The sequence below is a fragment of the Arthrobacter sorbitolis genome (assembly GCF_054510995.1).
Genome location: NZ_JBTNDM010000002.1, coordinates 612,630 through 788,877 on the forward strand (window position 1 = coordinate 612,630; position 176,248 = coordinate 788,877).

Sequence of the window (176,248 nt, forward strand, 5' to 3'; positions counted from 1 at the left end):
ACCGTGGAGAGCCTGGTCGCGAACGGTGCCGTGCGCAAGAACCAGCCCGTCAAGGTGCTGGGGACCGGCGAGATCGCCGTGGCCGTCAACGTCTCGGCCGACGCCTTCTCGGCGTCCGCTGCAGCGAAGATCGCCGCTGCCGGTGGGACCACCACCGAGCTGTAGGTTCCGCGCCGCCCCCTCCCCGGCCCGCCCGGGGGAGGGGCGGCTGTGATCCGTGGCACTTAGGAACTAGACTCTTGGTGGGCTGTGCTCGAACAGCCCACCAGGAGTCTTTTTCGGCTTCGGCCACCCATCACCCGCCGGTTCTCTCTCACCGGTGACCAACCGTTAGACTCGGTTGTTGTGTACGGTCCGCGTCAGGACCAACAGACCTTCAGGAGGACGCTTGCTTAGCGCTATTGGCCGGGCATTCCGGACGCCAGACTTGCGGCGCAAGCTGTTGTTCACGCTGGGAATCATCACCATCTTCCGTCTCGGGGCCTTCATCCCCGCCCCGGGCGTCGACTACGGCAACGTCCAGCAGTGCCTGGCACTGGGCAACACCGACGGCGGCCTCTACCAGTTCGTGAACCTCTTCAGCGGCGGAGCCCTGCTGCAGGTCTCCATCTTCGCGCTGGGCATCATGCCGTACATCACGGCCAGCATCATCACGCAGCTCCTCCGGGTGGTCATTCCCCGCTTCCAGGAGCTGCACCAGGAAGGCGCCCAGGGCCAGTCCCAGCTGACCCAGTACACGCGCTACCTGACGATCGCCCTCGGCCTGCTGAACGCGACCACCCTCATCTCCCTCGCCCGCTCCGGCGCACTGCTCGGCAACTGCCCCGTGCCCCTGATCCCGGACGACTCGCTCATCACCATCGTCCTGCTCATCATCACGCTGACCGCCGGCACCGGCCTCATCATGTGGATGGGCGAGCTCATCACCGAGCGGGGCGTCGGCAACGGCATGTCGCTGCTCATCTTCACGGCCATCGCCGCCGGCTTCCCCACCTCGCTGGGCGAGATCTTCCGCACCCAGGGCGCCACGGTCTTCGCGTTCGTCCTCGCGATGGGCGTCGTCGTCGTCGCCCTCGTGATCTTCGTGGAGCAGTCCCAGCGCCGCATCCCCGTGCAGTACGCCAAGCGCATGATCGGCCGCCGCACCCTCGGCGGGAGCAGCACCTACATCCCGATCAAGGTGAACATGGCGGGCGTCATCCCCGTCATCTTCGCGTCCTCGATGCTGTACCTGCCGAGCCTGATCGCGCAGTTCAACACGCCCCAGGACGGCACCGCCCCTCCGGCATGGGTCAACTGGATCACCACCTACCTGACCAGCGGTGACCATCCCTTCTACATGGCGCTGTACTTCCTCCTGATCGTCTTCTTCACCTACTTCTACGTGGCCATCACGTTCAATCCGGACGAGGTGTCCGAGAACATGAAGAAGTACGGCGGATTCATCCCGGGCATCCGCGCAGGCCGCCCCACCGCCGAGTACCTGCAGTACGTGCTGTCCCGCATCACCCTGCCGGGCGCCATCTACCTCGGCCTCGTGGCGCTGATCCCGCTGATCGCCCTCGTCGCCATCGGCGCGAACCAGAACTTCCCGTTCGGCGGTACCTCGATCCTCATCATGGTCGGCGTGGGACTCGAGACCGTGAAGCAGATCGATGCGCAGCTCCAGCAGCGTCACTACGAAGGGTTGTTGCGTTGACCAGAATGCTGATCATCGGTCCTCCCGGTTCGGGCAAGGGGACCCAGGCCGCCCGCATCTCCGAGCGCCTGGGCGTGGTCGCCATCTCCACCGGTGACATCTTCCGCGACAACGTCCGGCGCGAGACGCCCCTCGGCGTCGAGGCCAGGAAGTACATGGATGCCGGCGACTTCGTCCCGGACACGGTCACCAACAGCATGGTGCGCGACCGCCTCGCCGCCGACGACGTGCAGGAGGGTTTCCTGCTCGACGGCTACCCGCGCACCGCGGCGCAGATCACCGAGCTGGATGACATCCTGCGCCAGAACGAGCTCGAGCTCGACGTGGTGCTCCAGCTGACGGCCGACGACGAGGAGCTCGTGAAGCGTCTCCTCGGCCGCGCCAAGCTGGACGGCCGTTCCGACGACAACGAGCAGGTCATCCGCCACCGCCTGGGCCTCTACCACGACCAGACCGAGGCCGTCGTGTCACGCTACGACGAGCGCGGCATCGTGACGAAGGTCGATGGCCTCGGGACGATCGACGAGGTCACCGAGCGCGTCATGGCAGCACTCACCGTCGCGAGCTAGGACCCCCTCATGTTCCGCCAGCCCAAGATCGAGTACAAGACCACCAGCCAGATGCTCGTGATGCGGGATGCCGGACGGGTGCTGTCCGGGGCGCTCGACGAGACAGTGGCCGCTGCCGCCGTCGGCGTCACGACGGCCCAGCTCAACAGCGTCTTCGAGGGCGTCCTCCGCGAGGAGGGCGCGACGTCCAACTTCCTCGGCTACCACGGCTTCCCCGCCAGCATCTGCACCTCCGTCAACCACGAGGTGGTGCACGGGATCCCGGGTGGCTACACGCTGGAGGACGGTGACATCATCTCCATCGACGGCGGCGCCGTCGTCCGGGGATGGCACTCCGATTCCGCCCGGACCGTGATCGTCGGTGCAGCCCGGCCGGAGGACGTGCGTCTCTCGGACATCACCGAGGAGGCGATGTGGCGTGGGATCGCGGCCCTGGCGTCCGCCCGTTTCGTCGGTGACATCGGAGCGGCGATCGACGACTACGTCTCGTCCGTCCCCGGGCCGGCGCTCGGCATCCTGCAGGACTACGTGGGACACGGCATCGGCACCCAGATGCACCAGGCGCCGGACGTCCTCAACTACCGCAGCACCCACCGCGGGCCGAAGGTCCGCCCGGGCCTGTGCCTCGCGATCGAGCCCATGCTGGTGCAGGGGGGCCTGGAGACGGCGGTGCTCGACGACGACTGGACCGTCATCACCACCGACGGCAAGCGTGCGTCGCAGTGGGAGCACAGCGTCGCAGTGCACGACGGCGGCATCTGGGTACTGTCGGCCCCGGACGGGGGAGCGTCCCGGCTCCAGCCCCTCGGCGTCACGCCGGCTCCGCTGGGGACCTGATCCCTCCAGGGCCCCGGCTCCGGGGCGGGATCGTGGCAGGCGCGCCCGAATTTAACTATCAGGGGACTGTAGCGTAGAGTTGCCTGTTGGTTGTCTCTGCTTTTCGTGCCCAATCGGGCCCCGGAGACCGTCCTGCGTGTGGAGCTCCGGCTTCCGGCGGGTCCGACAATCAAAACCCCAAACCCGCCCGCCATGCAACTGGTGGGCACAGACGTTAGCGGAGGATATGGCCAAGAAAGACGGTGTCATTGAGATTGAAGGCACTGTGAACGAGGCGCTGCCCAACGCGATGTTCCGCGTTGAGTTGGCCAACGGACACATTGTTCTCGCCCACATCTCGGGAAAGATGCGTCAGCACTACATCCGGATCCTCCCTGAGGACCGGGTCGTCGTGGAACTGAGCCCGTACGACCTCACCCGGGGCCGTATCGTCTACCGCTACAAATAAGAACGAACGCAAAGGAAAACCATGAAGGTCCAGCCGAGCGTGAAGCGTATCTGCGAGAAGTGCCAGGTGGTTCGCCGCAAGGGCAACGTCCTCGTCATCTGCGAAAACCCGCGCCACAAGCAGCGCCAGGGCTAAGAACCTCTTCCCGAGGTTCTCCCCACGCGTAGAAGTACACCCCAACGGCAGAACAGCGTTCCGCGAGGAACGTACACCCCCGGCTCGGAGGCCGGGGACCGGACCATCGGTTCCGGGGACGTTCTGCTTCAGACCTCCGGTACCACCAAAGGAGCACCGCCACTATGGCACGTCTCGCTGGCGTAGACATCCCCCGTGAAAAGCGGGTAGTCATCGCGCTTACCTATATCTACGGCGTGGGCAAGACCCGTGCAGAGAAGACGATCGTGGACACGGGGATCTCCCCGAACACGCGCGTCAAGGACCTCTCCGACGCTGAGCTGGTCCAGCTCCGCGACTACATCGAAGGCAACTTCAAGGTCGAGGGTGACCTCCGCCGTGAGGTCGCAGCCGACATCCGCCGCAAGGTAGAGATCGGCAGCTACGAAGGCATTCGGCACCGCCGCGGCCTTCCCGTACGCGGACAGCGTACGAAGACGAACGCCCGTACCCGCAAGGGCCCGAAGCGTACGGTCGCAGGCAAGAAGAAGGTCGGACGCTAGATCCCTGACTGCTCCCTCACGTGACTCGCTAACGCTCGTCCCGCCAGGGAACCCGGCAGCCAGGGGCCCATCCGCTCGGTGATCGTTTCAACCAGCGGCCGGCTCCGACCAGCTGATCACATGCTCTACCCAATACCTTCGTAGGAGAAGCAATGCCCCCCAAGACTCGTGGAGCGGTGCGCAAGCCGCGTCGCAAGGACAAGAAGAACATCGCGCTCGGTCAGGCGCACATCAAGAGCACGTTCAACAACACGATCGTGTCCATCACGGACCCGAGCGGTGCTGTCATCTCCTGGGCCTCCGCCGGAGAGGTCGGCTTCAAGGGCTCACGCAAGTCCACGCCCTTCGCCGCGCAGATGGCCGCCGAGGCCGCTGCCAAGCGTGCGCAGGAGCACGGCGTCAAGAAGGTCGACGTCTTCGTGAAGGGTCCGGGCTCGGGCCGCGAGACCGCCATCCGCTCGCTGCAGGCCACGGGCCTCGAGGTCGGGTCCATCTCCGACGTCACGCCCAGCGCCCACAACGGCTGCCGTCCGCCGAAGCGCCGCCGCGTCTAACCAGACGTGCCGGCCGTGCCGCCCTGCAGGACCACCCGTGGTCCGGCAGGGCGGTTCGGTGCCGTACCAGCAGCTCTGCCGGCTGACCCGCAGTCCCGCCCATTTCGAAGCGTCATATAGCGGATGCTTCCTGAAAGGATATGTAAGTGCTTATTGCACAGCGCCCCACCCTGACTGAAGAAGTAGTCGCCGACAACCGCTCGCGGTTCGTCATCGAACCCCTCGAGCCTGGTTTCGGCTACACCCTCGGCAACTCGCTCCGCCGTACGCTCCTGTCCTCCATCCCCGGTGCCGCGGTCACGAGCATCCGCATCGACGGAGTGCTGCACGAATTCACCACGGTTCCCGGGGTGAAGGAGGATGTCACCGAGATCATCCTGAACATCAAGAACCTCGCTGTCTCCTCGGAGCACGACGAGCCGGTCGTCGCCTACCTGCGCAAGCAGGGTCCCGGCGTCGTCACGGCAGCGGACATCGCGCCTCCTGCGGGCGTCGAGTTCCACAACCCGGATCTCCACATCGCGACCCTCAACTCGAAGGGCAAGTTCGAGCTTGAACTGACCATCGAGCGTGGACGCGGCTACGTCTCGGCATCGCAGAACAAGTCCGGCGACTCCGAGATCGGCCGTATCCCGGTCGACTCGATCTACTCGCCGGTCCTGAAGGTGACCTTCCGCGTGGAAGCCACCCGTGTCGAGCAGCGCACGGACTTCGACAAGCTCATCGTCGACGTCGAGACGAAGGACGCCATCGCCCCGCGCGACGCCGTCGCTTCCGCCGGAACCACCCTGGTCGAGCTGTTCGGTCTCGCCCGCGAGCTGAACACCGCCGCCGAGGGTATCGAGATCGGCCCGTCGCCGACGGACGCAGCACTCGCTGCCGACATGGCGCTGCCGATCGAGGATCTCGAACTGACGGTCCGCTCGTACAACTGCCTCAAGCGCGAGGGCATCCACTCCGTGGGTGAGCTCGTTGCGCGCTCCGAGGCCGATCTCATGGACATCCGGAACTTCGGTGCGAAGTCCATCGACGAGGTCAAGGCGAAGCTCGTGGAGCTCGGTCTGTCCCTGAAGGATTCCCCTCCAGGCTTCGACCTCGCTGCCCGTGCTGCCGCCATCGAAGAGGACGACGTCACCTACGGCGACGAAGAGCTCTAAAACGCTACCTGTCCGCCCACCGCTTCCCCGAGCGGCGGGCGGGCACCTAATGAGGAGAAAGAACCATGCCCACACCCACCGAGGGCCCACGTCTCGGAGGCGGAGCGGCGCACGAGCGCCTGATGCTCGCCAACCTGGCCGCCTCACTGTTCGAGCACAAGCGCATCACCACCACGGTGACGAAGGCCAAGCGCCTCCGGCCGCACGCCGAGCGCCTGATCACCTTCGCCAAGAAGGGTGACCTCGCCTCGCGTCGTCGCGTCCTCGGCGTCATCAGCAGCAAGAGCATCGTCCACGAACTCTTCACGGAGATCGCGCCGGCCGTCGCCAACCGCGAGGGTGGCTACACCCGCATCACGAAGATCGGCAACCGGAAGGGCGACAACGCCCCCATGGCTGTCATCGAACTGGTGCTGGAGCCCATGTCCGCCAAGCAGTCCGTCGTCGCCGAGGCCGAGCAGGCCAAGGCTCCCGCCGCTGCAGCAGCACCCGTCGCCGAAGCGCCGGCATCGCCCGAGTCGGTCGACTCGGTAGATTCCGTCGATTCGGTAGATTCCGTGGAGTCGGCTGAATCTGCTGAATCTGCTGAATCGGCCGAGTCCGCCGCCTCGGCCGAAGAGGTCGCAGCGGAGGACACCACGGTCGATGCCGAAGCCGGTGTCGCCGACGAGGTCGTCGTCGTCGAAGGCACCGTCGAGGACGAGAAGAAGTAATTCTTCCTTCCCGACGCACGCCATGATCATCCAGGAGCCCGCCGTCCCCCCAGGGGAGGGCGGGCTCCTGCGTGTCCGGCTCGACATCGCCTACGACGGCGCGCTGTTCTCCGGCTGGGCCCTTCAGCCGGGGCTCACGACGGTGCAGGGCGTCCTCGAGGATGCGCTCTTCACGCTGCTGCGCCGGCCCGTACGGCTCACCGTCGGCGGCCGCACCGACGCCGGGGTCCATGCGCGGGGTCAGGTGGCGCACATCGACCTCACGCCTGCGGAGTGGCATGCGATGACGAGGGGACGCGACGTCGATCCCTCCGACGCGTTCCTGCGGCGTATCACCGGCACGATCAATCGCGTCCTCACGGACGGCGTCACCGGGCGGGGACGCTCCGTCAGGAACTCGGTGCCCGCCGTCGTCGTCCGGGCCGCCACCTGTGCCCCCGAGGGGTTCGACGCCCGGTTCTCGGCGCTCTGGCGCCGTTACAGCTATGCGATCGCCGATACCGCGACGGGGCAGGACCCGCTCCGCAGGCACACCACGCTCTGGTACCCGGCACCCCTCGACGTCGCGTCGCTCAACGAGGGGGCGGGGCACCTGCTCGGGATGCAGGATTTCGCCGCGTTCTGCAAGCCCCGCGAGGGATCCACCACCATCCGCGAACTGCAGCGGTACGAGTTCGTCCGCGGCCACGACGGCGCCATCACCGCAACGGTGCAGGCCGACGCCTTCTGCCACAACATGGTCCGCGCGCTCATCGGATCGACGCTCCGGGTGGGGTCGAGGGAGATGCCGCCTTCCTGGCTCGCCGAGAGACTGGCCGCGCGCGTCAAGGATGCCCGATCCATCCTCGCCGCGCCGCACCCCCTCGTGCTCGAGGAGATCGCCTACCCCGGGAACGGGGAGGTCGGTGCGCGCGCCGACCTCACGCGGGCCCGACGAACGCTCGCCCACCTGGCCGGCGCCGCGGCGTCGGGCCCGGGTGCAGCCGATCCAGCAACGGGTCCGGCCGTCATTCGCGCGGCCGGTCCAGCGGCCGGTCCAGCGGCCGATCCAGCAGCGGGCCCAGGAACAGCTCAAGAACAACTCCGCTAGCCGAATCAGCAGAGGAACCGGTAGCCGGGCCGCCGGAGCAACCGGCCGGGGTGCTCACAGGACGCCCGGGCTCGTAGGGGAGGTGTCAGCCCAGGAGGACGAGGCTGGCGAACGCGGCCAGCAGCATGCCGGGGCCGAACGGGAAGGTGGACCCGCGGGACCCGCGGCGCAGCACGAGGACCGCGATACCCGCCACGCCGCCGAGCAGGAACCCGCCCAGCAGGGTGCCGAGCCAGGCCGCCGACCCGGCCCACCCGCCGAACAGGCCGAGCACTGCGGCGAGCTTCACGTCGCCCATGCCCATCCCCGCCGGGGAGATGAGGGCCAGCAGGAAGTAGACGACGAAGAGGGTCGCACCGCCGGCAACCGCACCGAGCAGGCCGCCCCAGTTCCCGGTTCCGGCGGCCGCGAGGAGCAGCAGGGGCACGGTGGCAGCGGTGAAGCGCAGGAGGACGGCGTTCGGCAGCAGCTTGGACTGCAGGTCGATGGCGGCCAGCAGCACGCCGAACGCTGCGAGGACGGCGACGAGCGGACCGTTCCAGGGCTCGCCGCCCAGCGCGTTCCCTGCGCCCGCCAGGGCCCCGGCGAACAGCGCGAGGGGCAGCCGGTAGGGGACCGGCAGGATCGTCCGGGGATCCCTCCCCGCGAGCCCGAACAGGGCGTACCCGAGGCCCGCGGCGAGGACGCCGACCAGGAGGTGCTGCAGCATCTAGACGGACTCCCCGATGGAGTCCTGCGGCATGCGGCTCACCTCGCCGTTCACGGGCAGGGTCACCGTGAAGCGGCTGCCCTTGCCGGGCGAGCTGACGCAGTGGATCGATCCGCCATGGCTCTCCACGATGGACTTCGTGATCGCGAGCCCCAGCCCGGCGCCGTCGATGTCGGAGTGGCGTGCCGCGGGTGTGCGGTAGAAGCGTGAGAAGACCTGGCGGGCCTCCTGCTCCGTCATGCCCATGCCCCTGTCCTCGACATGCAGGGCGATCGCCGATTCGGACTCCTCCGCGTGCACGCTCACCACGCCGCCGTCGGGGGAGTACTTGATGGCGTTCGAGAGCAGGTTGTCGAGCACCTGGGAGATCCGCAGGGGATCGATGAGCGTCCAGAGCGGCGTCAGGGCATCCGTCTTCAGTTTCACGCCGTTCTTCTGGGCGCGCAGCTTGTTCGACCGGACGCTCATCTCGATGAGGGCGGCGAGATCCACGGGGCGCGGATGGACCCTGACACGGTCCCCGGCCGTCGAGAGGAGGTCGGCGACGAGGTGGAGGACACGCTCCGCATTGCGTCCCGCGACGTCGATGTAGCCCCGCAGGTGGCCCGGCAGCGGGTGCTCGTCCTCGAGCACGAGTTCGAGATAGCCGAGCACGGAGGTCAGCGGCGCGTGGAACTCGTGCGAGATGTTCGAGATGAAGGCGTCCTTCGCGGAGACCGCCTCCACCAGCTCCGTCACGTCGCTGCAGGCGATCAGGGCACCCGCGATCCTGCCGTCCGCGTTCTTGATGGGCCGTGCGGCGGTCGAGAGGGCACGCTGCGCGTCGCCGTCGCCCACCCAGATGAGCTCGTCGGCGAAGGTCTCGCCCGTGAGGGCCCGGTAGACGGGCTGCCTGTCGAGCGCCAGCGGCGTCACCCGGTCCGCACCGAAGAAGAGACCGCCGTGGGCGTCGTCGTGGCCGGACAGCCGGTTGAACAGCTCCTGCTGACGGTTCGTCAGCGTGGTGTTGCCGTGCGCGTCGACGGCGGTCAGGCCGACGTCGACGGTGTTGAGGATCGCCGTGAGGACACGCTCGCGGTCGATGGCCGCCCGCAGCAGCTCGTTGAGTTCCCGGTCCTTGCGCTCGATCTCGACCTCGCGGGCCAGCGAGCCGGAGCTCATCACGCGGATGATGACACCGATGCACAGCATCACGATCGGGAGCAGCAGGAGGCCCACGTAGGACCGCAGGCGGGCGGGGTCGAAGGAGCCCAGCAGCGGCCAGGCCGTCACGAGCAGCGAGCCGAGCACCGTGAGCCCGAGGGACACCCACGAGGGCAACGAGGAGCGCATGAGCCACAGGACGGGGAAGACGACGAGGACGCCGAGCGCGGGCTGCGTCTCCATGGCGCCTGCCCGGACCAGGGCGATCGCGACGAAGTCGAGGACGGGGACGACGAGGAGGCTGCCGCGCGGCAACTCGCGCCACGGCACGATGACGGACAGGGCCAGGAGCACCAGGACCATCGAGAACCCCAGGTCGAACGTCGGATCGGAGGACAGGCCCGGTCTGAGGAGGGGGGCTGTCACACCGATGACGACGACGATCACGGTCAGGGGGACCTGACACAGCATCGCCGAACGGCTGATGCTCACTTTCGATGCCACCGCGCGCAGACGCGCGGCACCGTCATCCCTAGGCACGCACTTTCCGGGGAAAGAGGAAATACCGCATGAAGAAGAACTTTCCGACGCTGAGACCTACGTACTTCTCCCATTATGTAGCCCGGCCCGCGTTTTGGAATGCATGGCGGCACAATTCCCTGCAGAAGCCATGCACAATGGGGATCATGGGGGTCGGACAGATCGCAGCGCAGGTCGGAAAAGGGTTGAAATCGAATGAGTGATCCGGGAGTGGCAGTCGTCATCGAGGACGACGCCGATGTGCGGAACCTTGTGGGGGCAGTGCTGAAGCAGTCGGGATTCGACGTGCACGTGGCGCCCGACGGGAAGGCCGGCGTCGAGCTGGTCCGTGCCCACGGTGCGGCGGTGGTCACGGTGGATGTCGGGCTCCCGGACATCGACGGCTACGAGGTACTCCGGCGGATCCGGGGCTTCAGTACCTGTTACGTGGTGATGCTGACGTCCCGGGGGGACGAGCTGGACACCCTCACGGCCCTGCAGTCGGGCGCCGACGACTACCTGACGAAGCCGTTCCGCCCACGGGAACTCCGCGCGAGGGTGGCCGCCATGCTGCGCCGCCCGCGCATCACCCCCGAGTCCGCATCGGCACCTCCCGTCGACGCCCCGGCTGCGCCTGAGGGCGTTCCTGCCGCGCCCGCCGTCGCCTCGACGATGGTCGAGCACAACGGGCTGGCCCTGAACGCGGCCGCCCGCACCGTGGTGCTCGACGGGCGGGACCTGCCGCTCACGCGGAGCGAGTTCGACCTGCTCAACGAGATGCTCAAGAGCAATGGCGCGGTGAGGACCAAGGCGGACCTCGTGCGGGTGGTCCGGGGCGACTACTACGGCGAGGACACCTACATCAGCGACTCGGACGAGCGCGCCATCGAGGTGCACATCGGGAACCTGCGGCGGAAGCTCGACGAGGACCCCAAGAACCCCCGTTGGCTGCAGACCGTCCGCGGTGTCGGCTACCGGCTGACGTCGGCCAGTCCCTGAGTCCTGTCCGGTACCTAGCCTGCGGCCAGGTAACGTGCTTCGAGTTCGAGGATGGTGTCCAGCCCGCACCGCTCGATCACCGGGAGCGCATCGCGGGCGGTGTCGAGGTCTGACGACGACACGGCCGACTCGAACTCCGCGGCCATGGCCGAGAGCCGTGCGGCACCGACCATGGTGGACGAGTTGCGGAGGCTCAGGGCGGCGTCGAGGGCGGCCGGCAGGTCGCGGTCGCCGATCGAGCTCGTGAGGCGGAGGTATCGGCCCTCGAACCCGGTGATGTAGTCGCGGGCGAAGGCCCGGGCCGGCCGGGCGTCGTTCAGCTGCTGCTCGAGGTGGGAGAGGACGTCCAGGTCCAGCAGCGGCAGTTTCTTCGGGGCACTATTCGAATGCACCCCCTCAGGCTACGGCCGGCGTCTGACCATTTGCCCATAAGCCGACCGATGCTGAGCGAGAAATGCGGAAGTGCTGCCCCCTTTATCACCCGAAAGTGGAGAGGACATTGATGGCGGCTGGACCCAGCAATGCGATGAAAAGCACCGGCATGATGCAGATCATCAGGGGGAAGAGCACCTTGACCGGAATCTTCATGGCTTTCTCCTCCGCACGCTGGCGCCGCCTGACGCGCATCTCGCCCGCCTGCGTACGGAGTACCGCGGAGATCGAGATGCCGTACTTGTCCGCCTGCAGGATCGCGTTGACGAACCGTCGCAGGTCCGGTGCCGACGTCCGTGCGGCCAGGGCGGTATAGGCCTCGCGCCGGGACATGCCGAGTTGCATGTCCTGGAGGGTCCGCACGAGCTCACGCGCAAGCGGTCCCTTGCCGTTCTGCCCGGTGCGTGACATCGCCGCGTCGAAGCCGAGCCCCGCCTCCACTGCGATGGTCATCTGGTCGAGTGTGTCCGGGAGTTCGAGCGCGATCGCGGCTTGCCTCTCGGTGCCGCGGCTGTAGATCAACAGGTCCGGTGCGAAGTAGGCGACGGCGACGACGCCGCCTGCCAGCAGCATCATCGTGGCGCTGGGCGAGGTGCCTACGAGCAGGATCCCGACGACGACGGCGGCTGCCGCCAGGACGAGCTTGGCGGCCACGAGCCTTCGGAGGGGCCACGCCGCCGGCCGGCCGGCGAGGGAGAGCTGCCGATCGAGTTTCGCCACGAGGCGTTGCGGGGTGAACCGGCTGGCCAGCGCCTCGAACGCCTTGCCGTGGTTCGCGGTGCGGACGGACTGCCGGGTCAGCCCGCGACGGAGGTTCTCCTCGATCTCCTGCCTGCCGGCGACGCGCAATCCCAGGACGGACCAGTAGAACAGCAGGAGCGCGAGAACCAGCAATGCAATTCCGGCATTAAGCGCAAGGGATGGGTTCACCGGTGTGTCCTCCTTCAGGGCGGGCGGTGGATGGTCGGGTCGCCTAGAAGCGGAAGCTGACGACTTTGCGGAGCCACAAACCGCCCACGCCGAGCAGGACCACGGAAACGGCGATCATCGCGTGGCCCAGCGGATGCTGCATCAGTGGATCCATATAACCCGGACTGATCACCACGAGGATCCCTCCGAGCGCGAACGGCAGCACCATCAGGACGAGCGCGGAGATGCGTCCTTCGGCGCTGAGCGAGCGCACCTGTCCGCGGATCTGGTTGCGCTCGCGGATCGTGTGGCCCACCTGGTCCAGCACGTCGGCAAGGTTGCCGCCGACCTCCCGGTGTATCGCGATGGCCTGTGCCACCCAGGAGAAGTCTTCCGAGCGCATGCGGAGGGCAGCATCATCCAGTGCTTCACCGATGTCCCGTCCGAGTCTCGTCTCGTTGATGATGCGCGAGAACTCCTCCGACGTCGGTGCCTCTGATTCCTCCGCGGCCGCATCGATCGCACGGAGGAAGCTGTGGCCGGCTCGAAGTCCCCCGGCGAGAAGCTGGAGGGTCTCGTCGAGCTGGTCGGCGAATGCGGTGCGTCGCCGGGAGGTGAGGACGTGCAGCAGCACACGTGCGGCGAGGGGGCCGGCGATCAGTGCGGACAGCGACAGAAGCGCACTGCCGGTGAGATTCGCGATACCAGAGAGGATGATCGTGCCGACCACGGCGAAGACCACGAACTCGGCCGCGCTCACCCCCAGGCCGGCCTGCTCGAGAGCCCGCGAAAGAGCCCCGCTGTAGTTCCGCCGGCGAAGAACCCGTTCGACACGCGCTGTGAGACGCGAGGCGATACTGCCCTTCGCGTCGGCCGCCCTGATTCCACCTTCGTTCAGCAGGTTCCGCGTCCTCGGCGGTGCAAGGACGAAGCAGACCGCGACGCCGAGCGCCGTGTAGCAGAGCAGCAGGCCGAGAAGCAGCGTCATCGACCGGCACCCCGCACCTGCGCGGGCGCGAACACCGACGGCGACAGCACGATGCCGAGTTCGGTGAAGCGGTCCGTGAAACGCGGCCGGACCCCTGTGGGGACGGGCTTGCCCAGGAACCGGCCATTGGGGTCCAGCCCGGCGCTGTAATCGAAGACGAAGGCATCCTGCAGCGTGACGATCTCACCCTCCATCCCCTGTACCTCCGTGACGTGCGTGACGCGACGGGTACCGTCACGCAAGCGGGTGAGCTGCACGATGACATCCACGGCGGAGGCGATCTGTTCGCGTACTGCGCGGAGCGGGAGGTCCATTCCCGCCATCAGCACGAGGGTCTCCAGTCGGGAGACGGCGTCGCGTGGGGAGTTCGAGTGGACCGTCGACAGTGAGCCGTCATGTCCGGTGTTCATGGCCTGCAGCATGTCCAGGGTCTCCCCGCCACGGACCTCTCCCACGACGATCCTGTCCGGACGCATCCGCAACGAGTTGCGCACCAGGTCCCGGATGGTGATCTCGCCCTTGCCCTCGATGTTGCTCGGGCGGCTTTCGAGCCGGACGACGTGGTCCTGCTGCAGCTGGAGTTCCACCGCATCCTCGATGGTGACGATCCGCTCGTCCTCCGGGATGAAGGAGGACAGCACATTGAGAAGTGTCGTCTTGCCGGTGCCCGTACCACCGGAAACGATGATGTTCAGCCGGGCCTTGACGCAGGCATCGAGCAGTTCGGCCATCTCCGACGTGAGGGTGCCGAAGCCGATGAGGTCATGCACCTGGAAGGGATCGGTGGCGAACTTGCGGATGGTGAGCGAGGATCCGTTGATGGCAAGCGGCGGCACGATGGCATTGACGCGGGACCCGTCCGCGAGCCGTGCGTCGACCATCGGAGACGATTCGTCGATGCGTCGGCCCACCTTCGCTACGATCCGCTCGATGACCTTTCGGAGGTGGGCTTCGGAGGCGAAGCGCACGCCGCTGCGGACGAGCTTCCCATGCTGCTCGACATAGATCATGTCCGGGCCGTTGACCATGATCTCGGTGATGGATTCATCATCGAGCAGATGCTGTAGGGGGCCGTAGCCGAGGACGTCGTCGCTCACACCCTTGATGAGGCGGAGTCGCTCGTCCCTGGTGAGCGGGACCTCCTCCGCCTCCACCACCTCGGTGAGTTCCTGCTGCACGAGCGAATGGAGCTGCTCCTCGGTGAGGGCGGCGTCCATGAGGCGCGTACCCAGCCGTTCGAAGAGGATCGCGCCGGCCCGGTCCTTCAGCTTGGCCAGGGCGTCGCGTGCCGGTGCCGCGTCGAGCGGATTCCCCTTTCCCTGTCGTGCCACGGGGCCACGGGCAGCCGGCGCGACAGGTGACGGGGATGCGGTGCGCGCAGGGTCCGGAGGAGCAGGCATGGGCTCGCGGTCGGCGGAACCGGCCGGCTTCGCGGCGTTGTCCGTCCCGGCACTCCGGGCCGCTTCGAGTCGCTGTGCGAGGTTCATCAGGCATCCACCCGGTGACGCGCGCCGCCCTTGCGTACGGGTGTGACCGGCAGCGCGAACCGCGCGACGAGTGCCCGGAGTGCCTTCGACGCCCGGTCCCGGGCCTTGCGCTGCAGCAGCGGAATACCTTGATTCGTCGACAGGCGAAGGGCACGCGAGGAGGGGATAATTACGTCCACGCCCACGCCCAGCGTGGCCTTGACGTCCTCCAGTGAAACGCCTCCGCGAGGATCCGCAGCGTTCAGCACCACATGTCGCTTGAGGGGGACCATGCCCAGTTCCGCGAGCACATCGAACTCCTTGCGCATGCCGCGCACACTCGGCACGTCCATCCCGCTGACGAAGACGAAGTCGGTGGCCTTGTCCATGGCGGCGAGCGTGTGGTCGGACAAGCCGGGTGCGGTGTCGATGACGACGAAGCGATACTGGCCGGCGAGTTGCTCGATCAGGTGGGCGATGTCGTCCCCCGTCATCTGTTCCGCAGTGTCGGGAGTGGATGGCGCACACAGGGCGTAGAGACCGGTGGGATGTGCACTGAGGAAGGATTTCAGCACCATGGTGTCGCGCCGTGCGGGGCCGTGCACTACATCCGCCACGGAGTGCTCGGGAGAGATCGAGAGCGCACTGGCGACGTCACCGAACTGCAGGTCGAGGTCCACGAGGACCGTGCCGTGCGGAGCCGTTGCCGCGAGTCCGACGGCGAGGTTGCTCGCAACCGTCGTCTTCCCCGCGCCTCCTTTGGGCGAGACCACGGCGATGACCCGCCCGGTCGAACCTCCCGTGCCGGGCTGACCCCCGGCGTCGACGGTCCGGCGGCGGATCGCCGCGCTGCGGACGGCGCGGTGGAGCAGCACGCTGAGGGCTGCCGTGTCTGCTTCCGGCTCGACGACGTCGCGTACGCCGGCGCGCATCGCGGCCAGGACGACATCGGGAGTGGGCGTTGCGACGAGCAGCACGGCCACCTCGGGGCGCTGCACTTCGAAGGCTACGGCGAGCGTCAGGGCCTGCTCGAGCGGGACGCCCGGACCGAGAACGAGTACGTCGAGGAGGTTGGGTTGGTTCAACTGCGCCAGGACGTCCTGCGGCTGGGCCGGGAACGATGCTCCGCCCCACGTGTGCACCTCACCTTCGAGCGCGTCTGTGGCGGCCGCCCGGAGGCGCAAGGTGTAGTCGGGGTCAGTGGTGATGACGGCATAGCGACTCATCGGTAGATTCCCTCCTGCGTCAGTTCGCGCGTGCCTTCCTCGGATGCTTCCGCGGGTTCCTTGGAGAGCCATATGGTGCCGAACTCCTGGGCGAACACGAGCTTCTCGACGTCCGGTGCCGTCCGGGCGACCGTGACGATGAGGCTGTTCGCCGGCACGCCTGACGCGTCGTCGGTCCCGCCTTCGACGGGCTCGCCTTCAATCGCTGTGGGCAGCCCCTGGATCGACGTGATGAGCACCTTGTGCATGGTCAGATGAGTGACCGGAATGGGCGACTGCACCGTGCCCGTGGCGAGGGAGATGAACACGCCGACGGTGTCCCCCGGGCTGAGCCGGCCCCCCACCATCCGCTGCGGTTCGAGCAGGATGGATACCTCCTGCATGCCCTCGGGCACCTCGATCGCGGCCGGGCCGGCCGCATTCGCAGGATCCACGAAGCGGGACAGAAGGAGTTGCTCCCCTGGGACCAGGTCGACGGTGGTGACGAGTCCGCTGATCTGCGCCGGATCGGTCACGGCGCCCTCGGCGATCGTCTTCGTCGGCATCGCCTCGGTCGTCGTGCTCAGCAATGCATCTTCGGCCGCCGTTCCAGCTGCCACCGCGGTACTCACCACCAGGACGTCCTGTGTCTGCGTGCCGGCGAAGGCTCGCTGTTCGGCGCCGTTGACGTAGCCCACCAGCAGCACGGTTCCGACGAGGGCGAGAAGGGCGGCCACTACCGCGGAGACGATCCGGTTTTTCACTACTGGGACTCCTATTACTGGTTCAGGGCGACGAAGAATGCGTTGTAGGACCGGCCGCCCAGTTCCTCAACGCCGAAGGACTGCAGGTCCTCGAGCGATACCAGCTTGATGAACTTCCCCTTAATGCCGGCGCAGTGATCACAGCCCGGTTCCTTCTTCAAATTGCTCGGCCAGCTGTGAGCCGTCACACGAAAGGCAGCGAAACCATCGACGACGTACTGGACGTTGTTGCCGTTGCCCGACTTGCTGACGTAGACGGGGAGAAGGATGGTCGTTCCGTCGAGACCGTCGCAGTTCTGTGGTGCGCTCTTTCCAGGATCACCCCCGATGACCTGATCGATGTCGACGGACGCCCGGCAGCTCTTCTTGTCGTCCTCATCGAGCCAACCGAAGGCGCCGGGCAGTGTGGCACCATTCGTTCCCGTGCAGGTCGAGTCCTTGGTGATCCAGACCTCTGTCGCGGACTCGCCCGACGGTGCCGCGTCGAACATGCACCTCGGGGCCGTGAAGGGGAATACCGTCGCCTTCGAGGGGCTGCCCCAGGAGGCCTTCGCCACTGCGGTCACGGCGGTGGAGTCGATTCCCAGGATGGGGGCGAACACGTGCCGAACTGCGGCGCCGCCGTCTTTGGTAAGCGTGCTGGTTCGCACAGTCACGGAATTGCCGGTCAGAACCGGGGCTGCGGCGGACGCGCCGTCGTTGGAATTCTGGTTAGCAAGTTCCCGGGCAGTGGTTGCGGGCGTTCCGCAGTTTCCCAGGGAGCAGTCCTGCGCGATGGCCAGCGCCGCGGCATCAGCGCCGTTCTGGAGTTGTGCGCGCTCGGCGTACACCATGCCCAGATCGACCACCAGGGCTGTGACGCCGAGCAGGACCACCATCAGCAGAGCCACCATCACGGCGATGGCGCCGTCCTCGTCGTGCTTCACCCGCCGCATCGCATGACTGCCTTTCCGGTGAGGGGGATCGCGTTCGCGAAGAGGCCCGACACGAGGCTGACCGAGTAGCTGATGGTGACTGTCACATCGGTCGTGGACGTGCACGAGGAAGGAGTCACCTTGACGTTCTCCAGCTTGAGCGCGGGGGACAGTCCAGGAGCAGCCGCAAGCGCTGCGCTCTGCGCCGTGGCCGGTTGCTTCTGGATGGCCATCACCCGCACGGACTCCCGCGCGGCGGCGGTGAGTTGAAGCTGGGCGTTGTAGACGCGGCCGAACTCGATGACGCCGATCAGCAGGATCAGCAGGACCGGCACCACGAGTGCGAACTCGACGGCGGTTGCGCCCCGTTCGGACCGTAGTCGTTCTATCACTTTTACTTTCCGAGATATGTCAGCAAGTTTGGGTGAGGCAGCAGCGGCCCGTCCGGGCCACTGCTGCCTCAGGAGACGGTACCGGGAACCATATTCGAAGGTAGCTCCCGTATGCGGACTAGGTCGTCGTCGGAGTCTTCCAACCGGAGGGGATCAGATTTTCGAACATGCCCTGCAGGTCATCGCCGAATGCATTGACGCCGACGATGAGCAGGACGGCGATGAGGCCCGTGAGCATCGCGTACTCGACGGCGGTGGCGCCCGTCTCGTCGCGGCGGAGGCGGGACTGAACGGTGAATCCGAGGGTGTGCAGGGATGCTGCGAGATGCGCGAACATGGAGGACTCCTGAGGACGGTTTGATCGGCTGACCCAGCGCCAGCACTGCCAGAAAATTAGCAACCGCAGATCACGCAGGACCGGATCTGCCCTGATCCTGATCCAACGCTCGCAGAACTGCACGGACCCTGAGCAGAACCTGCGCCTCCGCTGCCCTTAGACGCCTCCGACGGCCCTGTGGAGCGCTACCGGGCCGGCCCTGTGGAGCGCTACCGATACTCCCTAGGTCGGCTGGATACAGCGGGCCGGGACAACGAAGGAAACGTGCCCGGCAGCTCCTGCAACCATCTGGTCGACGGGACGGTTGCAGCCGGCCGGTCGACAGCCTCGGCCCATTTTGACCCACGCCAGTGCGGCACGGTACTCTTGGTAGTCGTTGTGCGTATCCCAGCTCGATACGTCTGCGTCCTTCGGAGCGGTTCAGTTGCAGAACCACCTGGCCCGGGGGCGGAGCCGAGTATTACGGGATAACTGGTCGTATTTCAGCCCTCACCTGAAGTTCCGGTAGCGCATAAATAAGCTGAGCCCGCGGGTACGGATGATTCCGGAGCCAAGGGCGACACCGAAATAGAAACGAAGGCCATAACCGTGCGTACGTACACCCCGAAGCCAGGCGACATCACCCGTCAGTGGCACGTAATCGATGCAACCGACGTCGTCCTGGGTCGCCTTGCCAGCCAGACCGCAATCCTGCTCCGCGGAAAGCACAAGCCGACCTTCGCCCCCCACATGGACATGGGCGATTTCGTCATCATCATCAACGCCGAGAAGGTGGCCCTGACCGGCTCCAAGCTCGAGCAGAAGCGCGCCTACCGCCACTCGGGTTACCCGGGCGGCCTGAAGTCGACCAGCTACGTCGAACTCCTGGACAAGAACCCGGAGCGCGCGGTCGAGAAGGCCATCCGTGGCATGCTCCCCAAGAACTCACTCGCCGCTCAGCAGATCGGCAAGCTGAAGGTCTACCGTGGCGCCGAGCACCCCCATGCGGCGCAGCAGCCCAAGACATACGAAATCACCCAGGTCGCCCAGTAGTCCTGGCCACCAGTACTAAGAAATCACTTCAAGGAGAACCGTGGCTCAGAACACTGAAGAGCTGAATGAACCGACTGAGGAGCTCACGAGCTACACCTCAGAGTCCACCGAAGGCAGCGAGACCGCCGTCAAGGAGCGCCCTGCGCTGACCGTCGGGGGCGGAGCCGTCGGACGCCGCAAGGAAGCTGTCGCCCGCGTGCGCCTCGTCCCCGGCACCGGCAAGTGGATCGTCAACGGGCGCGAGCTCGCCGACTACTTCCCGAACAAGCTGCACCAGCAGGAAGTCAACGACCCCTTCAAGCTCCTCGAGCTCGACGGTGCCTACGACGTCATCGCCCGCATCCACGGTGGTGGACCCTCCGGCCAGGCCGGTGCCCTCCGCCTCGGTGTCGCGCGCACGCTGAACGAGATCGACCGCGAGAACAACCGCCCCGCCCTCAAGAAGGCAGGCTTCCTGACCCGTGACGCCCGCGTCATCGAGCGTAAGAAGGCCGGTCTCAAGAAGGCACGCAAGGCGCCTCAGTACTCCAAGAGGTAATTTTCGCCTACCCCGAGCGGAATCGCAGGCGCGATTCCGCTCGGGTCCCCTCGGCGAAAATCGCCTCTTGGCTCCACGCTCCAAAGCGCGGGCCGGGTGTCAATCTTTCGTCACAGGGGACACGCGCAGATGCCCGTCCGGACTTTCCGGACGGGCATCTTGCTTTAACCTGTTGGGGGACCCGTCTGAGCGGCCCTCGGTACTTCACTTAGGATGATCAACGATGAGCAAATTATTCGGCACCGATGGCGTGCGCGGTCTGGCCAACGGCCTGATCACGGCGGAACTGTCCCTCCAGCTGGCCCAGGCCGCCGCCGTCGTCCTCGGTCACAACGCCGTCGACGGCGGGCGCCGTCCCACCGCGGTGATCGCCCGCGACCCCCGCATCAGCGGGGAGTTCATCGCCGCCGCGGTCGAGGCCGGCCTCGCGAGTTCCGGCGTGGACGTGTACGACGCCGGGGTGCTGCCCACACCGGCCGCGGCCTTCCTCGTCGCCGACCTCGACGCCGACTTCGGCGTCATGATCTCCGCCTCCCACAACCCGGCACCCGACAACGGCATCAAGTTCCTCGCCCGCGGCGGCAACAAGCTCAGCGACGCCCTCGAGGACGCCATCGAGGAGGAGATGGCCAGCCCCAAGCGCCGCCCGGTCGCCGGCGACGTGGGCCGCATCCAGCGCTTCGCAGACGCCGAGGACCGCTACGTGGTCCACCTGCTCAAGACACTGCCCAACCGGCTCGAAGGGCTCAAGGTCGTCATCGACTGCGCCCATGGTGCTGCGAGCGGCTGCTCGCCCGAGGTCTTCCGCAACGCCGGTGCGGACATCGTCGTCATCGGCGCCGACCCCGACGGCGTGAACATCAACGACGGTTACGGCTCCACCCACCTCGGGAAGCTGCAGGAAGCCGTCCTCGAGCACGGTGCGGACCTCGGGATCGCCCACGACGGCGATGCCGACCGCTGCCTCGCCGTGGACCACGAAGGCACGGTGGTCGACGGCGACCAGATCATGGCCGTCATGGCCCTCGCCATGCGGGACGCCGGGAAGCTCAAGGAGGACACGCTCGTGGCCACCGTGATGAGCAACCTCGGGCTGAAGATCGCGCTCCGCGACGCCGGCATCACCATCAAGGAGACCGCGGTCGGGGACCGCTACGTCCTCGAGGGGATGCGCGACGGCGACTACAGCCTCGGAGGCGAGCAGTCCGGCCACGTCATCTTCGCCGACCACGCGACCACGGGCGACGGAGTCCTCACCGGCATCCAGCTCGCGGCACGCATGAACGGGACGGGCAAGAGCCTCAAGGAACTGGCGTCCGTCATGACGAGGCTCCCGCAGGTGCTCGTCAATGTCCGGGGGGTGGACCGCACCGCGGCCAACTCCGACGAGGGTGTGCAGGATGCCGTACGTGAAGCAGAGGCCTCGCTGGGCGAGACCGGCCGCGTGCTGCTGCGTCCCTCCGGTACCGAGCCGGTGGTGCGCGTGATGGTCGAGGCGACCGACATCGGGACCGCCCAGCGCATCGCCGAGGAACTCGCCGCGACGGTCCAGGAACGCCTGTCCCTCGAGCCGGCCGTCTGACGGTCCGGAGACCCGCTCGCCGGCCCGTTCCGCGCGTCGGACTGATGCACTGATGGGCTGACCGACGCTCGTCCCGCAGATCAGGCCGGCGCTGCCGGTAGTGTGCGGCATGGATGTTTTCGCCGCCCTGGGCTTCGGACTCGTCGCCGGACTGGCGCTCGCGATCCCGCTCGGAGCGATCGGCGTGCTCCTCGTGGGGGAGGGCGCGGCCCGGGGGTTCAGGGCCGGACTGCACGCCGCAGCCGCCGTCGCCACGGTCGACGTCCTCTACGCCACCGTGGCCGCAGGTGCCGGCGCTGCGCTCGGCCCCGTCCTCGCCGCCGCGTCCCCATGGCCTGAGGTCGCCGGCGGGCTGGTCCTGCTGGCCCTCGCCGTCCATGGCCTCCGGACAGCACGGCGCACGACGACCGCCGACCCCGGCGCCGATTCCGCGCGACAGCCGACGGGCACCCGCCGGTTCGCGCTCTTCTTCGGGCTCACGGCCCTGAACCCCGCCACCTTCCTGTACTTCGCCTCGCTGCTGACGGGCCTCGCCGGCGTCACCTCGTCCGGCGACCGGATCATCGCCTTCGTCCTCGGTGTCGGCGTCTCGTCCCTGTGCTGGCAGGCGGTCCTCGTGGCCCTCGGCGGACTCCTCGGCCGGGCGACCGGCCGGGGGCTGCGGCGGATCACGCCGATCGTGGGCAACGTGACGATCGGCGCCCTCGGCCTCCTCATCATCGTCCGGGCCCTGACGCACGTCCCGTGACGCCCGGGCCATGCCCGGCTACAGTGCCCGCATGGACACCAGCATCCCGGACGGCACCGAGGACCAGCAGAAGGCGACCCTGCTCCTGTACCTGCGACGACGGCGGGAGGACCTGGTCGCGAAGCTGGAGGGCCTGGGCGAGTACGACATCCGCCGCCCCCTCGTGCCGTCCGGCACCAACCTGCTCGGACTGGTCAAGCATGTGGCATCGGTGCAGCTCGACTACTTCGGGGAGGTCTTCGGGCGCCCGAGCGGACGGCTGCTGCCCTGGCCGGCCGACGACGCCGAGCCGGAGGCGGACATGTGGGCGACGCCCGAGGAGTCCCGCGTTGCCATCCTCGACCTCCATGCCTTCTCGGCCGCCCACAGCGACGCGACCATCACGGCGCTGCCGCTCGACGCCCCCGGTGCCGTGCCGTGGTGGCCCGAGGAACGGCGTGCCGTCACCCTGCACCAGATCCTGGTCCACGTGGTCGCCGAGACCGCCCAGCACGCGGGGCACGCCGACATCCTGCGTGAGCTCATCGACGGATCGATCGGGCGTGGACCGGGCGATCCCGATGTCGGAGCGCTCACCCCCGAGGACCGCACCGCCCACGCACTGCGCGTCGACGCCGCCGCCCGTGCAGCGGCGGGCCGGAAGGGCTGAACCGCTCCAGGGGCCCGGCCGATCGCCCGTCAGTCCACGCGGGCGATGCCGCTGCGGACGCAGGACGAGACCTGCGCCCGGCACGGCCTGTCGCAGCCCGCAACGCGCGAGGAGCCGTCCAGCAGGCGCGCGACGGCGGCGTCGTACCGCGACAGCGCGATCTCGGCGATCACCGGGCTCGGGAGCAGCGGGGCGCTCACGACGTCGGCGCCGGCCTTCGCCAACTGGTCGTGGAAGTAACCCGGGGCCAGCAGGTAGGACGCCACCGCGACCGGTGACTGCCCCGACGTCCGTTGGGCCAGGACGGCGTCAGGGACGGACGGGACGGCCTTCGAGCCGAACCCTGCCCGCACCCGGCCCGTCCTGAGCTCCGCGAGGACCGCCTGCACCTCGGCGACGTCCTCGGCGGCACAGGCGTCGGAGGACCCCGCGGCGGCGAGCACCACGGGGTCCGCGCCGGCCACGCCCGCCTCGGTGAGCCGCTGCTGGAGCACCCGGGCGAGCCGCGGGTCCGGGCCCAGCGGCAGGGCCGAGACCGTTCCGGGCCTGCTTGCCGCCGCCCGGGCGATGTCCACCTTGACGTGGTACCCGACGGAGAGCAGGAGCGGCACGATGACGGCCGGACGGCCCGCCGGCAGGGAAGCGACCACGTCCACGAGGTCCGGCTGCTGCACGTCCACATAGGCCTCGCGGACCTCGACCCCCGGACGGAGCGCCTGGATCCCCGCACGCACGGCGTCGATCTCCCGCCGACCCTGGGCGTTGTCGGTGCCATGGGAGCAGGCGATGAGGACGGGGAGGCCGTCGGGTACCCGGGTCACGGTCATGCCAGCCATTGAAGCACCGTCCACCGCTCAGGCGGCAACGTCGACCTCGACGACCCCGTCGACGCACCGCACCGGATAGGCGCGGAGGCCCTCGCCCCCGGACAGGCATGCCCCGCTCACCAGGTCGTAGACCTCCTTGTGGAGGGGCGAGGCGATGGTGGGTGCCGTTCCCCGTGACCCGACGATCCCCCGCGCCATGACGGCCGCGCGCGTCCGCGGATCGATGTTGCCGAGGGCGTGCACCTGGTCGCCGGGCAGCCGGAACAGGGCGATCTGCTCCTGGCCCACCAGCGCCGCCTCACCCCAGCACTCCTCGAGGTCGTCGAGGCGGCAGACGGCGACCCAGGTGGTGTTCGAGGGGGCAGGACGCTGCAGGATGAGCTCGGTCATGGCGTTCTCCTCGGTGGCTGATGCGTTCCTGCAACGCTAGGCCGCCGACGTGTCGTCGAGGTCCCGGCGCTGTTGCGCCGCGGTAACGACCGCCTCACGGTCGAGGCGCCGGTCCGTGAGCCCGAAGTTAACCTTGCGACACATCGGCGACACATGCGGGAAATTGCCTGTTCGTACCGTGGAGGGAGAGCAGCGGGAGCGCCCCGGTCCGGACGGAAGGCACCACATGAGCGAGACCCGATCACCCCGGCACGCCGAGGCGGGTGCCGCGCCACGGGAACGGCGCATCGTCGTCGTGGGCGGCGGGCCTGCCGCCCACCGGTTCGTCGAGGCGCTGTGGCGGCGCGGAACCGACGGACTGCACCTCACGGTGCTGACCGAGGAGGCCTACGCACCCTACGATCGCGTGGCGCTGAGCAGCGCGCTGACCGGTGACGTGGACCTCGGCCTCGGGGAGCCGCTCATGTGGCGGGAACCGGCGATCCGGCTCGTGACGGGGGAGCGGGCGGTCCGCCTCGACCTCGCGGCACGCTGCGTCCAGGGTGCGTCGGGGGAGAAGTACGCCTACGACGACGTCGTGCTGGCCACAGGATCGGACGCCGTGCGCCTGCCCCTGCCGGGTGGCGAGCACGCAGCCGTCTACCGCACCCTCGACGACGTGCAGTGGCTGCGCTCCGAGACGGCCCGGCTCGCGGCCGGCCTCGGCAGGGAACCCCGCGCCGTCGTCATCGGCGGCGGGCTCCTCGGCCTCGAGGCCGCCGGCGGGCTCCAGCAGCTCGGTGCCACATCCACCGTGGTGAACCGTGCCGGCTGGCTCATGAATGCGCAGCTCGACCAGGGCGGCGGCCAGGCGCTCGGCAGGCTGATCCGCGCGAAGGGACTGGGGATCCACTGCGGAGGCTCGCCCGTCGCCATCGAGACGGACGACGCCGGCGACGTCACCGGCGTGGCACTGAGCGACGGGGCCGTCCTCCCGGCGGACCTCGTGGTGTTCGCCGTCGGGATCCGGCCACGCGACGAACTCGCCCGGGATGCAGGGCTCGAGGTGGCACCCCGCGGCGGCGTGGTGATCGGCGCGGCATGCGAGACGGCGATGCCGGGTGTGTGGGCGATCGGGGAGGTGGCGAGCTACGAGGGCGTCAGCATGGGCCTGGTAGCCCCGGCGAACGCCATGGCGGAGGTCTGCGCGGACGGCATCCTCGGAGGGCTCTCCACCTTCCCCGGGTTCGACACCGCCACCAAGCTCAAGCTCTCGGGCGTCGAGGTCGCGAGCTTCGGGGACGCGCTCGCGGAGACGGACGGCAGCCTCGAGATCGTCTACGCCGACCCCGCCAGGGGGCTGTACCAGAAGCTCGTGGTCACCGACGACGCCAGGACGCTCCTCGGCGGCATCTTCGTGGGCGACGCCGCGCCGTACTCCGCGCTGCGACCGCTGCTGGGACGTGAACTGCCCGCCGAACCCGGCGCCTACCTCTCCTCTGCCGCGGGAGGCGACGCCCCGCCGTCCGACCTGCCCGACGACGTCATCCTCTGCTCCTGCAACAACGTGACCGCAGGCGCCTGCCGGTCCGCGGTCCACGGGCTCGGCGCGGACGGATCAGCCGCGGAGCCGGCGCTCGACATGCCGTCCCTCAAGGCGTGCTCACGCGCCGGGACGCAGTGCGGCTCCTGCGTCCCCATGCTCAAGAAGCTGCTCGACAGCGAACTCACGAAGGCCGGACGCGCCGTCCCGAAGGGCATCTGCGAGCACTTCGCGATGTCGCGGCCCGAACTGTTCGAAGCCATCCAGGCCCTCGACCTGGCGTCCTTCCAGGAGGTCCTCCGCCGGTTCGGGGCATCGGAGGAGGCGAAGGCCGGCCACGGCTGCGACATCTGCAAGCCGGCCATCGGCTCCATCCTCGCCACCCAGCGCGGCGAATACGTGCTCGACGGCGGGCGGGGGACCCTGCAGGACACCAACGACCGCGCGCTCGCGAACATGCAGCGCAACGGCACCTACTCCGTGGTGCCCCGTATCCCCGGCGGCGAGATCACGCCGCAGAAGCTCGCGGTCATCGCGCAGGTCGCCGAGCAGTTCGGCCTGTACGTGAAGCTGACCGGCGCCCTGCGGATCGACCTCTTCGGGGCCCGGCTGGAGCAGTTGCCGGAGATCTGGAAGATCCTCGTCGAGGCCGGGTTCGAGTCCGGCCAGGCCTACGGCAAGGCGCTGCGGAACGTGAAGTCCTGCGTGGGCTCGACCTGGTGCCGGTTCGGTGTGCAGGACTCCGTGGCCATGGCGATCGACCTGGAGCTGCGGTACCGCGGGCTGCGGGCCCCGCACAAGTTCAAGATGGGCGTGTCGGGGTGCGCCCGCGAGTGCGCGGAGGCCCGGAGCAAGGACGTCGGCGTGATCGCCACCGACCAGGGCTGGAACCTCTACGTCGGAGGGAACGGCGGCTTCCAGCCCGCCCACGCCCAGCTCCTCGCCCAGGACCTCGACGGCGAGACCCTCATCCGGTACATCGACCGCTACCTCATGTACTACATCCGCACCGCGGACCGGATGCAGCGGACCGCGCGCTGGATGGACGACCTCGACGGCGGCCTCGACCACGTGCGCGACGTCGTCATCGGGGACTCGCTCGGGATCGCCGCTGACCTCGAGGCCGCGATGGCCCGCCACGTCGAGCACTACGAGGACGAGTGGGCTGCGACCCTCAAGGACCCGGACAGGCTCCGCCGCTTCCGGTCCTTCGTCAACGCCCCGGACGCCGCCGACCAGTCGATCGTCCTCGTCGAGGAGCGCGGCCAGCGCCGCCCCGCCACGCAGGAGGAGATCGACGCCGGAGCCGCACGCGTGGGTCTGGGAACAGTGATCCCCGTCCGCGTCCCGACGGGGCCGGCAACAGGAAACCTGGAGGGCTGAGCCGTGCACCTCGACATCGACCTGACCGGACGCCGCGTGGTGGTCCTCGGCTCCGCGGGCGCGGCACGGCGGATCGTCGCCCGGTACCGCGCCTCCGGCGCCGACGTCGACCGTTTCGACACGGTCGCGTCCGCCCTCGGCGCGCTCGACGGCGCCACCCTCGTCGTCCGGGTGGAGGGCGCGAGCACGCCGCCGCCCGGCTTCGGCCTGATCGACGGACGCCATGGCGCCGGAGACACCGCAGGCACCGCAGGCACCGCAGGCACAGGAAGCACAGGAGGACCCGGCGGGCCCGAGGGCACCGACGGGGTTCCCCGCCACGACGGGAACAGGCCGGGGCGCGGGGACGACGCCGACGAGACCCTGCGTCGGCGGTGCCGGGAGGCCGGCGCGCTCCTGACCCGGGAGCCGGCCGCATCCGACACCGGGCACGTGAGCCTGGTCGGCGGCGGACCCGGCGCGCGGGGACTCCTGACCCTCGACGCTGCAGCCGCGCTGAAGGACGCCGACGTCGTCCTCTACGACCGCCTCGGGCCCACGGAGTCCCTGGCCGAGCTCGCACCGTCCGCGGAGCTCATCGACGTCGGGAAACTGCCGGGGCACCACCGGGTACCGCAGGCCGGCATCAACGCCCTCCTCGTGCAGCACGCCCTCGCGGGGCGGCACGTCGTGCGGCTGAAGGGCGGTGACCCCTTCGTGTTCGGACGCGGCAGCGAGGAGCTCGCCGCGTGCCTCGAGGCGCGCGTGCCCTGCACGGTGCTGCCGGGGATCAGCTCGTCGATCGCCGTCCCGGCGGCTGCGGGCATCCCCGTCACGCACCGCGGCGTCAGCCACCTCTTCACCGTGGTCTCCGGGCACGCGCCGCTGACCGACGAGGAGCATCTGCACCTCGCGGGCCTCGGTGGGACCATCGTGGTCCTCATGGGCGTCTCGACGCTGCCGCAGCTCGTCGCCGGTCTCGGCCGGGCGGGGATGCGCCAGGACATGCCTGTCGCCGTCGTCGAGCGCGGGTACAGCGCGTCGCAGCGGACGACGTCGGGGACACTGTCCACGATCGTCACGGCGGCGGGCGTGGCCCGCTGCCAGTCGCCCGCGGTCCTGGTCATCGGCGAGGTGGTGCGCGTGGGCCTCGAGTTGCAGGGCAGTGCCGCGCACCTCGCACGGCTCACCGAGTCGCTGGCATCATGACCGAGGCCATCCGTTCCGACGGACCCGGGGGCCAGCTGGCCGGATTCCGTATCGGCGTGACGTCGGACCGCCGGTCGGGCGACCTGATCGACGCGCTCGAGCGGCGGGGCGCGTCCGTCTTCCACGCACCGGCGCTGAAGATCGCGCCGATCGCGGAGGACGTGGTGCTCCTCGCGGACACGGCGGCCGTCGTGCAGGCCCGCCCCGACCTCTTCATCATCACCACCGCGTACGGGATGCGCCGCTGGTTCGAGGCCGCCGACGCCGCAGGACTGGGCGACGACCTCCTCGACGTCCTCGGGAACGGCAGGATCTACGTCCGCGGCCCGAAGGCCAGGGGGGCGGTGCGTGCGGCAGGGCTGGACGACGCCGGCATCAGTTCCGACGAGACGACGGCGACCCTCGTGGACCAGCTGCTGCAGGAGGACCTCGCGGGCCTCACGATCGGCGTCCAGCTGCATGCCTACGCGGACGAGCACCAGCTCGAACGGCTCCGGGACGCCGGCGCCACGCTGCTCACCGTCACGCCCTACCGGTGGATCAAGCCGGAGGGCTCCGAACGCCTGCCCCGCCTCATCGAGGCGGTGTGCACCGGGCAGCTCGACTGCGTCACCTTCACGAGCGCGCCGGCGGTCGACGCCCTGTTCAGCACCGCGGCCGAGCAGGGCATGCACGAGGACCTCGTGCACAGGTTCCGGCACGGCGTCCTCGCCGCCGCCGTCGGCCCCGTGACGGCGCAGCCGCTGCTCGATGCCGGCATCACGCCGATCGTCCCCGAGCGGTTCCGCATGGGCGCGCTGATCCGCCTCGTCTGCGACCACCTCGCCGAGCACCACGTGGAGCATCTCCGCACACGCTCCGGTCAGGTGGAGGTGCGGGGACGGTCCGTGCGGGTGGACGACACCCGGGTGGACCTCGCACCCGCGCAGCTGGTGCTCTTCAAGGCCCTGCTGTCGGCGCGCGGCGCGGTGCTGAGCCGGGAAGCCCTGACGAACCTCCTCACCCCCACCGGTGCGGGCCACGCCCTCGACATGAGCGTCAACCGCCTGCGGAAGTCACTGCCCGACCCCGCCCTGATCGAGACCGTCGTCAAGCGCGGGTACCGACTGAACGTCTGACCCGCACAGCGTCGGGTCGCGATGCGACTGCCCCGGTCCTCCGGCCGTGCTGTCAGCCGTGTCATGGTGCGACCGACGCGGCGCCCTGGCTGCCGGGCCGTGACCCGCCTCGCGATGCGCCTGCCCCGGTCCTCCGGCTGACGGCCCGTGACCCGCTTCACGATGCGACGGCCGCGGCGAAGTGCTGTTCGATGACGGCCCGGATGCCGTCGTGGCACCCGCCGCAGCCGGTGCCGGCCCGGGTGACGGTGGAGACGTCCTGCACGGAGGCGCAGCCGGCCGCGACGGAGTCCTGGACCGTACCCCGGGTGACTCCCGCGCACCGGCACAGGGTGGCAGCCGGTCCGGGCGGCGATGCGGTCAGCAGCCCCTCGGCGCTGTCGAGCCGCAGCAGGCTGGAGCGGTCCGCCGGGAGCTCGCTGCCCCGCTCGAACAGGAGGACCAGTTCGGCGCCTGTGCGCGGCATCCCCACGCAGACGAGGCCGGTCAGGACCCCGTCGCGTGTGACCATCTTCGCGTAGCGGCCGTGCCCCGGGTCGGCCCACTCCGCCACCGTGAGTCCGGGCTCCACCGTCCAGGGATCGGCGTCCGTCTCACCGGCGACCACGGCGTCGACACCCCGGGCCTTCAGCACGACGACGGGGTCGCGCCGCACGCCGGGTCCCTGGCCGGGTGCGGGTCGGAGCCCGGTCGCGGGCCCGCTCCCGTCGCCCGACAGCTCCGCCACGAAGGCGGCCCCGACGTCGTCCGCCTGCTGCCAGCCCGGACCGATGAGGCCCTGGGGTGCGGTGGCGCCCGCGCACGCCCTGCAGGAGCTGCGGAGGCAGCACACCTCCGCGCAGTCGCCGACGGCCCAGATGTCGTCCATGCCCACCGCGCGCAGCGTGTGGTCCACGAGGATGCCGTCCGCGACCGCCAGGTCGCAGCCCTCGGCGAGCTCCGTCCGCGGACGCACGCCGCAGGCGAGCACGAGCGCACCGCCGTCGACCCGGGGGCCGCCCTCCAGGCGGACACCCGCGAAGTGCCCGTCCTCCAGCTCGATCCCCGTGGACGTGCCGGCCACGACGGTGATGCCGGCCTGTCGCAGCGCCGTCGCCAGGACCCGCGACCCGTCCCCGAGGAGCCGCTCCATGGGGGAGCGGCCGTGATGTACGAGGGTCACGCGCCCGCCCTCCTCCGCCGCGGCGAGGGCCGCCTCGATGCCGAGGATGCCGCCGCCCAGCACCACGATCCGCTGCTGCGCGGCGAGCGCGGCGGCCACGGTCCGGGCATCGGAGAGGTCGCGGAGGAAGCTGACGCCGGGCGGGAGCTGGTGCGTGTCGTCGGACCCGGCCGGCCCCTCCAGCCCCGTCAGCCGCGGACGGACGGGCCGCGACCCTGTCGCAAGGACCAGCCGGTCGTAGTCGACCGCTTCGCCGTCGGTCAGCAGCACGCGCCGGAAGGGCCGGTCGATCCGGTCGACCCGGACGCCGAGGCGCACGTCGACGCCCGTCGCGCGGAGGGAGTCCGCCTCCGCGAGCCCGATGGCGGCCTCGCGGGTACGGCCGACCGCGACGTCGGCGACGAGCACCCGGTTGTAGGCGGCGTCGGGCTCCTGTCCGAGAACGGTCAGGGCGACCCGTCCTGCGGCGACGAGGGGCTCGAGGTGTTCGACGAGCCGCGCTGCGACGGGCCCGAAGCCGACGACGACGACGCGGGACGGGACGAAGGGCTCGGAGGGGTTCATGCGAGGACCTCGAGTCCGTCGGCGTGCAGGGGATCGACGGCGGCCAGGCGCGCCACGCCGACGGGCGTCGTCTTGAACTCCGGCATGCCCGACACCGGGTCGGTGCTGCGGCCCGTCAGGCGGTTCGCGGAGCCGGCGTCCGCGAAGTGGAAGGCCAGGAAGACCGTGTCCTGGCGGATGTCGGGGGTCAGGTCCGCCAGCGCCCGGGCCTCGCCCTGGGCACTCGTCACCACCACGGGGTCGCCCTGTGCGATGCCGAGGTCCTGTGCCGTGGACGGGTGGAGCTGGAGCCGTGCGGCCGGCTGCGCCGCGAGCAGTGCCGGGACGCGGCGTGTCTGGGTGCCCGACTGGTAGTGCTCGAGGAGCCGGCCCGTGGCCAGGAGCAGCGGGGCGGGCACGCGTGCTGCGGTGGTGTCGGCTCGCGGGACGACGGGGACCAGGACGGCGCGCCCGCCGGCGTGGGCGAAGACGTCGAGGAACAGCCGCGGCGTCCCCGTGCTGCCCGCCGGGTACGGCCAGTACGCGGGGCCGGGGCCGTCGAGCACGCCGTAGTCGAGACCCGAGTAGTCGGCGAGGCCGCCGGCGCTGGCGCGGGCGAGTTCGTCGAACATGGTGGACGGGTCCTCGCTGAACAGGGAGGGCGCCTCGAGCAGGCGCGCGAGCTCCTGCATGATCCACAGCTCGCTGCGGGCACCCGGGGGCGGCTCGACAGCCGGGCGCCGGCGCAGGACCCTGCCCTCCAGGTTCGTCACCGTGCCCTCCTCCTCGGCCCACTGCAGGACCGGCAGGACGACGTCGGCCAGTGCGGCGGTCTCCGACAGGAAGAAGTCGGACACGACGAGGAGGTCGAGGGAGCGCAGGCCGTCGATCACCGTCGCGGCGTCGGGCGCGGAGACCGCGACGTTCGCGCCGTGCACGAAGAGGCAGCGCGTGCCGTCGGGCCGGCCGAGCGAGGCGAGGAGTTCGACGGCGGGGAGCCCCGGCCCGGGGATCGCCTCCTCCGGGACGCCCCAGACACCGGCGACGTGGGCCCGTGCCGCCGGGTCGGTGATCTTCCGGTAGCCGGGCAGCTGGTCGGCCTTCTGCCCGTGCTCCCGGCCGCCCTGGCCGTTGCCCTGGCCCGTGAGGGTCCCGTAGCCGCTGTGCGCGGTGCCCGGCAGGCCCAGGAGCAGCGCGAGGTTGATCGCGGCCGTCGTGGTGTCGGTGCCGTCCGCATGCTGCTCGATCCCCCGGCCGGTCAGGATGTAGGCTCCCTGGCCGCACTCGGCGCCACGTCGCGCACCGGCGGCGAGGAGCCTCGCCACCGCACGCAGGGAGGCGGCGGGGACACCCGTGATGCCCTGCACACGTTCGGGCCACCACCGCGCGAGGCCGCGCGTGACGCCGTCGTACCCGCTGGTCCGCGCGTCGAGGAAGCGGCGGTCCTCGAGTCCCTCGGCCACCACGATGTGGGCCAGGCCGAGGAGCAGGACGAGGTCGGTGCCGGGTGTGGGCTGGAGGTGGACGCCCCTGCCCTGGTCGGTGAGGCGTGCGGTCGCCGAACGCCGGGGGTCGACGACGACCAGGCCGCCCGCGGCCTGCGCGCCCCGCAGATGCTGGACGAAGGGCGGCATGGTGTCCGCCGCGTTCGAGCCGAGGAGCAGGACCACGGAGGCGGCACCGAGGTCCTCGAGGGGGAAGGGGAGTCCGCGGTCCACGCCGAACGCCCGGTTGCCCGCGGCGGCCGCCGACGACATGCAGAACCGTCCATTGTAGTCGATGCGGGACGTCCGCAGGGCGAGGCGGGCGAACTTGCCGAGGGTGTAGGCCTTCTCGTTGGTGAGTCCGCCGCCGCCGAACACCGCGACGGCGTCCCGGCCGTGCCGGGCCTGGATGCCCCGGACACGGTCGCTGACGAGGTGCAGGACGGTGTCCCAGGCGGCTTCCCGCAGGACGCCGTCGGCGTCCCGGAGGAGCGGTGCGGTGAGGCGGTCGGGGTGGTCGAGCAGCTCGGCGGCGGACCAGCCCTTGCGGCACAGTCCGCCCTTGTTGGTCGGGAAGTCGCGCGCGTCGACGGACGCACCGCCGTCGGTGCCCGCGGTGACCGTCATGGCGCACTGGAGGGCGCAGTAGGGGCAGTGCGTGTGCTGTCCGGTCCCTGCCTGCTGCATCGGTCAGACCTTGCCGAGGGTCGAGGAGCGGCGGAGGTAGAAGAACCAGGTGACGGCGAGCATCAGGACGTACCCGCCGACGAAGCCGTAGAACGCTCCGTCGTAGCTGCCCGAGGCGCCCTTCGAGGCGTTGAGGACCTGGGGGATGAGGAAGCCGCCGTAGGCGCCGACCGCCGAGATCAGCCCGAGGGCGGCGGCGGACTTGCGGGCGGTGCTCACCGATTCGCGGAGTTCGGACCCTGCCGCGGCTCCACGCCGGGCGAAGATCACGGGGATCATGCGGTAGGTCGCTCCATTGCCTGCACCGGCCGCTGCGAAGAGGACGAGGAAGAGGCCGAGGAAGAGCCAGAAGTTCGAGAGGGGCAGCGTCCACACGACGGCCAGGGCGATCGCGGCCATGACCGCGAAGGCGCACACGGTGATCGCTGCTCCACCGAAGCGGTCGGCGAGGCGGCCGCCGAAGGGCCGGGCGAGCGATCCGACGAGGGGGCCGAGGAACGCGAGGGACAGCGTGGCGGGCCCCATGGCGATCGTCGAGAAGGCGGGGAAGGAATCGACGATCAGCTTCGGGAAGACCCCGGCGAACCCGATGAACGACCCGAACGTCCCGATGTAGAGCAGCGCCATGATCCACAGGTGCGGTTCCCGGACGGCCGCCAGCGACCCCGCGAGATCGCTCCTGGCGCTGGACAGGTTGTCCATGAACTTCCACGCACCGAAGGCGGCGGCGAGGATCAGGGGCACCCAGATCCAGCCGGCGAGGGGCAGGTCCAGTGTCGCAGCGGCGCCGAGGGCGACGACGATGGGCACCACCAGTTGCGCGACGGCGGCACCGAGGTTGCCGCCGGCCGCGTTCAGGCCGAGCGCCCACCCCTTCTCCCGGGCGGGGAAGAAGAACGTGATGTTCGCCATCGAGCTCGCGAAGTTTCCGCCGCCGAAGCCTGCCAGCGCCGCGACGGCGAGCATCACCCCGAACGGGGTCTCGGGGTTGGAGACGCACAGGCCGAGGCCGATGGTCGGGATCAGCAGGAGCAGGGCGGAGACGATGGTCCAGTTCCTGCCACCCAGCCTCGGCACCATGAACGTGTAGGGGATGCGCAGCGTCGCGCCGACGAGGGACGGCATGGAGATGAGCCAGAAGATCTGCGAGGTGGAGAAGGTGAAGCCCGCCGCCGGCAGGTACACCACGACGATCGACCACAGCTGCCAGACCACGAATCCGAGGAACTCGCAGGCGATCGACCACTGCAGGTTGCGCCGGGCGATGGACTTGCCGCCGCTGTTCCACTGGGTGGTGTCCTCGGCGTCCCAGTTGTCGATCCACCGGCCGGGGCGGTGGACCAGCGGGGGAGCGCTCGCGACAGGTGCGGGGGCCGCTGTCGCCAGGGCGGGGGATGCTGCTTCGTCGATGCTCACGGAAGTCCTCCAGGGGCTGGTGTGGCTGCTTCCCTCCGAGGCTAGTGAGCGCGCGTTTCCGTCCCCTGCGTGCTGCGTAAACGATCCGTGACGTTCACCTATCCGTGCCGGGTCGGCGCCGTGAGGTCGCGCTCCTTCCGGACCGGATGCGGGCCGGGAGGTCGTCCGGGTCCGCCGGCAGGCCCGGGTCGCGGGAGCGCGGTGTTGCGGACCACCCGGTGGCGGGTGATGCTGGCCTCCTGGCGCGGCGATGCGCCGACGGTGGGGATTCGACGACGGAGGCGGACGATGCACGCAACGGACTCACGGTTTCATGGATGGGCACGATCATGAGGGTGCTGGTCACGGGGTCGGCCGAGGGCCTCGGCCTGGCCGCGGCGGAGACGCTCCTGGAGCAGGGCCACGGCGTCGTGGTGCACGCGCGCACCGAGGACCGTGCCGCAGGTCTCGCCTCCCTGACGTCGCGGGGTGCCGGGCTGGTCGTGGGGGATCTCGAGGATCGGGACGCCGTGGCACGTATCGCTGCCAACCTGAACAGCGCGGAGCCGCTGGACGCCGTGATCCACAATGCCGGCGTCTGGAGCGGCGACGCCGTGATGCCCGTGAACGTGATCGCGCCGTACCTGCTCACGGCCCTGCTCGACGCTCCGCGACGCCATGTCTACCTCAGCAGTGGCTCGCACTACGGCGGGCGTCCGGCGCTCGAGGGAGTGGACTGGCGCGGTGACGTGCCCGGGTCCTACAGCGACAGCAAGCTCTTCGTCACGGCTTTCGTCGCAGCGCTGGCCCGGGTGCGCCCCGACCTGCTGGCCGCGGCCGTCGATCCCGGCTGGGTCCCTACGCGGATGGGCGGTCCGAACGCGCCCGACGACCTGGACCTCGGTCACCGGACGCAGGTGTGGCTGGCGACGAGCGACGACCCGGAGGCCCTGGCGAGCGGCGGGTACTGGTACCACCGGAGGCGCCGCGAGCCGCACGACGCCGTACACGACAACGGGTTCCAGGACGATCTGCTCCGGGTGCTGGCCGAGGAGACAGGAGTGGCCCTGCCCGGCGGTGGAGGTCGGTAGGAGGTCGGCAGGAGGTCGGTAGGAGATCAGGAGAGGTCGGCAGGGGTCAGTAGGAGGGCGCCGCGGGCAGGCCGAAGTACTCCTCGAGCGTCCTGGTGCCCGCCGCCCTCATGGCGAGCGAGACGTCCCTGCCCACGTACCGGAAGTGCCACGACTCGGCGGAGAAGCCCGTGACCTCGTGGTAGCCCAGCGGATAACGGAGGATGAAGCCGTGGTCGGCGGCGTGCGTCGCGGCCCACTGGGCGGCGGGGGTGTCCCGGAAGCAGAGGACCAGGGTGCAGGCGCCGTCCGCCTGCCCGATGTCGAACGCCAGCCCCGTCTGGTGCTCCGAATAGCCGGGGCGGGCCGACACCGTGTCGGCGCCCGCAGCGTCACCGTACTGTGCGACCCAGGAGGCGTACGTCGACTCCTGGACGGCGAAGGAACGGTAGCCGCTGATGAGTGTCAGCGCGACGCCGTCCTCCGCTGCCGCCGCGAACATCCCCTCCACCGCCGCGGCGACGTCGGAGCGCAGGAGGGCGTTCTCCGTGGCCGTCGCGACGGCGGGCTGCCGCAGGTCCGTGGGTGCGAAGTCCAGGGGCACGAGGGGGCGGCGCTTGTTCACGACGACGTCGACGGCGCCCGGATCGCCATGGAGGCCGGCTGCAGGGGGAGGCGAGGGGGCAGAGGGCGTCGCGGTCGGGCCGGCCGCCGCACCGGAGGTCGTGGCAGCAGGTGCGGGATCACGCTGTACCGGGGCCGGGAGCGCACCCTGCGTGGCGTCGCCGGCAGGAGCAGGGGAAGGGGAAGGGGAAGGAGCAGGAGCAGGCGACGAGGAAGGAGCAGGCGACGAGGAAGGCCCGGCAGACGGCCCGGCAGGCGGCCCGGGGGAGACCGGAACGGGGGCCGACGGGTCACCGGCGGGGGATGAACCCGACGACGGTGCGACGGCGGTGGGCGGTGTCGCTGCCGGTCCGGGGGCGGAGCAGGCGGGAAGCAGCACTGCGAGGAACATCACCGCCGCGAACCCCCGGACGCGCACGGTCAGGTCTTCCGGAGCAGCATGCGACGCACGGAGTGGTCGGCATCCTTCGTCAGGACCAGCTGGGCACGGCCGCGGGTGGGCAGCACGTTGGTCACGAGGTTGGGCTCGTTGATGCGTTCCCAGATGCCCCTGGCGGTCCGCTGTGCCTCCTCGTCGCTGAGGCCCGCATAGCGGTGGAAGTAGGACTCGGGATCGGCGAAGGCACTCGAGCGCAGGGACTGGAAGCGGTCGATGTACCACTGCTCGATATGCGCGGTCTTCGCGTCCACGAAGATGGAGAAATCGAAGAAATCGCTCACCGCCAGCCCCGTGATGCCGTCGGTCCTCGGCCGGGCGGGCGCCAGGACGTTGAGGCCCTCGACGATCAGCACGTCCGGGCGGCGCACCACGATCTCCCGGCCGGGCACGATGTCGTAGGTGAGGTGCGAGTACGCCGGCGCGCGGACCTCGGCCGCCCCGCTCTTGACCTCGCTCACGAAACGGAGCAGGCGGCGGCGGTCGTACGACTCCGGGAAACCCTTGCGCTGCATGAGTCCGCGGCGGTGGAGTTCGGCGTTGGGGTAGAGGAACCCGTCGGTGGTGATGAGTTCCACATCCGGGGTGTCGGGCCAGCGCCGCAGCAGCTCGCGGAGCACCCTCGCCGTCGTCGACTTGCCCACCGCCACCGAGCCGGCGACGCCGATCACGAACGGTGTCCTGGTGGTCGTCTCGCCGAGGAACGTGTTGGTCGCCGCGTGGAGCTGCCCCGCCGCGGCGGTGTAGAGGTTCAGCAGGCGGGAGAGGGGGAGGTACACCTCGCGCACCTCGTCGAGGTTCAGCGCATCGCCGAGTCCGCGGAGGCGCTGGACGTCCTCGACGTTCAGGGGGCTCTCGATCTCGTGCGACAGGCGGGACCACATCTGGCGGTCGAGCTCGACGAACGGTGTGAAGGATTCGGCACTGGTGGCCTGCTGCGTACCCGTGCTCGCTTCACTCACCCGATGATTCTGCCCGGTGCCCTGCGCATTAACAAACGCAGCCACCGGTACTCTAGGGGGCATGTGCGGAATTGTGGGGTATGTAGGCCGGGACCACGGCCAGGGATCGTCGGCGCTTGACTCAGTCGCCCCGGCGTTCGATCAGGAATCGTCCGAAGCGCGCCATGGCGCGCTCGACGTCGTCATGGAGGGCCTTCGCCGCCTCGAGTACCGCGGGTACGATTCCGCGGGCGTCGCCGTGATCACCCCGGCGGGCATCGAGTCACGGAAGAAGGCCGGCAAGCTGACCAACCTCATCGGTGAGCTGGCCGCCGACCCGCTGCCGCGCTCGCTGACCGGGATCGGCCACACCCGCTGGGCGACGCACGGCGGGCCCACGGACCAGAACGCGCACCCGCACCTGGCCGACGGCGGCAGGCTCGCCCTGATCCACAACGGCATCATCGAGAACTACGCCGAGCTGAAGGCCGAGCTGACGGGCGAGGGCCTCGACTTCATCTCCGACACCGACACCGAGGTCGCCGCCGGGCTCGTGGGCTACCTCTACCGCGGCCTCGTGGACAGCGGGGCCGAGGGCGACCTCCTCACGCTCGCCCTGCAGCAGGCCTGCCAGCGCCTCGAGGGCGCCTTCACCCTCCTCGCCATCCACCAGGACCAGCCCGGCGTCGTCGTCGCGGGCCGCCGCAACTCCCCGCTCGTCGTCGGCCTCGGCGACGGCGAGAACTTCCTCGGCTCCGACGTCTCGGGCTTCATCGACTTCACGCGGCGTGCCGTGGAACTCGGCCAGGACCAGATCGTCACGATCACGCCCGACGAGGTCGCCATCACCGACTTCTTCGGTGCCCCCGCCGAGGGCACCGAGTTCCACGTCAGCTGGGACGCCGCCGCCGCCGAGAAGGGCGGCTTCGAGTCCTTCATGGAGAAGGAGATCCACGACCAGCCGGACGCGGTGGGCCAGACCCTCCTCGGGCGCTCCGACGTCGCGGGCAACCTCGTGCTCGACGAGCTGCGCATCGACGAGGCGATCCTGCGCTCCGTCGACAAGATCGTCGTGCTCGCCTGCGGCACCTCCGCCTATGCCGGGCAGGTGGCCAAGTACGCGATCGAGCACTGGTGCCGCATCCCCACCGAGGTGGAGCTGTCCCACGAGTTCCGCTACCGGGACCCGATCGTGAACGAGAAGACGCTCGTCGTCGCCATCTCGCAGTCGGGCGAGACCATGGACACGCTCATGGCCGTCCGGTACGCCCGCGAGCAGGGCGCCAAGGTCGTGGCGATCTGCAACACCAACGGGTCCACAATCCCGCGCGAATCGGACGCCGTGCTGTACACGCACGCCGGTCCCGAGATCGCCGTGGCCTCCACGAAGGCGTTCCTCGCGCAGATCACCGCCGCCTACCTGCTGGGCCTCTACCTCGCGCAGCTGCGCGGCAACAAGTACCGCGACGAGATCGCGGACGTGCTGGCCGATCTCTCCACCATCCCCGCGAAGATCCAGTCGATCCTCGACGACGCCGACAAGATCAAGCAGCTCGGCGCCGCCATGTCCAACGCCAAGTCGGTGCTCTACCTCGGTCGGCACGTCGGCTTCCCCGTCGCCATGGAGGGTGCGCTCAAGCTCAAGGAGCTCGCCTACATCCACGCGGAGGGCTTCGCCGCCGGTGAGCTGAAGCACGGCCCCATCGCGCTGATCGAGGAGGGCCAGCCCGTCGTGGTCGTGATGCCGTCGCCGAGCGCCCGCAACTCGCTGCACTCCAAGGTCGTCTCGAACGTCCAGGAGATCCGTGCCCGCGGCGCCGTGACGATCGTCATCGCCGAGGAGGGCGACACCTCCGTGGAGGCCTACTCGGAGCACGTGTTCTACGTCCCCGCGTCGCCGACACTCCTCGCACCCCTGCTGACCACGGTGCCGCTGCAGATCTTCGCGCTGGCCCTCGCCAGTGCCAAGGGCTACGACGTGGACCAGCCCCGCAACCTGGCGAAGTCGGTCACGGTTGAGTAGTCCCCTCCGGGTGCCGCCGCGCCGCGACGCGGCGGCACCGTGCAGGGCGGCGGCGTGATCGTCGGGATCGGCGTCGACGTCGTGGACATCGAGCGCTTCCGCCAGCAGCTCGAGCGGACCCCCGCCCTCGTGGAGCGGCTGTTCGTCCCCTCGGAACGCCACCTCAACACCCGGTCCCTGGCCGCGCGCTTCGCCGCCAAGGAGGCCATCGCCAAGGCCATCGGGGCTCCCGTGGGCATGAACTGGCAGCACTGCACCATCGAGGTGGACGCCGCCGGAGCGCCGTCCGTCGTCGTCGACGGGACGGTCGCGGATGCGGCACGGGCCCGCGGGGTCGAGACGTGGCATCTGTCCATCAGCCACGACGGCGGGCTCGCCACCGCGATGGTGGTCGCGGAGGGCCGGATCCCGGCGAGCGCAAAATAGTAACCGTACTGATTATCGGCTGGCTTACCGCTAAGCTCGATCATATGCTCTTTGCCTTTTCCGGGGGTGACGTCCGCGCTGCGGAGGCCCCCTTCATCGACGCCGGGCAGGGGCATGCCCTGATGCAGAGGGCCGCCCACGGGCTGTTCGGCGTCGTCCTCGGCCTGCTGCGGGATGCCGGGCGCGGCACGTACGGAGCCACCGCCGTGGTGCTGGCCGGCAGCGGCAACAACGGCGCGGATGCGCTGTACGCGGGGGAGCGGCTGCTGCGCCGGGGCGTCGCCGTCACCGCCGTCCTCACGTCCGACCGGGTACACGAAGCCTCCCTCGAGGCCTTCACCGCCGCCGGCGGCTCGAGCGTCCTGCTCGACGACGCCTCCCTCCCCGGACTCGCGGCGCACGCCGCCTCCGCGGACGTCCTCATCGACGGGATCCTCGGGACAGGCGCGAGCGGGGGCCTGCGGGGCACGTCCGCCGCCTTCGCGCGGGCCTTCGACGACGCGGCCGGTCCCCGTGGCCGCCGCGGCACGCTCGTCGTCGCCTGCGACCTGCCGAGCGGCATCGGCGTGGACTCCGGGCTCGTCGAGGGCCCCGTGCTCCAGGCCGATGCCACCGTCACCTTCGGCGCCGCGAAACCGGGGCTGCTGATCGGCGACGGCGCCGTGGCGGCCGGAGAGCTCAACCTCGTGGACATCGGCCTCGACCTCTCCCCGTTCACGCCCGCGGCCCGCAGCCTGCTCGGGGCCGATGCCGCCGCGCTCCTGCGGCTCCCCGGCGCCCACGACCACAAGTACTCCCGCGGGGTCCTCGGCGTCGCCGCCGGATCCGCGCGCTACCCCGGAGCGGCCGTCCTCGCCGTCGGTGCCGCCCTCGCGACCGGCGTCGGCATGGTGCGCTACGCCGGGCCGGCCGCCGTCGCCGCGCTCATCCACGCGCGGAGTCCGGAGGCGGTCGCCGCCACCGGATCCGTCGCGGAGGCGCGGTCCCAGGCGTGGGTGGTGGGTCCCGGAGCGGTGGACGACGACGACCAGCGGCGTCGCGCCGTCGACGCCCTGGGGTCCGGCCTTCCCGTCGTCGTCGATGCCGGTGCGCTCGCCGAGGTCCCCGAGCGTGTGGGGCCCCAGGTGGTCCTCACACCGCACGCGGGCGAACTGCGGGAGCTGCTCGCCGCCCGCGGACTCGACGTCGGACGGCCGGAGATCGAGGCGGAGCCCGCGCGGTTCGCGCTGCGGGCAGCCGAGCTGACCGGCGCCACCGTACTCCTCAAGGGGTACACGACCGTCGTCGCGGCCCCCTCCGGGACGCTGTTCGTCCAGGCCGACGGAACACCCTGGCTCGCCACGGCGGGAGCAGGGGACACGCTCTCCGGGATCATCGGGGCGCTGGCCGCGACACTGGCCGACGACGACGGCGCCGCCGCGCGCGTCGGGGTCGCCGGGGAGGACCTGTGGGCGGCCATCGCCGCAGCGGGAGCACTGATCCACGGGAGGGCCGGCCGGCGCGCCGCCCTCCGCGGGCCCGTCGTCGTCTCCGCGCTACCCGCGGACATCGGTGCCGTGGTCGCGGAACTGATCGACGAGCGTCGTCCCGTGACGTGAGGGGTAGTCGACGTAATTAACCGCAGCGACAGCTGAATGCGCTATGTATGGATGAAGCGGCCGGGGCACCAGGACCCCGCAGCCGATGAGCACCACCCTGGCCGCCCTGAAGGCGCCCACGGAAGAGAACACCAAGGAGAACCAACTGATGGAACTATGGCCCGGCGATGCGTATCCCCTGGGAGCAACCTACGACGGCACGGGGACGAACTTCGCGCTCTACAGCGAGGTCGCGGACCTCGTCGTCCTCTGCCTCTTCGACGATGACGGCACCGAGACCTGCATCGAGCTCAAGGAGGTCGACGGCTACGTCTGGCACGGCTACCTCCCGCAGGTGACGCCCGGACAGAAGTACGGCTACCGGGTCCACGGCCCCAACAACCCGGCCGAGGGGCACCGCTGCAACCCCAACAAGCTCCTCCTGGACCCGTACGCGAAGGCCATCTCCGGCGACCTCGACTGGGACCAGGCGCTGTTCGGCTACAACTTCGGCGACGAGCACTCGGTCAACAACGAGGACTCCGCCGCGCACATGATGCTCGGCGTCGTCGTCAACCCGTTCTTCAACTGGGACGGCGACCGCATGCCGCGCACGCCCTACCACCAGTCCGTCATCTACGAGGCGCACGTCAAGGGCCTGACGCAGCTGCACCCGGACATCCCCGAGGAGCAGCGCGGCACCTACGCCGGCATCGCCCACCCGTCCGTCATCGCGCACCTCCAGAAGCTCGGCGTCACCGCGATCGAGCTCATGCCCGTGCACCAGTTCGTCAACGACAGCACGCTCCAGGACAAGGGCCTCTCGAACTACTGGGGCTACAACACCATCGGCTTCTTCGCGCCGCACAACCAGTACACCTCCACCGGTGACCAGGGCGAGCAGGTCCAGGAGTTCAAGGCCATGGTGCGCGAACTCCACCTCGCCGGCATCGAGGTCATCCTCGACGTGGTGTACAACCACACGGCCGAGGGCAACCACATGGGCCCCACCATCTCGATGCGCGGTATCGACAACGCGTCCTACTACCGCCTGGTGGAGGACGACAAGCAGTACTACATGGACACCACGGGCACCGGCAACTCGCTCAACGTCGGCAACCCGCACTCCCTGCAGCTGCTCATGGACTCGCTGCGCTACTGGGTCACCGAGATGCACGTCGACGGCTTCCGGTTCGACCTCGCCTCCGCCCTGGCCCGCGAGTTCTACGAGGTGGACCGGCTCTCGGCCTTCTTCGAACTCGTCCAGCAGGACCCGATCGTCTCGCAGGTGAAGCTCATCGCCGAGCCGTGGGACGTCGGACCCGGCGGTTACCAGGTGGGCAACTTCCCGCCCCAGTGGACCGAGTGGAACGGCAAGTACCGCGACACGGTCCGCGACTTCTGGCGCGGGGAGCCCTCCAGCATCGGCGAGTTCGCCTCACGCCTCACCGGCTCCGCGGACCTGTACGAGCACTCCATGCGCCGTCCCGTCGCGTCGATCAACTTCGTCACCGCCCACGACGGCTTCACCCTCCGGGACCTCGTGTCCTACAACGAGAAGCACAACGAGGCCAACGGCGAGGACAACAACGACGGCGAATCGCACAACCGCTCCTGGAACGGCGGGGTCGAGGGCCCCACCGACGATCCCGAGGTGCTCGCGATCCGCGTCCGGCAGCAGCGCAACTTCATCGCCACCCTCCTGCTCTCGCAGGGCGTGCCGATGCTGCTGCACGGCGACGAGCTCGGCCGGACCCAGGACGGCAACAACAACACCTACTGCCAGGACTCCGAGATCAGCTGGGTGCACTGGGACAAGATGGACCAGCCGCTGCTCGAATTCACCGCGGCCGTGAACCGCCTCCGGTCCGAGCACCCCACGTTCCGCCGTCGCCGGTTCTTCGACGGCCGCCCCGTCCGACGCGGCGAGGGCGAGGCGCTGCCGGACATCGTGTGGCTCGACACCACCGGCGAGCTCATGGCCCCCGAGGACTGGGACAGCGGCTTCGGCCGCTCGATCGGGGTCTTCCTCAACGGCCAGGGCATCCAGGGCCGGGACGCGCGCGGCCAGCGGATCGTGGACGCCAACTTCCTGCTGTACTTCAACGCACACGACGACGCCGTGGACTTCACGATCCCGTCCGACGAGTACGGCACGTCCTGGGACGAGGTGATCGACACCGCCGGCAAGTACGCCGACAGCGAGGCGATCCCGGCCGGCGCGACCATCGCCATCGAGGGCAAGTCCATGGTCGTCCTGCGGGCGCACTCCGAGGTCGAGGACCTGGACCACTCGGTCGCGGCGTCCCTGGCCATCCTCGCCAACGAGGTCACCGCCAAGACCGGCACCCCCTAGCACCACCCGTACAGGCCCACCCGCTCCGTCGACGTCCCAGGAGGACCCCGTGTTGACACCCAGATCCACCTACCGGCTGCAGATCCGCAACGAGTTCGACCTGCATCGGGCCGCGGCCCTCGTGCCGTACCTGCACGACCTCGGGGCGGACTGGGTGTACCTGTCACCGATCCTGACGGCCGAGAAGGGATCCGGCCACGGCTACGACGTGACCGACCCCACCGCGGTCGACCCCGACCGCGGTGGTCCCGGCGGGCTCGCTGTCCCCCACGAGGCCCCCCGGTCGGCGGGCATGGGTGTGCTCGTCGACATCGTCCCGAACCACATGGGCATCGAGACGCCCTCCGACAACGCCTGGTGGTGGCAGCTCCTCGAGGAAGGGCGCGCCTCCCGGATGGCGGAGGCGTTCGACGTCGACTGGGACGCGAACGGCGGACGTCTCCGCATCCCCGTGCTCGGTGACGGCGACGACGAGCTGGACCAGCTCGCGGTCGTCGACGGCGAGCTGCACTACTACGACAACCGGTACCCGATCGCCGAGGGGACCGCCCACCCCGGTGACACGGGTGCAGAGGTGCATGGCCGCCAGCACTACGAGCTCGTGAACTGGCGGCGTGCCGACAGCGAACTGAACTACCGGCGCTTCTTCGGCGTCAACACCCTCGCGGGCCTGCGCGTCGAAGTCCCCTGGGTGTTCGAGGAGAGCCACAGCGAGGTGAAGCGGTGGTTCGACGAGGGCCTCGTGGACGGCCTCCGCATCGACCACCCCGACGGTCTCGCCGACCCGAAGGGCTACCTCGACGACCTCCGTGCCCTGACCGGCGGGGCGTTTGTGCTCGTCGAGAAGATCCTCGAGCCGGGGGAGAAGCTCCCCGGGGACTGGGCCACCGAGGGGACCACCGGCTATGACGCGCTCGCGGACATCGACCGGCTCTTCACCGACCCGGCAGGAGAGCACGCGCTCACCGCCTCCGTGCCCGTGGACCCGTTCCACGAGATGATCCACGGCACCAAGCGCGCCATCGCGGACGGCATCCTGCGCTCCGAGGTGCTGCGACTGGCGCGGCTCGTCCCGACCGACGCCGCACTCGGCGCCGACGCCGCGGCGGACGCCATCGCCGAGCTGCTGACCTGCTTCCCCGTCTACCGCAGCTACCTGCCGGGCGGTGCCGAGTACCTCGCCGAGGCCGTGCGGGACGCCCAGGTGCGCCGCCCGGACCTCGCGGACACCATCACCGCGCTCCACCCGCTCCTCGACCCGTTCCTCGACGGGGGCTCCGGCGAACTGACCGAACTCGCCCGGAGGTTCCAGCAGACGTCCGGGATGGTCATGGCGAAGGGCGTCGAGGACACCGCGTTCTACCGGTACTCACGGCTCGTGTCCCTGAACGAGGTCGGCGCGGATCCGGGCATCTTCGCCATCGACCCGCTCGAACTGCACCGCCGCCTGCTCCAGCGCGAGACGGACAGCCCGCTGGCCATGACGACGCTCAGCACGCACGACACCAAGCGCAGCGAGGACACCCGTACGCGGATCTCGGTCATCTCCGAGGTCGCCGACGAGTGGACCGCGGTCCTCGCCCAGCTCGAGGAGCTCGCACCGATCAAGGATCCGACCTTCGCGCCGCTGCTCTGGCAGTCGCTCATCGGCGCCTGGCCGCTGAGCAGGGAACGCGCCCACGCCTACGCCGAGAAGGCGTCGCGCGAGGCCGACCTCAGCACCCACTGGACCGCACCCGACGAGGACTTCGAACAGGGCATGCACGCGGCCGTGGATGCCGCGTTCGACGACGATGCCGTCGCCGGCGTCCTCTCCGCCTTCGTGGAGCGCATCCAGGCGGCCGGCTGGTCCAACTCGATCGGCCTCAAACTGCTCCAGCTGACCATGCCGGGAGTCCCGGACGTGTACCAGGGCACAGAGTTCTGGGACACCTCGCTGGTGGACCCCGACAACCGCCGCGAGGTGGACTACGAGGCACGCCGGAAGGTGCTCACCGACCTGAACTTCGGCGCACTGCCCCAGGTCGGTGCGGACGCGCACGCCAAGCTGCTCGTCGTCTCGCGCGCCCTCAAACTGCGCCGCGACCGCCCCGAGCTCTTCACCGGGTACACCGCCGTCGCAGCATCCGGCGAGGCCGCGGACCACGTCTTCGGGTTCGACCGCGGAGGCGCGGTCACGCTCATCACGCGTCTGCCCCAGGGACTCGCGGACCGCGGCGGATGGGGTGACACCACCCTGGAGATCCCCGCCGGCAGCTACACCTGCGCCCTCACCGGCACCGCGGTCAGCGGAGGCACGGTGCGTGCAGCAGACCTCTTCTCGACCTTCCCCGCAGCCCTACTCGTCCAGGAGGACGCAGCATGAGTTCCATCTTCGACGTCTGGGCGCCCCGCGCCGAGACCCTGACCCTCGTCGCCGACGGCGTCCGCCACCCGATGACGCAGGGCGAGGGCGGCTGGTGGCACCCGGCTGGTGACCTGCCGTCGTCGTCGGACGTGTCCTACGGGTACCTCGTCAACGGCTCCGAGACGCCCGTCCCCGACCCGCGGTCGCGCCGCCAGCCCGAGGGCGTGCACGGCCTCTCGCACACCTTCGATCCCGCGGCCCACGAGTGGCAGGACGCATCGTGGCAGTCGCCCGGCCTCGACGGCGGGGTCATCTACGAGATGCACCTCGGCACCTTCACGCCCGAGGGGACGCTCGACGCCGCGATCGGCAAGCTCGACCACCTCGTGGACCTCGGCGTCCAGTACGTGGAGCTGCTGCCCGTGAACGCCTTCAACGGCACCCACAACTGGGGCTACGACGGCGTCCTCTGGTATGCGGTCCAGGAGACCTACGGCGGTCCCGCGGCCTACCAGCGCTTCGTCGACGCCGCCCACCAGAAGGGCCTCGGCGTCATCCAGGACGTCGTGCACAACCACCTGGGCCCGAGCGGGAACTACCTCGGACTCTTCGGCCCGTACCTCACCGAGGGCATGTCCAACACCTGGGGTGACTCCCTGAACCTCGACGGCCCGCAGTCGGACGAGGTGCGGAAGTACGTCCTCGACAACGTGGCCCAGTGGTTCCGGGACTACCACGTGGACGGGCTCCGGCTCGATGCCGTGCACGCCCTCCACGACGAGCGCGCCGTCCACATCCTCGAGGAGTTCGCCGCGCGGACCGACGAGTGGGCCGAGGAGCTCGGCAAGCCGCTGTTCCTCATCGCCGAGTCCGACCTCAACAACCCGCGTCTCGTGCAGGGCCGCGACGTCGGGGGATACGGCCTCGCAGGGCAGTGGAGCGACGACTTCCACCACGCGGTGCACGTCAACCTCACGGGCGAGACCGAGGGCTACTACCTCGACTTCGACTCCGTGGGCGCGCTGGCGAAGGTCCTCGAGAAGGGGTTCTTCCACGACGGCACCTACTCGTCGTTCCGGGAACGCCACCACGGCCGCGAGATCGACCCTTCCCGCGTGTCGCCGCTCCAGCTCGTCGTCGCGACGCAGAACCACGACCAGATCGGCAACCGCGCCGCGGGCGACCGCATCAGCGCCACCCTGAACCCCGCACAGCTCGCGCAGGCCGCCGTCCTCAACATCCTGAGCCCGTTCACCCCGATGCTCTTCATGGGCGAGGAGTACGGGGCCTCGACACCCTGGCCGTTCTTCACCTCCCACCCGGAGCCGGAACTCGGCAAGGCCACGGCCGAGGGGCGGCTGAGGGAGTTCGAGCGCATGGGATGGCGCCCGGAGGACGTCCCCAACCCGCAGGACCCGGAGACGTTCGCGTCCGCCAAGCTCGACTGGTCCGAGATCGAGCAGGGCCACCACGCCGAGCTGCTGACCATCTACCGCGACCTCATCCGCCTGCGCCGCGCGCACCCCGAGCTGCGCGAGGCCGACTTCGGCAGCATCTCGGTCGACTTCGACGAGGAGAGCCGCTGGATCGTCCTCCACCGGGGCGGCATCGACGTCATCCTGAACCTGGGCGACGGCATGGCGACCGTGCCCGTCCAGGGCGCGGAGGCGGAGGTCCTGCTCTCCACCGTCGACGGCGTCGGGCTACTCGCCGAGGCGGTACAGCTCCCGCCCCACGCGTCGCTCGTCCTCCGCCCGGGCGTCGCGTAGGTCAGGACTGTCCAAGGGTTCCGACAGGACGGCCCCGGAGGGAACCGGACCGTCGGTGCCCCCGGTCATACTGGGCGGGACACTCTTCCCTGAGCCGCATCGGGGCCCGCCCGCGGCGGGGGCCGATGCCGCCAGGTGCAGGACCCGGTACTCGGAAGGCGGCAGGAACACATGACCCTGGACACGACCACCCTGCGGATAGCGTTCGGGGCCATCGCCGTCACGCTCTTCGTGCTGTTCTACACCGTGTCGTTCCGGCAGACGCGCTCGGCCTACAGCGCCTGGTGGTGCGCGGCCGTCGCCTTCTTCTTCACGGGGTCCTTCAGCTTCCTGCTCGACGGGACCGCGCACCAGGTGTGGGCCAACCCGCTCGGCAACACCCTGCTCGTTCTGGGGACGGTGAGCGTCTGGGCGGGCGCCCGCACCCTGCGCACCAGCAAGCCCGCATGGCTCCAGCTGTCGGCGGCACCGCTGCTCACGCTGTTCGCGTCAGCGCTCGACAGCCCGGCCACCAACACCTGGTCCGGCGGCCCCGTCTTCCTCGGCATGATGTCCCTCACCATCGGCCTCGCGTCGTGGGAGCTCTGGCGGCTGCCGAGCAGCTACAGCAAGGTGCAGGCACCCCTGGCCGTCTCCTCCGGGTTCCTCGCGATCCTCTACCTGGCACGGTGTCTCGTGTTCGTCGTCGAGGGCCCGGACGGGAGGATCTTCACCACCTACTTCGGCTCCGGCATCACCACGCTCATCACCATGCTCCTGCTCGTCGTCGTGTCCTTCAGTGCGGCAGCGCTGAGCGCCGAGCAGATCGCCACCGACCTCCGGGCCCGCGCCGACCGGGACGCGCTGACCGGACTGCTCAACCGCTCGGGCTTCCTCGACCTCGCCACCACGCACACCGACCGCCTGGCACGGATGGATCGCCCGGGAACGCTGATCCTCGCGGACCTCGACTTCTTCAAGTCCGTCAACGACACGCACGGCCACGCTGCGGGCGACACCGTCCTGAAGGCGTTCGCGGAGGCGTGCACCGAGACGGTCCGGTCCACCGACCTCGTCGGGCGGTACGGAGGCGAGGAGTTCATCTTCCTGCTGCCCGGTGCCACGATCTCCAGGAGCGAGGACATCACCCGGGACGTGAGCATGGCCCTGCGCGGCCATTCGACCCCTGGTGGGTTCGAGATGCCGACGGTCAGTTACGGCATCGCCGCGATCGAGTCGACGGGCTACGATCTCGACGCCGCCATCGCCGCCGCCGACCGTGCCCTGTACGCGGCGAAGGCCGGCGGCCGGGACAAGTCGGTCCGGGCCATCGGCCCGACGATGGAGGGGCGGGGGTCCTCACCCGGACCGTCCGTCGGATCGCGCGGCATGTGATCCGTCCGGCCATCGCCCTGCGTGTGGTGAGGGGCCCGGAGCAGGCGCGAGGAGCACGTGCCGGAGCAATCGGCCACCGACGGCCCGGATGCCCGGCCGGAGCGAGGACGCTCCCCTAGGATGAGGGCATGACTTTCTCCCCTGCTGATGACCGTTATGCTTCGATGCCGTATCGGCGGGTGGGGGCGAGTGGGTTGCTGCTGCCGGCGGTGTCGTTGGGACTGTGGCACAACTTCGGTGATGACAAGGCATTCGACACGCAGCGGGCGATCCTCCGGCGGGCGTTCGACCTCGGGGTGACGCATTTCGATCTGGCCAACAATTACGGTCCCCCGTACGGGAGTGCGGAGACGAACTTCGGCCGGCACCTGAAGGATGATTTCCGGCCGTTCCGGGACGAGCTGGTGATCTCCACGAAGGCCGGGTACGACATGTGGCCGGGCCCATACGGGAACTTCGGGTCGCGGAAGTACCTGCTGGCGAGCCTGGATCAGTCGCTGGCCCGGATGGGCCTGGACTACGTGGACATCTTCTACAGCCACCGCCCGGACCCGGAGACCCCGTTGGAGGAGACGATGGGGGCCCTGGACACCGCGGTCCGGTCGGGCCGTGCCCTGTACGCGGGGATCTCCTCGTACTCGCCGGAGCGGACCCTGGAGGCGGCGGCGATCCTGGCGGAGTTGGGGACGCCGTTGCTGATCCATCAGCCGTCGTACTCGATGCTGAACCGGTGGACGGAGAACGGGGACCCGAACCTGTTCGAGGCCCTGGAGCAGGTCGGGGCCGGGTCGATCGCGTTCTCCCCGCTGGCGCAGGGCCTGCTGACGGACAGGTATCTGGGCGGGGTCCCGGAGGATTCGCGGGCCGCGGCGGGTAAGTCGTTGGATCGGGGGCAGCTGAGCGGGGAGAACCTGGAGAGGATCCGGGGCCTGAACAGGATCGCCGAGGGCCGGGGCCAGTCGCTGGCGCAGCTGGCGATCGCGTGGGTGCTCCGGGACCAGTCCAAGGGCACCGGTGTGACGTCGGCGCTGATCGGGGCCTCCAGTGTGGGCCAGCTCGAGGACAGCCTCACCGCCGTCGAGCGCCTGGACTTCACCGCCGAGGAACTGACCAGCATCGACGAATTCGCCGTCGAATCCGACATCAACCTCTGGGCCAACGCCCTCAAGGCCTGATGCTGCGGTTCCGGGAGGCGACGCCGGAGGACTGGCCCGCCCTCTGGACCATCATGGAACCGGTTGCGAGAGCAGGCGAGACCTACTGCTGGGACACCTCGATGGACGAGGAGGCCGGCCGGCTCGAGTGGTTCCCCGGCCCGACCGGACCCGATCCGACGCTCGTCGTCCTCGTGGCCGTGGACGACGAGACCGGCCGCGTGCTGGGCACCGCACAGCTGCATGCCAACCGGGGTGGCAACGGGGCGCACGTCGCGAACGCCTCCTTCCTCGTGGCGGCCGACGCCGGGGGGCGCGGGGTGGGCCGTGCCCTCGCCGGCCACGTGCTCGACCAAGCACGAGCCGCCGGCTACGCCGCCATGCAGTTCAACGCCGTCGTCCAGACGAACGAACGCGCGGTCGCCCTCTGGGCCTCACTCGGTTTCGCGATCGTGGGGACCGTCCCCGGAGCGTTCCTGCACCCGTCGGCCGGACCGACAGGCCTCCACATCATGCACCGCCTCCTGTAGCGGAGTGCCGGCCCGGCCGCGACGCGGGGACCGCAGGGCGACGGCGCCCGCCGCGGGCCACAATGGGACCATGACTGCCACGACGCCCGTCCCCCCACCGCTCCTCGGCACCTGGGCCACCCTCGGCGAACCCCGCCTGACAGCCGAGATCGCGAGGTCGGGCGTCGACTGGGTCGGCCTCGACGCACAGCACGGTCACTTCGACGATCGCGCCCTGCGGGATACGATGGCCCCGCGGCCGACGCCCGCGGTCCCGATGCTCGTCCGGGTGGCGGCGAACGATGCCGCACTGATCGGCCGCGCGCTCGACGCGGGAGCGGACGGCGTCGTCGTCCCCCTCGTCGACAGCGTGGCCGACGCCGAGGCCGCGGTGGCCGCCAGCCACTACCCTCCCCACGGTGCGCGCAGCTGGGGGCCGCTGCCCGGCAGCCGCCCGGTGACCGGCCCCGGCTCCGACGGCGGCACGCACCCCGTGCCACTGTGCGCCGTGATGATCGAGACCGCTGCCGCACTGGACGCCGTCGAGGCGATCGCCGCGGTCCCCGGCGTCGACATGATCTTCGTGGGCCCGTTCGACCTCTCGCTCGCGCTAGGCCTGCACGTCGACGACCTCCTGGCGGCGCACGCGGGCGGGGAGGGCCCCCTCGCACGGATCCTCCACGCCTGCACCCTGGCCGGTATCCGCGCCGGCGCCTACGCCGGTACGCCCGAGCGGGCCGTGCTCCTCGCTGCTGCGGGCTTCCAGTGGATCGCCGCGACCACGGATGCGGCCCTGGTGTCCCTGGGGGTGGAGGAGATGCGTCGGCGGATGCCCGGCGACCGGGATCAGCCGGCCCAGGACTCCCTCAGCGCGGGGAACGCCGCCTCGTAACCGGCGAGCGCTGTGCCCGCGGCGTGGAACGAGTCCACCAGCGGATGCCCGGCGATGGCCCGGAGGGCGGCGTCGCGGTCTCCGTGCACCGCCGCACGGATGGTGTCCTGCTCGACGGCCTTCACGGCCGCCATGAGCCCGAGCTGGTGCGGGGTCAGGGGCGCCGCCGGCAGGGGGTGCGCCCCCGTCGCGTCCACGACGGACGGCACCTCGACGACGGCGTCCTCCGGCAGCCCGGGGAACGTCCGTCCGTTGCGCACGTTGAGGATCAGCTCGGCAGGCTGCCCCGTGAGCAGCGCCCGCATGACCTGCAGGGCCACGCGCTCGTACCCGCCTCCGGCGAGGTCCGCCTCGTCGCGTTCCTCGTCCCCCGTGCGGGCCTCGGCGAGGTACCCTGATTCCCGCTCGCGCCGCGCGTCCTCCCACACCCCGAGGGGATCGTCGGCGGCGAGGAGGCGCGGGTAGAGGTCGCGCTGCTGGTCGTGCAGGATCTCCCCGCGGGTCCGGTCCGCACCCCGGATGGAGCGGAGCGCCTCGCGGTGGAAGTAGTAGTAGAACAGGTACTCGTTGGGCAGGGCGCCGAGGACCCGGGGGAGGTCCGGTCCGAAGAGCCGGCCCTCCTCGAAACCGGCGAGGCGCACCGGATCGGCGAGCAGCCCGGGGAGACGGTCCGTTCCGCCGTCGTCGAGCCTGCGGAGCCAGCCCAGGTGGTTCAGGCCCACGTAGTCCACGCCGGCGAGCCCGCCCCGCAGGTCCGCGCCTGCCGCGCGGGCCGCGCGGGTCACGAGGCCCGAGGCCGAGTCGCAGATCCCGACGACCCGGTCGCCCAGGACCGCCGAGAGCGCCTCGGTGACCATCCCGGCGGGGTTCGTGAAGTTGATGAGCCAGGCGTCCGGCGCGACGGCGCGCATCGCCCGGGCCAGGCGCATCATGGCGGGGATGGAGCGGAGCGCATAGGAGATCCCGCCGGCGCCGACGGTCTCCTGCCCGAGCAGCCCGGCGTCCAGTGCCACGCGCTCGTCGAGGACGCGGCCCTGCGTCCCGCCACTGCGTACTGCGGCGAAGACGATGTCGGCACCCCGGAGCGCGTCCTCGAGGCGGTCCTCCACGTGGACGGACGGACGCGGGCCGCCGGACGGCGGCAGGGCTTCGAGGACCCGGGCGATGGCGTGCGCCCGCTCGGGCCGGGCGTCGAGCAGGACGACGTCGGAGACGAGCCCCGCGAACGGGCCGTCCGCGAGCGCGCGGTGGACGAGCGGCACGCGGAAGCCACCGCCGCCGACGATGACGAGGCGTGCGCCGGTTCCGGCCGTCTCGGGCAAGGCTCGTCCCGCTTCCGTGGATGGGGTGTCGTCAGGCTGCTGCTGTCGGGGCTCGAATCGGGGCCTACGGGCCGCCGGTCGCCCCGCGACCGGCGCCTGGGGGATATTCTGCCGTACATGGTCCAACAGCACCGCTTCGATCCGCTGGCGGCCACGCGCAGCCCGGACGGACCCGAGTTCGACCTCCTGCTCGCCGGGCAGGTGTTCTTCGACATCATCTTCACCGGCCTCGAGCAACTGCCGTCCCCGGGTACCGAGGTGTGGACCGAGGGCATGGGATCCGGGCCGGGCGGGATCGCGAACCAGGCGATCGCCGCCAGCAGGCTCGGGCTCCGCACGACCCTCGCCGCAGCATTCGGCGATGACGGGTACGGCCAGTTCAACTGGGACGTGCTGCAGGACCAGGAGCACGTCGACCTGTCGCGCTCGCGCGTGTTCGGACGGTGGCACTCGCCGGTCACGGTGTCCCTCTCGGTGCACCAGGACCGCTCGATGATCACGCACGGCCACCCCTCACCGCTGCGGGCCACCGAACTGATCGGCACGCCGCCGTCGTGCCGGGCCGCCATCGTGAGCCTGGAGCGCGAGGTGGAGCCATGGGCCCGGGCCGCGGCCGCCGCCGGAACCAAGCTGTTCGGTGACGTCGGCTGGGACGCGGCAGGGGAGTGGGCACCCGAGACCCTGGCATCGCTCGAGCATTTCCACGCGTTCATGCCCAACGCCGCCGAAGCCATGGCGTACACGCGGACCGACGACCCCTGGGCCGCCCTGTACTCACTCGCGGACCGCGTGCCCGTCGCCGTCGTGACGGTCGGCCAGCAGGGGGCCATCGCCATCGACGCGGAGACGGGGGAGGAGGAGTGGGTGCCGGCCCTGCCCGTCGCCGCGTACGATCCGACGGGCGCCGGGGACTGCTTCGGGGCGGCGTTCGTCATGGGCGACCTCGCGGGTTTCCCGCTCGCCGACCGCCTCCGGTTCGCGAACCTCTGCGCCTCGCTCTCCGTCCAGCATGTCGGAGGGTCGCTGGCCGCCCCGGGATGGGGCGACATCGCCGACTGGTGGCATCGGGTCAACACGGGGCGCGGCGGCGTGCGGAGGCAGTGGCTGCGCCGGTACGCCTTCCTCGAGGACCTGGTGTCGGACGTCCCGACCGAGGCCCTGCGCCGCGCGACGGCGACCATCGCCCGCCAGTCCGACGCCTCGCCGTCGCGCCCGGCCGAGGGGCGCCTGGAGGTCCCGGTGAGGCCTGACGGCGAGGAGCTGGTCGCCGACCAGGACGACACCTGTTCGCGCTGATCCCGGAACGGTCACCCCGGCCGGTCACCCCGGCCGCTCGGCCTGTCCGGTTACACCCGCCCTCACCCGCGCAGGGCGGCCGCCTCGCCGAGCCAGCGTGAGTACAGGGCCCAGGGGTCGTCGACGCCGGCGGCGAGCCGCCCGACATGCTGCTCGAGGGCCGGCGCCGCCTCGAACCACTCGGAGCGGTCGAGGCGCAGTCCGGCGAACTGGTCGTGCCGGCGCCGCTCGACGAGCCGGTCGCCGCGCTCGAACGCCAGGACCTCGTCGTGCCAGATGCGCGCCAGGCGCTTGCGCGGGTTCGCCGTCGTGCCGATCTTGATGCGGTCCCGGAACCGGAGGTAGTAGACGACATCGATCCGCGGAGGCGGCAGCCCGTCGTCGAGGATGTCACCGAGGCGCCACTCGCAGGCGGCGCAGGCCCAGCCGGACGGGTACCGCACGCCGATCCGCGAGCCGCACGCCCGGCAGGGCGCCGGCAGCAGGTCCGTCACGCCCCAGGCGGCGTCCGACCATTCGGAGACGAGCGCCACGTGGGCGGGGCACAGGGGGAAGGGGGCGCCGTCCGTGGGCCTGCCGCAGGCCTGCCCGGTCCCGTCGGGCAGGACGCACCCGGCAGCGACGGGCGGGGGATCGAACACGCCTTCGATTGTTCCCGCTCCGCCCCGGGGAATCAACCCGGGGTGCCGCCGCCCGAACTGGCAGAATAGGGCGGGTGACTTCCTCCGAACGTGCTGCAGAGATCGACCTCGACGCCCTGCGGCACAACGTCCGACACCTGCGCGACATCGCCCACCCCGCCCGGGTGATGGCCGTCGTGAAGGCCAACGCCTACGGCCACGGAGCACTCCCCGTCGCCCGCGCCGCGCTGGAGGCGGGCGCCGCCTGGCTCGGCGTCGCGCACATCGGCGAGGGGGTCGCCCTCCGGAAGGCGGGCGTCGAGGCGCCCATCCTCGCCTGGCTGCACACCGCCGGAACCGACTTCACCGCGGGTGTCGAGCACGGGCTCGACCTCGGCATCTCCGGGTGGGAGCTCGAGCGCGTGACGGCAGCGGCCCGCGAACTGGAGCGTCCCGCGATCGTCCACCTGAAGATCGACACGGGCCTCGGCCGCAACGGCTGCCCCCCGGACCAGTGGAAGGCGCTGCTCGACCGTGCTGTCGCCTACCAGGAGGAGGGGCTGATCCGGGTCGTCGGGATCTTCTCCCACCTCGCCGTCGCCGACGAGCCGACACGCCCCGAGACCGACCTCCAGGTGCAGGCGTTCCGCGAGGCCGTCGCCGCCGCGGAGGACGCCGGCGTGGACGTGGAGGTGCGTCACCTGGCCAACACTCCCGCGACGTTCTCCCGGCCCGACTGCCACTTCGACCTCGTGCGGGTCGGCCTGGGGATCTACGGGCTCTCGCCCTTCTCCGACCAGGGCTCCGCCGACCTCGGGCTGCGGCCCGTGATGACCTTCAGCACCACGGTCTCGAACTGCAAGGAGGTGCCCGCCGGGCAGGGCGTCTCCTACGGCTACGGCTACCGCACGCAGAAGCCGACCACGCTCGGGCTCATCCCCGTGGGCTACGGCGACGGCGTCCCGCGCATCGCCACGGGTGCCCCGGTCCTCGTCGGCGGCCGGATCTACCCCGTCGTGGGACGGATCGCGATGGACCAGCTCGTCATCGACTTCGGGACGACGGGCCTGATCGACTCGCCGGAGAGTCCGCTCGGCAAGCGCGCGGTGCTCTTCGGCGGCGCCGACTCGCCCCCTGTGGAGGACTGGGCCGCCGCCGCGCAGACGATCAACTACGAGGTGGTCACCCGGATCGGGGACCGCGTGGAGCGCGTGTACGTCGGCGCGCTGCAGGAGGGGCGCGATGACGACGGCGCCTGAGTGGACGGCGTCCTACGACGTCGGGTCGGCGGCAGAACTGCAGGCGCTCGCCGTCGCCCTCGCACCGCTGCTGCGACCCGCCGACCTGCTGGTCCTGACCGGTGAGCTGGGCGCCGGCAAGACGACCTTCACGCAGGGGCTGGGGCGGGGCCTCGCGGTCGAGGACCGCATCATCTCACCGACCTTCGTGCTCGTCCGCCAGCACGTCTCCACGGGCGGAGGTCCCGGCCTCGTCCACGTGGACGCCTACCGCCTGGACAGCGCGGCGGCCGTGGACGACCTCGACCTCGAGGCCACGATGGCCGTCAACGTCACCGTCGTCGAGTGGGGAGCGGGACGCGTGGAGCATCTGAGCGACAGCCGGCTGCACGTGGACATCGTCCGCCCCCTCGGCGGTACGCCCGCCGGAGGATCCACCGGCGGCCTCGTCACGGTGTTCGACGACGACGGCGAGGACGAGGTGCGCACCGTCACCCTCGCAGGCTTCGGCCCGCGCTGGCGCGCAGGGCTGCCGGCGCTCCTGCTCGACTAGGCTGGACGGGTGCTTCTCCTCGCCCTCGACACCTCCGCCGCCGCGACCGTCGCGCTCCTGCAGGACGACGACGTCGTCGGCCGGTTCGGCAGTGCCGACACGCGGTCCCACGCCGAGGTCCTCGCCCCCGCGGTGCAGCGGGTCCTCGCCGACGCAGGGGTGGCAGGCGCCGAGCTCGACGGCATCGTCGCAGGCGTCGGCCCCGGGCCCTTCACGGGCCTGCGGGCCGGACTCGTCACCGCGCGGACGCTCGGCTTCGTCTGGGACATCCCCCTCCTCGGTGTCCTGAGCCTCGACGCGCTGGCCTTCGACGCCGTCGCGGGCGACGCCGTCCCCGCCGGGAGCGGATTCCTCGTGGGCACGGATGCACGCCGCGGTGAGGTGTACTGGGCCGAGTACCGCGCACCCGCGGACGGGAGCCGGCTGCCGGAGCTCCTCGACGGCCCGCACGTCGGAGCCGCGGCCACCCTGCCGAAGGGCATGCCCCTCGCCGGTCGTGCCGCGAGCCTCTACCCGGACGACCTGAACGGCCTGCCGGCCTTCGCGACGTCGGATCCCGATGCCGTCCCGCTCGCCCGCGTGGCCCGGTGCCGCCTCCTCGCCGGGAAGCCGCTGCGGGACACCGCGCCGCTCTACCTGCGCGAGTCGGACGCCAGGGTGCCCGGACCGCGGAAGCGGGCGTCGGCGTGAGCTTCACCCTGCGCGGCCTCACCTTCGAGGACATCGAGACGATCGGGCGGCTGGAGGACGAGCTGTTCCCCACCGACGCCTGGCCGCTCGAGATGTTCTACGCGGAGTTCTCCCAGCCGGACACGCGCCGCTACATCGTCGCCGAGGTCGACGGCGAGGCCGTGGGCTACGCGGGAGTCATGGTCATCGACACGACGGCCGACATCCAGACCATCGGCGTGCTGCCGCGCTTCGAGGGCCGGGGCATCGGACGCGCACTGCTCACCGAGCTGCTCGACGAGGCCCGACGCCGCGGCGCCGAGACCGTGATGCTGGAGGTGCGCGCCGACAACCCGCGCGCGCAGGAACTGTACTCCCGCTTCGGCTTCACGAAGATCCACACCAGGAAGAGGTACTACCGCGACGGCGTGGACGCCTGGGTCATGCGGCTCGTCCTGGCCGCGGACGGAGGAGGAACGCCATGACCCGCGAGGAACCCCTGGTGCTCGGCATCGAGTCCTCCTGCGACGAGACCGGCGTGGGCATCGTCCGCGGCACGCGGCTGCTGACCAACACCGTGTCCTCGTCGATGGACGAGCACGTGCGGTTCGGCGGCGTCATCCCCGAGATCGCGTCACGCGCGCACCTCGAGGCCTTCGTCCCGACCCTCAGGACGGCACTCGACGACGCGGGCGTGACACTCGACGAGCTCGACGCCATCGCCGTGACGGCGGGTCCCGGCCTGTCGGGCGCGCTCATGGTCGGGGTGTCGGCCGCCAAGGCGCTCGCCGTCGCCACCGGGAAGCCCCTGTACGCGATCAACCACCTCGTCGCGCACGTCGGCGTCGGGATGCTCGGGGACACCTTCGCCGACGGCCTGCCGCCCGACCTCGGCGCGCTCCTGGTATCGGGTGGACACACGGAGATCCTGCGCGTCGGGAACATCGCGAGCGACGTCGAGCTCCTGGGCTCCACGATCGACGACGCCGCCGGCGAGGCGTACGACAAGACGGCGCGCATCCTCGGCCTCGGCTACCCGGGCGGCCCGGCGATCGACCGGCTGGCGAGGGAGGGCGATCCGACGGCGATCCGTTTCCCCCGCGGGCTCTCGCAGCCCAAGTACATGGGGACGGCGGAGCGGCCGGGGCCGCACCGCTACGACTGGTCCTTCAGCGGACTCAAGACCGCCGTGGCCCGCAGCGTCGAGCAGTACGAGGCCGCGGGGATCGACGTCCCGGTGGCGGACATCGCGGCATCCTTCCAGGAGGCCGTGGTGGACATCATCACGTCCAAGGCCGTGCTCGCCTGCAGGGAACACGGCATCACGAACCTCCTGCTCGGGGGCGGCGTGGCGGCGAACCGGCGGCTCCGGGACCTGGCCGCGGAGCGGTGTGCCGCCGCCGGCATCACCCTCACGGTTCCGGCTCCGTCGCTGTGCACCGACAACGGGGCCATGGTCGCGGCGCTCGGAGCCCGGATCGTGATGGACGGCGGGAGCCCGAGCGGGACCGCTTTCGGCACGGACCCGTCGTTGCCCGTCACGCGGATCGTCCTCGCGGACGCCCGGCAGGGCTCCACCTAGGACCTCAGGTCCCCGCGCTCGCAACGGGCCGCAGCGCGGGCCACGCCAGGGCAGCGGGCCGGGCCGGGCTGGTGCGGAGGGGAGACGGAAAGGGCAGCCAGGCGGAAGAGTGCCTGGTTGCCCTCCCGGGAGCTCGACGGCTGCCGGCTGCTTGACCGTCGCCAAGTCCTGCAGCCATTCGACCACCGGAGGCCGGGGAGGTGTCAAGGCCCGGCCGGGGACGCGGCGCGGGACGCCGGACTCCGCCGGAGGACATGCGCGCCGACGACAGTGGACCGGACTCCCCAGGGAATCCGGTCCACCGATGCGCTGGGGCCTAGAGCGTGCCCCGGCGGTTCGTCGTGTCGCCGTCCAGGGGGTCGTTCCCCAGGCCCTGGCTCCCGGTCGGGATGCCCGTCCCGGGAACGCCGTCCACGGCGGGTACGGGGTCGACGTCGACGACGTCCACCTCGTCGACGATCGGGGTGGTCTCGGGGACCACGGGTGCGGCGTCGACGACGGTCACCGTCTCCACGTCCGTCTCGACCTCCTCGTCGTCCTTCTTCTTGCCGGCCGCCGCGGCCACGCCGACCACGGCGGCAGCTGCCGCGACACCCACTCCGGCCGCGACCTTGCCGGACACGCCGGCCTTGCCGCCGTCACCACGCGACTCCGCTGCGTCCTCGACGGTGGGCGTACCCGTGCCGACACCGGCCACCGATCCGCGCCACGCGCCCGTGGCGTAGCTCTCGGACTCGATGAACTCCTTGAACCGGTGGAGGTCCGCCTTCGCCTGGTTCTCGACGACGTTCAGCTTGTCGCCGATCTTCTCGACGAGGCCTTCCGGCTCGTACTCGAGGACGAGGTTGACGCGGGTGATCCCGCCGAGATCCTCGAACGTCACCGAACCGGCGTTGGTCGCACCCTCGGTGGCCGCCCAGGAGACCTTGCGGTCGGGCACCTGCTCGAGGACCTTCGCCTCCCACTGGCGGCGGATGCCGCCGATCTCGGCGACCCACTCGAGGCGGTCGTCGCTGAGCTGCGTGATCTGCTTGATCCCGCCCATGAAGTGCGGGAACTCCTCGAACTGCGTCCACTGGTTGTACACGGTCGTCACTGGAAGATTCACTTCGACGGTTTCTTCGACCTTCGTGCTCATCATGCCTCCCTGAGGGTTGGGGATACGGACACTGATCACTTCATCAGCTTGCTTAGCTTATGGTGCCGCGAGGGCTCTGACCAGTGCCGGATGCGCGCCGGACAATATCCGTCCTCCCGCTCAGGAGGGCAGGTCGCCGACGCTGGCATACCTGCGCCGCCAGTCGCGTCCCTCCTCGCCCCCGTACAGGGTCCAGTACTCGCGGCCCGAGGTGATGACGCCGTCGGCCACCGTCCAGATGGACACGACGCGGAAGATGCCGACGTCCTCCTGCGGGACCTGCACCTCGGACACGACCACCTCCCCGGCGTCGTACACGTTCAGGACGTCGATGCTCCACCCGTTCGGGTGCTCGGAGTTGACCGCGACCACGTTGTCCCTCCCGCGGATGATCTCCCGCGTGACGGGCCAGAAGACCTCCACGTCGGCGGCGAGCGTACGCCCCACCGCCTTCCAGTCCCTGCTCCACACCGACGACCAGTACTGCCGGACGACCTCAGTAGATTCCATACGCAGATGCTACCGAGCGATGTCGGCGCCCACGCGCCGCAGGTGCACGGCCACGTTCGCCTGGAACCCCTCGACCGTCCGCGCGAGCGCGGTGTCCGTCGCGGTGTCCCAGACCTCCTGGTTGAAGATCTCCACCTCGACGTCGCCCGTGTAGCCGGCGGCCTCGACGGCGGCCGTGATGGACCGGAAGTCGATGACGCCGTCCCCGGGGTAGTGGCGCGAGAGCAGGACGTCCGCGGCGAGGGGCGTGGCCCAGTCGCAGACCTGGTAGCCGGCGATACGTCCTTCCGTGCCCGCGCGGGCGATCTGCGCCGGCAGGTCCGGATCCCACCACACGTGGAAGGTGTCGATCACGACGCCGACCGCGGCGGGGGAGAAGGGTGACGCCAGGTCGAGTGCCTGCTTCAGGGTCGAGATGACGGCGCGGTCCGACGCGTACATGGGGTGCAGCGGCTCGAGGGCCAGGGTCACCCCTGCCGCCTGCGCCTCCGGCGCGAGCTCGGCGAGGGCATCCTGCACCAGGGAGCGGGCGCCGGCGAGGTCCTTCGAGCCCTGGGGGATGCCGCCGGCCACCATCACGAGGACGGCCGCCGACCCGGGTGCACCCGCGGCCGCGAGTGTGGCCGTCTCCTCGATGGCCTTCCGGTTGTCGTCCATCGCCGCCCTGCGTGCCGGCCCTTCCGGGACGGTGAAGAATCCACCGCGGCACAGGCTCGAGAAGCGGAGCCCTGAGTCGGCGAGGAGGCCTGCGGCTCCGGTGAGGGAGGCGGCTTGCACGGAGTCGCGCCACAGGCCGATACCGGCGATGCCGGCGTTCGCCGTGGCGGCCAGCGCCTCCCCGAGCGGTGCGTACTTGATGGTCGCCTGGTTGATGGACAGGCGGCCGTTCGGCGCCGTCATGCCTGGACCCCGGCGGTCCTCAGCAGTGCGTGCCACCTGTCGCGGGCGAGCTCGGGCCGCTCGAGGGCCCCGCATCCGTTCGCCAGGCGGACGATCTCCGACAGGTGCGGCAGGCTGCGGGCGGCGTGCAGTCCGCCGACCATGGAGAAGCCGGCCTGGTGGCCGTTGAGCCAGCTGAGGAAGGCCACCCCCGTCTTGTAGTAGAACGTCGGGGCCGCGAAGATCTGGCGCGAGAGCGCCTCGGTCGGACCGAGGATCCGCTCGTAGGTGTCGCCGTCGTCCGCGTCCAGCGCCTGGACCGCCGCCGAGGCGTGCGGACCGAGGGCCGCGAAGGCCCCGAGCAGGGCATCGGAGTACCCCGCGGAATCCCCCCGGACGAGGGAGACGTAGTTGAAGTCGTCGCCCGTGAACATGCGGGCGGGCTCGTTGAGCCGGGCGCGTACCGACCGCTCCGAGTCCGCGTCGAGCAGGCTCATCTTGACGCCCGCCACCTTCTCCGGGGCATCAGCGATGATCTTGAGCAGCGTGGTCGACGCCGCCTCCGTGTCCGCCGAGCCGAAATAGGTGCCGAGCTCGGGGTCGAAGGCGCTGCCGAGCCAGTGCAGGATCACGGGTGCTCCGGCGGCTGCCAGGACCTCCGAGTAGACCCGGAGGTAGTCCTCCGTCGTCCGCGCGGCACGGGCGAGGTGGCGGCTCGCCATGAGGACGACGGACGCGCCCGCGTCCTCCGTGAAGTGCAGCTGCTCCTTGTAGGCGTCGATCACGGCCTGCAGGGAGATGACGGGCTCGTCGACGTGGTCGGTGTTGACTCCGACGACCAGCGAGCCGTTCACGCTCCGCGCCTCCGCCGCGCTCCGGGTGACCAGTTCGCGCGTCGCCGCGGTGTCGAGGCCCATGTTCCGCTGTGCGGTGTCCATCGCGTCCGCGACACCCAGCCCCCAGGACCACAGGTGGTGGCGGAAGGCGAGCGTCGCATCCCAGTCGAGGTCGGCCGGCGCACCGGGCACGTTGTCGGCCGTGGTCCGGGGGACGACGTGCGCCGCGGCATAGACGGTGCGGCTGCGCAGCGCACCCGTCGGCCTGGCGAACGACGGCGCGGGGTTCAGTTCGACGGCGGACGTGGCCCCCGCCGGATCGACGAGCGTGATCATGCCAGCGTGGCCGCTTCCTCGCGGGGGAGTGCCGTGGTGCGCACGTCCTCCAGCTCGAGACGGCGCCCGGAGCGGGAGCTCTCGAGGCCCTGCTCCGCGAGGTACATGCCGCGTGCGCCGGCGAGGAAGTCGTACGGGTGCGGCGCGTCCTCGAGCACGTGGCGCAGGAAGTCCTCCCACTGCGTCTTGAAGCCGTTCTCGAACACCTCGTTGGTGGGGACGTCGATCCAGTCGGCGTCGTAGTCGTGGCCGTCCTCGAGGTCCGGGTTCCAGACGGGCTTCGGGGTCGCGTTGCGCGGTTGGATCTTGCAGCCGAACAGTCCGACGACGGCCGAGCCGTGCGTGCCGTCCACCTGGAACTGCACCAGCTCCTCGCGGTCCACGCGGACCGTCCAGCTGGAGTTGAGCTGGGCGATGATGCCGCCCTCGAGCTCGAAGACGGCGTACGCGGCGTCGTCGGCCGTCGCACGGTAGGGGCGGCCCTGCTCGTCGACCCGCTCGTCGATGTGGGTCACGGCCCGCGCGTACACGGATTCGACCTTGCCGAAGAGGTTCTCGAGCACGTAGCTCCAGTGCGGGAACATGTCGACGACGATCCCGCCGCCGTCCTCCGAGCGGTAGTTCCAGCTCGGCCGCTGCGCGTCCTGCCAGCCGCCCTCGAAGACCCAGTAGCCGAACTCCCCGCGCACGGAGAGGATGCGGCCGAAGAACCCTGAGTCCACGAGGCGCTTGAGCTTCTGCATGCCCGGGAGGTACAGCTTGTCGTGCACCACGCCGTTCTTGATGCCGGCGGCCTCGGCGAGGTTCGCGAGCTCGAGCGCATCGGCCGCCGTCTCGGCGGTGGGCTTTTCCGTGTAGATGGCCTTCCCCGCAGCGATGGCCTTGCGGATGGCGGCAGAGCGCGCCTTGGTGACGAGGAAGTCCGCGTAGATCTCCCAGGTGGGGTCCGCCAGGACGCTGTCGAGGTCCGTGGAGTAGTGCTCGATCCCGTGCTTGGCGGCGAGCTCGGCGAGTTTGGCCTCGTTGCGGCCGACCAGGATCGGTTCCACCTGGACCCGCGTCCCGTCGGAGAGGAGGACCCCACCCTGGTCGCGGATCGCGAGGATGGAGCGCACCAGATGCTGCCGGTATCCCATGCGTCCCGAGACGCCGTTCATGATGATCCCGATTGTCCTCGTCGACATTGAAGCTCCTTGGTCCCGGCCGTATCGTCCCGTTTGGAAAACGCTTACCGCGAGTGTAGGGGAAGAAGGAGGGAGGGGCAATAAGCCGGTGACCGGTCAGCCGCCGGCGTCCGGACGGCGGGGGAGCTCGCGCCGCGTGCACTGGTCGGGGCGTACCCAGGCCTCGCGGGCGATCGAGAACTCGACCCACTGCGCCAGCACCGCGGAACCGGTCCACGCCATCGCGAAGCCGCGCACCGTCTGCCGGGAGCCGTCCGGGTACTCGAGGTCCACCCACAGCGCCGGAGCGGGGGACACGGACTCGGTGATCCCGCCGGTCGGAACCTCGAGCTGCAGGGGCGGGATGAACCCGGGGGTCGCCGGAGGCGTCCCGTGCCAGCCCGGCGTCCGGTTCACGCGTGCGTCCGCGGCGTGGCGCACGACGACGGCTGGTCCATGCCCTCACTCTACGAGGGCCGCCCACGACGACGGGTACACCGGGCGCCCGGGTCGAGCACGTGGCGCCGGGTGGGCCGGGTGGTTCCGTCGTGGGGCCCTCGTCCGCCCCCGGCCCACCGGCGGCGGGCACCGTGTGCCGCCCCGTGCGTCCTTCCCGCGGCGGTCAGGCGGCGGTCAGGCGGCGTGCGTCGTCCGTGGTTCCAGCGTGCGGCGTCGGCACTGCGCCGCGTCCACCCACGCCTCCCGTGCCCGCGAGTACTCGATCCACTGCGCCAGGACCATGGTCCCCGTCCAGGCCATGGCGAAGCCCTTCGCGGTGCGCCGGGAACCGTCGGGGTAGTCGAGGTCGACCCACAGTGCAGGCGACCTCGACGGCTCGGTGACAGCACCCCCGGGGGCGTCGAGCTGGAGGGGTGGGACGTACCTGTCCGCGCTGGGTGGGATGCCATGCCATCCCGGTCGTTCTGCCATGCCCCGAGGGTAGGCGGCGGGTCCGACAACCAGCCCGGGCCCGCGGATGCCGCTACACCACGCCGTCGGCCCCGGCATGGGCGCGTTCCAGCTCGTCGCTGAACGGCGCCCGCTTCCTCGGCGGAAGGCCGTCGATCAGTTCGTTGACCGCGAGGGCGAGGACGTCGCACTCGATGGGGGGCAGGGGCATCAGCCCCTCGAGATACGCCTCGACCTCGTACTCGTCGACCCCGCCGCTCAGCGAGAAGTAGTGCAACCACACCTCGCCCATCGAGAACCCGGAGTCCACGACCGCGGCGTGGGTCAACGCCCGCTGCTCCTCCGCGTAGGGGAACTCCATCACAGCAGCTCCGATGTCCCGGGATCCGCGCCGAAGGCCGTCCCGTCGGCTGTCCCGGCCGCGATGTCCGCGGTCAGGCGGCGGAACGAGACGCCGGTGGTGCGGGCGCGGAGCGTCAGGGCCATGAGCGCCTCGGCCTCGGTCAGGCCTTCGCGCTGCATCAGGATGCCCTTCGCGATGCCGACCAGGTCGCGCGACCGCAACGACTCCCGGAGCTCGGTGCTGAGCCGGGTCGTCGTCTCCGACGTCTGGACGTGACCGAGGAGCGCGGAGGCGGCGGTGGCGAGGCTGGCGAGGCGGGCACGGTCCGGCTCGCCGAACGCCGCCGGGGCCATCGAGTAGATCTTCATGGCGCCGATCGAGTCACGGCCGCGCAGGAGGGGGACGCTGAAGCACGACCGCACTCCTGCGTCCGCCGCCGCGGCGCTCCACTGCGGGAACCGATGATCGGTGGTCGTGTCGTCGACGCCCACCGGACCGCGGGAGGACCATGCCGCCAGGCAGGGCCCTTCGCCCAGCTCGTACTGCAGGTCGTCCGCGAACCGGACGAGATCGTCCGTCGCTCCCACGCTGACCCGCTGGGCCTCGTGGATGAGCGAGACACCGGCGCCGAACGCGTTGGGGGTCGTCTCCCGGGTGACGCGCGCCAGCAGGTCCACGGCGTTCTGCGCGGTCTCCTGGGTGAGGGTCAGTCCCCGGATGCGGCCCAGCGTCGCACCGAGTTCACCGGAAGGGGGGAATAGGTCCATCAGTAGCCTCGAACCTCGGGCCAGGCATGACCCTGGCTTCGCGGGCCTCCTGCTAGACCACGACCGCGCTGTACCCACGATCCGCTGGCTCCATTCTAGTGGTGCGGCGGCGGATCCGGCACGGCCGGAGCAGGGCGATTGCGGGGACGGGCCGTTCACCCCGGTGACACCCGTGTGTCGCGTAGAATTCCGCCCGCCCGGCCGTCGGTCTGGTTACGATGATCACGACGACGCCATCCTCGGACCGGCGGACCCCCGGTCCGGCGAGCGGACGGGGGAGCGTTCCGCCGTTGATCCAGAAGAGGTACCCCAGCGCCATGACGAACGAAGACCTGCAGAAGATCCGTGTAGCCGCCGCGGACAAGGAGGACGTCGAGTTCGAACTCGACCGCGCCGAACTCGTCCTGCAGGAGGCCGTCTCCGAGGCACTCAGCCACGGGGCCGACATCCATGTCGTCGCCGAGGTCGCCGAGCTGCCGCTGGACGACGTCGTGAAGCTCGCGGCGCAGGACTCCCCGGCGGATCCCGTCCTGCCCTTCTGATCCGGCCCTTCTGATCCGGCCGTTCTGGTCCGGTGATCCGGTGATCCGGTGATCCGGTGATCCGGCCGTTCTGGTCCGGTCAGGTGGAGGACAGCCGGCGCCCTACACCTGGCGCCGCGGCGTGCTCTCCCGGACGACCGTCTCCATGGGGATCGGCTTCCGCGACCCGTCGGCCCTCGGATCGGCGCCCCCCGGGGTGTGTCCGGTGGCGAGCTGCAGGGCACGCCGCCCGACGTCCTCGAGGGGGATCCGCACCGTGGTCAGCGCGGGCGTGATGTCACGGACGGTCGGGATGTCGTCGTAGCCGGCGACGCCGATCCCGGAGCCGGGGACGATCCCCGCGTCCCGCAGGGCGGAGACGACACCCACGGCCATGACGTCGTTGACGGCGAAGATCAGGTCCACGGGGGCCTTCGACGCCAGGAGCTCCTGGGTGCCGCGGTAGCCCCCGTCCCGCGTGAAGTCCGTGTGGATGATGCGTTCGGGCGGCAGCGGGATGCCGTGTTCCGCGAGGCCGGCGGCGAAGCCGTCGAGCCGTTCCTCGGCGGTCCTGATCTCGGGTGGTCCGGCGATCACCGCCACCTCCCGGTAGCCGAGCCCGGCCATGGCCACCGCCAGGTCGCGGGCACCCCCGCGGTTGTCGAGGAGGACGGACGCGAAGGGCGGCGCGTCCTGGCTGATGAACGCGGCCTTGCCGCCCGTGTCCTCGAAGGCCGACAGCTCCCCGCGCAGCTGCTCCTCGAAGGTCGATCCGGTGGTCCGTGAGCCGGCGAGGATCATCACGCGCGGGCGCTGTCCGCGCAGCGCCCTCACGGTCTCGAGCTCCCGCTGTGCGTTGCGCCCGGTCACCGCGATGGTCACCACGAGTCCCTCCTCGCTCGCCGCGTCGATCACGCCCGCGGCGATGCTCGAGAAGTAGGGGTCCGCGATGTCGGCGACGAGGAGCGCGACGGTCGTGGTGCTTCCCTTCGCCACCGCCTGTGCGAACAGATTCGTCGTGTAGCCCAGCCGCTGGGCCGCCTCGACCACCCGCTCGCGGTAGGCCTCGTTGACCTTGCGGGCGCTCCCGTTGAGCGACCTCGACGCCGTGGCGAGCGAGACCCCCGCCTCCCGTGCCACGTCGTGCAGCGTCGCGGGGCTCCTGCTGGCCGGTGCCGACATCGCTCTCCTGATGACGCGGGCAGCAGCCACCCGGCCGCGCCCTGTGAATTCCGTGGAAAGGGCCATTGTCGCACGTCACTAGGGACGGCCGACCCCCGCCGCCCGGCATCGGTAAGCGCTTTCTCTGCTACTGTTTCCCGCACCGCCTCCCGATCGGGAAAGAAGAGGAACCGTGCCACTGCCAGCGCCCCCGCCTGCTCCGACCACCGGGCCCGGTGCCGCACCGCGGGCGCCGCTGCGGGCCGCGATCCTCGGTACCGGGAGCGTCGCGCACCTCCATGCCGCGGCACTGCGGGACCTCCCGGGTGTCGAGCTGGTCGCGGCGGCTGACCCTTCCGTGCAGCACCTTGCCGCCTTCGCCGAGGCCTACGGCCTGCCCGGCCGCCACCGGTCGCTGGCGGACCTGCTCGCGGCCGAGGACATCGACGTCCTCCACATCTGCACCCCGCCGGGCGGCCATGCCGAGCAGACGGTCGCCGCCTTCGCGCACGGAGTGCACGTCGTCGTCGAGAAGCCCGCAGCCCTCAGCCTGGCCCAGCTCGACCTCATGGTCGACGCCGGCCGCGCGGCCGGGCGGGGCCTGGCCGTCGTGTTCCAGCAGCGTTCCGGTTCGGCCGCCGCCCAGGTGAAGCGGCTGCTCGATGCCGGCACGCTCGGACGGCCCCTGTCGGCGCTCTGCCAGACCTCCTGGTACCGGACCGCGGACTACTTCGCCGTCCCGTGGCGGGGCACCTGGGCCACGGAGGGCGGCGGCACCACGCTCAGCCACGGGAGCCACCAGATCGATCTGCTCGCGTACCTGCTCGGCGAATGGCGCACGGTGCAGGCGACCATGTGGCGCCTGCAGCACGACGTCGAGACGGAGGACCTCTCCCACGCGTCCCTCGTCTTCGAGTCCGGCGCCGTCGCGTCGGTGGTCTCCACGGTGCTCGCCCCGCGGCAGTCGAGCCTCCTCCGGATCGACACGGAGAACGCCACGATCGAACTCGAGCACCTGTACGGGCACGGGCATGCGCACTGGCGGATCACCCCGGCCGACCACGTCGACGTGGAGACCGCGCGCGCATGGGCCCTGCCCGAGCAGGAGGTCCCGAGCGGGCACGACGCCCTGTTCGCCGAGGTCTACTCCTCGCTCGTCGCAGGGCGCGGGATGCCCGACGTCGTCGACCATCCGGCCCGCGCTCTCGAGATCGTCACCGGGATGTACGCCTCGGCCCGGGACGGCCGGTGGATCTCCAGGACCGACCTCACCGATCCCGCCCTGCGGGGACCGCTGACCGGGCCGATCATCGAGGGCCGCCCCGCAGGCCGTCCCGCAGGACCCGCGGCGTGAGCGGGCCGCTCGCTGTCCTCACCCCGGACGGACGTGCGGCAGGCATCCTGCACGACGGCGGCGGGGAGCCCGAGGAGCACGCGCCGCGGCCCTTCCTGCACCCGGTCTCGACGCCGCGCGGCAGGTGCGTGAGCGACTACCGCCCCGCCGACCATCCCTGGCACTGGGGGCTCGGCATCACGGTCTCGAACATCGACGTCGCGGGCCAGGAGTACCCGGTCAACCTCTGGGGCGGCCCGACCTACCGCGAGGGCCACGGCTACGTGCAGCTGCCGAACAACGGCTCCCAGCAGGTACGTGCCGCGGAGCGCCGGCAGGGTGGTGTGCTCCAGCACCTCGACTGGCGGGGCGCCGACGGTGCCGTCCTCCTCACCGAGGAGAGGAGCTGGCACGCCGACACCCTTCAGGTACGGGGTGTGCCGTGGCTCGCGACCACCGTCCGCAGCACGTGGGTCGACACCAGCCCCGGTCCGCTCGCCTTCGGCAGCCCGACGACGGCGGGACGCCCCGACGCCGGCTATGGCGGGTTCTTCCTCCGCCTCGCCCCCTCCTTCGAGGGCGCGGACATCATCGCCCCCTCCGCCGGAGCCGGTCCGCCGGCGGGAGGCGTCGTCGGCGGGGCGGACGCCATGGGCAGCACCTACTCCTGGCTCGGCATGAGGTCGGACAGCGCGTCGGTGCTCATGGTCCCGGCGGAGGGCAATCCCGGAGAGCGCTCCTGGTTCGTCCGGAGCTCCGACACACCCATGCTGTGCGCGGCCCCCTTCTTCCACCGGGAACTGCACCTCGAGGCGGGCGGCACCCTGCACTGGGCATGGACGCTGCTGGTCGCGGACACGCCGGTGCACGAGGACGGCTTCGCGGCGGCCGCGGCCCGTGCAGGGCGCGCTCCCGCCTGAGCGGCGGCGGGCGCCGCGAGCCCCTACAGTCCGAGCGCCTCGAGCGCGGGCAGTTCCGCCCGTGCGCGCGCCTTGGCCTCCCCGGCGGTCGGCGCGGCGACGGCGATCGACGCGATGCGCTGCGCCTCGGCGAGGGTCACGCTGTTGAGGACCGCGCCGACGCCGGCGAGCGCCCGGGGCGTCATCGACAGGGTCGAGACGCCGAGGCCCACGAGGACGACGGCGAGCGCCGGATCAGCGGCCGCCTCGCCGCAGACGCCCACGGGCTTCGCATGGCCCTCCGCCGCGGACCCCTCGACGGTCAGCCCGACCATCCGGAGGACGGCCGGCTGCCAGGAGTTGTTGAGTGCCGCGAGGGAGCCGAGCTGGCGGTCGGCGGCCATGGTGTACTGCGTGAGGTCGTTGGTGCCGAGGCTCGCGAAGGCCACCTCACCGAGGATCGCCTCCGCCATCAGCGCCGCCGACGGGACCTCCACCATGACGCCGGGCGTCTGCAGGCCCGCGTTGCTGCACAGCTTCGCGAAGTCCGAGGCCTCCTCGGCGGTCGAGATCATCGGGGCCATGACCCACACGTCGGCCGTGGCCTGCGAGGCGGCATCCGCGATGGCCCTGAGCTGGCGCTCGAGGACGCCCGGTGACGTCAGGTCGGTGCGGTAGCCGCGGACGCCGAGGGCCGGGTTGGGCTCACTCGTGTCGGTGAGGAAGGGCAGCGGCTTGTCGGCACCCGCGTCGAGCGTGCGCACCACCACCTTCTTGCCGGCGAAGGCGTCGAAGACGCCCTTGTAGGCCTCGATCTGCTCCTCGGCCGTCGGCTCCGTGTCGCGTCCCAGGAAGCAGAATTCCGTGCGGAGCAGGCCCACGCCCTGGGCCCCCGCCGCTGCGGCCTTGACGGCGTCCTTGGCTCCGCCGACATTGGCGAGGAGGGGGACCTCGTGCCCGTCCGAGGTGACGCCGACGCCGTCGAACAGGGTGAGCGCGGCCGCGGCGGCCCGGTAGGCCTCGGCGGCAGCCTCCTCCTCGTCCCCGGGCTCGAGCGTGACGGTCCCCGCGGCGCCGTCGACATAGACGGGTGTGCCGGTGCCGATCTCCTCCACGCCGGTGGCGGCGACGACGGCGGGCAGTCCCAGGGAGCGGGCGATGATCGCCGTGTGCGACTGCGGACCGCCGCCGGAGGTGACGAGGGCGAGGACCACCGCCGGGTCCAGGGTCGCGGTGTCGGCCGGCGCGAGGTCCTCGGCGACCAGGATGAAGGGGGTGTCGGACGCCGGGATGCCGGGGGCGGGGAGTCCGCGCAGTTCGGCGACGATCCGCGACCGGACGTCGAGCACGTCCGCGGTCCGTTCGGCCATGTAGCCGCCGAGGTTGTGCAGCATCTCGGCGACCGACGCCCCTGCCTCCCAGACCGCGCGGGCGGGGGAGATGCCGTTGTTGATCAGTTTCGTCGCGGACTTCAGCAGCATGGGGTCGGCGGCCATGAGCGAGGTCGCCTGCAGGACGCCCTTGGCGTCCCCCTTGGCGATCTCGGCACGCCGCTTGAGCTCCTCCTGGACCGCCTTCGACGCGGTCCTGAGCGCGGCGACCGCCTGTTCGGGCGCATCGGGGGTCTCGTGGCGCTCGCCGGCGGGCGGTTCGCCGACCGACTTCGGCATGTGGCGTACGGGGCCGATCACGCGCCCGGGGCTGACTCCGACTCCTGCGAAATTCACCATTGAACGTCCTCGCTTCCTTGCCGGTAATCGTCTCCGTCTCCATTGTGCCGCCTCCGGCAGGAGAATCGTGTGACCCAATTCATATAACACCGCTATAGGTGCTACGGTAGCAGGCATGAAGAAAGTAGGCGAACCCACGCCTAAGACGAGGCTTCTCCGGGCCGCCGCGGCACTGCTCGCGGAGTCCAACGGAGAGGCCGTCTCGACGCGGCAGATCACGCAGGCTGCGCACGTCACCGCCCCCACCCTCTACCACCACTTCGGGGACAAGGAGGGTCTCTTCGACGCCGTCGTCGCAGAGGGTTTCTCCGAGTACCTCGACGCCGAGAGGAATCTCCCGACGTCGGGCCAGCCGGTCGAGGACCTCCGGATGCACTGGGACAACCACGTGCAGTTCGGCCTCGACCATCCCCACCTCTACCTGGTCATGTTCGGCAACATCCGGCCCGAGCGCCGGCCATCGATGGTGGCCAGCGCGGAGGCCTTCCTCGAGGAAGTCCTGGCCCGGGCAGCTGCTGCGGCCCGCCTCGTGGTGACACCGCACGAAGCTGCGCGCAGCATCCTCGCCGCCAACATCGGCGTCACGCTCATGCTGATCGCGGAACCGGCGGCGAAGCGCAACCTCGAACTCTCCGCGATGACGCGGGAAGCGGTCATCTCGGCCGTGGCCACGGATTCCGAGGCCGATCCCACCACGGACACCGAGGGGACACCCTCGGTGGTCGTGGCCGCGATAGCGCTCAACGCTGCGCTGCAGTCCTCGCACCCCGACCAGCTCTCCGGTTCCGAGCTGAAGCTGTTCCTCGAATGGCTCCAGCGCATCTCCAGCAGGTCGGGAAGCTGACGCTTCCCGACCTGGACTCATCCCTCCCCGCAAAGTTGCGGAACGACGGTAAGGAAAGAATGTGGCAACTCAAACAGAAGCGAGGCCGGGCACCAGCGCCCGGGTCCGCGTGCAGAAATTCGGGACGTTCCTGTCCGGGATGATCATGCCGAACATCGGCGCCTTCATCGCCTGGGGCCTCATCACCGCCCTCTTCATCGAGAAGGGCTGGCTGCCCGTACCGCAGCTCGGTGGATTCGGCGAGACCGACGGCGTCGCGAACACCGGGCTCGTGGGCCCCATGATCACGTACCTGCTGCCCCTCCTGATCGCCTACACCGGCGGCCGGATGGTCTACGACGTCCGCGGCGGCGTCGTCGGCTCGATCGCGACGATGGGCGTCATCGTCGGAGCCGGCATCCCGATGTTCATCGGCGCCATGATCATGGGTCCGCTCGGCGGCTGGACCATGAAGAAGATCGACGCGCTCTGGGACGGCAAGATCCGTCCCGGCTTCGAGATGCTCGTCAATAACTTCTCCGCCGGTATCTGGGGCGCGCTGCTCGCGATGCTCGGCTTCTACGGCGTCGCGCCGCTCGTGCAGGCCTTCAGCACGGCTGCCGGCAATGTGGTCCAGTTCCTGGTCAACAACGGGCTGCTCCCGCTGACCAGCATCTTCATCGAGCCCGCCAAGGTGCTCTTCCTCAACAACGCCATCAACCACGGCGTGCTGACACCCCTCGGCATCCAGCAGTCGCTGGAGCAGGGCAAGTCCATCCTGTTCCTGCTCGAGGCCAACCCCGGCCCGGGCCTCGGCATCCTGCTCGCGTACATGTTCTTCGGGCGAGGCGCGGCCAAGGCCTCGGCATCCGGTGCCGCCATCATCCACTTCGTCGGTGGCATCCACGAGATCTACTTCCCCTACGTGCTCATGCGCCCGCTGCTGATCCTGGCCGCGATCGCCGGCGGCATGACGGGCATCGCAACGCTCAGCATCACCAACGCGGGCCTCGTGGCCCCGGCGGCCCCGGGCTCCATCATCGCCGTGCTCGCCCAGACGGCCCGTGACAGCTACTTCGGCGTCGTGCTCGCCGTCGTGCTCGCCACGGCCGTGTCCTTCCTCGTCGCGTCCGTGATCCTCAAGACGGGCAAGAACCAGGACGACGGCGACCTCGCCGGTGCCGCGTCCCGCATGGAGAGCCTGAAGGGCAAGAAGAGCTCGGTGGCCGGGACCTTCCGGTCCACCTCGTCGACCAACGGCCCCATCCGCAACATCGTGTTCGCGTGCGACGCCGGCATGGGATCCTCCGCGATGGGCGCCTCGGTGCTCCGGAACAAGATCAAGGCGGCCGGTTTCCCGGACGTCAAGGTCGTCAACCTCGCCATCGCCGACCTGAAGAACGACTACGACGTCGTCGTCACGCACCAGGACCTCGCCGCCCGCGCCGAGCCCCTGACGCAGCGTGCGACGCACGTCTCGGTCGACAACTTCATGAACAGCCCCCGCTACGAGGAGATCGTGGAACTGGTGCGCGCCAGCGCGGCAGCGGAGGGAGGCCTCGACCCGCACGATCCGACGCCCGCCGCCGTGGCGGCCGACACGGGCTCCAGGAGCGAGGCCGACTCCGGAGGGACGACGGGCGACGTCCTCGCCGAGGAGAGCGTGATCCTCAACGGCAGCGCCACCACGCAGCAGGACGCCATCGACGAGGCGGGCCGCCTGCTGGTGATGCGCGGCGCGGTGGACGAGACCTATGTCGCGGCGATGCACGAGCGGGAGAGGTCGGTCCCCACCTACATGGGCAACTTCCTCGCCATCCCGCACGGCACCAACGCGGCCAAGGACCTGATCCGGCGCTCCGCCGTGTCGATCATCCGGTACCCCGAGGGCATCGACTGGAACGGCAAGCAGGTGAAGTTCGTGGTCGGCGTCGCAGGCGTCAACAACGAGCACCTGTCCATCCTCTCCGCGATCGCCCGCGTGTTCTCGGACAAGGAGCAGGTCGCCAGGCTCGACGAGGCGACCACCGTGGACGAGGTCCTCGCCCTCTTCGGGAAGGTCAACGCCTAGTGAAGGCAGTACATTTCGGTGCCGGCAACATCGGACGCGGCTTCGTGGGGCTCCTGCTCCACGAGGCCGGGTACGAGGTGGTCTTCGCCGACGTCGCGGACGCCCTGATCGACCAGCTGGTCTCGACGCCCAGCTACGACGTCCACGAGGTCGGCGAGGAGCCGGCCGTGAAGACGGTCGACAACTACCGCGCCCTCAACTCGAGGTCGCAGGAGGACGAGGTCGTCGCGGAGATCGCCACGGCGGACATCGTCACCACCGCCGTCGGACCGAACGTCCTCAAGTTCCTCGCACCCGTGATCGCCCGGGCCATCGCCCGGCGTGACGCCGACCTGCACCCGCTGCAGGTCATGGCGTGCGAGAACGCGATCAACGCGACCGACATCCTGCGCCGGGAGGTCGAGCAGAAGTACGAGGGGTCGGCCCTGGACCTCGCGTCCAGGGCGGTCTTCGCCAATACGGCCGTCGACCGCATCGTCCCCGACCAGGCCGCCGGCCAGGGACTTGATGTCACCGTGGAGACCTTCTTCGAATGGGTCATCGACCGTACCCCCTTCAAGGGCGATGCGCCCAAGATCCCGGGGGCGACCTACGTGGACGACCTCGCGCCCTACATCGAGCGGAAGCTCTTCACGGTGAACACCGGCCACGCCTCGGCGGCCTACTTCGGGTATGCCGCCGGTGTCGGGAAGATCGCCGACGCCATGGCCGACGACGGCATCGCCGCCAGGGTCCGTGCCGTGCTCGAGGAGACGAAGCAACTGCTGGTCGCCAAGCACGGGTTCGAGGACGCGGAGCAGGAGGCCTACGTGCAGAAGATCCTGCGGCGCTTCACCAGCCGGCACCTGCCGGACACGGTGGTTCGCGTGGGCAGGGCGCCGCTCCGCAAGCTGAGCCGCCACGAGCGGTTCGTCGGTCCGGCCGCGGAACTGGCCGAAGCGGGAGTCCATCCCGCCGCCCTGCTCGAGGCGATGCGTGCAGCCCTGGCCTTCTCGGCGCCCGACGATCCCGAGGTCGCAGCACTGGCCGAGCTCCTGGCCGCCCAGGAGCCGGGGGAGGCCACGACGTCGATCACGGGCCTCGAGCCCGGCCACCCGCTGTTCGAGCCGGTGCGGGAGCTCATAGGGCAGCACGCCCCGGGACATCACCGGGCATAGGTCCGGGCGACGGACACGGACACACGAAGGGAGCAGCTCCGGCTGCTCCCTTCCTCGTTCCCCCTTGACGCAGGGCGCGCGAAATCCTAGGTTGTTAAGGAAAGCGTTTTCCAAACAAGGGATTCAATGATGAGTTCGGTCCAGAGAACAGCGGTCTCGGCATGTGTGGCGCTCGCCACCGGTACGCTCCTCACGTTCGGCGGCCTTTCGGTCCCTGCCGTCGCGGGTCAGCATCAGAATCAGGGGCAGGGGCAGGGGCAGGGGCAGGGCCAGGGTCAGGGCCAGGGTCAGGGGAACGGGGCGCCCATCGGGGGAGTGCAGCTCGAGTACCTCGACCGCGGACTCGTGGGCGCGGTGACCCCGCAGGGCGTCTTCCTCAGCTGGCGGCTGAAGGCCACCGAGGTGACGGGAGCAACGGCCGACGGGCTCACGGGGACGGACTTCACCGTCTACCGCGACGGCGAGGCCATCGCCACCGTCACCGACAGCACCAACTTCCTCGATACGGCCGTCACGGGTGCCGCCGCTGCGGGCGCGCGGTACAGCGTGGGCGCCGTCGTCGACGGGGTGGAGGTGGAGCTGAGCGGCGAGGTCGCACCCTGGGCGCAGGCGTCCACGGACCTGCCGCTCACGAAGCCCGCCGACGGCCTGACCCCGGCGGGCGAGGCCTACACGTACGCGGCGAGCGACCTGAGCGTCGGCGACGTGGACGGCGACGGATCGTACGAGTACTTCGTGAAGTGGGAACCGTCGAACTCGAAGGACGTCTCGCAGGTCGGGTACACGGGCGCCACCTACATCGACACCTACACGGCCGGCGGCCGGCTGTTGAGCAGGGTGGACCTCGGCGTCAACATCCGCTCCGGCGCCCACTACACCCAGTTCATGGTGTCGGACTTCGACGGTGACGGCCGGTCGGAGATGATGCTCAAGACCGCGCCGGGCACGAAGACCACCACCTACGGCCCGGGCGGCGAGGTCGTCGACGAGAGCTACGTGACACTGCCGGCGGCCGACGTCGCCGCCGGTGTCACCAACGGTGACGACTACCGGCTCAGCGCGGCCGGCTACTACGAGCACGTCGTCGGGATGTTCAAGGGCTGGCAGGACCACCCCGAGGTCGCGGCCGGCAACTGGCCGGCGACCCTCGAGGAGGCCTTCGGCATCGAGGAGCGCTACGAGTACCCGCTCTCCGACGCCGACGCGCGCGCACTGACCGACCACTTCGTGGACGTCTACGCGCCGTCACGCAGTGCACGGAACAACCTCCGCGCCTTCGAGGGCTTCATCCTGGACGGCCCCGAGTACCTGACGGTGTTCGAGGGAGCCACGGGAGCCGAGCTCGAGACGGTCCCGTACGAGCCGGGACGCGGTGACGACGGGCTGCTCTGGGGCGACTACGCGATGGCGCGCATCGAGCCGGGCAACAGGGTGGACAGGTTCCTGGCCGGCGTCGCCTACCTCGACGGCGAGAACCCCTCGGCGGTGTTCGCCCGCGGGTACTACACGCGCGCCAAAATCGTCGCCTACAGCTGGGACGGTGAACGGCTGACGCAGGACTGGGCGGTCGACTCGGGCCATGTGCCGATGTCGAACCCGTTCGACGACGGCCCGCACGGCGGCACGGGCAGCAGCGACGAGTTCGGCACGCTGTCCGGGCAGGGCTTCCACTCGCTGAGTGCCGCGGACGTGGACGGCGACGGCCGCCAGGAGATCGTCTACGGCAGCGCCACGATCGACGACGACGGCTCCCTCCTCTACAGCTCCTTCGACACGCTCCCCGCCGGTAGCTCGGCGCCGGGGACCCAGGCGAAGCTCGGCCACGGCGACGCCATCCACGTGACGGACATCGACCCGGACCGCCCCGGCCAGGAGATCTTCTCCGTCCACGAGGGCGCCACGGGGGCTCCGTACGGGTGGGCCATGAGGGACGCCGCCGACGGCGAGGTGCTCTTCGGCGGCTACACGGGCAAGGACACGGGCCGCGGCATGATCGGCGACGTCGATCCGGGCGTCCGGGGTATCGAGAACTGGGCCGTGGGCCTGCGCTCGGCGTCCGGCACCCTGCTGCCGGGCAGCGGGTACGGCACCAACATGAGCATCCGGTGGGCGGCGGACGGCACCACCCAGCTGGTGAACGGCTCCGGCAACCAGACCCCGAGCATCGACGACGCGAAGCGCGGACGACTGCTGACGGCGACCGGTACCCGGACGAACAACGGCACCAAGGGCAACCCGTCGCTCGTCGCCGACGTCCTCGGCGACTGGCGGGAGGAACTGCTGGTCCGCACCGCGGACAGCTCGGCCATCCGGATCTTCACGAGCACCGAGGTGACCGACCGGAAGCTCTACACGCTGATGCACGATCCGCAGTACCGCGCGGAGACCGCCCGCCAGAACACGGCCTACAACCAGCCGGCCTACACGGGCTTCTACCTGGCCTCCGACACCGACTTCACGGACGTGCCGGTACCCGATGCGTTCCTCCCGGGCGCGCTGCCGGCCCTCCAGCGGCAGTTCGAGGACCTGGCCGTCTCCGGTGAGGTGTCCGGGCCGGCGGTCCAGCAGCTGCGGGCCTCCCTCGACCAGGCACAGCGTGCCGTCGAACGGGACCAGGCCGGCAACGCGGCCAGGGCCCTGGGCAAGTTCCTCGAACGGCTCGGGCAGAAGCCCGGCTCGCTGACCGAAGGTGCCCGGACCGCGCTGGCCCACCAGGCGACGGGAATCCTCTCGATGCTGCGGTAGCCGGCGTCGCGGGAAGCCCGCGAATCGTCCGGCAGGGCCGCGTGCGGACGGGCACGTGACCCTGCCGGACCCTGCCGGGAGGGGCCCGGTCGGCCCACGTCCTGCGTGTTCGCTAGATTGGAGGACGTGAGCAACCTCCCCAACGACCTGCTGTCGATCGTCTACTCGAGCAGCGCAGCCCACCCGTTCCCGGACGAGGAGCTGGCCGCCCTGCTGGCCACCAGCAGGGCCAACAACGCCCGCACCCGACTCACGGGGATGCTGCTGCACCGCAGCGGGCGCTTTCTCCAGGTCCTCGAGGGCCCGGCCGACGTGCTGCGTGAGCGGATGTCCGTCATCGCCGCCGATCCCCGCCACCTGGACGTCCGGATCCTCCTCCAGGAGACCATCGATGCCCGGCAGTTCCCCGAGTGGACGATGGCCTTCGAGCCCGCAGCCGGCACGCGCACCGAGGACATCCCGGGATACCGCACCACCTTCGCGGACATCGAGAGCGGGCACGACGGGCACGAGGGCCGGCGCGACGGTGACCCTCAGCGCTCCCTGGCCGCGCTGCGGGAGCTGATCGGCTGGTTCCAGGACCGGGCTCTCCGGTCGCAGTGAGTTCCGGTCCGGGGTCGCCCACGGCGAGGACGGGGCGCCGGGTCTCACGGATCCGTCGCCCCGCCGTCGGACTCACGTCCCGACGAGCTCCCGGATGAAGGCCAGGTGCTCGACGTCCTGGAACGCCCCGCCCTGCTCGTGACCGTTGTAGGGGTACACCTTCATGCGTTTCGGGCCCGCGTAGTGGTTGTGTGCCGCGAACACGCACGACGGCGGGCAGACGTCGTCGAGCAGTCCCACCGAGAACATCGCCGGCATGGTGCTGCGCGCCGCGAAGTTGACGCCGTCGAAGTAGCTGAGCGTCCTGAAGACGGTGTCGACGTCGTTCCGCCGCGTGCCGAGATACCTGACGATCTCGGAGTAGGGCGCGGTGTCGACGATCTCGGTCGCGTGGCGGATGTGCGCTAGGAACGGCACGTCGACGATGGCGCCGACCGGCGGTGTGTCGTTGACCCGCCCGCTGAGGGCCGCCGCGGCGAGGGTGATGCCTCCGCCCTGGCTGCCGCCCGAGACGACCACCCGCGAGGCGTCGACGGCGGGATGCGCCTGGGCGGCCTCGACGGCATGCACGGCGTCGACGAAGAGCCGGCGGTAGTAGTAGGTCTCCGGGTTCCCGATGCCGAGCGTCAGGAAGCCGCCGTGGTGCGGTCCGGCGAGGGTGCCGTCGCCGGTATCGCCCGGGCGGTGGCCCGAGCCCTGCCCGCGGAGGTCCATGACGAAGGAGGCGAAGCCGGCACTCGGCAGGGCCGTCCACTCGCCGGGCAGGCCGCGCCCGCCGCCGTAGCCGATGAAGGTGACGACGGTGGGCAGGGGGCCGGTGAGATGCCTCGGCCTGAGCAGCCAGCCCCTGATCGGCTGTCCGTCGTACCCGGAGAAGGTGACGTCCTCGGTGATCAGCTGGGAGTAGCCCGCATCGACCTCCCGGAACAGGGGAGCAGCGGCGTGCTTCCGCTGTTCCGCCAGGGTGCGGTCCCAGAAGGCGTCGTAGTCGGCGGGTTCGTCGCGTTCCGGGAGGTAGTCGCGCAGGTCGGGCAGGGGGAGGTCGAAGTGGGGCATGGATGAAATCCTTTCAGGCGGAACAGGGGAGGATGAAGCGCGGAGAAGCCGGAGCAGGCACGCTGTTGACCATTGATACGATTCAACCTACGCTGTCGGATAACGCTTTCCCAGAGGCGTTCCACGATGGCTGACGAAGATGTTTCCAGGAGGACAAAGATGTTCCGCATACTCTCACGGCGCACCCTGACGGGCGTTGCAGCCCTTGCCGCTGCAGGGCTGGCCCTGACCGGCTGCGGCGGAGGCGGGGGCGAACCCGCAGCCGTCGACACCGAAGAACAGATCACGCTCAACTACACGTTCTGGGGCAACGACGACCGCGCCGCCCGCTACGACGAGGCCATCGCGGCGTTCGAGGAGAAGTATCCGAACATCACGATCAACGACACGTTCACGGACTACCCCTCCTACTGGGAGAAGCGGCAGACCGAGGCTGCCGGTGGCGGGCTCCCCGACGTCATGCAGTTCGACTACACCTACCTCCGCCAGTACGGCGACAACGGCCTGCTCCTGAACCTCGAGGAGTACTTCGGCAACGGCATCACCACCGACGCCATCGACGAGAGCCTGCTCTCCACCGGCAAGCTCGAGGACGGCACCTTCGCCATCCCCACCGGCTACAGCGCGTGGTCCGTCTTCCAGAACCCGGGCCTGCTGGCCGAGGCCGGCGTCGAGCCCTACGCGGGCGGGACGAGCTGGGAGGAGTACGACACCTACATGGCGTCCGTCACCGATGCATCCGGCGGCACGGTCTACGGAGGTACGGACACGACGCAGCGGATCCAGGACCTGGAGCTCAAGCTGCGCCAGGACGGCCGCCAGCTGTTCACCGACGAGGGCGAACTGAACTTCACGCAGGAGGAGCTCGCGGAGCACTGGCAGGAAGGCCAGGCGAACCGCGACGAGGTCACCGTGCCGCAGAGCAAGCTCGAGGAGATCAATCCCGTCTCCGGCTTCGGCGGCAACCTGACCACCAGCGAGATGAGCTGGAGCAACTTCCTCGGCGGCTACCTGGGGGACTCCGGCGCCGAGGAGATCACCATCGTCGCTCCTCCGACGAGCAACCCCGACGAGAAGGACCTGTACCGCAAGGTCGGCCTCATGCAGGCCGCTTCCTCCTCGACCGAGCACCCCGAGGCAGCGGCGGCCTTCGTCGACTTCCTGATCAACAGCCCCGAGGTCGGGGGCATCTTCGGTGCGACCCTCGGCATCCCTGCATCCGGGACGCAGCTCGAAGGCGCGAACCTCGAGGGACCCGACAAGGCCGTCCAGGACTACCTCGACTCCATCTCCGACCGCCTGGGCGAGGCCCCGGCAGCGCCGGTGGCGGGCTTCGGCGCGATCGAGCAGACCTTTTGGGACCTCGGCAAGTCCATCGGTCTCGGTACAGTGACCCCCGAGGAGGCGGCCCAGCAGTTCTTCGACGAGGCCGCCGTCACCCTCGGCAGCTGAGCAGACAAAGGAGTTTGACCGTGACCACGGACTCGGCGCACGCGCCGGCAACAGATCGCAGCGCCGATTCCGGCGCCCGCCCGGCGGACAGCCGCCGGGCGGGCGCGTCACGGCCCCGGCGTTCCCGTCACCGGGACTCCCTCGCGGGGTACATCTTCCTCTCGCCCTGGCTGCTGGGCTTCGTCGGCCTCACGCTGGGACCCATGCTGGCGTCGCTCTACCTGGCGTTCACGGACTACAACCTGTTCACCGCTCCTGAATGGACGGGGCTGGAGAACCTCGGCCGCATGGCCGAGGACGAGAAGTTCTGGGGATCCGTGCGGATCACCCTGATCTACGTCCTCGTGGGGACGCCCATCAAACTGGCCGCGGCACTCGCGGTGGCCATGCTCCTGAACTACAAGGCGAAGGGCACGGGCTTCTTCCGCTCGGCCTTCTACGCACCGAGCCTCATCGGAGCCAGCGTCAGCATCGCGATCGTCTGGCGGGCCATGTTCTCCACCGACGGTCCCGTGGACGGCACCCTGAACCTTTTCGGCATCAACCTCGGCGGCTGGATCGGCAACCCCTCGCTGATCATGCCCATGATGATCCTGCTGGCCGTGTGGCAGTTCGGCGCTCCCATGGTGATCTTCCTCGCCGGCCTCAAGGGCGTCCCCGCCGAGCTGTACGAGGCCGCGTCCGTCGACGGCGCGAAGGCATGGCGCAAGTTCCTCAGCGTCACGGTGCCGATGCTCTCACCCGTCATCTTCTTCAACCTGCTGCTCGAGATGATCAACGCGTTCCAGGTCTTCGCCTCGGCGTACATCATCGGCTCGGGGACGGGCGGGCCCGGCGGCGCCACCAACTTCTACACCGTGTACCTCTACACGAGGGCGTTCGCGAACAACCAGATGGGCTACGCCTCGGCGATGGCCTGGGTGCTGCTGCTCGCCGTGGGCGTCCTCGCCTTCATCCTCTTCCGTACTTCCAGGAGCTGGGTCCACTACGCAGGAGACTCCAAGTGACCACCATCGAATCGAACCCTGCCGTACCCGTCCCGCGGAACACCGCCGGTGACCCGCAGCCCCGGCCGCGGCGGCGCCCCCTGCGCCGGCACATCCCCACCGCGCTCTGGGTCGTGGGCATCGTCGCCCTGACGGCGATCGTGCTCTACCCGCTCCTGTGGATGTTCTCGGCGTCGCTGAAGCCGAACTCGGAGTTCGGCAGCAACCAGGGCTTCTTCCCCGAGAATCCCACCTTCGACAACTTCGTGAAGGTGATGCAGGGTATCGCCGGCATCCCGACCTGGAAGTTCTTCCTCAACTCGCTGCTGCTCGGCATCGGCGCGGTGATCGGCACGGTCATCTCCTCGTCCATGGCCGCCTACGCGTTCTCGAGGATCAACTTCCGGGGCAGCAGGATCCTCTTCGCGGCCATGATCGGGACGCTGCTCCTGCCCTTCCACGTGCTGATCATCCCGCAGTACATCATCTTCAGGAACCTCGGCCTGATCGACACCTTCTGGCCGCTCCTGGCGGGCAAGTTCCTCGCCACCGAGGCGTTCTTCGTCTTCCTCATGGTCCAGTTCATCCGCAACCTGCCACGGGAACTGGACGAGGCGGCGCGCATCGACGGCTGCGGCCACGGCCGGATCTTCTTCTCGATCACGCTGCCGCTGATCAAGCCCGCCCTCATCACGTCGTCGATCTTCGCGTTCATCTGGAGCTGGAACGACTTCCTCGGCCCGCTCCTCTACCTGAACTCGCCGGACAAGTACCCGCTGCCGCTCGCCCTGCGCATCTTCAACGACCAGACGAGCACCTCGGACTACGGGGCGACCATCGCGATCTCCGTGCTCGCCCTGCTGCCGGTGATGCTGTTCTTCATCATCTTCCAGCGCTTCCTGGTCGACGGCGTCGCGACGCAGGGTATCAAGGGATGAGTCCCCGCCGGCGCGACGCGGCCGGCCGCGGACGGCAGGCCGCCCTCCGCGACGGCAGCGCCCTGCGCTGGCCGGGCGCGACGGCGAAGTTCGCCCTGTTCGGTGAGGTCCTCTGGGTCGGCGTGCTCTGCTGCATCGCGGGCCTGGCGATCGTCACGGTTCCCGCGTCCTTCGCGGCCGGCTCCGCGCACCTGCACCGCTTCCTGCGGGCCGAGGACTCGACCGTCCGGCAGTTCGCCGCCGACTTCACGGCAGCGCTCCGGACGGGCTGGCTCGTCGGGGTCGGGCTGCTCGTCGCAGCCGCGCTCCTCGTGCTGGATCTCGTGGTCGCCGGCTCGCGGACCCTGCCGGGCTGGCAGCTCGTCCTGGCCGCCGGGATCGTCCTGCTGCTGGGATTGCTCGCGGGCCTCGCGGGGATCACGGCCCGCTGGCAGGCCGCCCGCTCCTGGCGGGCCGCGGGACACCTGTGGCTCACGGACGTGCGGGAGGACCCCGCGGGCGTCGCCTGGCTCGCCGCCGCCGTCGTCCTCACCGCGATGGTCGGCTGGCAGCTGCCGCCGCTCATCGTCCCCGGGGTGGGCTGCCTCGTGTTCGCCGCCCTCGCGACGTCCGTGCGCGAGCGCCGCTCCCGCCCCTGACCGCCCCGACCCCTGGAGACCCCTTGCACTACGGCGCCGACTACAACCCCGAGCAGTGGCCCGAGGAGGTCTGGCCGGAGGACGTGGCCCGCATGCGCGAGGCCGGCGTCACCATGGTCAGCCTGGGCATCTTCTCCTGGGCGCGCATCCAGCCGTCCGAGCACGAGTTCGATTTCGGCTGGCTGGACCGCGTCATCGGCCTCCTGCACGACGGCGGGATCGCCGTGGACCTCGCCACCGCGACGGCGTCGCCCCCGCCCTGGGCGACGGTCGCCTACCCGGAGATGCTGGCGGCCGACGAGCGCGGCACGCCCTACTGGCACGGCAGCCGCCAGCACTACGCCCCGTCTTCACCCGCCTACCGGACGCTGGCCGCGGCCCTCGTCACGCAGATCGCCGAGCGCTACGCCCGGCACCCCGCCGTCGTCCTCTGGCACGTCAACAACGAGTACGGCTGCCACCTGGCCATCGACTACTCGGACGCCGCGCGTGATGCGTTCCGACGGTGGCTGCTGGCGAGGTACGGCACGGTCGACGCCCTCAACGACGCGTGGGGCACCATGTTCTGGTCCCAGCGCTACGGGTCCTTCGCGGAGGTCTTCCCGCCACGGCACGCGCCCTACAGCCACAACCCGGGGCAGCTGCTCGACTACCGCCGGTTCACTTCGGACATGCTGCTCGAGTGCTACCGGATGGAACGGGACATCATCCGCGCCGCGGGGGCCGAACAGCCGATCACCACCAACTTCATGGGCGCGTTCAAGCCCGTGAACTACGCGCAGTGGGCGGCGGAGCTCGACGTCATCAGCGACGATCTCTACCCCGACCCCGACGATCCCGAGGGTTTCAGGGACGGGGCCTTCCACGGCGACCTCATGCGGTCGCTCAAGCCCGGAACGCCCTGGCTGCTGATGGAGCAGGCCTCCAACGCGGTCAACTGGCGCCCGTCCAACGCGCCCAAGGCGCCCGGCCAGCTCGCCGCGCAGAGCATGCAGGCCGTCGCGCGGGGGGCCGACGCCATCCTGTTCTTCCAGTGGCGTCAGTCGCGGGCAGGCTCGGAGAAGTTCCACTCGGGGATGCTGCCGCACGCCGGCACGCAGACCCGCACCTGGCGCGAGGTGATGGCGCTCGGCCGGGAGCTCGGGCATCTCCCCGGTCTGCCGCCCGACGACGGCACGGCCCGCGTCGCGATCCTGCTGGACTGGGAGAACTGGTGGGCGATCGAGAATCCCGACCATCCCACCTCCCTCGACTACCTGTCGCTCGTGCGGTGCTGGTACGACGCCGCACACCGTCTCCACGTGCAGGTCGACCTGGTGCCGCCCACCGCCGACCTCTCCCGCTACCGCGCCGTCGTCGCACCCCACCTCTACCTGCTGACGCAGCAGGCCGCGGCGAACCTGACCGCGTTCGTCGGGGCGGGAGGGCACCTGCTCGTCACGGCGTTCAGCGACGTCGTCGACGAGAGCGACCGCTTCCGGGCCGGCGGGTTCGGGACCCAGCTGCGCGACCTCCTGGGCATCGTGGTCGAGGACTTCGGCGCGCTGGTGGCCCCGGGGTCATCGGGCCCGGGACAGCAGGAGGCCCGGGTGGCCGGCGGGGGATTCGCCTTCCCGGGGTCCCTCCTGGCCGAGGAGGTGCACGCCGTCGACGCCGAGGTGCTGGCCGCATTCGACGGCGGCAGGCAGGCCGGCCGGCCCGCGCTGACGGCGCACTCCTCCGGCGCGGGCACGGCGTACTACCTGGCCACGGTGCCCGACGACGACGGCGCCGGGCAGGTGCTCCGGCATCTGTTCGGCGCGGCGCAGGTGGAACCCGTACTGCCGGGGCTCCCGCCCCTGGTCGAGGCGATCCGCCGGGGTCGGCTGCTCACCGTCATCAATCACGGGAGCGAGACCGTGCACGTCGGGGTGCAGGGCCGGGACGCCCTCGGCGGGGCCGCGGTCCGGGGGATCACCCTGCAGCAGTTCGGCTACGCCCTGGTCCTCACGGGGGACTGAGCCCGGGAGGTGCCGGCAGGAGCCCGCCGGCCGGACGACGTCCGCCGGACGACGCCGGGCCCGGGCCATCGGCCGACGCCCGGGTACACCGCCGCGGAACCGGGTGCAAGGCAGTCCTCCCGGTCCCGGGTGGCTGCGGCTCCCACGGCCGCGGGCCTACGCTCGGGTGCATGGACCAGCCGACCGAAGAACATCATCTGAAGGACCTCGGCGAGACCGAGGGGATCGACCCGACCGACGTGGGCCGGATCCAGGACGCACCGCTGACCGCCGCGGACGAGGTCGACCTCATCGCCGACCAGGTCGTGCCCGACGCCGATCCGTCGCCGGAGACCCTCGCCGGGAACCTCGGCCTCGAGGGTTCCGCGGACAACCCGACGAAGGACGACCGCTTCACGGGCGGCTCGCACTGACCTGAGGACGGTGTGCCCGCATCGGGCCCCACGGGGTTGGGGCCTCCTGCCTATCCGCGCAGCTGCTGCACCATGTCGAGCACGACGGCGCGGAGGTCGCCGTCGTTCTCCTCCGCGATCCGCCGCTGGCGCTGGTACCCGGCGCCGCGCCGCAGGATGTCCTCCACGTCGGCGAGCTCGTCGCTGCAGCCGAGTTTCGCGGCGACCGGCTCGAGCCGGTCGAGGACCTCGACGAGGTGCTCGGTGACGAGCTGCTCGTTGCCCTCGGCGTCGAGGATGATGATGGCGTCGAGGCCGTACCGGGCGGCCCTCCACTTGTTCTCCTGGATGTGCCAGGGCGGCATGAGGGGGATGCTGCCGCCGGCGTCGAGCGTCTCCGAGAACTCGTGGACGAGGCACTGCGTCAGGGCCGCGACGGCACCGACGTCCTGCAGGGTCGAGAGCCCGTCGCACACCCGCATCTCCACCGTGCCGAGGTTGCCGACCGGGCGGATGTCCCAGCGGATCTCGCTCACGGAGTCGATCACCCCGGTGGTGGACATGTCCTGGACGTAGGACTCGTACGCGGCCCAGTCGTCGAAGTGGAACGGGAGCCCGGCCGTGGGCAGCTGCTGGAACATGAGGGCCCGCTGCGAGGCGTACCCCGTGTCCTCGCCACCCCAGAACGGTGAGGAGGCGGAGAGGGCCTGGAAGTGCGGGAAGTAGTTGGTGAGGCCGTCCACCACGGGCAGCGCCTTGTCCCGGTGGTCGAGCCCCACGTGGACGTGCACGCCGTAGATGACCATCTGCCGGCCCCACCACTGCGTGCGGTCGATCAGCTTCGCGTAGCGCTCGCGGTCCGTCACCTGCTGGGCGCGGGGCGCGCTGAAGGGATGCGACCCGGCGCAGAAGAGCTCCACGCCCATGGGATCGGTGACCTCACGGACGGCGGCGAGGGAGCGGGAGAGATCGGCCTTCGCCTCGTCGACGGTGGTGCAGACACCCGTGACGAGCTCCACGGTGTTGAGCAGGAGTTCCTGCTTGATGTGCGGGTGCTCGTCGTCGTCCTGCAGCTCGGGGTGGTTCGCGCTGACACCGCGCAGGACCTGGTCGGCCACGGACACGAGTTCGCCGTTGTAGCGGTCCACGAGCGCGAGCTCCCACTCGACGCCGAGGGTGGACTGGGCCGATTGCGCGAAGTCGATCTTCAAGGGCTGGCTCCTGGAGCGATGCGGGGGATGGTGGTGCCTCGGCAACGCGCCGTCGCGGGAAGAGACTCGTCCCAATATTAGTACCTGCCACTCGGACATGGCACGGGCGGCGGTGCGATCGGACGTGCTGCTGGGATGATGGGTGGGTGCCCATCCTGAACAAAGACATGACCCTCTGCATCTCCCTGGCCGCGCGGCCCAGCAACATCGGCACGCGCTTCCACAACTACCTGTACGACGAGCTGGGACTCAACTACGTCTACAAGGCCTTCACCACGAAGGACCTGCCCTCGGCCATCGCGGGTCTGCGCGGGCTCGGCATCCGTGGCTGCGCCGTCTCGATGCCGTTCAAGGAGGATGTGATCGCCCTCGTGGACCACCTCGACCCGTCCGCGAAGGCCATCGACTCCGTCAACACCATCGTGAACGACGACGGCGTCCTCACCGCCTACAACACCGACTACCTCGCCGTGGAGCGGCTGCTCCGCGAGCACGCGGTACCTCCGACGCACTCGGTGCTCGTGCAGGGATCCGGGGGCATGGCGAAGGCCGTGGTGGCGGCCCTGCGCGATTCCGGCTTCACCCGGGTGACCGTGGTCGCCCGCAACGAACGCACGGGACGCGCGCTCGCGGACCTGTACGGCTTCGCCTGGCAGCAGGAGGTGGGGGAGTCGACCGCGGACCTGATCCTCAACGTCACGCCCCTCGGCATGGTCGGTGCCGACGCCGCTGCCGTCGCCTTCCCGCAGGCCGCGATCGACGCGGCGCGCGTCGTGTTCGACGTCGTCGCCTCGCCCTCGGAGACGCCGCTGATCCTCGCTGCCCGGCAGGCCGGCACGCCGGTCATCACGGGCGCCGAGGTGGTCGCGCTCCAGGCCGAGGAGCAGTTCGTCCTCTACACCGGCGTGCGGCCCACACCGGAGCAGGTCCGCGCGGCGGGGGAGTTCTCCCGCCAGGAGGCCTGACCAGCGCCTGAACCGGCACACCCGGCGCCGGTCAGGCGGCTACAGCCGGTACCAGCGCACGCCGTGCGGTTCGATCGTCACGCCCGCGCGCAGGTCGGCGCGCTCGCCGCCGATGAGGTCGAGGGCCGTGTCGGGCAGCCCGGACAGGGTGACGGCGGTGACGTCCTGCGGGGTGTCGGCGAAGTTCGCGAGCACGACGACGGTCGATTGCCGGCCGTCAGGCTGCATGGCGGGCGGGCCGGGGCGCTGGTAGCCGAGCACGTGCTGGTTGTTCGTGTCGAAGGGCACCAGGCGGCCGCCGGCGAACTCGGGGGTCTGCCGGCGCACCTCGACGAGACGGCGGAGGCCGGTGAAGATCGCCCCGGCATCCGTCGTCGGGTCCTGCCGGTGCGCGTAGGCCTCGGCGGGGTAGGCGGGGCGGCCGACCCAGCGGCTGTCGTCCGCCTTGGCCGGGTCGTCGCGGTAGGAGTAGTCGTTGAGCTGGCCCACCTCGTCACCGAGGTAGAGCAGCGGGATTCCGCCCGTGCTGAGGATGATCGAGTGCGCCAGGAGGATCCGCGCCACCCCGGCGCCGGTTCCTGCCCCGGCTCCTGCCCCGGTTCCTGTGCGGTCCGCCTCGAGGCCGGCAAGTGACGCCGTCGTCCCGGAGATCCGGCAGTCGCCCGTGCGCGGGTTGTCCTGGAAGGGGACCCCGCGCGCGAAGCTGCCGGGGAACCGGTCGACGAAGAACGCGTTGAGGAACCGGCGGTGGTCGTGCCCGTCGATGCCGAGCTCCGCGGCGTCCTCGTCGGAGAACGTCCAGCCGATGTCGTCGTGGCTGCGCACGTAGTTGACCCACGCGGTCCCCTCGGGGAGGTCGTGCCGCCGCTCGAGGGCCTGAGCGAGGAGCGAGACCTCCCGGGTGGCCAGCGAGTTCCAGATCAGCGCCATCTGCAGCGGGTTGTAGCTGAGCTGGCATTCCCCGCGGTCGACGTACTGCACCACCTCGTCGGGGTGCACGATCGCCTCGGACTTGAACAGCAGCGAGGGGGCCGCGAGCCGGCACACCGCATTGAACGCCTGCAGCAGCAGGTGGGCCTCCGGCAGGCTCTCGCAGGTGGTGCCCAGCTGCTTCCAGATGAACGCGACGGCGTCCATGCGGAGAATGTCCACGCCCTGGTTCGCGAGGTACAGCATCTCGCCCGCCATGGCCCGGAACACCGCCGGGTTGCTGTAGTCGAGGTCCCACTGGAAGGAGTGGAACGTGGCCCAGACCCACCGGCCGTCGTCGAGCTGCACGAACGAGCCCGGGTGGTCGTCGGGGAAGATCTCCCGCACGGTCCGCTCGTAGGCGTCGGGCATCCGGCGGTCGGGGTAGATCAGGTAGAAGTCCTCGTAGTCGGGGTCGCCCGCCCTGGCCTTGCGGGCCCATTCGTGCTCGTCGGAGGTGTGGTTGAAGATGAAGTCGACCACGAGGGCCATGCCGCTCCCGCGCAGCTCGCGGGCGAGGTCGGCGAGCTCGTCCATGGTCCCGAGCGACGGGTCCACCCGGCGGTAGCTGGACACGGCGTAGCCGCCGTCGGAGTTCTCCGCCGGCGCCTCGAACAAGGGCATCAGGTGCAGGTAGGTCAGGCCGAGCTCCCGGAAGTAGGGGATGCGCTCCCGGAGGCCGGAGAGGCTGCCCGCGTAGAGGTCGACGTAGCAGACACCCCCGAGCATCCGGTGGGAGGAGAACCAGTCCGGGGACGCGGCACGGGCGGCGTCGACGGCCTTCAGGTCCGCGGGCCGGTCCTGCCACGAGGCCGCCGCGTCGAGGACCACCTGCAGCAGCTCGTCCTCGGATCCCGGCCCGTAGATGCTGGAGAAGAGCGACTGCAGCCGGGGGAACTCGGCGTCGAGGCGTGCCTCGAAGGACTGCCAGTCGGCGTCGGGCGTGGTCTCCCGACGCGCGGACCGGAGTTCGGCCCGGACACGGTCCACGGGCAGGGAAGGAGGACTCATCCGGCAAGCCTATTGCAGCCTCCTCCGGTCGCGGCCGGGACGCACGAAGCGCCGCGCCCCTGGCGGGACGCGGCGCTTCCTGGAACGTGTGGCGGAACCGCCGGGGTTACTCGGAGACCGGGATCGACTGCGACGTGAGGGAGTCGATGGTCTTCTGCTGCCCGTTCTCGAGGGCGTCCATCAGGGTGCCGGAGCCGCCGATCGCAGCACCGAACCCGTCGGAGACGTCCGTGTAGGTCTGCGTCATCGTGGGGCCCCAGGTGAAGTCGGGGTTCACGTTCGCTGATGCGTCGGCGAAGACGTCGTAGATCTTCTGTCCGCCGTAGTAGTCGACACCGCCGGCGAAGGCTTCGAGCTCGGTCGCGGACTTCGCGGCCGGGTAGATGCCACCGAGCTCGTTGGCGAGCGCGAGGGCTTCGGGGTCGGTGTTGAGCCAGAGCGCGAACTTGGCGGCCTCGGCCGGGTGGTCGGAGCCCTTCAGCACCGCGGTGGACGAGCCGCCCCAGTTGCCTGCGGCGTTCCCGCCGTCCTCCCACTGCGGCATCGGGGCGACGGCCCACTTGCCGGCGGTGTCGGGTGCGCCGGTGGACAGGGTCGTGGCGCCCCAGACGGCGGACACCCAGGTCCACTGCTGGCCCTCGTTGAACGAGGCGTTCCACTCGTCGGAGAAGGACGGCAGGGTGGAGACGAGGTCCTTCGACAGGAGGTCCTGCCAGTAGGTGGCGACCTCCTCGGACTCGGGGCTCGTCAGGTTGACGTCCCAGCTCTCGCCGTCGTTCGCGAACCACTGGCCGCCGTTCTGCCAGACCATGCCGGCGAACCAGTTGACGTCCGACTTCGGGAAGTTGGTGATGAAGGAGCCCTGAGCCTTGATCTGCTCAGCTGCCGCCGCGTACTCCTCCCATGTGGTGGGGACCTCGATGCCGGCCTGCTCGAAGAGGTCGGCGCGGTAGTACATGGCCATGGGGCCGCTGTCCTGCGGGATCGCGTAGACGGAACCCTCCTCGCCGAAGGTCACCTGTCCCCAGGTCCAGTCGACGAACTGGTCCTGGGCGTCGGCGACACCCTCGCAGCCGGCGATGTTCTCCAGGCCGTCCTGGACACGGAAGTTCGGCAGGGCGTCGTACTCGACCTGGCCGAGGTCGGGGGCGTTGCCGGCCTGGATCTGGTTGAAGAAGTTCTGGTAGGTGCCGGAGTTGCCGTTGGGTCCGGTCTGCACCTCGACCTGGATGTCGGGGTTCTCGGCGTTCCACAGCTCGACGACCTTGTCCATGCCGGGGACCCAGGTGGTGAAGTTCAGGGTGACGGGGCCCTCCGAGGCCTCGCAGGGAGCCGCTTCCGCTCCGGCCTCGGTGCTGTCTCCGCCGGCTGAACAGCCGGAGAGAGCCAGCGCAGAGATCATGGCAAAGGCCGCGGTGACTTTTCCGTAATGCGCGCGCATTGTCTTTCCTATCGTCGATTGTGCAGTGCGGTGCAGGGGCAGAACGCCCGTGCACCCGTGGTGCTGGTCGGGGGACTGGGGGCCGCTACTTGACGCCGCCTGCGCCGAGCCCGCTGCTCCAGAAACGCTGGAGTGCGAGGAAGGCGATGATCAGCGGCAGGATCGAGACGAGCGCACCGACGATCACGAGGGAGCGCAGTTCGGGGATCTGGCTGATCTGGCTGTTCCACGCGTACAGGCCCAGGGTCACGGGGAAGAGCACCTGGTCGCGGAGCATGATCAGGGGCAGGAAGAAGTTGTTCCAGATCGCGACGAACTGGAAGAGGAAGATCGTCACGAGGGCCGGCGCCATGAGGCGCGTGGACACCGTGAAGAACGTGCGGATCTCGCCCGACCCGTCGAGCCGGGCCGCTTCGAGCAGTTCGCCGGGCACGCTGGCCGCCGCGTAGATGCGGGCCAGGTAGACACCGAACGGGCTGACGAGGCTCGGCAGGAACACCGCCCACATGGTGTTGGTCAGCTCGACGCGGCTGAAGATGAGGAACAGCGGGAGGGCCAGCGCCGTGGCCGGCACCAGCACGCCGCTGAGCACGATGTTGAAGATCGCCTCACGGCCCCGGAACTCGTACTTCGCGAGGGCATACCCGCACATCGCCGCGATGATCGTGCCGATCAGGGCGCCGACCCCCGCGTACAGCGCGGAGTTCAGCAGCCACCGGCCGAACAGCCCGTCGCCGTAGGTGAACAGCCGCCCCAGGTTCGTGAGGAACGTGCCCGCGGAGTTCGCCGTGAACCACAGGGGAGCGGTGGACGTGATCTCGCCGCCCGTCTTCGTGGAGGTGGTGAGCAGCCACCAGATGGGGGTCAGGAAGTACAGGGTGAAGACACCCATGATGAGCATCGCCGCGCTGCGGGACATGATGCTCTGGCGGGGGCCGCGGGAACGGTTGCGCAAGTCCGCGCTGTCCGCCGTCGGATGCGCGCCACGCCGGCGCCTGGAGGCGGTGGCTGGGGTTGCCGTCACTGGGTGACCTTCCGCTGGGTGGACTTCAGGAAGACGAAGGAGAGGATGAACGTGGCGAGCGCGAGGACCACCGAGAACGCCGCGGCGAGGTTGTAGTTCGGCACCGACGCCGTGGTGTAGACCGCGAGGTTCGGGGTGAACGTGCTGTTGATCGCCGAACTGAAGCTGCGGAGGGTCTGGGGCTCGGCCAGGAGCTGGAGCGTGCCGATGATCGAGAACACGGCCGTGAGGATGATGGCCGGGATCACCAGGGGGATCTTGATGCGCCACGCGATCTGGATGTTGCTGGCGCCGTCCAGCCGGGCCGCCTCGTAGATCTCCGTGGGGATCGCGAGCAGCGACGAGTAGATGATCAGCATGTTGTAGCCGACGTACACCCAGGTCACGATGTTCGCGATCGCCCAGAGCACGAGGTTGCCGCCCAGGAAGTCGACGTTCGAGGTCACCGCGCCGAACGGCGAGAGCGACGGCGAGTACAGGAAGCCCCACATGATGGCGGCGATGACGCCCGGGACGGCGTAGGGGGCGAAGAACGCGAGCCGGAAGAACTTTTTGCCCTTCAGCAGCGGCGAGTCGAGCAGCAGCGCGAACAGGAGGGCGAGGCCGAGCATGACCGGCACCTGGACGGCCCCGAAGAGCAGCACGCGCCCCACGGATTCCCAGAAGGCCGTGTTCTGGAAGACCTGCTCGTACTGGACGAACCCGCCGAAGACCTGCCGGGGCTTCCCGAAGGTGCCCTCGCGCTCCACGGTGAGCAGCGACTGCACGACGGCGTAGACGATCGGGATGGCGTAGAAGGCGAGGAAGAGGATCGCGAACGGGGCGATGAAGACCGTCACGGCGCGGCGCTGCGCTCCCGACGATCGGTTCCTCCTCACGACCGGGGCCGCCTTGGGGACCTCGGCCGGAGTGCTAGTGACTGACATTGCCTGCATCCTTTCGGCCCTGGTCCGAGCCGTCGGTGTCGGGGATTCCTGGGGTGGTGCGGACGACGCGGACCGCGCCCGCGGGAACGACGACGACGTCGGCCAGGGCCTCGGACGTCAGCAGTTCCAGACCGCTGACCCGGTGCTTGCGGTCCTCGGCGGAGTGGTTGATCAGGAAGACGTACTCGTGGCCGTTGCCGCGGCGGGTGACGACCTCGAGGCCGGACTGCGTCTCGGGTACCTGCACGCCGGCGGTGACGGCGGCACGCAGCAGCAGGTCCCGGAGGACACTGCCGTCGAGGACGGTCCCGGCGTACCAGGCCTCGCCCGCACCGACGCGGTTGCGGGTCACGGCGGGTGTCCCCACGTGGTGGCCGGTCGCGTAGCTCAGGACCGTCTCGGCCGAGGTGAGGCGCAGGGCCTCGGACCAGAGCGAGGCGAGGGACCCGTTGTCGAGGGTGAGGGGGTGTGCGGGGTCGAGGGGGAAGAACTCCTCGGAGCGGATGCCGAGGAGGTCCCGGAAGGCTCCGGGGTAGCCGCCGGGCCGCACCCTCTCGTTCTCGTCGACGATCCCGCTGAAGAACGTCACGAACGCGGACCCGCCGTCCTCGACGAAGTCCCTGACGGCCGCGGCGTGCTCGTCGCGGACGAGGTAGAGGTTCGGCACCACCACGAGCCGGTAGCCGGAGAGGTCGGCCCCGGGGGCCACGATGTCGACCGTGACGCCGGCGTCCCACAGTGCCCCGTAGGCCGCGTGGACCTGCTCGATGTAGCGGACGTCGCCCGACGGGTGCGATGCCTGGTCGTGCGCCCACCAGGCCTCCCAGCTGAAGACGAGTGCGACGTCGGCGTGCACCGTCGTGCCCGCGATCTCACGGAGCTTCCCGAGTGCGGAGCCGAGCCCGACGACGTCGCGCCAGATCTGCGAGTCGGTGCCGGCGTGCGGGAGCATGGCGGAGTGGAATTTCTCGCTGCCCTGCAGCGAGGCGCGCCACTGGAAGAAGCACAGGCCGTCCGCGCCGCGCGCGAGGTGCGTCAGGGAGTTGCGGAGCATCTCGCCGGGGCCCTTGGCGATGTTGCGGGGCTGCCAGTTCACGGCGGCCGTGGAATGCTCCATGAGCAGCCAGGGCTGACCCTGCGCGAGTCCGCGGGTGGTGTCGGCGGCGAAGGCGAGTTCGGCGTGCGGCGCATCGAGGCGGTGGTCGAGGTAGTGGTCGTTCGCGATGACGTCCATCTTCGGCGCCCAGGACCAGTAGTCCTGGTTGCGGATGTGCGCGGCGACCATGAAGTTGGTGGTCACCGGCGCACTGCTGTTGCGCCGGAGGACCGCCTCCTCCGCGGAGTAGTGGGCGAGCAGCTCGTCGGAGCTGAAACGGTTGAAGTCGAGCTCCTGCGTGGGATTCAGGGCCGACAGCGTGAGCCGCGGGGGCAGCACCTGCTCCCAGGCGGAGTAGCGCTGGCTCCAGAAGGTGGTGCCCCATGCGGCGTTGAGGGCGTCGAGGGTCTCGTACCGGGTGCGGAGCCAGCCGCGGAACGCTTCGGCGGAGACGTCGCAGTAGCACAGCGAGTTGTGGCAGCCGAGCTCGTTGGAGACGTGCCACAGGCGGAGGGCCGGGTGGCTGCCGTAGCGGGCGGAGACCCGCTCGACCAGGGCGAGGGCGTGCTCGCGGTAGGTGGGGGAGCTGGGGCAGAACGCCTGGCGGCCGCCGGGCCAGCGGGCGGTACCGTCGGCGGTGCGGGGGAGCATCTCGGGGTGCTTCGTGGTGAGCCACGCGGGGGTGGACGAGGTGCCGGTGCCGAGGTTCACGCCGATGCCGTTCTCGGCGAGGAGGCCCAGGACGGCGTCGAGGTCCTCGAACCGGAAGACCCCCTCCTCGGGCTCGATCTCGGCCCAGCCGAAGATGTTGACCGCCACGAGGTTGACGCCGGCCTCCTTCATGAGGCGGACGTCCTCGTGCCAGACGGACACATCCCACTGCTCCGGGTTGTAGTCACATCCGTAGACGAGCTGACCGTTGCCGGACAATCCTGCGACGGTGGTTGTGCGTGCCAAGCCTGCTCCTCATGCTGCGGTACCGACTCCCGAAGGGTGCTGGAGAGGACCGCGGCCCCGCTCTGTGAACGTTCCCAGAGGCGGGCGGCAGAACTCTCCATCGAGAATGTGTGAACGCTCCCAGAGTAACTCCGGTCACAATCGGTGTCAACGCGGCCGGAGGGCTCCGGCGGGTGCTGTCTCCCGCCGGACCGGGACGTCCCGGGCCTGCGCCGCGACCTCCCCGAGGTCCGCGGGGAGGTCGGTGGACGGCGCCACGGACAGGTGGGCGACGTCGCGGAGGCGGCCGAGCGTGCCGGCGGGCGGCGCGGTCAGGCCGGCTGCTGGTTGCCGTACTTGGCCTCGACGGCCTCCCAGTCGCCGGTCTGGGCGATGGGGTCCATCCACATCACTTCCCAGGCGTGACCGTCCGGGTCGGAGAACGACCGGGACCGCATGAAGCCGAGCTCCTGCGGCTTGCCCTCGGTGGCGCCTGCAGCGACAGCCTGCCCCACGAGCGTGTCGACCTCCTCGGGGGCGTCGACCCCGATCGCGTTGATGACGGCCGAGGTGGCGTGTGCGTCGGCCACGGGCTTGTCCGTGAACTGCGCCCAGTGCTGGTGGGTGAGGATCATCAGGAAGATGGTGTCACTGATGGCGACGGCTCCGGCGTCGTCGTTGGAGAAGTTCGGGTCGAGCGTCCAGCCGAAGCTGGTGTAGAACTCCTTCGACCTCGCGAGGTCGCTGACGGGGAGGTTGATGAAGACGTTCGTGGCCATGGCCGTTCTCCTGTTCCTGGGCGGTGGTGCGATGTGGTCCGGCGGCCCCTGGAGGCCCTTGTACCCGTTAGACGCGGAGCCGTCCGGGAAATCATCGGCGCTCGACGCATTCGTGTCCACCCCTTGCTAAGCGGCCTGAACAGGGCAACAGTAAGGGGGAAAATCCCCAGGGAGGCCGACCATGAGTACTTCTGCAGAGCATGCGTCTGATGCATCGACCTCGACCGGGGAGCCGGAGCTCAAACGGGTCCTCGGGCCCAAGCTGCTCCTCCTGTTCATCGTCGGGGACATCCTCGGCGCCGGTGTGTACGCCGTCACCGGGACCATGGCGGGGACGGTCGGCGGGCTCGTCTGGCTCCCGTTCCTGCTGGCCTTCGTCGTCGCGACCCTGACCGCGTTCTCGTACCTCGAACTCGTGACGCAGTACCCGCAGGCGGCCGGAGCCGCCCTCTACACCCACAAGGCGTTCGGGATCCACTTCGTCACCTTCCTGGTGGCCTTCGCCGTCGTCTGCTCGGGGATAACGAGCGCCGCGACCTCGGCCAACGTGCTGGCGCAGAACTTCTTCGGCGGGCTGGAGATCAACGGGTGGATGGCCATGCCGGGCCAGGGCGTCATCACCGCCGTCGCCCTCGGCTTCATGCTGCTGCTGGCCGTGATCAACCTCCGCGGGGTCGGCGAGAGCGTCAAGTTCAACGTGGTCCTGACCCTCGTGGAGGTGGCCGCACTGTGCATCGTGATCGGTGTCGGCTTCCTCGCGATGGCCCAGGGCACCGGCAACGTGGGCCAGATCTTCGTGTTCACCGACTACCAGGACAAGGGCCTCTTCCTCGCGGTCACCGCGGCGACCTCGATCGCGTTCTTCGCCATGGTCGGCTTCGAGGACTCCGTCAACATGGTCGAGGAGACGCAGAACCCCGAGCGGATCTTCCCCCGCACCATGCTGACCGGCCTCGGTATCGCCGTCATCGTCTACATGCTCGTCGCCGTCTCGGTCGTCACGGTCCTCAGCCCCACCGAACTCGAGGGCATCCGGGAAGCAGAGGGTGCGGCGCTGCTCGAGGTGGTCCACAAGGGGTCGCCCGACTTCCCGATCGACAGGATCTTCCCGTTCCTCGCCGTCTTCGCCGTCGCCAACACGGCGCTGATCAACATGCTGATGGCGAGCCGCCTGATCTACGGCATGGCACGGCAGGACGTCCTGCCCCGCCCGCTCGCGAAGGTCCTCCCGGTCCGCTGCACCCCGTGGGCCGGCATCGCCTTCTCCACGGTCCTCGCCCTCGGCCTGATCCTCTACGTGACCAGCGATCCCGACAGCAACATCGTCGCCAACCTCTCGGGCACCACGGCCTTCCTGCTCCTGTGCGTGTTCACCGTGGTGAACGTCGCGTGCGTGGTGCTGCGGCGCAAGCGGGACGTCAACCGGAAGGTGTTCTTCACCTCTCCCGGCCAGCTGCCCATCGTGGCCGCACTCCTGTGCGCGTTCCTCGCCGGTCCGTGGGTCGGGCGCGACGTCGTCCAGTACCAGATCGCGGGCGGTCTCATGGTGATCGGCGTCGTCTTGTGGCTCGTCACGTGGCTGATCAACCGCAGGACCAACACCCGGGCGGGGGACCCGACGGCGATCGGCGGCTGACGGCCGACCCACGACGGGGCGCTATCCTTCCGCCATGGAGATCCTCCGCTACGCCGCGTTCACGGACCGGGCCGACGGCGGCAACCCCGCCGGTGTGGTGCTCGACGCCGACGACCTGACGGCCGCGCAGATGCAGGCCATCGCGGCCGACCTCGGCTACGCGGAGAGTGCATTCGTCTCGCGCAGGGGCCCGGGTACCGCGGCCATCCGGTACTTCGCGCCCGAGGCCGAGATTCCGTTCTGCGGGCACGCGACGATCGCCACCGGTGTCGCGCTCGCCGAACGCGAGGGCCCCGGGACGCTGGTCCTCTCCACGCCGGTGGGTCCGCTCGACCTGGGGACACGGACGGAGGCCGGCCGCCTCGTCGCGTCCCTCGTGACCGTGGAGCCGTGGGTCGACGCGATCGACGCCGCGGTCCGCGCGCGACTCCTGCAGCACCTCCGCCTCGCCGAGGAGGACCTGTCGGCCGCGCTGCCCGTCATGCTGGCCTTCGCCGGCAACATCCACCCGATCGTGCCCGTCCGCGACAGCGCGGTCCTCCGGGGCCTCGACTACGACTACGAGGGCCTGAAGGGCCTCATGGCCGCGGAGGGCTGGGGTGCCACGGTCGCCGTCGTCCACCGGCTGGGCGACCACGTCTTCGAGGCACGGAACCCGTTCCCGCCCGGCGGGGTCCGCGAGGACCCTGCCACGGGTTCCGCGGCGGCGTCCCTCGGGGCGTACCTGCGCGCACGGGGTGAGGTCGCGCCGCCGGCCACGCTCACGGTGCACCAGGGCGCCGACGTCGGACGGCCGTCGCTCATCACGGTGGGAGTACCTCCGGCCGGCGGCCTGACGGTCTCGGGCTGAGCCGTCCGGATCAGCGGGAAGGGGCCAGGGTCCCCGGGCGCTGATCCGGGCGGGCGACGCGCCTCGGCGCAGAGAGTCGAAGGGCAGAGAGCCGAAGGGCCGGTCGGCGAAGGGCAGCCTCAGGGCCGGTAGCCGAAGGCGGCGAGGCCCAGGGCGCCGTGGGACTCGAAGCCGAGGGACCGGTAGAACGGGTGCGACTGCGGCGCATCCTGCGTGCCCTCCGCGTCGGTGGTCAGCGCCACGAACATGCAGTGGCTGTAGCGCTGCTGGATGTCCCGCACGAGGGAACGCCCGATGCCGCGGCAGCGGGCGTCGGGGTGCACCAGGAGGTCCTGGATGTAACAGATGGAGGCGCCGTCGGAGACGGTGCGTGCGAGACCGAGCAGTCCGCCGTCGCCGTTGCGCGCGGTGAGGACGAGGTGCGATCCGGCGATGCTGCGTCGCAGCCGGTCGGGGTCACGGGTGTAGGCCGTCCAGCCGACGGCCCCGTACAGGTCGAGCAGTTCGGCGGAGGTCGGGACGGCCCCGGCGGTCAGTTCCACATCATCCACCCTGTCCACGGCTACGGGCCGGCGATCGGCGCGGTGAGCGCACGGGTCGCGGCGATCAGATCGGCGGGGGCCACCTCGATGTCCAGTCCGCGCCGGCCGCCCGACACGAACATCGCCGGGAGCCGGAGGGCGGACTCGTCGACGACGACGGGCGAGGGATGGCGCTGGCCCAGCGGTGAGATCCCGCCCAGCACGTATCCCGTGCGGCGCCGGGCGATTTCAGGGTCCGCCATCACCGCCTTGCGCTTCCCGAGGGCGGCGGCGAGCGCCTTCAGGTCCAGCGATCCGGTGACGGGCACGACGGCGGCGACGAGGGCACCGTCCACACTGGCCATCAGGGTCTTGAAGACCTGGGCGGGCGGGACGCCCAGCGCGGCGGCGGCTTCGAGCCCGTAGGACGAGACGCCCTGCTCGTGCCCGTAGGGGCGGGCCGTGAAGGGTATACCGGCCGCGGAGAGTGCGGCCAGGGCGGGAGTGCTGCGGGGGAGTCCGGGTTTCCTGCCCACGGCACCTCCTTCACGGTCCGTCGGAGGAACCCGTTCCTCCGACGGACGGACTCCGCCGAGGGACCGGTCCCTCGGCGGACCTGCCCTACGACGAATAGGCTGCGACGACGAGCCGCTGCTGGGGGGAGGTGGATTCTTCGGCGGCGGCGACGTCCTCGATGAGGTCGGGCTCCAGGGGGTCCGGCCGGCCCCACGCCCCTGCGAAGTCGCAGGACAGGATGAAGTCCGCCATGACCGGGCCCGTCAGGACGAGGCCCTCGAGGTACTCGACGCCGTCACGCCGCACCGTCTCCAGACCGTAGCCGCGGAGGGCCGCGAGCACGGGGCTCTCGCCGGATACCTCCGCCTCGTACCCGTCCGCGGCGGCGTCCGAGGTGTCGGCCGTGCGTCGTGAGGACCAGTGCAGGTACAGGCCCTCGACCTCGTCGATCGAGGCGAGCGAACCGTCGGCGGTGACGGTGATGCATTCCTGGATGAAAGTGCGTACGTGCTGGGTCATGGTGGTCCTTCGCAGTGTCTGGGACGCGGGGCCGGGGAGAGGTGGAACCGGCCAGGGGTGACTCGCTCGGAGCGGTCGGTGCGGAGCGGATGCGCTGGTGGGCATCGCTGCGTCAGGGCGCGGAAGCGCCGACAGGGGGAGGGGGACCGTCAGGACGGCGGGCGGGAGCCGGAGCGCGGACTTCGGGCTGAGGTCGCTGGACGACCTGCGGGCGGCTGGAGAAGATGGCTGTTCATGGTGCACGCCCCTTTCGGGGATGGCGCTCTTCTGGTGGGTGACCGGCGCGGACGCAGGGCAGCGAAGAGAAGAACCGAAGGCAGCCGCCTTCTTCTAGACAACTTCCCTCACCCTACTCCTTCCCGGCACGGATGGCCCGCAGGGGCTCCGCTACAGTACAGATATGCCCCCGACGCGCACCCGGACCCGCCGGGCGACCATCAACGACGTCGCATCCGCCGCCGGGCTCTCGCGGGGGACGGTGTCGCGGGTCGTCAACGGGGAGCGCTACGTGTCGGACGAGGCCCGCGTGGCCGTCGAGGAGGCCATCGCGCGCGTCGGGTACGTGCGCAACTCGGCCGCCCGGAACCTCGTCACGCAGGAGTCGCGCGCGATCGCCCTCATCATCCACGAGCCCCACTCGCTGCTGTTCGAGGACCCGAACATCGGCTCGATCCTCCTCGGCGCCAACGCCGTCCTGTCGAAGGCCGACTACCAGCTGGTCTCCCTGATCATCGACTCGGACCGGGACAGCCGCAGGGTGGCGGACTACCTTCGGGGCGGGCTCGTCGACGGCGCGGTGATCGTCTCGGCCCGGGCATCCGACCCCATCGCGTCGGCCGTGCGCGACATCGGTGTGCCCGCGGCCTTCGTGGGGCATCCGCCGGGCACGCCCGACCTGCCCTATGTGGCCATCGACAACGTCGCGGCGGCCCGCGCCATCACCGAGCGCCTCATCGGGACCGGCCGCCGGCGCATCGGCATGATCGCCAGTGCCATGGACCGCGACTCCGGCCACGACCGGTTCGCGGGATTCCGGGACGCCCTGGGCGACCGCTTCGACGCCTCGCTGGTGGTCGAGTACCCCCTCTACACCTACGCTGCCGGGCTCGAGGGCATGCAGGAGCTGCTGCGGCGCTGCCCGGAGATCGACGGCGTCTTCGCCGCGTCCGACGCCGTCGCGGCGGGCGCCATGACCGCCCTGCAGGAGTCCGGGCGGAAGGTGCCCGACGACGTCGGGATCGTCGGCTTCGACGACAGCAGCTGGGCCCTGAGGACCAGGCCTCAGCTCTCCACCGTCAAGCAGCCCGCCGACCTGCTGGGCAGTACCGCGGCCGAACTGGTCCTGGCGCAGATCCGGGGGCTGCCGAGCCCGGTGCAGGTGCTCGACACCACCGTCGTCTGGCGCGACTCGGCCTAGACCCGCCGGGGACGGACGCAGGACGACAAGGAGGACGGCCATGTGGATCGGGTTCATCGAGTTCGACGTGCTGCTCGGCGACGTGCACTCGCTGAAGGGCAAGCGATCGGTGGTGCGCCCCCTGGTGTCGGACCTCCGCCGGAAGTTCGAGCTGTCCGTCGCCGAGGTCGGCCACCAGGACCTGCACCGCCGGGCCGTCGTCGGGGCAGGCGTGGTCGGAGGGGACCGCGGGCATGTGCTGGACGTGCTGGACCGGGTGGAGCGGTACGTCGCGGCACGGCCCGAGGTGGAGCTCCTCAGTGCCCGGCGGCGCCTCCTCAGCAGCGAGGACTAGGGGCCCGGGACCGCCCCGGGGTGGCGGATCAGCCGGCCCGTCGCCAGGTCCCCAGGTCCTTGGAGGCGGTCTGGAAGAAGTCGACCGTCATCGACGTGGCGGCGTCACCGCGTCCGGAGAAGACGACGGACGAGAGCGAGCCGTCGGGCGCGTTCTCGCCGCGCGGGGCATAGGCGAAGGTGTCCTCGTCCCAGTGCTCGAGGACGGCAGTGGACACGCCGTCGGGCCCGACGGCCAGGACGAGGGCCCCGTCCTCCTCAGTCATGGTCGCCGTCCCGTAGTACTCGTTCGCATACTCCCCGGTGTAGGCCGACAACGGTCTCGCCGGGACGGGGTCCGCAGGAGCGGGCCGGCCCGCGAGGTCGCCCGTCGGCGCGCTGTACCCTGCCGTCGCGGTCCCGTAGGTCTCCACCCAGTCACGGATGCCGTGGCCGAACTGCACCTCGTCGAGGAAGGCCGCGGCCATGGCCTCCGGGGCACCGACGGGGGAGGCGTTCGTCAGCACCACGATGCCGACGTCGGCGGAGGGCACCATCACGACGGTCGTCGCGGCTCCGAGCGAGAAGGCCCCCGAATGGCTCAGGCTCACGCGGCCGCCCGGCTGCACCCCGACACCGAATCCGAAGCCGTACTGCCCGGCGCGCTGGTCGGGTGCCGTCGGACGGGACGAGACGCTCTGCGGGCTGATCGCCGGCAGCAGGTCCTCCTCCGCCACCAGTTCCCGGCCGTCGTACGTGCCGGACCCGAGGACCAGCTTCATCCACTCGGCCAGGTCGCCGACCGTCGAGGAGACACCGCCCGCCGGGGACTGGGCGTCGGCGTCGCGCTCGTACAGCGGCTCGAACGTCCCCTCCGCCACCTTGGTGTGCAGCGTCGCCCGGTTCTCCCGGCCGAGGAAGTCGGCGTGCCTCGAACTCGTGCTGTCCATCCCGAGGGGCCGGTAGAGCTGCTCCTCCGAGAGCGCCTCCCACGCGGTTCCCGCCGCCGTGGCCACGGCCTCCGCGCCGACGGTGGTGCCGAAGTTCGCGTAGCCGTAGCTCGCGCGGAACGGGTTCAGCGGCTGGTACCGGAGGTGGTCGATCACGTAGTCGCGGCCGTACCCGATGTCCTCCAGCAGGTCACCGGCGGCGGGCGGCAACCCCGTGCGGTGCGCATAGAAGTCGCCGACGGTCGCGTGGGAGGAGACCCAGGGGTCCTCGAGCCCGAACCCGGGCAGCAGGCCGGCGACCGGCGTGGTCCACTCGACGACCCCCTGCGACACCTGGCGGGCGACCACTGTCGCTCCGACGGGTTTGGACAGCGAGGCGATCTGGAAGACGGTGTCCGGGTCGACGGCACCCTCCTCCCCGAGCTTCCGCACGCCGTAGCCCTCGGCGAAGACGGTCTCGCCGTCGTGGACCACCGCGACCGCCGCACCGGGGATGCCGGTCCGTTCCATCACGGACCGCACGATGCCGGGCAGTCCGTCCACCGCGGCGTCGATGCCGCCCTCCGGCAACGCGACGACGTCCTGGTTGGGGGCGGCACCGATGGCGACCGGGATGTCGTGGTTCGGCGCGGCGTCGGAGACGGGTGCACCCTCCGCGGGGAGGGTGCACCCGGCCAGGACGGTCACGAACACGGCCGCGGCGGCGGCGCGGAGCGGGGGATGGCGACGCATGGGGACTCCTGACCGGGGCTGGCTGGGGACCCTCAGGGTAGTGCGCGCCCCGGACGCACGGCGATGGGCCTACGTCCCGTCTTCGGCCGGCCCGACGACGGGACGGAGTGCCTCCGGGTGCCTACCGGGTCAGGTAGCGGATCACGGCGAGCACCCTGCGGTGGTCGTCCACCGCGACCGGCAGGCCGAGCGCCTCGTAGATGCGCGAGGAGTGCTGCACCACGGCCTTCTCCGTCACCACGAGCCTCGACGCGATCCACGCGTTGCTGCGCCCCTCGGCCATGAGCGACAGCACCTCCTGCTGGCGCGGGGTCAGGCGGGCCAGGTCGTCCTGGGCGAGCCGCGCACGCCTCACCAGGACGTCGACGACCTCCGGGTCGAGGGCGGTACCACCGCCGGCCACGCGCCGGAGATCGGCGCAGAAGGCGTCGACGTCGGCAATGCGCTGCTTCAGCAGGTAGCCGACCCCGGGGCGGTTGGTGAGCAGCTCGACGGCGTATCGCCGCTGTACGTACTGGGAGAGCACCACGACCGCCGAGTCCGGGTGCTCCGCCCGGATGCGGAGGGCGGCGACGAGGCCCTCGTCGGTATGGGTGGGCGGCATGCGGATGTCGGTGACGACGAGGTCCGGACGGTGCCGGGCCACGGCGTCGAGGAGCCGCCCGGCATTCGGGACCGCGGCGACGACGTCGAACCCCTCCTGCTCGAGGACGAGCGTCAGCCCCTGCCGGAGCAGCGTTTCGTCCTCGCCGATCACAACACGCATGGCAGCTCCGCCCTCAGTCGTGTCCCCCGGCCCGCATGGCTCTGCATCTCCAGGCGCCCGTTGACGACCTCGACCCGGTCCGCCAGTCCTCGCAGCCCGCGCCCGGCGTGGAAGGACGCCCCGCCGACGCCGTCGTCGTCGACCTGGACGAGCAGGCGGTCGCCCCTGCGCTCGATGCGTACCGTGAACGCGGCGGCCCTGGAGTGCTTGAGGGCGTTCGCCAGCCCTTCGGCGACGACGAAGTAGGCGGTGCTCTCGATCGCCTCGGGCAACGCGCCGTCGGTGATGCCGAGATGCAGGCGGGTGGGGACCGGCATGCGGTCCACGAGGTCCTCCGTGGCCGCTGAGAGACCGTGCTCGATCAGCGTCGCGGGCATGACGTCGTGCACGAGGCGGCGGAGGTCCGCCGCGGCGTCGTCGATGCCCTTCCGGAGCGCCGTCACCTGCTCGCGCGTGATCGTCGACCCGGATCCGTTCGCCACCTGCTGGGCCTCGAGCGCGAGGAGGACGAGCTGGACCTGAAGCCCGTCGTGCAGGTCCTGCGCGATCCTCCGCCGCTCGCGGTCGGCGGCGGCGACCAGGCGGGCACGCGAGGTGAGCAGCGCGGCCTGGCTCGCCAGCAGCTCGGCCGTGAGCCGTTCGCGTTCCACGGCGAGCGCGACCACCCGGCCCGCGGTACGCACCAGGTCCGGGTCGGCGATGAGGGACGCGTCGTACACGATCGCCCCCACCCGGCGACCGCCGACCTCGACGTCGACGCCGGCCCGTTCGCCGCCGGGGGCCGGCAGATGGGCCGGCGCTCCCGAGGAATCCGCCCAGGTGCGGCTCCCGGGCAGCCAGAACACGATGTCGAGGGACTCGTCGCCGAGCGCGCGGCGCAGTGCCGGGGCGGGGGCGGGCCTGGCCCCGCCCGTGACGCCGAGCCAGGCCCCCAGTTCCTCGAGCTCGCCCGTCCGCGCGAAGCCGCCGCGCAGCACCCCGAGGGCGAAGGCGATCGGGATGCCGCCGAGCAGCGCGGCCTGCACTCCCGCGCGCACCGTCGCCGGCAGGCCGAGAACCGCCTCGACCAGGGTGGAGCTGGTCGGGATGAGGAGGACGGCGACGATCCCGTACGCGAAGAGCGGGCCGAGGACCCTGCGGTGTGCCGCGTCCGCACGGAGGAGGCGCCGGGCCAGGATGACGGTCGTCGCGACCGCCACGGCGAGGCCCGCGGTCCGCTGCACCCCGACGCCGAGCCCCAGCAGGTCGGGCCGGTCGGCCACGGCCAGCGGTGCGGGTGCCGCGGGGTCGAACAGGTAGAGCGGGACCTGGAGGACCAGGGCGACCAGGTAGCCGGCGATCACCGTCAGCCGCGAGGAGCGGCTGCGCAGGCGCCCGGACGGGAACGCGTGCAGCAGGTGGAACGCCACCGCGAGGACGGTCGTCGCGGTGATCGCGCCGAGGGGGGTGAGGACGGGCACCCCGGTGTTCGCGAGGCTCCCGGTGAACAGGGCCAGCCCGCCGACCAGGATGAGGGCACCCATCCGGTTGCTCGGTCGCCTCCACCAGGCCATCAGGCCCGCTGCGGCGTACACCCAGAAGACACCGACGAACAGCAGGTGCACCCACCAGTCCCCGCCGGCGGTGGGCAGGACGAGGGCCAGCTCGAACGTGCCGAGGAACAGGACGGCGACGGCGAGCAGGACGAGTGCCCGGCGCAGCGACCGGGACAGGGACGATCGGGTCCCGCTCGGGGTCACCATGTGCCCAGCGTAGGGCCGGAAGGGCGTCAGGAGGAGAGGCGGGAGCCCCCCACTTCCGGCGGCGTCAGCGCCGCTGCATCACCGTCGCCGCGTCACCGTCGCCGCGGGGTGACGAACGCCCCGCAGGGGGTCCCGGGTCGCCGGCCCGCCGTCCCGCGATCCGGGGGCGACCCCTCAGGCGTTGGCGGCGGAGGAGGACGGCTTCGCGAGGGCCTGCAGCGGGCCGTCGTCGAACGCGTCGAGCAGCGCCCGGATGTCCTTGTACACCTCGACCGCGCCGGCGTCCCGCAGTTCGGCCTCGCTGGTGCCGCCCGACGCGAGACCGATCGTCGGGATCGTCAGTTCGGCCGCCGCCTTGACGTCCCAGACCGAGTCGCCGACGAACACGGTGTTCGCCGCGTCGAGCCCGCCGGCCTCGAGCGCGGCCTGCAGGATGTCCGGGGACGGCTTGCTGTTCTCGGCGTCCGACGAGCTGGTCGCGGCGCTGATGGCATCGTCGGCGTCGATGATGCCGCGGGAGACCCCCACTTCCTGCTGCGAGGAGGAGGAGGCGAGGACCACCGTCAGTCCGGCATCGGCGCAGCGGCGCAGGAGGTCGCGGGCGCCCTCGAACGCGCGGAGGCCCGGCCAGTAGCTCGAGAAGAGGGCACTGTGCGTGGAGTCCAGCTCGGCGTCCTGGTCCGTGTCGCGGTCCTCGCCGAGCAGGTGGGCCACGAGCTTGTCGCCGCCCATGCCGATGGCGCGGTGGATCTCGGCCAGGGGCACGTCGTGGCCGAACCGCCGGAAGGCCTGCCACCAGGCCATGGTGTGCTGGTAGTTGGAGTCGACGAGGGTCCCGTCGACGTCGAACAGCACTCCGCGCCGTGTGTCCGCTGCCGTGCTGGTGCCGTCTGCCATGTCCTGCCTTCCGCTCGGGTGGATGTGCTCCCGACCGAGTCTAGGAAGGCCGGCCCCCCGACGTCGTCGGGCATTCCGGGTTGCGGGGGACCGGGAAGTGTGGCCCGTCCTCAGGCGACCGGCACGGGCTCGACGACGACCGCCACGCGCTCGTCGCCGATCCGCGTCAGCACGAGGGTGGCCTTCTTCCGCCCCTTGCCCGACCCGGTGAGCAGCTGCTTGCGTACCTCCTCGGGTGTGACCGAGAGGCCTCGCTTCTTGATGTCGAGGACGCCGATGCCCTCCCGGCGCACCCAGGCCTTCAGCGCCTTCACGTTGTAGGGGCGGACCTCGAGCACCCGGTAGGCGCGGGCGAACGGGGTGTCCGTGTACGACGGCGCGCAGATGTAGGCGATCATCGGGTCCAGCAGGTGCCCGCCGAGCCGGGCGGCGAGGTCCGCCACGAGTTCGGCCCGGATGACGGCGCCGTCGGGCTCGTAGAGGTAGCCGCCCGGCTCGCCGACCGCCGCCGTCGGCCCGTCGCCGAAGTCCGCGGCCGATACCAGCTCCGCGGCCCCCTGCGGGCCGATGACGAGCGCGGCACGGCGGATGCCCTCCCGCCGCAGGGTGTTGAACCAGAGGGCCACCTCGGTGACGTCGCCGTCGACGGAGACCCACTGCGCCTCGCAGGTGGCCGGGATGGAGTCGTGCGGCATGCCCGGGCCCATCTTCACGCCGACGGGCGTGCCGCCGTCCGCGAGTCGCCGGACGAAGGACAGCGGGGGCGAGAACGCCTCCGGGTCGAAGATGCGGGAGGTGCCCGACGTCGTCGTCGTGCGGCGCGCCGGGTCCAGCCACACGCCGTCGTACTCCGTGATGTCCACCGAGGAGGCGTCGGTGTTGACGACGCGGGCGTTGGGGAACGGCAGGAGGTTCATGGTCGCGGCGGCGGCCGTGGTCTCGTCGAGCTCGACGGCGGTGACCTCGCGGTCGAGGGTCGCCAGGGCCATGCTGTCCGCGCCGAGGCCGCAGCCGAGGTCGGCGACCCGTACGAGCCCGGCGTCGACGAAGCGCTGCGCATGCCGGGCGGCGACCGTCAGGCGCGTGGCCTGCTCGAGGCCGGCGGCGGTGAAGACCATGTGCCCTGCGAACGGCCCGAATTTCGCGGACGCCTTCGCGCGGAGCCGCGACTGCGTGAGCGCTGCGGCGACCGCCTCGGGGGAGTGGCCCGCCTTCCGCAGCTGCTCCGTGAGCCGCAGGCTGTCGGCCTCGGTGTAGGGCCCGAGCGAGTTCAGCAGCTCCCAGCCCTCGGGGGTCAGGATGTCCGCGATGTTCTCCGAAGCCATGCAGCCAGCCTAGGCGAAGTACACGCCGATCCTGTTGCCGCGGATCTCCTCCACCTGGATCTCCACGTCGTAGACGCGGTGGAGGACGGCCGGCGTCATGATGTCCGCCGGGGTGCCCTGATGGATCAGGGCGCCGTCGCGCATCGCGAGGATGGTGTCCGAGTAGCAGGAGGCGAAGTTGATGTCGTGGATCACGAGGACCACGGTCTTCCCGAGGTCGTCGGCGAGCCGGCGGAGCAGGCGCATCATGTCCACGGAGTGCTTCATGTCCAGGTTGTTGAGGGGCTCGTCGAGCAGGATGTGGTCGGTGTCCTGGGCCAGCACCATGGCGATGAAGGCGCGCTGGCGCTGCCCGCCGGAGAGCTCGTCGACGAACCGGTCGGCCAGGTCGGTCAGGTCCAGGTAGGCGAGGGCCTGCTCGATGTGCTCGCGGTCCGCCGCGGTGGGGCGGCCGTTGTTGTGGGGGAACCGGCCGAATCCGACGAGGTCGCGCACGGAGAGCCGGACCGTCAGCTGGTTCTCCTGCCGCAGGATCGACAGCGTCCGGGCGAGCCGCGCCCCCGGCGTCGTGCCGACGTCCAGCCCGTCCACCTCCACGCGGCCGCCGTCCAGCGGCAGGAGCCTGCTCATCAGGGACAGCAGGGTCGACTTCCCGGCACCGTTCGGGCCGATGATCGAGGTGACGCCGCCCGGGATGATGCAGCTGAGGTCGTCCACCACCGTTGTGGTCCCGTAGCGCTTCGTGGCGTGGCTGACGGTGATCACCGGATACGGCCTTTCAGGAGGAGTGCGAGGAAGACGAGGCCGCCGGTGAACTCGATGACGATGCTGAGCGCGGTGTCGAACGCGAAGACCTGCTCGAGGACGAGCTGCCCGCCCACGAGGGCTATCACGCCGAGCAGGACGGCGACGGGCAGCACGACGGCATGCCGGAAGGAGGTGCACAGCTGGTAGGCGAGCGTCGAGACGAGGAGGCCGAAGAACGTCGCGGGTCCCACGAGGGCGGTGGAGACGGCGACGAGCACCGAACAGACCACGAGGACCAGTGACACGGTGCGGCGGTGGTCGACGCCGAGCCCGACGGCGGTGTCCCGGCCGAGCGCCAGGACGTCGAGGCGGTGCCGGAGGCGCCAGGCGGGGATGCACAGCGCGGTGACGGTGACGGCGGAGATCAGCAGCAGCGTCGGGTCCACCCGGTTGAAGCTCGCGAAGAACAGGTCCTGCAGGATGATGAACTCGCTCGGGTCCATCAGGCGCTGCAGCAGCGACGACACGCCGCGGAAGAAGACACCGAAGACGATGCCGACCAGCAGCAGGAGGTGCAGGCTCCGGCCGCCGCCCGTGAACAGCCAGCGGTACAGCAGCCAGGAGAAGGCGACCATGAGGGTGACCTCGACGGCGAAGCGGATCGGCGCGCCGAGCGTGAGGAGTGTCGATGCTCCGAGGGCGAACGCCAGGACGGTCTGGATGAGGATGTAGAGGGCGTCCAGTCCCAGGATGGACGGCGTCAGGATCCGGTTGCCGGTCACGGTCTGGAACAGCACCGTGGACACCCCGACGGCGACGGCGACCAGCACCATCGCGCCGACGCGGTTCAGCCGCCGGGGCAGCACGTACGCGAGGTCGCCCTGGACGTCGACGAGCAGGAACGCCGCGATCAGTGCGGTGGCGACGGTGCCGAGCACGGCGAGCCACGCACCGGGTGGGAGCGTCCCGGCGGGTCGTCGGTCCGACTGCACGACGGCGGCGGGAAGGGGATCGGTCCTAGCGCGCACCGGCGGTCCTCCGGACGAGCAGGGTGATGAACAGGGCGCTGCCGACCACGGAGACGATCACGCCGACGGGCACCTCGTAGGGGAAGCGGACGACGCGGCCCAGGATGTCGCAGGCGAGGAGGAACCCCGCGCCGCACAGGGCGATCCAGGGGACGGCGCGGCGGACGTTGTCCCCGATGAGCAGGGACACGAGGTTGGGCACGATCAGGCCGAGGAAGGGGACGGCCCCCACGACCACGACGACGACGGCGCTGATGAGGCTCACCAGTACGAGCCCGAGGTTCATGGTGCGGCGGTAGTCCAGGCCGAGGTTCGTGGTGAACTCCTCGCCCATGCCGGCCACGGTGAACCGGTCGGCGCACACGTACCCGACGACGGCGAGGACGGCGACGATCCACAGCAGCTCGTAGCGGCCGCGGACGAGCCCGGAGAAGTCGCCGATCATCCACGTGTTGAGCGTCTGCAGCAGGTCGAAGCGGTAGGCGAAGAACGTCGTCCCTGCCGCGATGACACCACCGAGCATGATGCCCACGAGCGGCACGATCAGCGTGTTCCGCAACGGGATCCGGCGCAGGACGGACAGGAAGAGCGCCGTGCCGGCGACGGCGAAGAGGGCGGCGATCCCCATCTTCGCGACGATCGGCGCGGCGGGCAGGAGCAGTGTCGCGACGAGGATCCCGGCGGTGGCGGATTCGACGGTGCCCACGGTGGACGGCTCGACGAAGCGGTTGCGGGCCATCAGCTGCAGGATGAAGCCCGCGACGCTGAGCGCCACACCGGCCAGGACGACCGCCAGGGTGCGCGGGACCCGGCTCACGAGGAACGTCTGCCGGACGCCCGCGTCGCCTGCGAGCAGATCGGCGGGGGAGACCGCCGAGACCCCCACGAACAGGCTGACGAGGGCGAGCAGCAGCACGGCCCCACCCGCGGCCCAGAGGACCGGGCGCCGGGGCGGGCCGTGCTGCTGTGCCGGCCGCTGCGGCCGGAGGGAGAGTGCTGGCATGGGGGAGCCCGCCGCGGGAGCGGCAGGGAGGATCAGGCCGCGACGGCCTCGTGGACGGCCGAGACCATGGCGTCGAGGTTGTTCAGGCCGTACCCGATCAGGTACCAGCTCGCGGAGTCGAGGTAGGTGACGTCGTCGTTCCTCGCGGCCTCCGTGCCGTTCACGAGCTCGTTGTCCAGGACGGCGGAGCCGGCAGCGCCGGCCTCCCCGACGGCGGCGTCGCGGTCGATCACGAAGAGGTGCGCGGGGTCGATCTCGGCGATGTACTCGAAGGAGACCGCTTCACCGTGGGTGCCCTCGCTCTTCACCTCGGCGGCGGGTTCCACGCCCAGCACGTCGTGGATCAGGCCGAACCGGGATCCGGCGCCGTACGCGGTGACCTCGCCCGCGCTGGTCATGAGGACCAGGCCGTCGCCCGCGGAGGCCGCGGCGTCCTTCGTCTCGGTGATCCGTGCGTCGAGTGCCGCCAGGCGGTCGGCCACCTCGTCCTCGGCGCCGAAGATCCTCCCGAGGGACTCGGTGTGCCCGGTGAAGCTCGCCAGGGGATCGGCCGCATCGACGCTCAGGTCGATGGTCGGCGCGATCTCCGAGAGCTCGTCGTAGGAGTCGGCGACACGGCCGGAGATGATGATCAGGTCCGGGGCGGCGGCGGCGATCGCCTCGAAGTCGGGCTCCTTCATCGAGCCGATGTTCGTGGTGTCCCCGCCCTCGTAGGCCGACAGCTGCGCGGGCAGCGTCCCCTGCGGGACACCGGCGACCTCCACGCCGAGCGCGTCCAGCGTGTCGAGGGCGCCGAGGTCGAACGTGAAGACCGTCCCGGGATCCACCGGCACCTCCGTGGTCCCCTGTGCGTGCGCGACGGAGACGGTCGAGGTCGCCGCGGACCCGTCGGCAGCTTCGGAGGAACCACCGCACGCCGTCAGCGCGAGGGTGGCCGCAGCAGCTGCGGAAAGGACGGCGAGGCGCACGTGTGCCATGGGATGAGCTCCGTGGGGGAAGGGCCGGGTGGGCCGGAGGTGGAGGACGCGGAGGTAAGGATAGCCTTACTCCCTCGAATGTAGAGGGCCTCCCGGCAATTACGCAACTGAAGCATGTCCTATTGTGTTGGGACCCGGTTGCAGGGGGCCGTCCCACCGCTCCAGCTGGCACTCGCCTTGACCGAGTGCCAGCGCTTGCATACAGTCGGAGTTGGCACTCGCTCACTGCGGGTGCTAATCCCGAGGGAAGCGTTCGCCGGCACCGCGACGACGGTTCACGCCCAGCCCGACGGCCCCCATTCCATTGGTATCGAACGCAAAGGAGAGCCCGAGTGTCGGTCTCTATCAAGCCCCTTGAGGATCGCATTGTGGTCCGCCCCCTCGAAGCCGAGCAGACCACTGCTTCAGGCCTCGTCATCCCTGACACCGCCAAGGAGAAGCCCCAGGAGGGCGAGGTCGTGGCAGTCGGACCGGGTCGCGTCGACGACAACGGCAACCGCGTGCCCGTCGATGTCGCCGAGGGCGACATCGTCATCTACTCGAAGTACGGCGGAACCGAAGTGAAGCACGGCGGCCAGGAGTACCTGGTGCTCTCCGCCCGCGACGTCCTCGCAGTCGTCGTCAAGTAGTACCCCCTGAGGAGAAGCCCCGGCCCGCAACGGTCGGGGCTTTTCCTCGCCACTCCTGAAAGGAACCAACAGTGGCAAAGCAGTTGGAATTCAACGATGCCGCCCGCCGTGCCCTCGAGGCCGGCGTGGACAAGCTCGCGAACACCGTCAAGGTGACGCTGGGCCCCCGCGGACGCAATGTGGTGCTCGACAAGAAGTGGGGTGCCCCCACCATCACGAACGACGGCGTCACGATCGCCCGCGAGATCGAGCTCGACGACCCGTACGAGAACCTCGGCGCCCAGCTGGCCAAGGAGGTCGCCACCAAGACGAACGACGTCGCCGGTGACGGAACCACCACCGCCACGGTCCTGGCACAGGCGCTCGTCAAGGAGGGCCTCCGCAACGTGGCCGCCGGTGCGGCCCCGGGGCAGCTCAAGCACGGCATCGAGGTCGCGGTCGAGGCCGTCGCCAAGCGCCTGCTCGAGAACGCCCGCGAGGTCGTCGGCCAGCAGACCGCCAACGTGGCCTCCATCTCCGCGCAGAGCACCGAGGTCGGGGACTTGCTCGCCGAGGCGTTCGAGAAGGTCGGCAAGGATGGTGTCATCACCATCGAGGAGTCCTCCAGCACGCAGACCGAACTCGTCCTCACCGAGGGCATGCAGTTCGACAAGGGCTACCTCTCGCCGTACTTCGTGACCGACGCCGAGCGCCAGGAAGCCGTCCTCGAGGACGCGCTCATCCTCATCAACTCGGGCAAGATCTCCTCGCTGCAGGAGTTCCTCCCGCTGCTCGAGAAGGCGCTCCAGGCCGGCAAGCCGCTGTTCATCATCGCCGAGGACATCGAGGGCGAGGCGCTCTCCACCCTGGTCGTCAACAAGATCCGCGGCACCCTGAACGTCGTCGCCGTCAAGGCCCCGGGCTTCGGCGACCGCCGCAAGGCCATGATGCAGGACATCGCGACCCTCACGGGTGCGCAGGTCGTCTCGCCGGACCTCGGCCTGAAGCTGGACCAGGTGGGCCTCGAGGTGCTCGGTTCCGCACGCCGGATCACCGTCACCAAGGACGCCACCACGATCGTCGACGGCACCGGCAGCGAGTCCGACGTCGCCGACCGCGTGGCGCAGATCCGCGCCGAGGTCGAGCGCACCGATTCCGACTGGGACCGCGAGAAGCTCCAGGAGCGCCTCGCGAAGCTCGCCGGCGGTATCGGCGTCATCAAGGTCGGCGCCGCCACCGAGGTGGAGCTCAAGGAGAAGAAGCACCGCATCGAGGACGCCGTGTCCTCCACGCGTGCCGCACTCGAAGAGGGCATCGTGGCCGGCGGCGGTTCCGCGCTGGTCCACGCCGGCAAGGCGCTCGACACCGACCCGGACGTCCTGGCACTCGAGGGCGACGCGGCCACCGCCGTCGGCCTCGTCCGCCGCGCGCTCGCCCAGCCGTTGCGCTGGATCGCCGAGAACGCCGGACACGAGGGCTACGTCGTCGTCGCGAAGGTCTCCGACCTCGAGGACGGCCACGGCTTCAACGCCGCGACCGGCGAGTACGAGAACCTCGTGGACGCCGGGATCATCGACCCTGTGAAGGTGACACGGTCGGCGCTGCGCAACGCCGCCTCCATCGCGGCGCTCGTGCTGACCACGGAGACCCTCGTGGTCGAGAAGCCCGAGGCTTCCGATGACGAGGGCCACGGCCACTCGCACTAGGGCCCCGGGGCTCCCGCCCCGTGCCTGATCCAGCAGCACCCCGGTTCCTCCGAGCCGGGGTGCTGCTGTGTCCGGGGCCCGGACCTGCCGGCCGATTCCACCGTTGACCCTCGGGACGTGGGAGTGTTCGAACATTCCCACCCGGCACCCGCGAACAGTGGGATCGAACGGGTCCGGCACCGGCGGAGGGGCGCGCACCGTACGCCCCTCGACGGTCGGGCACGAGAAAGCCCCGGCGCCGAAAGGCACCGGGGCTTCCTCGTCCGACGGTCGGATCAGGCGTCGACGACGATCGCGGTCACGACGGGCTGGCGGTTGTAGAAGCGGCGCATCCAGTTGGCCGTGGCCCGCTCGATGATGTCCTCCGGGTCCTGGCGGCGGCCGCCCTGGCGGTTGGCGGCCGCGTCGCGGAGTGCCTTCTCGACGGCGGCGCCCGCCTTGTCGAGGTCCTCGTCGGAGCAGGAGAAGCCCTTGGTGAAGAACTCCGGCGCCTCGACCATGTCCCCGTTGTCCGGGTCGATGATCGCGAGGACGGTGACGACGCCCTCCTCGGCGAGGCGGCGGCGTTCCACGAGGTCCTCCTCGGTGATCCCGCCGACGCTATCGCCGTCGACGAAGACCAGGCCGGCCTCGACCTTGCCCGAGAGGGTGACGCGGCCGCGGACGAGGTCCACCGTCACGCCGTCCTGCGCGATGACGACGTTGCGGGGATCCACGCCGGTGGCGACGGCGATCTCCGAGTTGGCACGCAGGTGGCGCCACTCGCCGTGCACCGGCATGACGTTGCGCGGCTTGACGATGTTGTAGCAGTACGCGAGCTCGCCGGCACTGGCGTGGCCGGAGACGTGCACCTTGGCGTTGCCCTTGTGGACCACGTTGGCGCCGATCTCGGTGAGCGCGTTGATGATGCCGTAGATGGCGTTCTCGTTGCCCGGGATGAGGGAGCTGGCGAGCAGCACGGTGTCACCCTCGGCGATGCGGATGGCGTGGTCCTTGTTGGCCATCCGGGACAGCGCGGCCATCGGCTCGCCCTGCGAGCCCGTGCAGATGAGGACCACCTTGTGGTCGTCGCTGCGCTCGAGCTTCTTGAAGTCCACGAGCAGGCCCTGCGGGATGTTGAGGTAGCCGAGATCCGCCGCGATGGTCATGTTGCGCACCATCGAGCGGCCCACGAACGCCACCTTGCGGCGGTGCTGGTGCGCGGTGTCGATGATCTGCTGGATGCGGTGGATGTGGCTCGCGAAGCTGGACACGATGATGCGGCGCGGCGCCGTACGGAACACGGCGTCGATGGCCGGCGCGAGGTCCTTCTCGGACGTGGTGAAGCCCGGGACGTCGGCGTTCGTGGAGTCGGTCAGGAACAGGTCCACCCCCTCCGCACCGAGGCGGGCGAAGCCCGCGAGGTCGGTGATGCGGCGGTCCAGGGGGAACTGGTCCATCTTGAAGTCGCCCGTGTGCAGGACCATGCCGGCCGCGGTGCGGATGGCGACGGCGAGGCTGTCGGGGATCGAGTGGTTCACGGCGACGAACTCCAGGTCGAAGCCGCCCATGGTCCGGCGGTCGCCCTCCTTGACCTGGATGGTCTTCGGGGTGATGCGGTGTTCCTTGAGCTTGGCCTCGATGAAGGCGAGCGTGAGGCGCGAGCCCACCAGGGGGATGTCCGCGCGTTCCTTGAGGAGGTACGGGACGCCGCCGATGTGGTCCTCGTGGCCGTGCGTGAGGACGACGGCGACGACGTCGTCGAGGCGGTCGCGGATGTAGGAGAAGTCGGGGAGGATGACATTGATGCCGGGCTGGTGTTCCTCGGGGAACAGGACGCCGCAGTCCACGATCAGCAGCTTGCCGTCGAACTCGAAGACGGTCATGTTTCTGCCGATCTCACCGATGCCTCCGAGCGCGACGATGCGCATGGCTCCGGCGGCCAGTTCGCGTGGTGCTTTCAGTACGGCAGGTCTTTTATTCACAGATCAGGTTTCTCTCGTTGGTGGGAATGGCGGGGGAGCGGCCGTCAGACGAGCGTCGTCGAGGCCGGCGCCACCGGCGATTCCGTTCTGGTGGTCCCCTGGTTTCGGGGAAGATACTCCTCCAAGAGTACGGGGTTCGGCGCCCAGGCGGGGCCCCGTGGCCCGCGGACGCGGCGGACGGCGGCGGGCGGGCCGCTAAACTGGAGGTTTGCGCCCGGCACCGCCCGCTCCCCGAGGAGGACCAGCATGGCCACCGACCTGCAGTCCGACCCTCCGGCGACCGCGGCCGGGACGGCGGTGAGCGCGGCGGTGGGTGCCGCCGGGCGCCGCTTCCGGCCCGAGGTGCAGGGCCTGCGCGCGCTCGCCGTGGGCATGGTGGTCGTCTACCACGTGTGGCTCGGGCGGGTCTCCGGCGGCGTGGACGTGTTCCTGCTCGTCTCCGCGTTCCTCCTCACCCTGACGTTCACCCGGCGGCTCGAGACCGCGCAGCCGCTCGCCCTCGCGACCTACTGGCTGGGCCTGCTCCGGCGGCTGCTGCCCGCCGCCGCCGTCGTGCTCGTCGCGGTCCTCGCGGCGACCGCCGCCTTCCTCCCGGGTTCGCGCTGGAGGTCCGTGTTCGACCAGACCTGGGCGTCGCTGACCTACCGGCAGAACTGGGAGCTCGCGGGCAACGCCGTCGACTACTACGCCCTCGACTCCAGTGCGGCGAGTCCGCTGCAGCACTTCTGGTCGCTGTCCATCCAGGGGCAGGTGTTCGTGCTCTGGCCGCTGCTGTTCGCGCTGGCCGGCGTCGTCGTCTCCCTCACCCGCCTGTGCGTCCGGCCCGTCCTGCTCGTGCTGTTCGGCACCGTCTTCGTCGCGTCGCTCGCGTTCTCCGTCTGGCAGACGGGCGCGGACCAGGCCGCCGCCTACTTCGACACCCGCGCCAGGCTGTGGGAGTTCGCGCTCGGCTCGCTCGTGGCGCTCCTGCTCCCGTACCTCGTCCTGCCGGTCCGGGTGCGCGTGGTCCTGGGCTGGGCCGGCGTGGGGATGATGCTCGCCTGCGGCGTGCTCCTGCAGGTGCAGCAGCAGTTCCCCGGCTCCGTCGCCCTGTGGCCGACCCTCGCCGCGGCCGCCGTCCTCGTCGCCGGCCGCACGGGCAGTCCGGCCGGCGTGGACCGCTGGCTGTCCTCCGCGCCCCTCCTGCGCCTCGGCGACGCCTCCTACGCGCTGTACCTGTGGCACTGGCCCGTCCTCGTCGTCTGGCTCGTCGTCGCGGACAAGCCGTCGGCTGGATTGCCCGACGGTGCCGCCGTCATCGCGGCCTCCCTCGCGCTCGCGGTCCTGACCGTGCGCCTCGTCGAGGAGCCGGTGCGGTCCTGGCGGTGGCCGTCGGCGGAGCGCCGCCGCACGGGCCTCGTCGCGGCGGTGGCCCTCTCCCTCGTGGTGCTGCCGCTCTCCGGCTGGGAGTACCGGGTGCAGGCGCAGGAGGCGGCGGTCGAGCGGCAGACCCGCGCGGACAATCCCGGCGCGGCCGCCCTCGATCCCGGGTTCCAGTTCCGCGGTGCCGACGACGCCCTGGTCAAACCGCTGGCGAGCAGCCTCGGCCAGGAGTGGGCGGCCGTGGACGGCCCCTGTCCCGCGGCCCTGATGCCCGCCGACCCGAGCCTGTCCTCCTGCGTCCGGACGGGGGACGAGGCGACGGCGAAGCGGACCGTCCTCGTGCTCGGCGACTCGCATTCCCAGATGTGGATGACGGCCCTCGGCTCCGTCGCCACCGCGAACGGCTGGCTCGCCGTGTCGGTGCACAGGCCGGACTGCAGGTTCGTCGACGCGCCCGGGACGGTCGACCCGGAATGCCAGGCGTTCAACGAGGCCGTCACCGACTACGCCCTCGCGCTGTCCCCCGACGCCGTCCTGACCGTCGGCTCGCGCACGGCCCGGAGCTCGCCGGCGGAGGAGGTGCCCGCGGGGTTCGAGGCCGGCATCGCACCCCTGCTCGATGCGGGCATCCCCGTCGTCGGACTCCGGGACACCCCGCGCTTCGAGGAGGACATGGCCGAGTGCACCGCGCGCAACGCGGCGGATCCGTCGGTGTGCGACGTGCCCGTCGAGGAGGTGCTGGCACCGGCGTCGCCCCTCGCCGCCGTCGCCGCCCGCGTACCGGGACTCACGCACCTCGACCTCACCGACCTCGTCTGCGCGGAGGCCACCTGCTCCGGGATCATCGGGAACGTACGCGTCTTCATGGACCACGACCACCTGTCCAAGTCGTACGTCGAGACGACGGTCCCGGTCTTCTCCGAGCGGCTCACGGCCGTGCTCGGCTGGTGACGTGAGGACTGTCACCGGAATAGGGCCCCTGCCCGGATGGTTCTAGACTGGCAGAGCCCGCGGGTGGTACCCGCCGAAGGCCCCTACCCCCACCGCCATCGGGCGACAGTGAAAGAGGCGCAGCAGTGAGCCAGCAGTCCGGCCAGAACGAGACCCACGACCCCTTCGGATTCATCGGCCTGACGTACGACGACGTCCTCCTGCTCCCCGGCCACACCGACGTGATCCCCTCGGAGGCGGACACGTCGTCGCGCATCTCCAAGCGCATCACCGTGCGGACACCGCTGCTCTCCTCGGCCATGGACACCGTGACCGAGGCCCGCATGGCCGTGGCCATGGCCCGCCAGGGCGGGCTCGGCGTCATCCACCGCAACCTGTCCGTGCAGGACCAGGCGGACCAGGTGGACCGTGTGAAGCGCAGCGAGTCCGGCATGATCACCAACCCGCTGACCGTCGGCCCCGACGCCACGCTGCAGGAACTCGACGAGCTCTGCGGCCACTACCGCGTCTCGGGCCTGCCGGTCGTGGACGAGGCCGGGCACCTCCTCGGCATCGTCACCAACCGCGACACGCGCTTCGTGCTCGAACGCGACTTCCCGCGGATGCTGGTCCGCGACGTCATGACGAAGATGCCCCTCGTCACGGGCAAGGTGGGCATCAGCGGCGACGACGCCATCAACCTCCTCGCGGCCAACAAGATCGAGAAGCTCCCGCTCGTCGACGACGAGGGCGTCCTCCGGGGCCTCATCACCGTCAAGGACTTCACCAAGGCCGAGCAGTACCCGCTGTCCACGAAGGACGACGACGGCCGGCTGCGCGTCGGCGCGGCCATCGGTTTCTTCGGGGACGGCTGGGAGCGCGCCATGACCCTCGTCGAGGCCGGTGTCGACGCCCTCTTCGTCGACACCGCCAACGGCCACAGCGCCGGCGTACTCGAGATGATCTCGCGCCTGAAGGCCGAGAAGTCCCTGGCGCACGTCGACATCATCGGCGGCCAGGCGGCCACCCGCGAGGGCGCGCAGGCGCTGATCGACGCCGGGGCCGACGGCATCAAGGTGGGCGTGGGCCCCGGATCCATCTGCACCACGCGCGTGGTCGCGGGCGTGGGCGTCCCCCAGGTCACCGCCATCTACGAATCCGCGAAGGCGGCGATCCCCGCAGGCGTCCCCGTCATCGCCGACGGCGGTCTGCAGTACTCCGGCGACATCGGCAAGGCCATCGTCGCCGGTGCGGACACCGTGATGCTCGGCTCGCTCCTGGCGGGATCCGCCGAGGCGCCGGGCGAGCTGATCTTCGTCAACGGCAAGCAGTTCAAGACCTACCGCGGCATGGGCTCGCTCGGTGCCATGCAGACCCGCGGCAAGAACACCTCCTACTCCAAGGACCGCTACTTCCAGGCCGACGTCACGGGCGACGACAAGCTCATCCCCGAGGGCATCGAGGGGCGCGTCGCCTACCGCGGCCCCCTCGCCTCCGTGGCCTACCAGCTCGTCGGGGGGCTGCGGCAGACCATGTTCTACACCGGGGCGCGGACCATCCCCGAGCTGAAGGCCAAGGGCAAGTTCGTGCGCATCACGGCGGCCGGCCTCAAGGAATCCCACCCGCACGACATCCAGATGACGGTCGAGGCACCCAACTACGGCTCCAAGTAGCACGGTCCTGCGCGCCGCGGCCGGTCCGGTGACCCTGCACCGCCCGGGAGGGGGCCCGGCATGAGCGGACTCCCGCAGCCCGAGGTCGTCGCACGCCGGAAGCTCCGCCTCGGCCCGTACGCCCGCGCCGTCGGGCAGGTACTGGTGGTGAGCGCGAAGGCGTCGCCGGGTGCCGTCGCCATGAAGATCGCCGGGTCGCTGATCTCCGCGGTCCTGCCGCTCGTCACCACCTACTTCGCCGCCCTGACGACGACGGCGCTCGCCGCCGCGTACGCGGGCGACCAGGACGCGGGCCGGTCCGCCGTCGTCTACGTGATCGTCACCGCCGTCCTCGGGCTGCTGTGGGGCGCCTTCACCAGCGTGGACCGCTACATCCAGCAGGTCCTGAGCTTCCGCGTCGGCGCCATCGTGGGGGACCGCATGTACGACAGGTTCCTGGCGCTCGAGTTCTGGCGCTACGACGACAAGGAGACGGTGGACCTCTACGACAGGGCCCGCCGCTTCTCCGACTCCTACGCCAGGGTCCTCGACCGCATCGCGGCGATCTTCACCCAGCTGGTCTCCGTGGTCCTCGCGATCGGGGCCCTGCTGCTGGTCAGCTGGTGGGTCGCGCTGATCGTGCTCGTCGCCATCGTCCCGAGCGTCTACCTGCAGTTCAGGCTCTCCCGCGAGCAGATGGCGCACTGGAACACGCAGGTGGACTCCCGGCGGCAGCGGCGCATGATCGAGACGAACCTGATGAAGCCGCAGAACATCGCCGAGATGCGGCTCTACGGGATCGTGCGGTACCTCATGGACCTGCGGTCGACGCTGCGCGACGCCGACGAGAAGCGGCGCCTCGACTTCCAGAAGCGATACATCCCCAAGCAGCTCCTCGCCGACGCCCTGCAGTACGGGGCGGAGCTGCTGGCGCTCGTGTGGATCGTGGGGCAGATCATCGCCCGGGCCCAGCCAGTGGGCCAGTTCCTCTACGTGCAGCAGATCGTGAGCCGGGCGCTCGCCACGGCCAACAACCTCGTCTCCTCCCTGAGCTCCATCGACGAGGACCTCGCGAACCTCAAGGACTACGAGCAGTTCATGGACTTCCCGCTGTCCACCGGAGCCCCCGGACGGCTCGACGCGGCCCCCGCCGTCGTCGAGCTCCGCGACATCCACTTCACGTACGCGGGAGGCGAGGCCGAGGTCCTCAAGGGCATCTCGATGTCCTTCGAGCGGGGGACGCATGTCGCCGTGGTCGGCGAGAACGGGGCCGGGAAGTCGACGCTGGTGCGCGTCCTCGCGGGTCTCTACCAGCCGAGCAGGGGAGAGGTGCTGCTCGACGGACGGGACCTGCGCGGGATCGGGATCGACGACTGGCACCAGCATCTCGCCGTCATGTCGCAGGACTTCCTCCGGTACGAGTTCGCCACCGCGGCCAACAACATCTACTTCGGGGACGTCCACCGCCCGCGCGACGACGAGCGGGTCCGGCGGGCCGCCGAGGACGCCGACGCGGCGGACTTCATCGGCAGGATGCCCAACGGGTACGACAACTACGTGAGCAACTGGATGGAGGACCCGCGCGGACGGAAGGGCAGCGGCCTGTCCGGCGGACAGTGGCAGCGGCTCGCGATGGCCCGGAACTTCTACCGCGACGCGCCCTTCATCGTGATGGACGAGCCGACGTCTGCGATCGACGCCCTCGCCGAGCACAGGATCTTCACGCGGCTCTTCGCCGACCGCTCGCGGACCATCATCGCGATCAGCCACCGGCTGGCCACCATCGAGAAGGCCGACCTCGTGTACATGGTGGAGGACGGGCGCGTCGTCGAATCCGGGACGCACCGGGAACTGGTGGCGCTGCGCGGCCGCTACTACAGGATGTTCGAGAGCCAGCTGCCGGAGGGCTGAGGCAGTGCGTACAGGTCCGCGTCAGCGGACGGCGTGCGCGGCCAGGAGGCGTTCGGACTCGGTCCAGAGCTTCCGGGCCTCCTCCGGGTCCGTCAGCGGTGCCCACAGGTCCTGGCGGGACGGTGCGCCGCCGACCAGGCGCCTCGGCCCGAAGAACCCGTCGCCCCGGGCACCGGGAGCCGTGGCGGCCATGAGTGCGGGGAGAGCCGCGCTGTCCACGGTCCCCGTGATGCCGAGGGAGGACAGGAGCCGGATCACCCGGCGGCCCCCGGTCTCCCGGGAGCGCCCGAGTCCGGGCTGGGCCGCGAGCAGGTTCGTGGGTGAGACCCCGGGGTGGGACAGGTTGCTGGTCACTCCCCAGCCCTCCCGCCGGCTCCGGGCATCGAGCTCGCGGGCGAAGAGTCCCACGGCGATCTTCGACTGGGTGTACGCCTTCATCCCGTCGTAGTCCTGCTCCCAGTTCAGGTCCTCCCAGTGGATCCGGCCGCGGCGCGCGGCCACGCTCGTCTGGTGCGTCACGCGGGCCCGGCCTGCCCGCAGCAGCGGCAGCAGTCCGAGCGTGAGCGCGAAGTGGCCGAGGTGGTTGGTGCCGAACTGCAGTTCGAACCCGTCCTCCGTGGTCCGGCGGCTCGGCGGGGTCATGACGCCGGCGTTGTTGACCAGGAGGTCGATGGGACGGCCCGCGGCGGTGAGCGTCGCGACCAGACCCGCCACGGACGCCAGCGAGGAGAGGTCGAGGACCCGGGTCGAGATGTCGGCGCCGGGAGCCTGGCCGCGGATCCGCCGCGCGGCCTCCTCGCCCTTGCCGGGATTCCGGACGGGCATGACGACGTCGGCTCCTGCTCGGGCGAGCCGCGCCGCGATGACGCGGCCGATACCGTCACTGGCTCCGGTGACGACGGCGTACCTGCCGCGCAGGTCGGGCAGGGGGAGATCGGGGATGCGGGTCATGGGGTCGGGTCCTTCCGGTCGGGGAGCTGGTCCACCAGCGGTACCCGACCATGCTCGCGTCCCGCCCCTCGGGCATCCAGTGCCCGGGGATCCACTGATCGCGGATCCACCCCTCCGGCGGGCCCATCAGGCGACGGGGTGCGGGCCGATCACGGCGAGGAGCTGCAGCCTCTCGTAGCTGTCGCTGCCGGGAGCGGCGGTGTAGACGAGGAGGCGGTGGGACTGCTCCGGATCGAGGAGGGTCTGGCACGCGAGCTCCACCGGTCCGACCTCCGGGTGGTCGAAGCGCTTGAGCTCCGGGGGGCGCACCCCCACTTCGTGGGCCGACCAGACCGTGCGGAAGTCCTCGCTCTGCTCGAGCAGCAGGTTCACGAGGTGCGCCGCCCGCGAGCCGGGGCCCCGCAGCGTCGTGAGCTCCCGGAGCCCCGAAGCGTAGAGGCGCGACAGGGCCGCCTGTTCGTCGGGCGGGTACGGCAGGGGTACGCGCGGGTCGGTGAACCACCGGTAGCCGAGGCTCCGGTCCGCACCGCGCCGGGTCGAGGCATCGCCCAGCAGTGCGGCGCCCAGCGGTGTCTGCCGGAGCGTCTCGCCGAGTTCGGTGACGATCTCGGCGGGGGTGTCGTGCAGGCGGTCGAGGATGCGCAGCAGGCCGGGACCGATGTGCTCACTGGATGCTCCGCGTGAGGGCGGGTTGTGTCCGGCGAGGCGGAAGACGTGGTCGCGCTCGTCCAGGGAGAGGTGGAGGCCCTGGGCGATCGCGCCGATCATCTGCTCGGAGGGCGTCGGCCCCGTCCCACGCTCCAGCCGGGCGTAGTAGTCCGTGGACATGTGACACAGCGCTGCCACCTCCTCCCGCCTCAGGCCCCCCGTGCGCCGGCGAGGTCCCCGGCCCAGCCCGACGTCCTCCGGCTGCAGCGACTCGCGTCGTCCGCGCAGGAAGACGGCCAGCCCGTCGCGATCGATCACAGCGCCGTCCTTCCGTTCCGTCGTGAGTTGCGCTCCGCCGCGTTCAGCCGTGATCCGTCCGGACCCCGCCGTACGTCGTCCTCCGGACCGGCCGTGGTGCCGCGGGGCCGGTGTCAGCCGACGGACTGGGCGAGCTGCAGGAGGTTGCCGACGGTGTCGTCGAACACCGCGACGATGACGGGACCCATGTCGGTGGGAGGTTGCGTGAACGTCACGCCGAGCGCGGACAGGCGGTCGTACTCCGCGCGGACGTCGTCGACCCCGAGCACGCAGAACGGGATCCCGTCCGCGATCAGTGCCTCGGTGAAGGGGGCGACAGCAGGATGCCCTTTCGGTTCCAGCGAGATCTGGGGGGCCTCGGGCCGGTCGGGGTCGATGACGGTCAGCCAGCGATGCTCGCCCATCGGGATGTCCGCCGAGACGGTGAAGCCCAGACGCCCGGTGTAGAAGTCGAGGGCGCGCTGCTGGTCGTCGACGAAGATGCTCACTGCTTCAAGCTTCATGCTTCCGCCTTCCTGGAGGCCAACGGTCGGTGATCTCGGCCAGTGGCGAGGTGTCGATGGTGTGGAACCGGTAGCGGCTGCTCCGCTCGGAGTGCACCAGCCCGGCCGCCTCGAGGATGTCGAGGTGCTGGGACACCGCCTGCCGCGACGGCGTGAGGTCGTGGTTCATCGCGAGCTTCGTGCACAGCTCGAACAGGGTCTGCCGGTCCCTGTTCAGGAGTTCATCGAGGAGCGCCCGCCGCGTCTCGTCGGCCAGCGCCCGGTAGATGTCCGTCACACCCCCACCATAGGCAAGTGAGGACTTACCTGTAAAGGGTCGGCGCCTCATTCCGCAGGGTTCCGGCCTCCCGCGGCATGACCCGGACGGGCGCACCTCACGGGCAGCGTCAGTCGACGGCTGCGTGATCCTGGGAGGCGGACTTCTCCTCGTGGCCGACCGACTTCTCCTCCAGGAACTGGCACAGGGAGGCCGCGATGAGGAGCTCGGCGGCGAGTCCGTGCAGTTCGGCGGCGCTCAGCTCGAAGTCCTCGCTCCGGGCGCCGAAGGAGACGGACCACCGCGGGGCGCCGAGGGCGACGGGTTGCATGAAGATCTCGGTGCTGCCGCTCCTGAGCGGCACGATCACCAGTCCGGTGTCGGCGCCGTCCGCTCCGTCCTGCACCAGGACGGAGATGAGCGCGCCGCCTTCCCGGGTGGTCCGGAATTCGTCGACCCAGGTCTCCAGGGTCTGCTTGCTACGGAACGGCATCCCGTCGTCCTTCCTCGATGTCCCTCGTCCGGTGTTCAGGATAGGGTGCGCGGGCTCTCATCCTCGACCACGCGCGACACCAGGCGGGGCCGCCGCGCCGGGTGCCCAGAGCCGGGGCGGAGGTGCACCGGGTGTGGGACCCTGCCGCGGGTCTGCGCCGGCGGTCGGTCGTCGCGGCGGGGCGCAGTCGACCCGAGCGACGACGCCCGGGACGCCGACGGCGCTGGGCTAACCTAGAGCAGTGACTTACGAGATCGAGATCGGCCGGGCCAAGCGCGGACGCAGGGCATATTCGCTGGACGACGTTGCGGTGGTGCCCTCCCGGCGCACCAGGGACCCGCTCGACGTCTCGGTGAACTGGCAGATCGACGCCTACCAGTTCGAGATGCCGGTCGTCGCCGCACCCATGGACTCGGCCATGTCGCCGGCCACCGCCATCGCCATGGGCCGCCTCGGCGGTCTCGGCGTCCTCAACCTCGAGGGGCTGTGGACCCGCTACGAGGACCCGCAGGCCGTCCTGGACGAGATCGCCGGCCTCAGCACCGAGAACTTCAGCCCGGCCACCACCCGCCGCCTGCAGGAGCTGTACAGCGCACCCATCCGGGCCGAGCTCATCACGAGCCGCCTGGACGAGATCCGTGAGGCCGGCGTCACCGTCGCCGGTTCCCTGACGCCGCAGCGCACGCAGCAGTTCTACAAGACGGTCCTCGCGGCCGGCGTCGACATCTTCGTGATCCGGGGCACCACGGTGTCCGCGGAACACGTGTCGAAGAACGAGCAGCCCCTGGACCTGAAGAAGTTCATCTACGAGCTCGACGTCCCCGTGATCGTCGGCGGTGCCGCCGGGTACACGCCGGCCCTCCACCTCATGCGGACGGGTGCGGCCGGCGTGCTGGTCGGCTTCGGTGGCGGCGCGACGACGACGACCCGCCGGGCGCTCGGCATCCACTCGCCCCTCGCCTCGGCCATCGCGGACGTGGCCGGTGCCCGGCGCGACTACCTGGACGAATCGGGCGGCCGCTACGTGCACGTCATCGCCGACGGCGGCATGGGCGCCAGCGGCGACATCGTGAAGGCCATCGCCATGGGGGCGGACGCCGTCATGCTCGGCTCGGCGCTCGCCCGCGCCGAGGAGGCCCCCGGGAAGGGCTGGCACTGGGGCCAGGAGGCACATCACCACGAACTCCCGCGCGGCGACAGGGTCAACATCGGCACCGTCGGCCCCCTGCAGGAGGTGCTGTGGGGCCCGTCCCACCACACCGACGGCTCGTCCAACCTGATCGGCGCCCTCCGCCGTGCCATGGCCACCACCGGGTACTCCGACCTCAAGGAGTTCCAGCGGGTGGAAGTCGTCCTCTCGCCGTACGCGTCCACCGACTGACCTTCCTCGCCCCGGTTCGCGCCGCAGCCGGCGGGCCCGGCCCGAGCGGGAGGCACACCCTCCGGCAGCAGGCGACGTCGTCCGCCGGACCGCGCACGGAAGGTGCGCGGGAGGCGGTCCCGCTAAGCTGGGAGGGCCGGGGGAGGCCGTCGACGGCGGTCGGTCACCCGGCGGCCACGGCCGGCGGGAACATCGAAAGGCACACTGTGAGCGACTTGTCCCTCGAGCTGCACGACGCCGTACTCACCACCCCCGACCTCGTGATCCTGGAGATGGTGGCGGCCTCGAAGGAGGACGCGGCGGCCCAGCTGGCAGGGCGCCTGCACGCAGCAGGGCGCATCTCCGACCTGCAGGCGTTCCTCGACCAGGTCAACTCCCGCGAGCACCAGATGGCCACGGGCCTGCCCGGGGGCGTCGGACTGCCGCACGCGCGCAGCGAGTACGTGAACCAGACCTCGATCGCCGTCGGAGTCACGCGCTTCGGCCACAGCCTGGACTTCGGCGCCGTCGACGGCCCGGCCACGCTCGTGCTCCTCATGGCCACCCCCGCGCAGTCCTTCTCGGAGCACCTCGAGGTGCTCGCCACGATCGCCCGGAGCCTGTTCAAGGAGAACTTCCGCGAGTCGCTGCGCAGGGCGCACGACGCCGAGGTGATCGCCGAGCTGATCAACTCCTCGCTGGTGTTCTTCGACCACTAGGAGCTGCCGGACGGCGCTACTCGCTCCGCCAGGAGTGCCACAGCGAGGCGTACGCGCCGTCGAGCGCCAGCAGTTCGTCATGGGATCCCAGCTCCGCGATCCGCCCCTCCTCCACGACGGCGACCCGGTCGGCGTCGTGCGCGGTATGGAGCCGGTGGGCGATCGCGATGACGGTGCGTCCCTCGAGGACGGCGTTGAGCGAGCGCTCGAGGTCGCGCGCGGCCTGCGGGTCGATCAGCGACGTCGCCTCGTCCAGCACCAGGGTGTGCGGATCGGCGAGGATCAGCCGGGCCAGCGCCAGCTCCTGGGCCTGGGCGGGGGTGAGCTCGTGCGCCCCGGACCCCACCTCCGTCTCCATCCCCTCCGCGAGCTGCTTCACCCAGTCGAGCGCGCCGACGCTGCGCAGCGCCTCCTCGATCTCGCCGTCCCCCGCGTCCGCCCGCCCGAGCCGCACGTTGTCGGAGACGGAGCCCACGAAGACGTGGTGCTCCTGCGTCACGAGGGCCACCTCGCGGCGCAGGTCGTCGAGCGGCCGGTCGACCAGGGGGACACCGCCCACCGTCACGGAGCCGGACGTCGGCGGGTGGATGCCCGCGATCAGCCGGCCCAGCGTCGACTTGCCCGCACCGGACGGGCCGACGACGGCGAGGCGCTCGCCACGCACCAGGGTGAGGTCGATGCCGTGCAGCACGTTGTGGCCCGGCCGGTACGCGTAGGTCGCGGCGGACACCACGATGTCCTCGTTGGCGGGTTCCGCCGCCGTCGCCTCGCGGTCGGGCTCGACGTCCTTGATGCCGATGATGCGGGCGAGGGACGCGGCCCCCACCTGGATCTCGTCGGTCCACATGATGAGCAGGTCCACCGGGTCGATCAGGCGGACCGCGAAGAGCGCCACGGCGGCCACGGCCCCCGGCGTGACGATGCCCTGGCCGGCGAGCCAGCCGCCCCAGAGCAGGACGGCGGCGGCCGGCAGCCAGAAGGCGATGTCCGCGGCGGGGAACAGGACCGAGCGCAGCCAGAGCGTGTACCGCTCCGCCTGGAAGCTCTTGCCGAGCGCGTCGTCGAGGTCCTGGCGGCGCAGCGCACCGAGGCTCAGCGCGTCGACCGTCCGGGCACCCTCGATGGTCTCGGTGATCGTCCCGTTCACCACGGCGTAGGTCTCGCGCTCGCGCATGTAGCCGCCGGCGCTCCGGTGCAGGTACCAGCGGGTCACGGGCCAGAGCAGCGGCAGGCCCACGAGGAGCGCCAGCGACAGCACGGGCGAGGTGACGACGGCGGCGCCGAGGGTCAGGAGGATGGTCACAGCCGAGACGACGACCTGCGGGACGCCGAAGCGCACCGTGTGGGACACGGCGTCGATGTCGTTCGTCGTCCGGGCGACGAGATCGCCCGTGCCCGCCTTCTCCACCGTGGAGAGCGGGAGCGCCGTGACGTCCTCCATGAAGTCCTCGCGCAGCTCCGCGAACACGCGCTCGCCGAACACCATGCCGGACCGCACCGCGTACCGGCGCAGGACCGACTGGACCACGAGGAACCCGAGCATCCCGAGGGAGACGGACGCCACGAAGGACGGCGTCGTCCCGGCGGCCAGGGCGTCGATGAGGAGGCCGAGCAGCAGCGGCCCGGCCAGGCCCGCGACGGCGGATCCGACGTACAGGGCGATCACCGCGCCGAGGCTCCGCCGGTGGTGGCGGATGAGGCGCGACGCCTCGTCGCGGACGGACTTGGCGCCGGCGACGGGGAGCTTGGCCGTGCTACTCACTGCGGATTACCACGTTCCTGTAGGTGCTGCTGCCGGCCATGAGGTCCCTGTGGCTGCCCTGCGCGCTGACGCGCCCGTCCTCGAGGAAGACCACGCGGTCCACGACCCGCAGCAGCAGCGGGCTCGCGGTGACGACGACGGTGGTCCTGCCGTCCTGCCGTCGTGCGTCGCCCAGGCGGGAGGCGATGCGCTGCTCGGTGTGGGCATCGACGGCGCTCGTCGGCTCCACGAGGACGAGGTTCTCCGCGTCGGTGAGGTACGCCCGCGCGAGGACCAGGCGCTGGCGCTGACCGCCCGAGAAGCCGCTGCCGCGCGCGGTGACCTCGTGGTCCAGGCCGCCCTCGAGCCCGTCGAGGATGTCCAGGGCGCTCGCGTCCTCGAGGGCCGCGAGGACGGCGCCGTCGTCGTGCCGGCCCTGCGGGTCGAGCTGTGCGCGGAGGGACCCGCTGAACAGCTGCGGCGCGGCCTCGCTGACCACGATGCGCGCCCGGATGTCCGCCAGCGGCACGTGCCGCAGGTCGGCGGCACCCCACCGCACCGTCGCCTCCTCGAGGACGGCGTCCTCGAACCGGCCGAGGCGCGTCACGGCGTCGGTCGACTCCGCGGGCTCCCGTGACACGACGGCGGTGATCAGACCCGGCTCGACGACGAGGCCCGACCGTTCGTCGACGAGGACGGCTCCCGGCTGCGGTGCGGCCGCCGGCGTGGTGCTCTCGGCGACATTGGCGTCCACCGACAGCACCGCGACGATCTTCCGGGCGCCGACGTGGGCGCGGATGAAGCGGGCCACGGAGTCGGCGGCGGCGCGGATGGGGGTCATGAGGAAGATCGAGAAGCCGTAGAGGGCCACGAGCTCCCCGGGCGTGATGTCGCCTCCGAGGACCAGTGTCGCCCCCACCCAGGTGAAGACGACGCTGAAGGTCCCGGCGATGAACACCTGGGACGCCTCGAGGTCGGCGAGGGAGCGGGCCACCCTGATGCCCGAGTCGCGGGTCGCCGTCGACTTGTCGCGGTAGCGGCCCACGAAGATGTGCTCGCCGCCGATGCCCCGCAGCACACGCAGCCCCGCCACGGTGTCGGCGCCGACCGCGGTCATCCTGCCGGACGCCTCGCGCTGCTCGCGCTGCCGCGCCTGCATGGGCCGCACCACGAAGAGGAGGAGCCCGCAGCACACGGGCACCCCGACGAGCACGACGACGCCGAGCACGGGGGAGGTCTGCCAGATGAGGACCGTGACCACGAGCCAGGCCGCGGCCGCCCCGGCGAGCCGCGTGAGCACCTCGTACACCTCGCCGAGGCGGAAGGCGTCGGAGGCCGCGGTGGAGACGACCTCGCCCGTGGACAGCGCGCTGGGCAGGGCGTCGCCGGTCCGGCTGATCTTGTGCCCCACGAGGCGGACGGAACTGAACGCGGCCTGCATCCAGTTGCTGACACCGGCGCGGTGCGTGGCGGTGTCGGAGACGGCCTGGACCACCATGAGTCCCAGCAGTGCGCCCGCCCAGCCGAGCAGCGCTCCCGTGTCGCCGCCGATGACGCCGTCGTCGAGGGCCTTGCCGAGGACGAAGGGCATGACGGCCTGCGACGCCATCCAGACGGTCCCCAGGAGGATCCCTGCCGCGAGGGTCGCCTTCTGCTGCGCGCCGATCCACAGCAGGTAGCGCGCAGGGGAGCGCAGATCCGGCGAACCGGTCAGGGGGTAGGGAAAGGAGCGCACGAGGCTCCATCCTAGACCGCATCCCACCCCAGTGATAGGGATATGCCAATCACTTTTCGGACCGCCGGGGTGCCCGCGTCCGGTCCCGGCGTTATTCGTTGTTCTACGCGGGCACGAAGTACCGTTGAGGGGTGTTGAAAACCGCGCTCAAGCCTCGATGGATCCTCCTGCTGATCCTCGCGATGGCTGCCGCCGCGGTCTTCGTCCTCCTCAGCCAGTGGCAGCTCAACTCCTCCAGGGAGCAGCCGCCGCCCGCACCCAGCACCACGGAGAACGTCCGGCCGCTGACCGGGGTGCTGACGCCCCTCACGCCGCTCTACGCCTCGGGCGCCGATCAGATGGTGTCCGTCGACGGGGCGTTCCTGCCCGGCACCCGGATGCTGGTGCAGAACCGCCTGCTCGACGGCGACGAGGGCCTGTGGGTCGTCCAGGCCCTCGCCGTCGACGCGGCCGCGCCGGCCGGCACGGACGGGGACGCCGTCGTCCCCGTCGTGCTCGGCTGGGTCGCCGAGGCGGAGGACGCGGCAGCCGTGCCGGAGCAGCAGGGGTCAGCCGCCGTCGTCGGACGCCTCCTCCCACCCGAGGCGCCCGTCGTGCAACGGGGCACCGACGGGCAGGTGCCGTCCCTCTCCACGGCCGAACTCTCCAACATCTGGGACCGGACCAGCTACGCCGCGTTCATCGTCGCCTCCGGGGTGACGGCCGACGGCGCCGCCGTCCCCTTCGCGGATGGCATGGAGCGGGTGGTCGTCGGCCCGCAGCCGCAGGACACACCGATCAACTGGCTCAACATCTTCTACGCCATCGAATGGGTCGTCTTCGCGGGCTTCGCCTTCTTCCTGTGGTGGCGCCTCGTCGCCGACGACCACCGGCGCACCCTCGAGGACGCGGCCGACGCCGAGGAGGCGCGGCTCGCCGCCCACCCCGCGGCCGGTCCCGCCGGCGACCCCGCCGCCGTCCCCTCCCGTCCCGCCGCCGGGGCAACCGCCGCCGGCACGACCGCCGGCACGACCACCGGCATGACATCCACCCAGGAAACCGGAGCCCACCGTGACTGAGCCAGCACTCGACCCGACCGCCGGAACCGCCCGCCCGGAGGGGCGCAGGCCGAAGCGGCGCTTCGGCGGCACGCACGCGCAGATCCGCTCCGCGCTCGGGTTCTACCGGGTGCTCGCCTACGCGACCGGCGTCATGCTGCTGCTCGTCGTCGTGGAGATGGTGGCCAAGTACGGGTTCGGCTCCGAGATCGTGGCCGGCGGGGGAGCGTTCCTCCAGTTCCTGCCCGAGGTCGTCGCCGAGACCGCGGGCGGGGTGAACCTCTCGACGGCCGTCCTGATCGTGCACGGGTGGCTCTACGTCGTGTACCTCATCGCCGACTTCCGGCTGTGGCAGCTGATGCGCTGGCCGTTCGGCCTCTTCGTCCTGATCGCGCTCGGCGGCGTCGTGCCCCTGCTGTCCTTCTTCGTGGAGAAGCGGATCCACCGCCAGGCCGAGGAGGACCTCGCCGCGCATCCCGAGGCCGCACCGCGGTACTGACGCCTGCGCGCGGGCGGAACGGCGGCGTCACGGCCCGGACCTGATGTGCCACGCCGGGTACACGCGGACTATTGTTGACGGGTGACTACCCCCGAGAACGGCTCCGAGCACCGTCCTGTCCTCGTCGTGGACTACGGCGCGCAGTACGCCCAGCTGATCGCGCGCCGCGTCCGTGAGGCGGACGTCTACTCCGAGATCGTCCCGCACACGCTCAGCACGCAGGAGATCCTCGCGAAGAACCCCTCGGCGATCATCCTCTCGGGCGGGCCGTCGAGCGTCTACGCCGAGGGTGCCCCCCGGATCGAGCGGGACCTGTTCGAGGCCGGCGTGCCCGTCCTCGGCATCTGCTACGGCTTCCAGGCCATGGCCGACGCGCTCGGCGGGACCGTCGCGAAGACGGGCCTGCGGGAGTACGGATCGACGGACGTGCGCTCCGACGGTGCCTCACGCTCCATCCTCGCCGGGACGCCCGAGCAGCAGAACGCGTGGATGAGCCACGGCGACAGCGTGCAGGCCGCGCCGGAGGGCTTCGACGTCCTCGCCAGCACCGCCGGGGCCCCCGTCGCCGCCTTCGCGAACGAGGAGAAGGCCCTCTACGGCGTGCAGTGGCACCCGGAGGTCAAGCACTCCCAGCACGGCCAGGCCGTGATCGAGAACTTCCTCTTCCGGGGTGCACGCCTCGACCCGAACTGGACCACCCGCAACATCCTCGAGGAGCAGGTGGACCGTATCCGCGAGCAGATCGGCGACGCACGGGTCATCTGCGGACTCTCCGGCGGCGTCGACTCCGCCGTCGCCGCCGCGCTCGTGCAGCGTGCCGTCGGCGACCAGCTCACGTGCGTCTTCGTGGACCACGGACTGCTGCGCGAGGGCGAGGCCGAGCAGGTGGAGCGCGACTTCGTCGCCGCGACCGGCGTCAAGCTCTACGTGGCCAACGAGCAGGAGCGGTTCCTCGCCGCCCTCGCGGGCGTCTCCGACCCCGAGACCAAGCGCAAGATCATCGGCCGCGAGTTCATCCGGGCCTTCGAGGAGGCCGAGCGGGCCATCATGCGCGAGGCGGAGGCCGAGGGCGAGCCCATCCGGTTCCTCGTGCAGGGCACCCTCTACCCCGACGTCGTCGAGTCCGGCGGAGGAGAGGGAGCCGCGAACATCAAGAGCCACCACAACGTGGGCGGACTGCCCGAGGACCTCCAGTTCGAGCTCGTCGAACCGCTCCGCACCCTCTTCAAGGACGAGGTGCGCGCCGTCGGCGCGCAGCTCGGCCTGCCCGCGGAGATCGTGGGCCGGCAGCCGTTCCCCGGACCGGGCCTCGGCATCAGGATCGTCGGTGACGTGACCGAGGAGCGCCTGGCGCTGCTCCGCAAGGCCGACGCGATCGCCCGCGCCGAGCTCACCGCCGCCGGACTCGACCACGACGTCTGGCAGATGCCCGTGGTGCTGCTCGCCGACGTCCGCAGCGTCGGTGTCCAGGGGGACGGACGGACCTACGGGCACCCGATCGTGCTGCGCCCGGTGTCCAGCGAGGACGCCATGACCGCGGACTGGTCACGCCTCCCGTACGACCTCCTCGCGCGCATCTCCAACCGGATCACCAACGAGGTCGACGGCGTTAACCGCGTGGTGCTCGACGTGACGAGCAAGCCGCCGGGAACCATCGAATGGGAGTAGGCGGATCCGGAAGGGGCGTCGCACCCACTTCCGTCCGCCCGGGCCGCGTTGCTATCCGCGGGGTCCGATCGCTTTTCGGATAGCTTGGAAGACATGCCCATCTGGTCGAGATCAGCACGTGACAATGCAGGGAAGAAGGCGACCGTGCCGGAGCAGGACCAGCGGGATGCGGCGGGATCCGCCGCGGATCAGCCGCAGGGGAACCAGCAGGGCGGCGGGTCGGGCCACCAGCGCGCCGCCGCGCCCGGGAACGCGTCCGCGCAGGAGTTCCTCGTGCCCTGGCTCGAAGGCCTCGGCCCCCAGGCCACCGGGGACACGCTCCTGCACTTCCGGCCCTCCGCCGGGACGAGCATCGACCTGACGCACGCCCACCCCTCCGGACTGGCGCAGCTCCTCGCCGGCAGGCGCACGCGCCTGTCCACCCTGCTCCGCGACCCCGTCCAGTACAGCGCCGCCAAGGCCGCGGCCCGTGCGCTCCGCGCGAAGATCTTCGAACTCGGCACCGAGCGGGGCATCGACGTCGGCTTCCTGGCCGCCGGGACCGCGTCCTGGCGGTCCGTGGACGACTCGGGGCGCTCCGAGACGCTGAACGCCCCCGTGCTCCTGACCGCGATCTCGCTGACGGTCCACGCCTCGCAGGACGACTACGAGCTGCAGATCACCGAGCAGGCCGTCATGAATCCGGCGCTCGTCCGGCACCTGCGGAACCAGCAGGGCCTCCGCGTGGATCCCGCCGGCATCGCCCGCCTCGCCTACGGCACCGCACGCTTCGATCCGCACCCCGTCCTCGAGCGCATGCGGGCACTGAGCGAGGGCGTCCGCGGCATGTCCGTGGAACACCGGATCCTGGTCTCCACCTTCGCCGACCTCGCAGGCGTCAAGGGCGATCCCGCCCTGCGCCCCGACCATCCCGTGCTCGCCGCCCTGCTGGGCGCGGCCAGGGGGGACGCCGACGCGTCGGCGGCCCTCACCGGCGCCGCCGACGGTCTGCAGTTCCCGCCCGCCGACGAGCGGGAGCCGGCTGCTGAGATCCTGATCCTCGACGCGGACAGGGCCCAGCAGGAAGTCCTCGACCTCGCATCGGCGGGCGTCAGCCTCGTCGTGGCCACGCCCCCGGGGACGGGCCAGACCCAGACGGCGCTGAACGTCGCGGCCCGTGCCGCGGCCGAGGGCCGGCGCGTCGTGGTCGCTGCCGAACGCCGCGGTTCCCTCAACGAGTTCGTGCAGGACCTCGACGGGCTCGGCCTGGGCTCGCTCGTGCTCCAGGTGGGCAGCCAGACCGGGCCCGCGCAGCTGCGCGAAGCCGTCATCCGCGCCCTGGTCCGCAACGAGAAGTCCGTCGAGCCCCGGCTCGACACGCTCCACTCCACCCTGACCGGACACCGCCACCAGCTCATGGAGCACGTGCGCAGCCTGCACGACATCCGCAGCCGGTGGGGCTGCTCGCCCTACCAGGCCATGCAGTCCCTCGCCGGACTCACCGCGCTGGACCCGGCGCCGTCCACCACGGTGCGGCTGAAGCGGAGCGTCCTCGACTCCATCACCGACCGCGGGGAGCTCACGGAGCGGCTCCAGCGTGCCGCCGAGCTCGGCAGTTTCAGCAAGGCGTCGACGGAGAGCCCGTGGTACGGCGCGCAACTGCTCAACCGCAAGGAGACCGAGCACGCGCACGGCCTCGCCGAGCAGCTCGCCACCGGGATCCCGAGCCTCCGCGACGAGGTGCAGCGCGTGGCCGAGCACTCCCACATCACGCTCGGTGGGACCTTCAGGGAATGGGGCGAGCAGCTCGAACTCCTCGTCGCGGTCCGTGAGAGCCTGGACAAGTTCACCCCCGACATCTTCGACCGGCCCGTCACCGACCTCATCTCCGCCACCGCGCCGTCGTCCTGGCGGAAGGAACGCGACATCGAGATGAGCTCCATGACGCGGTCCCGGCTGCGGCGCGTCGCCAAGGAGTACATCCGGCCCGGCGTGCACATCTCCGACCTCCACACCTCCCTGCGCGAGGTGCAGCAGCAGCGCACGCTGTGGACGCGCTACGCCCTGACCGAACGGCACCCCTCCGTCCCCACGGGCCTCGCCGAGATCCACGCGTCCTACCGGACCGTCGAGGTACGGCTCGCCGAGCTGACCGCGACCCTCCGCCCGACCTCCGGCAGCCCCGACCTCGCCGCGCTGGACCTGGACGTCCTCGAGACCCTGCTCCGGGACCTCGCCATGGACAAGGACACCCTCGCCACCCTGCCCGAGCGCACGCTGCTGCTCGACGAGATGCGCGAGCAGGGCCTCGGCGAACTGCTCGAGGATCTCGCCGCCCGCGAGGTGCCCGCCGACCGCGTCGGCCACGAGCTCGAACTGGCCTGGTGGCAGTCCGCCCTCGAGGCGATGATCAGCGGCGACGACTACCTCGCCATGTCCGACGGCGACAGCCTGCGCAGGCTCGAGGCGGAGTACCGCCTCGCGGACAACGCGCACATCGCGTCCGGTCCGGCCCGCATCCGCTGGACGCTCGGCGAACGCTGGCGCTCGGCCGTCGCCACCCACGCGGAGGACGCCGCCCGCCTCCGGCAGGAGCTCAAGGACGGGACCCTCACCCTCGAGGGCTTCGCCGGCCTGCACCGCGAGATCGTGGCCGCGCTGGTGCCCGTCTGGGCCGTGAGCCCGCTGACCGTCCGGGGTGCGGTGCCCGAGGGCTGCACGTTCGACACCGCGGTGATCCTCGACGGCGAATCCATGTCGCTGCAGAGCGCCGTGCCGTGCATCGCGCGGTCCTCGCAGGTGATCGTCTTCGGTGACGACCGCCTGGCGGGCCCGACCCGCTTCAGCATCGAGGTGCAGTCAGCCGATCGCGCCTCCACCCTCGAGCCCCTGCCCAGCGCCTTCGACGCACTGCGCGAGGTGCTGCCCGTCCGCGGGCTGACGGAGATCTACCGGGGCGTCGACCGGGGTCTCGACACCTACCTGAGCGAGTCCTTCTACGACGGGAAGCTCTCCCGCCTGCCGCAGGCCTCCGAGGTCACCGGCGGCGGTCGCGGGCTCGTGGTCGAGTACCTGCCGAACGGCACCGGCATGCCGAGCTCGGAGCACGACGGCGTCGAGAGCGTCGCCGTCGAGGTGAACCGCGTCGTCGAGCTGGTCTTCGAGCACATCCGCCGTCGCCCGCACCTCACACTTGCCGTCGTGACCGCCAGCTCGCGGCACGCGGCCCGCGTGGGTGAGGCGATCCGCCTGCAGATGACCGAGTTCCCCTGGGCCGCCGACTTCTTCACGCCCGGCCGGGAGGCGTTCCGCGTCGTCCCCGTCGAGCGGGCAGGAGGACTGGTCCGCGACGACATCATCTTCTCGCTCGGCTACGGCCGCACACCCCACGGGCGCGCGCTGCACTCCTTCGGTCCGCTGTCCGGTCCGAACGGTCGCCGCAACTTCGTCATGGCGATGACACGCGCACGGCGGCTCCAGCACGTCCTGACCTGCTTCGAACCGTCGGACCTCGATCCGGACCGGCTCACCACGGGTGCGCTGGACTTCTTCGAGCTGCTGCAGCGCGAGCTGGGCGGTGACGCCGGCCGGATCCCCGCCGTCGCGGGCAGCAACGAGGACCCCCTGGTCGCGGACCTCGTGGACCGCCTGCGCTACCGCGGCGCCGAGGTGTGGGACCACTACGCCGGCGTCCTCGACATCGTCGCGGTGCGCCCGGCGGACCTCCGGGCCGACGGCAGCGCGGCCACCGTGCAGGACGAGCGCCCGGCCCCGCTGGCGATCGAGTCCGACGGGACTTCCCGCTACGGGTCGATGTCCGTGCGGGAACGCAGCAGGCTGCGCCCGCAGGTCCTCGAACGCATGGGCTGGCGCTACCTCCCACTGTGGACCATCGAGGTCTTCACGGACCCGGACGGGTGCGCGGAACGTGCCGCCGGCGTGCTCGGACTGCCGCCGCTGGAGGCCTCCGACCAGCCCCGGACGCGAAAGGATGCCGCAAGGATGCGCAAGGACGAACAGCACCCCGGCCGGGGGACCAACGTGGGCCGCGAGCCCGGCGAACCGGACGATGCCCCGTCGCTGCCGACGACGGCGGGCGAGGACGACCCCCGCTCCTGGGGCGACAGCGAGGACAACCACGATGCGTGGCTCGAGGAGCAGCGGCCCCCGCACTGGGGCTGACACCTGCGGAGAGTCGTGGCGCGCCGCCCGGCGCATCAGGGTCCCGTCGTGAGCACGAGATGGACGTCGCCCGAGCTGGAGGACCCGGCCAGGGCGGCCGCCTCGTCCTCGCCTGCGGCGATGACGACGAGCCCGTCGTCGCCCCCGGCGCCGGGCCAGGCACCGGGAGCGCCGCCGGTGTCGGTCCACAGCACGGCGACCGACCGCGCGAGGACCGTGGACTCCGCAGGTGCGTCGTAGCCGTCGCCGGTGCTCAGCACCACGTCCACGAGCTGGCCGGGAACCAGGAGCTGCACGATGCCGGGATCGGCCGGCCGGAGCGGGACCGCGACGGTGCCGGGCGCCGTGCCCGTCAGCAGGCCGTCGCCCACGAGCGCGGTGGCGGGGATGGGTGCGCCCTGCAGCAGGGGAGTGGCCAGCTGCTGGCCCACGAGCTGGTCCGGCCGCCCGAACGCCCGGCCGGCCACGGCCGCCTCGGGGAGCCGGACGAGACCGACGTCCGCCTCCGTCAGCACCGTCCCGACCGCGAGGTCGCGGGCCGCGGCGACGACGGTCGTCGTGGTGTAGTCGTCTCCCACCATCGCCTCGACGGCGACGCCCGCCGCCGCACTGAGGAGCAGGCATGCGAGGATCCGCTTGCGGCGGTACACCAGCCGGCGGAGGCGGTACCGGGAGGAGCTGCCCCGAAGGAGGCCGGTCGGATCCATGGGGCGACCCTAGGCCGGGGATGCCGAGCAGCGGTCCGCCCCGAGGACTATGTGGACATCGCTCCTACCGGCGTCAGGAACCTCGTCGGCGAGGCGGGTGCCGCGGTCAGGACGCGGCGGCGCTGCCGGACGAGGACGCTGCGCTGCCCGCCGGAGCGGACGACGCGGGAGTCGCCGCCCCGCTCGAGGAGGCGGCCGGGGCGGGCGCGGACGAGGGGGACGTGGCGTCCGTGCTCGTCGTCGTGGACCGCGAGTCGTTGCGGTAGAAGCCCGACCCCTTGAACACCACGCCCACGCTGTTGAACTTCTTCCGCAGCGAGCCTCCGCAGGCCGGGCAGACGGTCAGGGAGTCGTCCGAGAACGACTGCTGGATGTCGAAGGCATGGGCGCAGTCCTTGCAGGCATAGGCGTACATCGGCATGGAAATCCTCCTGGACGGGCTTCGTGGCCCCCGGGCGGCTCTTCCGATCGCTGATCTTGGCACTCTCCGGGGTCGAGTGCCAGTCTACACGGACCCGCCGACCGCTTCGGAGCGGTGCAGTCCGTCCGCCGTGAAGGCCCCGCCCAGCGGCTGGTCGAAGGGTCCGGTGGGGACGGCGCCGCCCGGCAGCAGCTCCGACCGGTAGACCACGCCCAGCCGGGCCACGGCTCCGGGGGCGTCCGGCGGATGGTTCGCGAGGAAGCGGTCGTAGTAGCCGCCGCCCTGGCCGATGCGGTGCCCGGACCTGTCGACGGCGAGGGCGGGCACGAGGATCAGGCCCACACCGGGTAGCTCCCCGAAGGGCCGGCGGGTGCCCGTCGGCTCGTCGACCGGCGCACGCACCGATTTCCGGAGGGCGACGCCCGGCACCCAGTCCACCCACGACAACCGGTAGTCCGGCTCGCACACCGGCACGACGACACCGAAACCGAGGCCGTGCAGTTCGTGCAGCAGCTCCACCGTGGCGGGCTCGGGATCGCGGCCCAGGTACGCCGCGATCGTGGGGCGCCCTCCTGGCCCCGCGTCGGAGGGGAGGGCGGTCGCGTACTCGACGACGGAGCGGGCGATGGCCCGCGCCTGGTCGTGCCGGTCGGCCGGCTGCAGCGCCGAGCGCGCGGCGCGCAGCGACGTCCGCAGGCGGAGCTTCGCCCTATCACGTTCCTCGAGGGTCATCCCACCATTGTGGCGGGCCGCCCGGGGTTACCACGCCCGTTATGTAGTGTGGTGCTCATGACTTTGCGATCACGTGTGACGAAGGCCGTTATCCCCGCGGCCGGCCTGGGGACCCGCTTCCTTCCCGCCACGAAGGCGATGCCGAAGGAAATGCTTCCCGTCGTGGACAAGCCCGCCATCCAGTACGTCGTGCAGGAGGCCGTCGACGCCGGCCTGTCCGACGTCCTCATGATCACGGGCCGCAACAAGCGGGCCCTCGAGGACCACTTCGACCGCGTGCCCTTCATCGAGCAGACGCTCGAGGCCAAGGGCGACCACGACAAGCTGGCCGCGGTGCGCAGGCCCTCCGAACTCGGCGACATCCACTACCTCCGCCAGGGCGACCCGAAGGGCCTCGGCCATGCCGTGCTCCGCGCCAGGCTGCACGTCGGCGACGAGCCGTTCGCCGTGCTGCTCGGTGACGACCTGATCGACGAGCGCGACCCCCTGCTCGAGACGATGATCGAGGTCCAGGCCCGCACGGGCGGCTCGGTGATCGCCCTCATCGAGGTCGACCCGCAGCAGATCAGCGCCTACGGCTGCGCGGACATCACAGAGATCGACGGCGAGAACCACGTGCGCGTCAACCAGCTCGTCGAGAAGCCGTCCATCGAGGACGCGCCGTCGAACCTCGCGGTGATCGGCCGTTACGTGCTGCACCCGCGCGTGTTCGAGGTCCTCGAGACGACCCCGCCGGGCCGTGGTGGCGAGATCCAGCTGACCGACGCCCTGCAGACGCTCGCAGCCGCGGACGGCGAGGGCTCCGGCGTGTACGGGGTGGTCTTCCGTGGCCGCCGCTACGACACCGGCGACAAGCTGAGCTACCTGAAGGCCGTGGTGACCCTGGCCTCCGAGCGGGAGGACCTCGGCCCGGACCTGCGCGAGTGGATCAGGGACTTCAGCAAGAACCTCCCGGACTAGCACGGAGCGCACGGCATGTGGTCGGCGACCAGCTGGCCCGTGAGCCTCAGGACGGGTTCCCTCGTCCTGAGGCCCATCCGCCATCGGGACAAGGCAGCCTGGACGGCATTGCGGCACCGCAACGCCCGGTGGCTCGCGCCCTGGGAGGCCTCCAACCCGGACCCCGAGGGATTCCTGCCCACGTACCACCAGATGGTGCGTTCCCTCACCGGGCAGGCCCGGGCGGGATCGGCGCTCCCCTTCCTCATCACGGAGCAGCCTGCCGACTCGCGCGACGCCCGGCTGGTGGGCCAGCTGACCGTCTCGGGGATCACCTGGGGATCGGCGATGACGGCGACCCTCGGGTACTGGGTGGACGCCGAGCGTGCCGGCCGGGGGATCGCTCCGACGGCGGTGGCCCTCGCCACGGATTTCTGCTTCGGCGAGCTCGGACTCCACCGGATGGAGATCAACATCCGCCCCGAGAACCAGGCCAGTCTGCGCGTCGTCGAGAAGCTGGGGTTCCGCGACGAAGGGCTGCGCCCCCGCTACCTGCACATCGCGGGACAGTGGGCGGATCACCGGAGTTTCGCGCTGACCGCCGAGGAGGTCCCCCGCGGCCTGCTGGAGCCCTGGCTGGAGAGCGGGAGGCCGCACAGGGGCTGAGGAGGGGAGCCGATGCCGGCATGAGCATATCCGGGTCCGACACACCGCGGCCAATGCCGGGACGGAGGGTGGACTGCTCCTACGGTTCTAGGTGTGGTCTACTCCCTGGATAGCTCGTTGGTGCTCGCCGCAATCGTCGGGTTGTGGCTCGTCTGGGTAGCCCCTTCCGTCCTCAGGAGGACCCTGCCGGCGCCTGCCGGCAGCTCACACCGATCGCCACGAGCCGGGACCGGCCGTCCCGCAGGGAGCAGAATGACCATGACCGCGCCACAGGACGACGCACACCTCTCGGGACCCACGCGCGTCCTGCCCCCGACGCCGGGCGCGCCCGCGACGCGGACCGGCCCGGACCGCGCCGGCATCCCCGCCTTCAGCCCGCGCCAGGGGCGCCTCGGCGTCGCCCTCGTGGGCCTCGTGGCACTCGCGGCCACGCTGGTGACCCTCGTGCTCGGACTGCTCGACGTCGTGTCCTTCCTCGTCCCGCTTCTCTGCCTGGCCGTGGCCGCCGCCGCCGTCGCGGCGCTCAGGATGCTCGCCGTGCGCCGCCGGCGTGCACGTGTCGATCGCGCGTTCCACGACGCGATGGCGCCCGTCCACGCCCCCGCCGCGTCCGAACCCGCGGTCCTGCCCGCCGCCGTCGCCCCCCGCCGCCCCACTCGGCTGTTCGACGCGGAGGAGGCCGGCGCACGCCGCCTCACGCCCATGGAACTGCGGACCGCCGCCCTCGCCGTGGCGCACGGTTCCACCCTCGTCGACGTCCGGAGCATGTCCCGCGTCACCGAGCCGGAAGCGGAGACCGAGCCGGAAGCCGACACCGAGCACGCCGCCGCTACGCGCCGCACCGACGACACCGCCGATAGCACCGCCGACACCGCCGATAGCACCGCCGACACCGCCGATAGCACCGCCGACGACACCGCCGATAGCACCGCTGCCGACACCGCCGACGACACCTCCGCCGGGCCGACCGGGTCGCCGGAGTGGGCGCCCGTGGACGTCCCCCGTCCCACCTACGTCGACGCGGCCAAGGCCGAGCGCCAGGCCCCCGCGCCGCTGGATCTCCCCGAGGCGCCGAAGCCGACCACCAGGACGCCCATCAAGGCTTCCGAGGCCGCTGCGCGGATCGCCGCCACCGAGGAGACCGATCGCGAGGCGGACGTAGCGGCCCCTGCGACGGGACGGATCAACCTCGACGACGTCCTGCAGCGCCGGCGCGCCTGACCCGGCGCGACATGGCAGGGGACGAAGGTCCTCGCCCGCAGGACCCCCCGGGGATCCCATGAGGACACGGCAGGCGGGCATCGTCCGTGAGCAGGCGACCCTGGCGCTCCTCGAGTCGGGTGCACCCTCGAGCCTGCTGCGGCGGGCCCTCGCCAGGACCGGCTGGGATCTGCAGTCCTGGCAGCTCGGCTCCCTCCACCACCGACCCGGGGCGGGCGTCACGGGCGTCTACGCCGTCGAGGTCGTCCCCGCCCGCTCCGCCGGCCGGCGCGGGCGCACCCTTCCCGCGCCCACCCACGCGTGCATCTCCTCGTGCTCCGTCCCGCACCCGGGGGACGACGTCGTCGTCTTCCGCCGCAGGGGCACCGATGCCCTCGCCGTCTGGGTGCATCCCGCCGATCCGCTCCTTCCGGGACTCCCGCTGGCCCTCGACGGGGAGCGCGTCGCCGCACTCGCCTTCGACCCCGGTCACGGCACCACGGAGACCGTCCTCGACCTGCGCAGCTATCGCCCCCTGCGCCGCGCCGTGGTCCTCGCCCACAACGGGCAGGAGCGCCGGTACCTCAAGGTCCTGCGGCAGGGAGCTGCCGGGCCCCTGGCGGACAGGCACCGGATGCTGCGGGCTGCCGGGGTGCCCGCACCCGCCCTCGCGGCCGACCCGGTGCAGGACGTCGTCGCCATGCATCCCGCTCCGGGTACGCCGCTCGCCGACCTGCTCATGCGCGACGGCGCGGCCGGTGTCGACCCGCAGGCCCTCGTCCGCGTCCTGACATCACTGCCCCCCGCCGTGCTCTCCCTGCCCGCCCGCCCGCCGTGGGCGGCACGGGTCCGCGACTACGGCGAGGGCGCGGTGGCCGCGCTGCCCGCGGAGGCCGAACGCATCCGTGCTCTCGCAGCGGGCATCGACGGGGCCGTCCGCTCGAGCGACGGCGGGCCGCTCGTCCCCACCCACGGCGACTTCTACGAGGGCAATCTCCTGATGACGGACGGCAGGGTGTCCGGGCTGCTGGACGTCGACGCGCTGGGGCCCGGACGCCTCGTGGACGATCTCGCCTGTTTCATCGGGCACATCGCCGTCCTGCCGGGGCTGCATGCCGGGTACACCCACGTCCCGCGGGCGCTGCAGCGTTTCCTGCAGGCCTTCGACGAGCACGTCGACCCCGCGGCGCTCAGGAGCAGGGCCGCCGCCGTGAGCCTCACGCTCATCGCCGGCGCACGGCGGCGGGCAGCGGACGGCGGCCCCGCCGAGGGGCTCTCGCGCCTCGAGGTCGCGGAGCGGTTCCTCGCCGAGGTGCAATCCTTCGGCGCGGGGAGGGCCGGGCGCGCCTAGGCGGCCGACGCCCGCGGCACCGCGCGCGTCCGCATGACCATCACCGGCGTCCCGTCCGAGTCCGCCGCCTCCAGGCGCACGGACACGTCGAGGCCCGCCAGCGAGGTCAGATGCGTGCCGCCGCAGGGGATCTCCGCGCGTTCTCCCGGCAGGTCGCACACCCACCGTCGCCGGTCCGTGAGGCCCGGTCCGTCCGCCGCGATGCCGATGGACGCGCCGGTCGCCGTCCACGCCGCGAGGGTCGCGTTCACCGCGTCGGCCGTCGCGCCGGCGTCCAGGTCCTCCGTGCCGAAGCCCTTCCGGCGCAGGGACTTGCCGAGCCGGTACGTGTCGACCGAGCCGAACTCGCCGATCACCGTCGTGTCGATGGCCAGGGCGTCGAAGTTCGGGGCGCCGAGGGCGTCCGCGGCCACGTCCTTCCTCCAGCGGTCCGCGAGCGCGCGGTTGAGGGCCAGGGACGCGAGATGGCATCCGGTGTGCCCGGCGGACACGGCGGCGCGGTGGGCTGCGTCCACCCGCACGGTGACGTCGTCGCCCTCCGACGGCGCGTCCCCCTCGACGAGATGCACGACCACGAACGCCCAGCCCTCGGTGCCCTTCCGGACGGGCGACTCCGCGCCGAGGTACAGCGTGGTGCCGTCCGTGGCACCGACCACGCAGTCCGTCACGGGGAGACTGCGCCCGGCGACCTGGAGGTCACCCCGGTCGGCGCCCTGGTCCGGCCAGGCGGAGTCGACGGGGTGGAAGGCCGTGGTGTCCAGCAGCACGGCGTGCCGGCCGTCCTCGCGGGGCTCGACGTGTAGTACGCGAGACGTGGACCCGACGGCGCCCTGGGGGTAGGTCACGCGGGTGTCGGTGGTGGGCAGGGCCATGGTGCTCTCCTCGGTAGGGCGGAGTCGGTAAGGGGACTCGGTCGGTTCAGGTGTCTGCGGGCCGCTGCGCGAGCCGTTCGAGCAGGGGCTCGACGCGGTAGGGGATGTGTTCGTGCAGCGCGAGCACCGTCTCGGTGCGGATGACCCCCTTGATCTTCAGGACCGAGCGCAGGGCGGCCTGCAGGTGGTGGGTATCCGTGGCGGCCACCCGGCACCACACGTCGCCACGTCCCGAGATCTCGTGCACCTCGAGGACCTGGTTCAGGGTGCGCAGTGCGGCGATCACGCCGTCGAGCTCGCGGTGGGCCACCTCGATGGTGATGAACGCGACCACGTCGTAGCCGAGCGCCTCGAGGTCCAGCTCGCGCCCGCCGGTGCGGAGGATCCCCGCGCGGAGCAGCCGGCGGATGCGGGTCTGCGCCGTGTTGCGGGCCACGCCGAGCAGTTCGCCCAGCTCGCTCACCTGCGCCCGCGGGTCCTTCACCAGCTCGAGCAGCAGGCGCAGGTCGAGTCTGTCCAGCTTGCTCATGAAGCTCACTTCCCGTCAGTCGGCCGCGCCTGTGTTGCGCACAGCGCTCAAAAGCGAGGCAGGTATCGCAGCAGCGCGTGCAATCCGTCCCATCCTATAGAAGTCCGGGCACACACCTGCCCGGAAGCGCCTAGTGTGGGCGCGTGCGAGCGAGGAGAAGCGGTATGAGCGTCATCAACGAGCTGCGGATGCGACCGGCGCCCGCCGAGCGCCGCAGCTGGGACGCGTCGCTCGCCGTCCGCCTCGCGCTGGCCGTGACGGTCATCTCGACCCTCCTGATCGGCGCCAACCTCGCCACGCCCCTCTACCCGCTCATCCAGGCGGACCTCGGACTGACCCCCTTCGCCGTCACCGTCGCCTTCGCGTCGTACGTGATCGCCCTGATCGGCGGGCTCGTCCTGGCCGGGCACTGGTCCGACCACATCGGCCGGCGGGCGGCACTCGTCATCGCCGTCGTCCTCGGCCTGGTCGGGGCCGCGCTGTTCGCCGTCGCCACGTCGCTGCCCATGCTCGCGGCCGGCCGCGTCCTGCAGGGCGGTGCCGTGGCCCTGGCCGTGGGTGCGAGTGCGGCAGCGCTCCGCGACCTCCTGCCCTCGCGTCCCGACTGGGCCTCCCGCTTCACCCTGATGGCCTCCGCCGGGGGAGTCGCGGCGGGGCCCGTGATCGGCGGACTCCTCTCCCTCCTGCCCGCCCCCACGAGGACCCCCTTCCTCGTCTACCTCGTGGTGCTCGCAAGCCTCCTCGTGCCGCTCGTCCTGCTGCGCGCGCGGCCCGCGATCAAGCCGGCGGAGGGGCGCAACCCGCTGACCGTGCTGCGTCCCCGCCGGCCTGCGGTGTCCCGGGAGGCGCGCCGGTCCTTCTGGACCGCGTCCTCCGTGGGCTTCCTCAGCTTCGCCGTCTTCGGCTTCACGCTGAGCCTCGCCCCCACGTGGTTCGCGGGGATCGCGGGCACGACCTCGCGGCCGGTCATCGGCCTCCTCGCTGCCCTCGTACTCGGGTCCTCCGCCGTCAGCCAGCTGCTGTCGCCGCGCGGGCGGTTCGTCGTGCCGGTGGGACTCACGGGCATGGCGCTGGGCGTCGGGCTCCTGCCGGTCGCGGAGGCCACGGGCAGCCTGCCGCTGCTCGTCGCAGCATGCGTCGTGGCGGGATCCGGGCAGGGCATGGCCTTCCGGGTGGTGTTCAACGACGTGTCCGTGAAGGTCGCGCCGGCGCTGCACGCGCAGACGGTGAGTGCCGTGTACGTCATCACCTACCTCGGCAGTGCCGTGCCCGTGCTGGGCCTCGGTGCAGCCGCCGGCATCTGGGGCCTGGACGCCTCGGTGACGGTGTTCGCGCTCGCGGTCGCCGGCGTGTGCGCGGTCCTCGCGACCGGCTCGTTCGCCGTCCGGCTCCGCGCCGCACGGTAGCCCGCCGCCGCCACGCACTTCCTCCCGCCGCGGTGCCGGGTGGCCCGCCGCTGTTTGTACCCTGTAGGCATGCCGAACATCCCGCCACCCCAGCCCTCCGGCCACCCGTCCGGTCACTCTCCCCGTCCGCCCGTCTCCTCGGCCGACACGGACACCGGCTCCGCCCCCCGCGGCGCCACCGGGCAGGCCGCGGCCCTCGTGGTCGGCCTCGACATCGGCGGTTCGAAGACGCACGGCGCGCTCTGGCGCGACGGCACCCTCGTCGCCGAGTCCAGGGCCGGGAGTGCCAACGTGCAGAACGTGACCCGGGACGCGGCGGCCCGAAGCCTCGGCGACCTCTTCCGTGACCTCCTGTCCGGGCAGCCCGCCGGCCACATCGGGCGCGTCGTCGCCGGATCCGGCGGGGTGGACACCGCCGCGGACGCCGACCGCCTGCGCACCCTCATCGCACCCCACGCGCCCGGGGCCCTGATCGAGGTCGTCCACGACACGCGCCTCATCCTCGCCGCCGGGGGAGCGCGGGCGGGTATCGGCGTGATCGCCGGGACCGGCTCCGTGGCCTGGGGCGTCACGGAGGACGGCCGCCAGGCACGCTCGGGCGGCTGGGGCTACCTCCTCGGTGACGAGGGCAGCGGGTACTGGGTGGCACGCGAGGCGGTACGGCGCGCGCTGCACCGGCACGACGTCGGGCTGGAGCCCGACGCCCTCGACACGGCAGTGCTGGAGCTGAACGGTGTTGCCACGCCCACGGAACTGATCGGACTCTTCCACTCCGGGGCCGGCCGGACCTACTGGGCCGCGCAGTCGAGAGCCGTGTTCGACGCGGCGCGGGGCGGCCACGACGACGCCGCGGACATCCTCGACCGCGCCGCCACGGACCTGACGCGCCTCGTCCTCGACGTCGCCTCGGTGATCGGTGTCCCCGGCCCGGTGGTCCTGGGTGGCGGCCTCGCGATGCACCAGCCGGACCTGCAGGAACGCCTCCGGAAGCGCCTTGCGGCCGTGGACATCACCCGGGTGGTGTTCCTCGACGAGGATCCCGTCATGGGCGTCCGCTTCCTCACGGCGGGGTAGGGCCGGGCCGGTCCGGAGGACCCGCGGCGGACCGGCCGGCGGTCCGGCCGGCAGCGGAAACACGAGCGTGTCCAGGTTCCGACCAATATGCGGTCTTGTCTGCTCCGAAGTCATGGTTAGACTCAGAACCTCCGACAGCTTGAACTGACCGCTGCGCCCCCGCCCAGCGACCCACAGACGGCAAGCCGGACCCGCACTCGTGCGGCCCGCGGGCGCAGCCCGGCCGAGAAGCTCCTGCCAGGAAAGGCACAGCTGCCATGACACCCCCCGAGCATGCCTCCGGCCGCCCCATGATCGAGTTCCGCAACGTCACCAAGACCTACGACAGCGGACGCCCCGCCGTCGAGGACCTCTCGATGGACATCGACCGGGGGAGGATCACCGTCTTCGTGGGCCCCTCCGGCTGCGGCAAGACCACCTCCCTGCGCATGATCAACCGCATGGTGGAACCCACCTCCGGGCAGATCCTCCTCGACGGACAGGACATCGGCCGGCAGAAGGCCGCGGAGCTGCGCCGCTCCATGGGGTACGTCATGCAGTCCTCCGGGCTCCTCCCGCACCGGACCGTCCTCGACAACATCGCGACCGTCCCCCGCCTCAACGGCGTCGGGAAGGCCGAGGCACGCAGGCGTGCGCGGGAACTGCTCGACGTCGTCGGGCTCGCTGCGGACCTCGGCCGCCGGTATCCCGTGCAGCTCTCGGGCGGCCAGCAGCAGCGCGTCGGCGTGGCACGGGCCCTCGCGGCGGACCCGCCCGTGCTCCTCATGGACGAACCGTTCAGCGCGGTGGACCCGGTGGTCCGCGCCGAACTGCAGGAGGAGCTGCTGCGCCTGCAGCGCGATCTCGCGAAGACCATCGTCTTCGTGACGCACGACATCGACGAGGCCACCATCCTCGGGGACAAGGTGGCGGTGTTCGCCGTCGGCGGGCGCCTCGCCCAGTTCGCCGCTCCCGAGGAGATCCTGCGCGCTCCCGTGGACGACTTCGTCGCCGGCTTCGTGGGACGCGACCGCGGCTTCCGGCACCTCTCCTTCCAGGAGGGCGACGGCGTCACCATCCACCCCGTCGAGACCATCGACCCGGGGCGCCTCGCGGACCCGACCGTCCCGGTGCGCTCGCCGTGGACCCTCCTCGTCGACGAGGAGGGCCGCCCGCACGGCTGGATCCCGCAGGCCACGCGTGCAGGCATCACGCGGCAGGCGGACGCCGTGCCCGGCGGGTCCCTGTACACCCGGGGCGACTCGCTGCGCCGCGCGCTCGACGCCGCCCTGTCCTCGCCCTCGGGCCTCGGCGTGGCGGTCGACGACGACGGACGCGCCGTCGGCGTGGTGCGGGCCGCCGAGGTCTTCGAGCTCATCGAGGCCGCGCGGCTCGACCGGGGCCGCGCCCAGCACGACACGGCGGTCTGACCGTGGACTGGTTCCTCTCCAACCTCGACTTCATCTGGCTGCACACGCGGCTCCACCTGTTCCAGGCGATCGTCCCGCTGCTCCTCGGCGTCCTCGCGGCCGTGCCGCTGGCCCAGCTCGCCCGGCTTAATCCGCTGATCGGGTCGGTGCTGCTGACCGGCTCCTCGATCCTCTACACCATCCCGTCGCTGGCCATGTTCGTCTTCCTCCCGGTGATCCTCGGGACCAAGGTGATCGACCCGGTCAACGTCATCGTGGCGCTGTCGGTCTACGCCTTCTCCCTCCTCGTGAGGTCCACGCTCGACGCCCTGGACTCGATCGACGACGGCGTACGCCAGGCCGCGGTCGCCATGGGGTACACGCCCCTGCGCCGGTTCCTGACGGTGGACCTCCCGCTGTCCCTGCCGGTGCTGTTCGCGGGCCTGCGCGTCGTCTCGGTCACGAACATCTCGCTCGTCAGCGTGGGGGCGCTCATCGGGGTGCCGAGCCTCGGGACGCTGTTCACCGACGGACTGTTCCGGTCGTTCCCGACCGAGATCGCCGTGGGCATCGTCATCATCCTCCTGCTGGCCCTCGTCCTCGACCTCGCCCTCGTGCTCGTCGAGCGGCTGCTCACCCGCTGGGCGCGGAGCGCCCGCGGCGGGTCCGGCGGCGGTCGGGGAGCCGGCGGCGGGCCGGACGACGGGGCCGTCGCCCTCGAGGCCAGGGTGGCGGGCGCCTGATGGACTACTCGAGCGACAACCTCTTCGTGCAGATGTGGGAGTGGCTGACCGCCCCCGCGAACTGGGAGGGCGAGCGCGGCATCCCCACGCGCATCGTCGAGCACCTCGGGTTCACCGGGCTGACCATGGTGATCGCCCTCGCCATCGCCGTGCCGATCGGCCTCTATGTCGGCCACACCGGCCGGGGCCGCGTCGTCATCGTCTCCGGCGTCGGCATCCTCCGGGCGCTCCCGACGCTCGGCATGGTCTTCCTGTTCACGCTGCTCGCCGGGCTCGGGCTGATGCCGCCCATCTGGGCGCTCGTCCTCCTCGCCGTCCCCCCTCTGCTGAGCGGCATCTACGCGGGCATCGCGTCGGTGGACCGCAGCGTGGTGGACGCCGCCCGGAGCATGGGCATGGGCGAGCTGCAGATCCTCTTCCGCGTCGAGGTGCCCAACGGGCTGCAGGTCGTCCTCGGCGGAGTACGGGCCGCGGTCCTGCAGGTCATCGCCACCGCGGCCGTCGTCGCCTTCATCAACCTGGGCGGGCTCGGGGTGTTCCTCGTCGAGGGGACCCAGCTCGCCGACTACGGGCGCCTCTTCGGCGGCGCCGTCGTCATCACGGTCCTCGCGATCGCCGTCGATCTGCTGCTGGGTCTCCTGCAGAGACTCGCCATTCCCCCGGGCCTACGGGTCTCCGGCACAGTGAAAACCAGAGAGTCCGGTCGGCAGAAGGCCGTCGCCGGTGCACAAGGAGGAACACCATGAAGAACCAGTCGGCGCAACGCGCCACCCGGCGTGCTTTGAGAGGACTGGCCGGCGGCCTGACGGCCGCGCTGGCGCTGACCGCCTGCGGTGCCAGCAGCGACCCGCAGGGAGCGGAGACCACCGCCGGGTCCGAGGGGGGCTCCGTCGTCGTCGGTTCGGCGGACTTCCCCGAGAGCCAGATCATCGCCGAGATCTATGCGGGGGCGCTCAACGCCGCCGGCGTCGAGGCGACGACGAAGCCCAACATCGGGTCGCGCGAGATCTACTACTCCGCCCTCGAGGACGGGTCGATCGACATCCTGCCCGAATACGGCGGCAACCTGCTGCTCTTCGCCGACCCCGCCGCGACCGCGGCGTCCGCCGACGAGATCCTGGCGGCCCTGCCCGACGCTCTCGCCGCGAAGTCGCCCGACGTGAAGCTCGGCGTGCTCGAGCCCTCCAAGGCCGAGGACAAGGACGCGCTCGTCGTCACCGCGGCGACCGCCGAGAAGTACAGCCTGGAGTCCATCGCCGATCTGGCGGAGGTCTGCGGCGAGATCACCATCGGCGCCCCGAGCACCTTCCAGGAGCGCGCGTACGGGCTGCCCGGCCTCAAGGACAAGTACGGCTGCGAGCCCGGCGGCTTCGAGGCCATCAACGACGGCGGCGGGGACATCACCCTGCAGGCGCTGCTGAACGACGACGTGCAGGCGGCCGACATCTACACGACGACGCCGTCCATCGAGGACAACGACCTCGTGGTCCTCGAGGACCCGGAGAACAACTTCATCGCGCAGCAGGTGCTCCCGCTCGTCAACACGGACACCGTCAGCTCGCAGGCGCAGGAAACCCTCAACGAGGTGTCGGCCCAGCTGACCACCGAGGACCTCCTCTCGCTCAACCGCGAGGTCAGCGGCTCCGAGAAGCGCAACCCGGCGGACGCGGCGGCCGACTGGCTGACGGAGAAGGGTCTCGCGGGCTGATCCTCCCGCTTTCCTGCAGGGGTCCGGGCACGGCGTCATGCTGCCGCGTCCCGGGCCCCTGCTGTGGCATTCTGATCCAATGGCCACCTACGCGCAGTCGGAAAAGCTTCGGAACGTCCTCTATGACATCAGGGGGCCGCTGCTCGAACACGCCATGACCATGGAGGCCCAGGGCCACCGGATCCTCAAGCTCAATATCGGCAACCCGGCGCCCTTCGGCTTCGAGGCGCCCGACGCGATCCTCGTGGACATGATCCGCAACCTGCCCAGGTCGCAGGGCTACAGCGATTCCCGGGGCATCTTCTCGGCCCGCACCGCCGTCGTGCAGTACTACCAGAGCCGCGGCATCACCTCGATCGACGTCGACGACGTGTACCTCGGCAACGGGGTGAGCGAGCTCATCACCCTCTCCATGCAGGCCCTGCTCAACACCGGCGACGAGATCCTCATCCCCACACCCGACTACCCGCTGTGGACGGCCTCCGTGGCCCTCGCCGGCGGCACCCCGGTGCACTACCTGTGCGACGAGGACAACCACTGGTGGCCGGACCTCGAGGACATGGCCTCGAAGATCACGCCGAACACCAAGGGCATCGTCCTCATCAACCCGAACAACCCCACCGGGTCGGTGTACCCGCGCCCCGTCCTCGAGGCCATCGTGCGGATGGCCCGCGAGCACGGGCTCATCGTCTTCGCCGACGAGATCTACGAGAAGATCCTGTACGACGACGCGGTGCACATCAACGCGGCCTCCGTGACGGGCGACGACGTGCTCTGCCTGACCTTCAGCGGGCTGTCGAAGGCGTACCGGATCGCGGGGTTCCGCAGCGGCTGGATGGCCATCTCCGGGCCGAAGCGCGACGCCGCGAACTACATCGAGGGCATCAACCTCCTCGCCAACATGCGCCTGTGCGCCAATGTCCCCGCGCAGCACGCGATCCAGACGGCCCTCGGCGGGCACCAGAGCATCAACGACCTCATCCTGCCCGGCGGTCGCCTGCGGCAGCAGCGCGACAAGGCCGCCTCGATGCTGAACGCCATCGACGGCGTGAGCTGCGAGGTGGCGCAGGGCGCTTTGTACCTCTTCCCGAAGCTCGACCCCGAGGTCTACCCCATCAAGGACGACGAGAAGTTCGCCCTGGACCTCCTCAAGCAGCAGAAGATCCTCATCTCGCACGGCAGCGCCTTCAACTGGGTGCACACCGACCACTTCCGGATGGTCACCCTGCCGAGCGTCGAGGTCATCGAGGACGCCATCGGACGGCTCGCCGACTTCCTCTCCACCTACCGGCCCTGAGCGGCCCCGCCACGCCCCGACCAGCAGGAGGACCCATGGCACCGACCACCGACAGCACCCCCGAGATGCGTCGCCTCCTCCTGGCGGGGCCCGACTTCTCGCTCGCGGCGGTGGATCCGCATTCCACCCCGGGATTCGCCGGCGGGAAGGAGGAGGGCAAGGTGGCCCTCGCCGAGGGTGCCGGCGCGCTGTCGTCCCTGCAGGAGAAGCTGTTCGCCGAGAGCCGGGCCGGGAGCGGGATCGCCGTGCTGCTCGTCCTGCAGGGGATGGACACCTCCGGCAAGGGCGGGATCGTCCGTCACGTCATGGGGCTGGTGGACCCGCAGGGTGTGCAGCACCACGCGTTCAAGGCGCCCACCGACGAGGAGCGGCAGCACGACTTCCTCTGGCGCATCCGCCCGCAGCTGCCGGGGGCAGGCCTGATCGGGGTGTTCGACCGTTCCCACTACGAGGACGTCCTGGTCCACCGGGTACGCGGACTGTCGCCGGCTGCCGAGGTCGAGCAGCGGTACGCGGCGATCCGGGACTTCGAGGCCGACGTCGTCGCCTCCGGGACCCGCGTGCTCAAGGTGATGCTCCACATCGGCAGGGACGAGCAGAAGGTGCGGCTCACCGAGCGCCTCGAGCGCAGGGACAAGCACTGGAAGTACAACCCGGGCGACGTCGACGAGCGCGCCTACTGGGACCAGTACCAGCAGGCCTACCAGGTGGCCGTCGAACGGACGAGCACACCGGACGCCCCCTGGTACGTGGTGCCCGCCGATCGCAAGTGGTACGCCCGGCTCGCGGTCCAGCACCTGCTCACCTCCACCCTCGAGGACATGCAGCTGAGCTGGCCGCGGGCCACGTTCGACGTCGAGGCCGAGAAGCGGCGCCTCGCCGCCACCTGATCGGGCCGGCTGCCGCGGACCGTTCCTGACCGCATCTCCTCCTAGTCTGGAGGCTCCACCACCCCCACGGAGGCCATCATGGACTGGAAGATCGAACTCATCGGCGTGCCCGTCAGCGACGTGGACCGCTCCATCGCGTTCTACCGCGACCAGGCGGGCTTCGTGCTCGACCACGACACGCGGGTGAGCGAGGACATCCGGTTCGTCCAGTTCACACCGCCCGGATCCGCCTGCTCCATCGCGTTCGGCCACGGCATCAGCGACATGGTGCCGGGCTCGCTGCGCGGCCTCCAGGTCGTCGTGGCGGATGCCGCGCAGGCCCGGTCCGAGCTGGTCGGCCGCGGCGTGGAGGCGACCGAGGTCGACGAGCAGCCATGGGGCAGGTTCGTGTACTTCGCGGACCCCGACGGCAACGCGTGGGCCCTGCAGGAGCTCCCCGACCGGAGGTGACGGGCCCTCGGGCGCCGCCGCCGGTCGGGCAGCGGGCCCGTGCCACGACGGGCTACTGGCCCTCGGCCTTGTCCCGCGCCGCGGCCAGCCGGACCTTCGCGCCCTCGAGCCAGGCCTCGCAGCGGTCCGCCAGGGCTTCGCCGCGCTCCCACAGGGCCAGGGACTCCTCGAGGCTCACCCCGCCGGCCTCGAGCCGCGCCACGACGGCGACCAGCTCCTCCCGGGCCTGCTCGTACGACAGCGCGTCGATGTCGGCCCGCTGCGGTTGCTGCCTGCTGTTCTCCGTCATGGCGTCTTCCTCGTCTGGCGGGTACCCGGTACCCGGATCGTCGTTCGGCTGGTCGTTCGGCTGGTCGTTCCGCTGGTCGAAGGGGCGGGGGCGGGGCGCATTCCGCCGGTGGGCGGGGCGGCGTCCGAGCCCTCCGGCCGCGCGGCACCGCGGCTCACGGCGGTCCGCCCGACGGCCCCTGGGCGACCGCCGCGATCTGCCCTCCGGCGACGCGGATCCTCAGCGCGTCCCCGGTCCCGACGTCGTCCGGCTGCCGGACCACGTGCCCGTCGGACCGCTGCACGACCGCGTAGCCGCGGTCGAGCGTCTTCTGCGGCGACAGGGAGCGCACACGCTCCCGCAGGTGGTGGATCGAGTCGGCGTCGCGTTCCACGGAGGCGGAGACGGACCGCAGCGCACGGGAACGGAGCCGCTCGAGGTCGGCCTCGCGCACGTCGATCATCCCCTCGGGCTTCGCGAGGGACGGCCGGGAGCGCAGGTTGGCGAGGCTCTCGCTCTCGCGGTGGACGAGGACCCGGATGGACCGCTCCAGTGCCGTCCGCGCCTGCCGGATGCGCCCGAGCTCCTCCGTCACGTCCGGGACCACGCGCTTCGCCGCGTCGGTGGGTGTCGAGGCGCGGAGATCGGCCACCTCGTCGAGCAGCGGTCGGTCGGCCTCGTGTCCGATGGCGCTGACGACGGGGGTCGCCGCCATCGCGACGGCCCTGACCAGCGATTCGTCGCTGAACGGCAGGAGGTCCTCGAGCGCCCCTCCGCCGCGCGCGATGATGATGACGTCGACCTGCGGATGGGCATCGAGCTCGGCCAGTGCCGCGGAGACCTGGGCGACGCTGCTCACCCCCTGCACGGCCACCTCGCGCACCTCGAACTCCACGGCGGGCCACCGCAGCGCCGCGTTCCGCATGACGTCCTTCATGGCGTCCGAGTTCCGCCCGGTGATGAGCCCGATCCGGTGGGGGAGCAGCGGCAGCGGCTTCTTGCGGGCCGCCGCGAAGAGTCCCTCCGCGGCCAGCGCCTGCCGCAGGCGCTCGATGCGGGCGAGGAGATCGCCGATACCCACGGGCCGGATGTCGATGGTCTGCATCGACAGCCGCCCGGTCTTGACCCAGAAGTCCGGTTTGAGCCGCGCGACGACGCGGGAGCCCCGGTCCAGGGGAGAGGCCATCCGCTCCATCACCGAGCCGTAGACCGAGAGCGAGAGCGAGACCTCCGAGTCGACGTCGCGCAGGGTGATGTAGCACATGCTCGCGCGGCGGTTCAGCTCGATGACCTGTCCCTCGACCCAGGCGGCGGGGGCGCGCTCGATGTGCGCCTTGAGCTTCTCGGACAGCAGGTGCAGGGGCCACGGCGCATCGGGCGAGGTCTCGGCGGCCGTCGCGGGAACGGTCGTCGTCCGCCGGGCCGTATCGGGGGCGCCCGACGTCGGCACACGCGGTTCCTCGCTCGTCATGGCTGTCCTGTCCTCGGGGAGCTCGATGCTCCCGGTCCTGCTCCGCGGAAATACACTGTCCATCTCTACCACCCCCGACCCACAGGGGGTCCCCCCGGCCCGCCATGTGCATCGCAGGCGGGGTCCGGACGACGGGCCGCTGCGCCCCGGGCGCGGGCGGACGGGCATAATCGAGCACTAGACCTCTCCCTAAGGATTCCATGCGGACCCTCGTCTCTGCCCTCCTGGCCCTCTTCGCGCTCGTCGTCACGGCCGGAGGGCTGATGTCCGCCTGGCTCGACGAGAACCTCGTCGAGGAGACCGGCTTCATCGCGCTCGCCGCTCCCCTCGGGGACGACCCCGACTTCCAGGCGACGCTCTCGGAGTCGCTGGCGCAGGAGGTCACGGCGACCAGCGGTCTGCCCGAACAGCTCCAGTCCTTTCTCGGACCGGTGATCCAGGATGCTGCGGGGGCGGTGACCGGGTCGTCCGGCTACCCCGCGGCCTGGACGGAGACGCTGCGCCTGTCCCACGCCTTCACCTTCGCCCGGGCGCCCGGTCCCGGGGAGCAGGCACCCGCCGTCCTGACCCTCGACCTCGGGCCGGTCGCGCAGCTTCTCGCCGACGACGTCGGAGGACGGCTGGGCGTCGACGTGCCCGTGCCCGACGACACGACGATCGACGTCGGAGCCCTCGAACGCGGCGGGATGCTCAGTGCCTTCGCCGACGCCGTGCAGGGGTGGCGGCTGTACCTCGCGGGTGCGGTGGTGCTGGGCCTGCTGGCGATCGTCGTCGCACGACGCCGCGGCACCACCCTCGCGCTCCTCGGGATCGGCGTGCTGGGGATCGGCGTGCTCGGGTTGCTCGCAGGGGCGTGGGTGCCGGCAGCGGCTGCCGGCGTTCCCGGGACGAACGCGATCGCCGACGTCTTCCTCGGGGGCCTTGCCGAACGGGCAGGGGCGGACATCGCGGCATCCAGCATGCCGGTGATCGTCGGAGGCGTCCTCGCGCTCGTTCTCGGCGTCGTCTGGCGGCTCGCCCCGGGGCGACGCCGTAGGGCCTAGCTCACAGCGGAGCGGCGCGCGATCCGCGGGCAGGGGAGGGCCGAGCCGCTAGAATCGGATCATGACCAGTACCACCGTTCAGGTCCCCATGCCCACCATCCCGCGCAGGCGTCGCTCTCCCGAGGACGTGCTCGCCGCCGCGCCGGTGGCGGGGGAGAAGAAGGTGCTGCTCGCCGCGCCGCGCGGATACTGCGCCGGCGTGGACCGGGCCGTCATCGCCGTCGAGAAGGCGCTCGAGCACTACGGTCCGCCCGTGTACGTCCGCAAGCAGATCGTGCACAACCTGCACGTGGTGTCGACGCTCGAGGCCAAGGGCGCCGTCTTCGTCGACGAGACCGACGAGGTCCCCGAGGGCGCTCTCGTCGTCTTCTCCGCCCACGGTGTCTCGCCCGCCGTCGTGCAGTCCGCCGAGGACCGCGGCCTGCGCACCATCGACGCCACCTGCCCGCTCGTCACCAAGGTGCACCGCGAGGCGCAGCGCTTCGCTCGGGACGACTTCGACATCCTCCTGATCGGCCACGAGGGCCACGAGGAGGTGGAGGGCACCGCCGGGGAGGCCCCCGACCACATCCAGATCGTCAACGGACCGGAAGACGTCGACAAGGTCCGGGTGCGGGACCCGGAACGGCTCATCTGGCTCTCCCAGACCACGTTGAGCGTCGACGAGACGATGCTGACCGTCAACCTGCTCAAGGAACGCTTCCCCACGCTGCAGGACCCGCCCAGCGACGACATCTGCTACGCCACGTCCAACCGCCAGGCCGCGATCAAGAAGATCGCACCCCGGACCGACCTCGTCGTCGTGGTCGGTTCCGCGAACTCCTCCAACTCGGTGCGCCTGGTCGAGGTCGCGCTCGAGTACGGTGCGAAGGCGGCCCACCGCGTGGACTTCGCCAACGAGGTGGACGAGTCCTGGTTCGAGGGGGTGGCGACCGTCGGCATCTCCTCGGGCGCCTCGGTGCCGGAGAACCTCGTGCAGGACGTGCTGCGGCTGCTCGCGGAATACGGGTACGGCGAGGTCGAGGAGGTCGTGACGGCGCAGGAGGACATCATCTTCTCCCTGCCCAAGGAGATCCGCGCCGCGCTGAAGGCCATGGGCGACTCCACGCCGGCCATCGGCGGTCGGGGCCCGCGGCAGGACCGCTCCTCCCTCAACTGACCCGGCAGCGCACCGCGCACCCCGGGACGACGGCGGCCCCTCCTCGCGAGGGGCCGCCGTCGTCGCGTCCGGCGACGGGACGGCAGGCACGCGCCGGGGCACGATACCGGTGGCGGTACCGGTGGTCAGCCGGCCGACTCCTCCAGGAGCTCGTGGGCGGTCAGGGAGCGCGGCGTCGCGTCGATCGTCGCTGCTGCCCGGTCCGAGGATCCGGCGCTGCCGGCGCGCTGCGCGCGTGCCGTGCCGAGGAGGCTGACGTCGGCGCCCTGTGCACCGTCCGTCACGTCACCGGCGCCCTCCACCGCCGCCTGGACGGCGTCGAGGGAGGCCGAGTCGAATGCGCCGATGCGCCGGGCCGTCGGGAGCACCCTCGACTCGAGCGCCCCGACGAAGGAGTTGTAGCGCTCCACCGACGTCTTGAGGGACGTGCCGAGGCGGGTCACGTGGCCGCCCATGGTGCCGAGGCGCTCGTACAGCTGCTTGGAGAGGTCGAACAGCTCGCGGGCGTTGTCGGTGAGCACGGCCTGCCGCCAGCTGAACGCCGCGCCCTTGAGGATCCCGAGCAGCGACACGGGGGAGGCGAGGGCGACACTGCGCGAGAAGGCGTAGTCGAGCAGCTCGGGATCGGCCCGCAGTGCCTCGGAAAGCACGGACTCGACCGGGATGAAACAGATGACGAGTTCCGGGGAGTTGCCGGCGCCCTCCCAGTACTTCTTCCGCGCGAGGGCGTCCACGTGCGCCCGCAGCGCCTTCGAGTGCTGCTTCAGCAGTTCGCCGCGCTGCGTGCCGGCGTCCCCGCGCTCGTCCGATGCCCCCGGCAGGTCCTGCGCCGCGAGGAAGGCGCTCAGCGGCACCTTGGCGTCGATGACGAGCTGCTTGTCGCCCGGCAGCTGCACCACCATGTCGGGCCGCGCGCGCTCGCCGTCGTCCACGCCCGCGAAGGACACCTGCTCGAGGAAGTCGACGCGCGACAGCATGCCCGCGGCCTCCACGACACGCCGCAGCTGCACCTCGCCCCACTGGCCGCGCGCGCTGTTGCTGCGCAGGGCGCCCGCGAGGGAGGAGGTGGTCGCCAGCAGCAGGGCGTCCGCCTCGCGTGACTCCTCGAGCTGCCGTGCGAGCTGCCCGTACTGCTCCACGCGGTCCCGTTCGAGCAGGCCCACCTGCCGCTGGACCTGGGTCAGCTTCTCCGCCACGGGGGCGAGGGCGCGGAGGACGTCGTTGTCGGTGGACGTCCTGCCGGTCAGCTCGCGGGCGTGCTGCTGCAGGAGATCGCGCTGGGCGGCCGCCGCGGCGAGCTCCGTCGTCGTGCTCCCGAGGCGCGCCGTGGCGTCGTCGAGTTCGGTGCGCAGCTCGTCCGTACGCGGCCGCAGCGTACGGGCCACCAGGAACGCGCCGACGGCGCAACCGAGCAGGAAGGCGAGGAGGACGAGGAGGACTGCGGTTGTACTCATGCCCACACTGTCGCAGGAACCTCCGACAATCAGGCACGACGCCGCCGGACGGCGTGCCGATGGCCGGTAGACTCGTCTCCCGTGGCTCTTACTATCGGCATCGTCGGACTGCCCAACGTCGGCAAATCAACACTCTTCAATGCGCTGACGCGCAACAACGTCCTGGCGGCGAACTACCCGTTCGCGACCATCGAGCCGAATGTCGGAGTGGTCAGCCTGCCCGACCCGCGCCTGGCGCAGCTCGCCGAGGTCTTCGGGTCGAAGCAGATCCTGCCGGCGACCGTCTCCTTCGTGGACATCGCCGGGATCGTGAAGGGTGCGTCCGAGGGTGAGGGGCTCGGCAACCAGTTCCTCGCCAACATCCGTGAGGCGGAGGCGATCGCCCAGGTCATCCGTGTGTTCGACGATCCCGACGTCATCCACGTCGACGGCAAGGTCGACCCGCGCTCCGACATGGAGACCATCAACACCGAGCTGATCCTCGCCGACCTCCAGACGCTCGAGAAGGCCATCCCGCGCGTCGAGAAGGAAGTGAAGATCAAGAAGCGCGAGGCCGCGCAGCTCAGCGCCATGCAGGCCGCGCAGTCCGTCCTCGAACGCGGCGACACCATCTTCTCGTCCGTCACGAGCGACAAGCTCGAGATGGAGCACCTCCGCGAGCTCAGCCTGCTGACGGCCAAGCCGTTCATCTACGTCTTCAACGTCGACGACGCCGTCCTCGGGAGCCCGGAGCGGCAGGAGGAGCTGCGGCAGCTCGTCGCCCCCGCCGACGCGATCTTCCTCGACGCCAAGCTCGAGGCGGACCTCGTGGAACTCGACGAGGCCGAGGCCCGCGAGATGCTCGAGATGAACGGCCAGGACGAGTCGGGCCTCGACCAGCTCGCGCGCGTCGGCTTCCACACTCTCGGCCTCCAGACCTACCTCACGGCGGGTCCCAAGGAGAGCCGGGCCTGGACCATCAGGAAGGGCGCGACGGCGCCCGAGGCCGCCGGCGTCATCCACTCCGACTTCCAGCGCGGTTTCATCAAGGCCGAGGTGGTCCATTTCGGCGACCTCATCGACGCCGGCTCGATGAGCGAGGCGAAGTCGCGCGGCAAGGTCCGCATCGAGGGCAAGGAATACGTCATGACCGACGGCGACGTCGTGGAATTCAGGTTCAACGTCTGACCTAGGATCGGACGGCCGCTCACCACATGCGGCTGGTGGTCTCCGACACGAAGCCCCGCCCGTCGGAGAACCAGTGGACGGTCGGGCTGTTCCGCGCCGTCGGCGTCGTGAGCTCCGCGAACAGGTCCGCGTTGAAGCGGTTGCTCAGCTCGGGGGAGCTGAGCACGGTGTCCCTCGTGATGACGAAGACCGGCCCCTTGAGCCCCTTGCTCTGGATCGACAGGTGGACCTCGGGGTGCTGGTCGAGCCGTGCCTTGAGGGCCCCGATCGCGGCCTGGACGTTGGCGTCGTCGTCCCAGACCGCCGCATGCTTGTCGACGAACAGCCAGGCCATGCCCACCTCCGTCCGGGTCGGACCCCGCGCGCCCGTCCGGCGCGCCACCCGGGAGGCCGTCCTGCCGCCGCTCCGGGTCGTCCAAGCAAATCATCAGGCCGAGCGAGTGATCAAGCGGCCCGTGCCGGCCGGCTTCACGCGCCGGCGTCGTGCGGAGACCCGTGGCATCGGCGCAGGTGCGGGGGAACGCCGCCGCGGGGATGGCCGCCCGCCGCGGCGGCCCGCGCGGTGAGGAGGATGCGCGCTTGCGTCACGTGCAGACCCGTGGCATCGGCGCAGGTGCGGGGGAACGCCGCCGCGGGGATGGCCGCCCGCCGCGGCGGCCCGATCAGCAGGCCCCATCAGCAGGCCCGATCAGCAGGCCCGATCAGCAGGCCCGATCAGCGGGCCCGACGCCGCAGTGAGCTTTGGTTGCAGCTCGATAACAACCCGCCCGTGACTCCTCCGGTCGATACCTGCTGGTAACGAAGTGCCCCTAGGCTTCTGCTCACGTGAGTTGCGTCACCTCTGAGGGGCGCATATCGGCTGATCCGCAACCCTGCGTCGAGCCGTGACCACACTATGAAACAGGAGGCGGTATGCGTTCGAGACGTACTTCCAGGGCCATGGGGGTGGCTGCAGTGGCAATGCTCGCGTTGAGCGCCTGCGCTGCGAACACCGGGACCGAGACCCCCGAGGAGACGACCGAGGGCGAGGCGACGGGCGGGAACATCCGCATCGCCGAGGTCAACGGCTTCAGTTCGTTCAACTCGCAGAGCTCCGAAGGAAACGTGGACGTCAACGGCAGGATCGCCTACGCAACCCACTCCGGCTTCGTCTACATCGACAGCGACCTCGAGGTCGTCGAGAACGAGGACTTCGGCTCGATGGAGGTCCTCTCCGAGGACCCGCTGAGCGTCAAGTACACGGTCAACGAGGGCGTCAACTGGTCCGACGGCGAACCGGTCGACGGCGGGGACCTGCTGCTCCACTGGGCGATCGGGTCCGGCTACTTCAACGACGCGGTGACCGACGACGCCGGCGAGGTCACCTCGGGCACGACCTACTTCGACTACGCGGGCGACACCAGCGGCCTCGCGCTCACCGAGCTCCCGGAGATCGGCGAGGACGGCCGCTCGATCACGCTCAACTACTCCGAGCCCTTCGCCGACTACCAGGTGGCCTTCGGCCTGATGTCCGAGGCGGGCATCTCCACACCCGCGCACGTCCTCGCCGAGAAGGGCGGGCTCGCCGACGAGGACGCCCTGATCGAACTCATCCGGACCGAGCCGCAGGGCGATCCCGACAACCCCGCCGAGCGCCCCGAACTGCAGGCGGTCGCGGATTTCTGGAACACCGGCTTCGACACCAAGTCCCTCCCGGACGATCCCACGCTCTTCCTGTCCAACGGCCCGTTCATCGCCTCGGCCATGACGCCGGACCAGTCCATGACGCTCACCCGCAACGAGGACTACGACTGGGGACCGATCCCCAAGGTCGACGAGATCACCGTCCGCTACATCGGTGAGGCTCCCGCCCAGGTGCAGGCCCTGCAGAACGGCGAGGCGGACATCATCGCGCCGCAGGCGTCGGCGGACACGGTCGAGCAGCTCGAGGGCATCGAGGGCGTCACCGTGAACCGCGGCAACGAGCTCTCCTACGACCACCTGGACCTCAACTTCAGTGGCGTCTTCGCCGAGGAGAGCGTCCGCGAGGCCTTCATGAAGACCGTGCCCCGCCAGCAGCTCGTCGAGACCATCGTGAAGAAGCTGAACCCCGACGCCGAGCCGCTCGACTCGCAGCTCTTCCTCACCGACCAGGAGCCCTACGAGGAGAGCGCCGCCAACAACGGCTCGGACGCCTACGCGGAGGTGGACATCGAGGGCGCGAAGGAGCTGCTCGACGGCGCCACCCCCGAGGTGCGCATCATGTACAACCGGGACAACCCGAACCGGCTGAACTCCTACACCCTCATCGCGGAGTCCGCGGCGAAGGCGGGCTTCAAGGTCGTCGACGGCGGCCTCGGAGGCTCCGACTGGGGCGCTGCCCTGGGCAACGGCACCTACGACGCGTCGATCTTCGGCTGGATCAACTCGGGTGTCGGCGTCTCCGGTGTGCCGCAGATCTTCAGGAGCGGCAACGGGTCCAACTTCAACGGGTTCTCGAGCCCCGAAGCGGACGAGCTCATGGACGAACTGATCGTGACCACCGATCCGGAGCAGCAGGACGAGTTGCAGATCGAGATCGACAAGCTGATCTGGGACTCCAAGTACGGGCTGCCCCTCTTCCAGGTGCCGGGCGTCGACGCGTTCAGCGACAACGTGACCGGCCTGGTCTACATGCCGAACCTCACCGGCGTCTGGTGGAACTTCTGGGACTGGCAGATCGCGCAGTAGGTCCAGCCGCACACCGCACCGGATCAAGCATGCCCGTGAGGGGAAGGCGTCGGGGACGAGTCCCGGCGCCTTCCCCCCGCGCGGACCCGACCTCGAGGCTGGAAAACCCATGGTGACCTACATCGTCCGCCGTCTGGTGACGGCCGTGCTCATCCTGTTCGGCGCGTCCTTCGTGGTGTACCAGCTCACCGCCCTCTCGGGCGATCCGCTCGAGGACCTGAGAGCCAGCAATGCGCCCAACCGGGAGCAGCTGATCCAGGCCCGTACGGAGCTGCTCGACCTGAACACCCCTGCGCCGCTGCGCTACTTCGGCTGGCTCGCAGGGGCCGCCAAGTGCCTCGTGCCCTTCGCCGCGACCTGCGACCTCGGCTCGAGCATCCAGGGTGAGGCGGTCACGACCTCCCTGCTCCGCGCCATGGGCAACACGATCACGCTCGTCACCACCGCCACCGTGCTGGCCATCATCATCGGCATCTCGCTCGGCATCATCACGGCCCTCCGCCAGTACAGCGGTCTGGACTACGGCGTGACCTTCATGTCGTTCCTCTTCTTCTCGCTCCCGATCTTCTGGCTCGCGGTCCTGCTCAAGGAATTCGGGGCCATCGGCTTCAACAACTTCCTCGCCGACCCCGTGATACCGACGTCCACCATCGTCGTCGTCGCCATCGCCAGCGGGCTCATCTGGGCGCTGTTCGCCGGCGCCTCCTGGAAACGGAAGGCCATCGCCTTCGTCCTCGGAGCGGTCGCCGCCGCGGCACTCCTCACCGTCCTCGAGCTCGCCGACTGGTTCTCCGATCCCGGGCTCGGACCGATCGTCATCCTCGTCACGGGTGTGGGCATCGCGTTCGGCATCGTCCTCCTCACGGCGGGCCTCCGGAACCGCAAGGCCCTCTACGCGTCGCTCGTCATGGTCGCGCTCGGCCTCGTCGCCTACTACGTCGTCAATCCGGTCCTGAACGCCGCGACCGTGTGGATGATCCTCGGCCTCGCGGTCGTCACCGTCCTCGTGGGCATCGGCGTCGGCTACGCACTGGGCGGCTACGACCGCGGCCAGAGCATGCGGGCCGCCGCGCTGACCGGCCTGCTCATGGGCCTCCTCATCGTCGTGGACCGCTTCATGGTCACCTGGCCCGCCTATGTGGGCAATCCGCGCGTCCGCGGCCGCCCGATCGCCACGGTGGGCGCGGAGACGCCGGGGCTCGAAGGGACCTTCTGGATCACCGGCCTCGACACGTTCACGCACCTGCTGCTGCCGACGATCGCCCTGCTGCTCGCCTCGCTCGCCAGCTACAGCCGCTACTCCCGCGCCTCGATGCTCGAGATCATGAACATGGACTTCATCCGGACGGCCCGCGCCAAGGGGCTTAGTGAGCGCACCGTGGTCATGCGTCACGCCTTCCGCAACGCGCTGATCCCGCTCGCCACCCTCGTGGCCTTCGACATCGGCGCGCTCATCGGCGGGGCCATCATCACGGAGCAGGTCTTTGCCTTCTCCGGGATGGGACAGCTGTTCGTCCAGGCGCTGCAACGCACCGACCCCGACCCGATCATGGGCTTCTTCCTGGTGGCCGGCATCCTCGCGCTGGTCTTCAACCTGGTGGCCGACATCGCGTACTCGTTCCTCGATCCTCGCGTAAGGGTGAAAGCATGAGCACTAAGACCCCCGCCGACCTGCCCGGTGCGGGGGCCGCTCCCGGACCCGTCCCGCCGCCGGCGGCCGAGGCCCAGGGGATGTCCCAGGGCCAGATCGTCCGCAGGAAGTTCTTCGACAACACCGCGGCCATCATCAGCCTCGTCGTGTTCGCCGTCATCTTCGTCCTGGCCTTCACGTCCGTCGGCTTCGCCGGCATCCCGGGCTGGTGGAAGTACAACCACACCGAGTTCGTCCCGCTCCTAGACGGCGGGGCCCCGACGGTCACCGGCCCGTTCAGCTGGGGCGAGCACCCGTTCGGCCAGGACTCCATCGGCCGCGACTACTTCGCCATGACGATGCGCGGGGCGCAGAACTCGATCATCATCATGTTCCTGATCGGGGCCCTCGCCTGTGTGGTCGGCGTCGTGGTCGGCGCGAGCGCGGGCTACTTCCGCGGCTGGACCGAGGCCGTGCTGATGCGCTTCACCGACATCATCATCATCATCCCGCTCGTCCTCATCGCGGCGACCCTGGGGGAATCCGTCAACCGGTTCGTGGGCAGTGGTGCGCAGGTGTGGCTGCTCGGCATCTTCCTGGGCCTGATCGCGTGGACCGGGCTCGCACGGCTGGTGCGCGGCGAGTTCCTCACGCTCCGCGAGCGGGAGTTCGTGGACGCCGCGAAGATCGCCGGCGCCTCCAACGCCCGCATCATCTTCAAGCACATCCTCCCCAACGCCGTGGGTGTGATCATCGTCAACACCACGCTGCTGATGTCCGCGGGCATCCTGCTCGAGACCGCGCTGAGCTACATCGGCTTCGGCGTGAAGGCCCCCGACGTGTCCCTCGGCCTGATCATCAGCCAGAACCAGGAGGCCTTCCAGACGCGCCCGTGGCTCTTCTGGTTCCCGGGACTGTTCATCGTGCTCATCTGCCTGTGCATCAACTTCATCGGCGACGGCCTGCGCGACGCCTTCGACCCGCGGCAGAAGAAGTTCAACGCCGGCCGGGCGAAGGACGCAGAGAAGCCCGCGGCAGCGTGAGGCCGGACCTAGGAGCCGCCCCCGGCCGCGACGGCACCCGCGACCAGCACGACGGCGCCCGCGATCAGCGCCACGTTCCACGACCGGTGGGCGCGGGCCGGGGAGTCGACGTCCACGGCGCCCGACTCGACGAGGTCCTGCCAGCGCGACCTCACGAGGTAGGCGGCGTACCCCGAGTCGGTGTTCTTCAGGTCTCCCGGACGGATGGACAGGCCGGGGCCGTAGCTCGTGGCGGGCAGGTTCGTCACGTGCTCGGGCTTCCCGGCATGCGTCCCCCACACGCCGGGAGCGGGGGCGGCCCACGCCGTGAAGGCCCCGGACGGCGTCACCAGCTTCAGGGCGTACTTCGTGTCGACGTCGATCAGTGCGGACCACGGGACGCTGATGGTCGCCAGCGGGTTGCGCACGGTGACGGCGTCCGCGGCGACCACCACGGCCGGGTACCAGAACAGCCACCAGCCCCCGTAGGCGACGCCCACGAGCGGCCAGCCCCGCAGCAGCCCGGCGACGCCGTCGCTCGCCACGACGGACACCAGGCCGCCGACGGCGATGAGGGCCGCAGCTCCCGTGAACCAGATGCCGGTACGCGGCCTGAAGACGCTGACGCCGGCCACCTTCGAACTCTCCATGCGTCCATGATCCCAGCACCGCACCCGCCCGCACCCCGTCAGGAGCGCCGGCGCAGCCGCGCGGCCTCCGCCACGAAGGAGGACCCCTCATGAGTACCCAGGTCATCGGCGGCACGGGAGGCAGCGACGACGGGGACCACGGCGACCACGGGGACCCGCAGGGTGCCGGGCACCGGGGGCCCGTGCTGGAGGTCCGGGATCTCTGCGTGGACTTCGGGGTGGACAAGCGGTGGGTCCCGGCGGCCATCGACCTGAGCTACGAGGTCCGGGCCGGCGAGGTGCTGGCGATCGTCGGCGAGTCCGGCTCGGGCAAGAGCGCGAGCTCCATGGCGCTGCTGGGGCTGCTGCCCTCGAACAGCCGGGTGACGGGGGAGGTGCTGCTCAACGGGCAGTCCGTCCTGACGATGTCCCCGACGAAGCTGCGGGAGGTCCGCGGCAACGACGTCGCGGTCATCTTCCAGGAGCCCATGACCGCGCTCAACCCCGTCTACACCGTGGGGTTCCAGATCGTCGAGACGCTGCGCCTGCACAACGAGATCTCCCCGGACGAGGCCCGGCAGCGCGCCCTGCACCTGCTCCGGATGGTCGAACTGCCCGATCCGGAGAAGGCCTTCCGCTCCTACCCGCACCAGTTGTCGGGCGGCCAGCGGCAGCGCGCCATGATCGCGCAGTCGCTGTCGTGCGACCCGAAGCTCCTGATCGCCGACGAGCCGACGACGGCCCTCGACGTCACCGTGCAGGCCGAGATCCTCGACCTGATGCGCAACCTGCGGAACCAGCTGAACAGCGCGATCGTCCTGATCACCCACGACATGGGCGTGGTGGCCGACCTGGCGGACCGCATCGCCGTCATGCGGAAGGGCCGGATCGTGGAGACCGGAACCGCGGACCAGATCTTCAACCACCCGCAGCACGAGTACACCCGGGCGCTCCTGGCAGCCGTGCCGCACCTCGGGCAGGGGGACGGGCACGACGACGTCGACATCACGGCCGCGCTCGCCGCCGCGACGCACACCGAGCTGCAGACCGTGGACCGCGACGAACTGGAGCGCCGTGAACGCGACGTCCTCGCACAGCTCCCGGGGGACGGCGGGATGGCGGCCCGGACGGACGCCCCCGTCCTCGAGCTCGTCGACGTGGCGATCGAGTATCCCCGGCAGGGGCGCGTCCCGGCGTTCCGGGCCGTCGAGGGAGCCGACCTGACCGTCTACCCGGGCCAGGTCATCGGGCTCGTGGGGGAGTCGGGATCGGGGAAGACGACGATCGGCCGTGCCGCCGTCGGGCTGCTGCCGGTGGCCCAGGGCTCGCTCCGGGTCGTGGGCACCGACATCTCGGGGCTGCGGCCCAGCTCCCGGGAGCTCGTGGAGGTGCGCCGCCACATCGGCATGGTGTTCCAGGACCCGTCGTCGTCGCTCAACCCCCGCCTCCCGATCGGTGAGAGCATCGGCGAGCCGATGTTCCTCGCGGGCGAGGCCAGGGGGAACGACCTGCAGAGGCGCATCGAGACGCTCCTCGACCAGGTCGAGCTCCCGCGCTCCTACCGCAACCGGTACCCGCACGAGCTCTCGGGCGGGCAGAAGCAGCGGGTCGGCATCGCCCGTGCCCTGTCCCTGAAGCCGAAGCTCCTGGTGGCCGACGAGCCGACGTCGGCGCTGGACGTGTCCGTCCAGGCGAAGGTCCTGGACCTCTTCCAGAACCTCCAGCGCGACCTCGGCTTCGCCTGCCTGTTCGTCACCCACGACCTCGCCGTGGTGGACGTGCTGGCGGACTACATCTGCGTGATGAAGCGCGGGCGGATCGTCGAGCAGGGACCGCGCGACCAGATCCTGCGCAGCCCCCGGGATCCGTACACGCAACGCCTGCTGGCCGCCGTGCCGCTGCCTGATCCCGCGCTGCAGCGGGAACGCCGCGAGCTCCGGGCCAAGCTGCTCGCCTCGACCGACTGAGGGCAGCCGGACCCGGCCCCGCCGGGATCCGGCGCGCCCTGCCGCCCCCGGGCGGGCCGTGCCCGGCACTGCCCCGGTCGGCCTGTACAGTGCTCGGGTGCCTCCCTCCGCCTTCGTTATCAAAGCGTGATCCGGGGACGCACGGCCCGCTCACCTGCGGAAACAGGCGGACGACCTCCGGTGCCTGAGTGTCCGCTGGGAGCGCTTGTATACAGGATGTTCTGGGAAGCAACGGAACGGGCATATGATCTTCCGGTGTGAGTTGGCTCTCGCTGTCTGCAGGGCCACGAATCCGGCATCATCAGCGCCGGAAAGACCCAAATAACTAGGAGGCGGAATGCGTTACACGCGCACTTCCAAGATGCTCAGCGTCGCGGCGATCGCCGCGCTGTCGCTGAGTGCATGCGGTGGCGGAAGCCCTGAATCCAGCACCGACACCGACACCGGCACCACGGACGCAGTCATCGTCGTCGATGGTTCCGAGCCGCAGAACCCGCTGATCCCCACCAGCACCAACGAGGTGGGCGGTGGAGCGATCCTCGACCTCATCTTCGCGGGCCTGGTCAGCTACGACGCCGAGGGCAAGCCCCAGAACGAGATGGCTGAGTCCATCGAGTCCGAGGACGCCCAGACGTACACGATCACGCTCAAGGAAGGCAAGACCTTCACCAACGGTGACCCCGTCACCGCGAGCTCCTTCGTCGACGCGTGGAACTACGGTGCCGCCGCGAAGAACGCCCAGCTCTCGAGCTACTTCTTCGAGAGCATCGAAGGCTATGACGAGGCCAGCGCCGAGGGCTCCACCGTGGAGACCATGAGCGGCCTCACCGTCGTCGACGACCGGACGTTCACCGTCAAGCTGTCGCAGCCGGAGTCCGACTGGCCGCTGCGCCTCGGCTACAGCGCGTTCTTCCCGCTGCCCGCCTCGGCCCTCGAGGATCCTGCCGCGTTCGGCGAGAACCCGATCGGCAACGGCCCCTACAAGTTCGCCGCCGAGGGCGCCTGGCAGCACAACCAGCAGATCGAGCTCGTGCCCAACGAGGAGTACGAGGGTCCCCAGGCCGCGCAGAACGCGGGCGTGACGTTCAAGATCTACCAGAACGACACGACGGCCTACCAGGACCTGATCTCGGACAACCTGGACGTCCTCAAGACGATCCCGACGAGCGACATCAAGAACTTCAAGAACGACCTCGGTGAGCGATCCATCGAATCGCCGTACGCGGGCAACCAGACCATCGCCATCCCGTACTACCTCCCGAACTGGGAGGGCGAGGCCGGCAAGCTCCGCCGCCAGGCGCTCTCGATGGCGATCAACCGTGACGAGATCACCGAGGTCATCTTCAACAACGGCCGTACGCCCGCCAAGGACTTCACCGCACCCGTCCTCGACGGCTACAGCGAGGACCTGCCGGGCAGCGAGAACCTCGAGTACAACCCGGACGAGGCCAAGAAGCTCTGGGCCGACGCCGAGAAGATCGAGCCCTACGACGAGTCCGAGCCCCTGACCATCGGCTACAACGCCGACAAGGGCGACCACAAGACGTGGGTCGAGGCCGTGGTGAACAACATCAAGAACAACCTCGGCATCGAGATCTCGGGCAAGCCGTACGCGACCTTCAAGGAAGCCCGCACCGAAGCCACGGAGGAGACCCTCACGGGCGCCCTGCGAGCCGGCTGGCAGGCCGACTACCCGTCGCTGTACAACTTCCTCGGGCCCATCTACGCCACCGGCGCCGGTTCCAACGACGCCCGCTACAGCAACCCCGAGTTCGACCAGCAGCTGACCGAGGGACTCGCCGCCGGCTCTGTCGAGGAGGGCAACGAGGCCATGAACAAGGCCCAGGAGCAGCTCCTGGAGGACCTCCCGGCCATCCCGCTGTGGTACCAGGTCGCCCAGGGCGGCTGGAGCAACAACGTCGACAACGTCGAGTTCGGCTGGAACGGTGTTCCGCTCTACTACGCCATCACCGGCAAGTAATCCCTAGCGGTCTCGGGGCCCGCCCGGCACGCCGGCGGGCCCCTTTTCCGTGCTCCCACGAAAAGGTTTCCTCCCTCATGAGCTACCCCTCCATGCGTCCCGTCCGGACGCACGCCGCACCGGGAGGTGCGCACTGATGGTCTGGTACATCGTCCGACGCTTCCTCCAGCTGATCCCCGTCTTCCTCGGCGCGACACTGCTGGTGTACTTCCTCGTCTTCAGCCTGCCGGGTGACGCCACCGCCGCGATCTGCGGCGAGCGCGGCTGCACCCCTGCCGTCGTCGCGGGCCTCCGCGAGCAGTACAACCTGGACCAGCCCTTCTGGATCCAGTACCTCCTGTACCTCAAGGGCGTCCTGACGTTCGACCTGGGCACCAACTTCTCGGGCCGGCCGATCGCCACCATCATCGCCGAGGTCTTCCCGACCACGGCGAAGCTCGCCATCATGGCCCTGGTCATCGAAGCCGTCTTCGGCATCGTGTTCGGCCTCATCGCGGGCCTGCGCAAGGGCAGGATCTTCGACTCGTCCGTCCTCGTGCTGTCCCTCATCGTCATCGCCGTGCCCATCTTCGTGCTCGGCTTCCTGATGCAGTTCCTCATCGGCGTCAAGCTGCAGTGGACGAACCCGACCGTCAGCGGCGACGCGACCTTCACGGAGCTCCTGCTCCCGGCCGTCGTCCTCGGGCTCGTGTCCTTCGCCTACGTGCTCCGCCTGACCCGCACGAGCATCATCGAGAACGTGAACGCCGACTACGTCCGCACGGCGACGGCCAAGGGCCTCAGCCGCAGGCGCGTCGTCGTCGTGCACGTCCTCCGCAACTCGCTGATCCCCGTCGTGACGTTCCTCGGCGCCGACCTCGGCGCCCTCATGGGCGGCGCGATCGTCACCGAAGGCATCTTCAACGTCAACGGGGTCGGCAACACCCTCTACCGCGCCGTGCTGAACGGTGACGGACCGATGGTCGTCTCGATCGTCACGTTCCTGATCCTCATCTTCTGCCTGGCGAACCTGCTGGTGGATCTCCTGTACGCGTGGCTGGACCCAAGGATTCGATATGCCTGAACCGACACCCTCACCCCTCGAGACGGCCGCACCGACCGCCGCGACCCCCGTGGCCCGCACCAAGCGATCCGCCTACCCGATCGAGCACTTCGTCGCCGACCTCGACGAGACGCCCGTCCGCGCCACGGACAGTGCCGTGTCCGATGCCGCGCCCCGCAGCCTGTGGGGCGAGGCGTGGCGCAGCCTGCGGAAGCAGCCGCTGTTCATCATCAGCGCGATCCTGATCCTCGCGGTCATCTTCGTGGCACTGTTCCCCGGACTGTTCACGAACGAGCCGCCCAACGAGAACTGCCTGCTGGAGAACTCCGACGGCGGCCCCGCCCCCGGCCACCCGCTGGGCTTCACCGTGCAGGGCTGCGACATCCTCTCCCGCGTGGTGCACGGCACCCAGTCATCGCTGACCGTGGGCCTCTTCGCGACCCTCGGCGTGGTCCTGATCGGCGGCCTCATCGGTGCGCTGGCCGGGTTCTTCGGCGGCTGGGTGGACGCCGTGCTCGCCCGGATCGGTGACATCTTCTTCGCGCTCCCGCTCATCCTCGGCGCCATCGTCGTCGTGCAGCTGCCCGTGTTCCAGCAGAACCGGAACGTGTGGACGCTCGTGGTCATCCTGGTGGCCTTCGGCTGGCCGCAGATCGCCCGCATCACGCGGGCCGCGGTGATCGAGGTCCGCAACGCGGACTTCGTGACGGCGGCGCGCTCGCTCGGGGTGTCCCCGCTGGGTGCCCTCGTCAAGCACGTCATCCCGAACGCGCTCGCACCGGTCATCGTCATCGCGACGATCTCGCTCGGCACGTTCATCGTGGCGGAGTCCACGCTGTCGTTCCTCGGCATCGGACTGCCGCCGGAGGTCATGTCGTGGGGCAACGACATCTTCTCGGCCAAGCCGTCGCTGCGTAGCAACCCGATGGCCATCTTCTGGCCGGGCCTCGCCCTGTCGATCACCGTTCTGAGCTTCATCATGCTGGGCGACGCCCTGCGTGACGCTCTCGATCCGAAGGCACGCAAACGATGAGCTCCAGCATCAGCTCCGGAGGCGGCCGCCGCGCCGCCCGTAACGACACGACGGCGCCCGCGGGGTCCGCAGGCGTCCAGCCGCTGCTCGAGCTCCGCGACCTCGCCATCACGTTCACGACGTCGAACGGGGACGTGCAGGCGGTGCGCAATGCGCACCTCACCGTCATGCCCGGCGAGACCGTCGCGATCGTGGGGGAGTCCGGCTCGGGCAAGTCCACGACGGCGCTGGCCGCCATCGGCCTCCTGCCCGCGAACGGCCGCGTCTCGAACGGCAGCATCATCTTCGACGGCGAGGACATCACCTCCGCCTCGGAGAAGCGCATCATCGAGCTCCGCGGCTCCTCGATCGGTATGGTGCCGCAGGATCCGATGTCCAACCTCAACCCGGTCTGGAAGATCGGGTTCCAGGTGAAGGAGACGCTGCGGGCCAACGGCCTGCCGAGCGGACCCCAGGACGTCGCCCAGGTGCTCTCCGAGGCGGGACTGCCCGACGCCGCATCGCGTGCCAACCAGTACCCGCACGAGTTCTCGGGCGGTATGCGCCAGCGCGCCCTGATCGCCATCGGCCTGTCCTGCAGGCCGCGGCTGCTCATCGCCGACGAGCCGACGTCGGCCCTCGACGTGACCGTGCAGCGGCAGATCCTCGACCACCTCGACACCATGACCGAGGAGCTCGGCACCGCCGTGCTGCTCATCACGCACGATCTCGGCCTCGCCGCCGAACGCGCGCACAAGGTGATCGTGATGTACAAGGGGCAGGTCGTCGAGGCCGGTCCGGCCCTCGAGCTGCTGACCAACCCGCGCCACCCCTACACGCAGAAGCTCGTGGCGTCGGCGCCGTCCATCGCGTCGCGCCGCATCGAGTCGGCGAAGAGGGCCGGCGTCGAGACGGACGACCTCCTCGCCCCCGCCGCAGCGAGGGGACCGTCGACGGACCGGGTGATCGAGGTCGAGGACCTGACCAAGGTCTTCAAGATCCGTGGCAGCTGGGGCAAGTCGACCGACTTCACCGCCGTGGACAAGGTCTCCTTCTCCATCGCGCGCGGCACCACCACCGCCGTCGTGGGCGAGTCCGGTTCGGGCAAGTCCACCGTGGCGAGGATGGTCCTCGGACTCGAGGGGGCGACGTCGGGCAGCATCAGGTTCGACGGCGTGGACATCACGACCCTCGGGCGGAAGGAGATGTTCGACTTCCGCCGCCGTGTCCAGCCGATCTTCCAGGACCCGTACGGTTCGCTCGACCCGATGTACAACATCTACCGCACCATCGAGGAGCCGCTCCGCGTCCACGGGGTCGGCGACGCGAAGAGCCGCGAGAGGAAGGTCCGCGAGCTGCTCGACCAGGTGGCCCTGCCGTCGTCGATGATGCAGCGCTTCCCGAACGAGCTCTCGGGCGGCCAGCGGCAGCGCGTGGCCATCGCCCGGGCGCTCGCCCTGGACCCCGAGGTGGTCATCTGCGACGAGGCCGTCTCGGCGCTCGACGTGCTGGTGCAGGCGCAGATCCTGAACCTGCTCGCCGACCTGCAGTCGGAGCTCGGCCTGAGCTACCTCTTCATCACGCACGACCTCGCGGTGGTCCGCCAGATCGCCGACCACGTGGCCGTCATGGAGAAGGGCAGGCTCGTGGAGCAGGGCACCACCGACGAGGTGTTCGACAACCCGAGGACCGCGTACACGCAGGCGCTCCTCGCGGCCATCCCGGGCGCGGGGCTCGTCCTGCCGCCCGAGGTCGCGTAGCAGGGGAACCAGCAGCAGGTAGACCCGCGGCGGCGGGGGGGGGGGGGGGGGGGGGGGGGGGGGGGGGGGGGGGGGGGGGGGGGGGGGGGGGGGGGGGGGGGGGGGGGGGG

At 70.6% G+C, this 176,248-nt stretch carries 159 protein-coding genes and 1 pseudogene (1 of these 160 running past the window's edge); 91 read left to right on the forward strand and 69 right to left on the reverse strand.

Annotated elements, in window-relative coordinates:
- The 11 genes and pseudogenes from rplO to ACX80K_RS07625 form a co-directional block, all read left to right on the forward strand.
- A protein-coding gene (gene rplO / locus ACX80K_RS07575; RefSeq protein ID WP_459271226.1) for a 50S ribosomal protein L15 crosses the window boundary here: on the forward strand, nt 1–165 show its final stretch. Its footprint begins 333 nt before the window's first position; the window shows 165 of its 498 coding nt (coding positions 334–498); its start codon lies beyond the left edge, outside the window; its stop codon occupies nt 163–165.
- 223 nt (nt 166–388) lie between these two features.
- Nucleotides 389–1,699 carry a preprotein translocase subunit SecY gene (secY, locus tag ACX80K_RS07580; RefSeq protein ID WP_459271227.1) on the forward strand — a complete coding sequence of 437 codons (1,311 nt, stop codon included), beginning with the start codon at nt 389–391 and terminating at the stop codon, nt 1,697–1,699.
- Between the two features lie 5 nt (nt 1,700–1,704).
- Complete coding sequence (locus ACX80K_RS07585; RefSeq protein WP_459271390.1) at nt 1,705–2,268, forward strand: adenylate kinase; 564 nt, start codon at nt 1,705–1,707, stop codon at nt 2,266–2,268.
- A 9-nt stretch (nt 2,269–2,277) separates the two neighbouring features.
- On the forward strand, nt 2,278–3,105 hold the full coding sequence (map, locus tag ACX80K_RS07590; RefSeq protein WP_459271228.1) for a type I methionyl aminopeptidase: 828 nt from the start codon (nt 2,278–2,280) through the stop codon (nt 3,103–3,105).
- Between the two features lie 226 nt (nt 3,106–3,331).
- Nucleotides 3,332–3,553, forward strand: a complete 222-nt coding sequence (gene infA / locus ACX80K_RS07595; protein WP_019481515.1) for a translation initiation factor IF-1 — start codon at nt 3,332–3,334, stop codon at nt 3,551–3,553.
- Nucleotides 3,554–3,574: 21 nt separating this feature from the next.
- On the forward strand, nt 3,575–3,688 hold the full coding sequence (gene rpmJ / locus ACX80K_RS07600; RefSeq protein WP_026531446.1) for a 50S ribosomal protein L36: 114 nt from the start codon (nt 3,575–3,577) through the stop codon (nt 3,686–3,688).
- Nucleotides 3,689–3,852: 164 nt separating this feature from the next.
- Nucleotides 3,853–4,230 carry a 30S ribosomal protein S13 gene (gene rpsM / locus ACX80K_RS07605; protein WP_104179298.1) on the forward strand — a complete coding sequence of 126 codons (378 nt, stop codon included), beginning with the start codon at nt 3,853–3,855 and terminating at the stop codon, nt 4,228–4,230.
- A 152-nt stretch (nt 4,231–4,382) separates the two neighbouring features.
- Nucleotides 4,383–4,784: a 30S ribosomal protein S11 gene (rpsK, locus tag ACX80K_RS07610; protein WP_026531448.1), complete on the forward strand. Its 402-nt coding sequence runs from the start codon at nt 4,383–4,385 to the stop codon at nt 4,782–4,784.
- A 146-nt stretch (nt 4,785–4,930) separates the two neighbouring features.
- Nucleotides 4,931–5,941 (forward strand): DNA-directed RNA polymerase subunit alpha, encoded by a 1,011-nt coding sequence (locus ACX80K_RS07615; RefSeq protein WP_104179297.1) that lies wholly within the window; start codon nt 4,931–4,933, stop codon nt 5,939–5,941.
- Between the two features lie 65 nt (nt 5,942–6,006).
- Nucleotides 6,007–6,654, forward strand: a complete 648-nt coding sequence (rplQ, locus tag ACX80K_RS07620; RefSeq protein WP_459271229.1) for a 50S ribosomal protein L17 — start codon at nt 6,007–6,009, stop codon at nt 6,652–6,654.
- A gap of 22 nt (nt 6,655–6,676) precedes the next feature.
- Nucleotides 6,677–7,591: pseudogene (locus ACX80K_RS07625) on the forward strand (tRNA pseudouridine synthase A); the annotation flags it as partial.
- A gap of 238 nt (nt 7,592–7,829) precedes the next feature.
- Here the strand turns inward: ACX80K_RS07625 and ACX80K_RS07630 are convergent.
- Both ACX80K_RS07630 and ACX80K_RS07635 read right to left on the reverse strand, forming a co-directional pair.
- Nucleotides 7,830–8,453, reverse strand: a complete 624-nt coding sequence (locus ACX80K_RS07630) for a prepilin peptidase (RefSeq protein ID WP_459271230.1) — start codon at nt 8,451–8,453, stop codon at nt 7,830–7,832.
- On the reverse strand, nt 8,454–10,088 hold the full coding sequence (locus ACX80K_RS07635) for a sensor histidine kinase (RefSeq protein ID WP_459271231.1): 1,635 nt from the start codon (nt 10,086–10,088) through the stop codon (nt 8,454–8,456).
- 243 nt (nt 10,089–10,331) lie between these two features.
- Here ACX80K_RS07635 and ACX80K_RS07640 point away from each other — a divergent pair, with 243 nt between their 5' ends.
- Entirely contained in the window at nt 10,332–11,114 is a 783-nt protein-coding gene (locus ACX80K_RS07640; protein ID WP_459271232.1) for a response regulator transcription factor, read from the forward strand.
- A 14-nt stretch (nt 11,115–11,128) separates the two neighbouring features.
- Here the strand turns inward: ACX80K_RS07640 and ACX80K_RS07645 are convergent, their stop codons facing one another.
- From ACX80K_RS07645 to ACX80K_RS07685, 9 genes are all read right to left on the reverse strand, one after another.
- Nucleotides 11,129–11,506: an Hpt domain-containing protein gene (locus ACX80K_RS07645; RefSeq protein ID WP_459271233.1), complete on the reverse strand. Its 378-nt coding sequence runs from the start codon at nt 11,504–11,506 to the stop codon at nt 11,129–11,131.
- Nucleotides 11,507–11,591: 85 nt separating this feature from the next.
- Complete coding sequence (locus ACX80K_RS07650) at nt 11,592–12,476, reverse strand: type II secretion system F family protein (RefSeq protein WP_459271234.1); 885 nt, start codon at nt 12,474–12,476, stop codon at nt 11,592–11,594.
- Between the two features lie 43 nt (nt 12,477–12,519).
- Complete coding sequence (locus ACX80K_RS07655; protein WP_459271235.1) at nt 12,520–13,443, reverse strand: type II secretion system F family protein; 924 nt, start codon at nt 13,441–13,443, stop codon at nt 12,520–12,522.
- Nucleotides 13,440–14,930 (reverse strand): CpaF family protein, encoded by a 1,491-nt coding sequence (locus tag ACX80K_RS07660; protein WP_459271236.1) that lies wholly within the window; start codon nt 14,928–14,930, stop codon nt 13,440–13,442. Before ACX80K_RS07660 ends, ACX80K_RS07655 begins: the two co-directional genes overlap by 4 nt.
- Nucleotides 14,930–16,135, reverse strand: a complete 1,206-nt coding sequence (locus ACX80K_RS07665) for an AAA family ATPase (protein ID WP_459271237.1) — start codon at nt 16,133–16,135, stop codon at nt 14,930–14,932. Before ACX80K_RS07665 ends, ACX80K_RS07660 begins: the two co-directional genes overlap by 1 nt.
- Complete coding sequence (gene cpaB, locus ACX80K_RS07670) at nt 16,132–16,878, reverse strand: Flp pilus assembly protein CpaB (RefSeq protein ID WP_459271238.1); 747 nt, start codon at nt 16,876–16,878, stop codon at nt 16,132–16,134. The genes ACX80K_RS07665 and cpaB overlap by 4 nt, the downstream gene beginning before the upstream one ends.
- Before the next feature lie 14 nt (nt 16,879–16,892).
- A complete protein-coding gene (locus tag ACX80K_RS07675) occupies nt 16,893–17,804 on the reverse strand; it encodes a pilus assembly protein TadG-related protein (RefSeq protein ID WP_459271239.1) in 912 nt (303 codons plus the stop codon).
- A complete protein-coding gene (locus ACX80K_RS07680; RefSeq protein ID WP_459271240.1) occupies nt 17,801–18,184 on the reverse strand; it encodes a TadE/TadG family type IV pilus assembly protein in 384 nt (127 codons plus the stop codon). The genes ACX80K_RS07675 and ACX80K_RS07680 overlap by 4 nt, the downstream gene beginning before the upstream one ends.
- A 118-nt stretch (nt 18,185–18,302) precedes the next feature.
- Nucleotides 18,303–18,521 carry a Flp family type IVb pilin gene (locus ACX80K_RS07685; RefSeq protein WP_459271241.1) on the reverse strand — a complete coding sequence of 73 codons (219 nt, stop codon included), beginning with the start codon at nt 18,519–18,521 and terminating at the stop codon, nt 18,303–18,305.
- Nucleotides 18,522–19,109: 588 nt separating this feature from the next.
- On the opposite strand from ACX80K_RS07685, the gene rplM reads away from it, so the two are divergent.
- The 5 genes from rplM (at nt 19,110) to ACX80K_RS07710 (ending at nt 23,070) form a co-directional block, all read left to right on the forward strand.
- Nucleotides 19,110–19,553, forward strand: a complete 444-nt coding sequence (rplM, locus tag ACX80K_RS07690) for a 50S ribosomal protein L13 (protein WP_104179282.1) — start codon at nt 19,110–19,112, stop codon at nt 19,551–19,553.
- 40 nt (nt 19,554–19,593) lie between these two features.
- Entirely contained in the window at nt 19,594–20,091 is a 498-nt protein-coding gene (gene rpsI / locus ACX80K_RS07695; RefSeq protein WP_055768155.1) for a 30S ribosomal protein S9, read from the forward strand.
- 223 nt (nt 20,092–20,314) lie between these two features.
- Complete coding sequence (gene glmM, locus ACX80K_RS07700; RefSeq protein WP_459271242.1) at nt 20,315–21,673, forward strand: phosphoglucosamine mutase; 1,359 nt, start codon at nt 20,315–20,317, stop codon at nt 21,671–21,673.
- Between the two features lie 109 nt (nt 21,674–21,782).
- On the forward strand, nt 21,783–22,421 hold the full coding sequence (locus ACX80K_RS07705; RefSeq protein WP_459271243.1) for a LysE family transporter: 639 nt from the start codon (nt 21,783–21,785) through the stop codon (nt 22,419–22,421).
- A 31-nt stretch (nt 22,422–22,452) separates the two neighbouring features.
- Nucleotides 22,453–23,070, forward strand: a complete 618-nt coding sequence (locus tag ACX80K_RS07710; protein WP_459271244.1) for a DinB family protein — start codon at nt 22,453–22,455, stop codon at nt 23,068–23,070.
- A 29-nt stretch (nt 23,071–23,099) separates the two neighbouring features.
- On the opposite strand, the gene ACX80K_RS07715 is transcribed toward ACX80K_RS07710, so the two are convergent.
- Complete coding sequence (locus ACX80K_RS07715; RefSeq protein WP_459271245.1) at nt 23,100–23,906, reverse strand: sirohydrochlorin chelatase; 807 nt, start codon at nt 23,904–23,906, stop codon at nt 23,100–23,102.
- 18 nt (nt 23,907–23,924) lie between these two features.
- Nucleotides 23,925–24,287 carry a nitrite reductase small subunit NirD gene (gene nirD / locus ACX80K_RS07720; RefSeq protein WP_459271246.1) on the reverse strand — a complete coding sequence of 121 codons (363 nt, stop codon included), beginning with the start codon at nt 24,285–24,287 and terminating at the stop codon, nt 23,925–23,927.
- 226 nt (nt 24,288–24,513) lie between these two features.
- On the opposite strand from nirD, the gene nirB reads away from it, so the two are divergent.
- Genes nirB through ACX80K_RS07735 form a run of 3 tightly spaced genes read left to right on the forward strand, consistent with a single transcriptional unit; the run spans nt 24,514 to nt 29,498 of the window.
- The gene (gene nirB / locus ACX80K_RS07725; RefSeq protein ID WP_459271247.1) at nt 24,514–27,192 is read left to right on the forward strand and encodes a nitrite reductase large subunit NirB; all 2,679 of its coding nucleotides are present in this window, start codon (nt 24,514–24,516) and stop codon (nt 27,190–27,192) included.
- A 3-nt stretch (nt 27,193–27,195) separates the two neighbouring features.
- Nucleotides 27,196–28,380 carry a uroporphyrinogen-III C-methyltransferase gene (gene cobA, locus ACX80K_RS07730; protein WP_459271248.1) on the forward strand — a complete coding sequence of 395 codons (1,185 nt, stop codon included), beginning with the start codon at nt 27,196–27,198 and terminating at the stop codon, nt 28,378–28,380.
- On the forward strand, nt 28,377–29,498 hold the full coding sequence (locus ACX80K_RS07735; RefSeq protein ID WP_459271249.1) for a uroporphyrinogen-III synthase: 1,122 nt from the start codon (nt 28,377–28,379) through the stop codon (nt 29,496–29,498). Before cobA ends, ACX80K_RS07735 begins: the two co-directional genes overlap by 4 nt.
- Nucleotides 29,499–29,655: 157 nt before the next feature.
- Here ACX80K_RS07735 and ACX80K_RS07740 read toward each other — a convergent pair whose 3' ends face one another.
- From ACX80K_RS07740 to ACX80K_RS07750, 3 genes are read right to left on the reverse strand one after another with little or no spacing between them, the layout of a single operon-like run.
- The gene (locus ACX80K_RS07740) at nt 29,656–31,224 is read right to left on the reverse strand and encodes an FAD-dependent oxidoreductase (RefSeq protein ID WP_459271250.1); all 1,569 of its coding nucleotides are present in this window, start codon (nt 31,222–31,224) and stop codon (nt 29,656–29,658) included.
- Entirely contained in the window at nt 31,221–33,374 is a 2,154-nt protein-coding gene (locus ACX80K_RS07745; RefSeq protein WP_459271251.1) for a molybdopterin oxidoreductase family protein, read from the reverse strand. The genes ACX80K_RS07740 and ACX80K_RS07745 overlap by 4 nt, the downstream gene beginning before the upstream one ends.
- 3 nt (nt 33,375–33,377) lie before the next feature.
- Nucleotides 33,378–34,790 (reverse strand): MFS transporter, encoded by a 1,413-nt coding sequence (locus ACX80K_RS07750; protein WP_459271252.1) that lies wholly within the window; start codon nt 34,788–34,790, stop codon nt 33,378–33,380.
- A gap of 317 nt (nt 34,791–35,107) precedes the next feature.
- On the opposite strand from ACX80K_RS07750, the gene ACX80K_RS07755 reads away from it, so the two are divergent.
- Nucleotides 35,108–35,860 carry an SDR family NAD(P)-dependent oxidoreductase gene (locus ACX80K_RS07755; RefSeq protein WP_459271253.1) on the forward strand — a complete coding sequence of 251 codons (753 nt, stop codon included), beginning with the start codon at nt 35,108–35,110 and terminating at the stop codon, nt 35,858–35,860.
- 46 nt (nt 35,861–35,906) lie between these two features.
- Here ACX80K_RS07755 and ACX80K_RS07760 read toward each other — a convergent pair whose 3' ends face one another.
- Nucleotides 35,907–36,464 carry a M15 family metallopeptidase gene (locus tag ACX80K_RS07760; protein WP_459271254.1) on the reverse strand — a complete coding sequence of 186 codons (558 nt, stop codon included), beginning with the start codon at nt 36,462–36,464 and terminating at the stop codon, nt 35,907–35,909.
- 419 nt (nt 36,465–36,883) lie between these two features.
- Nucleotides 36,884–37,861, reverse strand: a complete 978-nt coding sequence (gene coaA / locus ACX80K_RS07765) for a type I pantothenate kinase (protein ID WP_459271255.1) — start codon at nt 37,859–37,861, stop codon at nt 36,884–36,886.
- A gap of 61 nt (nt 37,862–37,922) precedes the next feature.
- Here coaA and glmS point away from each other — a divergent pair, with 61 nt between their 5' ends.
- The 10 genes from glmS to ACX80K_RS07815 all read left to right on the forward strand — a co-directional run bounded on the left by glmS (nt 37,923) and on the right by ACX80K_RS07815 (nt 52,267).
- Nucleotides 37,923–39,863 (forward strand): glutamine--fructose-6-phosphate transaminase (isomerizing), encoded by a 1,941-nt coding sequence (glmS, locus tag ACX80K_RS07770; protein ID WP_459271256.1) that lies wholly within the window; start codon nt 37,923–37,925, stop codon nt 39,861–39,863.
- Nucleotides 39,864–39,917: 54 nt separating this feature from the next.
- Entirely contained in the window at nt 39,918–40,289 is a 372-nt protein-coding gene (locus tag ACX80K_RS07775) for a holo-ACP synthase (RefSeq protein ID WP_104179269.1), read from the forward strand.
- Nucleotides 40,290–40,333: 44 nt separating this feature from the next.
- Nucleotides 40,334–41,887, forward strand: coding sequence for an NAD(P)H-hydrate dehydratase (locus ACX80K_RS07780; RefSeq protein WP_459271257.1), 1,554 nt, complete (start codon nt 40,334–40,336; stop codon nt 41,885–41,887).
- 148 nt (nt 41,888–42,035) lie between these two features.
- A complete protein-coding gene (glgX, locus tag ACX80K_RS07785) occupies nt 42,036–44,222 on the forward strand; it encodes a glycogen debranching protein GlgX (RefSeq protein ID WP_459271391.1) in 2,187 nt (728 codons plus the stop codon).
- A gap of 49 nt (nt 44,223–44,271) precedes the next feature.
- On the forward strand, nt 44,272–46,587 hold the full coding sequence (treY, locus tag ACX80K_RS07790; RefSeq protein ID WP_459271258.1) for a malto-oligosyltrehalose synthase: 2,316 nt from the start codon (nt 44,272–44,274) through the stop codon (nt 46,585–46,587).
- Complete coding sequence (gene treZ / locus ACX80K_RS07795) at nt 46,584–48,338, forward strand: malto-oligosyltrehalose trehalohydrolase (RefSeq protein WP_459271259.1); 1,755 nt, start codon at nt 46,584–46,586, stop codon at nt 48,336–48,338. The genes treY and treZ overlap by 4 nt, the downstream gene beginning before the upstream one ends.
- Before the next feature lie 171 nt (nt 48,339–48,509).
- Complete coding sequence (locus tag ACX80K_RS07800; protein ID WP_459271260.1) at nt 48,510–49,712, forward strand: GGDEF domain-containing protein; 1,203 nt, start codon at nt 48,510–48,512, stop codon at nt 49,710–49,712.
- A gap of 128 nt (nt 49,713–49,840) precedes the next feature.
- On the forward strand, nt 49,841–50,887 hold the full coding sequence (gene mgrA / locus ACX80K_RS07805) for an L-glyceraldehyde 3-phosphate reductase (RefSeq protein ID WP_459271261.1): 1,047 nt from the start codon (nt 49,841–49,843) through the stop codon (nt 50,885–50,887).
- On the forward strand, nt 50,887–51,396 hold the full coding sequence (locus tag ACX80K_RS07810; protein WP_459271262.1) for a GNAT family N-acetyltransferase: 510 nt from the start codon (nt 50,887–50,889) through the stop codon (nt 51,394–51,396). Before mgrA ends, ACX80K_RS07810 begins: the two co-directional genes overlap by 1 nt.
- A 70-nt stretch (nt 51,397–51,466) precedes the next feature.
- Complete coding sequence (locus ACX80K_RS07815; protein WP_459271263.1) at nt 51,467–52,267, forward strand: HpcH/HpaI aldolase family protein; 801 nt, start codon at nt 51,467–51,469, stop codon at nt 52,265–52,267.
- Here the strand turns inward: ACX80K_RS07815 and ACX80K_RS07820 are convergent.
- A complete protein-coding gene (locus ACX80K_RS07820; RefSeq protein ID WP_459271264.1) occupies nt 52,222–53,589 on the reverse strand; it encodes a 6-phospho-beta-glucosidase in 1,368 nt (455 codons plus the stop codon). The two genes, ACX80K_RS07815 and ACX80K_RS07820, sit on opposite strands and share 46 nt — an antisense overlap.
- A 117-nt stretch (nt 53,590–53,706) precedes the next feature.
- On the opposite strand from ACX80K_RS07820, the gene ACX80K_RS07825 reads away from it, so the two are divergent.
- Entirely contained in the window at nt 53,707–54,885 is a 1,179-nt protein-coding gene (locus ACX80K_RS07825; RefSeq protein WP_459271265.1) for a PfkB family carbohydrate kinase, read from the forward strand.
- Nucleotides 54,886–54,947: 62 nt separating this feature from the next.
- On the opposite strand, the gene ACX80K_RS07830 is transcribed toward ACX80K_RS07825, so the two are convergent.
- Entirely contained in the window at nt 54,948–55,526 is a 579-nt protein-coding gene (locus ACX80K_RS07830) for a GIY-YIG nuclease family protein (protein ID WP_459271266.1), read from the reverse strand.
- 74 nt (nt 55,527–55,600) lie between these two features.
- On the opposite strand from ACX80K_RS07830, the gene alr reads away from it, so the two are divergent.
- Genes alr through tsaD form a run of 5 tightly spaced genes read left to right on the forward strand, consistent with a single transcriptional unit; the run spans nt 55,601 to nt 59,547 of the window.
- Complete coding sequence (gene alr, locus ACX80K_RS07835; protein WP_459271267.1) at nt 55,601–56,764, forward strand: alanine racemase; 1,164 nt, start codon at nt 55,601–55,603, stop codon at nt 56,762–56,764.
- Complete coding sequence (gene tsaE / locus ACX80K_RS07840) at nt 56,748–57,296, forward strand: tRNA (adenosine(37)-N6)-threonylcarbamoyltransferase complex ATPase subunit type 1 TsaE (RefSeq protein ID WP_459271268.1); 549 nt, start codon at nt 56,748–56,750, stop codon at nt 57,294–57,296. Before alr ends, tsaE begins: the two co-directional genes overlap by 17 nt.
- Nucleotides 57,297–57,305: 9 nt before the next feature.
- Entirely contained in the window at nt 57,306–57,986 is a 681-nt protein-coding gene (tsaB, locus tag ACX80K_RS07845; protein ID WP_459271269.1) for a tRNA (adenosine(37)-N6)-threonylcarbamoyltransferase complex dimerization subunit type 1 TsaB, read from the forward strand.
- Entirely contained in the window at nt 57,983–58,450 is a 468-nt protein-coding gene (gene rimI, locus ACX80K_RS07850) for a ribosomal protein S18-alanine N-acetyltransferase (protein WP_459271270.1), read from the forward strand. The genes tsaB and rimI overlap by 4 nt, the downstream gene beginning before the upstream one ends.
- On the forward strand, nt 58,447–59,547 hold the full coding sequence (gene tsaD / locus ACX80K_RS07855; protein WP_459271271.1) for a tRNA (adenosine(37)-N6)-threonylcarbamoyltransferase complex transferase subunit TsaD: 1,101 nt from the start codon (nt 58,447–58,449) through the stop codon (nt 59,545–59,547). Before rimI ends, tsaD begins: the two co-directional genes overlap by 4 nt.
- A gap of 316 nt (nt 59,548–59,863) precedes the next feature.
- Here the strand turns inward: tsaD and ACX80K_RS07860 are convergent, their stop codons facing one another.
- The 9 genes from ACX80K_RS07860 to ACX80K_RS07900 all read right to left on the reverse strand — a co-directional run bounded on the left by ACX80K_RS07860 (nt 59,864) and on the right by ACX80K_RS07900 (nt 66,428).
- Nucleotides 59,864–60,685, reverse strand: coding sequence for an SRPBCC family protein (locus ACX80K_RS07860; RefSeq protein ID WP_459271272.1), 822 nt, complete (start codon nt 60,683–60,685; stop codon nt 59,864–59,866).
- 120 nt (nt 60,686–60,805) lie between these two features.
- A complete protein-coding gene (locus tag ACX80K_RS07865) occupies nt 60,806–61,195 on the reverse strand; it encodes a nuclear transport factor 2 family protein (protein ID WP_104179255.1) in 390 nt (129 codons plus the stop codon).
- Nucleotides 61,196–61,204: 9 nt separating this feature from the next.
- A complete protein-coding gene (locus tag ACX80K_RS07870) occupies nt 61,205–62,095 on the reverse strand; it encodes a sugar phosphate isomerase/epimerase family protein (protein ID WP_459271273.1) in 891 nt (296 codons plus the stop codon).
- Nucleotides 62,092–63,246 carry a dihydrodipicolinate synthase family protein gene (locus tag ACX80K_RS07875; protein ID WP_459271274.1) on the reverse strand — a complete coding sequence of 385 codons (1,155 nt, stop codon included), beginning with the start codon at nt 63,244–63,246 and terminating at the stop codon, nt 62,092–62,094. The genes ACX80K_RS07870 and ACX80K_RS07875 overlap by 4 nt, the downstream gene beginning before the upstream one ends.
- Nucleotides 63,243–64,430 (reverse strand): Gfo/Idh/MocA family protein, encoded by a 1,188-nt coding sequence (locus ACX80K_RS07880; protein ID WP_459271275.1) that lies wholly within the window; start codon nt 64,428–64,430, stop codon nt 63,243–63,245. Before ACX80K_RS07880 ends, ACX80K_RS07875 begins: the two co-directional genes overlap by 4 nt.
- Nucleotides 64,431–64,526: 96 nt before the next feature.
- Complete coding sequence (locus ACX80K_RS07885) at nt 64,527–64,850, reverse strand: hypothetical protein (protein ID WP_459271276.1); 324 nt, start codon at nt 64,848–64,850, stop codon at nt 64,527–64,529.
- 192 nt (nt 64,851–65,042) lie between these two features.
- The gene (locus ACX80K_RS07890) at nt 65,043–65,339 is read right to left on the reverse strand and encodes a hypothetical protein (RefSeq protein WP_459271277.1); all 297 of its coding nucleotides are present in this window, start codon (nt 65,337–65,339) and stop codon (nt 65,043–65,045) included.
- Nucleotides 65,340–65,391: 52 nt separating this feature from the next.
- Nucleotides 65,392–65,679 carry a hypothetical protein gene (locus tag ACX80K_RS07895; protein ID WP_459271278.1) on the reverse strand — a complete coding sequence of 96 codons (288 nt, stop codon included), beginning with the start codon at nt 65,677–65,679 and terminating at the stop codon, nt 65,392–65,394.
- Nucleotides 65,679–66,428 (reverse strand): GAF and ANTAR domain-containing protein, encoded by a 750-nt coding sequence (locus tag ACX80K_RS07900; protein ID WP_459271279.1) that lies wholly within the window; start codon nt 66,426–66,428, stop codon nt 65,679–65,681. The genes ACX80K_RS07895 and ACX80K_RS07900 overlap by 1 nt, the downstream gene beginning before the upstream one ends.
- 317 nt (nt 66,429–66,745) lie before the next feature.
- Between ACX80K_RS07900 and ACX80K_RS07905 the strand changes: the two genes are divergently transcribed.
- Complete coding sequence (locus ACX80K_RS07905; protein ID WP_459271280.1) at nt 66,746–66,970, forward strand: hypothetical protein; 225 nt, start codon at nt 66,746–66,748, stop codon at nt 66,968–66,970.
- 102 nt (nt 66,971–67,072) lie between these two features.
- Here ACX80K_RS07905 and ACX80K_RS07910 read toward each other — a convergent pair whose 3' ends face one another.
- A complete protein-coding gene (locus ACX80K_RS07910) occupies nt 67,073–68,131 on the reverse strand; it encodes a LacI family DNA-binding transcriptional regulator (protein WP_459271281.1) in 1,059 nt (352 codons plus the stop codon).
- 172 nt (nt 68,132–68,303) lie between these two features.
- Here ACX80K_RS07910 and ACX80K_RS07915 point away from each other — a divergent pair, with 172 nt between their 5' ends.
- Both ACX80K_RS07915 and ACX80K_RS07920 read left to right on the forward strand, forming a co-directional pair.
- Nucleotides 68,304–69,464, forward strand: a complete 1,161-nt coding sequence (locus ACX80K_RS07915; protein ID WP_459271282.1) for a Gfo/Idh/MocA family protein — start codon at nt 68,304–68,306, stop codon at nt 69,462–69,464.
- A complete protein-coding gene (locus ACX80K_RS07920; RefSeq protein WP_459271283.1) occupies nt 69,461–70,363 on the forward strand; it encodes a DUF6807 family protein in 903 nt (300 codons plus the stop codon). Before ACX80K_RS07915 ends, ACX80K_RS07920 begins: the two co-directional genes overlap by 4 nt.
- Nucleotides 70,364–70,386: 23 nt before the next feature.
- Here ACX80K_RS07920 and ptsP read toward each other — a convergent pair whose 3' ends face one another.
- Complete coding sequence (gene ptsP / locus ACX80K_RS07925; protein ID WP_459271284.1) at nt 70,387–72,072, reverse strand: phosphoenolpyruvate--protein phosphotransferase; 1,686 nt, start codon at nt 72,070–72,072, stop codon at nt 70,387–70,389.
- A gap of 115 nt (nt 72,073–72,187) precedes the next feature.
- On the opposite strand from ptsP, the gene ACX80K_RS07930 reads away from it, so the two are divergent.
- The 5 genes from ACX80K_RS07930 (at nt 72,188) to ACX80K_RS07950 (ending at nt 79,471) form a co-directional block, all read left to right on the forward strand.
- Nucleotides 72,188–72,916, forward strand: a complete 729-nt coding sequence (locus ACX80K_RS07930) for a TetR/AcrR family transcriptional regulator (RefSeq protein ID WP_104179241.1) — start codon at nt 72,188–72,190, stop codon at nt 72,914–72,916.
- Nucleotides 72,917–72,977: 61 nt separating this feature from the next.
- Complete coding sequence (locus ACX80K_RS07935) at nt 72,978–74,966, forward strand: PTS mannitol transporter subunit IICBA (RefSeq protein WP_459271285.1); 1,989 nt, start codon at nt 72,978–72,980, stop codon at nt 74,964–74,966.
- Nucleotides 74,966–76,123 carry a mannitol-1-phosphate 5-dehydrogenase gene (locus tag ACX80K_RS07940; protein WP_459271286.1) on the forward strand — a complete coding sequence of 386 codons (1,158 nt, stop codon included), beginning with the start codon at nt 74,966–74,968 and terminating at the stop codon, nt 76,121–76,123. The genes ACX80K_RS07935 and ACX80K_RS07940 overlap by 1 nt, the downstream gene beginning before the upstream one ends.
- Nucleotides 76,124–76,252: 129 nt before the next feature.
- Nucleotides 76,253–78,868: a rhamnogalacturonan lyase gene (locus tag ACX80K_RS07945; protein WP_459271287.1), complete on the forward strand. Its 2,616-nt coding sequence runs from the start codon at nt 76,253–76,255 to the stop codon at nt 78,866–78,868.
- 126 nt (nt 78,869–78,994) lie between these two features.
- The gene (locus tag ACX80K_RS07950; RefSeq protein ID WP_459271288.1) at nt 78,995–79,471 is read left to right on the forward strand and encodes a BLUF domain-containing protein; all 477 of its coding nucleotides are present in this window, start codon (nt 78,995–78,997) and stop codon (nt 79,469–79,471) included.
- A gap of 72 nt (nt 79,472–79,543) precedes the next feature.
- Here ACX80K_RS07950 and ACX80K_RS07955 read toward each other — a convergent pair whose 3' ends face one another.
- Nucleotides 79,544–80,527: an acetylxylan esterase gene (locus ACX80K_RS07955; protein ID WP_459271289.1), complete on the reverse strand. Its 984-nt coding sequence runs from the start codon at nt 80,525–80,527 to the stop codon at nt 79,544–79,546.
- Nucleotides 80,528–80,686: 159 nt separating this feature from the next.
- On the opposite strand from ACX80K_RS07955, the gene ACX80K_RS07960 reads away from it, so the two are divergent.
- The 6 genes from ACX80K_RS07960 to ACX80K_RS07985 all read left to right on the forward strand — a co-directional run bounded on the left by ACX80K_RS07960 (nt 80,687) and on the right by ACX80K_RS07985 (nt 86,954).
- Nucleotides 80,687–81,979, forward strand: coding sequence for an ABC transporter substrate-binding protein (locus ACX80K_RS07960; RefSeq protein ID WP_459271290.1), 1,293 nt, complete (start codon nt 80,687–80,689; stop codon nt 81,977–81,979).
- 20 nt (nt 81,980–81,999) lie between these two features.
- A complete protein-coding gene (locus ACX80K_RS07965) occupies nt 82,000–82,986 on the forward strand; it encodes a carbohydrate ABC transporter permease (protein ID WP_459271291.1) in 987 nt (328 codons plus the stop codon).
- A complete protein-coding gene (locus ACX80K_RS07970) occupies nt 82,983–83,903 on the forward strand; it encodes a carbohydrate ABC transporter permease (protein ID WP_459271292.1) in 921 nt (306 codons plus the stop codon). Before ACX80K_RS07965 ends, ACX80K_RS07970 begins: the two co-directional genes overlap by 4 nt.
- Entirely contained in the window at nt 83,900–84,541 is a 642-nt protein-coding gene (locus ACX80K_RS07975; protein ID WP_459271293.1) for a hypothetical protein, read from the forward strand. Before ACX80K_RS07970 ends, ACX80K_RS07975 begins: the two co-directional genes overlap by 4 nt.
- A gap of 23 nt (nt 84,542–84,564) precedes the next feature.
- On the forward strand, nt 84,565–86,541 hold the full coding sequence (locus ACX80K_RS07980) for a beta-galactosidase (RefSeq protein WP_459271294.1): 1,977 nt from the start codon (nt 84,565–84,567) through the stop codon (nt 86,539–86,541).
- Nucleotides 86,542–86,711: 170 nt separating this feature from the next.
- Nucleotides 86,712–86,954: a hypothetical protein gene (locus tag ACX80K_RS07985; protein ID WP_459271295.1), complete on the forward strand. Its 243-nt coding sequence runs from the start codon at nt 86,712–86,714 to the stop codon at nt 86,952–86,954.
- Between the two features lie 50 nt (nt 86,955–87,004).
- Here the strand turns inward: ACX80K_RS07985 and ACX80K_RS07990 are convergent, their stop codons facing one another.
- Nucleotides 87,005–88,144, reverse strand: coding sequence for a glutamate--cysteine ligase (locus ACX80K_RS07990; protein ID WP_459271296.1), 1,140 nt, complete (start codon nt 88,142–88,144; stop codon nt 87,005–87,007).
- A 146-nt stretch (nt 88,145–88,290) separates the two neighbouring features.
- Between ACX80K_RS07990 and ACX80K_RS07995 the strand changes: the two genes are divergently transcribed.
- The gene (locus ACX80K_RS07995) at nt 88,291–89,109 is read left to right on the forward strand and encodes a shikimate 5-dehydrogenase (protein ID WP_459271297.1); all 819 of its coding nucleotides are present in this window, start codon (nt 88,291–88,293) and stop codon (nt 89,107–89,109) included.
- 39 nt (nt 89,110–89,148) lie between these two features.
- Here ACX80K_RS07995 and ACX80K_RS08000 read toward each other — a convergent pair whose 3' ends face one another.
- From ACX80K_RS08000 to ACX80K_RS08025, 6 genes are all read right to left on the reverse strand, one after another.
- A complete protein-coding gene (locus ACX80K_RS08000) occupies nt 89,149–91,089 on the reverse strand; it encodes an alpha-amylase family protein (protein WP_459271298.1) in 1,941 nt (646 codons plus the stop codon).
- 106 nt (nt 91,090–91,195) lie between these two features.
- Nucleotides 91,196–92,530, reverse strand: coding sequence for an ABC transporter substrate-binding protein (locus ACX80K_RS08005; RefSeq protein WP_459271299.1), 1,335 nt, complete (start codon nt 92,528–92,530; stop codon nt 91,196–91,198).
- Between the two features lie 85 nt (nt 92,531–92,615).
- Entirely contained in the window at nt 92,616–93,449 is an 834-nt protein-coding gene (locus tag ACX80K_RS08010; protein ID WP_459271392.1) for a carbohydrate ABC transporter permease, read from the reverse strand.
- A 101-nt stretch (nt 93,450–93,550) separates the two neighbouring features.
- Nucleotides 93,551–94,489, reverse strand: a complete 939-nt coding sequence (locus ACX80K_RS08015; RefSeq protein ID WP_459271300.1) for a carbohydrate ABC transporter permease — start codon at nt 94,487–94,489, stop codon at nt 93,551–93,553.
- On the reverse strand, nt 94,467–96,533 hold the full coding sequence (locus ACX80K_RS08020) for a beta-galactosidase (RefSeq protein ID WP_459271301.1): 2,067 nt from the start codon (nt 96,531–96,533) through the stop codon (nt 94,467–94,469). The genes ACX80K_RS08015 and ACX80K_RS08020 overlap by 23 nt, the downstream gene beginning before the upstream one ends.
- A gap of 311 nt (nt 96,534–96,844) precedes the next feature.
- Nucleotides 96,845–97,291 (reverse strand): VOC family protein, encoded by a 447-nt coding sequence (locus tag ACX80K_RS08025; RefSeq protein ID WP_459271302.1) that lies wholly within the window; start codon nt 97,289–97,291, stop codon nt 96,845–96,847.
- Between the two features lie 181 nt (nt 97,292–97,472).
- On the opposite strand from ACX80K_RS08025, the gene ACX80K_RS08030 reads away from it, so the two are divergent.
- Both ACX80K_RS08030 and ACX80K_RS08035 read left to right on the forward strand, forming a co-directional pair.
- Nucleotides 97,473–98,927 carry an APC family permease gene (locus ACX80K_RS08030; protein WP_459271303.1) on the forward strand — a complete coding sequence of 485 codons (1,455 nt, stop codon included), beginning with the start codon at nt 97,473–97,475 and terminating at the stop codon, nt 98,925–98,927.
- Nucleotides 98,928–98,961: 34 nt separating this feature from the next.
- Entirely contained in the window at nt 98,962–99,777 is an 816-nt protein-coding gene (locus ACX80K_RS08035; protein WP_459271304.1) for a PhzF family phenazine biosynthesis protein, read from the forward strand.
- Nucleotides 99,778–99,896: 119 nt separating this feature from the next.
- On the opposite strand, the gene ACX80K_RS08040 is transcribed toward ACX80K_RS08035, so the two are convergent.
- From ACX80K_RS08040 to ACX80K_RS08050, 3 genes are all read right to left on the reverse strand, one after another.
- Nucleotides 99,897–100,319: a GNAT family N-acetyltransferase gene (locus ACX80K_RS08040; protein ID WP_459271305.1), complete on the reverse strand. Its 423-nt coding sequence runs from the start codon at nt 100,317–100,319 to the stop codon at nt 99,897–99,899.
- A gap of 20 nt (nt 100,320–100,339) precedes the next feature.
- A complete protein-coding gene (ybaK, locus tag ACX80K_RS08045) occupies nt 100,340–100,834 on the reverse strand; it encodes a Cys-tRNA(Pro) deacylase (protein WP_459271306.1) in 495 nt (164 codons plus the stop codon).
- Between the two features lie 85 nt (nt 100,835–100,919).
- Nucleotides 100,920–101,333 carry a hypothetical protein gene (locus tag ACX80K_RS08050; RefSeq protein ID WP_459271307.1) on the reverse strand — a complete coding sequence of 138 codons (414 nt, stop codon included), beginning with the start codon at nt 101,331–101,333 and terminating at the stop codon, nt 100,920–100,922.
- 400 nt (nt 101,334–101,733) lie between these two features.
- Here ACX80K_RS08050 and ACX80K_RS08055 point away from each other — a divergent pair, with 400 nt between their 5' ends.
- Both ACX80K_RS08055 and ACX80K_RS08060 read left to right on the forward strand, forming a co-directional pair.
- Nucleotides 101,734–102,750 (forward strand): LacI family DNA-binding transcriptional regulator, encoded by a 1,017-nt coding sequence (locus ACX80K_RS08055; protein ID WP_459271308.1) that lies wholly within the window; start codon nt 101,734–101,736, stop codon nt 102,748–102,750.
- 40 nt (nt 102,751–102,790) lie between these two features.
- Nucleotides 102,791–103,084 (forward strand): DUF503 domain-containing protein, encoded by a 294-nt coding sequence (locus ACX80K_RS08060; RefSeq protein ID WP_459271309.1) that lies wholly within the window; start codon nt 102,791–102,793, stop codon nt 103,082–103,084.
- Between the two features lie 28 nt (nt 103,085–103,112).
- On the opposite strand, the gene ACX80K_RS08065 is transcribed toward ACX80K_RS08060, so the two are convergent.
- The 9 genes from ACX80K_RS08065 to ACX80K_RS08105 all read right to left on the reverse strand — a co-directional run bounded on the left by ACX80K_RS08065 (nt 103,113) and on the right by ACX80K_RS08105 (nt 113,229).
- On the reverse strand, nt 103,113–104,744 hold the full coding sequence (locus ACX80K_RS08065; RefSeq protein WP_459271310.1) for a serine hydrolase: 1,632 nt from the start codon (nt 104,742–104,744) through the stop codon (nt 103,113–103,115).
- Nucleotides 104,745–104,865: 121 nt separating this feature from the next.
- Complete coding sequence (locus ACX80K_RS08070; RefSeq protein WP_459271311.1) at nt 104,866–105,510, reverse strand: response regulator transcription factor; 645 nt, start codon at nt 105,508–105,510, stop codon at nt 104,866–104,868.
- Entirely contained in the window at nt 105,498–107,252 is a 1,755-nt protein-coding gene (locus ACX80K_RS08075) for a sensor histidine kinase (protein ID WP_459271312.1), read from the reverse strand. The genes ACX80K_RS08070 and ACX80K_RS08075 overlap by 13 nt, the downstream gene beginning before the upstream one ends.
- 174 nt (nt 107,253–107,426) lie before the next feature.
- Entirely contained in the window at nt 107,427–108,149 is a 723-nt protein-coding gene (locus tag ACX80K_RS08080; protein WP_459271313.1) for an HAD family hydrolase, read from the reverse strand.
- A gap of 110 nt (nt 108,150–108,259) precedes the next feature.
- Nucleotides 108,260–109,474 carry a class I SAM-dependent methyltransferase gene (locus ACX80K_RS08085; RefSeq protein ID WP_459271314.1) on the reverse strand — a complete coding sequence of 405 codons (1,215 nt, stop codon included), beginning with the start codon at nt 109,472–109,474 and terminating at the stop codon, nt 108,260–108,262.
- Nucleotides 109,475–109,483: 9 nt separating this feature from the next.
- Nucleotides 109,484–110,239: an iron ABC transporter ATP-binding protein gene (locus tag ACX80K_RS08090; protein WP_459271315.1), complete on the reverse strand. Its 756-nt coding sequence runs from the start codon at nt 110,237–110,239 to the stop codon at nt 109,484–109,486.
- The gene (locus tag ACX80K_RS08095) at nt 110,236–111,249 is read right to left on the reverse strand and encodes an iron chelate uptake ABC transporter family permease subunit (RefSeq protein ID WP_459271316.1); all 1,014 of its coding nucleotides are present in this window, start codon (nt 111,247–111,249) and stop codon (nt 110,236–110,238) included. The genes ACX80K_RS08090 and ACX80K_RS08095 overlap by 4 nt, the downstream gene beginning before the upstream one ends.
- Nucleotides 111,239–112,252, reverse strand: coding sequence for an ABC transporter permease (locus tag ACX80K_RS08100; RefSeq protein WP_459271317.1), 1,014 nt, complete (start codon nt 112,250–112,252; stop codon nt 111,239–111,241). The genes ACX80K_RS08095 and ACX80K_RS08100 overlap by 11 nt, the downstream gene beginning before the upstream one ends.
- Before the next feature lie 32 nt (nt 112,253–112,284).
- Nucleotides 112,285–113,229, reverse strand: a complete 945-nt coding sequence (locus tag ACX80K_RS08105) for a siderophore ABC transporter substrate-binding protein (protein WP_459271318.1) — start codon at nt 113,227–113,229, stop codon at nt 112,285–112,287.
- Between the two features lie 332 nt (nt 113,230–113,561).
- Here ACX80K_RS08105 and groES point away from each other — a divergent pair, with 332 nt between their 5' ends.
- Together groES and groL are read left to right on the forward strand one after the other, a co-directional pair.
- The gene (gene groES / locus ACX80K_RS08110) at nt 113,562–113,858 is read left to right on the forward strand and encodes a co-chaperone GroES (RefSeq protein WP_055768411.1); all 297 of its coding nucleotides are present in this window, start codon (nt 113,562–113,564) and stop codon (nt 113,856–113,858) included.
- A gap of 71 nt (nt 113,859–113,929) precedes the next feature.
- Complete coding sequence (gene groL / locus ACX80K_RS08115) at nt 113,930–115,543, forward strand: chaperonin GroEL (RefSeq protein ID WP_459271319.1); 1,614 nt, start codon at nt 113,930–113,932, stop codon at nt 115,541–115,543.
- A gap of 275 nt (nt 115,544–115,818) precedes the next feature.
- Here groL and ACX80K_RS08120 read toward each other — a convergent pair whose 3' ends face one another.
- Nucleotides 115,819–117,453: a ribonuclease J gene (locus tag ACX80K_RS08120; RefSeq protein ID WP_459271393.1), complete on the reverse strand. Its 1,635-nt coding sequence runs from the start codon at nt 117,451–117,453 to the stop codon at nt 115,819–115,821.
- Between the two features lie 300 nt (nt 117,454–117,753).
- Here ACX80K_RS08120 and ACX80K_RS08125 point away from each other — a divergent pair, with 300 nt between their 5' ends.
- From ACX80K_RS08125 to ACX80K_RS08135, 3 genes are all read left to right on the forward strand, one after another.
- Complete coding sequence (locus tag ACX80K_RS08125) at nt 117,754–119,820, forward strand: acyltransferase family protein (RefSeq protein WP_459271320.1); 2,067 nt, start codon at nt 117,754–117,756, stop codon at nt 119,818–119,820.
- A 125-nt stretch (nt 119,821–119,945) separates the two neighbouring features.
- On the forward strand, nt 119,946–121,472 hold the full coding sequence (guaB, locus tag ACX80K_RS08130) for an IMP dehydrogenase (protein ID WP_459271321.1): 1,527 nt from the start codon (nt 119,946–119,948) through the stop codon (nt 121,470–121,472).
- Between the two features lie 60 nt (nt 121,473–121,532).
- On the forward strand, nt 121,533–123,362 hold the full coding sequence (locus ACX80K_RS08135) for an ABC transporter ATP-binding protein (RefSeq protein ID WP_459271322.1): 1,830 nt from the start codon (nt 121,533–121,535) through the stop codon (nt 123,360–123,362).
- A gap of 21 nt (nt 123,363–123,383) precedes the next feature.
- Here ACX80K_RS08135 and ACX80K_RS08140 read toward each other — a convergent pair whose 3' ends face one another.
- The 5 genes from ACX80K_RS08140 to ACX80K_RS08160 form a co-directional block, all read right to left on the reverse strand.
- On the reverse strand, nt 123,384–124,313 hold the full coding sequence (locus ACX80K_RS08140; RefSeq protein WP_459271323.1) for an SDR family oxidoreductase: 930 nt from the start codon (nt 124,311–124,313) through the stop codon (nt 123,384–123,386).
- Between the two features lie 126 nt (nt 124,314–124,439).
- The gene (locus tag ACX80K_RS08145) at nt 124,440–125,279 is read right to left on the reverse strand and encodes a helix-turn-helix transcriptional regulator (RefSeq protein ID WP_459271324.1); all 840 of its coding nucleotides are present in this window, start codon (nt 125,277–125,279) and stop codon (nt 124,440–124,442) included.
- A 113-nt stretch (nt 125,280–125,392) separates the two neighbouring features.
- Nucleotides 125,393–125,782 (reverse strand): VOC family protein, encoded by a 390-nt coding sequence (locus ACX80K_RS08150; RefSeq protein WP_459271325.1) that lies wholly within the window; start codon nt 125,780–125,782, stop codon nt 125,393–125,395.
- Entirely contained in the window at nt 125,772–126,059 is a 288-nt protein-coding gene (locus ACX80K_RS08155) for an ArsR/SmtB family transcription factor (protein ID WP_459271326.1), read from the reverse strand. The genes ACX80K_RS08150 and ACX80K_RS08155 overlap by 11 nt, the downstream gene beginning before the upstream one ends.
- 109 nt (nt 126,060–126,168) lie before the next feature.
- Nucleotides 126,169–126,531 (reverse strand): hypothetical protein, encoded by a 363-nt coding sequence (locus tag ACX80K_RS08160; RefSeq protein ID WP_459271327.1) that lies wholly within the window; start codon nt 126,529–126,531, stop codon nt 126,169–126,171.
- Nucleotides 126,532–126,772: 241 nt separating this feature from the next.
- On the opposite strand from ACX80K_RS08160, the gene ACX80K_RS08165 reads away from it, so the two are divergent.
- Nucleotides 126,773–127,912 (forward strand): GuaB3 family IMP dehydrogenase-related protein, encoded by a 1,140-nt coding sequence (locus ACX80K_RS08165; RefSeq protein WP_459271328.1) that lies wholly within the window; start codon nt 126,773–126,775, stop codon nt 127,910–127,912.
- 206 nt (nt 127,913–128,118) lie between these two features.
- The gene (locus ACX80K_RS08170) at nt 128,119–128,610 is read left to right on the forward strand and encodes a PTS sugar transporter subunit IIA (protein ID WP_459271329.1); all 492 of its coding nucleotides are present in this window, start codon (nt 128,119–128,121) and stop codon (nt 128,608–128,610) included.
- Nucleotides 128,611–128,626: 16 nt separating this feature from the next.
- Here the strand turns inward: ACX80K_RS08170 and ACX80K_RS08175 are convergent, their stop codons facing one another.
- Nucleotides 128,627–130,372 (reverse strand): ABC transporter ATP-binding protein, encoded by a 1,746-nt coding sequence (locus ACX80K_RS08175; RefSeq protein ID WP_459271330.1) that lies wholly within the window; start codon nt 130,370–130,372, stop codon nt 128,627–128,629.
- Entirely contained in the window at nt 130,365–132,086 is a 1,722-nt protein-coding gene (locus tag ACX80K_RS08180; protein ID WP_459271331.1) for an ABC transporter transmembrane domain-containing protein, read from the reverse strand. Before ACX80K_RS08180 ends, ACX80K_RS08175 begins: the two co-directional genes overlap by 8 nt.
- A gap of 131 nt (nt 132,087–132,217) precedes the next feature.
- On the opposite strand from ACX80K_RS08180, the gene ACX80K_RS08185 reads away from it, so the two are divergent.
- From ACX80K_RS08185 to ACX80K_RS08200, 4 genes are all read left to right on the forward strand, one after another.
- Nucleotides 132,218–133,144: an SURF1 family cytochrome oxidase biogenesis protein gene (locus ACX80K_RS08185; RefSeq protein ID WP_459271332.1), complete on the forward strand. Its 927-nt coding sequence runs from the start codon at nt 132,218–132,220 to the stop codon at nt 133,142–133,144.
- Complete coding sequence (locus ACX80K_RS08190; protein ID WP_459271333.1) at nt 133,137–133,622, forward strand: DUF3817 domain-containing protein; 486 nt, start codon at nt 133,137–133,139, stop codon at nt 133,620–133,622. The genes ACX80K_RS08185 and ACX80K_RS08190 overlap by 8 nt, the downstream gene beginning before the upstream one ends.
- Before the next feature lie 81 nt (nt 133,623–133,703).
- Nucleotides 133,704–135,290 carry a glutamine-hydrolyzing GMP synthase gene (guaA, locus tag ACX80K_RS08195; RefSeq protein ID WP_459271334.1) on the forward strand — a complete coding sequence of 529 codons (1,587 nt, stop codon included), beginning with the start codon at nt 133,704–133,706 and terminating at the stop codon, nt 135,288–135,290.
- A 93-nt stretch (nt 135,291–135,383) separates the two neighbouring features.
- On the forward strand, nt 135,384–139,451 hold the full coding sequence (locus ACX80K_RS08200; RefSeq protein WP_459271335.1) for a DUF4011 domain-containing protein: 4,068 nt from the start codon (nt 135,384–135,386) through the stop codon (nt 139,449–139,451).
- A 35-nt stretch (nt 139,452–139,486) separates the two neighbouring features.
- On the opposite strand, the gene ACX80K_RS08205 is transcribed toward ACX80K_RS08200, so the two are convergent.
- The 3 genes from ACX80K_RS08205 to ACX80K_RS08215 form a co-directional block, all read right to left on the reverse strand.
- Nucleotides 139,487–140,158: an RcpC/CpaB family pilus assembly protein gene (locus tag ACX80K_RS08205; protein WP_459271336.1), complete on the reverse strand. Its 672-nt coding sequence runs from the start codon at nt 140,156–140,158 to the stop codon at nt 139,487–139,489.
- Between the two features lie 106 nt (nt 140,159–140,264).
- Nucleotides 140,265–140,579, reverse strand: coding sequence for an FmdB family zinc ribbon protein (locus ACX80K_RS08210; protein ID WP_459271337.1), 315 nt, complete (start codon nt 140,577–140,579; stop codon nt 140,265–140,267).
- An 84-nt stretch (nt 140,580–140,663) separates the two neighbouring features.
- Nucleotides 140,664–141,311, reverse strand: a complete 648-nt coding sequence (locus ACX80K_RS08215; RefSeq protein ID WP_459271338.1) for a 5-formyltetrahydrofolate cyclo-ligase — start codon at nt 141,309–141,311, stop codon at nt 140,664–140,666.
- A gap of 57 nt (nt 141,312–141,368) precedes the next feature.
- Between ACX80K_RS08215 and galU the strand changes: the two genes are divergently transcribed.
- The 4 genes from galU (at nt 141,369) to ACX80K_RS08235 (ending at nt 145,467) form a co-directional block, all read left to right on the forward strand.
- Nucleotides 141,369–142,271, forward strand: a complete 903-nt coding sequence (gene galU, locus ACX80K_RS08220; protein WP_459271339.1) for a UTP--glucose-1-phosphate uridylyltransferase GalU — start codon at nt 141,369–141,371, stop codon at nt 142,269–142,271.
- Nucleotides 142,272–142,286: 15 nt separating this feature from the next.
- Nucleotides 142,287–142,916, forward strand: a complete 630-nt coding sequence (locus ACX80K_RS08225) for a GNAT family N-acetyltransferase (RefSeq protein ID WP_459271340.1) — start codon at nt 142,287–142,289, stop codon at nt 142,914–142,916.
- A gap of 258 nt (nt 142,917–143,174) precedes the next feature.
- Nucleotides 143,175–144,137, forward strand: a complete 963-nt coding sequence (locus ACX80K_RS08230) for a hypothetical protein (RefSeq protein ID WP_459271341.1) — start codon at nt 143,175–143,177, stop codon at nt 144,135–144,137.
- Between the two features lie 58 nt (nt 144,138–144,195).
- Nucleotides 144,196–145,467, forward strand: coding sequence for a phosphotransferase (locus ACX80K_RS08235; protein WP_459271342.1), 1,272 nt, complete (start codon nt 144,196–144,198; stop codon nt 145,465–145,467).
- Here the strand turns inward: ACX80K_RS08235 and ACX80K_RS08240 are convergent.
- Together ACX80K_RS08240 and ACX80K_RS08245 are read right to left on the reverse strand one after the other, a co-directional pair.
- Nucleotides 145,464–146,339 (reverse strand): alanyl-tRNA editing protein, encoded by an 876-nt coding sequence (locus tag ACX80K_RS08240; RefSeq protein ID WP_459271343.1) that lies wholly within the window; start codon nt 146,337–146,339, stop codon nt 145,464–145,466. The two genes, ACX80K_RS08235 and ACX80K_RS08240, sit on opposite strands and share 4 nt — an antisense overlap.
- A gap of 46 nt (nt 146,340–146,385) precedes the next feature.
- Nucleotides 146,386–146,868 carry an Lrp/AsnC family transcriptional regulator gene (locus tag ACX80K_RS08245; protein WP_459271344.1) on the reverse strand — a complete coding sequence of 161 codons (483 nt, stop codon included), beginning with the start codon at nt 146,866–146,868 and terminating at the stop codon, nt 146,386–146,388.
- 164 nt (nt 146,869–147,032) lie between these two features.
- Between ACX80K_RS08245 and ACX80K_RS08250 the strand changes: the two genes are divergently transcribed.
- The 9 genes from ACX80K_RS08250 to ACX80K_RS08290 all read left to right on the forward strand — a co-directional run bounded on the left by ACX80K_RS08250 (nt 147,033) and on the right by ACX80K_RS08290 (nt 155,824).
- Nucleotides 147,033–148,274: an MFS transporter gene (locus tag ACX80K_RS08250; RefSeq protein WP_459271345.1), complete on the forward strand. Its 1,242-nt coding sequence runs from the start codon at nt 147,033–147,035 to the stop codon at nt 148,272–148,274.
- A gap of 69 nt (nt 148,275–148,343) precedes the next feature.
- Nucleotides 148,344–149,348, forward strand: a complete 1,005-nt coding sequence (locus ACX80K_RS08255; protein ID WP_459271346.1) for an N-acetylglucosamine kinase — start codon at nt 148,344–148,346, stop codon at nt 149,346–149,348.
- A 290-nt stretch (nt 149,349–149,638) separates the two neighbouring features.
- Nucleotides 149,639–150,757 carry an ABC transporter ATP-binding protein gene (locus ACX80K_RS08260; RefSeq protein WP_459271394.1) on the forward strand — a complete coding sequence of 373 codons (1,119 nt, stop codon included), beginning with the start codon at nt 149,639–149,641 and terminating at the stop codon, nt 150,755–150,757.
- Between the two features lie 2 nt (nt 150,758–150,759).
- Complete coding sequence (locus tag ACX80K_RS08265) at nt 150,760–151,479, forward strand: ABC transporter permease (RefSeq protein ID WP_459271347.1); 720 nt, start codon at nt 150,760–150,762, stop codon at nt 151,477–151,479.
- Nucleotides 151,479–152,225, forward strand: coding sequence for an ABC transporter permease (locus tag ACX80K_RS08270; protein WP_459271348.1), 747 nt, complete (start codon nt 151,479–151,481; stop codon nt 152,223–152,225). Before ACX80K_RS08265 ends, ACX80K_RS08270 begins: the two co-directional genes overlap by 1 nt.
- A complete protein-coding gene (locus ACX80K_RS08275; protein ID WP_459271349.1) occupies nt 152,222–153,187 on the forward strand; it encodes an ABC transporter substrate-binding protein in 966 nt (321 codons plus the stop codon). The genes ACX80K_RS08270 and ACX80K_RS08275 overlap by 4 nt, the downstream gene beginning before the upstream one ends.
- Nucleotides 153,188–153,266: 79 nt before the next feature.
- Nucleotides 153,267–154,484, forward strand: coding sequence for a pyridoxal phosphate-dependent aminotransferase (locus ACX80K_RS08280; protein ID WP_459271350.1), 1,218 nt, complete (start codon nt 153,267–153,269; stop codon nt 154,482–154,484).
- 35 nt (nt 154,485–154,519) lie between these two features.
- The gene (locus ACX80K_RS08285; RefSeq protein ID WP_459271351.1) at nt 154,520–155,374 is read left to right on the forward strand and encodes a polyphosphate kinase 2 family protein; all 855 of its coding nucleotides are present in this window, start codon (nt 154,520–154,522) and stop codon (nt 155,372–155,374) included.
- Between the two features lie 78 nt (nt 155,375–155,452).
- Entirely contained in the window at nt 155,453–155,824 is a 372-nt protein-coding gene (locus tag ACX80K_RS08290) for a VOC family protein (protein WP_459271352.1), read from the forward strand.
- Nucleotides 155,825–155,876: 52 nt separating this feature from the next.
- Here the strand turns inward: ACX80K_RS08290 and ACX80K_RS08295 are convergent, their stop codons facing one another.
- Both ACX80K_RS08295 and xseA read right to left on the reverse strand, forming a co-directional pair.
- Nucleotides 155,877–156,113 (reverse strand): exodeoxyribonuclease VII small subunit, encoded by a 237-nt coding sequence (locus tag ACX80K_RS08295; protein WP_459271353.1) that lies wholly within the window; start codon nt 156,111–156,113, stop codon nt 155,877–155,879.
- 154 nt (nt 156,114–156,267) lie between these two features.
- Nucleotides 156,268–157,563 (reverse strand): exodeoxyribonuclease VII large subunit, encoded by a 1,296-nt coding sequence (xseA, locus tag ACX80K_RS08300; RefSeq protein ID WP_459271354.1) that lies wholly within the window; start codon nt 157,561–157,563, stop codon nt 156,268–156,270.
- Nucleotides 157,564–157,763: 200 nt separating this feature from the next.
- On the opposite strand from xseA, the gene ACX80K_RS08305 reads away from it, so the two are divergent.
- Both ACX80K_RS08305 and ACX80K_RS08310 read left to right on the forward strand, forming a co-directional pair.
- Nucleotides 157,764–158,606 (forward strand): hypothetical protein, encoded by an 843-nt coding sequence (locus ACX80K_RS08305; protein WP_459271355.1) that lies wholly within the window; start codon nt 157,764–157,766, stop codon nt 158,604–158,606.
- A 61-nt stretch (nt 158,607–158,667) separates the two neighbouring features.
- Nucleotides 158,668–159,765 carry a 4-hydroxy-3-methylbut-2-enyl diphosphate reductase gene (locus tag ACX80K_RS08310; RefSeq protein ID WP_459271356.1) on the forward strand — a complete coding sequence of 366 codons (1,098 nt, stop codon included), beginning with the start codon at nt 158,668–158,670 and terminating at the stop codon, nt 159,763–159,765.
- Between the two features lie 125 nt (nt 159,766–159,890).
- Here ACX80K_RS08310 and ACX80K_RS08315 read toward each other — a convergent pair whose 3' ends face one another.
- A complete protein-coding gene (locus ACX80K_RS08315) occupies nt 159,891–161,219 on the reverse strand; it encodes a DNA recombination protein RmuC (protein ID WP_459271357.1) in 1,329 nt (442 codons plus the stop codon).
- 81 nt (nt 161,220–161,300) lie between these two features.
- Between ACX80K_RS08315 and ychF the strand changes: the two genes are divergently transcribed.
- Nucleotides 161,301–162,386, forward strand: coding sequence for a redox-regulated ATPase YchF (gene ychF / locus ACX80K_RS08320; protein ID WP_459271358.1), 1,086 nt, complete (start codon nt 161,301–161,303; stop codon nt 162,384–162,386).
- A gap of 19 nt (nt 162,387–162,405) precedes the next feature.
- Here ychF and ACX80K_RS08325 read toward each other — a convergent pair whose 3' ends face one another.
- Nucleotides 162,406–162,720, reverse strand: a complete 315-nt coding sequence (locus tag ACX80K_RS08325) for a hypothetical protein (RefSeq protein WP_459271359.1) — start codon at nt 162,718–162,720, stop codon at nt 162,406–162,408.
- A gap of 605 nt (nt 162,721–163,325) precedes the next feature.
- On the opposite strand from ACX80K_RS08325, the gene ACX80K_RS08330 reads away from it, so the two are divergent.
- The 3 genes from ACX80K_RS08330 to ACX80K_RS08340 all read left to right on the forward strand — a co-directional run bounded on the left by ACX80K_RS08330 (nt 163,326) and on the right by ACX80K_RS08340 (nt 167,768).
- Nucleotides 163,326–165,095, forward strand: coding sequence for an ABC transporter family substrate-binding protein (locus ACX80K_RS08330; protein ID WP_459271395.1), 1,770 nt, complete (start codon nt 163,326–163,328; stop codon nt 165,093–165,095).
- A gap of 109 nt (nt 165,096–165,204) precedes the next feature.
- Nucleotides 165,205–166,746, forward strand: a complete 1,542-nt coding sequence (locus tag ACX80K_RS08335; protein ID WP_459271360.1) for an ABC transporter permease — start codon at nt 165,205–165,207, stop codon at nt 166,744–166,746.
- Entirely contained in the window at nt 166,743–167,768 is a 1,026-nt protein-coding gene (locus ACX80K_RS08340; RefSeq protein ID WP_459271361.1) for an ABC transporter permease, read from the forward strand. Before ACX80K_RS08335 ends, ACX80K_RS08340 begins: the two co-directional genes overlap by 4 nt.
- An 8-nt stretch (nt 167,769–167,776) precedes the next feature.
- Here ACX80K_RS08340 and ACX80K_RS08345 read toward each other — a convergent pair whose 3' ends face one another.
- The gene (locus ACX80K_RS08345; RefSeq protein WP_459271362.1) at nt 167,777–168,397 is read right to left on the reverse strand and encodes a PH domain-containing protein; all 621 of its coding nucleotides are present in this window, start codon (nt 168,395–168,397) and stop codon (nt 167,777–167,779) included.
- Nucleotides 168,398–168,486: 89 nt separating this feature from the next.
- Between ACX80K_RS08345 and ACX80K_RS08350 the strand changes: the two genes are divergently transcribed.
- The 5 genes from ACX80K_RS08350 (at nt 168,487) to ACX80K_RS08370 (ending at nt 176,138) form a co-directional block, all read left to right on the forward strand.
- A complete protein-coding gene (locus ACX80K_RS08350) occupies nt 168,487–170,343 on the forward strand; it encodes an ABC transporter ATP-binding protein (protein WP_459271363.1) in 1,857 nt (618 codons plus the stop codon).
- A gap of 337 nt (nt 170,344–170,680) precedes the next feature.
- Complete coding sequence (locus ACX80K_RS08355) at nt 170,681–172,324, forward strand: peptide ABC transporter substrate-binding protein (RefSeq protein ID WP_459271364.1); 1,644 nt, start codon at nt 170,681–170,683, stop codon at nt 172,322–172,324.
- A 136-nt stretch (nt 172,325–172,460) separates the two neighbouring features.
- Nucleotides 172,461–173,387, forward strand: coding sequence for an ABC transporter permease (locus tag ACX80K_RS08360; RefSeq protein WP_104049511.1), 927 nt, complete (start codon nt 172,461–172,463; stop codon nt 173,385–173,387).
- Nucleotides 173,380–174,399, forward strand: coding sequence for an ABC transporter permease (locus ACX80K_RS08365; protein ID WP_459271365.1), 1,020 nt, complete (start codon nt 173,380–173,382; stop codon nt 174,397–174,399). The genes ACX80K_RS08360 and ACX80K_RS08365 overlap by 8 nt, the downstream gene beginning before the upstream one ends.
- The gene (locus ACX80K_RS08370) at nt 174,396–176,138 is read left to right on the forward strand and encodes an ABC transporter ATP-binding protein (RefSeq protein ID WP_459271366.1); all 1,743 of its coding nucleotides are present in this window, start codon (nt 174,396–174,398) and stop codon (nt 176,136–176,138) included. Before ACX80K_RS08365 ends, ACX80K_RS08370 begins: the two co-directional genes overlap by 4 nt.
- Nucleotides 176,139–176,248: the final 110 nt, after the last annotated feature.

What these genes read in the sequence shown, in the direction of transcription:
- ACX80K_RS07585 (WP_459271390.1), top strand. Translation starts at nt 1,705, where the DNA reads ATGCTGATCATCGGTCCTCCCGGTTCGGGCAAGGGGACCCAGGCCGCC.
- map (WP_459271228.1), top strand. Translation starts at nt 2,278, where the DNA reads ATGTTCCGCCAGCCCAAGATCGAGTACAAGACCACCAGCCAGATGCTC.
- infA (WP_019481515.1), top strand. Translation starts at nt 3,332, where the DNA reads ATGGCCAAGAAAGACGGTGTCATTGAGATTGAAGGCACTGTGAACGAG.
- rpmJ (WP_026531446.1), top strand. Translation starts at nt 3,575, where the DNA reads ATGAAGGTCCAGCCGAGCGTGAAGCGTATCTGCGAGAAGTGCCAGGTG.
- rpsM (WP_104179298.1), top strand. Translation starts at nt 3,853, where the DNA reads ATGGCACGTCTCGCTGGCGTAGACATCCCCCGTGAAAAGCGGGTAGTC.
- rpsK (WP_026531448.1), top strand. Translation starts at nt 4,383, where the DNA reads ATGCCCCCCAAGACTCGTGGAGCGGTGCGCAAGCCGCGTCGCAAGGAC.
- rplQ (WP_459271229.1), top strand. Translation starts at nt 6,007, where the DNA reads ATGCCCACACCCACCGAGGGCCCACGTCTCGGAGGCGGAGCGGCGCAC.
- ACX80K_RS07630 (WP_459271230.1), bottom strand. Translation starts at nt 8,453, where the DNA reads ATGCTGCAGCACCTCCTGGTCGGCGTCCTCGCCGCGGGCCTCGGGTAC.
- ACX80K_RS07640 (WP_459271232.1), top strand. Translation starts at nt 10,332, where the DNA reads ATGAGTGATCCGGGAGTGGCAGTCGTCATCGAGGACGACGCCGATGTG.
- ACX80K_RS07655 (WP_459271235.1), bottom strand. Translation starts at nt 13,443, where the DNA reads ATGACGCTGCTTCTCGGCCTGCTGCTCTGCTACACGGCGCTCGGCGTC.
- ACX80K_RS07660 (WP_459271236.1), bottom strand. Translation starts at nt 14,930, where the DNA reads ATGAACCTCGCACAGCGACTCGAAGCGGCCCGGAGTGCCGGGACGGAC.
- ACX80K_RS07665 (WP_459271237.1), bottom strand. Translation starts at nt 16,135, where the DNA reads ATGAGTCGCTATGCCGTCATCACCACTGACCCCGACTACACCTTGCGC.
- ACX80K_RS07685 (WP_459271241.1), bottom strand. Translation starts at nt 18,521, where the DNA reads ATGTTCGCGCATCTCGCAGCATCCCTGCACACCCTCGGATTCACCGTT.
- glmM (WP_459271242.1), top strand. Translation starts at nt 20,315, where the DNA reads ATGAGCAAATTATTCGGCACCGATGGCGTGCGCGGTCTGGCCAACGGC.
- ACX80K_RS07705 (WP_459271243.1), top strand. Translation starts at nt 21,783, where the DNA reads ATGGATGTTTTCGCCGCCCTGGGCTTCGGACTCGTCGCCGGACTGGCG.
- ACX80K_RS07710 (WP_459271244.1), top strand. Translation starts at nt 22,453, where the DNA reads ATGGACACCAGCATCCCGGACGGCACCGAGGACCAGCAGAAGGCGACC.
- ACX80K_RS07715 (WP_459271245.1), bottom strand. Translation starts at nt 23,906, where the DNA reads ATGGCTGGCATGACCGTGACCCGGGTACCCGACGGCCTCCCCGTCCTC.
- nirD (WP_459271246.1), bottom strand. Translation starts at nt 24,287, where the DNA reads ATGACCGAGCTCATCCTGCAGCGTCCTGCCCCCTCGAACACCACCTGG.
- nirB (WP_459271247.1), top strand. Translation starts at nt 24,514, where the DNA reads ATGAGCGAGACCCGATCACCCCGGCACGCCGAGGCGGGTGCCGCGCCA.
- ACX80K_RS07735 (WP_459271249.1), top strand. Translation starts at nt 28,377, where the DNA reads ATGACCGAGGCCATCCGTTCCGACGGACCCGGGGGCCAGCTGGCCGGA.
- ACX80K_RS07740 (WP_459271250.1), bottom strand. Translation starts at nt 31,224, where the DNA reads ATGAACCCCTCCGAGCCCTTCGTCCCGTCCCGCGTCGTCGTCGTCGGC.
- ACX80K_RS07745 (WP_459271251.1), bottom strand. Translation starts at nt 33,374, where the DNA reads ATGCAGCAGGCAGGGACCGGACAGCACACGCACTGCCCCTACTGCGCC.
- ACX80K_RS07755 (WP_459271253.1), top strand. Translation starts at nt 35,108, where the DNA reads ATGGGCACGATCATGAGGGTGCTGGTCACGGGGTCGGCCGAGGGCCTC.
- glmS (WP_459271256.1), top strand. Translation starts at nt 37,923, where the DNA reads ATGTGCGGAATTGTGGGGTATGTAGGCCGGGACCACGGCCAGGGATCG.
- ACX80K_RS07780 (WP_459271257.1), top strand. Translation starts at nt 40,334, where the DNA reads ATGCTCTTTGCCTTTTCCGGGGGTGACGTCCGCGCTGCGGAGGCCCCC.
- glgX (WP_459271391.1), top strand. Translation starts at nt 42,036, where the DNA reads ATGGAACTATGGCCCGGCGATGCGTATCCCCTGGGAGCAACCTACGAC.
- treZ (WP_459271259.1), top strand. Translation starts at nt 46,584, where the DNA reads ATGAGTTCCATCTTCGACGTCTGGGCGCCCCGCGCCGAGACCCTGACC.
- ACX80K_RS07800 (WP_459271260.1), top strand. Translation starts at nt 48,510, where the DNA reads ATGACCCTGGACACGACCACCCTGCGGATAGCGTTCGGGGCCATCGCC.
- mgrA (WP_459271261.1), top strand. Translation starts at nt 49,841, where the DNA reads ATGACTTTCTCCCCTGCTGATGACCGTTATGCTTCGATGCCGTATCGG.
- ACX80K_RS07810 (WP_459271262.1), top strand. Translation starts at nt 50,887, where the DNA reads ATGCTGCGGTTCCGGGAGGCGACGCCGGAGGACTGGCCCGCCCTCTGG.
- ACX80K_RS07815 (WP_459271263.1), top strand. Translation starts at nt 51,467, where the DNA reads ATGACTGCCACGACGCCCGTCCCCCCACCGCTCCTCGGCACCTGGGCC.
- ACX80K_RS07825 (WP_459271265.1), top strand. Translation starts at nt 53,707, where the DNA reads ATGGTCCAACAGCACCGCTTCGATCCGCTGGCGGCCACGCGCAGCCCG.
- tsaE (WP_459271268.1), top strand. Translation starts at nt 56,748, where the DNA reads ATGACGACGGCGCCTGAGTGGACGGCGTCCTACGACGTCGGGTCGGCG.
- tsaD (WP_459271271.1), top strand. Translation starts at nt 58,447, where the DNA reads ATGACCCGCGAGGAACCCCTGGTGCTCGGCATCGAGTCCTCCTGCGAC.
- ACX80K_RS07860 (WP_459271272.1), bottom strand. Translation starts at nt 60,685, where the DNA reads ATGAGCACGAAGGTCGAAGAAACCGTCGAAGTGAATCTTCCAGTGACG.
- ACX80K_RS07865 (WP_104179255.1), bottom strand. Translation starts at nt 61,195, where the DNA reads ATGGAATCTACTGAGGTCGTCCGGCAGTACTGGTCGTCGGTGTGGAGC.
- ACX80K_RS07870 (WP_459271273.1), bottom strand. Translation starts at nt 62,095, where the DNA reads ATGACGGCGCCGAACGGCCGCCTGTCCATCAACCAGGCGACCATCAAG.
- ACX80K_RS07875 (WP_459271274.1), bottom strand. Translation starts at nt 63,246, where the DNA reads ATGATCACGCTCGTCGATCCGGCGGGGGCCACGTCCGCCGTCGAACTG.
- ACX80K_RS07880 (WP_459271275.1), bottom strand. Translation starts at nt 64,430, where the DNA reads ATGTCGACGAGGACAATCGGGATCATCATGAACGGCGTCTCGGGACGC.
- ACX80K_RS07890 (WP_459271277.1), bottom strand. Translation starts at nt 65,339, where the DNA reads ATGGCAGAACGACCGGGATGGCATGGCATCCCACCCAGCGCGGACAGG.
- ACX80K_RS07895 (WP_459271278.1), bottom strand. Translation starts at nt 65,679, where the DNA reads ATGGAGTTCCCCTACGCGGAGGAGCAGCGGGCGTTGACCCACGCCGCG.
- ACX80K_RS07900 (WP_459271279.1), bottom strand. Translation starts at nt 66,428, where the DNA reads ATGGACCTATTCCCCCCTTCCGGTGAACTCGGTGCGACGCTGGGCCGC.
- ACX80K_RS07905 (WP_459271280.1), top strand. Translation starts at nt 66,746, where the DNA reads ATGACGAACGAAGACCTGCAGAAGATCCGTGTAGCCGCCGCGGACAAG.
- ACX80K_RS07910 (WP_459271281.1), bottom strand. Translation starts at nt 68,131, where the DNA reads ATGTCGGCACCGGCCAGCAGGAGCCCCGCGACGCTGCACGACGTGGCA.
- ptsP (WP_459271284.1), bottom strand. Translation starts at nt 72,072, where the DNA reads ATGGTGAATTTCGCAGGAGTCGGAGTCAGCCCCGGGCGCGTGATCGGC.
- ACX80K_RS07930 (WP_104179241.1), top strand. Translation starts at nt 72,188, where the DNA reads ATGAAGAAAGTAGGCGAACCCACGCCTAAGACGAGGCTTCTCCGGGCC.
- ACX80K_RS07945 (WP_459271287.1), top strand. Translation starts at nt 76,253, where the DNA reads ATGAGTTCGGTCCAGAGAACAGCGGTCTCGGCATGTGTGGCGCTCGCC.
- ACX80K_RS07955 (WP_459271289.1), bottom strand. Translation starts at nt 80,527, where the DNA reads ATGCCCCACTTCGACCTCCCCCTGCCCGACCTGCGCGACTACCTCCCG.
- ACX80K_RS07960 (WP_459271290.1), top strand. Translation starts at nt 80,687, where the DNA reads ATGTTCCGCATACTCTCACGGCGCACCCTGACGGGCGTTGCAGCCCTT.
- ACX80K_RS07975 (WP_459271293.1), top strand. Translation starts at nt 83,900, where the DNA reads ATGAGTCCCCGCCGGCGCGACGCGGCCGGCCGCGGACGGCAGGCCGCC.
- ACX80K_RS07985 (WP_459271295.1), top strand. Translation starts at nt 86,712, where the DNA reads ATGGACCAGCCGACCGAAGAACATCATCTGAAGGACCTCGGCGAGACC.
- ACX80K_RS08000 (WP_459271298.1), bottom strand. Translation starts at nt 91,089, where the DNA reads ATGAGTCCTCCTTCCCTGCCCGTGGACCGTGTCCGGGCCGAACTCCGG.
- ACX80K_RS08005 (WP_459271299.1), bottom strand. Translation starts at nt 92,530, where the DNA reads ATGCGCGCGCATTACGGAAAAGTCACCGCGGCCTTTGCCATGATCTCT.
- ACX80K_RS08010 (WP_459271392.1), bottom strand. Translation starts at nt 93,449, where the DNA reads ATGTCCCGCAGCGCGGCGATGCTCATCATGGGTGTCTTCACCCTGTAC.
- ACX80K_RS08015 (WP_459271300.1), bottom strand. Translation starts at nt 94,489, where the DNA reads ATGCAGGCAATGTCAGTCACTAGCACTCCGGCCGAGGTCCCCAAGGCG.
- ACX80K_RS08025 (WP_459271302.1), bottom strand. Translation starts at nt 97,291, where the DNA reads ATGGCCACGAACGTCTTCATCAACCTCCCCGTCAGCGACCTCGCGAGG.
- ACX80K_RS08030 (WP_459271303.1), top strand. Translation starts at nt 97,473, where the DNA reads ATGAGTACTTCTGCAGAGCATGCGTCTGATGCATCGACCTCGACCGGG.
- ACX80K_RS08035 (WP_459271304.1), top strand. Translation starts at nt 98,962, where the DNA reads ATGGAGATCCTCCGCTACGCCGCGTTCACGGACCGGGCCGACGGCGGC.
- ACX80K_RS08050 (WP_459271307.1), bottom strand. Translation starts at nt 101,333, where the DNA reads ATGACCCAGCACGTACGCACTTTCATCCAGGAATGCATCACCGTCACC.
- ACX80K_RS08055 (WP_459271308.1), top strand. Translation starts at nt 101,734, where the DNA reads ATGCCCCCGACGCGCACCCGGACCCGCCGGGCGACCATCAACGACGTC.
- ACX80K_RS08060 (WP_459271309.1), top strand. Translation starts at nt 102,791, where the DNA reads ATGTGGATCGGGTTCATCGAGTTCGACGTGCTGCTCGGCGACGTGCAC.
- ACX80K_RS08065 (WP_459271310.1), bottom strand. Translation starts at nt 104,744, where the DNA reads ATGCGTCGCCATCCCCCGCTCCGCGCCGCCGCCGCGGCCGTGTTCGTG.
- ACX80K_RS08070 (WP_459271311.1), bottom strand. Translation starts at nt 105,510, where the DNA reads ATGCGTGTTGTGATCGGCGAGGACGAAACGCTGCTCCGGCAGGGGCTG.
- ACX80K_RS08075 (WP_459271312.1), bottom strand. Translation starts at nt 107,252, where the DNA reads ATGGTGACCCCGAGCGGGACCCGATCGTCCCTGTCCCGGTCGCTGCGC.
- ACX80K_RS08080 (WP_459271313.1), bottom strand. Translation starts at nt 108,149, where the DNA reads ATGGCAGACGGCACCAGCACGGCAGCGGACACACGGCGCGGAGTGCTG.
- ACX80K_RS08085 (WP_459271314.1), bottom strand. Translation starts at nt 109,474, where the DNA reads ATGGCTTCGGAGAACATCGCGGACATCCTGACCCCCGAGGGCTGGGAG.
- ACX80K_RS08100 (WP_459271317.1), bottom strand. Translation starts at nt 112,252, where the DNA reads ATGCCAGCACTCTCCCTCCGGCCGCAGCGGCCGGCACAGCAGCACGGC.
- ACX80K_RS08105 (WP_459271318.1), bottom strand. Translation starts at nt 113,229, where the DNA reads ATGGCACACGTGCGCCTCGCCGTCCTTTCCGCAGCTGCTGCGGCCACC.
- ACX80K_RS08120 (WP_459271393.1), bottom strand. Translation starts at nt 117,453, where the DNA reads ATGCGCATCGTCGCGCTCGGAGGCATCGGTGAGATCGGCAGAAACATG.
- ACX80K_RS08125 (WP_459271320.1), top strand. Translation starts at nt 117,754, where the DNA reads ATGGCCACCGACCTGCAGTCCGACCCTCCGGCGACCGCGGCCGGGACG.
- ACX80K_RS08135 (WP_459271322.1), top strand. Translation starts at nt 121,533, where the DNA reads ATGAGCGGACTCCCGCAGCCCGAGGTCGTCGCACGCCGGAAGCTCCGC.
- ACX80K_RS08140 (WP_459271323.1), bottom strand. Translation starts at nt 124,313, where the DNA reads ATGACCCGCATCCCCGATCTCCCCCTGCCCGACCTGCGCGGCAGGTAC.
- ACX80K_RS08150 (WP_459271325.1), bottom strand. Translation starts at nt 125,782, where the DNA reads ATGAAGCTTGAAGCAGTGAGCATCTTCGTCGACGACCAGCAGCGCGCC.
- ACX80K_RS08160 (WP_459271327.1), bottom strand. Translation starts at nt 126,531, where the DNA reads ATGCCGTTCCGTAGCAAGCAGACCCTGGAGACCTGGGTCGACGAATTC.
- ACX80K_RS08200 (WP_459271335.1), top strand. Translation starts at nt 135,384, where the DNA reads ATGCCCATCTGGTCGAGATCAGCACGTGACAATGCAGGGAAGAAGGCG.
- ACX80K_RS08205 (WP_459271336.1), bottom strand. Translation starts at nt 140,158, where the DNA reads ATGGATCCGACCGGCCTCCTTCGGGGCAGCTCCTCCCGGTACCGCCTC.
- ACX80K_RS08210 (WP_459271337.1), bottom strand. Translation starts at nt 140,579, where the DNA reads ATGCCGATGTACGCCTATGCCTGCAAGGACTGCGCCCATGCCTTCGAC.
- ACX80K_RS08215 (WP_459271338.1), bottom strand. Translation starts at nt 141,311, where the DNA reads ATGACCCTCGAGGAACGTGATAGGGCGAAGCTCCGCCTGCGGACGTCG.
- galU (WP_459271339.1), top strand. Translation starts at nt 141,369, where the DNA reads ATGACTTTGCGATCACGTGTGACGAAGGCCGTTATCCCCGCGGCCGGC.
- ACX80K_RS08225 (WP_459271340.1), top strand. Translation starts at nt 142,287, where the DNA reads ATGTGGTCGGCGACCAGCTGGCCCGTGAGCCTCAGGACGGGTTCCCTC.
- ACX80K_RS08230 (WP_459271341.1), top strand. Translation starts at nt 143,175, where the DNA reads ATGACCGCGCCACAGGACGACGCACACCTCTCGGGACCCACGCGCGTC.
- ACX80K_RS08235 (WP_459271342.1), top strand. Translation starts at nt 144,196, where the DNA reads ATGAGGACACGGCAGGCGGGCATCGTCCGTGAGCAGGCGACCCTGGCG.
- ACX80K_RS08240 (WP_459271343.1), bottom strand. Translation starts at nt 146,339, where the DNA reads ATGGCCCTGCCCACCACCGACACCCGCGTGACCTACCCCCAGGGCGCC.
- ACX80K_RS08245 (WP_459271344.1), bottom strand. Translation starts at nt 146,868, where the DNA reads ATGAGCAAGCTGGACAGACTCGACCTGCGCCTGCTGCTCGAGCTGGTG.
- ACX80K_RS08250 (WP_459271345.1), top strand. Translation starts at nt 147,033, where the DNA reads ATGAGCGTCATCAACGAGCTGCGGATGCGACCGGCGCCCGCCGAGCGC.
- ACX80K_RS08255 (WP_459271346.1), top strand. Translation starts at nt 148,344, where the DNA reads ATGCCGAACATCCCGCCACCCCAGCCCTCCGGCCACCCGTCCGGTCAC.
- ACX80K_RS08260 (WP_459271394.1), top strand. Translation starts at nt 149,639, where the DNA reads ATGATCGAGTTCCGCAACGTCACCAAGACCTACGACAGCGGACGCCCC.
- ACX80K_RS08270 (WP_459271348.1), top strand. Translation starts at nt 151,479, where the DNA reads ATGGACTACTCGAGCGACAACCTCTTCGTGCAGATGTGGGAGTGGCTG.
- ACX80K_RS08275 (WP_459271349.1), top strand. Translation starts at nt 152,222, where the DNA reads ATGAAGAACCAGTCGGCGCAACGCGCCACCCGGCGTGCTTTGAGAGGA.
- ACX80K_RS08280 (WP_459271350.1), top strand. Translation starts at nt 153,267, where the DNA reads ATGGCCACCTACGCGCAGTCGGAAAAGCTTCGGAACGTCCTCTATGAC.
- ACX80K_RS08285 (WP_459271351.1), top strand. Translation starts at nt 154,520, where the DNA reads ATGGCACCGACCACCGACAGCACCCCCGAGATGCGTCGCCTCCTCCTG.
- ACX80K_RS08290 (WP_459271352.1), top strand. Translation starts at nt 155,453, where the DNA reads ATGGACTGGAAGATCGAACTCATCGGCGTGCCCGTCAGCGACGTGGAC.
- ACX80K_RS08295 (WP_459271353.1), bottom strand. Translation starts at nt 156,113, where the DNA reads ATGACGGAGAACAGCAGGCAGCAACCGCAGCGGGCCGACATCGACGCG.
- xseA (WP_459271354.1), bottom strand. Translation starts at nt 157,563, where the DNA reads ATGACGAGCGAGGAACCGCGTGTGCCGACGTCGGGCGCCCCCGATACG.
- ACX80K_RS08305 (WP_459271355.1), top strand. Translation starts at nt 157,764, where the DNA reads ATGCGGACCCTCGTCTCTGCCCTCCTGGCCCTCTTCGCGCTCGTCGTC.
- ACX80K_RS08310 (WP_459271356.1), top strand. Translation starts at nt 158,668, where the DNA reads ATGACCAGTACCACCGTTCAGGTCCCCATGCCCACCATCCCGCGCAGG.
- ACX80K_RS08315 (WP_459271357.1), bottom strand. Translation starts at nt 161,219, where the DNA reads ATGAGTACAACCGCAGTCCTCCTCGTCCTCCTCGCCTTCCTGCTCGGT.
- ACX80K_RS08325 (WP_459271359.1), bottom strand. Translation starts at nt 162,720, where the DNA reads ATGGCCTGGCTGTTCGTCGACAAGCATGCGGCGGTCTGGGACGACGAC.
- ACX80K_RS08330 (WP_459271395.1), top strand. Translation starts at nt 163,326, where the DNA reads ATGGGGGTGGCTGCAGTGGCAATGCTCGCGTTGAGCGCCTGCGCTGCG.
- ACX80K_RS08335 (WP_459271360.1), top strand. Translation starts at nt 165,205, where the DNA reads ATGGTGACCTACATCGTCCGCCGTCTGGTGACGGCCGTGCTCATCCTG.
- ACX80K_RS08340 (WP_459271361.1), top strand. Translation starts at nt 166,743, where the DNA reads ATGAGCACTAAGACCCCCGCCGACCTGCCCGGTGCGGGGGCCGCTCCC.
- ACX80K_RS08345 (WP_459271362.1), bottom strand. Translation starts at nt 168,397, where the DNA reads ATGGAGAGTTCGAAGGTGGCCGGCGTCAGCGTCTTCAGGCCGCGTACC.
- ACX80K_RS08350 (WP_459271363.1), top strand. Translation starts at nt 168,487, where the DNA reads ATGAGTACCCAGGTCATCGGCGGCACGGGAGGCAGCGACGACGGGGAC.
- ACX80K_RS08355 (WP_459271364.1), top strand. Translation starts at nt 170,681, where the DNA reads ATGCGTTACACGCGCACTTCCAAGATGCTCAGCGTCGCGGCGATCGCC.
- ACX80K_RS08360 (WP_104049511.1), top strand. Translation starts at nt 172,461, where the DNA reads ATGGTCTGGTACATCGTCCGACGCTTCCTCCAGCTGATCCCCGTCTTC.
- ACX80K_RS08365 (WP_459271365.1), top strand. Translation starts at nt 173,380, where the DNA reads ATGCCTGAACCGACACCCTCACCCCTCGAGACGGCCGCACCGACCGCC.
- ACX80K_RS08370 (WP_459271366.1), top strand. Translation starts at nt 174,396, where the DNA reads ATGAGCTCCAGCATCAGCTCCGGAGGCGGCCGCCGCGCCGCCCGTAAC.